This window comes from Nocardia sp. NBC_01377 (assembly GCF_045040005.1).
GTDB lineage: Bacteria > Actinomycetota > Actinomycetes > Mycobacteriales > Mycobacteriaceae > Nocardia > Nocardia noduli.
The window spans coordinates 5,528,917-5,754,667 of the sequence record NZ_CP109566.1 but is presented as its reverse complement, the minus strand read 5'-3'; the positions used below and the strand labels follow the sequence as shown (position 1 = coordinate 5,754,667).

Here is a 225,751-nt window from a genome sequence, read left to right as displayed (position 1 = left end):
GCTGGCAGCCCTCGATGAGGTGGGGCTGGCTGTCATGGACGAGATCGGGATCCTGCCGCCACCGACGCACGTGATAGAGCAGGCGCTGAGCGACCGATTCGGCGGCGGTGCCGCCGAGCTGTATCAGCAGCTGTCCGATCGCGTGCCCGATCAACTGCTGGGCCCGGTCATCGCCACGGTCCTGGGGGAATCATCGACCGAGAACCTGTATGTCTGCGTGCGCAAGGATCGATCGTGACCGCGCGCGCACCGCTGTGGTGCAGCGTGGAGGGGATCAACGGCGTCGGCAAGACCCATCTGCTGGGGAAGGTGGCCCAGCGGTTCCCGGCGGGCGAGTATGCGATGGTCGCCGAGCTGACCGACACCCGTGACGCGGTGCCGAGCAAGGTGATCGCCGCCCTCTCGGGCGGGGACACGTTTCTGCGCACCGGCCATCCGCGCACCGAAACCCTGGCGCTGCTGGGATTGAAGGTCCGCGAGTACGAACAGATCCATGCCCTGCCCGATCCGCCCGCGGTGGTGCTCGAAGACCGCGGTGTGGACACCGTGGCGATCTATCAAGCCGCGATCTGGGGCGGGACAGACGCGATAGCCGCGCTGCGCGATCAGCTCGCCGACCTCATCACCGCGACCGCGGCGATATGGCGGCCTCCACCTGATCGGGTGTTGCTGCTCGTCGACGATATCGACGCCTGCGTCGCGCGATACGCCCGCCGTCGCGGGAGCCCGGTCACGACCGAAGAACGAGCACTCATCGAATGCGCGGACCGAATGTATCGCGACCGTGCGCACCGTGATTCGCGCCGTTTTCGCGTCATCGACCGCGCCGGACGCGACGAGGCCGCCGTGGTGGAGCAGATGTTCGGCGAGATCATCGAGGCCGCCGGGGGGCCGCGATGATCTCGGCGGGCAAGACGACCACCGTGCTGTGGGCGCTGCGTAGCCCATGTGACCTGGGTTGCCCGCACTGCTATTTCGGTGTGCTGGAACAGGATCGCCTCGAACCACCGACACAGCCGGGCAAACTCACCCACCTGCCCCATGGTGATCTGGGACTGCCGGTGCTGATGGACTTCCTCTCCGATATCGGCGAATCAGGGATCGAGCGAGTATTCCTTGCTGGCGGTGAACCCCTGAACTGGCCACCGGTCGGCCAGATCATCGCGGTGTTGACCGCCGCGGGAGTACAGGTCGTGGTGTGCACCAACGGCCGCCCTCTGACCCGCCCGGCGATCCGGAAAATGTTGTACGACAACGGCGTGCACGCGGTCTCGGTCTCTCTGGACTCGGCCGATCCAGTGATCAACGACCGTCAACGCCCCACACGGGGCGGTCAAACCGACAGCTGGGCTCGGGTTGTCGCTGGGATCTCCGCGCTGCTCGATGACCGCGGTGACCGGGCGATGAAGGTCGGCATCTACAGCGTGCTGACACGCAACACCCTGGCCGGGATGCCCGACACCGCGCGGTTCGCCGCCGAGCTGGGTGTGGACTATTTCGTCGCGCAGCCGGTCGCGCTCGACCCCGGCCACGAACTGTTCGCCGAACTGGTGCTGCGTGAGCGCGACATACCGCTGCTCGAGGAGGTCTTCGGCGCGATTGCCGCCGCCGATCTCGGCATGAGCCTGCCAGGGGAGCTTTATCCGGCGCAGGTGGTCTCGACAGTGCGGCACCGATTGCAGGACAAACCCGGCTGCTACGGCGGACACCAGCTGGCATTCATCGAGCCCGATGGATCGGTGTGGGATTGCCCGTCAGGGCACATGATCGCCGCACAGGCCGCCGCTGGCACCCAACGGAGCATCATCGGCCACACCGCGGCCGAGTTGTTCATGCCGACCACGTCCGCGCGGGACTGCCCGCTGTTCAGCGGCGATTGTGTGAACATGAACCCGCTGATGGAGTTCGACCGTGTCCTGGGGGATCGGTGATACGCGCCGCTGCGCCGCCGTTGACCGGCGAAGTGGACGCCTACGAAGACGAACTGGCGAGCTACCTCGGCGTCACCGACGTCGTGGCGGTCTCCTCCGGCACGACGGCATTGCAGACCGGCTTGTACGCGGCAGGGGTGCGTCCCGGTGACCGGGTGATCGTTCCAGCGCTGACGGTCGTGATGACGGTGGCCCCGGTGGTGGCGCTGGGCGCGCAACCGGTCTTCGTCGACTGCAACGACGACGGAACCGATTTCGACCTCGATGACCTCACCGCGCACCTCGATGGCGCCACCGCGATCGTGCCGGTCTACCTGTGGGGGCGCGCACCCAGCAGCGACGCGGTGCGCCACCTCGCCGCCCAGCACGGTATCCCGGTGGTCGTCGATGCCTGCCAAGCGCTGGGAACGATGATCGGTCGCACTCACGCCGGGTTGGACGCCACGGTGGGCTGCTACAGCACCCACCAGCTCAAACTGCTGTCCACCGGCGAAGGCGGCTTCCTGGCCACCGACGACAGCGAGCTCGCCGCCACGGCCCGCGCCTACCGATCCCACTGGCTCACCGCACCACCGCGGAGTGCGCCGGCCTCGCGGATCGCCCACAATTTCCGGCTCGCCGAGCCACTGGCCGCGCTCGGCCGCGCCGAACTGGCAGGGCTGGACGAACAGATCAGCTGGCGCACCGAGCAGACTCTGCTGATGATCCGGCTACTGGCCGAGGTGAAGCAGTTGGAGGCGCTGGTCCCGCGACGACAGCGCTGGAACCACTACGCGCCGGTGTTCCGGCTACATCTGGACCGGCCGCGGGCCTTCGCCGAACACCTGGCCGCGTTGGATATCCCGGTGCCGAACTCGACCGGCACCTTCAAACTGATCCCACTGGATCAACGCCCGATGTTCGCCGACGAAACCGCCCCGCGCTGCACAACAGCGGCCACCGTACTGGACTCCATCCTCGCCATAGCGCTCACCCGCGCCGACGACCACACCCGCCAACTCCGAGACCAGCCGCTCGGCGGTGATCGACCGTTCCACCACGTGAAGCAACGATTCGCGGGTGTGTTCATCGATCATCGACGCGATCTTCACCGCCCGACCGTCGGTAGTGGAGTCGAACTGGAAGTCCAACGCCCACACCACCTTCGGCGCGTCGGCCTCGACCGGCGGAACCGAGGACACCCCGGCTCGTTTGCGGGGATGGTGTTGCCGGACCTGCAGGCCCTCCTCGCGCCAGAGCCGGTGGACCTTCTTGATATTGACCCCCGCGCCCTCATCGAACCGCAGAGCCGCCCACGCGCGGCGGAACCCGTGTCCCTGATTCCTGACCGCATACGAGCGCAGCCAGGCCCGCACACCGGCGTCCGGATCGGTCGGGGTGTCCTTGACCGGCAACCGCCGATACGTCGACCGATTCAGCCCAACAACCTTGCACGCGAACCGTTCCGACATTCTCTTCATCTCACGAAGCATGTTCACGGCGCGGCGCTTGGCTGCTGGGCTCAGAATTTTCCAGTCATGATCATGTAGGCGTTCCGCCCCTGGACCGACGGACCTGACTCTGAATTTTCCTGACCGACTCCAGTCGTGTCCTTTTTGGGACCTGTCGATCCATCGGCGCCGGTGGCGGAACGCCGATCGAGCAGAGCCTCGATGCCCTGCACGGGGGTTGTGACCTGATAGGAGCATGTCGCGCCGAGATCGCCGTCTCTTGACTGGCCTGTCCAACCCCTGCGCGTGGCTTCGGGAAACCGGATCGCCGAACAGTCAGGAAGGACGAACCAGTGGCAACCACCACCACCCGGCCGACGATCTTCGTCGGAGTCGACACCCACGCCGACACCCATCACGTCGCCATCGTCAACGAACACGGCAAGAAGCTCGATGACCGCGAATTCGACACGACTGCAACAGGTTATGCCGGAATCGAGGAATGGATCCGTAGCATCGGAAACGTCGCACAAGTCGGAATAGAAGGCACCGGATCCTACGGGGTCGAGCTTGCTCGACACCTGCGCCGACACGACTACGACGTCGCCGAGGTACCCCGCCCGAACCGGCGACTACGCCGCGCTCAGGGCAAATCCGATGCGATCGACGCCTACGCCGCCGCACGCCGACTACTCGACGGATCCGAGATCACCGCCCGCAAGAACCGTGACGGCGCGATCGAAGCCGTCCGCACCCTGCGTGTCGCCCGAAATAACGCCGTCAAAGCCCAGTCCATCGCGATCAACGCGCTACGCGCCCTGATCAGCACCAGCTCAGAAGAACTACGCAGCCAGCTACGCTCGCTCTCGCGCGCCCGGCTGATCGCCACCTGCGCCGCATTCGATCCCGACCTCGCAACTCTGTCCGACCCGATCGAAGCGACCAAACTCGCACTGCGCTCACTCGCCCAGCGCATCACCGACTCCAAGATTCATGCCGATCAACTCAAAAAGCAGCTCGCCAAGCTCCTCGAACAGGTCGCCCCGCACACCATGGCCGTGTTCGCGCTCGGCCCGGACACCGCTGCGGCACTGGTCATCTCGATCGGCGACAACCCAGACCGGCTCACCTCCGAGGCCGCCTTCGCCCGTCTCTGCGGCGTCGCGCCGATCCACCGCGGCGGCGACCGCCAGGCCAACCAAGCGCTACACACCGCCGTCATCGTCCGCCTGCGCTACCACGACAACACCAAGGTCTACGCCGCACGCCGAAAGCGCGACGGAAAGACCACACCCGAGATTCTTCGCTGCCTCAAACGCTATCTCGCACGAGAAGTGTTCCGCGCCTTACGCGCCGACTACCAGAAAATCGCGGCTTGACATCTATAGGAGCGTCCCGCGCGATCTCCCGCAGCGCGTCCTTCTCCAACTCCGCATCCGCCAGCAACCGCTTCAACCGGGCGTTCTGCTCCCGCAACTCCTTGAGCTCCTTCGCCGCCTCGGTATCCACGCCACCGTACTGGCGACGCCAGTTGTACAACGTCGCCGTCGACACCCCGATCTCGGCGGCTACCTCTTCGCCGGTCTTACCGGCAGCGGTCAGCTCGTCGGCACGGCGCAGCTTCCGCACGATGTCCTCCGCGGAATGCCGCTTGCGTCCTGCCATGTCCCTCAGTGTCCCTTCTCAGCCCTCACCAGGCCAAACAAGGACTCTAATACCGATCGGTCTCATCTATTGGGGACGGCCCAATGGGAACGGGAACGACCTGCGGTTTTCGGGTGGGCGGTTGGTGATCGAAACCGATTATCAGTTATAGGCGGGTGGTGCCACGTGTTGCAGGACGCCTCCATCGCGTGATCTCTTATAATAGAAGATGTTGGCCTGTTGTCAGGTGATCGCCTCTGACTCGATCCGTTGGCGAAGATGATTTTGGCTGGAATCTTCTCACTCGGCGTTATCGCGATTTAGGGCTGCATCAACAAATTCCTGAGGTGGAGAGTAGTTGTGCGCAACAACGTAGTGGGCAATCATATCTGGAGCCGCATAGCGCGTGCCGGTATTGCTTGACACTCGGATTTCGCCAAAGCCTAACGGAAAGTCCCCTTCTGGAGACTTCTGTACCGTTGGCGCAGGTACGATATCCGTAGACGGGGGACACAGGTTGCATACATGCCATCCGCGAGTCTTGTTCACTGATTTTCGGCACATTTGGATCAGTGTGTCAATGAAATCTTGTGGCAAAGATTCGCATCGAGCGTAAGGCTCGGCAGCATCTAGCCATCCAATGTTTATCGCACCATCGGCGAACTCCTGAAGATATGAGTATGTCGTGCCGTCTTTGAAGTATGTCATCAGTATAAGCTCCTACATGCTGCCCAATGAACAGTACCCTGATTAGCTCTGAGTAGTTCGGACAGTCTCGTTGATTGATTAACAGTCAGGGGTGTGCCAAGAATATTAAGTCCATGGGGAGGGCTGAGAATATAATCTGGAATCTGCGAACCTGGCCCGAATGTTTCAACGGGCGTTGCAGTACCGTGGAGCTCTATATTGTTGCCCAAGGCGTCACTGATCGGGTCGCCATGCGGACCGTACATATTGACCGAAGTGCCAGGTGGAACCGTGGTCAGGGAGGTGTCGCCGATAGGTATTCCGCCATGTCCGCTGAATACCTGTTCGCCGTCCGGCCTGTGTCCTGGCCGTAGATCCGACGCCTCGCCACTTGAATCGACAGCGAAATTTGGTGCATTTCGATTCGGCTGGTTGTAGTCAGGCGCCAGGCCGAGCGGATCTGACCACGTTACGGGGTTATGCGGGAAAGTGCGAGGGTTATCTGCGGGAGCGAGCCCGAGTGGGTCTGCGGCGAGATAGAGGCCACTTTCTGGGTCGTACACGCGGAAATAGTTGTGGTGCAACCCCGTTTCGGGATCGGCGTACTGGCCCGGGAACCGGAGTGGAGTGGATGCGTTGCCGGTCCAGGTCGTGATGCCCCAGAGAGCATGAGTCGAGGTAGCTTGTTGTCTAGCTGTAGCGAGGTCGATAATTGTTGTCGGAAGGCCGGATATGTCTGTAATTAGAGCCGATTTAGACGCTGCGGTCGGGGTGTCGATGACTTGCGTCAGTGGAGTGTATCTACCGGGGATGTAATGCCATCGGATTGATTTGTCGACTTCAATCTGCTCAACTAATTGAGCTGCGTCGTAGTTGAAATCTTTCCTGTCAAGGATCTGGCCATCTGTTTGATCTAAGCGACTCTTGGTGACTCTTTGTCCATACGGGCTATACGTATATTTCCACCACTCCTTCTCAGGTGTGTAGACGTCCGTGAGTTGGTCGAATGCGTTGTAGCGGTAATGCCAGACTGCGGGCTTACGGGAGATTCGGGTGGTGACTTTGCGGATGAGGCGGCCTGCGGGGTCGTAATAGTAGTGGTTGCGGCCGTCTCGTACGAGGAGGTTGTTGTGGTATTCGCGACCGTTCAGGTGGCGGTGAGGTGAGGACGGGCCGGGTTGTGGATCCTCGGTTGCGGTCGGGAGGCTGGCAGTGATGTTCGAGAGTGCGTCGTATTCGTAGGCTTCGGTGAGGGTGTTGTCGCGGGTGATGGCGTTGACGCGGCCGATGGGGTCCAGAGTGTATGTGGCGCGAGTGGAGGGTGCGTCGCTTCTGGTGGCGGTGTGGTGGGTGAGGTAGCCGTCAGGGCGGTAGGTGTAGTCGTCGCGGCGGATGAGGAACGCGTCGGGACGGGCGGTGGGCGCGTCGCCGAAGTCGAGAGAAGAGGTTGTGGCGGGGAATCCTGTGACTTCTTGGGAAGCAATGCCGCCGACGGGGGTGAAGGTGCGTTCGACGTCGACTTCGCCGATGCGCCATCCAGTGAGGCGACCTGCGCGGTCGTGATTGAACATGATGTCGGTGCCGTCGGCGGTGAGGGCGGTGATTTGTCCGATGGTGTTGTGACGCCAGGTGGTGACCGCGCCGGTGGGAGTGGTGCGGCGGATCCGGCGGCTGCGATGGTCGTATTCGTTGACCATCGGAGGCTGGTCGTCGAGTTGTTGGGTGGCGACTTGGCCTGTGGGGGTGTAGGTGAACTGCAAGGTATGGATGCGGGTTTCGTCGATGCCGTTGATGGCGGTGAGAACCCGTCCGGCGGGGTCGTGGGTATACGCAAGGTACTCGCCGGAGTCGGCGGTAATCGAAGTAAGGTTGCCTAGGATGTCGTAGCGGTGGTGCCGTGTGGTGCCTGTCGCGGGTGTTACGGATGCGACGCGGCCGGTCGCTGTGTATGTGTACGTGGTGGTCGCGCCGGTGTAGTCGGTCCCCGCGACCAAGCGGCCTGTGGTGTCATAGTCGTAGATCCAGCGTTGTCCGAGCGGATTTATGACTGTGGTCAGGTGCAATTCGGTGTTGTAGAGGTAGCGGGTGGTCGAGCCGTCAGGATCGGTGCGGACGGTTACTTTGTCGTAGCCGCCATAGGTGTAGCGGGTGACGCCGCCGTTGCGGTCAGTGTGGGAGAGGAGGTTGTACTCTCCGTCGTAGGTCCAGGTTTCGACGTACCCGTCGGGGTCCACACGCCGCGCCGGTTTGCCCTGCGCCGTCCACTCGTAGTGGGTGGTGTTACCGAGTTGATCGGTGACCTGGCTTGGGCGACCGAACGGGTCACGCCTGATGGTGGTTGTCGACCCGTAGGGGTCGGTGATCGCGACGGGTAGTCCCGCGGGGTCGGTCTCGATTCGAGTGACCGCACCATCGGGGTCGCGGACCTCGGTGATCGCACCGGTGCTGTTGTGGCTGAATTGGGTGCGGGCGTCGGCGGCGTCGGTGACCGCGACGAGGTTGCCGGTTTTGTCCCACTCTCGGTGCGTGGTGGTGCCGTCGGGGTTGGTAATCATGGTCGGGCGGTTGACGTGGGCGTATTCGATGGTGATGTCGGTGCCGTCCGGGCGGGTGATCTTCGCGACGTCACCATCGGAGGTGTACTCGTAGTGGGTGCGTGCACCGTCGGGTTCGGTGACCGACAGTGGTTTGCGGTGTCGGTTGTAGTCGATATGGCGGCGCCCGCCGTCAGGGTTGACGATGTCGCGTAGTCGTAGGTCGGAGTCGAAGCCGTAGCCGGTGGCTCCACCACGGGAGTCGGTGAGTCGAGTAAGTCTGCCGCCGCCATTGCCGAACTCGAGATACTCGAAGTCGGCGTCCATCACACCGCCGAGCCCGCGTTGGGCGATGACGCGACCGGATTCGTCGAAGGTGTTGGCGACCCAACTGCCATTGGAATCGGTCCACGAGAGCATCCGGTGCTGCTCGTCGTAAGCGAATCGGGTAGTACCGCCGACGTCGTTGACAACCGTCGTCAGTTCGCCGTTTTCATAACCGAATTCGCGTACCCGGGTAGCGATGTCGATTCCGTCGACGTCGCCCACGATCGATATCGCGGTGACGCGACCTTCGGCCGAGTCCAGGATGACACGGTAGCCACCGGAATGCGTGACTTCGATCGGTTCGCCGTCGCTGTTGTAGTGGAACCTGATCCGGTTGTGGTGTCGGTCGGTGATGGCGGAAATCGCGAAATTTCCGAGTTGTGTGTCCAAGCCCTCAAGGACAGGTTCCGGTGCGAAGTGCCACACCAATTCCCGCTCCGGGTCCCACAATCGATATCCGCCGACGTCGGTGCGGGTCAGTTTCCATCGTTGACCACCCGTTATTGGCTCCACGCCGACGCCAACCTCGGCATGAGGATAGGGAAGCAGCATCCCGTCTTCGAAAACGACAGTCGCACAGTCGGCTTCCACGACGACTCGCATGTCGAGTGTGGCTGACCAAGATGTGCCGAACCAGCGGCCGAACCGATAGTTTGAATGGTGGGCCCGCTTCAACACCAAGCGGAGGATGCCTGGTAGGTCGACATCGGTGAGTGGGAGTAGAAATTCACCGGTCGCGACATTGACCGGGTCGCCGCCTTCGGTCGTTTGGTCGCGGGTGGAATCGGTTTCGGGCGGATTGTGCTGCCCCGTATCGCCTACGCTCGGTTCGCCGTTGCCACCGTTGTCATTACTGGCGAGGCGTTCATGGGCGTTGTCGGGTTGGTCGGGAGAGCTTCCGGCATCACCATCGTGTGCACCGGTTTGAGTACCGCTGTCGGGATCACCGGCGTTGGTTGTGCCGTCGTCGTGATGCGTCCCGTGGCCACCGGGATCGGTGGCACTCGGAGAATTGTCACTGTCAGGGTGGATCGCCGGGTGGTCGGGTGTGTCCGGGGTGGCTTGTGGGGGCCGACCATCGGGTGATGCCGTGGCCGGATTCGGTTCTGCTTCAGCGGGAGTGGGCTTGCCGGATGGGTTGTCATCGATACCGTTCGGGGTGGTGGCCGGACCGTTGTCGGGTGAACCATCGTGCGGGGCTGACGGCTCCGTGTCCGGGGTTCGTGGGCTCTCTGGTGACGGCACGTCGGGGTCCGGCCCCTTGTTCGCCGGATTCGGGGCGCTATCCTCGATCTGGTTCGACTTCGGTATTTCAGGGTCGGTTCCTAGGGAACTTGTTCCGGGGGCGTCGCCTGCTTGACCGACAGGATTTGTGGCAGGTGCATCGGGAGTGGTGCCTGCCGGTTTGGTCGAGGCCGCGTCCGGGGTGGTGTTCACGGGATTCGTGTTGGGTGCGACCGGCTTGTCAGGGGTGTGGGCGACTGGCGTGGTGCCCGGCGATTCGAGCGGGTGGCGGTTGGCGGCACCGGCTGCGTCGTCGACGAGGTTGCGGCCCGCGTTACCGAGTCTCGCCGCGTCCGATGCCTTGTCGACCGCGCTGGCGCCGAACTTGGTCGCGCCGCCGGCGCCGCCAGTCGCGACGGTCGTCAAGATGTCTCCGGTGAGTGCACCGAGCGCTTCGGACGGGTTTGTTCTGAAGCCGGACAGCATCGCCGATGCGGTCGCTTTAGGGTCGGCGGCGGCCAGGATCATGCCGGTGCCCAGGTCCGACATCGTTGACAGGTACTCGGCGGGATGGGTGATGTTATAGGTGTCGACCGGGTTGATCGATCGGACGAACTGCACGATCCCGGTCAGCGAGGTCAGGAGCCCGGAGGTGAAGTTCAACTTCGCCTGTTCCATTGCCGCGGATAGGTCTTCGAAGTTGCTGCCCCACCGGGACAGGAACGGCGGTTCGGTCGGGGCGATCTCGGTGGCCGCGATGATCGCGGCTGCAGCGGTGTCGGCGGCGGCATCGCGCTGGGTGCGGGCACCGCCCAGGATCGCTTTCGCCTGATCACGCAGTGTCGTCCAGGTGTCGGTGAGTGTTCTACCGTCGTGTTGTTCGTCGGTCTGGGCGTTCCATTCGTTCTTGCGGTCGCGTTCTTCGCGGTCGGCGGCTTCCCACGTCGCGATCGCATCGGAGGCTTTGATCTGGGCGGCGGAGACCTCGTGGGACCAGGCGTCCAGCGCAATCTTGGCTCTGCTCATCGCGTCGGCGCCGTCCCACCACAGTTTCGGCTGCTTGGAATACTCGTCGTGGAATGCCGAGGCGGCCGCGCCCGACCAGTCCGCGATATCGATCTTGCGCAGCGCATCACCTGTTTGGTTGATGGCGGTGCCGATGGTACCGAGGTGTTCGGTCACCTCGTTGATCTTGGCGACGTCGCCGCGGATCAACTCTTTCGGATCGGTGGTTTCGCCGAGTTCCTTCTCCGGCACCGCGCCGCCGGTCGCATCGGCGATCTTGTCACCGAGGTCGTCGAGGAAGTTCGACAATCCGTCTGCGCCAACAGCTTTAGCGACTCGCGATTCGGTATCGAGGACGGTGTTATATGCCTGCCCAACTTTTTCGGTTGCAGTCTCGAGACCGTGTTCGATCTTGTCACCGACGCTGTTGAGGAAATCTCCGATACCCACTACGTGTTTCCCCCACCAGTTTTCGGTGTCTGCTGGATCTCAGCGACCTTGGCCGCGACCCCAGTGTCGAGCGAATACGCCTTGTCCGGGTTGGCGACCAGATACTCACCGACCTGGCCTAATGTAGAGACGTTGTCACCCATGTGAGAAAAAGCGTCGGCAAACGAAGATGTGCTGTAGTCAGGCTGCGCGGCCAGATTCCATGCGTTGTTCGACAGCACCTCACCCCAGTCCATCTTCTCGATATCGGCCTTACTCAAATGCGGGTTGCCAGCCAGGTGGGTGAACATCTGTTTGAACGTGTTCGAGAACTGCTCGTCCATCAGGTAGTAGCGGCCTGCCGACAAGTCCAGGATCTCGGCAATCTCATTGCCCGACTGCACCAACGCCCGCACGCCCCACGACCAGCGCTCAGTGAAAGTCTCGAACGTCGACTGCACGTTCGCCTTTCCCGCTTCTATCGCCGACATCGTCAACTGGGAGAAACCGCGGCCGACCGCGCCGGTTTCCCCGACACCGAGATCGGAGAGATCACCGATAATCGCGCTGATGCCGTTGGCGGCTTGGGTCAACAGCTCCGGGTCGACCTTCATGTCCGACATCAGCTCACTCCTGGCCCTGGTTGCCGGACACGTCAGGTGGGAACGTCATCGGCCAGGTGCTGAGCATGTCCACTGCCACGCCTGTCGGTTCAGGCTGGTCCGCCGCGAACTCCCGTAGGCGGCGCCCCAGGAAGGTATGGAACCGGTAATCCTGGTCGGCCACGACGCCGCGTACGGTCATGAACTGCGCGTACTCAGGGATGCCGGTGAACGCGCACAGCCAGGCGATGCCACCGGACTCCAGGGTGAACACCCGATCTTCGGAGCCGGTCAGCGGCACTAGCAACGTCGACGACTCGAATGCTGCGAACAACTCACTTGGCGTGCCGAACCCGGAATAGAACGCTGCGATCTCTGACCGCAACCGCCCAGAATGGACCTCGATTTCCGGCATTTCTGCTGTCACCCTCCCCCAGGAATCGACTCGGGTGCCTACGATACCCAAAAGCCGAGTGTGCCAGCTGTGTCGGCGCCGTCCCTCTCAAGACTCTCCGCCAAGCCATCCGCACCGACTGGTCAGCGGATACGAGCGCTGCGACAGACTCGACTGACAGCAACCCAGCGACGTCTTCCGTGCCCTACGCACCGACTACGGGGGGTCGCAAGAGTGGGTGTGCGCAATCTCAAGCAAGGTGTCGCTGGGATTCGGGTAGGTCTTGACCGTGATCATCACCGTTGCTGTCACGTCGCTCGCGGTGGTGACTTGATGCCCATTGAACCCTCGGAATCCGGCCGATGGCTGTCCTCGCTCAACTAGAGTAATGCTGATCGAGCATTGATGCCGAAATCGGCGGTGTGAATCACTGCACTCGCGGCGTTCCGGGACGATACTGCTGGGCTACAGCACTTCACATCCATCGAAGGTTGCGGTGTCACGCGCAACCAACTCACGCAGGAAAGCCCCTCCTAGCCACCGAGATCGCCGAATCCGCTGGCCTGCTACAACAAACGTTGCGGCGCCCGGGTTCACTGCGCCGAAGATGTGGGAGCCCTGCGGGTCTCAGGTACGGGCGAATCCGATTCCTTTGTCGATGCACCACTGAAGAACCTTGCCTCCAAGCGTGTCGGGAGCCGTCAGTAACCCGCGACGGAGATCCTCGATGTTCACTGGCGGCGCACTGTCGAGGTCGTTGACAAAAGCCTCGACCACAGCGGGCCATCGCGGCATCCCCCAGTCCGTGTCACGGACGCTGACCAACGCCAGCGCGGCGTTCATAGCGATCAAGTAGTCGCGTCCGTGCTGGCACTCGATCTGCGAACAGGTGTCGAACACGCTGGTGACGGTGTGGGTCCAAGGCTCACGGAGGGTGCCGAGGAGGTCGGCGACCGTGCGGCCAGCGATCACTCTGTCTGCCCGAATCAATTCCGATGCCAGCTCTGACCACTCACTGCCGGGCATGCGCAGATTATCACGCACGATCCGGAACATCACGACGTTCGCGGCGAACATCTCGCCGTCGCTGATCCGTTTGAGTCCGTCACCGGCGTGAGCGAGCTCGACCTCGGAGTCGCGCCACGCCCGTTGAGCGATCGCTGCTGCGGCGAATAGCGCCGGATCTGCCTCGTCACCAACGGTGCTCCGGATTGCCGACCGCAGGGCTTCGATGTCGATGTTCTCCACAGTGGGCTCCCCTCACGCATCCCTGGTTCGCCCGCAACAGGCGAAGCGGCACGCAACCCGTGTCGCTGATCGTAGGGCCTTCGGCGGATGGCCGCGAGTGTCGAAAGCCTGGTCTACTCCAGGCATTCAGCACAGCGTCGAGTTCGGATACCTGCATGGAGCCGGGTTCACGACGGTCATCGGCGGCCGTCGCGAAGTGTGGGTAGCCGGACCGCGTTGTGTGAACTTGTCGGCGAGAACGTTCGCATAGTTGCCCGCGCTCTGTGCATGGATGGCCGACAATTGTTGGTATGGCTGGCGAGGAACAGGTCGATCCCGCCGACTCGGCGGCATCGGGGTTGGAGGTATCGCCGAGTCAGGAGTTGGCTGGTACCGCAAGTGCGGAAGGCCGGGATGTCCGTCGTGGTTGTCTGGGCGAGCTACCTGGTGCGCGCGGTGGCGTCTCGGCGTCGTTCGAGATTCGCTATTTCGACGGTGCGGAAGGAGAGCGCCTCGCCGCGGTGCAGGCCAAGGCGATTGCCGAGCTGTTGGTCTGGCTCCGCGATCATGGAGACGGTGACGGCGTGAGGTGAATCCAGGAGGTGTTGGACAAGCAGGCAATCTGGTTGATCGGCGTGTCATGACAGTTTTGTCGGTGTGTCGTGCGCACCTAGGGCGCGGACCTGCGACGCGTGACCTGGGGTTTCTTGTGAGGTCCGGTTACCTGAGCTCTGCTAACATCGCCCTGAACTGCGCAAATGATGCGCAGGTTGGTGCCCTCGGCGGGGCACCACAAGGATGGGACCGGCGATGAACAGCGGCTTTCCTGGGGCACACTGTCGATTGAAGCAGGATTCGGATATCTGAAGTCGGATTAACCCGGCTCTAGCCCGGATTGCCCGCGCAAGATTTTCGCCGAGCAGATCAGCGGTCTGACCGGACGGTATCAGCGTCGCAGCAGCCTGCTGACGGGGCTGCTAACCAAGGTGGCACTGGCGCTCGGTGGGCGGGCCGGGCATCGGATGACCGGTCATCTCGCCGCCGAGGTGTCACGCTCGACACTGTTGCGGTTGGTCCGGGCTCTGCCACTGCCAGCAGCAGGCACGTTGCCCGCCGTCGGCGTCGACGACTTCGCGATCCGCAAGGGCAACATCTATGGCACCGTGATCATCGACATGGACACCCACCGCCCCGTCGACCTGCTCGAAGACCGCACTTCCGAGACCGTGGCCGCATGGCTGGGCGACCACCCCGAAATCCGGGTAGTCTGCCGTGACCGCGGCGGCCCCTACGCCGAAGGCGCCCGCGTCGGCGCTCCCGCCGCGATCCAGATCGCCGACCGCTGGCATTTGATGCACAACCTGACCAAGGCAGTGGACAAAGTCGTCCGCGCCCACCGCAAAGACCTTGTGCCTCAAGAAGATATCACCGACGACGAGCCTTCACAGGATGAGCATCCCGAGCTCGATCAGCAGACCCCGCAGGAGCAAACCCCGCCACCGGGACTGCGTGCGGAGAACACCCGCCAGCGCCACGGAGAGATCCATGCTCTGCTCGCGCAAGGCATGGGCATCGCCGCGATCGGCCGGACGTTGCACCTGACCCGGACGACCGTGCGCCGCTACGCCCGCACCGCCACCGCCGAGCAGTTGCTGACCGAGACCGGCAAACGCGGCAGCATCCTCGATGAACACATCCCCTACCTGCTCCAACGATGGAGCCAAGGCTGCGTCAACGCCACCCACCTGCACGCCGAGCTACGCGAACGCGGCTACAAAGGCAGCGCGCGGGCAGTCCGTAGGCTGGTGCAGGACTGGCGCACCGCACCGCACCCAGCCGATGCCCCGCTGCCGACGCCGACACCCCGCCAGGTCACCGGCTGGATGATGAAACCCGCCGCCGATCTCACCGACGACGAGAAACAACACCTGCGGCAGATCCTGCACCGCAGCCACACTCTGACCACGGTCAACCAGCTCGTCAGCGACTTCGCCGGCATGGTCCGCGAACGGCGGGGACGCCACCTCGACACCTGGATCGCCGACGCCACTGACAGCGGTATCACCCACCTGCGCAGTTTCGCCAACGGGCTGCTCAACGACTACGACGCCGTCCGCAACGGACTCACCCTCGAATGGAGCAGCGGCGCAGTCGAAGGCAACGTCAACCGCATCAAAATGATCAAGCGTTCGATGTACGGCCGAGCCAAATTCGACCTCCTGCGCGCCCGTGTACTCCTGGCGGACTGACCCACGAAATCATCGAAAGTGCGCCAGAGCCCCTTCGGATCTGGCACAGACTTGGTGATTGAACCGGCTCGGGATGCTCAGGGGCGGTTGATGGTTCATCATGTCGCTGGTGTTCTGATCTTGGTCTGATGAGGGTTCTGTTCCCACATTTGGACGGTCTGCAGATCGATGTGATCCGTTCGGCGGGATCGACGGTGCGGATCGAGGCTGCGACCGGCGAGGATCCGGTCGCTTGTTCCGGCTGCGGGACGCCCTCGGTCCGGGTCCACAGCCGGTATCGACGCCGGTTGTCGGATACCTCGATCTCCGGTCGGGAAGTGGTGATCGCGTTGCGGGTCCGCAGACTCTTCTGTGGCAATACCGACTGCGGTAAAACGACTTTCGCTGAGCAAGTGCCACAACTGGCCGCCAGGCATGGCCGCCGCACTTTGATCCTGCAGCGTGCGTTGTGCGCGGTCGGGTTGGCATTGGGTGGTCGCGCTGGAGCGCGGCTGACCCAGCAGTTGGCCGCGACGGTGAGTCGGATGACTTTGCTGCGCCAGATCCGCGCTCTTCCCGATCCTGTGGTCGCGGTCCCGCACGTGTTGGGTGTCGATGACTTCGCCCTGCGTCGCGGGCACGACTACGGAACGATCCTGATCGATATGGTGACCCGCCGCCCGATCGAGGTCCTCGACGACCGGACCGCCGCCACCCTCGCGGCCTGGCTGCGAGCCCATCCAGGCGTCGAGATCGTATGCCGCGACCGTGGCGGCGCCTACGCCGAGGGGATCGCCGCCGGAGCGCCGCACGCAGTGCAGGTCGCCGACCGATGGCACATCTGGCACAACCTCGGCGAGGCGATCGAACGCAGCGTGGCCCGCCATCGCGCCGGCCTCGCCGCGGCGGTCGGTGAACCGAAACCGCCGGACCTGCCCGACATCGCCGAGGTTGCCGCCGAGACACACCACGGGCCTGTCCCGCCCGACCAACGAACCGATCGCACCGCGGTACGCACGCGCCGACGTTGGGACCAGGTCCATGCATCGCTGGCCCAAGGCGCGACACTGCACGCGATCAGCCGTGAGTTGGGCTTGGTTCGCGGCACCACACGCCGTTTCGCCCGCGCCGGATCGGCCGACGAACTGCTGGTCAACGACCGAACCGGATACCGTGTCAGCGTGCTCGAGGCATACATACCCGATCTACATCGACGGTGGAACGAGGGCTGCACCAACGCGACCCGACTATTCGAAGAGATCAAAGCTCGCGGCTACCGAGGCAGCGAGCGGATGGTGCGCACCTACCTGCAGCCCTTCCGAAGCCTCGCCCACATCCAGACGCCGCCGAGCAAGCCACCCGCGGTCCGGAAATTTGTCGGCTGGATCATGACCAACCCCGCCAACCTCGCCCCCGAGCACCAAGCGGCCCTCGACCGGGTCCTGGCAGTCAGCCCCGAACTCGCCGCGCTGGTCGCGCACGTCCGCGGATTCGCCCAAATCATGAGCGAACGACGTGGCTCGTTCGAGAGGAGCGGAGACCATGGCAGTGTTCTATCGTCCCGCGGAGTTCGGGGGCCTGGTCATTCGTGCGGTGAGGCCGTCGAGGATCAGGTCGAGTCCGTAGGTGAATTCGTCGGCGTAGGCGTATCCGGGCTGGAGTGCGTGTTCGGTGATGAACGCGGACAGGTGCGGGTATTCGTCGACGGGCATCGCGTTGCGGATGTCGTTGGCCACGGTTTCGATGTCCCCGGAGCTGTTGAACGGCAAGTTGATCTCTTGCAGGACGAAGCCGTAGATGTAGCTGTCGAGAACCGACACCGCGTGAGCGGTCATGGGCATGGAGAAACCGGCCTCGCGCAGGACGCCGATCGCCGAATCGTGGTGGCGCAGTGTGGCGGGACCGGGGTGGGCTCGCGATTCCACCAAGCCGACGGCCCATGGATGCCGTAGCAGCGCGGCACGGACCGACTCCGCGCGTTGTCGCAGCCCCGCTCGCCAGCCCGCGTTCGGATCGGGCAGGTCGATCTCGGCGAAGACCGCGTCGACCATGCCGTCCAGCATCGCGGACTTACCGCTGAGGTGGTGGTACAGCGACATCGCCTCGACTCCGAGACGATCGGCGACCTTGCGCATGGTCAATGCCTCGACGCCCACCTCGTCGGCGACCGCGACCGCGGTCAGCACGACCCGCTGCCTGCTGAGTGGAATCCTGTGTCCGACATCGCCGTTCGATTCTTCCGTCATGCCACCCTTCGCAACCTTCGAACGCCGCCTCTTGACGGCCTTACCTTGTAAGTCTAGCTTATCTCGTAAGGCTCCCTTATGACGTAAGGGAGATCGGAGAAGTGGGAGCCATGACAGCGGACCGGAACACTCACAGCGAAAACACCCGACCGATGCGGGTCTGCATCGTCGGAGCCTCGGGAAAACTCGGGCAGTACATGATCGAACACGCCCTCACCCGTGGCTACGACGTCGTGGGCGTCTGCCGGGAACGCAGTGTCGCCAAACTCGACCGATTCGCCGACCGGATCAGGATCGTGCCCGGCCAGACCGACGACCCGGCCGTGATCGCCGACGCGGTCGAGGGCTGCGACGGCGTGCTGACCGTGCTCGTCCCGTGGGGAATGCGCGACTATTCCTCGGGGACCGCGCGAGCGGTACTCGACCACGCCCGCCGAGACGCTCGGCTCGTGTTCTCGTGCGGCTGGCACATCACCCTCGACGGGCAGGATCGCTACACCCGCAGACTCCGCGCGTTCGTCGCGGTGTTCGGATCGCTCGCCAGGATCGTTCGCGTCGCCGACCTGAACGACCAGGTGCGCGCGTGTGATCTGATCTTCGCCAGTGACACCCGCTGGACCGTGGTACGCGGCAGCGACCTGGAAGAAGGCCCGAGCCAAGGACTTCCGATCTGGCGCGACCATGTCGGCGACCCGGCCCTGGCCTCGAACCTGACCCGCCGCGTCGACTTCGCGCTTTTCATGGTCGAAGCCCTCACCGACGACTCCCTCATCGGTCGTGCACCCGCCATCGTCGCCGGTCCCGCCGCGGACACCCTCGCACAGCCGACGCGGGGGTGAATGGCCCCGGCAACATGTCCGCCTGTCAGGCATGCTGTGTCTGGTTGATCGCGGCTCAAAGTCATCAGTTCGAGAACGGTGGCTCTGACGCGCCCCCTCGGGGCCGCGCATCGTGACTCCAGGTCGGCCTCGCCGCACCAAGGTCGCGGACGGGACTCTGGTCGGACATGACGATGCCCGCACGACTGTGCGGGCATCATCATGTTCGTCTCAGAGATTGGAACCCAGCCCTTGTGTTGTCGATTCGAGTGGTGCTGTCGACGCTGTGGGCTGTCGGATGCCTTCGACGGGTGTCGGTCAATTCGGGCGGGGTAGCACCGTAGCCGAGAAAGGAGGACCTGGCTCGTACCTGGTAGGTCGCAGCTAGGTGAGAGTGTCCACGGTCTGGCGTGGGTCGCTGTCCGCGTGCTGGTTTCGGTGTCCGGGGCGGAATCCTGTGGGGCTTTTCCAGACCAGGGCGAGGGCTGCGAGGGCCAGGGCGAGCAGGACCAGTGGGAATCGTGTGACGCCGAGCGGTACGAGCAGGATGCCGCCGATGAGGCCGCCGCCGGCTACTGCGAGGTTGAATACGGTGACGAGCATGGAGATGGCGACATCTGCCTCGTCGCCCCCGATGTCGGCGGTCGCGGTCTGTAACAGGGTGGGTGCGCCGCCGAATGTCAGGCCCCAGGCGATGGTTCCGGCGTAGGCGAGGATCGGTGAGTGTGAGGCGAAGGCGAGGATGACTGCTGCGAGAGCGAATCCGCCGAGGCTGACCAGGGTGAGCAGGCGCAGGGCGGCGTCGACTCGTGTGCCGACCAGCCACACTCCGACGATCGATGCGATGCCGAAGATCAGCAGCAGTAGGCCGGTGCGGTTGCTGCCGAGCCCTACCGCCGAGACGAAGGGCGCGATGTAGGTGTAGAGGATGTTGTGGGCGAGGATCCAGATGAAGATGACACCGAGGATGGCACCGAGGCCGGGAATCGCGAGTACTTGCCGCAGCGGCCGACGGTTCTCAGTGGCTTGGCCGGGGAAGTTGGGCACCGCGAGCCTGATCCAGATGAGCAGGAGCAGCGCGATCGCCGACATGGTCCAGAACACACCGCGCCAATCGAGCAGGGATCCCAGCCAGGCTCCGAGCGGAACTCCGAGACACAGGGCGATCGGCTGGCCGACGCCGACGACGGCCATGGCTTTGCCTTGTTGTTCGGTGGGGACCAGTCGGCGGGCGTAGCCGGCGAGCAGTCCCCAGATGACACCGGCGGCCATACCCGCGACGAACCGGGCTCCCAGGGTCAGGATGTAGTTGCCGGAGAGTGCGGTGACGGAATTGAACACCAGCAGCGTCGCGATGGTGGCCAGGAGTAAGGGGCGCCGGTCCAGGCTGCGGGTGGCGGCGACGACGGGGATTGCCGCGACGACCGATCCGAGTGCGTAGAGGGTGAGTAGTTGCCCGGCGAAGCTTTCGGAGACCCCGAGTGCGGCGCTGATCTCGGGGAGGAGACCGGAGGGCATGTTCTCGGTCATGATCGTGAGGAACCCCGAGACGGTGAACGCGAGCAATCCGATGACAGGGAATGCGGAGCGGGGTGGGGGAGAATCAGACATGTGTGGTTCCTTCGGACGCGGGATCAGTACTGGGGTGCCTTGACGAGGAAGTGCTTGCGGTGCACGATTTCGGGCTGGTAGACATCGGCCTGCCAGTTCTCCTGATGGATCGATTCCAGCGATATCGAGACCGCCGAATCGGCCACGTCGAACGTCGCGCATACCAGTGAGGACAGCTGTTCGACGAACGCGGTGAGTTCGACGTCGGTGAAGGATGCGGGAAAGTGCTTGATCGCGACGTGGGGCATGCGGGTGGTGTCCTTGGGCAGTTCGGTGATCGTCGGGCGGGTGAGTGCCGCGACGAGCGCGTCGGCGGTGTGTTCCAGATGTGGTGGTCGCAGGATCTGGTAGTGGTCGGCGTCGAGGGTGATCGGCGTATGTCTGATCGCGTCGGCGGCTGCGTCGATGAAGGAGTAGTCGTCGCCGCTGGCGCGAATGATGGTGATTGCCGCGGTGATTCGCCGTTCGAGGAGTTCTGTGAACGTGTACTCGAACGAGTAGGTGCGTTCGACCAACGCGGTGATCCGCTCTGCCAGTCCCCGATCGATCGCGATTTCGGCGGCCACGGCAGCGAGGAATGAGTTGCGATTCTTGGCCGCCGCTATGGCGTCGTCGGCGTGTGTGCCGTCGGTTCGCCCGAAGAACACCGAGTACAGGACTCGGGTGAACCGCGGGTCGCGATAGGGGCCGTGAGCGTCGGGGGTCGCCGGTTCCATAGCGAGCGTGGGCGAGCCGGGTGCGAGCAGGATCAGGCGCGCCACGGTCTCGCCCGCGGTTTCGAGTTGATAGGCCACTTCGAAGGCGACGCGGGCTCCGAAGGAGTATCCGATGAGGTTGTACGGTCCGTGGGGTTGGATTCGTCGTAGGTGGGCGATGTCGCGCGCGGCCATTGTGGTGACAGTGTCGTCGACCTGTTCGCCGTCGTTGAGTCCGAACGCCTGCATGCCGTAGATGCGGCCCGAGGGGCTGGTGATGGATTCCGCGAGGCCGCGCAGGTTCATCGGATATCCGCCCAGGCCCGGCCAGATGAAGACAGGATTGGGGCCGGTACCGGCCAGCGGCACGGCTCGGGACAGGTCGGTGGCGCCGCCTGCGGCGAGCGCTCGAGCCTGTTTGACGATGGTGTCGTGCTCGAAGATCGACTGGACCGCCAGAGCTACGCCGAGGCGTGACCTGATTGTCTTGACGAGCCGGACCGCCGTGATGGAGTTCCCGCCGAGTGCGAAGAAGGTCGTGGTTGTCGAGACCCGCTCGTCGTGTTCGAGTGTCTCGCCCCATATTTGGGCGAGCTGATGTTCGAGGAGCGAGGCGGGTGCCACATAGTTCTCGATCGGTCTCTCGGCTTGTCGCGCGGTTTCGGTCGCGTGCAGGGCTCGGGTGTCGATCTTTCCGTTGGGGCTGCGGGGGAGGCTGTCGGTGATGCGGATGACGTCGGGCAGCATGTAGTGCGGCAGCATGGCGGCGATGTCGATGGTGATGATCTCGGCGGGCCCCTGGGTGTGGAGGATGTCCTCGTCCATCCCGGTGTGGGCGATTTGGTCGTCGGTGACCGGGCCGCCGAGCGCGAAGTAGGACGATTCGCCACGCTCTCCGGTGAAGGCGTGGATTCGCCGGGCTGTCGCGAGGTCGTGACCGCTCGAGGAGCTGTAGCCCGACGACATCAGGCCGATGTTCAGGTCGTTCATCTGCGCTCGTTGCAGCGCACGGCCCAAGTCGATGTAGGACTGCGGCGTCCCTGTCGAGGTGAGGACGAGTCCGAACGATGCCTGGTCGTATACGCGCTGGTTGATCGCGATGACGTCCTTGCGTCGGATGAGTGTGCTGCCGCTGACCCGTTCGAGGTGATGCTCGTGCGACTCGTAGACGCCGCGGCGGTCGGATCCCCCGGTGAACAACTCGACGCGCCACCGGACGTCGCGGAGCGGGTCCGGGTCGTCCTGCGCACCGGGGATGAGCGGCCACGACCCGAGTACGAACCGGTCGCTGGTGTCGTTCCCGATCAGGGCCGGGTCCGCCTCGACCTGTTCGCGGCGGCGGCCGAGGCGGTAGCCGCTCGCGGGTGCGGTCGCGTCCAGCAGCCCGAGGAGGTGGCCGGCTTCGAAGGCGAGCACTTCATCGATGTTGGTTCGGTAGACCGAGGTGATGACCGAGCGCTGACCTACGAGAATCAGTTCGACGGTCGGTCGGGGTCCCCGTGCGGATGTCGGATGAACCAAGTGCAGGTTGGCCGTCACAGGGTTGAGGTAGTGGACGCCGTCGGGCAGGGCGGGTACACCGGCTATCCGGGCATAGACCTGGACGCCGTAGAGCGCGCCCGGTGAGGCATAGGCGTACTTGGGTAGGAGTCGTGATTCGCTGCGGTACTGGACCAGCGACCTAAGGACGAAAGCCAACGACTCGAAGCTCCATTCGCCGACGTACCTGGCGGAGAACTCATTCGGGCTGCTCACCGTTTCCGCGAGTCGGGTGAGCAGGTCGATGTCGGCGGTCGTGGAGTGGAAGGTTCGGTAGGTCTTGCGCCCGAATGCGAGTTGGTGCAGCAGCAGGTCGGCCTCCGGAGCGACGGGAAGTTCGATTCCCGGTGCGCTGTGATCCTCGCGTACGCCGAGCCCGGCGATTTGGGCGCGAACCTGGACGCGGGTGGCTTTGGATTGATGGTGGGCGGCGTGTTCTCCCTGGTCCATGAGGGCCGCTTCGTGGGGATTGAGTTCGACATAGGCGGTCAGCTGTGATCCGGCGTTGTCGTCGCGGTCGACGGTGAAAACTCCGGCGTGGCGGACCCATTCGTGGTTCTCGAGTGCGCTGCGTACCTCGTCGAGTTCGATGCGGTGTCCGCGGATCTTGACCTGAGAATCCGTCCTGCCGCGAAAGTGATAGGCGCCGTCGACGAGTTCGACGACGTCACCGGTGCGGTAGAGCCTGGTCTCGGCGCCCTCGACAGTGCGGGTGATGAAGCGGCGGGCGGTCTCCTCGGGCCGATTGCGGTAGCCGTTGGCGAGTTGGGGTCCCGATATCGCGAGTTCGCCCGTGCTCGAGGAGTCGATGAGATCACCGCGATCATCGAGCAGGTGGAAGGCCAGACCATCGACGGGAATGCCGATGGCCACGGTTCCCGACCCCGGTGCGGACGAATCCAAGCGGTGGCGGGCCGCGTTGATGGTGGTCTCGGTGGGTCCGTAGAGATTCACCACCGACGCCGCGGGCAGTATGCTCGCGGCCTGTGTCGCCAGGCGTGCAGGCAGTGCCTCCCCACCGCTGGCGAGGACGCGGATGCAGGTGCACGCGACGAACTTCGGATCCTCGCAGAGTGCTTGGAGCAGTGTCGGGACGACCTGCAGGTGGGTGACCCGGTGTTCGATGACGGTGTCGATGAGAGCGTCTGGATCGCGGTAGGCGTCGGGGTCACCCACGACCACCGTGGCACCGGTGCCGTTGGCTAGTAGTTCCCATTGCGAGGCGTCGAAGCTGATCGGGGTCTTGTGCACGATCCGAGTGCCGGGACCGAGGCCGAGTTCGTTCTCGATCCACCGGAGTTGGTGGGTGAGAGCGGAATGCGCGATCTCGACACCCTTGGGTGTGCCGGTCGACCCGGAGGTGTACAGCACATAGGCCAGACAATCCGCCGTTGCCGAGATCGCGGGGATATCATCGACGTGCTCGGTCCGGATCTCGATGATCGTGACGTCGAGGTCGGCGACTATCGCTTCCAGGTCCTCGCGCCGTTGCGGTTGCACCAGGATCAGGTCGATTCCGCCGTCGGCGATCATGTAGCGAATGCGTTCGTCGGGGTAGTTGGGCGCCAGGGGAACGTAGGCGATTCCGCTGAACAAGGCCGACCATGCCGCGGCAACCAGCGACGGTGACGGTGCGGAGTAGAGGCCGACGGTGCGTGGTCGTGCTGTTGTGACCGCACGCTGGGTGGCGGCGATCATGCGGCTCAGCGTCTGGAAGGAGATCGCGCCATCGGGTGAGATGACCGCGGCGGCGCCGGGATCGGCTCGAAGGTGAAACAGGAATCGTTCACATAAAGTGGAGAGGGTGGTGTGCGCAGTGTTCATGACGGGTCTATCCCCCGGGATTCTCAGGTACTCAAAGGAATTTGAATAATCGGCCGTGGCCGGTGAATTGGTCCTTGATTCCGATGGTGCGCAGAGCGTGCCAGTAGAGCACGGCGTTGTTGGACAACACCGGTTTGCCGAGGAAAGGTTCGGCCGACGCGGCGAATCGGGCCATCGCCACATTGGTACCGACTTGGATGACCGCTTGGACATCGGCAGTGTCCACGGCTCGCACTGCTGCACGCAGGCGGTCGTGGTCGATATGTGCGATGGACGCGGGTGTTTCCGCTCCGAGGCCTTCGATCGCGACGAGGTCGTATCCGCGGTCGTCGAAGAACCTGCGTACGGTGTTGTCCCCGATCTTCAGATACGGGGTGATCACGGCGATCCGGGTCAGCCCACCGAACCCGTCCAGCGCGGCGGTGATGGCATCCGCGCTGGTAACTACTGGACGGCCCGCCGCGTCCCGCTCGAACGCGGCGACGACCCTGTCCTGATTCTCGGCACCGCTCCAGAACCCTTCCGGCGAGACACCCACCGCGATGATGTCGGGGTCGGCGGTGCACAGGGATTCGATCGCCGGGCTCGCCGAGGCGCGGATGTCGTCGAGCACTTGGTCGAAGCCGGGGCGTTCGACCATCTTCGTGTTGCGGATCGTCATGCGCGAGAGGTGGTTGGTCACCCCGGCCCGGCGCAGATCATCGATTTCGGGTTGAGCGGTGGTGTTGGTGGAAGGGACTATGTAGCCGATCTTCGCGCGGTAGCCGAGGCTGTCGACCATGATCAGTCCGTAGCGGGTCGGTCGGCGAAATAGCTTGCGGCCATGTCCTGTTCGGCGTGGCCCGACCGTGCCGCCGTACGATAGCGCTCCAGGCCGGCCTCGGCCTGCGGCAGCCACAGACCGGCTGCCCGGGCGGCATCGGCGATCAGTTGCGCATCCTTGACGGCGTTGTCGACGGTGAAACTCGGTGCGAAATCACCCGCGATGATGGCCTTGGTCTTGATCGTCCCGAACGCCGACTCCAGTGGGCCGCCCGCAACGGCGTCCTGGAACTGCGCAGGATCGATTCCCAGGGCTTCGGCAAGTCGAACCGACTCCGCGACACCGTGGGTGATCGCCGAGATGAGGGTGTTGACGACGAGCTTCAATTTGCTTGCGTCACCGGGGTTCTCCGATACCCAGATCGTCGACTTCCCGATCACGTCGAAGATCGGCGTGACACGTTCACGCACGGCGGGTGAGCCGGAGGCGAGAACGACCAGCTGACCGTTCTCGGCGGGGCCCTTGGTGCCTTGCACGGGTGCGTCGACGAGCTCCACGAAACGTGAAGCAGCGGCCTCGGCGATCGCGGCGATGCCCGCGACACCGACGGTGCTGATCTGAATCAGTACGGTGCCGGCGGCGAGCGCCTGGCCTGCCTCGGTGAGAATGTCGAGTACGGCCGTCGCGTCCTTGACGACTGTGATGACAATCTGTGCGTCCTCGACGGCCTCGGTGACGCGATCCACCACCTGCACATCGTCTTTGGTGAGCGGCTCCGCCTTGGCGCGGGTGCGGTTCCACGCGGTGACCGGATATCCCGCTCGGCGCAGATTGCGGGCGATAGGAGCGCCGATGATGCCTGTTCCCAGCACGGCGACGGTGGTCTTGTCGATGTCAGTACTCATGTTCCGAACCCTTCCTTTTTGGACTAGTCGGTACAGTTGGATGACAGTCGGCACCTCGTCGATGAAGCGCGGACAGGAGCTATCGGGTCAGTGGGACCAGGCACGCCTGTGCAGCCGTTCGCAGCCATTGCTCGCGATCGGCGCCGGCGACGCCTTTCGCCGCGACGCGAAGACCCTGGATCGTGACGACGATCGCTTGTGCGGTCGCGACCGGGTCGAGGGTGTCGGGCACGTGGCCGAGTCGCTGGGCTCGGTGGATCGCGGAGCGAATCGCCTCCGCCATGGTCGTCAGGTTGTAGGCGGTGAGTGCGTTGACCTCGCGATCGCGGCCCCCGAATTCGAGGGCGGCGTTCGCTACCATGCATCCGAGTCCGCGCCTGTCGCCGAGTTCGTCGACGATCACCGACTCGACCAGATCGCGAACGGCGGCGAGGGGGTCGGATGCGCTGGCGAGTACTGCGTACTGCTCGGTGCACCGCGAGTGATAGCGGCGCAGCGTGGCCAGGTACAACTCCCGCTTACTCGAGAACGTGTTGTACAGGCTGCTGCGTTGCAATCCGGTGGCCTGACTCAAGTCCTGGATCGAGGCATCGTTGTACCCCTTCTCCCAGAACACCTCCATCGCGACGTCCAGAACACGATCGCGATCGAACTCCGCTGTTCGCATCACGCACACCCTTTCTGTACCGATCATTCCCGATATGCTTCAACGCTATCGTCACGACCTCGCCTCGGCAACAACACGATGTCCACGCAGATGAACGCGAAACAAATTCGTTACACCGACGGAATGGACGCGTAGCAACCATGGAAGAAAGGACCCTGCTCCCGGCAGGAACGGTTTGATCAGCCCGGCTGACGCCGGAAGTGATGGACCTCACCAGGCATATCCGACTCGTCGACACCGCGATCCATCAGAGTTGTTGCGGATCAATCGAGTTGGATGCGACTGCACGATCGCAGACACATCCGGAACCGGAACACGACGTCGGGTCTAGATCGGCGCACCCGTCACGGGACCTCGGCTCGGTCCGGCCTTCCTCGACCGGGCCTCACCTCAGGTGGTGCATCCACTGTGAGACGGAAGGTTCGTGCCAGACTGCCGGGATGCAGAGCGAATCGGTAGCGGCAGCCGACATACGCGTCGGAGACACGATCCAGGACCCCGGCGGGTCGAACACGTGGCGGAGGGTGGAAGACCTCGGTTACGACACCCAGCCGCGAGAAGACCATGCCCCCGAACCGTGGATGGTCTACGCCTTCATCGGCCCGCTGGTCGATCCCTTCGCCGACTTCGGTGTGGTCGGGAATCAAGCGACCTCCGACCGGTTCATCTTTCGCGAAGACCAGCCGGTGACGCGTGTGACGGCATCCTGACGTTCATTTCGACCATCCACTGGCCTCGACCCATCGCCGACGCAGAGCCAAGGCAGCTCAACGGCCACCCGATCGTCGAGTTTGTCGTGAGAAGCGGCGCGGTCGGGTAGTGTCCCGTGCACCCCGGCGGCGGACCACTGCCTGGGTACCAGGGCGCATCGGACACAAGCGGACAACAGATCGGCCGAGAAATGGACCCTGCCGACCACGCTCAAGCCCAGGTCTTCCTCGACCTGCTGAAAGCTCAGGCGTACAAGCTGAAACGCGACCTCGCACGTGCGCCCCGCGACAGCTTCACCGCCCGAGAACTCGAATACGAACTACGCACGGTCCAGCGATTCATCTCCCGCCTGCAGGACCGATTTCCCGCTGGTCCCCGACCGAACTGACCGCCCTCATCGGTTCCGGTCATCATCCGCTGACTTAGCACCAGTATGGCGTAGATGACGTCCGATTGCTCCGACAAGCGGACCCGACCACACGCGGTGGACGTTGATGGTGCGGAGTGCTAGTTGCGTATGCGGAGGGTCGCTGTTCCGGTGTCGGTGGCGGCGGGGTCTACCAAGAGTGTGTACCGTCCGCTGTTCGGTAACGCGGCTGTTTCGAATGTGATGGTGCCGTCGATGCTGCAGGCGGCACCGATGAATTGGTCGCGTGGATCGCGCAGTGTCAGCAGGTTGCACTGGTCGGGGAAGGTCGAATCGGTTGATTCGATGGTCAGTCGTTGTCCGGCGGTGGCGTCGAAGCTCAGGCGGCTCACCGCTCCGGGCCGGTCGACCACGACGGCGACACCGGAACCACCGACGGTGGCCGTGAGTTGCTGATCGGTGGCAGCGTGCACGCGGATCCGGGTCTGTCCGGATGTGTCACCGTGGGGGTCGACGAGCACCGTGTACCGGCCTGCTCGGGGGAGCACGGTGCCGTCGACGTATCCCTTGCCGCCGATGACACAACCACCGGCGAGGAACTGTCCGTCCGGGTCGCGTAGCGACAGCACGTTGCATTCGTCGGGCAGGGTCGCCTCGGTGGCTTCGATGAAGATCTTCTGCCCGGCCACGGCGTCGAAGCCGAGCGTACTGACCGCGCCGGGCTGCCCGACCGTCGCGGTGTCCGCGGTCCCGTCGATGGTGATGGCCGCGGTGTGGTCGGTCGCGGTGTTGATGCGCAATGTCGCTCGTCCGGTGGCGTTTTCGGCGGGCGCGAGGCGGAGTGTGTACTGCCCGGTCACGGGTAGCGTGACCGTGTCGATGAAGCCGCTGCCCGTGATGACGCAGCCTGAGCCGAGCGGTTGGCGCTGCGGATCCAGCAGTGTCACGACCGCGCATTGATCGGGCAGGTCGGATCCGGTGATCCGGACGAACAAGCGCTGTCCCGCGATGCCGGGCACGGTGACCTCCGCGGCTGTTGCGGGGGTGCGGACCTCCAGGAGCAGATCGCCGTCGATGGTCAGTGCCGCTTGTGATTGCGCGGCGTCTTCGGCGAAGGCGGGCTGGCCGGTGAGGGCGACGTCGAGGATGCAGTTCGCCAAGATTCGGGGGTCGGTGATTCCTGATCGGCGGCAGATCAATTCGGCGGTGGCCCGGTTGGGCAGCCCGGTCGCGTCGATCGCCCGGGTGGGCTTGTGCCGGTCGGTGAACGTGGCCGTGTCCTCACCGGGGCCGTAGTCGAACAGCGAACGACTCTGCTCCACCCGCCAGCTGTCAGCGAATTCGGGGTAGAGGGCCTCGAACGGCGGCGGCGTCTGCAGCGTTCTGCCGCCACGAACGGCGAGATCGTCTTTCGGGTCGCCGTTGTAGTCGCCGAGGAGTCCGGTCATCGTGGTGCGGCGCTCGGGCAGGGCGCCCACCGCTAGGCGCAGGCCCCACGGTCCGATGGGGTCGGCGTCGAAGGTCGAGCCGTCGGGCCAGCGGACGGTCACGCCGTCGCCGCGTCCAGCGACCGCCCCACCGCGTCCCAGCGCGATCTGCTTCTCGGTCACTGGGGTTTGTGTCCCGTTGATCCGCAGCGTCATGCCGTCGGCGGTGAGGTAGATCCCGACGGTGTCGCCGGCGACGTTCATCGCGGCCGCGGTGTTGACCGACACCACCGAGCTGCCGGGGAACGCTGTCTGCCGCACCTGGACCTCGAGATCGCCCGGCGTCGAGGAGGCCAGCACGAACTCGCCTACGGCCTGGAAGTCGTAGGGTGTCCCGTCGAAGGTCCACAGGTGCGGGTCGCCGTTGCTGGTACTGCAGGCAGCGCCGGGTCTGGTCGCCACCAACCCGGGGACTCCGACACCTGTGGCACTGCAGCCGCCGCCACCCGGAGGGGGTCCCTTGGGCAGGTCGCACTCCTGCCCATCGGGTGGTATGGAGTTGCCGGAATAGCTGGTGCGTTGGGGCAGACCGGTAGCCCGGCGGTAGTCGTTCTCCACGCCCACGGCGTGCACCTCATCGGGTGAAGCGCCGTAGGAGGTGTTGCGGACCCGGCATCGGGTACCGCGATCGATTTTGTCGGCGGCGTCCTTCGCGTGCGCCATTTCGTGGATCAGTTCCGCGCACCGATCTCTGCGCACGTTCTCGCCGGGGTAGAGCTCGCCGTGTTTGCCTGGCACCCAATTGATCTCGACATCGCGGCCCGGGCGCCAGGGATGGAGGTCGGTGAAGCTGCCGAATCGTTCGATGAACGGCGCCCGGACGAGGACTCTCGTGCCGGAGCGTTGAAGGTCGTCGATGATGGCGCCCAGTCCGGGGTCAGCTCCCGGCCCGGCGCTGCGGATTTTGTCGACGCAGCCGTTGTAGAGGCTCTGGAGGCCGGAATCCACGGTGATCGTCGCGGATGCGGGCGGTGCCGCTGCGATCAGCGCGGCGACGATCACGGCGACGATCGAAGCAATCGTCCAGCGTGGCATCGGCATTCATTCCTTCTCGACGGTGAATTCGGCCGATGCCGAACCCGTCGACGTCAGGCAGGCGTCGGCAGGTATGCCCGGCAGGGGCGGGCGCAGGTACGTGGCGGTGAGTCGGTAGCGGCCGGGTACGTCGACGGGCCAGGCGCTGGTCGTCGCGCCGCCGCGCCCGTCGACGGTGAAGGTGACCAGCGCCTGCGGGCCGCCGTCGGTATCGCGGTCACCCCGCAGCGTCATCTCCACCGATCGACCGGGCTCGACCGCGACGAGGTCCTGTGCCAGGGCGACCGAAAAGTTCGTGGTGAAGAGGGCTTGGCCGACAACAGCGGCGACGGGTAGGTCGTCGCGGGTCATCGAGGTGAAACTCAGCGTGCCCTCGGGTGTTCGGCCGAGCCGGCAGCTCTCCGAGGTGGTGTTGGTGACCGTTATGCCGAGCTCGATCGGTTCGGCCGAGCGATAGCTGCTCGCCGACATGGCGATCCGCAGTCCGAGGCCGCCGGTTTCCCCGCCACCGCCGTCGGTGGCCGATCCGCCACAGCCGGTGGCCCCGAGCATTGCGGTGACGAGAGCGATGGTGGCGAAGCGGGTCGAAACACCCATGGAAGAACCATACGATCAGGCGGGCGTCAGCGGTGCTCAATCCCTCCGAACAACCACCGACAGACGATCGCGTCACGGCACCCCGTGCGGCCAACCGTGCCACGTGCGCGAACTCGACGAGTGGGCGAAGGCGAACGACTGGTGTCATCGTGATCGTGTGTATGCGCGAGCACTTCCGATTCCGCCTACGGGGTTCCAGGTTCCGCGACAGAGATGGACGGCTGATGCCTCGGTGTCATCGCCTACGTCAACCCCCTGTGCTTCACCACCCCGGGCACGGTGCGGTTCGGATCGACCGCGACTTCGTTCTCGGTCGATTCGGCCACCCAGATAGCCGCGATCGCTCCGTCGAGGACGGGAACGGTCCAGGCCAATGTCGGGGAGAACCTGCGAGGCAGGCCCGTAATGAGCCACGCCCCCGCGCAGCACGAGTGATCAGGAGCCCGAAACATTTCGATGGTTGTCGGATTGATCGGTCGAGGAGTTCGGTACGAGCGGCGATGCAGAGGGCGACACTTCCGGTGAATTGCGTTGTCGGGGATACTGTCCGGTGATGGAAGGAGCGGGCTGTGCCGGAGGGGCAGGATTCCCCGGCCCGGGCCGACACCGAAGGTGCCCAGCCTGCGGCGGTGCGGGGGCGTGGGGCGCGGGCGGTCGCCGCGTTCTTCGGCTGGTCCGGGTGGACGACGGTGACCGCGCTGGCCACAGCGGTCGCGGCGTTCGGCGCGTTGTGGTTCACCGGACAGACCCTGCGTGCCACCAACGGCCAACTCGGTCTGCAACATCAGATCGCGGTCACCGACCGGCTACAGAAAGCCGTGGAGCAGTTGTCCTCGGAATCGATCGATACCCGCCTGGCCGGGATCTATCTACTCGAACGCCTCGCCAAGGACTCCCCAACCGATCACGAACCGGTCTTCGCGATCCTGTCGGCCTACGTACGCACCCACACCGACCTGACTCGCTGTCCCCGCTCAGAACCCGACCCACGCACCTTCCGAGCCACCCCGCCACCCACCGACATCCAAGCCGTCCTGACCGTCATCGGGCGTCGGAAATCCGGCCACGACCTGCCCTACGGAATCGACCTGCGTAACACCTGTTTGACCGGCGCCGACCTGGCCAAGGCGGACCTGACCCACGTCCAACTCACCGGCGCGAACCTGGCCCAGGCCAACCTCTACGAGGCCGACCTGTCCGACTCGTTCGTCATGAACGCCGATCTGACCGGCGCCTCACTGATCGGGGCACGCGCACACGACACCGTACTGCTGCGCGCGGTGCTGTCGGAGGCGAATCTGTTCGACGCGGACTTCGAGGGCGCAGTGCTGAGAGAGGCCGATCTACGGGGTGCGCGCCTGAGTGACGCGACGCTGAAACTGGCCGATATCGCAGGCGCCGATCTGCGGGGAACCGATCTGCGATCGACCGACCTGACCGCCGTCGTGACCATCAGCACCACAGGAGTGCCGCTGCGCTACGACGACACCACCCTCTGGCCACCGAACTTCCCGCCGCCGCCCCGCTGAGGCCACAGTGTCCGATTCCTTTGACGGTCAGAGGACGTGGCATCGTGTGCCGGGGGTGGGCCAGAGCAGGGTGTGTGCGGTGGTGATGGCCGCGAATGATGATGTCGGTGTCCCGCGGGGGTACTCAAGTTTCTTGTGGTGGCCAATGTTTGGGGCTCCGGTGCAGTCGATCCGACGGAACCAGGTCGCCGTCCTAGGCGCGTTCTGCCATCATTGAACGTTTCCGAGTAGTGGTCTGACGGATCGGTTGCTGCGGCGGTGCTGAAAGATGTTGGGGTGGAACGCGAAACGCGGAACCTCTGGCGTATGAAGGAGGTCCGACTAAAGATCAACTTCACAGAGGTTCCGCGCGTCATGAGTGTCGCATACATCGCCATCCTGCCGTTGCCCGAGTCCACCGTCGCCCACGTCGCGGGCTTGCTGGCCGCGCGCCGCCAGGCCTTGGGGACCCGCTGGAGGGCGTTGACCTGCCTCGAACAGGCAGTGCTGGGGTTGCGGTGGTTCACCGACGGCACCCGTGTCGAGCAGCTCGCCCTGGACAACGCGATCGGCCGCACCACCGCCTACGACAGCCTCCACGAGGTGATCGATACTCTCGCCGCCCGGGCCCCGGCCTTGCACAACGTGCTGCTGGCCGCGAAAGTCGCTGGGCACCAGCACATCAGCGTGGACGGTACGCTCATCCACACCGACCGGGTCGGCCAAGCCGGCCCCACCACCGCCAAAGCCACCTCGGTGCCACGCCGGGTCAAAGTCGACCTCTGGTGGTCGGGAAAACACGGCCGCCACGGCGGGAACATCCAGGTCGTTACCGCCCCGGACGGGTGGCCGATGTGGACCTCCGAGGTTCGTCCGGGACGTGAGCACGATGTCACCGCGCTGCGCGCCCACCCCGAGATGCTGCCCGCGCTCACGGACTGGACCGGTGAAAACCTGCCCGTGCTGGGCGATCTCGGATACTTGGGCGAGGCCACAACGATCACGGTCGCGGTCAAGAAGCCCAAGGGCGGGCAGCTGACCGACGAACAGAAAACGGCGAACAAGGCCCACAACCAGGTTCGCGCGGTCGGTGAGCGCGGTAACGCACTGCTCAAATGGTTCAAGGCATTGCGTCGAGTCAGCTTGTGCCCGTGCCGGATCGGTGCCATCGCCGCAGCCGCGCTGGTGTTGCTGCATCTTCAACACGGCCGCAGCGTCTGACCGTGACACGCCGCTACTCGGAAAGGCTCATTGATGGGCAGACAATAGAGGGGTGCGGTTATGACGGCTCGTGCGTGGGGAACCAGCATTCTGGCTTGCGTTCTGGCGGTCGTCGCGACAGTTTTGGTGGCGCCCGCGACTGCGACGGCGTCGGGAACCCCGCGGGCGCAGTTTTGGGACGAGCCGAATTTTCAAGGTCACAAGCTGGACAAAGATGTCAGTTTCGATGTCCCGGGAGGGCAGCAGCAGGATGTCGCCGATCTGAGCAGGGAAGGCCTGAGTTGCTGGTTCTGCGAGGGCAATTGGGACAACCGAATCGTCTCGCTGAGCACGACCGGAGGCGGTCAGGAGCCCGTGAACCTCATCATCTGGAATTCTGTCGGCATGCCCAGAAACGACGGCTACTGCGTGTTCATTCCGAAGGGCGTCGAGATCTCCAACTTGTATTCGAAAATACCGCTGCGCAACCGGGGCGGTGAAGTGATCGAAGGAATCTTGGGTCCGACAATATCGTCGTTCGTTGTTACCACGAGGGAAAATCCAGATCTTCCTCCGGAGTGCTTCGTCTACGCTGGTGCCTGAACCGGCTGTCCGACTTCGCCCGTCGATCGTGATAGGCAACCTCAGGCCTGCTGTATGCCGGGTTCGGATCCAGTTCTTCGGACCGATCACCTACCTCGGGCGAATCGGATTCCAACGGTTGAACTTCTGCCGCAACGGGCTTGGACCAGACGCTGCGCCCGCTGGTCACCGCCCCCGGAGAACGCCCCACTGAGGACACCGAATTCGACAAATCCGACTGTCAGACCTGTTCGTGCGCAACCGACTCCGCCTAGCGTGGACTGCGAAACCGATCATGCTGGAGAACGAGGGGGACTGATGCTCAGCCTGGAAAAGCGTTACGCCGTACTCACCGCCACCGCTCGCAAACTCGGTCACGCCCCAGACCTCGAGCAGTTGCGGCGGCTATGTCAGGAACTCGACCAGCGGTCGCGCACCACCGTGCCCGCCGGCGAGCGGCGCTACCAGCTGAGCTTGGCCAGCCGCGAAGCCAACTCGTGCCTGACCGAAGCTGCCGACCGCGCCCAGGGCCTCCGCGCCGCCGCGGCCGCTGCGGCCGAGCGAGAATGTGGACCGTCAGCTAATTCCTCCAGGCTGCCGTCACGGAATTCCTCCAGCGGACGTGCCTCTCCGCGAGCGTAGCGAGCCCGATTCCCGCGTCTGCCGACGGGGCGGCCCGGGCGTTTGCGCGGCCGGAACGAGGGCCCGTCCATCAGCACCTGATGGCTGGTGTTGATCAACCGGTCCAGCAGGCTCTCGGCGACGACCGGGTTCGGGAACAGCCCGTACCAGTCCTTCGGGGCCCGGTTGCTCGTCAAGATCAACGGGCGCCCCGACAACGCGCGTTCGCTGATCAGCTCGTAGAGGTCGTCGGCGTGCAGGGCGGTATGCTCGCGCATCGCGAAGTCGTCGAGGATCAACACGTGCGGGCGCGTGTATTCACGAATCCTCTTGCCCCAGGACCGATCCGCGTGACCACCGGCCAGATCTGCCAGCACTCGTGAGGTTTTCGCGAAGCGGACGTCACCGCCGCGGCGGGCGACCGCGTGGCCGAGTGCTTGCGCGACATGGGTTTTCCCGACCCCGACCGGCCCGTAGAGGATCACCGATTCACCCGAGTCGAGCCAGCGCAGGGCCGCGAGGTCGCGGATCATCGCCGCGGGGAGTTTCGGGTTCGCCGCGAAGTCGAAGTCCTCGAGCGTGGCTTGCTCCTCGAACTTCGCTCGCCTCAATCCCCTTGTGAGAGCGTTGGTTTCGCGGCGGGCGATCTCGTCCTCGCAGAGGGTTTGCAGGAATTCCAGGTGCCCGAGTTTCCCGTCGCGGGTCTGGGCCGGCCGCGCGTCGAGGGTGTCGAGCATGCCGGTGAGTTTCAGCGCGCGTAGGACCTCACGCAGGCCGGGGTCACTGATGTTGGATATGAAAGTTGTATTTCCTTGCTGAAGTGGAGAACTGGATGGATCAGGCGTGTGGGGTCCAGTCGGCGTCGAACTGGCCGGGGCCGCGAAGGAACGCCGGGACCGCGCAGGCATCGCCGGCCGCCGGGGCGTCGTCGGTTTCGGCGCCGACGGCGAGGATGCCCTTGACGGTTCGGTAGGTGGGGTCAGCGACCTCGATCGCGCGAGCGCATGCGGCTTCGAGCCGGTCGACGCCGTGTTCGCGGCGCGATCCGAGCACTCCCTGAGCGGCGCGCAGGTGGTAGATCGCGTTGGGAGACAACAGGTCGTCGATCGACAACTCGCAGGCCGGGCCGACCTCGACGGCGATCTTGCGGCACCAGGTCGGGCCTTGCAGATGGAACGCGATCTTCTCCGGCGGATAATGGTCGGGGTTGGTCGCCCGACCCGACAGCCGCAGGACATGAGTGGCCACGACGTGCTGGTCCCGGAAGATCTGCACGACATCCCCGCAGACGCGGGCGTGCAGGGTCTGCCCGATCAACCGCCACGGCACCGAATACAGGGCTTTGCCGACCTCGACGTGGGTGTCGAGACCGACCTTCCCGGTCGACCAGCGGGTCGACACGAACGGCGTGGCCGGTAGCGGCAGCAGGGCGTCGCGTTCGATCGCTTCGAATACCCGCAGCGGCTGGGCGCCGTCGAGGGCCCGGGAGTGCCGCAGCCCGGCGACGTCGGTGCTCCAGCCGGCGGCGTCGTCCTGCATCTGGGCGAGACCGGTGAATTCTCGCCCCTGCCAGAAGGAGTCGCGAACGTATTGGATGATCCGTTCGACGCGTGGCTTGTCCTTCGGTTTGCGGACTCGTGCCGGGTCGACCAGCGTCCCGTAGTGGTGGGCGAGTTCGGCGTAGGAGCGGTTCAGACGCGGGTCGTAGAGGTCGGGCTTGTCGACACCGGTGCGGAGGTTGTCGATCACCAGGCGGGCGGGAACCCCGCCGAAGAACTCGAACGCCGCGACATGGGAAGCACACCACGATGATTGGTCCATCGAGGTCACCGGTTGCACGAACAACATGCGCGAGCACGACAGCACCATCACGAACCCTTGGACCGTGACCCGCCGGCCCGCGACGGGATCGAACCAGGTGCCGAGTTTGCCGTAGTCGATCTGGGCTTCGCTGCCCGGCGCGACCGGCGGGCGGGGCACGGTCACCCTCGCGCGCGCCGCCTCGTCGGCGAGGTTGGCCGTGATCCACCGGCGGACAGAGGATTCCGACACGTCCAGGCCGTGGTCGTCACGCAGGCGCTGCGCGATCGTGGCGACGGTGACCTTGTGGCCGAGCCATGAAACTTCTCCTCGCCATCTGTGTCGTTCCTCCTCACCAGCCGTGGACTGTCGAGAACGAGCGAACATGTGTGCGAGACACGCCGACCGGCGACACACCGCCGGGTGGAGGAATTACGTGACGGCCGGGTGGAGGAATACCGTGACGGGGAAGTGGGGGAATTCCGTGACGGAACTACCCCTCACCTGGGGGAATTACTTGACCGCTGACAACCGACCCGGCAGCCGGATACCTCACCGATCCGAGACGCGGTGCAGGCGGCGAAGATCACCACATCACCCCAGCCCCGATACTGATCTGCTGAACGATTCACCAACGCATCAGCCAGGGTGAGCAACGCCGAATAGTCCGACAGCGCCAGCGAACGCGGATCATCGAGTTCGTCTTCGATCTGCTGATACAGCTTCTGCCAGCCACGCACCCGCGCCGGGTTCGACTGTCGAAGGTCGTCGCGTACCGCCTGTTCCATCACCCGCACCAGCACCGCGAGGGTGTTCTTGACCGTCGATTTACCTGCCCCGTCGCTGATCCAGCCGACCACCGCCCGATCCACCGCGCCATTGGTCAGCATCGCCACCGGCAGATGCCCCAGGGTCGGCACCACTCGTTTGCGCCAGCCCGTCAGGTAGGGGTCGGTGGTCTTCTTTTCCAGACCGCGCAGCGCGAGATCCATGTTCGCTTCGCCGTATTCGGCTAGGCGCATCGTCGCCGTTTTCGGGTCGATCCCCTGCGCGGCTTGGCGTTCCAGTCGCGCGATCCATTGCTCGGCCTCCTCGCGAGTCTCGAACGGCTCCGACACCGAAGGTCGCTTCTTCGTACCCGGCTCGGTCCACCGCACACGCGCTTTGAACGGACGCCGCCCGTAGTCGGGCCGTTCCTCGATGTTCGAGGAAAGGCGAACGCCCACAGGCATATTGATACGTCCGGGCATCACGCCACCGCCGCGAGAGGATCGGTGCGTGCGCTTTGGAGCCATACCTCGATGTCCTCGGCCGCGTATTTGACCACCCGCGGAGAGACCCGCACGAACGCAGGCCCGCACGGGGGATTCGCCGTACGCCACCGCCGCAGGCTCGACGGATCGATACCGAGCAACAGCGCCAGTTCCGCCGTCGAGTACAACTTGCCGTCGACCAACCGTGTATCCATGACCGCCCCTCCTATGGTGCTGACTGCTTGATTGCCGAATGTTCCTTCCACGCTTGAGGTCCCGCCGCCAGGAGTGCTTTGTCGTACTCGGCTCGCCAGGCTTTGCGTTGGGCGATGGTCGACAGGATCAGGTGATCACGCGGTGGTGCGTTCTGGTCGCCGGGTTGGACCGGTCGCACGATCAGATGCGAGGTGTCGGGTTTGACGATGCCGACCGAGGCCAGCAGTTGCCGAACGAACTCGATACGGTCCGCCTTGTGATCCGGGAGCGTCTCACCGGACCAGCGACGCGACACCAGCACCCGACGTCCGGGGAGCCCGAGCGTGTCCCGACGGTGAGCTTTGCCCTTGCACTTGCCTGCTACGGCCTTGTCGCTGGCGCCCTTGGGGACGATGCCGTAGCGCAGCCACACCGGGCACTTCGGTGAGCACGGGGTGTGTTGGAGTTCGGCGTGTAGGCGGTCGTAGTGGATCGCGGTACGGACCGAGTCGGTTTCGAGGACTTCCGATACTGCTTTGGTCAGGTATTTGGTGACGTAGCCGATCGCGGCATCGGCTTTGTTGCCGGGGATGTGGCCCTTGATGTGGCCGGGGTCCATGCGCTCCCCGAAACGCACGGTGTAGGCCGGTTGCAGGTCATCGACGGTATCGAGGATGTCGAGTGCCTCATCCCACCCGGTGAGCGGCTGACCGCTGTCGGGGTCGACGAAGGTCATTGTCTGCCAGTCCCACACGGGTACTTTGTCGCCGGAGTAGACCTCGTTTTCCGGGTCGAAGTGCGGCCACCACACCTGGTGGTAGGTCGCCGCGGTGACCAGCTTCAACGTGTCACGCGAGATGGCCGAACGCAGCAGGATATGGATGTGGGGTGCACCGCGCCGTTGCGGTTCCACGGTCGCGAAGTACTGGATGTCGTAGCCGAGGCAGCGGCGAAGGTTCTGGATCCACCGGTCGATCAGCGCGGCGAAGAACACGATGCCGCGTGCGGCGCTGGTGTAGTCGTAGGTGTCGGGGTCGTGCGGGGAGCCGTCACCGCAGACCTTGCCCTTCTTGTCGATGCCGCCGTCCTGGTTCATCGAGCCGTAGGAAGGCATGGTCAACGTGACCATCATCGAGGGGCGATGCTTGCCGCCGAAGATCTTGCCGATGGTCTTCTTGGTGACCTTCTGACGCGGCAGGTTCGGCACGTCCTGACGGCGACGAGTCGAGCGAGCACGCCGTTTGGACGGTTTCGGGTCCAACGCGGGCAGACGGCCCCGTATCCCGGAATCGCGGAGTTCGGTGTCCATTTCGCCCACCAGGGCCGCGAACGCATCGGCCATTTCGTCGTCACCGTCGCTGCGTGCGCTCCGGTATTCGGTGACCAGGTCAGCGCGGGCGGTCAGCAGCTCGGTTTGCCGTTTCGAGGGTGTGCGGACCAGATCGACCGGTTCGGATTCCACGTGCCAGCCCTCGCGGCCCTGAGTGATGCGCAGCCACCGTGCCTTGTCCGCGGTTTGCACACGCTGGCGATGGTGGCCTTGCACGGGGAGCCGACGTATTCGGTCTTGCCGGTGATCGGGTCGACCGAGGCCATCGTGATCGGGCGTACGCACACCCCGAACTCTTCGGCCGCCGCCGCCGCGATGTCGGTGAAGTCCGGGAGTGCGCGACGATGGGCCGCTGTCTGACGGACCGGTGCTGTCTCGGTGTCGGTGTCGAGGTTCACGAGGTCGCTCATGCCGGTTCTCCGTTCTTGCGGTCCCACAGCCACTCCACCCGCGTCGTGGACACGGCAACGGCCGCTGCGAGTGAATCGTGGTGCCGGAAAGCGAGTTCCATCGTTGAAGGTCCGACGACGAGAGCATGGCATTCCAGGACACCGAAGGCGTGTGCGAGGTGGGTGGTGCGTCCGGTGTAGTCGTCGGGGCATTGACCGGGCAGCATCCGCACCGTCACCCGGTCGGTGAACTGCCCGACTCGTATCGAGACCAAGCGAGGAGTGGCGGTGTTGTGGCCGTAGGTGACCTGCAAGCCACATGCCGCGCTCATCGCGACCCAGCGACGCCGGTACCGCAACCAGGCCAGCAACCGTTGCCGTACCCGGTCGGTGACCCAGCGGGTGAAACTGGCCGGGGAAGCCCACCGCCAACCGAGCAGCAGCGCCAGGCCCACGCCGACGACCGCGACAGCGGCGGGCCAACCGACCAGCAGCCATGCCGCGACAGCCGCGCCGGTCGGGATCGACAGCATCGGGAACAGCAGCGCCCACCACAGCGACCGAGCCACCGCCTTGACCGCGAACCAGACGATTCCGATCACGGCGTCTGTGAACGCATCAGACGGTTCGGGTTGTCCGAGATAGGTTTTCGCGGTCTTGATGTGTTTCGTGGTCATGGTCATGCCTCTTGCTCGAACAGGTCGAATAGGTCGAACTGGGTAGGTACGGGTGCCTGGTCCTGATAGCGCTTCCACATGTCGCGCGCGCTGTCACGGAACACCACCACCGGGGCGTGTCCGCGCCTACCGCGATTGCCGGGCTTGGCGGCCATCAGCCGGGCTTGAGTCACGTTCTGAGCCTTGGGAAGCGGGCGCACTGTCTCGCCGATCAGCACGCCCCATTCCACGGCCTTGCGGGTACTCATGCCGCCCACCCGCCGTCGTCGTAGTCGATGCCCCACGCCGCGAACGCGCCCGTCTCGAGGCACACATGCACCGCGACTTCCAGCGGGTCCGCGCCACGGCGTTCGAGCAGTCCGCGACGACGAGAAGCCAGGTCGATCACGCTGTCCGAGTAGCCGGTCACGGGCTTGCCGGTCTTGCGAGTGTTGTTGGTGTTGAGCATGATTCAGTCCTTGGTGTGAAGGTCGGTGAGGTCGCGGTCATGGCGTTCGATTCTTTGGCAGCCATCGCAGAGAACGCGGTCGCCGTCGTAGAACCAGCCCTGTTCGGGATGAGCGTTGATGTGGTCGACAGCGCGGGCGATGGAGTCGAAGACAACGGCGATACCCTGAGCGTCGATCGAGACGACCACTCCGGGAGCCCGACCGTTGAAGTCGTCTTGGCCGTAGCAGATCCCGCAGACATCGCAGTAGACCGCCACATGGGTTTCGGTGACGAATTGTCGTTTCATGCCGCCACCGGCCCTGTCTCGCCGTCGCCGGGAATGTCGTCGTCGCCCAGCAGCTCGCGCGCATCGACACCTTCGAGCGGGTAGGGATCATTCGGGACAGTCACAGCAGCGGGAACCGGAACCGGAACCGGGGTCTCGGAGTCGCGGTGTTGCGGCGCTGACCGGTCGATCGGAGGTGACACCGGCTTGTAGGTGACGACGATGCGGTCCACATCGTCATCGGTGACCAGGAACGCGCGAGCCCGTCGGAACCCTGCCTTGCCGTCCTCCTTGACGTAGCAGACACCCGGAGTGGTGTGCGGGATCTCATCGCAGTGTGAGCCGCGCTCACGTGCGCCCTCACCGTGGATCATCGCGACCTGGGTCACTTCGTCCATGCGCATGCCGATCCGGTACGGCAGTAATTGCCGTTGCGGCACATTCTCTTTCGACGGGTCGATCACGGTTTCGATCACCGAGAACAGCGGGGCACGCCCTTGGGACAGGAGTTTGCCGTGTGCGCGTTCGAACCGGGCTTGCAACTTCGGTTCGGAGAACGCCGACAACGTCGCCGCCTCATCGATGATCGTGACCACCAACGGGTTCTCCGGCGTCGGAACCGGTTTGCGGACAACGCGATAGCGTTGCGTGGCCTTCTCCATGTCGATGACGGTTTCCTCGATCTGGGTGACCATTTCCTCGCCGGTCGTGCACGAGAAATGAGTGCACAGCCCTTCGAGGTCCCACAGTTCATGTCCGCCCTTGGGGTCGATCACCCGCAGCTCGACACGTCCCGACGCGATGGCCGGACCCATGCCGTTGACCAGTGACCACAGGACGCCGGACTTGCCCGAGCCCATCCCGCCCGCGATCAGGACGTGTCGGCCCTGCACCGGTACCCGCCAGTCGTCGCCGTCCTCGAACACACCCGCCAGGACAGCCTCCGCCCTGGGCCTGGCCGCGCGGCCCGCGCGGCGGCACCCGAAAAGGGCCGGTGCATAACGGGGCTGATCACTTCATCGCAGGATGCGGTACCGGCCCGGGATCTCCTGGAACTCGACGGCCGCCGCGATGGCGTCATCACCGGGCGGTGCGGTACCGGCCGGGATGACCACGAGTTTGTCGTCATCGTCATCGAGGCGGTGACTAGTGCCCTCGCGGGAACCACGATTATCGTTTTTCCTGGTAGGAGTGTCGCGAACATGGTCGCGACACACTGCGACATGGGGAGCCAAGCGGTGAGCCTCGACCGGCGTCGGTCCGGAGCCAATCACCGAGGTGGACTTTGATTTGCAGGCTCATGCGGACGAGATTCTGGTGGCGACTGGGCATTTGCGAGTCGCTGTGCGGCTACGTGGTCAGGACACATTCCTGGTTCTGCTGTGGTGAGAAGGGTTCGGGCGAGGTCTCGGGCCAATTCGGTCGCTCGCGTCGGTGGTGGTTTGCCCTGGTGGAGGTAGGGGCGGACAACGGCTAGTGGCATGTCGATGAGGGCGAAGGTGATGCGGTCACGGGTGAGGCCGGTCCGTGTGGCGAGTGCTTGGACAAGGGCTCGCAGTGCCTGCTTCTGTGCCATGTCGTGCTCGGCCAGCTTGATTCGGGCTGACTCCGGCCACTCGTCTGGTTCGAACGTACGAGTGCCTGACTGAAGCACGGTCGCCTCGGCGAGGTTGTCGCGACACCAGTCAACAATCCAGGCCGACGCGGCAACCGCGTCGTCAAGCTCGGGCGTGACACCTACGACGCGCAAGTATTCCTCGAGGAATTTACGGCTCGAACGCAGCCACAGGGCAGCGAGCAGAGCGGGACGGTCCGGGAAGCGGTGATAGATCGAGCCGCTGGGTGCTCCGATCGAACGCGCAACGGCGGCCATCGTTACCGCGCGCGCCCCGCTCGCAGCGAACAGTCGCGCCGCGGAGTCCAGGAAGTCGTCTGGGTCATGGAGCGGGGGTCTTCCCATGAAGTAGAGACTATGCTCTAATTCTTTTTTAGAGAGGCATCTCTAAAAAAGTGGGAGTCGATATGACAGCACGAGACGTGGCAGAGAAGCTCTACGTAGCGTTCGCAGAATCCGATGGCCATGCGCTTGCGGGGCTGCTGGATCCGTCGTTTACAGCGCGGGTGAGTTCGGGTATGCCGCTGGGAGTCGGCGGCCCGGTCGCAGACCCACACACGATACTGTTGAAGGTCTGGGGCGTTGTCTTCGCTGCCTATGACGCCGCGCCCTATCCCGAAGAGTTCGTCGATGTGGGACGTGACAGGGTCATCGTATTCGGCGCATACCGGGGAAGCTGCCGGTCGACGGGAAACGGTTTCGAAGCAGCGTTTGCCCATGACCTAACAATCCGGGACGACAGGATCGCGTCGCTGGTCCAGATCACTGACACCAAGCAGTGGCATGACGCACTGATCGGTGGGTAGCGAGGTGGAGGCCGGTTCATGACGCCATCGGCGTCGATTACGCGGTCGGCCGTACATCGGACCCGCGCTGCATCGAGGTGCCATCGATGGAGCACCGCACCCGCGGCCGGCCCTGCCAGGAGATCGAACAACGCACGCAGCGCATCCGGGCCGACGCGGCGCAGCGCTTGGGACAACGCCGAGGTACTCGGTGTCGCGACCACCGCAGTGTCCAGGCCGCTGACCAGCCGCGCCCACACCTGACGGTAACCGATCTGCTCGAACAGCGCCCCGGCCAACAGCAGATACACCACGACCCGTGACGGGAGCGTGCGCACTCGCCGCTGCACCGACCGGGTGGCCGCCAAAGCGGCATCGACCAGGTCGAACGACACGATCTGGGTCAACTCGCCCAGATGCCCTGGCCCGAACACCGAATCGGCTACCGCACGCGGCCGGGAAATGACAGACTGGTCCAACAGCGGAGCTCCTGGTTCGAAGGTTTGTCTTGGAGGACAAGACCTCTCTACCAGCAGTTCCGCTGTTCCATATGTGAAACAACCACTCCAGCAACAACATTGCCTTGACAGCGACCCGACACCGCTAACTGAGCGGCCTTGCCGTTAACGGAGAACACCTGATCGACTTCAGTCCTCGGAGGAGCCCGCTGTGCGGTCCACCCATATCGCCCACAACCCGACCTTGAACACCGACGACCTGCACCTGATCGACGCGTACTGGCGGGCGGCGAACTATCTGTCGGTGGGCCAGATCTATCTGCTGGACAATCCGCTGCTGCGCGAACCGCTGCGGGCCGAAGCCCGATTCGGCGACGTCGAGGAGTCGGCACGCGGCCTGCACCGGTAAACCCTCGGACGCCATGGTGGCTGTGGCCGCGTATCGCCTTTGGGGCGACCCCCTGTTCTTTGAGCAGCCCACGAGCCCTTTTCAGGATCGCGACCTCTTGCTCGAGTTCCCGGATCCGCCGTTTGGCCGTGGACTACGTACCTATACCTCGACCTGTGATCCCATGATGACGGTGCGTGCGCCGGGTAGGCCGAAGTATTCGGCGGCGTCGGCGGTGATGTGGGAGGTGGCGATGAACAAGTGTTTGCGCCACGATGCCATGGTCGGTGCGTTGCCCTTCTTCAGTTCGATCTTCGACAGGAAGTAGGAGGCGTCGTCGACGGTGATCGGGCCTTCGGTCTGTGCGGGGTCGAGCAGGCGCAGTGCGGCGGGGACGTTGGGTGTTTCCATGTAGCCGTAGTGGGCGGTGACGTGGATGATGCCGTCTTCGGCGTAGCCGAGGGGGTCGATCTCGGTGCGTTCGGTGTCGGGCACGCGTGGCACGGGAAGGGTGTTGAGCGAGAGGATGACCACGTGTTCGTGTAAGACGCGGTTGTGTTCGACGTTGGCGCGCATCGCCAACGGCGCGGTTTCGTTGCCTCGATTGAGGAATACGGCGGTGCCGGGGATCCGGACCAGCGGCGGTTGATGGTCCTGTAGTTCGTCGACGAACGCGCGCAGTGGTCCTTCGACCTGTTCTCTGGCGGCGGTGACGATGACGCGTCCCCGCGCCCAGGTGATCATGATGGTGAACGCGGTGAGCCCGATCAGCAACGGCAGCCACGCGCCGTGTACGAGTTTGGTGAGGTTGGCGGCCAGGAACAAGGCGTCGACCGACAGCAACACCACCGCACCGAGTACGACCAGCCACAGTGGCGCCGCCCATTTGACGCGCGCGACATAGAAGTACAGCAGCGTCGCGATGGTGATCGTCGCGGTGACCGCCATACCGAACGCATACGCCAGAGCCGCTGAACTCCGGAACGCGAAGACCAGGGTCAGTACCGAGACCATGAGTACCCAGTTGATCCACGGGACGTAGATCTGTCCGATCGTGGACTCGGAAGTGTGCGCGATCCGCAGCCGCGGTAGGTACCCGAGTTGGGCTGCTTGGGAGGCCACCGAAAACGCGCCGGTGATCACCGCCTGGGAAGCGATCACGGTCGCCGCGGTCGCCAGCAACACCAGCGGCAACCGCGCCCATCCCGGGGCGAGCAGGAAGAACGGGCTGCTGACCGTGCTCTGGTCACCGAGCAGCAGCGCGCCTTGGCCGAGGTAGCTCAACGCGCAAGCGGGTAGGACCAGGCCGAGCCAGCCCCGCGTGATCGCTTTACGTCCGAAATGGCCCATGTCGGCATACAGTGCCTCGGCGCCGGTGACCGCGAGCACGATCGCCGCCAACGCGAAGAACGCGATCCCGAAGTGCCCGAACAGGAACCCCAGCGCATAGGTCGGCGACAATGCCTTCAGAATCTCCGGGTGCCGGGCGATACCGGAGATCCCCAGCGCGCCGATCGTGGCGAACCAGGCAATCATCACCGGGCCGAATAGTCGACCGACCGCCGCGGTGCCGTGGCGTTGCACCGAGAACAATCCGATGATGATCACCACCGTGATCGGGATGATCCAATCCTCGAACCCCGTCGACACGATCTTCAGACCCTCGACCGCCGAGAGCACCGAGATGGCGGGGGTGATCATGCTGTCACCGAAAAATAGTGCCGCACCGAAGATTCCGACTGCGGCCAAGATGGCAGTGGCGCGTCGCTGTTGAGTACCGCCCAGGCGGCGCAGTAGCGTGATCAGTGCCATGATCCCGCCCTCACCGTCGTTGTCGACGCGCATCACCAGCGAGATGTAGGTGAGCGTGACGATGATCATCACCGACCAGAAGATGACCGATACGACACCGTAGACATTGTCGGTACTGATCGGCACCGGATGCGGATCGGCGGGGTTGAACACCGTTTGAATGGTGTAGATCGGGCTGGTCCCGATATCGCCGAACACCACTCCCAGCGCGCCCACCACGACAGCCGCGCGGACCGTTCCGCCGCCACCACCTCCGGCGTGAGTCGAGGGATCTACCTGTGTACCGGTATCCATGGTGTGTGCTCCTCATCTGCGGGGTCCGCACCACATCGTGCCGTGATCGCGCGCATTTCGCGCCGCGACGCGTCGCTGGCCGACCGGTCTCGTCGGCGCTCGCTCTGCGATGTGCCTGCCGGGCGATATCGACGATGCCCGACACGATGGCGCTTGTGCTGGGGCCGAGGTGTAGGGATATCGCCAAGATTGTGTGCTGTGGCTTTGCTTGTGCGGGGGTTGAGCCGAGTCTTGTCTGGTCTCGTTGTCGCGTCCTCTTGGAAAGTAGATCTCGGCTGTGGAATCGCTCGTGGTACCTCTCGCGCTGTGGGGATCATTCCTCGCGGCGGCCGTGCTCCTGCGCTACCTCAATACCGGCGCGCCGCCGCGCCTGGCCAGAGCGCCGCGGCGCACGCATCGCCCACCGCGTCCCGAACACGACATCGCGTCCCCTAACGCCGTGACCGCGACCATCTCCGGGCACCGGGAATGAACCCGGACCGAAACGCCGACAGGCCCAGCGTCAGTCGGGAGGTGACATCTGCGGTGGGAACGTTCGCGCGCCGATACCGCCTCCCCGGTCCGATCCTGGCACTGATGGTGTCGGGTCCGGTGTTTTTCGCCATCGATGAGCATGCGCCGTGGAAGGTCGTGGCCGCACTCGGTATCGGCACAATGGCGGCGGCAGTGGTGTGTCTGGGATGGGATCTGTGGCTGCACCCCTGAACCAGCTGCTTGCCGCAGGAATCAGGCAAGACGCAGGCACCTCGACTTCCCGGATCAGCACATCCCGGAGGCACCGACATCCGTCGGATCGGCGGCGCATGGGCAGAGCATGCTCTCCTCGATCTCGCATCCGGTTTGTGCGGCCGAGAATCCCGAGAGGCCGTGGCGGTGGTGCTAGAGCCAGTGGTTGCGGCGTAGGCCGACGAACAATGCGGTGCCAGGACGGGCCGGGTAGCCCAGACCTGTTCGAGTTCGGGCATGTGCTCGAAGTTTTTGCGGTAGACGCCGGCGATCATCGTGGACACCACAGTTGATCACCGCGCGAGAAGTGGGAACAGGAATCCGCACAGAACGCCGGCGCGTACCACGAACCGAACGAACCGGGTGAATAGATGGCACGAAAGGATGCTACGGCCGACCGCGATGACTGCGATGTGGTAGATCGGCTGGATTGCGCCGACTGCGTCGGTTCCGTACCCCGCGCATTTCTCGCCGCGACATCGGCTCACCCTGGAATGTGACCGTGTGCGGTCAATATTCCGTCAAGAACGGTTCGCCGCCGGTCAGGGATGCGCAAACGCCGGACCACCCCCGCGATACCCGGCGTATGCCTGATATCGACCCCGCCTGACGAACAGTGGGGACGCTATCAGGAGACACCGTGACGTTGCTCGAAATCTTCCCGTCGCTGCGGTCGGGAATGCCCTCGCGCCTGGACTCGGCGGTGTGGCCGCGTGAGACGCACTACGACGACGCGGGCCGCGTCACCGTGGGCGGGGTCGCGCTGGCCGATATCGCCGATCAGTACGCGACACCGACCTATGTCATCGACGAAGACGAGGTCAGACAACGCTGCCGCGCCTACCGCAGGGTGTTCCCCGACGCCGAGATCATCTACGCGGGTAAGGCCATGATGATCCGTGCCGTCGCGAAATGGGTCGGTCAGGAGGGACTTTCGGTCGAGGTGTGCTCGGCGGGCGAACTGGCCATCGCGCTCGCCGCGGGAATCGAGCCGGGACGGATCGTGCTGCACGGCAACGGAAAGTCCTTCGACGAACTCGAGGTTGCGGTACGGGCGGGCGTCGGGCGGATCGTGCTCGACTCGCTCGCCGAGATCACCATGCTCTCGGCCCTGGTGAACGGTACGCAGAAGGTGCTGATCCGCCTGTCGCCCGGAATCGACGTGCACGGGCATCCCGCGGTGAGAACCGGTGTCACGGATCAGAAATTCGGGTTCCCGATTGCAAGCGACGCCGCCACCGAGGCTGTCGAGCGGGTGCTGCGCAGGCCCGAACTGGATCTGATCGGCTTCCACTGCCATCTCGGCTCGCAGATCCACGATCCCGACCACTACGGCGAGGCGGTGCGGCGGATGATCGCCGAGATGGCGATGGTGCGGCGCGAGCACGACGTCATCCTGACCGAACTCGATCTGGGCGGTGGACACGCGGTCGCCTACCGGGGCGGGGACGCGGAGATGAATCTCGCCGAACTCGCCGATGTCATCGAGGACGCGCTCGACTCCGCGTGCGCCCGTCATCGGTTTCCGCGCCCGAGGATCGCACTCGAGCCGGGCCGCGCGATCGTGGCCCGCGCCGGTGTGACCCTGTATCGCGTGCTGTCGGTGAAACATGTCGAGGGCGGCCGGACGTATGTCACCGTGGACGGCGGTATGGGCGACAACGCGCGCGTGGCCCTCTACGGTGCGCGCTACAGCGTGGTCGTGGCGAATCGGCACCCGGATTGTGCTCAGATGACCGCGACGGTCGCGGGCCGGTTCTGCGAAGCGGGTGACATCGTCGCCGCCGACGTACGCCTTCCGGTCGACCTGCGCCCGGGCGAGGTTCTGGCAGTCCCGTGCACCGGCGCCTACCACCACAGCCTGGCGTCCACCTACAACAGCGTCGGCAGGCCACCGATCATCGCGGTCGGCGGTGGTCGATGCCGCGAACTGCTGCGCCGCGAAACCATCGACGACCTGCTGCGCCGCGAAGCCATGAGCGAACCGGACACCCGAACCAGCAGATCAGGAACGCTGGAGCGCCGCCGCGACATCGACTCGACCAGCGACAACGACGGTCACTATCGTCGATGCTCATGCACGCGCGGTCGACGGCAACATTGGGTTGGTGCTGCTGACGGTTGCGGCCGTCATCGGCTGTAATCGCCACGCCATCGACGAACCCCACTGCCGTCGCTGCGAGCTCTTGGGTGCAGGAAACCCCGGTGCAGAAGGTGTTCACCGGGTCGTGTGGCGACGTGACATACTCCGAGATCACCGCAGTCGCCGGGATCGGCGAGGTGCATTTGGTGTCGAGCAATCCACTGCTGTGCCAGTGGAACCCGCCGCGACCACCGGGGCGAGCGTCACCTTCAAATGGTTGCGCGGCAGCCCGATCGGCGATAATCGAATGCCAGAACCCGATGGCCAGCATCGCAGCGGGACAATTGGCCACGACGACGGTGATGAAGAGGTAAGCACAGTTGGGGACCAACACGCGGATGGGCTCGGCTATCGGACCGAGTCGATTCGACCACCGCTACCCCTCGAACCGATATCCCATGCCCGGTTCGGTCAGCAAGTGTTCGGGTTGCGACGGGACATCTTCCAACTTTCGTCGCGAACCGGCCAGATATACACGGAGGTAGTGGGTCGCGGTCTCATGGGCGGGGCCCCATACCTCGCGCAGTAGTTCCTTGCGACCTACCAGTTTGCCGCGATTGCGTACCAGCATTTCGAGCATCGCCCACTCGGTCGGTGTCAGCCGCACTGCCGCCCCGTTCTTGGTGACCTGCGTGGTGGTGAGGTCGACAGTGAACGACGCCGTCACCACCACCACCACCACCACGGCGTCGTAGCTGTCGGGGCCAGCGCGGCGGACCGCGACGCGCAGCCGGGCAAGCAGTTCGCCCATCCCGAATGGTTTGGTGACGTAGTCGTTCGGCACCTTTGTCCAGTGCCTCCACCTTGTCCACCGAATCCGTACGAGCGGACAACACGATCATCGGTACGGAGGACCAGCGCCGCTGAACCTGTGTCGGCAGTGACCACCTCGTATCCGCGCGCCGCCAGATTGATCCGCAGCGCCCGCAGGATCTGCGGCTCGTCGTCGACCACCAGCACCTTGATCACCGGCGCGCTCGGCTCGTGTCGGTCATTGCCCGCACGATGTCGCGGCGGGCACAGGCACCCGATCGGCACCATCGTGTATGGCCCTGCGCATATCATTCGCCCCGATCACGAACTCTCCGATTCCTCTCGGCCGAGCGGCAATTCGACGATCATGGTCAGTCCTCCACCTGGTGTCGGTTCGGCATGCACGGAGCCCCCCATCGCCTCCACGAATCCCCGCACCACCGACAGTCCCAAGCCGACACCGGTGGTGTTGTCCCGGTCGCCGAGCCGTTGGAAAGGTTCGAACAGCTGATCCTCGGATCCCTGCGGTATGCCGGGGCCGACATCGACCACCGCGATCGACACATGGTCACCGTCTTGTTCGGCGGTGACCCGCACTGGGGTCTCACGCGGCGCATGACGCAATGCGTTGTCCAGCAGGTTGGCTATCACCCGTTCCAGCAGACCCGCGTCGGCGTGTGCGCAGACCTCGCCGACATCCACCTTCACCTGCTCGATGGCCGCCCGTCGCAGCCCCCGTGCCCCCATTCCTACGCTCACCAGTGCTTGGTGCGTCACTTCGTCTATGTACACCCGCCGCAACTGCGGTTCTACGACGCCGACGGCGAGTCTGGACGAGTCGAGAAGGTTGCCGACCAGAGCGGTCAGCTGGTCGACCGATTCCTCGATGGTTTCCAGCAGTTCGCCGGTGTCTTCCTGCGAGAATTCGATGTCCTCGCTACGCAGGCTGGAGACGGCGGCCTTGGCCCCCGCCAGCGGGGTGCGCAGGTCGTGGCTGACGGCGGAAAGCAGGGCGCGGCGTAGTCGGTCGGCCTCGAGCATCGCCGCGGCGGCGCTGGACTCCTCGGCAAGGCTCGCCTGGCGATCCAAGCCGACCGCCTGGTTGGCGACGGCGTTGAGTACCGGTCGGTCGGCCGCGGCCAAGGGCCGTCCGGCCAGCAGCAGCCAACTCGACACATCACCCGCCTGGATGGCGTCGTCGGCTTCGGCGACGTGCCGGGGCGGGTCCGTGCCTACGGCGGCGATCACCTGTTCGCCTCGCAGCATGCTGACCGCGCGCAGGCCATAGGTTTCCCTGACTTGTTCGAGCAGTTTGGGCAGATCCGCGCCGTGCAGCACCGCCCTGGCGAACAAGGTCAGCAGTTCGGCCTGTTGCGACGCCCGGCGCGCTCGGCGCGCCTGTGCGGCGGCCACATCAACCAGGGCCGCCACCGCGACGGCGACGATGAGCAGCACCACCACGGTGACGAAGCTGTCCGGTTCGGCGATAGTGAGGCTGTAACGGGGATCGACGAAGAACCAATTCAACAGCAATCCGGAGAACAGAGCCGAAAAAGCCGCTGGCACAACGCCACCCAAGAGTGCAACGGCCAGGACGCCGATGAAGAACATGGCACTGAGGCCACCCAGTTGGAGGTAACCATCGAGGAACGCGGCGCTGATCCCGCACACGATCGTCGGCGCCAGGACCGCCGCGAACCAGGCGAGCAGGGGCTGACGTGGCCAGAGCCTGCGCCAACGCGCCCTACGGTTGGCCTCCTCATGGGTCACCATGTGCACATCGATACGGCCCGACTGCTGCACCACTGCCGATCCGATGCCCTCGTAGAACATGCGTGCCAACCGAGAACGCCGGGAAGTACCGAGCACCAATTGGGTCGCGTTCACCTCGCGCGCGAACTCCAGCAGTGCCTTCGGCACATCGTCCCCGGTCACAGTGTGCAGGGTCGCACCCAGACTCGCGGCGAGCGCACGCAGCCGCGCCATCCGCTCGGACGAAACACCGGCAAGCCCGTCACCGCGCACGACATGGAGGACCACCAGATCGGCACTGGACTTGGTGGCGATGCGACTGGCCCTGCGTACAACAGTTTCGGACTCCGGGCCGCCGGTCACCGCGACGACGACACGCTCGCGTGCCTCCCACAGCTGGGAGATCTTGTGATCGGCCCGGTATTTCGCGAGTGCGGCATCGACTTGATCGGCCAGCCACAGCAGCGCGAGCTCGCGCAGCGATGTGAGATTGCCGGGCCGAAAGTAGTTGCGCAAGGCCGCGTCGACCTTATCGGCGGCGTAGACGTTGCCGTGCGAAAGCCTGCGCCGTAATGCCTCTGGCGTCAGATCGACCAACTCGACCTGATCCGCGCCGCGCACGACTACGTCGGGCACTGTTTCGCGTTGTTGGATGCCGGTGATCTGTTCTACGACGTCGTTGAGGCTTTCCAGATGCTGAACATTGACCGTCGACACCACGTCGATCCCGGCATCGAGCAGCTCTTCTACGTCCTGCCAACGCTTTTCGTGCTTGCTTCCGGGGGCGTTGGTGTGCGCCAACTCATCGACCAACACAACGGCGGGATCGCGGCGAAGCACCGCCTCGACATCGAGCTCGGGCAGTGTGGTGCCCCGGTACTCCACCATCTTGGGCGGTATTCGCTCGATACCTTCGAGTAACTCCGCCGTTTTGGCCCGCCCGTGCGTCTCGACCAGCGCCGCCACCACGTCGCGGCCACGTCCGATCCGTCGGTGGGCCTCATCGAGCATCGCGTACGTCTTGCCCACACCCGGCGCGGCGCCGAGATAGACGCGCAACTGCCCGCGCTTCACTCGCCCGTCTTCGCGTGCCGAGCCGTCGCCATCCGCGCCCGTTCTGACCCGGCATCTGTCAGCCACGAACCGTTCGCGCTTGCGTCGTACCGGGCTCCCATCACCCGAATGAGCAGCACACACAGCATGAACCCGATCAAGCCAGCAATGGTGACAACCGACATGGTCGATCCTTTCGACAACCGATGAGAGCCGGTTGGGCAGGAGCCCTCCGCCTGGCCGGTCATTGACTTTCTACCTCGCGACGAGGTGCTGAGCTCGATCTTTACGGTGTGTTATCGCCTTCCGGGGCGACTTTGACGGCATCCTTTCACCGAGCGGAGCTGTGCCGTAAGTGAAATGTCAATCCTCACCGCTGAGGCGCTAGGAACTCGTAAAGGAATTCGGGCCGTGCCCCGATGTCGGCTTGACTCACCCTGTCGCGCTCCATGAAGGGAGTGCCATTGGAGGTTGTGGAAATGTCTGTCGTTGTGTTCACGGTGGTCACCGTGGCGACCTTCGCGCTGCTGGGCCTGATCCAGCGGGGGGTGGAAAAACTGTGATCGCGAACATGATCGGCCTCGGCCTGGCTATCGGTGTCGCGATCTTCATGGTCGCGGCCCTGCTCTTTCCCGAGAGGTTCTAGGTGAACACGACCACAGCGGGGATCGTCTTTCTGGCGTCCCTGATCATCTCGCTCGCGCTGGTCCACGTGCCGCTCGGCGACTACATGTACCGGGTCTACGCCAACAAGAAGCACTCCCGCGCCGAGCGGGTCATCTACAAAGCCATCGGCGTCCAGCCCGAAGTCGAACAGACCTGGGGCGTCTATGCCCGCAGCGTGCTGGCGTTCTCCGCGGTCAGCGTCCTGTTCCTGTTCTTCTTCCAGTTGATCCAAGGCCGATTGCCGCTGCACTTGAACGATCCCGGCACCGAGATGACTCCCGCGCTGGCCTGGAACACCGCCGCCAGTTTCGTGACGAATACGAACTGGCAGAACTACTCCGGCGAATCCACCCAGGGCCACCTGGTGCAGATGGCCGGTCTGGCGGTACAGAACTTCGTCTCCGCGGCGGTCGGCATGGCGGTGGCGGTGGCACTGGTGCGCGGTTTCGCGCGCAGGCGCACCGGCGAACTCGGCAACTTCTGGGTGGACTTGGTGCGCGGCACCATCCGTATCCTGCTGCCGATCGCGTTCATTTTCGCGATCGTGCTCGTGGCGGGCGGTGTGGTGCAGAACTTCCACCTGCACGACCAGGTCGCCTCGACGCTCAACGGCGCCGAGCAGACCATTCCGGGCGGGCCGGTGGCCAGCCAGGAGGTCATCAAGGAACTCGGCACCAACGGCGGCGGTTTCTACAACGCCAACTCCGCCCATCCGTTCGAGAATCCGACCGCGTGGACGAACTGGATCGAGATCTTCCTGCTGCTGGTCATCAGCTTCTCACTGCCGCGCACCTTCGGCCGGATGGTCGGCAGCACCAAGCAGGGCTACGCCATCGTGGCGGTGATGGGCACGATCGCACTCGTCAGCGTCACCCTCACCAACATCTTCCAGTTGCAGCATCACGGCACCGTTCCGACGGCGATCGGCGCGTCCATGGAAGGCGTGGAAACCCGCTTCGGCGTGGCGAATTCGGCGACCTTCGCCGCGTCGACCACGCTGACCTCGACCGGTGCGGTCGACTCCTTCCACGACTCCTACACCAGCCTCGGCGGCATGATGACGATGTTCAACATGCAGTTGGGCGAAGTCGCGCCCGGCGGCACCGGCTCGGGGCTCTACGGCATGCTCATCCTCGCGGTGATCACCGTATTCGTCGCGGGTCTCATGGTCGGGCGCACCCCGGAATACCTCGGCAAGAAGATCACTCCCAAGGAGATCAAACTCGCCGCGTCGTATTTCCTGGTCACACCACTGATCGTGCTGACAGGCACCGCCATCGCGATGGCGCTGCCCGGTGAACGAGCGTCGATGGCCAACTCGGGGCCGCACGGCTTGTCCGAGGTGCTGTACGCTTTCACCTCCGCCGCCAATAACAACGGCTCGGCCTTCGCGGGCCTGTCCGGCAATACCGAGTGGTACAACACCGCGCTCGGCTTGGCCATGCTGTTCGGCCGGTTCCTGCCGATCATCTTCGTGCTCGCACTCGCCGGATCACTCGCCCAGCAGGGCACAACTCCCGCGTCGATCGGCACCCTGCCGACGCACCGGCCGCAATTCGTCGGCATGGTCGTCGGCGTGACGGTGATCCTGGTCGCGCTCACCTTCCTGCCCGCTCTCGCGCTCGGGCCGCTCGCCGAAGGAATCCACTGAAATGACCAGTCCCACTACCGAATCGACCGGTTCACCAGCCGTGTCCGAAGATCCGAAGAAGCACACCGCGAACAAGGCAGGTCGCGTCCCGAAAGGCGCGCTCGACCCGAAGATGCTGCTGACCTCCCTGCCGGAGGCCGCACGCAAACTCGACCCGCGCGTCATGTGGCGCAATCCGGTGATGTTCATCGTCGAGATCGGCGCGGTCTGGTCGACGGTGCTCGCGATCGCCGACCCCGCCTTCTTCGCCTGGGCGATCGTCGTATGGCTGTGGCTGACGGTGATCTTCGCGAATCTGGCCGAAGCGGTGGCCGAGGGCAGGGGCAAGGCCCAGGCCGACGCGCTGCGCAGAGCCAAGACCGATACGATCGCACGCAGGCTCGCCGACTGGACACCGGGCGGCCGCGTGATCGAACAACGCGTCGGCGCACCGGAACTGCGCCGCGGCGACCACGTCGTCGTCGAGGCCGGTCAGGTCATCCCCGGCGACGGTGACGTCGTCGAAGGCATCGCCTCGGTGGACGAGTCGGCCATCACCGGCGAGTCCGCGCCCGTGATCAGGGAATCCGGCGGCGACCGGTCCGCGGTGACCGGCGGCACCACGGTGCTGTCCGATCGGATCGTCGTGCGGATCACCCAGGAACCCGGCCACAGTTTCCTCGACAGGATGATCGCCCTGGTCGAGGGCGCGAGCAGACAGAAGACGCCGAACGAGATCGCGCTGAACATCCTGCTCGCCGCGTTGACGATCATCTTCGTCTTCGCCGTGGTGAGCTTGCAGCCGCTGGCGATCTACTCCAAGGCGAACAACCCCGGTGTTCCCGACACCTCCGCGCTGGACGCGCACGGCATCACCGGCATCGTCATGGTCTCGCTGCTGGTCTGCCTGATCCCGACCACCATCGGCGCACTGCTCTCCGCCATCGGCATCGCGGGCATGGACCGGCTGGTCCAGCGCAACGTGCTGGCCATGTCGGGTCGTGCGGTGGAGGCCGCGGGCGATGTGAACACCCTGCTGCTCGACAAGACCGGCACCATCACCCTCGGCAACCGTCAGGCCGCGGAATTCGTTCCACTGCCGGGCATTCCCGACGACGAGGTCGCCGACGCGGCGCAACTGTCCAGCCTCGCCGACGAGACACCCGAGGGCCGCTCGATCGTCGTCTACGCCAAACAGGTCTACAACAAACGCGAACGCACCCCGGGCGAGCTGACCGGCGCGACCTGGGTGGAATTCACCGCCCAGACCCGCATGTCGGGGGTCGACCTGTCCGACGGTCACCAACTGCGCAAAGGGGCGGCCAGCGCCGTCACCGAATGGGTGCGCGCTCAGGGCGGGGACGTTCCCCCACAGATCGGCGCGATCGTCGACGGCATCTCCGCCTCCGGCGGCACACCACTGGTCGTCGGCGAGGTCGCGGACGGCCAGGCCCGGCTACTGGGGGTCATCCACCTCAAAGACGTCGTCAAACAGGGCATGCGCGAACGCTTCGACGAAATGCGGCGCATGGGCATCCGCACCGTCATGATCACCGGCGACAATCCCTTGACCGCCAAAGCCATCGCCGAGGAGGCCGGTGTCGACGATTTCCTCGCCGAGGCCACACCGGAGGACAAACTGGCGCTGATCAAGAAGGAGCAGGACGGCGGACGGCTGGTCGCGATGACCGGCGACGGCACCAACGACGCACCCGCGCTCGCGCAGGCCGACGTCGGCGTGGCGATGAATACCGGCACCTCGGCGGCCAAAGAGGCCGGGAACATGGTCGACCTGGATTCGGACCCGACCAAACTGATCGAAATCGTCGAGATCGGCAAACAGTTGCTGATCACCCGCGGCGCGCTCACCACCTTCTCCATCGCCAACGACATCGCCAAGTACTTCGCGATCCTGCCCGCCCTGTTCATCGGGCTGTTCCCCGGTCTCGACGCGCTCAACGTGATGCGCCTGGCCAGCCCTCAGTCGGCGATCCTGTCCGCGGTCATCTTCAACGCCCTCGTCATCGTCGCCCTGATCCCACTGGCGCTGCGCGGTGTGAACTACACACCGACCAACGCGTCGAAACTGTTGAGCCGCAACCTGACCGTCTACGGCCTCGGCGGCATCATCGCGCCGTTCCTCGGCATCAAGATCATCGACCTGCTCGTCCAACTCCTCCCAGGGATGTCCTGAAATGCGTATGTCGACATGGATCCGTCAGCACCTGGCAGCGCTACGCGCGCTGCTCGTACTCACCGCGATCACCGGAATCGTCTATCCGGTAGCCGTTTTCGCGGTCGCCCAAGTGCCTGGACTGAACGACAAGGCCGACGGCTCGCTCATCACGGTCGACGGAAAGACAGTGGGCTCCAGCCTCATCGGACAGCCATTCACCGATAAGGACGGCAACATGCTGATGCAGTACTTCCAGAGCAGGCCGTCCGCAGCGGGCGACGGGTACGACCCGCTGTCCACCGCGGCGAGCAACCTCGGCCCGGAGAGCATCGTCGACACACTCGACGCCGATCCGGCGAACGTGAAGTCGAGCCTGCTCACCACCGTGTGCGCGCGGAGCAAGGAGATCGCCGACCGTGAGGGGGTCGACGGAAGCCGTCCGTTCTGCACTGAAGACGGTGTCGGCGCAGTGCTCTCGGTGATCGGCCCGCGCGACGCCGACGGCGAGGTCTCGCACCCGGTTCAGGTTGTCAGCGTGAACCAGGCGTGCCCGACGACACCGTTCCTGGACACCTACAAGGGCGTCAAGGTCGAATGCGCCAAGCCGGGCGAGGACTACTCGACCGGCCGGATCGTCCCGATCCACGGGGACGCCTCGACCGATACACCCGTGCCCGCCGACGCGGTCACCGCCAGCGGCAGCGGCCTGGATCCGCATATCTCCCCCGCGTATGCGGGGATCCAGATAGCACGAATCGCCAAGGCCCGCAACATTTCCGAGGATCAGGTGCAGGTGCTCGTCGAGGCTCACACCGATGGCCGCGACCTCGGCTTCCTCGGGGAACCGCGCGTCAATGTGGTCGAGTTGAACCTCGACCTCGACAGCAAGCACCCGTTCCGCGGTTGATCATCCAGCATCGATCGAACGGCCCGGCCAGCAATGTATTTGCCGGCCGGGCCGTTCCTCGTTGGGGTGACTTCGCGGTTGGGCCTTTTCGCAGGATGGTTGGTGGTTGGCTTGACGCGCCAACATCGGATTCGGCGGTCGCGGATGGGCGAACGTGAGCCGCGGATCAAGGCCGGATGGGCGAATCCGGCACCGAAGCTGGCCACGCTGATCGCGGGCATGTACGTGTGCGGACAGCATCGACGATGTCGACCTGCTGCGCAGTGGTGGCACGAAAATGCTGATCGGCGGCGAGCACGCGCCCTCAACTATTCCCTTGTCGATAGATAAGTTGGTGGCGTTTGATCACCAGTCTGCTGCAGCACTGTGTCGAGTTTATGCCCGGAAACGAGACCTATGTCCTCCGTTGCACGGGGTAGTGCTCGACCCAGAATTGTTCCGGCGGGGAAGATTCCCAATGCCAGGATCCAGCCAGCATCGACAGTAGTCGCCGACCGAAAGAACTCCGACTACTTGACGTTGATTCAGTCATGTCGCCCTCCTCCTGTCAGCGTTGATTCCGAGGCGCCGAGTAGTTTCTTGAACAACGCAATTCCGCCAGCTCCGGCCCAGAATCCGGCTACCAAAGTAGTGATGATTACCCGCTCTGTAACGCAGCGGCTGCTGTTGACCTATTCGTTCGACACCTGGCGCGGCCGAGTGGTGCGCACCGTGTACCAACTGATTTGGCCTTGATGACGGTGTGGGCACTGCTCACGCTGGGCAACGTCTTGGCTGGCTCCACGGATCAGCTTCTCCGGTGTGCTGGAATCCCGTGGTGGGGAAGGCGGCGTAGATGGTGCTGCGGCCAACGAGATCGACTGCGCCGGGACTGAAATACACAGGTACGGACGGCACGAAAATGCCCTCGAACTCTAGGTCCGCGCGGAGCAGCCAGCGTGAGGACGGACCAGCGGCTGTGGATATCGTGACCGGGACGCCATGGACGCTGGGATTGAGCCCGATCTGCAGGGCGAGTTCCTCGGGCAGTTGGGTGTGCGCCGCGCCCGTGTCGATGAGGGCCTTGGTGAAAGTCACGGCGAGTTGTCCGGGGCCGGGCGCTCCATAGAGTACGAGTTCGGCTCCGGGGACGCCGCCGCTGGCGAGTTCGAAGTCATCGAAGTCCACCGGGATGGTCATCCTGAGTACTCCTGTTCGCGTTCCTGTCCGTCGATGAACGCGATGCCGATGGCAGGGGCTGGCAAAGCGTAATCGGCGGGATTCACACGCAACAGAGCTGTTGCGAGGTCGGGAGAAGCCTATGTCAGGCCATCGCCGTCCGATATGACCCATTGAAAGCGGTGAGTCTCGGTGAGCGACTCCCAGTTCGCACTGATCCAGCGACTACCGGGCGACGGTGAGTTGTAGGGCATTGTCAGGTTCTCTTGGACTTCGCTGGGCCGACGGTGGCGACGGATGGTGATGCACCGCTGCCGGTCTCGAAGATGGAATCCTCCGGATCGCTCGGGGCGGCGGGCTTGAACTTCGCGCCGACCTTATGTGTCTGCTCCGAGGAGAGCCCGCCACCGATGGTGACGACGTAGGCCTTGATGCCTGCCTTGCCTTCGCGGTTCCATGATCGGACCCGATCGTATTCGATCATTGCCCCGACGTGCCTTTGCGGGACCGAATGCCGCAGTTCTGAGTTCGACGAAGTGCGGGCTGACCCATTTGCTCGCGCAGGCGCGTCGCGCGGAGGCTCGTCAAGCCCGGGTGAGCGTGTTGTCGGATTACCACTCGGGGGCGGTGTGGTAGATCTCGCGGTATTCCTTGGTGAAGGCGCGGCGGCCGAGTACGCGCCAGGCGAGTCGGGCGGGCAGTGGCATTTCGGCCAGCAGATTCCGGCGGTGGGTGTCGGGGACGCCTTGCAGGATGAAGCCGAGGAAGATCAGCTGGCGGTCCTTGGGCATGTGTTCGCGGCCGCGTTCGCCGAGCGCTTGCCATTCGGGTGCGGTCATGACGTTCTCGACCACGGGCAGGATGCGTCGCTCCTCCTCGGTCATGTGCTTGTCGAGGGCATCGGAGAGTGCTCGTAGCGTGGCTGCGAGCCGATCCCGGATCGACGGGTCGGCGGCGGGGGCGCGGTCGAGCAGGATCGGCCACATGAGTTCGTCCTCGCCGGTGTTGTGATGGTGCAGGCCCGTGCCGAGTTCGTCGAGGAACGCGATCAGACGGCGGGCACGCTCGACGTCTCCGGGCGTGACCGCAGCGACGAGGCCGGGCAGGGCGCTGAAATGCCTGCGGAAAGCGTTGTGCAGGGCGATCATGTCGTAGGTATCGGGGCGTCCGGGTGCGATGGGGGTGGTGGTGCTCATGCTGCGCTCCTGTTGCTGTCGGGGGACCACGGCGACTGTGCGGCCCGCCGCTTGCGGCCCACTTGTAAGGCACTGCACGGGGGCCGTCCTAGACTTGGCGCGTCATGGTTCGGATCCGGGTACTCGGCGCGCTCACCGCGGCGGACGATCGGGGCGAACGCGATCTCGGCGGTCCGCGCCAACGCGGCGTGCTCGCGCGACTGTTGGTCGCGCGCGGCGAGGTGGTACCGGTCGATCGCCTGATCGACGAACTGTGGCGAGGTGAACCGCTGCCCGACCCCGACCCCGACCCCGACCCTGACCCTGTCGTTGGAGAGTTCGTTGATGAGGATGAACGCGCCCGCGTCGCGGTTTTCGGTGTACTTGTCGGCGATCACGATCGGACTCAGACGCAGAGTGATCGAGCCGATATCGTTGAGTGCCAACTCTGTTGACCGGTCGTGTTCGTCGAGGGTTTCCGGATCGAGTCGTGAGTGCAGTTCCTGGAGGGTCGCCCGGACGGTGGAGGTGGTGTGTTCGAGCGAGAGTCGGGTGCCCGCTCGCAGCGGGGGTCGCACTGAACCAGCAGACGATGGCGTCGAGCTCACATGCACGCACATGGTTGTGGCGCTTCGGAATCGCCACTCATCAGGACCGTGCCTCGTCCGAAGTCGATACCGTCGGCCAGTCGCACCGAGACCGACAGTGGCGCCACCCTGACCACGCGCTGCTCGTGGCGAAGTATCTACGGAAGTGACGGTACTGGTTGCGCCCGATAGTTAGGACGGCCGTGTCAGTGCCGGGATCTGCGATCGCGAACGACCACCCCTGCCCGGCGGAGGCACGGTGGTGCTGTCGTCGAATGAACTCTCCTGCGTCGGCTTCGTCCCCGTGGACAGAGACCGACGTGATCGAGGGAATCAGAGGATCCTTGCCCGCGGCGATTATCAAGTCCACATCGGAGGCCGCGAACGGTCGCAACCGGACCATGTCCGCGTCGAGTACCGGCACCACCAACCGCGTCATGAGTTCCACTCCATACCCGACAGGTCGGGTTGGCAATCAAATTCGAGTGGTGTCGGTTTTCGCGCACGGCGTCGTCCTCCAGCGCACTCACTGGTGTCGAGATTCGTGACAGAACGATGTCAGATTCGCGACCAAAGCAGCAGACCGGAGTCCGGCCGCTTCGGGTGCGCGATATCGTGTTCTGCCCTGCTCGAGGAGCATTCGGGAGAGAGTCGTGCTGGATGGACTGCTGGGCAGATGCGCAGCGGCGATCTCGTCGATGATTGTTGGTCGTGTGTGAGGTTGTCGGGTTCAGTGTTGGTCGAGGGCGGACAGTATTCGGGTCGGGTCGGCGAAGTACACCTGGCTGGTGGTGAGTAGATCGTCGGTGGTGGTGAACATCTCGACCGTCGGCATGGCAACGAGGTGTCCGGTGGTGCGCCTGGTGAATTCGACGACGCAGGTCAGCACTGCCTCGTGCCCCTCGGTGATGATCCGCTCGTGGGTGAAGGCGATCTCGAAGGCCTCGCCGATGTGGGTCATCAGCGTGATGTAGGCGTCGACGCCGGTGTGGGTGCCGCCCCAGGGCAGGCAGGCCGGTTCGATGATGGTGAAGCGCGGGTGCAGGATCTCGCTGAGGGCGGGTCGGTCGGCCTGCCCGGCGATGGTCAGCAGCCACCGCACCAGGGCGTCCGGTCGCGGGCCATCGCCGTTGTGGGCAGGCATGATTCAGGCTGCCAGCATGGTCTCGAGTTGGACGGGGTCGCCCAGGTAGAGTTTGCCCGCGCCGGTGGAGGCGTCGTCGGGCCAGATGATCTCCTGCCCGGTTTCCACGCCGGTGAGGATGCGTTCGGCGACCTCGGCGGGATCGGCTTTGTCGGCGTCGACGCCCGCGAGCATGTCGGTGTCGATTCCGCCGGGGTAGGCGCCGATCACCTCGATGCCGTCATCGCGTACCGCGGCCCGCAGCGCCTGGGTCATCGAATGGGCGGCGGCCTTGGACGCGCAGTAGCCGGCCATGGGCGCCACCGGCGCCAACGCGATGAGGGTGAGTACGTTGACCACCGCCGCTCCCCGTGTCCCGGCGGCGCGCAGTGACGGCAACCATGCCCGGGTGACTCGCAACGCGCCGAGATAGTTGGTGCCCAGGTCGCGTTCGAACAGGGCGAGGTCACCGGTGAGTACGTCGCCGAATCCGAGCACGCCGGCGTTGTTGATCAGCAGGTCGACACCGGAGGTCGCGTCGACCGCGGCGGCGACACTGCCGGGGTCGGTGACATCGAGTGCCAGCACCCGCACCCGCGGGTCGCGGCGGATGTCCTCGGCGACGGACTCGGGGTCGCGGGCCGCGACGTAGACGGTCGCGGCGTCACGACGCAGCAACTCGGCGACCAGCCGAGCGCCCAGACCGCGGTTCGCGCCGGTGACCAGGGCAGTGGATCCTGAAATTCGCACGTATGACTCCTCGGAGACGGTGTTTTCGAAGGACACACCGAACCTATCCGCTCACCAATGCGACGCACGATGCCTGAAAAACTCGAATAGTTGGCCGAAGCTCTCATCGATTAGGCTGCCGATCATGGATCCATTGGCGGACGTGCTCGCGGTGACGGGCGCACGGGGCACGGTCGCCGCCACCGTGCACGCCGGCCCGCATTGGGGGCTGGCGATCGAGGATGTCCCCGGCGCGGCCTTTCACGCGGTCAACACCGGAACCGCCTGGCTGATGCTGGATCGACAACCGCCGCGCCAACTCCTGCCCGGCGACGTCGTGTTGCTGCCGACCGGCACACGCCACCGGCTGGCCAGCGACCCGCACCAGCCGTGTCGCCCCTTCGACCACGCCGCCGCCAGGACAGCACTGGCCAATGGCGGCATCCTGCACGCGGGCGAACAACCGCATCGAACCCGGATCCTCTGCGCCTCTTACCATCTCGACCCAGCCACCACCACGCCACTGCTGACGCTGCTGCCGGAGTCGATCCAGCCCGCACCCGATTCCACCACCGCACTCGGTGATCTGGTGCGCCTACTCGGCCACGAGATCCAGCACCCCCGCCCCGCCGCCGCCACCGCGCTCGACCGGCTGCTCGACCTGGTCCTCATCCACATCCTGCGGGTCTGGCTGTCCACCGCCGACCCGCGCACGCCTCCGTCATGGTTGGCGGCGCTGCGTGATCCCGGCATGGCCGCGGCGCTGTCGGCGCTGCACACCGACCCCGCCCGCGCGTGGACGGTCGACCAGCTGGCCGCCCACATTTGCGTCTCACGCGCCACCCTGGCCCGCCGCTTCACGACACTGGTCGGCGAAACCCCGAACAGCTACCTGACCCGCTGGCGGATGGAACTGGCCGCCCACCGGCTACGCACCACCACCGACCCGATCGCGCCCATCGCCCACTCGGTCGGCTACACCAGCGAACACGCCTTCAGCCGCGCCTTCAGCCGCGCCCACGGCCACTCACCCGGCCGCTACCGCACGCGACACTGCCTGCCCGAGCAACCGGCGCAGCCGTAGCATCGCATTTCGCACGGGCCAGGGGACAGGACAGTGGAGAGAATCCGCTTGGCCGATCCGGATCGGTCGAATGTGCTGCCGGTATGACACAACCCTCTGCCACCGTGCGTGCCGCCACCCCGGTCGATCTGGCCGCAGTATCGGACTCGGCCATCGCGTTCTACACAGCAGACGGATTCACCATCGACGAACAGAAGGGCGAATTGCTGCATCGACCGCCCGACGCGGTAGTGGGTTCTTGTCACAGCTGGGTCCCCGGGACCGCTCGGTTCATCAGGGTGGTGAGCATGTCTTGCCTGTCCGGCCAGGGAAAGGCAGGTACGCCGGAGGCGAGTGAGGCATAGCCGTGCAGCGCGACCCACAGGACGGTCGCGTCGAGTGGGGGGTTGGCGGCGTCGAGTGCGGCCACGGTGGTGACGAGTCGTTCGAAGGCGCGGCCGCCGGAAAGTGCGGTCAGTGGGCTGTGGGCCTCGAGACTTCCGCTGCCGGAACTGCGATGTCGTTCGAAGGCGACCCGGTACCGGTGCGGGACTTCTCGGCGAAGGTCAGGTAGGCATCGCATATCAGGTCCAGGTGGCGAACCTACAGAAACCGGCATGAGAACCAAGGCCGGACCGTATCGCGGTCCTGCCCGACGCGGTGTCGGAGTCGCTGATTCAATTCGACGCGGTGCAGGTCGCGATCGAGACCTGGCGAGGATTGTTGTGAACGAGCCGAGCCTCGACATCAGCCCCGGGATCGGGTCCTGTCGGCCTCGGATCCGGCGGTCCAGAAACTGGCGGTCACCGGTAATCACGAAGCCTCGGATCCCGGCCTGCTGGTTGATCAGCGCCACCCGTGACTGGACAGTCCGGACCAGTGCGGCTGGGTGGTCCTGATCCGGCTGGTGGCGTTGTTAGTGTCGGCGATCACCCGCACACCCGCCCCAGCCCCGACGAGTACCACGACCATCGAGCACCAGCCGACCGCGTTATGGCTCGCGGCGGGTCCGATCCGCGCTGAAGAGTCAGCCGGTGCGTCCGTTGATTCCGCCTGCGGCATTGCACCACGAGGTGGATACTCTTGCCGCGTCGACGTAGTCGGTGTTCTTCGTGAAGCCGATGTCGGAGAACATGCCGACTTCGATCTCGGTCGGACTGACTCCCTGTGCTGGTGCGGTACTGGCTTCGCCGGGGTGACAGACGCCGCTGAGGGTGCCGAAGTCGCCCGAAACGGCTGGTCGCGACTGTCCGCCATCGGTGGTGGAGTCTCCACTCCACGCACAACCCGCCGCCAGAACGACAATCGCCAACGCGAAATGACCATCGGCTGCGATCTCATCGAAGTCCTCCTAGGGCGAAGCCCTGCGCGGCGCTGACAAGTGCCGTCACTTCATTCGATGCCGTCGACAGGACTGGAGCACGATTCAGCACGGCGTGATCGACGTGACGTGGCGCCGAATCTTGCCCGGGGTGTGATCGAGTCCATAGAGGCTGTGAGAGCAGAACCGAATATAATCAATCAAGCAGTTGATTACAAGGTGGTTCGAGGAGTGTCCGGGGTGGCGTGGCAAGCTCTACAGAGTTGACTCATCCGAGGCGAGGGGCCATATGTCGATCAGTTCACCGTCGCTGGGGCGTCCGGTCGGCGCCCATGGAGAGCAGACGCGGCAGCGTGTCATCGCGGCCACGATGCGTTGTGTTGCCGAGGTGGGCTATTCCCGTGCGACGATCCGCGAGATCGCTCGCGTGGCCGGTATGACCAGCGGCAGCCTGTACCACTACTTTCCCAACAAAGCCGAACTGATGAAGGCCACGTTCCTCGAACTCGCCGATATCGCGGTTCCCGGCCTGGTGGCCGCTGCGGCCCGAACCGAAGGTGTGCTGAACAAGCTGATGGTGGTGCTGGACGAGGGCGACGGTCTCCTGCGTGACTATCCCTACGCGGTGGCCTTCGACCGTGCGATTCGTGCCGAAGGCGCTCAACATCTTCACCTTGCCGAGAACAGCGACACGATATTCGCGGCCTTGCGCCATCTCATCGTCGGCATCATCGAGCAGGCGGCCGCGGAAGGTGCGCTCGGTCCGGGCGTCGACATCGACAGTGCTGCCGATGCGATCTATGCCTTGCTGATAGGACTCTACGAGCATGCCGCCAACGCGCCGGACGAGAGTTACCACTCGGCGCTTCGGGCATCGAAACTGCTGATCAGCGGTGCCCTTTTCGACTACGCCAGATTGGATTCTCCCGGTTCGGGCACGAAGTAGCCGGTGCCGGGGTGTCGAGTTCTCGATCGGGTTCGTGCGCGTGAGATCTTCGCCTCGCTCGGCACGTCGGACAGAGGTCGGGGGCGATCAGCGTGACGCCTGATCGCCCCCTGACTGTCGCAGTCGCGAGTGAATTTCGGAAATCTTTCGTCTCGGGTATGTGGTGGCTTGGACAACGCGTTCGTTCGCGTCGTCGTGTTACTTCAGGTCGTTGAGGCTTTTGCCGACGTCGGCGAGTGTCAGCGGCTTGCCGAAATCCTGGGTGTACTTGTACGGGGTGAAGCCACAGCGGAATTGGCCGTTGTTGGGCTTGAAGTCGGCGGCTTTCCATCCGGTCGTGGTGGCTTGCTGGACGTTGAAGCAGCGTGTCTGTTCGGTCAGCGGGCGCGACAGGTCCACCGGAGCCTGAAGGCCGCCGCCGGTCCAGGCGGTCTCCTTCAGTGCCGTGTTGTAGACGCACGCTCGGGTCAGGTTGTCGCCGCAGCTGGTGGCGGATCTGGCGAACAGCAGCCAGGATTGGAAAGCTCGAAGGACCTGGTAGGTGATCGGTGAGCCGGGCGCGTACTGGTCGAACAGTTGCTCGAGCTGCCCGATCGCGGGGGTCGTCGCGGCGGCGTCCAGTGGCGCGGTGCCGTTGAGGTCGGCGATGTTGTTCTGGGTTCCCAGGGAGCTCTTCACGCCGTCGAGGAAGGTCTGGTTGTAGGCGTTGGAGTTGGCGTCGATCCAGTCCAGCTTGTAGTTCATGCTGGTGAGGATGTCCTCGAGTTTGGCGAGGTAACGGAAATCGCCGAGGAAGATCAGGCCTTTGACGTTGGCGTTCTTGATGGCTTGGGCGTAGGGGGTCCAGTCCGAGACGCCCGCGGCGGGGTAGAGGTCGCTGTAGACGACCTTGGCGCCCGAGGCGGTGAACGATTCGGTGAGTTTCTCACCCATCACCTTGGTCAACGGTGAGTCGCCGTTGATCATGCCGATGGCGCCCAGGGAATTCGGGTAGGCCTCTTTGGTCAGCCATTCGTACATTCCGGAGTACGGGTTGACCGTCTCGGACAAGGACGATCCGGGGCCGACTTGCAGGTCAGCTCCGGTATTGGCCGACTGTGTCACCTGCGCCGGGAACTCCGGCAGCAGGCAGGAGAGCCGATCTTTGACGCCGAGTCCGTCGAGCGCGGCACTGCCTCCGACGAGGACGAAATCCTCGCGGCAGGCTTCGAGCATGCGCTGTCGGACCTCCATGAGATTGGTGTCACGCAGGTTGGTGGTGATCTTGCGGCCGTTGATACCCCCTGCGGCGTTGCACCAGGATGTGAAGACCTTCGCGGCGTCGACGTAGTCGGGGTTCTTGGTGAACCCGATGTCGGAGAACATGCCGACCTCGATGTCGGTCGCCGTTACCCCTTGTGCCGATGCGCTCTTCGCCGCGCCCGGCTGACAGACGCTGGTCAGGTTCCCGAAGTTGCCCGACGCGGCAGGCCCGGAGGAGCCGCCGCCTTCCGCGGTCTCGTTACCGCCGCTCTCGCGACCACAACCTGCTGCTACGAGCGCGATCGCGATCAGGGCGAGGACTATTCGCTGTGGTTTCACCGTGTTCCTCCTTGCGGGCGCGGTGACCGATGCGAACCGACATCGTCGCCTTGCCTTTGCTCGTCGTTGAGCAGCAGGTGCCGCGGATAGCACCGGTTGCCCGAGTGAAATGGATTCTCGGAATTGACATTCGATCGTCGGGGAGGAACGCGGATACGAGACTGCATCGACGGGTCCAGCAACGACATCGACTGGTGTGAAGGTCGGGCGGCTATAGCTGTTGGTCTCCGTGCGCATGAGCCGGGATGGGCAGCGGGGCAGCGTCGGGAGCCGGGGGGAGTCCCCAGGTGACGAAGGCCATCGCCGCCATCGTGTAGGTGCCGACAACGAAGATCAGTTCCATCGCCTGATGGATTCCCAGCGCGTCGACCGAGCGTTGCCACATTTCCCAGGTCGCGTGACCATCGGCGAGCAACTCGTCGGTGATGTCGAGGACCAATCGGTCGTTTCCTTCGAAGCTGTCGTTGCCGACCGCCAGGTGGGCGATGTCGTCTGCCGAAACGCCGCCCGCGACCGCGATTTTGACGTGCTGGCCCCACTCGTAGGCGGAGCGGTGGGTGTAGGCGACCCGCAGAATGGCCAGCTCACGTAAACGCAGTGGCAACTCGCCTCGGCGCAGAAGGTGAGTGTTGAAGCTCAAGAATGCGCGGGCCAGTTCCGGGTGATGGGCGAGCAAGCCGACGATGTCGAATTTCAGGGGGTCGTACTCGTGTCCCGATCCCGCGCGCGGCACCTTCTCGCCGGTCATCCCCAGCAGTACGCCGTAGGCTCTGTATTCGGCGTCGCCCCATTCTTCGGCGGGAAGCGGAGCGAGCCGGGAGACCTCACGGTCGCGGTTCATGTTCTTCTTCCTCCGTTGACGCCGATGATCTGGCCGGTGATGTATGAGGATTCGTCCTGGCACAGGAAGATCGCCGCGTTGGCGATGTCCTCGGGCCGTCCGGCCCGCCGCACGGGGGTGATGCTGGCGAAATGTTCGAGGCTGTCGGTGAAATTGCCCTCGGCGATCGCTTTTTCGAGCATCGGGGTCACGACCATGCCGGGTGGAATGGTGTTGACGGTGATCCCGCGAGGGCCGAGCTCGAGTGCCAAGGCTTTGGTGAATCCGATCAGCCCGGCCTTGGACGCGACATAGGCCGTCATATAGGACTGGCCGCCTTGAGCGCTGGAGGAGGAGATGTTCACGATGCGCCCCCATTTGGCGGCCTGCATGTCGGGCAACACTTCCTGCGTGCAGATGAACGGTCCCCGCAGGTTGACCGCCATGATGCGGTCCCACTGGGTGTCATCGATCCGGGTGAACTTTCCGAACTGCTCGACCCCGGCGTTGTTGACCAAGATCAGGATCGGGCCGAACTCGGCTCGGATCTTTCCCACCGCCGTTTCGACCTGCCCACGGTCGGAGACGTCCACGACGTAGCCCTCGACGGTGCCCCCCTGCTCGCGCAAGCGGGTGACCTCGGTGTCGAGTAGTTCGGCGTCGATGTCGAAGACGGCTACTTTGGTGCCCCGTGCGACGAGGGCCTCGGTGATCGCCAGTCCGAGCCCGGATGCCCCGCCGGTGACGATCGCGCTCGTTCCTTCGAAAGCCATGAAATCGAGTCCTTCGTTCACCCGGTGGTATCGGCCGGATCGAAGCGGATGTGCAGTGTCTTCAGGCCCCGCAGGATGAAGGTCCGCAGGTACTTGTAGCGGCGTTCTCCGGGCAGGCCGTGGTGCTCGGGATCGATCCAGATATTGTCGGTGCGGTCGAACAGCCGCTGCAGGCTGATGAGCGCCTCGGCCCTGGCCAGCGGTGCGCCCGGGCAACTGTGCGGACCGCGACCGAATGCGACATGGCTGCGGGCGTTGCGGCGTTCGATGTCGAAGACATCCGGTTCGGGGAATCTGCGTGGATCGCGGTTGAGCGCGGCGTTGACCAGCATCATCGTGGTCCCGGCGGGGATGTCCACCTCGCCCACGGTGACGGGGACCTTCGAGAGCCGGAAATCGCCGCGGATCGGGCTTTCGTACCGCAATGTCTCCTCGATGAAATTGGGCAGTAGCGTTCGGTCGGCCCGCAGTTTCGCTTGCAGCACGGGATCCTCGGCGATCAGCATCACCGCGGTGCCGAGCAGACGGACGGTCGTTTCCTGTCCCGCGGCGAACAGATTGGACGCCACGCATACCGCATCGAGCACATCCGGTGTGCTTCCGTCGGGGAAGGTGGCCGTCGCGACACCGGTGAGTACATCGTCGCCGGGGTTCTCGCGTCGTTCGCTGATGTATTCGGTGAACTTGTCGTAGAGGTAGCCCAGGGGAGTGTGCTCCAGGCTTTCTCCACTGCTGGCGCCGATCGTGTTGCCCAGCAGCGCTGTTCGGAAGCCTTCGTGGTCGGCTTCGGGCACCCCGAGTAGATCGGCGATGACCAGCATCGCGAACGGGTTGGCGTAGTCTTCGTTGAATTCGCAGCGACCCTCGGTCAGGGCGATGTCGTATTGCCGATCGGCCAGGCGCCACATGAACTCTTCGTTCTCTTTGAGGCGCTTGGGCGTGATCATTCGCGACAGCAGTGCCCGATGATCGGTGTGAACCGGTGGATCCAGGGTCGGCAGCTGATCGCTCATCGGCAGCCGGTCCCTGTGTGCGACGATTAGTTCGGAGATGTCGTCGCCTACCAGCGGCACCGGAAAGCCGGGGAAGGGGCCGGTGACCGAGGTGCACGAGGAGAAGCGCTCGGTGTCGTTGTAGATCGCCAGGGCCTCGTCGTAACCGGTGACCATCATGACGTCGTGATGTTTCTCGCGCCGAATCGGGCATTCCCCGCGCAGTGCGGCGAGATAGTCATAGGGGTCGTGCAATACGGCGTTGTCGGTGAAGAAGTCGACGGAGTCTACATCGCTCATCGGGAATCCTTTCTGAAAGCTTTGTCTGCCAGCGTCATCGATGCGTCCCGACGGCTACTGCGATATTTCGACACCGTCGTAGCCTTCGAGCAGGCCCTGCTCCGGCAGAGTCATCTGCAGGTAGACGTCGATGTGGCGGATCTTGCCGTCGCCGGTGAATTCGTAGACCGACAACGAATTGACCACCGAGCTGAAGGCACCGACCGTGCTTCGTTCCTCGAGTTCGAGGAACACCAAACCCGAGGTCTCGGTGATCCGCTTGAACGATCCCTCCCAATCCGAGGACATCGCCCAGTTGGTCAGGAAGGCGACGTAGCCGCTCCAGTCCATCACTTCCTTGAAGGGCCCGACGCGGTCGAATTCCTCGACCGCCACGAGCTCCGCCAGCGGCGCCCAACTGTCGACGGTGAATCCCGGCTGCTTGGCGCTGTCCACCAGCCGCTTCATGACCAGGCTGTAGTCCAATACGGTGCGCGACAAACCGTCATAGCTACCGACGACGTCACCGATCTCGGGTAATCCCATTGCTGCTCTCCATCATCGGGCTCGTCCATGCCGAGCCCACGCTTGTTCTGTTCTGGCCGGTAGCACGCGTCCGCGGGAATTCACGGGGCGCTGGAACTCCGCGCGACGACTTCCGGCCGCGGCGCGGAGTTTGTCTCACGAATTCGCGTCGGCTGCGAGGTACCGGTCGACGACCGAGTGATAGTGGGCGATCACGATCTCCTCTTTCACCAGGGCCATGAAGTCGAGACCGTCGCTGCGCAGGCCGCGCTGCTGGCGCGGCATCTGTTCGTAGTCCTGTTGCAGCGCCAAGAAGTATTTGAAGCTGCCGGGCTCCTCGACCTCGACCGGTTGCGCTCGATACACATCGCGGTGTTCCTCGGGCAGCCACATGAAGCTGCTGATGTGCCAGATGCACTTGTTGGGGTCACCGTCGGGGTGGGGGGTGGCCATGATGGTGGTGGCCTCGCCCGCGCGGATGGTCATGAAGAAGTTCGGGAAGAGCACCCAGCCATGGTTGTCGCTCATCTGCGCGTCGGTGAGCCTGCTGACGTCCAGGCCCATACCGGTCAAGGTGTCACGGGTGGCCTGCTGTAGGAGTGTGCGCGCGGTGACCCCGTCGGGGAAACGTAGCGGTTCGTCGTCGGAACGGTAACCGCCGACGAGTTCGTCGAACCGGGGCAGCACCATGGCCACGGTGGGAAAGGTTTCCGGGAGTCCGTGGATGCCTTCGACCTGCTCTTCGGCACTGTACTTGTCGGCGTTGGCCACGTCGAACGGAGCGACGGACACACTGTGGTTCTCGAAGAATCGGTACCGCACCGTCGTCGGGTCGATCATGATCACCCGCAAGAGTTCGGGGTGTATGCCGGAGATGTGGTATCCCTCCTCGAAGGCGTCCATGACGACCTTCCAGTTGCAGTTCACACTCTCGCGCACGTCGAGCACGGTCACCATCTCGTCGAGACGGTAGGGCGCGAGCAGTTCCGGCAGTCCCTCGCCGAGGAATTCGGCCAACGGCGCGGCATCGGGATCGGGGTTGAGGAATATGAAACCGGCGAAGGTGTCGACCGACACCGGCACCAGCGACAGGTTGTCCTTACCGATATCGCCCTGGGCACCCTCTCTCAGAATGCCTTTCAACGCGCCGTCGAGGTCGTAGGACCACAGGTGGTACTGGCACAGGATGCCTCGCTTGGCGTTTCCGCTGCCGGTGCACAGTACGTTGCCCCGGTGCCGGCACGCGTTGACGAAGCCGCGGATCCGGTCGTCCTTACCTCGGATGATGACGAAGGACTGGTCGAAGATCTTGTATTCCTTCCAGTCACCGACCGCCGGGATATCGGCGACTCGACCGGCGACCTGCCACACCTTCAGCCAGATCTTCTCGCGCTCCTGCGCCTGGATGTCGGGGGAGGTGTACCGATCGGTCGGGATCCGCATGCGATAGGCGTCCGCGGGGATATCGGCCAGCTCGACTCCGGTATCGACCCATTCCCCGGGTCGCGTCGGCTGAATCGACTCGATTGTCATCTCTTCGCCCTTCCTAGGCTTTCGTGACGTCGCGACAGCGATGTCGAACCCATGTAGCACTTCGAATTGCCCACGCAGACAGCACCGCTGGCAGCGGTGACCCCCTCGGTCTGTGCAGCGGCACGACACGTACTCGTGGCGTTCGGGCCCGATCTGCGTCCGGAGCGGCAGTCGTACTTGTGCTCTACGCCACATTCAGTTATCAATCTATTGATTGATTAATGTGAGTATTCTCGATCACATATCGGCTGTCAAGAAGACAGCTTCAGCGGTTCGACCGTCGCGATGCCCGCAGTCAACGCAGTTGCCGCGGCTGTTTCGGCCGTCGCAGTCGAGCGCGCGTTCGACACGAAACGCTCAGCGAGGAGCAATGATGGGCACGACCGTGATCACCGGGGGGAGCGGGTGGGATGGGGCTGGCCACTGCCGCCATAGTTGGCCGCGAGCAGCCGGTGTTGCTGAGCGATATCGGCGCGGAACGGCTGGGCGCGGCGGTCGCCCGCCTGCGAGGTGACGGCATCGATGCCACCGCGATGGTCTGCGACATCACCGATCGGCGTCAGGTCGAGGCGCTGTTCGCTCGTGCTCGTGAATCCGGTCCCGTGTCCGCGGTGGTACACGCCGCGGGGATCAGCCCGCAGATGGGCTCGGCCGAACCGATCATCCGGATCAACGCGCTGGGGACCATCAATATCGTTCGGGCGGCTCTGGCACAGGCCACCCCGGGATTCGCCCTGGTGAACGTGGTCTCCCTGGCCGGACACATGCTTCCGAAATTTCTCGTGCCACACCGCGCCTACCGCTTGGCCGACACAGATCCCGCAGCATTCGTGGGAAAGATGACGCTTGCGGCCAATCGCGCGCCCCGCGCCGCGCGACCGGGCTTGGCGTACTCACTGAGCAAGAAACTTCGTGACCTGGTATTCCCGGACGCAGGCTGCCGCCTTCGGGGTTGAAGATGCTCGCATACTCTCGGTTTCACCCGGCTCGTTCGACACCGCCGTGGGGCGACTGGAAGAAGAGAGCGGATCGGGCAGACTGATCGAGCATGCCGCGCCGAAGCGATTCGGTACACCCCGGGAGATCGCGGAACTGCTGGCCTTCTGTGCCAGCGGCAATGCCGGTTACCTCACCGGCGTCGACATCCTCTGCGACGGCGGTACGAAAGCCGGACTCGACTTCAGAGCGATCTTGACAATGGCTCGCAACACCCGATAGTGCGTGTATGCGACAGCGGCTGCGCGAGAACCGACAGATCTGACCGGCCGTCTCGAGGCGGCGACCCACGATCTGAGCGTGGCCGGGCGCGCGTTCACCGCGACCGGCGCCTTCGATGAGCGCGTGGAGGCGACCGAAAGGTTCTGGGTCACCGACCCTGATTCCTGGCATCGAATCGGCGCTTTGCGGAGCACATCGAATCTCGCCCGCCGCAACGGCATTCAGTCCTCGTCAGAATAAACAACAAGAGAAGGAATCAGTGGCAATGAAGCTCGAAGACCGGATCGCAAAGCATCGCCGGATGGCCGAGAGTTACCGGGACAAGTACGTCCTCCAGAAGGTGCAGGAAGGTGACCGCTACGACGAATGGGAGTTCGCGGACGGCGCGGTGTACACCTCGCCCTACTTCGTGGCCGGCGAAGAACTCGTGTTGGCGGACGTCGCGACTTCCTTCGACGTCGCCGCGACCGTGGAAGCCAAGGCGTATTCGGTGGTCTTTCCGGACTGGAAACCCGTCGAGTACAAACTGTGGGCCGCCGACAACGGCTTCGTCATGCGTTACCGCTGGGAGGGAACGTCGGTCGTCGACGGGGTGACCAGGGGTTTCTACTCGATCAGCTTCGTCGAGACGAACGATGACGCGCAGATCACGCACTGGTCGACCTATGTCAACGACGAAGAGTACGGCCCGTTCCTGCAGGCCGCGATCGACGCCCGCGGCCCATTCACGGGTGACGAATACATGGAGGCGTTGAAGCGCCACTTCGAAAAGCACAATCTGACGATCTGACGAAAGGACTTCCCGCCGGTTCGCGGTGCGCAGTCGCCGCGGGCCGGTGCGGATGTGCAGATCTCGGGCTTTGTCGTGGCTTGTGCTCGGCTCGAGCCGTGACCGGATCATCGGCTGATCCGCAGCCGATGATCCGGACTCACGCCGGGAAGTTCGTCGTCAGCGGATCGAGAATCCGGCGTCGAGTGCCCACTCGGTGCCGGTGATGAACCTCGCCTCGTCGGAGACGAGGAACGCGACGGCGTTGGCGATGTCCTCGGCTTCGAGCATCTGCAACGGAAGCGCGTTCTGCATTCCCGAAATCGTGTTCGTACCCCCGGCGGCGGCCTCCTGCTGTAGTTCGCGCATCGCGTTGTTGAGCGTCATCCCGCTGGCGACGCCCGTGGGGTGGATCGTGTTGACTCGAATCCACTCCGGGGCAAGGTAACCCGCGAGGCTCTGCATCAAAGCGACCAATCCGCGCTTGGCGGCGGCGTAGGCGTTGACGCCCGCGAACAGCTGCGGGGGAGCCTTCAGCCCCGCGGTGGAACTGGTGATGACGATCGATCCGCCGCGCCTGCCCTCGCGCAGGGCGGGAAGCGCGGCGCGGACGGTGTGATAGACGCCCGTCAGATTGGTATCGATCACGTCGTTCCAGTCCGCGAGGAAATCCTCCGATTCCGGTCCCATCCGAATGATACCGGCGTTCGCGACGACGATGTCGAGGCGGCCGAACCGTCGCTGACCCTCGTCGAAAGCCGCGCGAACCGCGTGGTAGTCGCGGACATCGGCTTTGCGTGCGACGATCTGTCGACCCTCTGCTTCGACCAGTCGCACAGTCTCCGCGAGATCGGCTTCGGTGGCGTTCGGGTAGTTCATCGACTCGACGTTCTCGCAGATGTCGATACCGATGACGTCGATGCCTTCGCGTGCCAATCGGACGGCGTGCGCGCGGCCCTGCCCTCGCGCGACACCGGTGATGAACGCGACGCGGCTCTGTGAATCCGACATGGTTGATGTAATCCTCGGTGGTACTGGTCGATCGAACTGTTCGGGACCGCTTCGTTCGTGGCCGCGTCCCCGGGTTGACAAGGTCTAGAGGCGACCGTCCACGCGCAGGTCGGGGTGCACCCAGTCGGGTGATCGGCGTTCTTTGAAGGCCCGGAACCCTTCGGAGACCTCGGGTGCGCGCAGGCTGGAGCGCATCCCGATGCGGTCGTTCAAGCCCAGGTAGTTGTCCAGGCTGGCTTTGACGACGCCGCGGGCGATCGGTGCGGTGCGGGCGCATTGCGCGAGTACGTCGCGGGCGGTGTCCATCAGTTCCTCGTGGGGCACGACGCGGGCGATCATGCCCCAGTCGAGGGCTTGCTGGGCGGACAGGACGCGGCCGGTGAGCATGAGGTCGCGGGTGCGGATCGGTCCGATGATGCGGGCGAGCATGTGGCTGTAGTAGGTGTCGGCGATGCCTCGGAAGAGTTCGGGCACGCGGAAGGTGGCGCGGTCGCTGACCACGGCGATATCGCTGCACATCGCGATCATCAGTCCGCCGCCTTGGCAGAGGCCGTTGACCGCGGCAACTACCGGTTTGGTAGAGGTGCGCAATGTGTCGAAGGGCAGGACGGCGTCCATCGACAGGGTCGCTCCGAAATCGACCCATTGGTCGGCTCCGCCGCCGCCCAGGTCGCCGCCGGGGGAGAAGACGTCGCCGGTGCCGGTGATGATCAGCCCGGCGAGATCGTCGTCGGCCGCGACGTGGTTGACCGCGTAGCCGATGCCGAAGTACATGGCGGGCGACATGGCGTTGCGCGCCTCGGGGCGGTCCAACGCGCAGACGGCGAAAGGTTTCTCGCGGGTGAAGGCGAGAAACGGGGTACCGAGCCAGTCCCCGGAGGGAGGTTTCGGGGCGCCTGCATCGGGTCGGGGTGCGTCGGACATGTATCTCCTTCGAGGGGTGGTCATCATCGCGGCCGGTGGGTCCGCTCGCACGGGGCTGCCCGACACGGAGGCGGCCGAAATTCGTACCGAGAGAGCGGACTACGAGCTGAATGCCGCGCGGACGAGGTCCAGGAATTCGGCGAGGGTGTAGTCCGGCTGGTCGGCGCGTCCCGTGTTGTCGAGGCGGTGGAAGGTTTCCAGCATTCCCAGGAAGACCAGGGCCAAGGCGCGCGGGTCACCGTCGCGGATACGGCCTTCGTGTTGTCCTCGGGCGATCACCTCGGCGAGGTCGTCGCAGACCACTCGGTGGCCGGCCGCGTAGAGGTGTGACGGCTCGGCATTCGAGGCGGTGGCGCGCGATCCGGAGCCCAGGGCCGAGGCGAGTCCGGCCCAGTCGGGGTGCTCGCGAAAGAACCGCACATGCAATTCGGCCACCGCGACCAATGTGAGGTCGGCGGGCCCGGGTTCGGAGGCTCTGGCCCGGGTCACGCCGTGCAGGATCGCGCCGCGTCGGCGCAGGACCGCTTCGTAGACGCTGTCCTTGTCGTCGAACAGTGTGTAGATGGTCCCGACCGCGATCTCGCATCGCTCGGCGATCGATTTGATGGTGGTGTTGTGGAACCCCACGGTCGCGAACGCGCGTTCGGCCACGTCGAGCACCTGTGTCCTGGTCATCTCCAGTCTCAGACGCCGCCGTTCCTCGCGAGGCGAAGGGGGCGTGTCCGGCTCGGCGTTCGACCTCGCGGCGTCCACCTCGGTGGCACCTGGCACCACCCACCTCCTTCGAGACAGCGAAGCGGCGCCACACACGCCGCACGTACCCGGAGGACCTTACCTGAACAAATAGGTTCTGCACTGAACTCATCCGAACATTCATGAATCATGTTCATTTCTGGTCTGCCTTGTTCTAGGCTGCTCGAAGGTCGCCTGCACAACGGATGTGCGACGTCGCGGCCGGAACGCTCGAAGGGAAGTCGGACATGACAGATGCGCAGGTCGAATCCGGTGTGTTGGCGGGTGAGGAGCGGATGCTGATCGACGGCGAGCTGTGCCACAGCGACAGCGGTGCGTTCTTCGAGGTCGTCGACCCCGCGTCCGAGCAGGTGGCGGGCCGGGTGACCGACGGATCGGTGGCCGATATGGCGCGTGCGGTCGGGGCGGCGCGGCGTGCTTTCGACGAGACCGATTGGTCACGAGATCTCGATTTCCGCTACCACTGCCTGATCCAGTTGCACGAGGCGTTGGAGCGCAACGCCGAGCGGCTGCGCCGGATATTGGTCACCGAGGTGGGGTGTCCGGTGACGGTGAGTCGGTCGCAGATCGAGAGCCCCATCGAGGAGGTCGAGCACTGGGCCGAGCACGGCAAGGCATTCGAATACCTGGTCGACACCGGGATTCATCCGACACAGTTGGGTCCGGCGCGGCGCAGGATCCACTACGAGGCGACCGGTGTCGTCGGGGCGATCACGCCGTGGAACGTGCCGTTCTATCTCAATATCGCCGAGACGGTGCCCGCGCTGATGGCCGGAAACACCGTGGTGCTCAAACCGGCTCAGCTGACCCCATGGTCCGGTAGCGAGTACGGGCGGATCGTGGCCGAGGAGACCGACATTCCCCCGGGTGTGTTCAACGTCGTGGTATCCGATGCCAACGAGGTCGGCGCCGCCTTGTCGGCGGATCCGCGCGTGGACATGATCACCTTCACCGGGTCCACCGCGACCGGGCGGGCGATCCTGGCCGCGGGCGCGGCGACGGTGAAGAAGACCCTGCTGGAACTGGGCGGAAGGTCCGCGCACATCGTGCTCGACGACGCCGACTTCAACGCCGCGCTGCCGATGGCGGCGATGATGGCGTGCGTCATGTCGGGGCAGTCCTGCATCCTGCCCAGTCGGATCCTGTTGCCGCGCAGTCGCTACGACGAAGGTCTGGAAATCCTGAAGTCGATGATGGAAGGGTTCCCGGTCGGTGATCCGTGGACTCCCGGCGTCATGCAGGGCCCGCAGATCAGCGAGACCCAGCGCCGCAAGGTGCTCGGCCTGATCCAGGACGGCATCGACTCCGGGGCCCGGCTGATCACCGGCGGCGGCATCCCCGAGAACCTGCCGACGGGCTACTACACGCAGCCCACACTGTTGGCCGACGTCGACCCCGACGCCAGGATCTCCCAGGAGGAGATCTTCGGCCCGGTCCTCACCGCCACCCCGTACGACACCGACGACGAAGCCGTGGCGATCGCCAACAACTCGATCTACGGGCTCTCCGGCGAGGTGTCCGGCGGCGATGTCGAGCGTGCGTTCGCGATCGCCACCCGGATGCGCACGGGCAACGTGACCATCAACGGCAAGAGCCACTTCGGCATCACCAGCCCGTTCGGCGGCACCAAACAGAGCGGGCTCGGCCGACGCAACGGCGACGAGGGCTACCGAGAGTATCTGGAAGCCAAGAGCATCGGCATGCCCGCGTGAAGGAGAACACCATGGACACCCGACGGATCAGCGACGAACTCGAGATACAGGCGCTACTGCACCGCTACGCGCGTGCCGTCGACACCAAGGACTGGGAGCTGTACCGGTCGGTGTTCACCGCCGACGCCCATATCGACTACTCCTCGGCCGGGGCGATGGCAGGGTCCCGCGACGAAGTCACCGCGGCGTTGAGTGAAGCCTTTGCCGCGCTTCCCATGTCGATGCACTACATCACCAATATCGAGACCGAGATCGACGGTGACCAGGCGCGGGTACGAGCCATGTTCTACAACCCCATGCACCTGCCCGGCATGTCCGAACTCAGTTACTGCGGCGGCTACTACCACCACGAACTGCTGCGCACACCGCACGGCTGGCGCAGCCGGAACCTGCGCGAGGAGAACGTCTGGTTCATCAACTCACCCCGAGCCGCCCCCGCGACCTGACAACCCTCACGTCACCCCGGACAATCGGAGAGAATATGGAATTCTGTTCCGGTACCGCGTTTTTGGAGACCACGGAAATCCTGCCGGTGGCAGAGATGTTCGATGTCGTCAAGCAGGTGGCCACGGCAGCGGTGCTCTCCGGCGGACGTGTCGCTGGGGGTCGGCGCCGGATGGATGCGTGAGGAGTTCGAACCGATGGGCAGAACTTCCACGATCGCGGAAAGCGGCTCAACGAGATGATTCCGGCCCTGTGGGCACTCTGGCGGGGCGGGTGGGTGTCCTGGGACGGCGACTTCTACCGAGTCCCGGAACTGATGCTCGAACCGCACCCCGCCGCACCGGTGCCGATACTGTGCGGTGGCGAATCTCCCGCGGCCATGCGCCGCGCGGTCCGGTTGTGCGACGGCTGGGTCGGTTCCGCCTACTCCTGGGATGACGCGGTAGGCCACGTCCAGCGCCTCGACACCCTTCGCCGCCGATACGGCCGCGACAACGAACCGTTCGAGATCATGCTCGCGCTCCGTGAACGGCCCTCCCTCGATCTGTACAGACGAGCCGAGGATATCGGCGTCACCGCGATCATGTGCAGTCCCTGGGCCGGAACAGTCATTGCCGGTGACGGTGACCTCAGGTCGACCACGAATCCGGTCGAACGATATCGAAAACCGATCGAGCGCTTCGCCGAAACCATCATCGACAAAATGCGCTGAAGCCGCTTCGACGGAAAGAACCGCCTCGTTCGAGAGGGGGCCGGCGCTCGGCATCGACGGCCGCGGACCTCGCGGCGGTCATCTCCAGGTGGCAGCGGGCGCGGGCACGACGCTGCGCGGCCGACAGCACCGGCATCACGGCCGGACTCACCGAGGCGAGGATGATCCCGATCGGAGAGTCGAGCCTCGCCGACGCCGAGCAGGCCGCGAATCGAGTCGACCGTGATGTAGAGGGCGAGCGCGAAGAACGAGAACGCGATGATCCGCAGTGCGACCTTCTCCCGTGCCTCCGGTCGCGGCCCGCGAACTGCCACGCCACCGCCGCTGCCGAGGACACCTCTCGATCTACAGTCTCGTCGGCTCGCCGAACACCGCGCCGCTGTCGTCGACTTCGGGTGTTCTGGCTTCCAGGTAGGTGTATTGGCGGATGGTGACCGGGCCCGCGCAGTTGTCGACTTTGATGTGGAAGTCGCGGGTGATGATCTGCACGGTTCTGCCGGGGATGAGTGCCTTGCCGGTGCCGATATCGACGTTGGTGATGTCGCCGGGTTGGAGTTCCAATTCCAGGAACAGGCCGGGGTCGACCGCGATGGAGGGGATGACGCCGTTGTATTCCTGTATCTGTCCCGATTCGAACTCCTGCGATCGCACGGTCCCCTCCGTCTGTGACTGTGCCGACTCCCCGGTGCTCGACTGTTCGACCGTGCTCGACTGCGACTGTTCGGTCGCGCTCCGTTGCGCCTGTTCGGTCGCATAGTTCTGCTGGGGGCCCTCGAGCCCGAATTCCGTGGTGGGGTCGACGCCGGGGATCACGGCGTCGACCCTGGCCGCGCAGCCGACGGAGTATCCGGTTCTGAGCACACCCTCGGCCTGTCCGTCGAGTCGGCCGTAGGCGACGGTGGAGACCAGGGCTTCGTGGCTCGTAGGGACGCCGTTCAATGGTGGGATGCGGTTGATGGCTTCGTCGTGGGTGCCGACCGTGAAACTGCCCATCGCCGACTCGAAGGTCTTCTCGTGCGCTGGCAGGTTGACGATATCGGCATGCGCGGTCGGCAGAAGCAGTGCGACCAGCGCTGAGGCGGTGAAACTCGCTGTCGAGATGATCCGCAACATGATCTCGCAGGGTAGTTGATATATCGCTGTTTTCCCCGCGTCGTGCGGGCGTGTGATGCGACCGATGCGGCATGTTGTTCGCTCGTTCATCCGGTGCGTACCCGGTTCGACGATCCGGGGCGGGGTGTCTTCCGCGACCGGGGAAGTGCCTGGCGGCACATCCGTCCACCGAGGTCTCCGGATGGGAACAGACCGAAAGATTGCCGAAATATTTTGTGATGCACCACTTCTCGACGGCATACCACACACCTGGGTGAATGCGGGCCACCACGGGAAACGCGGAAGGTAGCTGTCGCGGGCGCGGTCCGCTCACCCGCCGAACGGGAGGATCGGCGGGATAGCATGGCTCCATGACGTCCTTGCGGTCGGTCCGGGTAATCGTTGCGATCGTGGCGGTACTCGCCGGGGTGTCGGCGTGCGGCGACGGCTCGGGTGGGCTGCCCGAACCGGAGTTCCTGTTGCGCGGTGCCACCGCGGCGGCGGGCAGCGTCACCAGCGCGCACGTGGAGATGACCACCTCGGAAGCGATACCCGGCCTCGCGGCGCGCGCGTTGAGCGCGGATGTGCGGGCGCGGAAGGGATCGGAACCGGGCGCCTCGGTCGGCACGGTGGATGTCGGCGGGATGCGATTCGATTTCGCCGAGCAGGACGAGCGGCTGTTCTCGAAATCCTCCGACGGTAAATACGTTCCCGCGCAGCAACTCTCGGGTGGCGGGGCGCTGCCGAAGCCGTCGACGCTGCTCGATCCGGACCGTGGTCTGGCCGCGATGCTGGCGAATCTGAGCAATGTGCGGACCGAGGCGCGCGAGGAGTACGACGGTGTGCAGGCGTTCCGCGTCACCGGTGACGTGCCGCGCGCCGACGCCGCGGTCTGGCTGCCGAGTATTCAGGGCGACGCGCGATTGGCCATCTGGTTCGCCACCGCCGGTCGGCATCTGCCCGTCGGCACCAGGTTGGCGGCGGCGGGTTCGTCGGGGGAGCCGGCGTCCATCGATTTCGCCCTGTCGAATCTCAACAAGAAGGTGCAGGTGCCCTCGGTCGCCTGACCCGCGAGGTGGATCAGGCCATGGTGAGCGACGCGATGCTCGCGGCGGGTTCTCCGGCCACCAGGGCTTCGAACCGCCATCGATTCGATGCCGCGTGACCGTCCTCGTCCGTCAGGGCGGTGACCGTCAGTTCGACCTGATCGCCGGGAACGACGAAGCGCCGGAAGCGAAGTCGGGTCGCGTGCCGTAATCGCAGTCCCGGTTCGCCCGCGGCCAGCCGGGCCAGCGCGAGAGCGCTCTCGATCAGCAGAACCCCCGGCAGGACCGGGTAGCGGGGGAAGTGCGTGGCGAACAGCGGCAGCGTGCCGGTGACGTTGAGATGGGCGACGGCGCTGACTCCCGGCTCGATGGCGACGACGCGATCGAAGGCGGGCGCACCCATCGTGGCCGCCGACGGCGGGGCGGTGTGGAACGTGGTCATGGCCTGTCCTCCAGCGAAAGTGTCGTCAATCGAGCGGTCCGCGGCCGAGCAGAACCCGCGCCATCCGCGCCGTATCGGCCGGATCATCGAGCCGGTCGGCGTCGATCAAACCGCACATGATGCCGTGCGCTGTCAGGATCGGCTCTCCGCCGACATCCACTCGCCCGTCGACGACGGCTGTCCTGGTGCCTATCGATCTCACCTGCGCCGACATGCGCAGGACATCGCCGGGCACGGCGTCTCGCAGCACCGTCACCTCGCCGATATTGAGCAGCGCGGCGCGCTTGCGATGCTCGGTGCTGAGCAGGACCAGCCACGCTCCCGCCTGGCACAGGGCTTCGAGCACCAGGCCGAACGGTGCGACGGGACCCCCGGGGGAATCCTGCCAGTAGTCCTCGTAGACCGAGGTCGCCTTTCGGGCGGCGATGTGGTGCATCGGCTCCCACGACTCGATCCGGTCGATGAGATGGAAACGCATCGAGTCAACTCTCGACGGCGGGCGGGGGCGTGCCCACGACATCGCGCAGTTCGCTCGCCAGGGGCTCCGACACCAGCGCGATCACCCGCGCGGACGCGTCCGATCCGACGATCAGACTCGCCGCGGCGACGATCTCGCCCGCGTCGAGGGCATCGAGGCAGCGTGCGAGGTGGGCGTCGGTGGCGATCTCGATCATCGCGCTCAGGGTGATCCAGTCCTGACGATCGGCGAGGGTTCTGGCCACGGTGACGACCAGGTCGTCCGGCAACCCGCCGATCAGTGCCGCCGAGCGGGACAGATCCAGGTGGGTGGCGACCTCGGCCAGGTAGTCGGGGGGAAGTCGTCTCGCGGTGGCGATCGCCCTCGGGGTGTCCATCACCGCGGCCATGTGCGCGGTCATCAGCGCGCTCTTGTTACGGGTGATGACCTTGGCCGCGATGGCGGGCGGGATGACCCGGGTCGCCGCGGCGATCTTGCCGAGACCCGGTGCGGTGGAATCGAAGAGCAGATCGCCGATCTGCTGCCGCAAACCCGCGATATCGTCGGCGGGAATCTCGGCCAGATAGGCGATCCGATCGACCGGCACGTCGAGCACACGCGCGAGTCCGGCCAGGGTCGCGCTGCGCGCGGCGGGTGAATCCTTCACGATCACAATGCCTTTCACAGTCCGGGGCCGTTCACAGTCCGACTGCCTTTCGTACCGCACCGCGAAGGAAGACCGGCACATTGTCCAGTGCGCCCAGGGCTGCCACGGTGAGTTCCTCGATCCGTTTCCGGGTCACTGCCTCGACCAGCGCGGCGAGGTCGTCGCGCGATTCGGACGGCAGGGCGGCGATGGCGGGTGGAGGTGGCGCCCGCAGGATCGTGGTGAGTGCGTCGTGTTCGTCGACCGGCCGCTGCGCGCCGGAATCCGATGGGTTCATGGGACCCTCCGTATGGCGAAAAGGACTGTCCACGTGCAGTTCTCGACATCGAGCGTGGAGCGACCGTCTATCGGGAGTTGGCTGGATCCGATCGGGGCGGACGGCCGGAGCGACTATCGAATCGGAGCCTAACACGGTGCGGCGCCGCCCGCCGGGGACGTTGACCGGGTTCGGAGCCGAACCTATTCTGTGCCCACCGCGACGTTACCTCTTCCGCGGTTCCCGCACTTCCCACGTCCAGGCCGGAGTGTCCAATATGTCCCAGAATATCCGAATCCATTCGGGCACAACCACTTCCAGATCATCGGAGTTCAACGAGATCGTCAGGAGCATCGATGACGAGACGCTGGCGAGCGCGATGGCGGACCCGATGAGTCGCACCGTCGTCCTGCACGCGGTCTTCGACGAGATGCCGCGACGGCTGATCGGCGACCGCGTCGACGGGGTGGACTCGGTGGTGTGCTGGCGTATCGGCGAACCAGCCGACATGTGGACGGTCGTCGTCGCGAACTCCAGGTGCACTGTGCATCAGGGGAATCCGGGGCTGGAGCCCGCGGTGACGCTAGAGCTCGGGATGGTCCCGTTTCTGCGGATGATCACAGGTCAGATGGGCGGAATGGCGCTCTTGGTAACCGGAAATCTGCGCATTAAAGGCAATATGATGACTGCTCGAAAAATGGAGAAGTGGTTTGTCCGCGACTGACCGGCAAATAAACCGTCCAACCAGTCTGCTCCGTCCAGCCGCCGGTCAGAAGATTTGTGGCGTCGAACAATTGACGACCGAGTTGATCGCGATCTAGTCTCGGTGCAGGAGGCCACGGGGCGCAGTAGCCCAAGGAACCTGGGTATCGCACAGGTGTAGTGCAGTCGAATCGGCAGTGTCGTCGATACAGAGAATCCAACAGACTCGTCTGGGCGGGACGAGCATTGTGTTCACAAAATGGTTGGTCGCGTGCCCCGAGTGTCACGCGCCATTTCGAAGAGGATCCGCAATGTCAGTTGATGTGTCTATTCGCGATGATATCGCCGACTTCCTGCTCAATCACTACAACGTCGATCTGAATTCGGTTCCCGCCGATGCGACGCTGGAGGATCTCGGTCTGGATTCCCTGGGTGTGCTTTCCGTTGCCGACCTCATCGAGACGAAATATGATATCTCGCTCGATGACGAACGTATCGCTTCGGTGAAGACGTTTTCGGATCTCATGGACCTGATTCGCATGAAAATAGCCGAATCCGCTGGGTGACCCGGAACGGTCCATCGAAACAGTTGTTCCGACGAAAGTGTGGAGTCCATGGACGCATACATCACAGCGACCGGACGTTTTCTACCCGGTGAGCCGGTGCCGAACGACGAGATCGAGGAGTACATCGGCAAGGCGGGCCGGGCCTCGTCCGATCTGAAGGATCAGATTCTTCAGAACAGTGGGATCAAGACCCGGTACTACGCCATCGACAAGAAGCAGCAGACCGTGTACTCGAACGCGGCGATGGCCGCGTCCGCGGTGCGCAACGCGGTCGAACGTGCTGGTCTGGAGCCCGGTGACGTGGAACTGCTCGCCGCGGCGACCACCCTGCCCGATCTGATGGGCCCCGGTCACGCCAGCATGGTGCACGGCGAACTCGGCTATCCGCCGTTGGAGATCGTCACCGCGCACGGCATCTGTAGTTCGGGGATGATGGCCCTGAAGAACGCCTATCTCCAGGTGAAGGTGGGGGAGAAGAAGACCGCGGTCTCGGTGGCGAGTGAACTCGCGTCTCGCGGATTCAAACACACCCGCTACGAGGAGATGAAGGCGATCACCGAGGACGGGTCGCTGCCGATGGAGACCGCCTTTCTGCGGTATATGCTCTCCGACGGCGCGGGCGCGGCGATCGTCTCCGATTCGCCGGCTCCCGACCGGGTGAGTCTTCGAATCGACTGGATTTCGCTGACCTCGTATGCGAATACCGAGAAGGCCTGTATGTACTTCGGCAGCAACAAGAACGGTTGCGAGAAGACATGGGCCGATTACCCGAACGCTTCGGCGGCCGCGATGGACGGTGCGCTCGTAGCGCGCCAGAAACTGTCGCTGCTGCCCCATCTCGTGCGGGTCGGCATCGATGAATACGAACGGCTCGCCGACGCCGGTAAATTCGATCCGGATGCCGTGACGTGGTTCCCGGCGCATTACTCCAGCGAGCGCATGAAAACCATGCTCACGGGTGAACTCAAACGCCGTGGCGTTTCCGCGGGACGACCGGAGGCATGGTTCAGTAATCTCACCCGGGTCGGAAATATCGGCAGTGCGAGTATCTATGTGATCCTCGATGAAATGCTTCAGGAAAAACTGGTGCAGCCGGGCGACACCCTGCTGTGCATGGTGCCGGAATCCGGCCGATTCGCTATTTCCTTCATGCATTTGACGGCCGTCGCGGGCACCGCGCAGCAGGCGAAGGTCGAGTCGTGACAGGGGCCTCGGAGACCGAGGCGAGCCGACGTACCGACCGCCGTAACGGTGCTGAATCCACCCGTACGGCAGTGGTTTTCGAGTACAGCCAGACCGGGCAGCTGATCGAGTCGGTGGACGCGCTCGTCGCTCCGCTCGTCGCCGCCAACTGGCAGGTGCGCCGGGTTCGTGTCGAACCCGCCTCACCTTTTCCCTTTCCCTGGCCGGTGACCCGGTTCTTCGGTGCGTTCCCGGCCTGTGTCGACGAGGAATTCACGGTGGAGTTGTCCACTCCGGCGGAGCGATTACGTTCGGAACCGGGAGAATTGGTTCTCTTCGCCTACCAGGTCTGGTATCTCGCTCCCTCATTGCCCGCGCGGACACTGCTGATGCGGCATCGCGAGATCTTCGCCGAACGTGATGTCGTGACCGTGGTCGCGTGCCGCAATATGTGGTACTCGGCGGCGGGAGAAGTCCACCGCCGCCTCACCGCGGTCGGCGCCCGCACGGTGGGCGCGGTCGCGGCCATCGATACTCGGCCACAGGCGATCACGCTGGTGACCACGTTGCGCTGGCTGTTGCTTGGTAGGCGCGACGGTGGGTTGTTCGGTCGTGCCGGCGTCGGAAGCGACGAACTCAGCCGTCTCGCCGCGCTCGGCGAGGAGATCTCGGCGACGAAATCCTCCGACGATCTCGCGACGGTCCTGCGCGACGCGGACGCCGCACCGGTGGTGCCCTTACTGGCGGCGGCGGATCTGCTGGCGGGCAGCGTATTCCGTCGCTGGGGCGCGGGTATCAGATGGGCGTCCGAGTACGGCGTCGCCGCCCGTGTCGCGGCACTCACGGCATTCGTCGGTTCCCTCGGTGTCGCCATCGCGGTCGGGTTTCCGGCCCTGGCCCTCGCGCGGTTGCTCGGCCGCGCGCGTTTCGACCGCGTCGTGGGAACTCGGCTCGACCGGGTACTCGGACGATCGACGATGTCGGTCGGAGCGTCGTCGTGACCGCCCGCGGGGCGCAGGTCGCCGTCGTCGGCGGTGGTCCGGCGGGACTCGCCGCCGCGTACTGCCTGGGACGCAGGGGCGTGGACGTGGTGTTGTTCGAACGGCATACCGAGCCGCCGCGGCACCCGCAGGCGACACTGGTGAACACCAGGACCACCGAGATATTGCGCGAACTCGGCGTTCTCGACGACGTGCTCGCGGTGAGTACCACGTTGGAGAAGGCGCCTCGGGTGCGCTTTCTGCGTTCGGTCGCCGAACCGGAATTCGGTCGGCTCGAACTGGTCGAGACCACCGACAAACTCATGCGGCTGGCCGAGCAGAGTCCGACGCTGCCGGTGCTGTGCCCGCAGAATCGCCTGCAAGCCGTGTTGACCGAGGGGCTTGCCGCCCTTCCGAATGTCGAACTGGTGCGGGGTGCGCGGGTGACCGACGCGACGCCGGGTCCGCGCGGCGTCGAGGTGACCTACATCGGATCCGATGGCGGCGAAGACCGGCGCGAGGCCGACTATCTGGTGCTGGCCGAGGGGATGCATGGCGCGCTGCGTAAGGCGGTCGGCATCGGCAAGGTCGAGGACTCGCCGTTGGGTGTTCTGCTCGACATCTATTTCGAGGCCGATCTGCGGTCACAGTTCCACAATGCTGGCAGCGTGCTGTCCTGGATCATGAACCAGCAAGTCCGGGGTGTGCTTATCACCATCGATCCGGAGGGTGACGAGTGGATGCTCGAGGTACCACTCGACGGCGGCGCGGAAATCTCGGAGGACAGCGCACCCTCGCTGCTGCGTGCGGCCCTCGGCGCCGACATCGATGCCGAAATCATCTCGTCACGGACCTGGACCATGCGGTCGACCGGGGTGGACCGTTGGCGGGACGCGAGCGGTCGGGTCTTCGTGATCGGCGACGCCGCGCACACCTTCCCGCCGACCGGTGGGTTCGGCATGAACACCGGCATCCAGGACGCGCACAATCTGGCCTGGAAATTGGCCGCCGTGCTCGAGGGCTGGGCCGCGCCGGATCTGTTGAACAGCTACGAGGTCGAACGCATACCGGTGGCGCGGTTCAACGGCGAGCAGAGCGAGCACAACGCCGAGGCCATGCTCGAATTCGCCGACGTGCTCACCGCGTCCGATCCGGCGGCCCTCGGCGATTTCGACGACGCACTGGTGGCCGGAATCGAAGAGCAGCGACCACACTTCGACTTCTACGGCCAGGCGCTCGGTTTCCGCTACGGCGTGACCGATCCGGTCGAGAGTGTCGTCGACTACCACCCGCTGGCCGAACCGGGTTGTCGGGCACCGCATTTCTGGCTCCGCGAGGCGGACGGCACGCCGATCTCGACACTCGATCTACCCGGTCACGGTTTCGCGCTGGTCACCGGTCCGGTCGCGGCCGAGAAGTGGGCCGACGCGGTCGGCTACGCCCACTTGATGAACACCGTGCCGGTGGCGGCGGTGGCCGTGCACCCCGTCACCCCGGACGCCACCACCGGGTCGGGCACGCGGACGCTCGTCGACAGGTCCGGCCGGATGCTGGAGACCTACGGGCTCACCGACAGCGGAGCGGTTCTGATCAGGCCGGACGGCCATATCGCCGCGGTCTTGGCGGGCGCCGATCCGTACAACGAGCTCATCACGGCCGTGATCGACGGTACGACAGCAGGTTCGAGGGATTCGGAGATGTCGGTATGAGAACCGAAGCACTGACCGAGGCGATCACGATCGCGGCCGATACCGGAAAGGCGAGCAGGGATCAGATCGAGGACCTGCTCTCGGGCGAGCGGGCGCGGGTGCGTTCGGTCGTCGAAGTACTTCCCGAATCCGATCTCGTGTGGGCGCTGGGCACCGATGTCGGCGAGCAGGCGTTGCTCAACGCGTTCGAGCTGATGCCGAGTTACTACGTGCCCGGAAGTTTCGAACGCGATGTGACCGTGCGATACCGCGTGACCAGGGTGCCGGGCGAACCCGTGGTGCAGGACGTGGTCTTCGGGCCGCAGTCGTGCCGGATCGCGTCGGCCGAGCAGACCGAACCGCCGGACCTGAGCGTCTTCCTCGACGGCGTCGGTTTCGTTCGAATCGCGACCGGGCTCGCCAAGGGAATGGAATTGTTGATGCGCGGCGAACTGAAGGTCCAGGGGGACGTGCAGGTGGCGATGAAGATGGAGACCTTCTTCGGTCTGGCCGAACCGGAGTCGAAGTCATGAGCGGCGACCAGCGCCGCCGCGTCGCGATCACCGGCATCGGTCTGGTCACCCCGCTCGGCATCGGCACCGACATCTATTGGAAGCAAGTGATTTCCGGGGTCAGCGGGGCCAGGACGATCACCTCCTTCGACGCGTCGTTCAACCGGGTCAGGATCGGCGCCGAGGTCCCGGATTTCGATCCGGGTCAGTGGCTCGAGTACAAGGACGTCCGGCGTTACGACCGGGTCGGCCACCTCGCGGTGGCGGCCTCGGATCTGGCGCTGGCCGACCAGGGACTCGACGGTGTCGACCGTGACGAAGTGGCGACCATCGTCGGCTGCGGGCTCGGCGGCGTCGACACCGCGAGAACGGGAATCGAGGACCGGCTCGCCGGGAGAAATGTCTCGCCGCTGTTCATTCCGATGGCGATGGCGAATTTCGCGGCGTCCGCGGTGGCGTTCCGGCACAAATTCGGCGGACCCAGTTACGCGCCGCTGAGCGCGTGCGCGTCCTCGGCCGACGCGATCGGCCAGGGCTATCGGATGGTGCGCGACGGGTACGCCTCGGCGTGCATGGTCGGCGGCGCCGAGGCGGCGTTGAATCCGGTCGTGCTCGCCGGGTTCACCAGTATGCGCGCGCTGTCCAAGCGCAACGACGATCCGCAGAGCGCGGCGCGTCCGTTCTCCAAGGACCGCGACGGTTTCGTGCTCGGTGAGGGCGCGGGGATGCTGCTGCTGGAGCCGCTGGAATCGGCGCGCGCCCGCGGGGCGCACGTCTACGCCGAGATCTGCGGTTACGGCCAGGTCGTCGACACCCATCATGTGACGGCGCCGCGCGAGGACGGCGCGTGCGCGGCCAAGGCGATGAACAAGGCGATGCGCGAGGCCGGGATCGACCCGACCGAGGTCGACTACATCAACGCGCACGGCACCGGCACGATGCTGTCGGATCCCGCCGAGACCAGGGCGGTACACCTCGCGTTCGGGGCGCACGCGCCGAACGTGCCGATCAGTTCCACCAAATCGATGACCGGGCACATGCTCGGCGCGACCGGTGTGGTGGAGGCGGCCACGTGCGCGTTGGCCATCGATCGGGGCCAGATCCCGCCGACCATCAACTATTCTGAGGCAGATCCTGCCTGCGATCTCGACTACGTACCCAATGTCGCGCGCACCGGGCGCGTGGATGTCGCACTGTCGAATTCCATTGCCTTCGGTGGTCACAACGTCACGCTCGCCTTCCGGCGGGCAGCTACAGACGAGGATTGAGTATGGACCTGACTCTTATCGGCACCGTCACCGCGAATCTCAAGCCGCCCATCATGATCGGACCCGGCCCCTACGGCGTGCGGATGTTCGTCGAGATCCTCGACGGCGTCCTCGAGGGCGCGCCCGGGGTGGCCGCCGTCGAGGCCATCACCGGCAAGGTGCTCTCCGGTGGCGGCGATTGGGCGCTGATCGGCGCCGACGGCTACGTGCGGTTGGACGTCCGGGTGCAGTTCCAGACTTCCGACGGCGCCGCCATCTACGCGTCGTTCCCCGGCCTGATCGAGATGAACGACAAGGTGCAGCGCGCGTTCACCGAGGGCACCGGGACGGAATTCGACGATCAGTACTTCCGGGTGACCCCGCAATTGGAGACCGGCGATTCGGCGCTGTCCTGGGTCAATCACACGGCCTTTCTCGGCGCGGGGCGCTTCATCGACGGATTCGGGTTGCAGTACAACATGTACCGGGTGGGCTGACCGATCGTGACAGCAGTGAGGGCAGACGCGGTCGTGGTCGAGGACCTCGTCGTCGACCGCGGTCGCAGACCGGTTCTGAAAGGCCTGTCGTTCACCGTGCCCGCGGGCACGGTGACCGGGCTGCTCGGGCCGAGCGGTTGCGGGAAGACCACGCTGATCAGGTCGGTGGTCGGCGTGCAGCACATCGAATCCGGTTCCGTCACGGTGCTCGGTGAGCCGAGCGGGAGCGCCGTGCTGCGCGCCAAGATCGGCTACGTGACCCAATCGCCCTCGGTGTACTGCGATCTCACCGTCAGGCAGAACGTGCGCTATTTCGGCGCCGTGTACGGCGTGCCGCGCCGGGCCGTGGACGAGACCATCGAGAACGTCGGATTGTCCTCCCACGCAAACCAATTGGTCGATCAGCTGTCCGGGGGGCAACAGGCCAGGGTGTCGCTGGCGTGCGCGCTGGTCGCCGAGCCCGAGGTGCTGGTGCTCGACGAGCCGACCGTCGGATTGGACCCGGTGCTGCGGCGCGATCTGTGGGAACATTTCCGCGCACTCGCCGCGGCGGGCACGACACTGCTGGTCTCCAGCCACGTGATGGACGAGGCCGACCGGTGCGATCGACTGCTGCTGATGCGAGAGGGCAGACTGCTCGCCGATCAGACTCCCGACGAACTGCGCGCGGCGACCAGCACCACGAACCTGGAAGAAGCGTTCCTGGAGTTGGTGCTCGCCACCGAGCGCGCGACGGACCCCGACGCCGCCGCGCTGGCCTCGACCTCGACGGACCCCACGGCACAGGAGGCCTGACCCATGTCGCTGCGACTCACCGGCTGGACGGCGTTGCGGGTGCTCAACCAGTTGCGTCACGATCGACGCACCATCGCGCTGATCCTGGTGGTGCCGAGTGTGTTGTTGACACTGCTGCGCTTCGTCTTCGACGATCGGCCCGACATCTTCGACCAGGTCGGCCTGCTGCTGCTCGGGATCTTCCCGTTCGTGTCGATGTTCCTGATCACCAGCGTGGCGATGCTGCGCGAACGCACCACCGGCACGCTCGAGCGATTGCTGAGCATGCCGATGAACAAGCTGGATCTGCTGCTCGGTTACGGCATCGCGTTCGCCGCGGTCGCCATGGTTCAGGCCACCGTCGCGGCCACCGTGGCCTACCGGTTGCTCGGATTGCAGACCCAGGGGCGAATGTCGGTGGTGCTGCTGATCGTCGTGTCGACGGCGGTACTCGGTTCCTCGACCGGGCTGTTCACCAGCGCGTTCGCCCGCACCGAATTCCAGGCCCTGCAATTCGCGCCCTCGGTGATCATCCCGCAACTGCTGCTGTGCGGACTGATCTGGCCGAGGGAGGAGATGGCAGGGGTGTTGCAGGCGGCGAGCAATGTGGTGCCGCTGCGCTACGCGGCCGAGGCGCTCGGTGAGGTCGGCACCTATCCGCTGCCGACGAATCTGCTCTGGCGCGATCTCGCCATCGTGCTGGCGTTCGGTTTCACGCTTCTCGCGCTCGGCGCGGTCACGCTGCGTCGCCGATCCCATTGACCCGCACCACGATCCGACGAGGTAGTTCGATGGTCACCGCACTCAGCATCGCGCGGCGCTTGGTCCCCGCGCCGAAGATGAACGACATGAAGTTCGTGACCCGTGGATTCCCGGTGTCGGCGAACGAGGTGAGCAGGCGGTACGAAGGTGTGTCGCGGGCCGTGCTGGAGGGTTTCGAGTACGGGGCCGACATCGCCGACCCGGACGAGGTCGCCCGCAGACTGGAATGGGTCGACCCGTTCTATCGCAGCCTGGCCTACGAAGGCGCGATCGCCGCCATGACCTTGCGAGATCTGCTCTCGCCGCGCCGGACCGGCTACGCCGAGAATTTCGTTCGAGGACACGGTGAACCGCATTCGCTGATGGCCTACGTCGGATTCGGACTGGTCATGTCGAGGGTGCCGCGATTCACCTGGCAGCGGTTCCTCCCTCGGTTCGACTCCAATCCGCTGGTCGGCTACCTGAGCTGGCTCGCGGTCGACGGTTACGCGTTCGACCGCGCGTTCTTCGATCCGCAGACCTGGATCATCGAGCGCAGGCGCGCGCCGCGTCGACGGTGGGAGGGTGCGCCGGAATACTTTCCCCGTGCTTTCGACCAGGGCATCGGCCGGGCGATGTCGTTCTATCACGGTGGCGATTTCGAGGCGATCGCCTCGACGGCCAACACCTTCGAGGACGACCGGCGCGGCGATGTGTGGAGCGGTGTCGGGGCGGCGGCGGCCTACCTGGGCGGACCTTCGCACGCCGAACTGGAGAAGCTGATCCAGGCGGCCGGTGCGTACGCGCCCGACCTCGCCGTCGGCGCGGTGATGGCGGTCAAGGCCCGCGACTACGCCGGGTACGTGCCGGACAACACCGACCTCGCGGCGCGCGTCGTCTGCGGGGGCACGGTCGCCGAGATCTCCGCGCTGGCCGACGCCGCCGCCGAGCCACCGGACGAACCGGCGGATATGCCCGACTACGAACTCTGGCGCACCCGCATCCGGGCGCGCTTCGCCGATGTCACGGTGAGGCAGGGATGAACGCCGAATCCACCCGGCTCGCGGGTGAGCAGCGGGTCCACCATGATCGGCCCGCCGCGGATTTCGTCGTCGATCGGCCGCCGCTGGAGACCTTCGGCGTCCGCGAGGCGATCCGAGTCATCACCATCGGTCTCGTGCTCGGCGCGATGATCGCGCGCAGACTGTGCGGGTGGTTCGTGTCGGGTCTGCGGCGCGGCGTCGAACGGCCGACCCGGCGCGAAGTGCTCGCCCACGGGGTCGTCGACGGATTCGAACGGCTCGGCCCGATGTTCGTCAAACTCGGACAGTTGATCGCGTCGTCTTCCGGAGCGTTCCCACGCGAACTGTCCGACGCGTGTCTGCGCTGCCTCGATGACGTGCGTCCCTTTCCCGCGAGCCGGGCGCGACGCATCGTCGAAGCGGATCTCGGGCGACCGATCACCGAGGTGTTCCTCGAATTCGACGACACCCCGCTGTCGGCCGCCTCGGTCGCGCAGGTGCACGCGTGCGTACTCGCCGACGGCCGTGACGCCGTGGTCAAGGTGCAGCGCCCCGGGATCGCTCGCCGGATGATCATCGATCTGCGTTCCGCGCTCGTGCTGGCCAGACTGCTGGAGAAACGCTCCGAACCCGCCAGGATCGCCAATGCCGTCGGCGTGGTGCGCGACCTCTACGAGGTGACGGTCACCGAGTTGAACTTCCTCGTCGAAGCGCGGAACCAGAGCCGTATCCGGGAGAATCTCGGCGCGTTCGGGGACAACACCGAAGTCGTCGTCCCCGAGGTCTACTGGGAATTCTGCGGTCCGAAGACGATCTGCATGCAGCGGTTGCGCGGCGTGCCGCTGGATCGCTTCGACGTCGTCGGCGCGGCACACGCCGACTCGGAGATGCTGATCCGGCGACTGGTGAAGGTCTGGTTGGAGGGTGTCACCGTGCACGGGCTGTTCCACGGCGACGTGCACGCGGGAAATCTGTGGCTGCTCGACGACGGCAAGTTGGCGATGCTCGACTTCGGCATCGTCGGGACCATGACCCCGCAGTGGCGCGGAATGGTGCGCGCCATGTTCTACGCCAGCGCCTTCGACGGCGACTTCACCCCCGTCGCGTCCGCACTGCGCGAACTGAACCTGTTCGCCGAGCAGAGCACCGACGACTCCGCGATCGGCAGACAGTTGGCCATCGTGCTCGGGCCCATCCTGTCCGGTGAACTCGCGCGCCTCGACCTCAAGATGATCACCTCCGCGCTGCTCGATTTCGGCAAGCGGCGCGGAGTCGCGGGCCCCGAACAGCTCATCCTGATGGGCAAACAGCTCGGCTACTTCGAGCGATACGCCATCGCTCTCGCCCCCGGCTGGCAGTTGGGCAACGACCTGTACCTGCTGCGCAACGTCTTCCCGACCGAAGTTGCCGCCCGGGTCGAGCAGCACGGTATTCAGCTGCCGGACAACTGATCTCGATTCTGCGACGAAGTGTGCGCTACCGTGCCGCAGACTCGATATCTCGGGTCAGCGTTCGAGAGGGTGGGGAGGGGTCGGTGGATTCGAAGCCGAAGATAACGGGGTGGACATGGGCGGTTTCCGCGGGAACGTTGCTGCTCATCGGTCGGTCGGTGAGCGGGTTCGAGGTTCTCGCCGTCGGTTCCGCTGCCGCGATAGTCGTGCACGTGATCGGCTACCTGATAGTGCGCGACCAACTGGAACTGCTCGACGAGAAACCCGACGGAATGCTGTTCCTGCCGAAATTGATCGTCTTCCCGCTCGTCACCCTCGCGATCGCCGTCGTCACGCCGTCGATCACCGCTTGGCGTAGTCGGCGAAACCTTGCCAGTCGATCATGACGCAGGGTTCGTCGCCGACGATCCAGGCGTCGTGTCCCGGTGGGGCGATCATGAAATCGCCGGGGCCGTATTCCTGTTTCTCGCCGTCGTCCATGACCACCACCATGTGTCCGGAGACGCAGTAGCCGATATGGGAGGACTGGCAGCTGTCGGTCTGGGCGATCGGCTTGACGTGCGTCGACCATCGCCAGCCCGGTTCGAAAACCGCTCGGCCCACCGCGCCCGCTTCGAGGTTGACGAGGTCGAGTTTGCCTTTGCCGTCCTCGAACGTGCGGGTTTCCTCGGGTGCGTCGAAATTCTTGCGTACCAAAGCAGACATGATTCTTCTCCTGGGAGTGCCGTCCCCCGTTTCGGATCTGATCCGCGTCGTTGTGGACCGAATGCGGTCGCTGTTCGCGCCGTCGGCTTCCGAGCCTCTGAATCGGCGTAATCGGGCTGTCTGCCCGTGACGGTGCTGTCGGGAACCGTGCCGTCGAACAGTTCTGTGATGCGCATCACATGATACTCAGTGGCGGTTGCGACCGGCAAGATCGTCGGCCGGGCCGGGAATTCAGTTGTTGTCGGGCCCGTGGAAGCCGTTGCTTCCGCCGACCCGGACCGCGGCGTAGTACGCGGTGACCTCGGTCATGCATTGGGACAGCGGTTCCAACCGGTAGGCCTCGACGCAGGACTCGGTCATATCCGCTCGGAACCAGTCGTCGCACTGGAGCCTGCTCACCCAATAGGTCGGCTCGCCGTCGCGGGGGAATCCCTCGTAGCAGCCGTCGTGGTGTTTGCACGCGTGATTGAAGGCTGGCTCCTGGGGAATGTTCAGCGGCATCGAACACGCCAGTTCGTCGGAAGGGTGCGCTTTCCACGCGTGCGGTCCATCGTTCGACGGAAGCGCGCTCCCCCCGGTCGTGTGCGCCGCGGCGTGCGCCGTCGGCAGCAAACAGGTCAGCATCGCGGCCGGAATCACCAGCAGTCCCACACGCCTCATCGGTCCTCGCCTTCGCGCCCGGGTGGTCGACATCGATATCGAGGGCCACATCCGAGTGACCGATCCTATCCCCGTGATCTTCACCGATCGCTGTCCGGCCGATCGTGTCCCCGGTGCGCCCGGACCCTGGCCTCCGCGTACGCGGCGAGGGTCGATTCGCCGACGGACGCGCTCGTCGTGGTGACCACCATGAGTCGGGTGCTGCCCTGCTGTCGGCGATGGCGCGGTGGACGACGCCGACCGGGTCGTTCGCCGCGCATTTCGACCCGCATTCGATCCGGAACAGCGACGGATCATCGGCGGCACGCCGGGTATCGGCCGAATTCCGCCGTGCGGGAATGGATTACGACCGACGCCGCCATCGTGTATCGGCCCGAGGCCGGCGAACCCTGTCCTTTCCGGCCGTCTATCCGGGTGCCGACGACACCGCGGGCCCCGGCTACACGGGTCAACCCGCCGTCGCCTCGTACTACGACTGGCGACCATCCGAATAGCGCTGTCGCATCAGCATCCTCAATGTCGGGACGAGCGGTCCGCGCCGACCGATTCGTATTCCACGACCTCCCGCGCCGCGCGTTCACCCGAGCGGACCGCACCGTCGACCCACCCGCACATCACGGCGGAACTCTCGGTGCCCGCCCAGTGGATACGACCGCACGGGGGCCGCAGCGCGTGGCCGAACTGCGTGAGCACCCCGGTCGGCGCGTGACTGAGCATTCCGCCGCCGGAGAAGCGTTCGGCACTCCAATCCTGTTCGATGTAATCGACAGGCAGCCGGGCCTTTTCGCCGAACCGCTCGACGAGCCCGTCGAGTATCGCCGTTCTGCGCTGGGGCGCGTCGAGACTTCCCAGCCGACGTGCGACGGGCCCCTCGGTGATGACGCACATGATTCCCGGGTTCGCGGTGTCGGTGCAGGCGTCGATGGTGATGGTCGCCGGCGCGCCGGGCGCGGCCGACTGTCCCGACAGCCCGGCGGCGCGCCAGAACGGTTCGTCGTAGACGACGGCGGTCTTGATGATCGCGCCGCTCGGCATCCGCTGATGCAGGAAGGACCGGTCGGTCGGGAGCATCGGGTCGTAACGGATCTGGCTGGCGATGGCCAGGGGGACCGCCACGATCACGCGGCGGGCGCGGACGATCGAATCGTCGGAGCGCACCGTCACACCGTCGTCGTCCTGGCTGATCCGGCGCACGGGCTGCGACAGCCGGATGGACGCGCCGAGTTCGGCGGCCATCGGCCCGGAGATCGCGCCCATGCCACCGACCGGCCGGGAGTCCTGGGCGCAGCCGCCGACGCCGAGCACGAAATTCGGGCCACCGCCCGAGGCCATCTGATACAGCACGAAGAGCAGCGAGACCTCGGAGGCAGCGCTGGTGTAGCAGCCCGCGATCGCGGTGTCGAGCAGTTCGTGAGCGGGTGCGGAGGCGATATTGCTGTCGAGCCACTGCGCGAGGCTGACGCGATCCCACTCCTCGGCACTGTTCGCCGTCCACGGCGTTTCGAGCGGAATCGATTTGCACATGTAGCCGAGCTCGAACAAGGCCGCGCCGAGGTTCATCGCCGCCCAGGTACTCATCGTCCACGGGACCGTGCCCCGGTAGCGGTGCTGTTTGCCGTCGACCAGCATCATGGCCTCGCCGTCGGTGTACTGCTTATAGCTCGGTACGCCGAATTCGCTCATCAGGGCCTGGATACGGTCCTGTCCCGGCCCGACCCACGCGCCGCCGCGGTCGATCCAGGATCCGTCGGGACGCGTTTCGGTGAAGGTGCGCCCGCCCACCCGGTCGCGGGCTTCCAGCAATGTCACGGACCGGCCCGCCTGTGCGAGCCGCAAGGCCGCTGTCAATCCGGCGAACCCCCCACCGACTACGCAATAGTCGACGTCTGTCATGGTGCGCCGCCCTCGATGTCGAAGTGTCGCGCCGGGCTGACATGCGGCCGGGCGCGTGATGTGCGGCGGCCCTGTCGGCAGGGTGCCGCGATTCGCCTTCGATCAGGCTGGAGCGTCGAAATACCCGGCAATTCTATAGCAATTCGCGAGTGACGTCAGGCGCGCAGAGCGTCGAGCACCAGTTCGGAATAGCGCCGCCACTGGGCCGGATCGCGGATGTCGAGGTCGAGCAGCACCCGGGCGTAGCCGCCGACGAGGACGTGGATGTCCAGGACGGTGACATCGGGACGTAGCGCGCCCTGTCGCTGCGCGGCGGCGATCATCCTGGCGAAATGGTGCGAGGCCTGGTCGCGGTCACTCGGTCGCTGGGTGTGGGGCAGCGTTTCGGCGAAGGAGCGATCGGCGGCCAGTTTGTCGGACAGGTCGCGCAGGAGGACGCGCAGTGCGGCGAACGCGTCATCGGTGGCGGCGGCACGCTCGATGCGCTCGTTCATCCAGGTGAGGTGGTGATTCGCGACGGCGGCGATCAGATCGGTCTTGGTGGGGTAGCTGCGATAGACGGTGGCCTTGCCGACCCCGGCCCGGGCGGCGACTTCGGGCACCGTGGCCTCCAGGCCCCGCTCGGCGAACACGGCGAGCGCGGCCGCGGTGACCTGCTCGTGGTTGCGGCGGGCATCGGCCCTTCGATCGGACCAATCCTGCTGTTCGTGCGGGTGCGCTGGAGGCATGTGATCAGTGTGTCGTGCCCGCCGGGGACGCAACATCCCGGTCGACGGCCGGGGTATCGGTGTCGTCGGCGACCGGGGCGCGTCGGGCACGCGGGATCAGCACCGCGGCGACGGCGGCGACGGTGACGCCCGCGGACGCGATCCAGAACGCCTGGCTGTAGGCGTGGTCGGTCGGGACGCGCTGCCCCGCCGTCATGCTGGCCGCGAGCAGGGTGGTGACGATCTGCGAGCCCAGCGAGGAGCCGACCGAGCGGATCAGATTGTTCACGCCGTTGCCCTGGCCGAGCATGTCCTGCGGAACGGCTTCCATGATGAGGTTCGGCACCGCGGCCATACCCATGCCGATACCGCCGAGCACCACCATCGACCAGATCAGTACCGAGGTCTGGGTGCCGTGTGCCACGGCGAGGGCCGCGAGGCCGCCCGCCGCGATCAGCGCGCCGCCGGTCAGCGGGACCTTCGGGCCGAGGAAGGTGGTCAGTCGTCCGGACAGGCCGCCCGCGACCAGCATCGTCAGGCAGGCGGGCAGCAGGAGCAGGCCCGCGCCGGTGGCGTTCATGCCGAAGCCGTAGCCGACGGCCTCCGGGGTCTGGGCGAGTTGCGGAATGAGCATGAACGCGCCGAACATGCCGAAGCCGAACAGCAGGGTGGTGATGTTGGTGCCGAGGACGGCGGGGCGGCCCAGGACGCGCATATCCACCAGCGGATCGGTCGTGCGGCGCTCGACGAAGACGAAGACGACCAGCACGATCAGTCCGAAGGTGATGAGGCCGAGTGTGCGTTCGTCACCCCAGCCCCAGGTCGAGGTGCGGGTCAGCGCGAACAACGGTGCGACGAGGCCGACGGCGAGCAGGGCGACGCCGCCGAAGTCCAGACGTGCTCGCGCGCCGCCGATGTCGGAGGGCAGTCGGAGCGCGCCGAACGCGGCGATGACGGCCATCACGGCGCCGATCCAGAAGATCCAATGCCAGGACGCGTGGTCGAGCAGGAGTCCGCCCATCAGCAGGCCCGCGCCCGCGCCGATACCGGCGATGGCGGCGACGAGGCCGAGGGCGACCGGTCGGCGGTCGGGGTCGAACCAGTCGCCGATGAGTCCGAGGCACAGCGGAATGATGCCGCCGCCCGCGCCCTGGAGCACGCGCGCCGCCACCAGGATCCAGATGTTGGGTGCGAGCGCGGCGGCCACGCTGCCCAGGGCGAACAGCGCGAGCACGATGACCAGCATGCGGCGTTTGCCGTACATGTCGCCGAGGCGGCCGAGGACCGGCGTCAGCACCGCCGCCGCGAGCAGATAGCCGCTCATCACCCAGGACACATCGGTGACCGAGGCGTTCAGGGATTCGGCCAGTGCTCCCATCCCGGGAACGACCGCGGTCTGAGCAATCGAGAACGCGGCGGTCGCGAGCACCAGCACCGGCATGCTCGCGGCGCCCGACGCCTGCTTGATCTTGTTCATCGGTCTCCACCTATTTCGCAGACACATGGAAGTGGACCCTCAGGTCCGCTTATGCGCCCTACGATAAGTGGACTCTGGGGTCCACTTCAAGCGAAGGTGGTTACCGCGGTAGTGACCGACGTCGACGGCTCAGCGGCCGAAGGTGCGGGCGGTGGCCAGGGTGGTGAGGCGGTTGTCGTTGCCGGTGTCGCGCAGTTCCACCCGGCCGAGGCCCTCGTGTAGGCGGGCCGAGGCGATGATCGGGCCGACCCTGGCGCCGAGGAGGTAGCGCAGGCCCAGGAAGCTGAGGGTGTCGCCGGGGGCGAGGGAGAGCACGGCTTCCTCGGCGGCCAGGGCGATGAGTCCGCCGTTGATCGTGTCGGAGGCGTTCAATGCCTCGATCGAATGCGGCAGCACAACCTTTCCGGGGCTGAGGCGTTCGCAGCGGGCCCGCTCGGCCAGCGGCACGGGGAGCCGGTCCGGGGTGGGCGGGAGTTCGATGGTCAGTGTCGGCGGCAGTTGGACGTCCGGGTTCGGGGCGACCATGAAGGAGGCCGCCCCGACGGCGATCGGCGCGGCGTCGATGCTGAATTCGAATTCGGCGACGAAGACCGAGCGGCCGACCTTGACGACCTTGCCGACGGCGTGCACCGTGCCCGCGCTGGGCGCGGGGCGGTACAGGTTGACGTCGAGTTCGAGCGTCACCGGGACGCGCGGGCCCATCACCAGCGAGGCCAGCAGACCCGCGACGATATCGGCCCAGGTCGCCAGCACCGAGGTGCGGAGGATGTCGGTGCCGGGCACGTGCATCTCGGGGGTGATCTCCGCGGTGCCGTGGAGTTCCTCGCCCGCGCGCCGGGTCACGCATGCCAGTTCGCGGATGATCTGTCCGCGTTGCCTGTCCAGGCTGCTCGGCACGCTCGTCACGGTGTCTCCTCTTGGTCGGGCGCGCACGCGGGGGGCGACCTGTGTGACCGCATGCTGCGATAATGACATTCTCTCTATTGAGAACCTACGTTCCAAAGTTGGCACTACCTAACTCGCTTCGGGTCGATTCGGCCGGGTGACGGCGAACACAAGAAATTTCGCCAGGAGTGTCGATCCGGCGCCTCTCCCGTTCGACCCAGGTATGAGAGGGTCCGAAAGGGATCCGGACAACCAGGGAGAGAACCATGAAATTCATGCTGGTGATGCGCGCGACCGACGAAGGCTACGCTCGGATGGCGAATATGGACTTCAACGAGATGCTCGAGACGATGGGCCGGTTCAACGACGAACTGATCCGTGCTGGAGTGCTCGTCGCGGCCGAGGGGCTCGATGATCCCGCCGAGGGCGTGGTCGTGGACTACTCCTCGGAGACGCCGGTGGTGACCGACGGCCCCTACGGCGAGGCCAAGGAGTTGTTCGGGGGGTTCTACATCCTCGAGGTGGCATCCAAGGAAGAGGCCGTCGAATGGGCCAAGCGCATTCCGGGTGCCGGTGCCGGTTACAAGACCGAGATCCGCCGCGTGCCGTCGATCGATGAATTTCCGCAGGACAACATCTGGATCCAGAAAGAGCGGGCCTGGCGCGAGGCCACCGGCCAACTCTGAGCGCAGGTCCGGGGATGGGTGAGCCGCCCGGCCGCGAGGCGGTCGCCGCCGTGTGGCGGATCGAATCGGCGCGGATCGTCGGTGCGCTGGCCCGCTACACCGGCGATTTCGCACTGGCCGAGGACCTCGCGCAGGAGGCGCTGGCGGAGGCGCTGGTGACCTGGCCGCGCGAGGGGACGCCGCGCAATCCCTCGGGCTGGCTGCTCACCGTCGGCCGTCGCCGCGCGATCGACACCTTCCGTCGCCGTTCCGCGCTCGATGACAGATACGCCGCCCTCGCCCGTGATCTGGGCGAGGGCGGCGTCCTCGCGGGCAGCGACCCCGTGCCGCCGGACCGGTCCGGCGACGAGGTGCTGTGGGATCCGGACCAGATCGACGACGACGTCCTCGCCCTGATGTTCATCTCCTGCCATCCCGTGCTCTCGCGCGAGGCGCGGGTGGCGCTCACCCTGCGCGTGGTCGGCGGCCTGACCAGCGACGAGATCGCCAAGGCGTTCCTGGTCCCCACCGCGACCGTGCAGGCCAGGATCACCAGGGCGAAGAAAACGCTCGGGGCCGCGCGGGTGCCGTTCGAAGTGCCCGATGCCGAGGAGCGCGCCACTCGGCTCGGTTCGGTGCTCAGCGTGGTCTATCTGATCTTCACCGAGGGTTCGTCAGCCAGTTCCGGCGGCACGCTGATCAGGTTCGATCTGGCGGGCGAGGCGCAGCGCCTCGCCCGCGTGCTCGCTCGGTTGATGCCGAACGAACCTGAGGCGCAGGCACTGTCGGCGCTGCTGGAACTGACCGCGGCGCGCTTCCCCGCGCGCACCGGGCCCGACGGCGAACCGGTGCTGCTCGAACAGCAGGACCGCCGCCGCTGGGATCGGGCCGCCATCGCCAGGGGCAGGGCCGCACTCGTCCGCGCCGAGAAGGTCGGCAGGGGATTGGGCGCGTACGGCCTGCAAGCCGCGATCGCCGAATGTCACGCGGTGGCCGATTCGGTGGGTGACACGAACTGGGAGCGGATCGTCCTGCTCTACGAGGCGCTGGGACGGCTCGCGCCGTCACCGGTGGTCGATCTGAACCGTGCGGTGGCGGTCTCGATGGCCCGGGGTCCGGGCGCGGGGCTGTCGATCGTGGACGAACTCGTCACGGGCGGGACGTTGTCGCAGTCGCATCTGCTGCCCAGCGTTCGCGGGGAGTTGCTCACCCGGCTCGGTCGAGTCGACGAGGCCCGGGTCGAATTCGAGCGCGCGGTCGAATTGTGTGGGAACGAGCGTGAGCGGGTGGTCTTGCGGCGCAAACTCGCCGACCTCGGATGAGCGGGTCGGGGCGGCCGCAGCGCGCGGGGGATCAGTCGGCGGCGTCGTCGTCGCGATCGGCGCTCGCCGTGCCCGACACCCGGATCACCCCGGCGTCGAGGTCGAGTTCGACACGGGGCCGATGCAGCTCGCCGTCGCCGGACCGGCTGCTCTCGTCGGTCAGCTTCTTACCCGGCAACATCTCTCCGAAAACACCCACTACGCCACGATAGCGCGCGCGGCCACCGGCCCGAGGTATCCGGAACCGGTCGATCAGGCCTGGACGGCGGGAATCACGGGACCACTTCGACCACGTCGCCCGGGGACAGGTGGTTGTAGGTCGCTTCGGCGCCTTCGGGCGTCATCCTGATGCACCCGTGTGACTTGTGTTCGACAGGCCCGATATGGGTGGCGATATCACCGTTGAAGAACACCGCGAAATGCATGGGCGCGTGGTGCATGGTGCTCCAGTGGTAGAGCCGTTTGAACGCGACGCGGAAGACGCCGGGCGGCGTCTCGTATCCGGGCATTCCGTGCGAGATCGGGCTCGGGCCGTAGACGACCCGGCCCTCCTCCATCAGCCACGCTTCGTTGGTCGCCAGCCGCAGGCAGGCACGCGCGCTCGTGCCGCACGGCGCGACGGTGGGGATCAGCGCGGGCATTCCAGGGACGTTCGGACCGCCCGGCCACAGCGGGTCGGCCTGCGCGGGTATCGCCATCGTCAGCCCGGCCGCCGCGACGGTCGCGGCGAGTACGCGTCCGGCGGTGCGCCGGCGGGAACGAGGTGTGCTCATAGCATTCGACCTCCCTGTTCGCGGCCCGTGCCCGCGCGGTTCACTGCCGCTGTCTGATGCTGAACCAGCCCTCCATGAAGGCGTGGTAGCGGCAGTAGAACGGGTGCGAGCCGATTTCGACGGGCGCCTTGAATGTGATGGTCTGTCCGGCTTCGACCTGTTTGTCGAAGAGTCCGGGGCGTCTGCTGGTGACGCTGTGCCTGACCTGGTCGTGGTTGACCACGGTGACGACCGCGCCGGGAGTGATCGTGGGCAGATCGCTGTAGGTGAGATCGTCGATGGTGATGGTGACGGCGGGATTCGGCGCGGGCTCCGGCGGCGGAAGCGCGATCGGCGTGTCGTCGGAGGAATCGCACGCGGTGATCAGGGCCAGCACGGCGATTCCGCTCATCGCGCACCCGAATACCGAACGAACTCCGGCTCGGCGAAAAGGTAGTGGCACGACGGCCTCCTGGCGCGCGCTCCGATCCTGGAATCCCATGATAAATCCGCGACGGAATATATTCGGTCGAATTATGGGGGATATTTCATAAACTCCGCCACTGAAAGCGAGGCGCACGGAAATGGCCGTGGCACAAGACTCCACGGCCGTTTCGTTACCGGATCGACGTCATTCGACGACTTCGACGATATCGCCGGGGGACAGGTGGTTGTAGGTTCTCTCGGCGCCTTCCGGCGTCATTCTGATGCAACCGTGCGACTGTTCTTCGATCGGGCCGATGTGGGTCGCGATATCGCCGTTGAAGAAGACCGCCCACTTCATCGGGGCATTGTGCATCGTGCTCCAGTGATCGGCCTTCTTGAAGGCCACGTGGAATCTGCCGGGGGGTGTCTCGAAACCCGGCCTGCCGTGGGAGATCGGGGTCGGGCCGTAGGTCACCTTCCCGTCTTCCATCAGCCAGCCCTCGTTGGTGGACAGGCGCAGGCAGAAGCGTGTGTCGGCCGAACACGGCGCGTAGACCGGCGCCGGTGGGAGCGGCGGGACGATCGCCGGTACGCCCGGGATGTCCGGTCCGCCCGGCCACAGCGGTTCGGCCTGCGCCGTCGCGGTGAGAGTGAATCCGGCCGCCGCGATACCGGCGACCGCGACGAATTTCGCGGCCCGTGCACGTAGATTTTTGATGCTCATTTTCAACCCCTTTTCCCGCTGACCTTGTGTCGCTTTGCGAGGGCGATGCGTCTACTACATCGCCGAGTGCAGAGGATCGTCTCCGGAAAATCGACGATCGGGTGCGTATCCAAGTCGGGACAATTAGTTTCGCATCGTGTGTGGGATTTTATCCGTTGAAAGTGTCCGCCCAATTGATTTCCGAAGAAACGAGTCGTCGACCCGGAATTCTCGATTCTCGCCCGGAACGGGCGCGGTGCCGGTATGGTTGCCGCACTGAGTTCGAGGAGGTTTCCGATGCAACGTCGCATCTCGGTACACGCGCTGTGGCGCCACATCCGCCGCGGACTGCTCCTGTACGGCGCGAGCGTCGGCGGCTCGATGTACTGCTATCAGGAGTCGGTACGCGAAGAGGCCGAGGCCAAGGCGTGGGATTGGTCGATCCCGAACCAGTGGTACGACATGGCCCACCGGGACTGAGTTCCCGGCTCCACCGGCCCGTTCGCGGACTCGATCCGGCCGTCAGCGTTGCCGCACGGTGGTTTCGCGGCACAGCACGTACGAGCGGGGCCCGGTGTCCGGCAGTTCGACCTCGGCGACGAGTTCGTAGCCGGCGGTGTCGACCACGACGTGCACCCCGCCGGATTTCCAGCAGACCTGCGTCGCGGCCAGGCGAAACCCTTTGCCCATCTGCTCACCTCGCGTGTCCGGATCCGGATGCAGCCACTGCGGCAGGGGGTCGTCGCCCAGTCCGTCGGCCAGAACGACGACGATCTGGTCGATTTCCGATTTCCGCGCTTCGCGGACCTCATAGGTGTGGACACCGGGCGGCATCTGTTCTCCTTCGCTACGGCCGAACGACTGTGGAATCACAGACGTTTCATTGTCCGGTCGACGACGTCGTAGCGCTTCCCGCGACCCGGATTCATTCCGTTCACGGCATCGGGCGATAAACCGGCCCACCGCTTGTCTTTTGCCGCGATCGCCGCAGACTTCCCCGGTACGCGCCGTCGTCGCGGACCGGTGTAGGCGGCGTGCGGAGATCCGCTCCGGGATCGTGTACGTTTCGCTCACCGTCCACGATTGCCCGAGGAGCAGGTCGGCCCGGTGTTCGCCTGTGCCCGTGGGCGGCGCGTTTCCCGGTCGAATCGGGGGAGACCCCCGAACCTTCGCCCAGGTAAGTGGGGGGTTCGAAACGCGTAACCGGTGATCGTTCCAGCTCGATGTCGCAGTTGACCAGCTCGACCGGCGGAGGACGTTGTGAATCATGTGGTGAGACTGGCGGTGCCGCTCTTCACGGCCCTGCTGATACTGGGCGGGGTCGCGGGGGTCGCGGGGGTCGCCACGGGCGCCCCGGACGGATTGAAGTATTGCGAGGTCAGCTCGGGCCGGGTTCCCGAGACCGCCTCGCCCGACGAGGTCGGCATCGATTCGGCGGCGCTGACGGCGGCCGTGGCCTTCGCCTCGGATCCGACACGCAGGAATGTGCAGATATACCGCAACAACTGTCTCATCGCGACGGGGCCGCACAACGCCGAAACCGGTGGTGAGCCCTGGAATATGTGGAGCGTGACCAAGAGCGTGGTCGCCATGGTCGCGGGCATCGCGGTCGATCAGGGAAGGCTCGGGCTCGACGATCCGATCGGGAACCACCTGCCCGTCGGGCTCGGCGACCGGGCGCACCGGGAGATCACGGTGCGCAGTCTGCTCACCGAATCCTCCGGGATGCAGGTGGCGGTCGCGTCGGAGGGCGTCACCGGACTCGCGCAACTCGATCCGAACGTGGTCGCCCAGGCCATGGCCATGCCGATCGAACATCCGCAGGGCACCGTCTGGCAGTACAGCCAGCGCGCCGTCGACCTGCTCGCCTACGTGGTCCAGCAGGCGGTCGGCGAGGATTTCCAGGCCTTCGCGCAGCGGAACCTGTTCTCCCCCCTGGGGATCGAGCAGACCGACTATCACTGGGGAAGGGACCGCAGCGGCAACACCTACGGCTATGCCCACCTGCTCCTGCCGCCCGACGATTTCGTCAAACTCGGGCTGCTCGTCCTCGGCAAGGGCACGTGGGGCGACCGGCAGGTCATCTCGGCTGAATACCTCATCCAGGCCACGACGCCGACGGTGCCCAATCCGTGCTACGGATTCCTCTTCGTGGTCAACGGACCAGGCTGTGAACCGCTGTTCCCCGGCCTGCCCGCCGACGCGGTGCAGATGTCGGGCATGCTGCGCCAGGACGTCTTCATCGTGCCGAGTCTCGGCCTGGTGATCAGCTGGACGGGTGTCACCGTGCCCGGCGGCTCCGTCAGCTTCCCGCACGACGTCCTGCGCACCACGGCGGCGGCCTTCCGCGAGCCGCGCCTGGCCGACCCGGGCCCGTATATTCCGCGCGAGGACATCAGCGTCATGGATCCGTCGATCTCGAATCCGACGGCCACCCTCGCGGCCTTCGGCATCGGTCCCTCCGCCTACCCGGGATGCGGCCCGGTGACCTGTCTGGGCAAACCGCTCGGATCACCGATCGCCGACTGGCCGCCCGGCTGCTTCATCCTCGGCTGTGTCGGCACCGACCCGGAGACGCCGGGAATCCACTAGTCGGTCGACGGACCCGGCCACCCGGACGTTCCGTTCACATGTCGCCGACGAGTTTCCCGAGAATGGCGGGAAGGCGCTTGAGGACAGTGCGCTCCTGATCGGTCAACTCCACCTGTGCGGCCCGCGCTATCCATGCCGCTCGACTCGTTCGTTCGTCGTCGAGTCGAGCGCCGCCCTCGGTCGACAGGGCCACGATGACGCGCCTCTTGTCGCCGGTATCCGCCGCGAGGTCCACCAATCCCTGGTCCGCCAGCAGCCGCACCGTTCGAGCCATCGTCTGGTGGCGCACGCGTTCGCGCTCCGCCAGTGCCACGATCGCCGATGGTCCATCTCTGCGCAGATGACCCAGTACCGCGGCTTGCCCCGCCGGCATCGTGTCGACGCTTCTGACGTGGCGCACGAACCTTCCGACGACGAGACGGAGTTGCTCGGCGTCGGCCACGGAGTAGTCGTCATCCTTCACTGGACAAACTATACAGCAAGGCTGTATATCCGGACTTTTCAGGAGGACCCCGACAGTGAGCTACCACCCCTACGCGCTGACTTTTCCGGCCACCGAATTCGTATTGCGCAGTGACGATTTCGAGAACGGAGGCCCGCTCCCGACGGCCTGCTACAACACCGACGCAGGTACCGATCGATCTCCCGCGCTGGCCTGGTCGGGCTTGCCCGACGGAACCCGCAGCTTGGTCATCACCGCCTTCGGCGCCGACGCGCCGATCCCGGGCGGACTCTGGCATTGGGCGGTCAAGGACGTGGCCCGGGCGGGGGCTGCCGACGCGTTATTCACCCCGGCGGGCCTTCGCACGTCGCTTGCCTTCGTGCATGGCCTGGACCCGAGCCACCGGAATCGTGTGACCCTCCTCGATCAGGTCGAGCGGAAGCCGCTGTGGTGCGGGCGATTCCGATTGCCACGGATCGGAATCGCCGAGCAGGTCCGGCACGGTTCTCACGGTGAAATCGGCCGGTGTCACATCGTCGAGGTCGGCCCAGCGCAGCGGGAACGAGACGGTGACACCGGGACGGATGCGTGGGCTGTAGGCCGCGGCCACGGTGGCGCCGCCCGAGCGCGTGGCGTCGAGGAAGACTTTGCCGTGGCGGTCTTCGCGGATGAACGCGGTGGTGCCGATCGCCGGATCGATCCGCTCTGCTCGCGCCGCCACCGCACGTGTGGCGGCGGCAGCGTCCTCGACAGCGATTCCGGGTACTACCGGCACGAAGACGTGTAATCCCTTGGAGCCGCTCGTCTTCACCGCCCCCGTCAGTCCGTCGGCGGCCAGTGCTCGCTGGATGAGCCGAGCGCCCGCGACCGCGTCGGCGAAGGTCTGTCCCGGTGAGGGATCGAGGTCGAGCACGAGGTGTGTGGGTTCGGGTGCGGATTCGGCGAGGAACAGGGTCGGGTGGAATTCCACCGCTCGCTGGTTACCGAACCAGATCAGCGTCCGCAGGTCGTCACAGAGCGCGTAGGTGATCTCCCGCCGGGAACTCTCCGCCCACACGGTCGTCCGCGGCACCCACTCCGGGGTGTACTTCGGGAGATTCTTCTGTGTGAACGGCGCCTGTCCCGGCCGCACCCGCACCACCGACAACGGACGGCCCCGCACCACCCGCAGCAACCGTTCCCCGGCGAACTCCAGATAGTCGAGAAGATCCCGTTTGGTCGCCTCGGCCCCGTCGAACAACGGCTGGTCGAGATTGGACAGTTCGACCTCGTGACGCCGTTCGGCTCCTGCCATCGCTCCACCATCCCCCGCTACCGCGCGGCAGTCAATCACGCGCCGATACGCGGGTTCGCCGCGTGCTCGATCAGGGCGCGGCGCTGCTCGGCCATGATCGCCGACGCGCGCGAAGGCCACACCATCCCGGCCGGCCGGGTCCGGGCCGTGCACGAGGGCAAGCGCCGCGCGCGAGCGCGCCGTTCCGACCGAGAATCGTCGCGATCGGCCGATTTCGCCGCGCGAACCCGTGAACCTGTGGACGCTGGGAAGCGACCGGCGGAACAGGAGTGGAATGTGGAACCGATCGTCACGGTGACAGGGGGCAGGGTCCGGGGTAGGGAGGTCGACGGGATCAGCGCGTTCCTCGGGGTGCCCTACGCGGCCGCGGCGGTGGGCGAAAGGCGTTTCGGGCGACCCGAACCCGTCGAGCCGTGGGACGGCGTGCGCGACGCGGGCGCACTCGGAGCGACCTGTGTGCAGGCGCCCTACCCGCCCGCGATCGAGGCGATCCTCGGCACCTACACCGTGCCCGGCGCGGAATATCTGAACGTGAACGTGTGGACTCCGGATCCGGGTGGCGCGGGTCTGCCGGTCATGGTGTGGATTCACGGCGGCGCGTTCGTCCACGGATCCAATGCCGTCCCCGTGTACGACGGGGCGGCTTTCGCCAGGGACGGCGTGGTGCTGGTCGCGCTGAACTACCGTCTCGGCGCTTCGGGTTTCGCCGTGCTGGACGGTGCGCCGCCGAATCGGGGGCTGTGGGACCAGTTGGCTGCGCTGGCCTGGGTGCGGGAGAACGTCCGGGCGTTCGGCGGAGATCCGGACAATGTCACGGTCTTCGGCGAGTCGGCGGGCGGCATGAGTGTCGCGTCGCTGCTCGCTTCCCCGGCTGCCCGTGGACTTTTCGCGCGGGCGATCATGCAGAGTGGGAACGGCGGGGTGGTGGCCACCCTCGAGGACGCGCGGCTGCTCGGCAGAGCCCTGGCGGACAAGTTGGGACTTCCCGCGACGGCGGAAGCCTTTGCGGCGGTGGCACCCTCGGCACTGTTGGCCGTGCAGGAGGCGATCGCCGCCGAGATCGGTCGCGTTCCCGATCCGGCGCGATGGGGAGCGTCGGTGCTCGCGCGCGGCTCGGGCATCATGAGTTTCTTTCCGACACTGGACGGCGAACTGCTCACCGAGGAGCCCGCCGTCGCCATCGCCTCCGGTTCCGCGCGCGGTGTCCCGCTGCTCGCCGGGTGCACGGCCGAGGAATTCCGGCTGTTCACCGTGCCGACCGGTCTGGCCGCCGCGATCACCATGGACTCACTACCGTTCGCCCTCGGGCGATTCGGCGTCGATGCCTCGGTGATCGGAACCTACGCGGCGAACCGACCCGACGCGACCGGCGGCGACCTGTTGGCCGCGATCGTCACCGACGCGGTGTTCCGTGGCCCGACCAGGGAGATCGTGCTCGCGCATGCGGCGACGGGAACACCGGCCCACCTGTACGAATTCGCCTGGCGCCGCGCCGAACTCGGTGCGATCCACGCCTTGGAGGTCCCGTTCGTCTTCGACACGCTCGCGGCCGGGCCACGGCTGACCGGTCCGAATCCGCCCCAGCGTCTCGCCGACGAGATCCACGCGGCGTGGATCGCGTTCGCCACCAACGGCGATCCGGGCTGGCCCCGCTACGTCGACGGCGAACAGGTGATGGTCTTCGACGACCCGGTCTCCGGTCCGGTCGCGGATCCGCGACCGGACGAACGTGCCGTCTCCGCGTCCGCCGCGACGAGATGACTTCGCGCGACGGCAGATCCCCGCGACCGTGAGATCCGGCGCGACTCGCGACACCGCGTGGCCGTCGGATTCGGAATCCGCCACGCGACGCGACGCGCGGACGGTTCGGGTTTTCGGCCCCGCGCGGTGGCCCATCGGCCATTCGCCAGCCATAATCCGATGAGGTATGCAATGTTGTTAGAGCTCAACAGCATTGAGACGGTAACCCGAGGTCGCCGTGAAGGCGCCGGTAAAGGGGGGTGCGGCGGAGTCATGAGGTCGTCGAACACGTCCGATCCCACGCGCGGTAGCGGTTCCCGGACCGCCACCGGCCGGGGGCGGTCCGCCGCGGTTCCGCTGTGGCCGGGAATGATTCCGGATTCGGGCGAGCTACCGCGGCCGTTGCCGCCGCCGCGCACGCTCGCTCCCTCTCGCGCACGGGCCCGCCGCCCGCCGCCGCGCCGCCGTCGTGGTCGATCGTGGCTGGTGGGGTCGGTGGCGCTGGGCGCTTCGCTCTCGGCGGTGGCGGTGGTGATGGTCTACTCCAGCACGGTGACCACCCCGCGTCAGGCGGCGACGGCCGCCGATCCGGTGCTCGGCGGCGGGCCGGGATGCGAGCCGACCCGGACCGAGCAGTTGGTCCGTGGAAACGGAGTCGGCTCGCTCGCCAACGGTCCCGAGACCATCCTCGCTTTCCAGCACGCGTACTACGTCAGCCGGTCCGGCGCCGCGGCCCGCGCCCTGACGACCGAGGATGCCTCGGTCCCGACGGCGGAGGTCATCGGCGCGGGCATCGCCTCCATTCCGCCGGGAACCCAGCACTGCGTGCTGATCACACCGTTGGCCGACGGTCGTTTCGACGTCGTCATCACCGAATTGCGCCCCGCCGCCGTCGCCCGTACCTATCGGCAGTTCGTCACCGTCGCGTCGGGGCCGAACGGTATGGCGATCACCAGGATCGCGGCGCCGTCGTAACACGCCGACCGCGGCTCTCCGGAATCAGGGGGTCGCGGTCGTCGCCCGCGGATCGAAGCCACCGGGGATCTCGTAGATCGATCCGGTGAACGTGGCGCCGAACAGCCTGCCCGCCGAGAAACCGCTGTTACCGCGCCCGTAGGTGACGACGCTGGTGAACGGATTGCCGCTCCCGAGCACGCAGTAGCGCTGCGGTGCGTCGATCCGGATGACCTGGCCGGTGGTGTTGAGCGGAACCACCGGGCGATCGGCGGAATCCAGGGTCAGCCCGTCCGGCGCGCCCAGCGCGTCGCCGCCGCCGAGATCGAGCAGGGATTGCGGCGCGCCCGGGTTGTCCACCGGAATGCGGCTGACACCGGGATCGACGAATGTACGCCCCACATAGAGGAATCGGTCACCGTCGCCGAGTACCGCGCCGTTGGCGCTGGGGAACCGGGCCCAATCCGGCTGTACCACACCGTTCGGATACACCCGACCGATGAAGCTGCCGAAATCGTTGGTGGCGTAGATGATTCCGTCGGCGCCGACCGCCATGCCGTTCGCGGCGCCGAGTCCGGAGGCCACGGGCGTCGTCGCCCCGGTGTCGGTATCCATCCGGACGATCCCCGCGTGGCGCAGTAAGTCGCCGACCAGCACGCGCGCGTCGGCGCCGTAGCCGACGAGCAGTCCGCCGTCCGGCGTCCACGCCAGTGCGCCCGCGCCGCCGTTGCCGACGGCGCCGATGGGTACGGCGGGTGCGCCGGGCGCGTCGATCCGGAACACCCGTCCGGTCAGGATGTCGGTGGTGAAGGCGCGGCCGCGGTCGTCGACCGTGAGTCCTTCCAGCGCGCCGGGAACCGAGGCGGCGGGCAGGGTCGGCTGTCCCGCGCCCTGGCAGGTCGGCGCGGCCTGCGCCGGTGGTGCCGCGACCACCGACATCGCCGCGATGACACACGCCCCGAGGGTGATCGCCGCTCTGCTCATCCCTGCATTCCACACCGCGCACACCGGCGCGCGGCGCGTTTCCGCGAGGGCGTGACAGATCCGGTGCATTGGGATCACGGTGGGCGCGCGGATCGGCCACCGGGCAATTTCCCAGCGAAACACCTGGTCGGATGGATTTCGAGATTTTCTCGAATCGAGAGGTGTCGATCGCGTCCGCCGGGGTATCCGGGCGACGCCGAGCCGAAGAGAGAACGAGGATGTCGGATGAGTAGGACGTCGAATTCTGCCGAAGGATCGTCCCGCGCGGCGGGGCGGGACAGCTACGACGATATCGAGCCCTGGTTCGAGAAGTTGGCCTCGCTCGACGCCGACGACCCGCACCGCTCGGCCCTGCGCACACAGATCGTGCAGCGGTGTCTGCCACTCGCCGAGCACATCGCCCGCAAGTTCTCCGGGCGCGGCGAGGAGTTCGACGATCTGCTCCAGGTCGCGCGGCTCGGCCTCGTCCAGGCCGTCGACCGTTTCGACGTCTCGCACGGCGCGACCTTCCTGTCCTTCGCGGTGCCGACCGTCATGGGTTCGGTCCGCAGGCATTTCCGCGACGGCACCTGGGCGCTGCGGGTGCCGCGCCGCGCCAAGGAGGTGCAGGCGCTCGTCCGCCCCGCCATCGAGGCGCTGTCGCAACGACTCGGCCGGATGCCGACCGCGCGTGAGATCGCGGCCGAACTCGACCTCGACGTCGTCGAGGTGACCCAGGCGATCATGGCCGCCAATGCCTACCAGACCAATTCGCTCGACGCCGTCGCGGGCTCGTCGGACGAGCAGTCGCGTCCGTCGATCGCCGATACGCTCGGTGTGGAGGAACCCTCCTACCGGTTGCTCGAGGACGCGCTCGCGGTGCGTCCGCTGCTCGCCGCGCTGCCCGAGCGGGAACGGCGGATCCTGGTGATGCGGTTCTTCGAGAACAAGACCCAGGCCCAGATCGCCGACCGCCTCGGCGTGTCGCAGATGCAGGTCTCACGCATCCTCACCCGCACGCTCAGGAAACTACGGGAGCAGGCGCTCGGCAGCGACGAGGACTACCGGGTCGCCTGAGTTGTCCCGTCGCATGCCGACATACCGGGGAATCCGCGCCCATCCGGTCGCGACAGCCACGCGAACTCCGTTCCGTCCACACAACAGGGCGGTCACAGCCGCCTCGACGGAAGCGGTAGATGACGATGACAGTGATGCGTTCGGTTCTCGTGGCGATGATGCTGACGGCGGCGCTCGGCGCGACCGCCTGCTCGGACGACAGCTCGTCCGATTCGAGTGCGAGCTCGAGCGGGTCGGCGGCCTCCGCCACGATGGCCCCCGCGAGCGGCGCCGCGGCGAGCCTGGTCGGCCCGGGCTGCGCCGCCTACGCCGAGCAGGTGCCCTCCGGCGCGGGCTCGGTCAACGGGATGGCCCAGGATCCCGTCGCGGTCGCGGCGTCGAACAATCCGCTGCTGACCACGCTCACCGCGGCGGTGTCCGGTCAGCTCAATCCGCAGGTCAACCTGGTCGACACGCTCAACGGCGGGCAGTTCACCGTCTTCGCGCCGACCGACGCGGCCTTCGCGAAGGTCGATCCGGCCACCGTCGAGACGCTGAAGACGGATTCGGCCACGCTGACCGAGATTCTCACCTACCACGTGGTGCCGGGGCAGATCGCGCCCGACAAGATCGCGGGCACCCACAAGACCGTCGAGGGCGCCGATGTCGTGGTGACACGTTCGGGCGATGACATCAAAGTCGCCAATGCCTCGGTGATCTGTGGTGGAGTGAAGACAGCGAACGCCACGGTGTATCTGATCGACACCGTGCTCGTGCCGCCCGCCGCGTGACGCACAACTGATCCAATGCTCGAGACCCCTTCCCTCGTCAGGAGTCGAGTTCGACGTGTTGCCGTTGCCGATCCACCTCGTGCCCGACATACCCCGTGGCCAGGGGAGGGCGTGCGCATGACCCGTGACTCGGACAACGCCGTGGTGCGGCAGTCGCAGGACGGTGGGGCGGACGGGGAGTCCTGCCCGGTCCGTCCCCCCGGCGACGGACCCGAGCACACGCGACGGCTCGTCGAACTGCTCGCCGCGGTCGCGAAGGGTGACCGCGACGCATTCACCGAGTTCTACCGGGCGACCAGCCATCGGGTATTCGGACTCTCGGTGCGGATCCTGCGCAGTCACGCCGCGTCCGAGGAGATCACCCAGGAGGTCTACCTCCAGGCGTGGACACTGGCCGAACGCTACGACCCGCGATTGTCGAGTCCGATGGGGTGGCTGATGACGTTGACGCATCGGCGCGCGGTCGACCGGGTCCGCAGGGAAGAGTCCGCGGCCACCCGCGATATCGCCTACGGCCACCGACATCTCGGCCGCGATCACGATGTGGTGGCCGAGGCCGTCGATCAACGACTCGACACCCAGTCGGTACTCGACTGTCTGGAGGTGCTCACCGATGTGCAACGTGAGTCGGTCGCACTCGCCTACTACAGCGGACGCACCTATCCCGAAGTGGCCGAACATCTCTCGGTTCCGCTACCGACGGTCAAGAGCCGGATCAGGGACGGGCTCAAACGCCTGGCGAACTGCCTGTCGGGGCAGGTGAACCCGTGAGCGACGACGACAGCGATCTCACCGAACTCGCCTACCCCTACGCCCTGGACGCCATGGCCGAACTGGAGCGCCGCCGGGTCGAGAAGCGTCTGCTCGAGACGGACGAGGCCACGGCGCGGCAATTCACGACCACGGTGCGCGAACTGCGCGAGACATTGGCCGCCATGACGATGGTCGACGCACTGGAACCTCGTGCCGCGCTGGAGGATTCGCTGCTGCGGGCACTGGACGACAAACTCGCCGTGGCGCCGCCGGTGCCACGGCGATCGGGTTTCGGCCGCAAACGCTGGATCGCGGCGGCCGCGGCGGCCGTGATCGTCGCGATCGGAGCGAGTATCGCCGTGGTCGCCGACCGGTCCTCCGAACCCGAGACCGGGCTCAGCGCCCAGGTGGTCCTGGAACAACCGGATGTGCGGACTCGCACGGTGCCCGTCGCGACCGGTGGCTCACTGACCGTGCACACCTCGGCAAGACTCGCCGCCGCCAGCGTGTCGTTCGACGGTGTCGCGCAACCCGAATCGGGCCGTGCCTATCAGCTCTGGCTGGTGCAGGACGGCGCGGCGCGTTCGGCGGGCGTGGTCGAGAACGTGCCGGACCGAGGTCCGTCGGTGGTCACGCGCTACGACAGCGTGGACACCCTCGCCCTCACGATCGAACCCGCGGGCGGATCCCCACAGCCCACGAGCCAACCGATCGCCGCCGTCCCACTCGCCTGATCCGCTGTCGCCGAAGGGATTCGACGACCCGGCGGTCCGGTAGCGGCGACCGGCCGAGTACCCGGGATCGGTGGGGCATCGCGTCGCACGAGGTGAACCGGGAGGTTTACCCGGGCGTGCGGCGGGAAGTACGCGCCGAACGGCGGTAGAGGGGCCCGACGTTCGGACCCACAAGGTCGACCGCGCGTGCGGGCGGTTGTCGGAATGGCCCGTTCACGGCGTGCGGGGCAGCGATGGGCGGGAGCCGTGCGTACCGATGGCACGGTGCGATCCCGTTGCGCTGGGGCGATCGTCGGTGTGGTGATCGGTCGGTGTGCGGCACGGATCGTCGGCGTGATGGGTCGTTGGCGTGCGGCGCGGTCCATGCGTTGCGGCCCGGTAGCGCTCGCAGTACGAGGCGGTTGCGCGAGCGGACCGGTGGCGAAGTCGGCGCCGGTCGAGTTCATGCGCTAGTCGTGCCGTACGGACCGGCGAGACATGACGACTACCTGTGTCGGCGCGTGACCGTCGTGCGCCGACAGCGCCGACACCCGAAGAACGAAACGAGTTGTGATGAATCGTCCCGCCGAATCCACACCGTCGATACCGACCGCCGCTGTGGCCGGAATCCTCGCCGCCGCGACCGTACTCGGCGTGGGCCACCTGATCGCGGCTGTCATCGACCCCGAGGCCGCCCCCTTCTTCGCGCTCGGCGGCCGGGTGGTCGATCACACGCCGCACACGCTGAAGGATATGGCGATCCGCCGATTCGGCAGCAACGACAAACTCGCCCTTTTCCTGTCGATGTCCGGTGTGATGCTGGTCGGCGCGGCCCTGATCGGAATCCTCGAACGACGCAGGCCTCTCGGCAGCGCGCTGCTCGTCGTCTTCGCGGCGCTGGTGGTCGTCGCCGCGCTGCAACGCCCCACCGCCACCCCCTGGTTCGCCGTGCCGACTGTGCTCGGGGCCTTCGCCGGTGTCGCGGCACTGCGCCTCCTCCGACGGCGGGCGCCTTCGCGGAGCGTGGTGCGATCAGCACCGTCCGAGCGTTCGCGGGCACACCATCGCGCGGCGGGGCGATCGAGCTGTCCCGATGAGCGTGAAATACGCGCGCATACACACGATTTCAGCGACACCGGGTCACCGCCCCTCGCCGGGGCGAATCAGCCGGACGAAGCGGCGTCAGGCGAGCATCGGATACCGGGCTCCGGTGGTGATACGGCACCAGACACCGATGACGGCGCGGGCACGGCCGTGCGGAGCGGCTCGGAGCGCGCTGCGGGCGCAGACCCCGGGACCGCCCAGTCGGGTCCCGGACCGACACGGCGTGGCTTCCTCGCACTCACGGCCGGTGTCGGCGCGTTCGCGCTCGGCACGGCCGCCGCGGGGCAGTGGTTAGGAGGACGACTGCGCGATGTCGTCGCGGACCGGGCGCGATTCCCGCTGCCACGGTCTGGACGGGGTATCCCCTGGCCGATCTGCGCGCCGAGGCGGGTGTCCGCCCCGGCGCGGATCTACTGCTGTCCCGTAGTGTCGACGGATTCACCGCGGGCACACCGGTTTCCGCGGTGACCGACGGTCGTGACGCGCTACTGGCCGTCGGGATGAACGGCGGTCCGCTGCCGATCGAGCACGGATATCCGGCCAGGCTGGTCGTGCCGGGTGGTCGTCGCGGGCGTCGCCGGGGCGCAGCGGCTCGGCATCGACCAGGTCGAGGTACAGATCGACGAGAACCCCTGGCAACAGGCCGAACTCGGCACGGAATACTCCGTCGACACGTGGCGGCAGTGGTCCTGGTGGTGGGATGCCGTTCCCGGCACGCACACGCTGCGGGTGCGTGCCGTCGACCGTGCCGGTGTGGTGCAGACCGACGCACGCGCCCATCCGTTCCCCGACGGTTCGACCGGATGGCACAACCGGGTCGTCACCGTCCGGTGATGCTCAGCGCAGCCCGACCTCCGTCGTGGCGCGACCGAAGGTCTTCTTCCCGTCGTGCGTGGCGGTGTCCTCGTCCCAGTGCGCCGCGCAGATCGATGGCCTGACCCTGCCACCCGGCGGACCCCGAGCAGCGGCACGAACGCGGCGGACAGACGGTTGCCGCGCCCCTTGCGGAATCCGGCGTAGGCCAGCGCGAGTCCGACGACCCCGTAGATCGCCCACGGCGTCAGCGTCCAGTGGAACAGCGAGTATTGCAGCGCCGTGCTCGCGGCGGCGGTGGACCGCGGTGCGACACCAGTCGACGGCGGCGGCGCGGCGAAATGCTGGAGCGGTTCGCCGACGCCGTAGAACATCAGCCCGATTCCCATTCCCGCGCTGAACATCATGGCGATCCAGGCCAGGTTGTCGAACTCGGGTCTCGCGTCGTCGGGGCCGAGCCGGATGACGCCGTAGCGGCTCACCGCGATCACCACGCACAGGACGAGGAAGATGTCGGCGGCGACGACGAACAGCCAGTCGAAATTCCCGATCACCCAGCCGAGCGCGGATTCGGACGCGGACTCGAAACTGGCGCCGCCCAACGCGGCCCACCCGACCACGGCGACGACCGCGGCGACGCCGATACCGATGAGGCACAGATCGGGCGCGGGGGCTTCTCGTGCACGTCGGTAGCCATCGGACCCACTATCGACTGTTGCCAGTAGTTTGCAGAATGGGCGCGCCGGTGCGGCCGCCCGCACCGCTGTCGGTGGCTCGCGGCCCCGTCACCACGGATTCGTACAATGTCCGAGATTTGTGTTCGCTCGAAGATCGGATATACGCGTGGCCCGTACTCTCTCCGTCTCGGACAGCGTCGTCGCGGCCGATGCCTCGGCGCTCTACGACAAGATCAGCGATCCCACCCTCATGGGTGGCTGGAGTCCAGAGAACCTGGGTGCGACCGTCCATGCCCCCGCGGACACCACCTACGTCGGCATGACCTTCGACGGCCGCAACAAGCGTGGCGCGATTCGGTGGACGACCCGCTGCACGGTGACCGCCGCCGAGCCGGGCGCGCGTTTCGCCTTCCGCGTCCACGCGATCGGCCGAAGGAAGCCCGTGGTGAAAGCGCCCATCGCCAGCTGGGAATACCGGTTCGAGACCACCCCCGACGGCACCCGGGTGACCGAGACCTGGACCGATGACCGCCGCTCCTGGCCGGACTCGATCGCCGACGTCTTCGACAAAGTGGTCACCCGAGGCCACACCTTCGCAGACTTCCAGCGCAAGAATATCCGCCGAACCCTCGCCAACCTCAAATCGGCCGTGGAACAACAGGACTGAACTTTCCCATCCGGGCCTGCGCGGTCGGGCGCGATGCGCGATGATGCTCGCCATGTGGGTGAAGATGTCATTCTCCGAAGCCGACGAGGCGCTCGGCCTGACGCGCTTCGAGAAATTCGACGCCGGTTTCGACGCGGCCTACGTCCATTCGGGCGATCTGCGCGCCGACGGTGATTGGACCGGCGGCGATCTGCGTGCGGCGGTCGGTGTCGGGGAGGACGAACCGCTGGGTGAGCTCGTCATGTTCGTCATCGACGGCGATCTGACGGTCGACGGTGTGCTCGACCTGGACGGGGGCGCGCGGGAATCCCTCGGCCTGCTGGTGACCGGCGCCCTCACCGCCCGGATCGTCGACGTGGACGCCACCATGCTCTTCGTGTTCGGCGGTGCGGATATCGCCCGGCTCGTCAAGTTCACCACCACCGACGGGACCCTGTCGATCGCGGGTCGAACCCGTTGTCCGCTGGTGATTTTCGACGAGGGCGACCTCAATGTCACTGCCACCGGCCACATCCTGTCCCGCAGGTCCGAGGGGCCCGCCGAACCGTACGAGGCCGAGTCGGCCGAATCCGACGACGATATCCCCGGATGGGGCTGGCCGACCGTCACCCTCACCAGGGCGGAAGTGCCCGCCGCCCTGGACGAATCGCTCTACGACGACCAGAACTGGGTGGACGGCGATCGGGCGCTGGCCTTCGCCAGGGCCGGTCGGCCTCTGCTGCGCGCGGACTACCCGGCTCTCGGTTGACCGGGTCGCGGGTCGCGCTCAGTCCTCCGCGACGGTGACGGTGACGTCGATATTGCCGCGCGTCGCGTTGGAGTAGGGGCATACCTCGTGGGCCTTGTCGGCGAGGGCCTGTGCCTCCTCGCGCGACAGGTGCGGCAACGACACCTCGAGGGTGACCGTGAGCGCGAATCCGCCCTGGTCGTTGGTGCCGAGCCCGACCTTCGCGCCGACGGCGGAGTCGGCGATATCGGCGTTCGCGGATGTGGCGACGAGTCGCAGTGCCGAATGGAAGCAGGCCGCGTAGCCCGCCGCGAACAGCTGCTCGGGATTGGTGCCTTCGCCGCTGCCGCCCAGTTCCTTCGGCATGGCCAGGTTCACATCGACCTTGCCGTCGCTGGTGCGGGCGTGTCCGTTGCGTCCGTCGCCGGTCGCCAGGGCTTCCGCGGTGTACAGAACTTTCATGTCGGACTCCTCGGGTCTGCGGATTTCGGTTACAGCGAATACGGTAGCCAGCAATTAGATTGTGCACAATGTATCTCGGAGTGGTTCGCGTCACAGAAAACTCGCGCAAAGCCTTGAGAATGAAGTTACAGACAGCGTATGTTTGTCTCATTCCCCTGGTAGAACTACGGGTGCAGGAGGCGAGATGCGGCGCGGGATCCTCGCGAGAGCGGTCATATCGGCGGGCGCGGACGCACCGGCCGGCACCGCCGAACGCATCCTGGACGCCGCGCTCACGCAATTCGAGACCGTCGGCATCAAACGCACCACGGTCGAGGACATCACCCGGCGCGCACGGCTGGCGCGGGTCACGCTGTACCGGCACTTCCCCGGCAAGGACGACATCGTCGAGGCCGTCATCCTGCGCGAGATGGGCCGGTTCCTCAACGCGCTGGAAGCCGAGATGGCGGGTTTCCCCTCGACCGAGGACAAGCTCACCGAGGGTTTCGTCTTCTCGGTGGCCTTCCTGCGCGCGAATGTGCTGTTGAACCGGCTGCTGGAAATCGAACCGGATTCGCTGCTGCCCTACCTCACCGTCGACGGCGGCGCTCTGGTCGAGACCGGGGCCGCGTTCCTGGCCGTCCAGCTCGCGCGCGACGCGCTGGAGGATCGCTCGGGCGAGGAACTGCGGGTCGTCGCCGAACTCGCCGTGCGCATCATGCTGTCGTTCCTGCTCACGCCCTCGCGCGGTATCGCCATCGACGACCCGGCCGACGCCCGCGCCTTCGCGCGCCGACACCTCAACCCCCTGCTGCTCGGCCACCCGAGCGGCGCGGACCGGGCGGGGGCGCGACGATGATCGGCCGCCCCGCGCGCCCTCGAGACCTTCGCAGTATGTCGCCGCACTCGACGGGGAGCGTGGCGATCGACCGATAGAGGAGGACTGCCATGGTGGCACTCCGATCCCGCAAGAACCGCGTCCCGGAGAACGGACTGTTCGTCGAGATGCCGAACGGACTGTTGGACCGGGCGATCCGGCGGATACCGGAACGTCGCGGCATCCTCGCCGAACCCCCGGCGGGCAGCGGTCTACAGCCGATACCGGGACATGCCGGACTACCGTGGCTCGGCGATTCGCTGCAATCGCTGCACTACGGGTCCGCGTACACCCTCGCCATGGTCGAGCGCTTCGGAAAACTGGTGTGGTCGAGAGGATTCGGCCGCGATATGGTGCTCGCCGCCGGAGGCGAGGCGATCGACTCGGTGCTGAGCAATCGCGACCGGGCCTTCGTCACCGGGCAGAAGGATCTCATCGATCCGTTCTTCCACGGTGGTCTGCTGCTGCTCGATTTCGAGGAGCACCGGCTCGATCGGCGCATCATGCAGCAGGCGTTCATGCCCGACCGGCTGCGCGCCTACTTCACCAGGGTTTCCGAACTGGTCGGCGAACGCGTCGGGCAGTGGCAGGTCGGAATGCCGATGAAGCTGTACCCGTCGGTGAAGAAGCTGTCGATGAATATCGCGGCCGATGTCTTCATGGGGGTGCGGCTCGGACCGGAAGCCGACCGCCTCGCCTCCGCGTTCGAGGCCATGCTGCTCGCCTGTGAGTCACCCGTCCGCTTCCCGGTACCCGGCGGTCGCTGGCGTTCCGGGCTGCGCGGGCGCAGGGAACTGGAACGGTACTTCGCCGAGATGGTGCCCGCCAAGCGGACCGGCACCGGGTCGGACTTCTTCACGGCGCTGTGTCATATAGAGACAGCGGACGGCGAGCGCTTCAGCGACCGCAAGGTCATCGACCACATGATCTTCCTGCTGCTGGCCGCGCATGACACCGCGACCATCACCACGACCGTCGCGGCGTACTTCCTCGGCAAGCATCCGGACTGGCAGCGCCGTGTGCGCGCGGAATCCCTCGCGCTCGGCGACGGCCCGCTCGACGTCGACGCCATGAACTCCCTCACCTCACTCGACCTGGTGATCAAGGAATCCATGCGCATCATCGCGCCGGTGCCCTTCATCATGCGCAAGGCCGTGAAGGACACCGCGATCGACGGCCACTTCGTCCCGGCGGGCTCGAATGTGGTGCTCGGCGCGATCGCCAACCACTTCCTGCCCGAGTACTGGACCGATCCGTGGAAATTCGACCCGGACCGCTTCGGCCCCGAACGCCGCGAGGACAAGGCCCACCGCTACGCCTGGATGCCCTTCGGCGCGGGTGTGCACAAATGCATCGGCATGTACTTCGCCATGCACGAGGTCAAGGTCATGCTGCACACCATGCTGCGCGACTACGAGTGGGATTTTCCCGAGGACTACGAGATGCCGTGGCAGATGAGCGCGCTGCCCTTCCCCAAGGACGGTGTGCCGATCACCCTGCGCGGGCGCGGGTGATCGCGCCGCGTCAGGCGGAGGTGCCCTCGACCAGGAACATGTAACTCTTCTCCTCCACGCGCCGTGCGATCCGCCAGGCGCCGTCCACCCTGACCAGGGTGTCCAGGTACCACAGGCCGCACAGCATCAGGGTCTTCGCGCCCTCCTGGCCGGGGACGAGCATCGGGTTGTGACAGATGGTGCGCGCGGTGGCGGTGTCGCCGTCGACGGTGACCGACGAGTTCGCGACCAGGTGCTGGAAGGCGGGGAAGTTGGGCATGACCTGCGCCAGGAACTTCTTGGTCTCGGTGAGGTCGCCCGCCGATCCGCCCATGGCCGAGTAGTCGACGTGGGCGTCGGGGGTGAACACCTCGTCGAGCAGATCCCACTGTTCGGTGTCGACGGCGTGGGCGTAGCGAACGAGCAGGTCCTGGATCTCCAGGCGGTCGGAGATCTCTTGTAGCGACAACACGGGTGCCTCCGGGGGTGCGTGGCGGGTCAGCGCAATGGCACCAGGGGACGGCTCGGCGCGCAAGAGCTGTTTTGTCGCGGGTTTCGGGGGTGTGTACGCGACCGGGGTCACTATTTCGGAGTGATCCCCGTCACATAACGGCGGCATAACGACAGGTATGTCATTTATGACTTTCCGGTCTCGAACTGGGTCGATGCCGGAAACCTGACCGTGCGGTCAAAAATGGGCCGGCGTTATCGGCACGTGATCTATCGCGAACTCTTGGCTACTGTCGTAATCGAGCCCGGATCACCGAGATGGGCTAGTAACTCGAATCGCCGAACACCGTAATCCTGTCCCACGGTTCGAGAATCCCCGACATTTTCCTGGGGGCAGGGTCCCGGCTGAAGTAGCGCCGGGTCGGACGGGCGCAGGCAGGAAACTTCGAATGTCGCATAACAAGATCAGCACCCGTGTCCTCGGATTCGCCTCGATCGTGGGCGCCCTCGTTGCCATCCCGCTTGGCCTCTCCACGGCCACCGCTTCGGCCGACAGCGGCCACAACTGGGACGCTGTCGCGCAGTGCGAGAGCAGCGGTAACTGGAACACCAACACCGGCAACGGTTTCGGCGGCGGTCTGCAGTTCACCCCGAGCACCTGGGCCGCCTACGGTGGCTCCGGCTCGCCCGAGAGCGCCAGCCGCGAAGAGCAGATCCGCGTTGCGGAGAACGTCCTCGACGGCCAGGGACCGGGCGCGTGGCCGGTGTGTGGCGCGTACCTCTGAGTCGCACCCCGCTACTGACGTAGTCATAGCATTCTCGACGCCCGCCGTTAATATTCGGCGGGCGTCGAGCTATTTCTCCGTAATGCACACCACATTGATAGTTCGACTATTGAATTCATAATCGTGCGGCGTGGTGCATATATCTGAGAACCCGCGACGGCGCGATATCACAAGTCGGTACGCGCTCCTGTGAGCACCCCCGGTATCACCCGTGCCCGGCCCTCTCGAACGGCCGGATCGGCCGTCGCCCGGCCCGTGACCTCGGCCGTCGCCCGGCCTGTGACGTCACGGACCGACATCCCACAGACACATCCCACCCACGGAGGACTCCGGTGAACTCGATCATCGATCTCGGCTCGGCCGCCCTGAATCTGGCGAATCTGGTGACATCCATCGCCGGGAACATCACCTACCTGCTCCAGGCATGGCATGTGATCTGACCACGCCGCCCCGGTAGGTCCGCGGCGGCCGGTGGTCGTCGCGACGGGTTTCCGTGTCTCGGCCCGTACCACCCCGTCGCTCCTCTAGCGTTGGCACGGTCGTGACGCCGAGAGGGGCTGGGATGCGATCGGGGATGCTGGGGCCTGTGCAATTGCGGGAGCGAGTCGAGTCCGGCGAACTCGACACCGTTCTGGTCGTGATGACCGATATGCAGGGCAGATTGCAGGGAAAACGCTGCTCGGCCCGGTATTTCCTGGACGAGGTGGTCGGCCAAGCCACCGAGGCCTGCGACTATCTGCTCGCGGTCGACGTCGAGATGAACACCGTCGAGGGCTTCCGTGACTCCTCCTGGGATACCGGCTACGGCGATTTCGTGCTGAGACCCGATCCGGCCACGCTGCGGCTGGTCCCGTGGCAGCCGGGAACCGCTCTCGTGCTCTGCGATGTCGAGCGGGTGCGTCCGGAAGGCGAGCCGGTGCGGGTCTCGCCGCGCCAGATCCTGCGGGCGCAACTGGATCGGCTCGCCGAGCGCGGCCTGCGCGCCTACGTCGGCACCGAACTGGAGTTCCTGGTGTTCGACGACACCTACGAATCGGCCTGGGCGGGCGGATACCGGGGTCTGACCGCCGCCAACCAGTACAACGTCGACTACTCGGTGCTCGGCACCGCCCGCGTCGAACCGCTGCTGCGCCGTATCCGCAACGACATGTCGGGTGCGGGTATGTATGTCGAGTCGGCCAAGGGGGAGTGCAATCCCGGCCAGCACGAGATCGCCTTCCGTTACGACGAGGCGCTGGTGACCTGCGACAACCACAGCATCTACAAGACCGGGGCCAAGGAGATCGCCGCGCAGGCCGGGCGGAGTCTCACCTTCATGGCGAAATACGACGAGCGTGAGGGTAATTCGTGCCATATCCACATCAGCCTGCGCGCCGAGGACGGCACGGCGGTCTTCGCGGGCGACGGACCCGCGGGCACTTCGGCCCTGATGCGGCATTTCGTGGCGGGCCAGCTCGACTGCCTGCGCGAGCTGACCTATCTGCTCGCCCCGAATATCAACTCCTACAAACGTTTCGCGCCGGGCAGTTTCGCTCCGACCGCCCTGACCTGGGGTGTGGACAATCGGACGTGCGCGCTGCGCGTCGTCGGCGACGGTGACTCGCTGCGGATGGAGAACCGCGTCCCCGGCGGTGACGTGAACCCCTACCTCGCGGTGGCGGCGACGATCGCGGCCGGACTGCACGGCATCGAACACGCGCTGCCGCTGGAGCCGGAGTTCCGCGGCAATGCCTACCGGTCGGATCGGCCCCGGGTGCCGGGGACGCTGCGCGAGGCCGCGCGACTGTTCGGGGAGTCCCCGGTCGCGCGGGCGGCCTTCGGTGATGATGTGGTGGAGCACTACCGCAACGCGGCGCGGGTCGAACTCGACGCCTTCGACGCCGCGGTCACCGATTGGGAGCGAATCCGTGGTTTCGAACGACTCTGACGGTCCCCGTCCGGTCATCGGCCTGCCCACCTACGCCGAGCGCGCCGTTTTCGGCGCGTGGGACACCCGCTGCGCGATCCTGCATCACAGCTATGTCGACATGGTGGCGCGGGCCGGTGGGATTCCGGTGCTGCTGCCGCCGACCGGCGTCGCGCGCCCGGAGTTGGTCGCGCGGCTCGACGGCCTGGTGCTGACCGGCGGCGCGGATATCGATCCCGCTCGGTACGGCGGGTCCGCCGCATCCCACGGCTACACCAGGGCGGATCGCGACGAGTCCGAATTCGAGCTGTTCCGGCTGGCCCGCGCGGCGCGGCTGCCGGTACTCGCGGTATGCCGCGGATTGCAGCTGGTCAACGTGGCCCTCGGCGGAACACTTGTCGGCCATCTGCCCGACGTGATCGGCCACGAGGGACACTCCGGTGGTCCCGGCTCGTTCACCCCGGTCTCGGTGACGACCACCGCGGGCAGCAGGGTCGCGGCGGTGGCCGGTACGAAGGTGGCAGCGCACTGTCACCACCACCAGGCCATCGACAGGCTCGCGCCCGGGCTGACGGCCACCGCGCACGCGGCGGACGGCACCATCGAGGCGGTGGAAACGACGAGCGGGCCGTTCCTGATCGGCGTGCAGTGGCATCCCGAGGCCGATTCGGCCGACGATCGCCTGATGCGGGCCGTGGTGACGGCGGCCCGGCGAGAGGAGTGCGCGGCGTGACGACGGCACAGGTGATCAACCCGGCGACCGAGGAAGTGGTCGCCGCGATCGAACTCGCCGACGAGGCGGCCACCGACGTCGCCATCGAACGAGCCGCCGCGGCGGCACCCGCGTGGCGCGCTGTCGCGCCCGGTGATCGCGCGCGACTGCTGCGCCGTTTCGCCGACGCCGTGGACGAGGATCTGGAACATCTGGCCCGGCTGGAGGTGACCAACGCCGGTCACACCATCGGCAACGCGCGCTGGGAGGCGGGCAATGTGCGCGATGTGCTGCACTACGCCGCCGGGATCCCGGAACGACTGCTCGGCCAACAGATTCCGGTCGCGGGCGGGGTGAACATCACCTTCCACGAACCCCTCGGCGTGGTCGGGGTGATCGTGCCGTGGAATTTCCCGATGCCGATCGCCGCCTGGGGATTCGGTCCCGCCTTGGCCGCGGGCAATACCGTCGTGCTCAAACCCGCCGAACTGACCCCGCTGACGGCGATCCGGCTCGGTGAACTCGCGCTGCGGGCCGGGCTGCCCGAAGGCGTATTCCAGGTGTTGCCGGGTAAGGGCATGGTGGTCGGGCAGCGTTTCGTCACCCATCCGGCCGTGCGCAAGGTCGTCTTCACCGGGTCCACCGACGTCGGCAAACAGATCATGGCCGGATGCGCCGAACGGGTGAAGCGGGTGACGCTCGAACTCGGCGGCAAGAGCGCCAATATCGTCTTCGCCGACGCGGATCTGGAGAAGGCGGCGGCGACCGCACCGTACGGCGTCTTCGACAACGCGGGCCAGGACTGTTGCGCCCGGTCCCGGATTCTCGTGCAGCGCAACGTTTTCGATCGCTTCCTCGAACTGATGGAACCGGCCGTCGCCGGTGTGCGGGTCGGTGATCCGAACGACGAGGCGACCGAGATGGGCCCGTTGATCTCGGCGGCGCACCGGGAGCGGGTGGCCGGATTCGTCTCGTCGTCGACGAAGATCGCCTACACCGGAACCCGCCGTGACGGCCCCGGATTCTGGTATCCGCCGACGGTGGTGCTGCCCGACGGCCCCGATGACCGGATCCTGACCGAGGAGATCTTCGGGCCGGTGGTCGCGGTGCTGCCGTTCGAGGACGAGGCCGACGCGCTGCGGATCGCCAACGACACCGAATACGGTCTTTCCGGGTCCATCTGGACCGGCGACGTCGGGCGGGCGCTGCGGGTCGCGCGAGGTGTCGAGGCCGGGAATCTGTCGGTGAACTCGCATTCCTCGGTGCGGTACTGGACGCCGTTCGGCGGATACAAGCAGTCGGGTCTGGGCCGTGAACTCGGTCCCGACGCGGCGCTGTCGTTCACCGAGACCAAGAATGTCTTCATCGCGACCTAGCGGTATCGACTCGTCGAGAAGGAGATGTGTTGCAGCGCTTACAGGATCGAGTCGCCGTCGTCACCGGAGGCGGTAGCGGTATCGGGCTCGCCACGGTGCGCAGGTTCGCGGCCGAGGGCGCCAGGGTCGTCGTCGCCGATATCGACACCGAGTCCGGCGCCGCCGCCGCGGCGGCGGTGGACGGCACCTTCGTCCGGGTCGACGTCACCGACGAGGAGCAGGTGCGCGCCATGTTCCGCACCGCCGTCGACACCTACGGCGGCCTCGACATCGCCTTCAACAACGCGGGAATCTCACCGCCCGAGGACGATTCGATCCTCACCACCGGGCTCGAGGCCTGGCAGCGGGTGCAGCAGGTCAATCTGACCTCGGTGTACCTGTGCAGCAAATACGCGATCGAGCACATGCTCGAACGCGGTCGGGGTTCGATCATCAACACCGCCTCGTTCGTCGCGGTGATGGGCGCGGCGACATCGCAGATCTCCTACACCGCCTCCAAGGGCGGTGTGCTCGCGATGAGCCGCGAACTCGGCGTCCAATTCGCCCGCCAGGGAATCAGGGTCAACGCGCTGTGCCCGGGGCCGGTGAACACACCGCTGCTGCGGGAATTGTTCGCGAAGGATCCCGAGCGCGCCGCCCGCCGCCTCGTCCACATCCCCACCGGCCGTTTCGCCGAACCGGAGGAGATCGCGGCCGCGGTGGCCTTCCTCGCCAGCGACGATTCCTCGTTCATCACCGCCTCCCAATTCCTGGTCGACGGGGGTATCTCGGGGGCCTACGTCACACCGCTGTAGACGGCGCGCGCGGCGATATGTGACTCAGATCACAATCGCCGAGGTCGGCGCAGGTAGCTCGTGGTGTGCGAAACCGCGCGCGCCGCCGCCGTTGTTTGCGTCGCGGCGACCGCGGGTATCGGTCCTTGTCGTGCCGGTTCTGGGGAAATCTCCCAGGACCGGCCGTACCGATCGAGGTCTGCGGGGACGGGCCGGAAGAGGAGACGCGCGATGCCCGACAACTCCACGGAGTTCGAGAAGCAGCCGAGACAACTGCGCCGCTCTGTCGCCGCATCGGCCATGGGCAATGCCACGGAATGGTTCGACTACGGCGTCTACGCGGCCACCGCGACCTACCTCACCGACGCGTTCTTCCCCGGAGATCTCGGCACCCTCGGCACCATGCTCGGTTTCGCGGTGTCGTTCGTGCTGCGTCCGCTCGGCGGTGCGGTCTGGGGCCCGCTCGGTGACCGGGTTGGCCGAAAAGTGGTGCTGGCCACCACGATTCTGCTCATGGCCGCCGCCACCGGTGCGATCGGTCTGATCCCGACCCACGCCACCATCGGTGTGGCCGCTCCGATCCTGCTGATCCTGCTCCGAGTGGTGCAGGGCTTCTCCACCGGCGGCGAATACGGCGGCGCGGCAACCTATCTGGCCGAATGCAGTACCGACCGCAAACGCGGCTTCCTCGGAAGCTTCCTCGAATTCGGCACCCTCGGCGGATTCGTCGGCGGTTCGGCGGTGGTACTGGTCTGCCAGCTCGCGCTCGGCTCGGACGCGATGCACGACTGGGGTTGGCGTATCCCGTTCCTGCTCGCGGTTCCGCTCGGCCTGATCGGCTGGTACCTGCGCTCACGCCTGGACGAGTCCCCGGTCTTCGAGGAGGTCGCCGAGCGCCCGAAGCCGCCCGGCGGTCTGCGCGAGGTGCTGACCACCTACCGCAGGGAGACCCTGACGCTGGCCGGGCTGGTCGTCGCGCTCAACGTGGTCAACTACACCCTGCTCACCTACCAGCCCACCTACCTGGAGAAGACCATCGGGATGGGGGAGTCCGCCACCACCGCGATGATGCTCACCGGGCAGGTGGTGATGATGCTGGTGCTGCCGTTCTTCGGCGGTCTGTCCGATCGGGTCGGCAGGCGTCCGATGTGGTTGGTCTCCCTGATCGGTCTGGCCGTGCTCGCGGTGCCGATGTACTGGCTGATGGGACAGGGAACCGGGTGGGCGATCGCCGGGTTCATCGTGCTCGGCCTGCTCTACGTCCCGCAGTTGTCCACCATCAGCTCGACCTTCCCCGCGATCTTCCCGACCCACGTGCGCTACGCAGGGTTCGCGCTGGCGTACAACGTGTCGACCGCGCTCTTCGGCGGTACCGCGCCGCTGGTGAACGAAGCCGTCATCGAGGCGACCGACTGGGCGCTGTTCCCCGCGCTCTACATGGTCGGCGCCTCCCTGATCGGCCTGGTCGCCTGGAACTTCCTACGCGAGACCGCGGGCACATCCCTGCGCGGTACCGAGGTGCCCGACGCGGAGAACCCGATGTCGGAGTTGGCCGTGCAGTCCGCGACCTGAGTCGATCCCGGCGGGTACTGTCGGGATCGCGGACGGGTAACTACTCTCGCGGAGGCGGCGTTGCCTTCGCGGGTGAAACACCGAACGAAAGGGAGATGCGCGTGCAGATTCAGATCAACACCGACAGCAATATTCACGGCGGGGAAGACCTGATTCGGCAGGCAGAGGAAAGGATCTCTTCGATACTCGATCGTTTCGAACCGCATCTGACCCGGATCGAAGCCCATCTGAGCGACCAGAACGGCGACAAGGGCGGCCCGGAGGACAAACAGTGCGTGCTCGAAGCGCGCCCCACCGGTCAGCAGCCTGTCGCGGTGACCAATCGTGCCGACACGGTCGAGGCCGCCTACACCGGCGCCGCCGACAATATGGCCAAACTGCTCGACAGTCGTTTCGGACGGCTGCACCAGGCCAAGGGCGGCGAATCCATCCGCCACCTGCCCGTCGAATGAGCTCCGGCGACCGGGCGAGGCCCGCCCGGTCGTCGCCCGCTCGACGCGGGCGTCACGGCTTCCAGCCGGTGGCCCGCAGCCACGTCGCCAGATCCATCAGGCCGGGGTGGTGTGCCCGCAGCGCGGCCGTGTCGATCGCCTCGTCGGGCCGTTCGTTGAAGTAGGCGAACATCTTTCCGACCTGTGCGTCGAAGGCCGCGACCTGCTCCACCGGAATCCGAAGACTGCGAGCGGGCAGATCGGCTGCTCGCCCGAAGGTTTCGGCGATCTGGGGCGGGGTCAGCCTGTCGCCCGCCAGTGGCACGATCCGGCCGCGATAGTCTTCCGGGCGCTCGAACGCGATGGCGGCGAAAGCGCCGATATCGTGCACCGAGATCAGTGACATCGGGATATCCTCTCGGACAGCGAGATTCACGACCAGCTCGCCGTTGCCATCCACCACCGGCCGGTTGTAGGCGCCGAAATTGTCCATGAAGAAGACCGGCCGCAGAATCGTCGCGGGCAGGCCGAGCTTCTCGATATACGCCTCGATATTCTCCTTCGCGGCGTAGTACTCGACGCCGGAGTTCTCGCCCGCGCCGCGCAGCGAGCTGTACACCAGGTGTTCGACGCCGGATTCGCCCGCGATATCGGCGACCGCCTCACCCCGGCGCTCCTCGTTCGCGATGCCCTCGGCGGTGATGTGCGGGCCGGTCATCATGGTCAGCATCAGGAAGACGCCGTACGAGCCGTCCATCGCCGCCCGCACCGACGCGCTGTCATCGAGATCGCCGACGACCAGTTCCGCCCCCGCGTCCCGCAGCGCGAGGGCGGCGGGCGATTGCGGGTCGCGCACGAAGGCGTTGACCCGCCTGCCGCTCTCGAGCAGTCGGTATGTGGTGGCGCGGCCCTGCTGACCGGTCGCGCCGATGACCAGAATCGGTCCGTTGTCGTTCGTCATGTCATGCTCCCAGGTGGTGGTCGATTCGGTGTCGATCACCCGTTGGATATGACGTTAGGGACGAGCGCCGCCGTGGTCCTGGCACCAATACTGCTACCCATAAAGGGAACTCGATGAGTGACAACCAGCGGGCCGAACTCGCCGCCTTCCTGCGCGCGCACCGCGCCAAGCTGGCACCGGCCGACGTCGGACTGCCACCGGATCTGGAACCGGGCAGGCGTCGCACCCCCGGATTGCGCAGGGAGGAGGTCGCCGAGATCGCCGGGGTGAGATGTCGGTTACACACTCCTCGAGTGCCTGACACGCGAGGGAGACGATCACGACGCCTTATCGACACGCTGAGCCGCCCGGCCTCGAAAGGGCAGGCTGTGCGGCTGACTGCGCAGGATGCCCGGCAGAACTTTGGCGATCAGATATCTGTCCATACTCTCGGCCGTTGCCGCCCGCGCGCGCGAGACCTACCGCGGCGGGCTCGAGACTTGGGCGGTGTGGGCTGGTTCGTAGAATCTGACCACCTATCATTCGGAATACCCGTCCGTCCAATGATCTTCGTCTATCTCGAAACGTTGGATGGTGAAGCCGTCTGGGTAATCGGAGAACCCATCCTGTGTGCGGAGACGGTCGATGGCCTCGTGAGCGTCGGGTTCCGATGAATATATTCCGATGCGTTTGCGATCTTCTGCGCCGTTGCCGACCGAACGTACGTGCTCGAGAAGAAAGAGTGATTCCATCCGCTCTCCTTTTTCAGTGTTCAGGGATGAAGAATCCCTCTGCCCAGTGATCTTTCCCTACTGTGTATCGGTCGATATTGAAACTGTCGGGGCGGTCGCGGAAGCCTGGCAGGTCCTTCATCCGTGCGACCGCCTGTTCGGCGGCGAGTTCGGTCGAATACAGTCCTATCGTTCTTACGATCTCGGTGCCATTGTCCAATTCATACCAGTGGTCCAAGACGTAGACGTAACGCATCGGAACCTCGCGCATTCTCTAGTTGGGATTCTTCCAGCTGCGGTCGCCGTATTTCTTGATCTTATTGAACTCGCTGTTGGGGCCGGTACCTTCCCAGTTACCGGGTCCATAGTGTTCGTCCATCAGTCGGCGAGCGTAGGCCTTCCCGCTTTCTCCGACATAGGGAGCCTTGCCCTTGGCCCAACTCGGTGCGTCGCTGGCCTTGTCTTTCCCTGAGCCCGATGCCGGGACCTTCAAGGGGCGATCGGTTCCCCCGACAGCATCGTCGCTGTCGACATAGACTTTCATCGCGATGATCGTTGCCAGCGCCTGGATGCTCTCGGTGAGGCTGGGAACCTTGTCGAAAGCTTCGATGACACCGACCGTGACACCGGCGACCAGGGTGATTTGGAGAATCTGGAAGAGCCGTTTGGTCGTGTACAGCCCACGTATGGCGGAGATGGTGTCCGCGACCGCGAGCCCGACGCCCCCTCCGCCCACCACGATCGAGCCGCCGAAGGTGAACAGTGCGCCGACAATCGCGCCGGTGACAAGCAGTCCGACCGCCCAAGCGAATCCCGTCATCAGCGACTTGATCGCGTCGCCGACCTCGTGCATCGAGTCGTGGTACTCCGCTACAGGGGCCGCGATATTGAGCGAAGCCGCTGTGAGGTTGTCGGCTCCACTCTTCAATATGCCGAAGCTGTCTTGGATCAGCTTACGGTTCTCGGGGTCATCCATCTCGTCGAACAGGGCCGAAATGGTGGCGATCTGGGCGCTCGCTCCGGCGACTGCCGCATTTTCCGCGAAGCTCTTCCACGTGGTGGCGGCTTTCGAAAGCTTGTCGACATCGCCGTTCGGAAGCTTGTGAAAAGTATCGACGATCTTGGCGGTCAGTTCGTTGAAGAACTGCTCCACGCCGCCGTTGTGCTTGACACCATTTCCGTTGTCGTGCACCGACGTCGGAATGGTGACCTTGTACTCCGAGACCTGCTGGACGGTCGGCGCCTGTGGTGCCGGATCGCTCTCGTTGACTATCCCGTAGTTGTAGCCATTGGCGTAGAGCACGTTCCCGAAGTTGGTGAGAGCATCGGCGAGATGGGTGCAGCTCTGCATTGTTTGTTGCGCGACGCGGTCGTAGGTTTCGCCCCACTGTCTACATCCGGGCGAATCGCCCGCCATACCAGCACATTCACCCTTGACGGCATCGTGTACCGGCTTATCTGCACTGCGCAGTTCGGTTGCCAGGTCATGGCATCTCTTGGCCGCGTCATAGTAAGTCGCCCAGTCGACCCGCACGGGCTCATCCCCCCTTGAGCATCCTCAGATTCATCTCGATCGCCCGACTGTAGCCGGTGTGGGCTTTGCGGGCGGCGTCGCTCATATCCCGGCGCCCTCTGTGAATTCTCGTGCACCTGTTACCCATTCGCGGTGCAACTCGGCATACGCCTGCGCCGCCACACTTTCCCACCCGGTATTCGTGAGACCTCCGACTCTGCTGTCTATCTCATCGAGGTACTCGGATATGAAGCCCGCCAGCCCTGCCAGCCGCGCCACGATCTCATCGAGATGCTCGAGGTCGACCTGGAATTCCGAACTCATGGTAGGTCCAGGCTCGAAGTGTTCAGCCTGGACGAGTTGTCCTCGTCACGGGCCTGGTAAGTATCGGCAGTGACACCGAGTTTCTCGGCCATATCCGATAGTGCGGCCATAATCTGACCACCGCCATCATGGACCTCGGTCCAGCCGTCCGCGAATTTGATCGCGAGGTCACCGGACCATGTCCCGTTCGTCAGCGCGTCGACATCCTTGGCCGCGGAATCCAGCGCAGTACGCAGCGCCGCGGCCACTTCGTAGACGTATTTGCCGACATCGCGCACCTGCTCGGGGACCACCGAAATGTACTGTCCAGGCCCTGATATCCCCCCGTCACTCACGAATCGAAGGCTACCGGACCTGCGAACGTCACGGCAACGGCCGACCGAACCGGACCATCTGTCGCACCGTCCGATCGATGCAGTTGAGAGACAGGCGGTGGTGGACCGTACCGGTGTGGAAGACTGCCAACACGATTCGTGCGGTGGTCCGCAGTCGGCGGTGTTACCGGCAGTTCCTGGTGGCGTGGAGGATTTCGGGGTCTTCGATGAAGTCGACGATGTTGCCGTCTTCGACGACATACACCCCCGAGGTGATGGGGGCGTGGCCGTAGGAATCGTCGGCGTAGGTGCGCTGGATCAGGATGGCGAACGCCACCGCTTGGGCCTGGTTCAGGGTGGTCGGCGCGGCCATCAGACAGGTTCGGCGTGGCACGGACACCCACAGCTGTCGCGCATTCAAGAAGCGATGAGCGACACGCAGGGCGTTCGGGTCGAGAATCTTCTCGGCCGAGAAGTCGTGGCCGGAGCAGTTCGCGATCGGGATCGTCGCGACTTCGCCGATTTCCCAGTCGTAGTGCAACGCTTCCAGATTGGTGATGGCCGAATCCCACTGCGCCCGGAAGTCGACACTGTCCGGGTGGTCGACCGCCACGGCGAATTCACCCTCGTGATCCTCAGCCACGACGGCAATCGGCGCGGCAGCCGGCCCGGTCTCCTGATGACAGACCAGCCCACGGTGGGGCCAGTCGGCCGGTTTCAGCAGGGGAAAGCACCGGATGTCGGTCTTCCGGGGTGTCGGCGGTGCCGGATCGGATGCCGCGGTCCGCGGATTCTCGGTGGAGCTACTGATATCGAACCGCGCCATGTTGTGAGCGGAGTCCAGCGTCAGCAACTGATAGTCGATACTCATGCGGCCGTCGTGGAAGGCCGTCAGCAGATCGCGCGCCGCGAGCGCGTCCGCCAGGTCCGGATTCGCGCGGACCGCGGCCTCGATGAAGGGTGTCGTTCCCCGCTCCACCCGTTTACCTTCGATGATCCGGTTGTCGAGCCTGATGTCACCCGGATCATCGACATCGACGTACACGTCGAGGGCAACCAGCCGGTCCGTGCCCGCCAATGCGACGAAATCGACTGTCCGATCGCCCAGCGGCCACTGCTCACCGCCGCCGGTGAGCAGTTCCCACCCCTCGGTATCGACAACGACACCTGCGACGATCGTCCTCTTCTGGTGGTTTCCGTGTTCGATCACCTTGGTCTGACCGAGCTTGCGCATGCCGATCTCGGCAAGTTCGCGCAAGGTCGCGGGGGTCATGGCGCGCACCCGCTCGGCAGCCAGACCGAAAACGGCAAGCTCACTGACATCGGGGTCCGGACCGAAACCGTCGTTCCACGACTGCGACCGCATTCCCAATGGGAGCGACACCCCCGCCACACGGACCAGCGCCCCCACCACCGCGTCCGCCAACTCTTCGTAGTCTGTGTAGTAGGCAGGCCATTGCAGGTCCCGGTACCAGGTGAGCTCGTTCTCGTCCGACCGGTGCCAGCCCCGCTCAGCCAGCGCCAAGTCCGGCACGTCGTTCACCGCACCCGAACCGATCTCGGCCCGCAACCCGGATGCCTTGCCGAATTGGGCAAACCAACCCGTGCCGTCCTCATCGACCAAGGTCAGAATGCCGTCCTCCGGCAGGGTGAACAACGTCCACGCCAACCCGGCCGCGAACCACTCCCACACCGCACCCTCGGCGACCACGCGATCTGTAACCGGCTGCGTCTCGCCGGTATCGGATCCGTCGCGCCGCCAGAACTTCCCGAACCCCATCGAACAATCCACTTCCCCGAACCAGCAAATGCGCAGACGCTAGCACACCACAGATCCGCTCAATGCCGTCACCGGAACCCACCCTGTCGTGCCCCGAACTGGTCGTCGGCGGACAAGCAGTCGATACATCACCCGTTTGTCCGCCACCCACGCGCGGCGCTCTAGGACGCCCGATCTCGACAGCGAGATGGCCACCGCGTCGCGCAGCGTTGTGGATGCTGTCCAGCATCGGCCCCGCAATCCCGCTGGCTGATACCAGACCTGCCGCTACCGCGCGGGAGTGGTCACGGCATCGATCGCGGATGGCTCGGAACACTAGCCTCGGCTGGTCATGGAAATAGCCTCTGACCTGCACCGAAAATGGCGAAAGGTGCTCTGACCTGCGATAATTCTTCTTGTCTAGGGAAGAAACTATCGAGTTCGGGAGCACCCTTCTGGTGAGGCAGTCTACGTCGTGGTACCCATCGCTGAAAGTTGACCGGCAAGGAACCGGTGTCGTGTCCCACGCCGGCGCGGTCGCGTTGCTCGACACCGCGGCAACGGTTGGACTCGACCACGCCCTGGCACAGGAGTTGTCGCGATGGGCTAAACCTTTGACCAGCCACGATCCCGGCAAGATCGTGCTCGATCTCGCGGTCTCGATCGCGATCGGCGGCGACTGGGCCTCCGACCTGTCGGTATTGCGCAGCGAGCCAGGCATTTTCGGTTCCGTTGCCTCGGACCCGACCGTGTCCCGGTTGATCGCGACGTTGGCCGCTGACGCACCGAAAGCACTGAAGGCCATCGCTTCCGCACGGGCGACCGCACGGGCGATCGCGTGGAAGACCGCAGGAGTTCACGCCCCCGATCACGACATCGATGAAGCCCGCCCCCTGATCATCGACCTCGACGCGACCCTGCTGGCCGCCCATTCGGACAAGGAGAACGCCGCATCGACCTACAAAAAGGGGTTCGGCTTCCATCCTTTGCTCGCGTTCATCGACCACGGCACTCACGGCACCGGCGAACCAGCATCAATGTTGTTGCGGCCGGGGAACTCTGGTGCCAATACTGCCGCCGACCACAAGACCGTCCTCGCTGCGGCGTTGAATCAACTGCCGTTCCAGCCTGGGTATCGGGTCGGCCGGAAAGTGTTGGTCCGCACCGACGCCGGTGGCGGCACCCACGCGTTCGTCGACTACTGCACCGCCCGTCACCTGCAGTATTCGCTCGGGTTCACCCTGACCGACACCCTCGTCGAAGCGATCGCGAAAGTCCCCGAGACCGTGTGGACACCGGCCTATGACGCCGAAAGCGAAGTCCGTAAAGGCGCGTGGGTCGCCGAGATCACCGGTCTGGCAGATCTTTCGGGCTGGCCGAAAGGGATGCGGCTGGTTGTGAGGAAAGAACGCCCGCACCCGGGCGCGCAACTACGTTTCACCGATGTCGATGGGCTGCGGTTGACCGCGTTCGTCACCAATACCACGCGCGGTCAACTCCCTGATCTGGAGTTACGGCACCGGCGTCGGGCTCGTTGCGAAGACCGTATCCGCGCCGCGAAAGACACCGGTGCCCGGAACCTGCCGTTCAAGTCCTTCACCGGCAACCAGATCTGGCTCGCGGTCGTCGCGCTGGCGTTGGACTTGACCGCGTGGCTGCAAACGATCGGTTTCCACGACCATCTCGCACGCCGATGGGAACCGAAAACGCTTCGCTTGCAACTATTTTCGCTACCCGCCCGGTTGGCTCGCCATGCCCGCCGCACCCATTTACGACTGGGCGCCCACGCATCCTATGCCGGTGTGTTGGTGGCCGCTCTGGCCCGTCTGCGCTCTGACTGACCAGCGCAAACCATCCCAACGACCCCCTGAAAGGACATCTACCCGGGCCCGTGGACCCGGCAGTCACCCGCTGACCGGGGCACTACTGGTTGCCCGAAAGCTGCTGATCAGCGGTTTTCAACAAATCCGTAACCGGCTACGCCGGGCCGCTGGCCCGGCGAAAAATTGAGGCTAGGAAGCAATGAGTTCGAACGTATGGTCTATGGCCGCGAATCCCGCCCTCAGCGAGTCCTCAACGAGTAGTTCGCCTCGTTCTGCGCGAACGAAACCCAATTCGAACGAGTCACCGATGTGTATGCGGAACAGGGCCATTCCCGCTGCGCGGCTTCGGCGGGCGGCCTCCTGCAGGTATGGAGCAGCGGCATCAGGATCGGATCGGGTGTAGTTCCTCGTGGGGTCCGGGTCCCACGACTTCAGCGGAGACAACGGGATATGCCGCAACTGGCCATGGATCTCCTCTGCGCTGGCGCACCAGTCGAACCCGACCAGAGCGGGATCCAGGCCCCACAGGTCGCCTGCCAGCCCGGTGAGGAGAGCCCGCTGCGCCAGCTCGAGTTGCGACCAGGAGGGCACATCGAACCATTCGGGAAAGTCCCGCCGAACTCGCTCAGGATCGTTGAAGGCATCCGAGACCAGGCAGACCAACGAGAAGGCCCAAGACGGGTCCGGGGCAAGCATGGTGGCCATCGGCATCAACGCTTGTTCCGTCGACATCGGCGGAGGCAAAGAAGTGGACTGCGCTAAAAAGGATTCTGACATGGGACCTCCGGGACAACACTACATTCTCTCGGCCGCAGCCTGGAGCCGACTCCCTGATGTTAAGGACTATTCGCGGAGCGTCGGCCGACGCTCCGCAGCGCGCTGTATTGCAGCTGATCGCTCGGGCTTCCGCGGTCCTCGGGAGTGCAGAGTCGGCATTACTCGCTGGAGTGAGACATACCTGGTACACGTGGCTCGAGCAGGGCCGCAAGATCGTGGCGAGTTCGCAGGTGGTGGACGCGCTGGCCCGGGCATTGCGGCTCGACGCGGTCGAGCGCCGGCACCTGCGCACGCTGGCGGGTCTGTCCGATCCCACGGTGGAACGTGATGTGACCGAGGCGATTTCACGGATGCAACGATTGGTGGACTCGATGTCGCCGAGCCTGGTGGTCGTGCACGACTCGTATTTCGATTTCGTGGTTTGGAACGAGGCGTTCCGCCGGATCCGCACCGACCCCGCCGAACTCGCGCCCGATCGTCGCAATCTGCTGTGGTGGATGTTCACCGACGAGCGTAATCGCGCGGCGATGCGCGAGTGGGAGCGGGCCGCGCGTGCGGTGCTGAGTCAGTTCCGCGCGGTGGTCGGGCGTCGCCGCGACGACGCGCGCCTGGCCGCGATCGTGGCCGGACTGTCCGAGGCGAGCCCCGAATTCCGCACCTGGTGGTCGGAGTATCCGGTGCGCGACTTCCGTCCGGCCGCGATCGTCATCGAGCATCCCGAGGCCGGTCCGATCGAGTTGGCGCTGTATCAGCTACGGCTGGTGGAGAATCCGGATCTGCTGCTGGTGGCGCAACTTCCGGTGACCGAGGCGGATCGGGTGCGGGTCGCCGGTCAGCTCGATTCGTAATCGATGGCGAGGACAGCGTCGTCGACATCCTCGCCGGTGGCGGAGGTGACGAGGTCGAAATCCTCGGGGTCGGGCCAACTGTCCTCGACCACCAGGCGGCCGGTGTCGCGCATCACGGCGTACTGTTCGGCGATCAGGGCGGTCGGATAGGTCGGCCAGAAGGAGATCGCGCCGGTCGATTTGTCGATGACGCAGACCGATCCGCCGATCGCGGGCTTGGGCAGTCTGTCCGCTTCCGCGGTTCCGCGAACGGCGACCACGGTGAACCCGGCGTCGAATTCCGTCACCACCGAGCCGATGTCGTCGGCGGCGTCGTCCGGATCGCGCAGGTGTAGATCGGCGATGCGTCGCGCTTCGGCCAGATCCACCGGGACGGTCGCTTCGGTGGGATAGGCGTGGACTTCCATGGTGCCCCTTTCGCTGGTCCCTGCCTATCACCGAGGCGGTGGGCACGGCCCAGTGTTCCCGGAAATCGAGGCCGGGAACAATTGCGGTTCAGTCGAACTGAACGGTATCGATCATAGCCCTGGCCAGCGTCTCCGGATCATCGGACGTCGTCAGCGTCGAATTCGCCAAGGCCCCTTCGCGCCACAGCGTGGCGAAGCCGTGCACGAGCGACCAGGCGGCGAGTTGGGTGGCCCGGTCACGTTCCGGTGAACGGCGTGCGGGGAGTTCGGCGACCCCGGCGCGCAAGGCCGCCCCGGAGTCGGTGCGGGCCCGGGTGAGTTCCGGATCGTCGGTGCGTAGCAGTTCGCCGCGGTACATCACGTCGAAATGGCCCCGGTGCCGCAACGCGAAGCGGATATAGGCGACCGCGACCTCGCGGAAATCCGATCCGGCCCCCGTCAGTTCGGCGGCGAGCAGGTCGAAACCCTCGATCGCGAGCGCGGTGAGCAGACCCGCGCGGTCGCCGAAATGGTGGGCGGGCGCCGCGTGCGAGACGCCCGCCCTGCGGGCCAGTCCGCGCAGCGACACCGCGTCGACGCCATCGGCGGCGATCTGTTCGGCGGCCGCGGCCAGGATGGTCGCGCGCAGATCGCCGTGGTGGTATCCGCTTTTCGTCATTCCCCCATGGTGACGCCCAATCTTGTCATTGACAAGTTCCCTCCGACGTGGTTAATCTTGCCACTGTCAAGATTGGCCGTGAGATCCCCGGAGGCCCCCGATGGCACCCCTGCTCGTACTCCTCGTCGTCACCGCGCTCGCGCGCCTGGTCGGATGGCTCGGCGATATCGGTCCGCTCGATTCCTGGGCGCGCGCCGCCGCGCTCGGACTGGCCGCGATGTTCCTGCTCACCGGCATCGCCCACTTCCAACAGCCGCGCCGCGACGCCCTCATCGCGATGGTGTCGCCCCGACTGCCGAATCCGGCAACCCTGGTCACCGTCACCGGAATTCTCGAGTTGGCGGGCGCGCTCGGCCTGCTGATCCCGCCCACCTCGGCACTCGCCGCGGCCGGCCTGGCCCTGCTGCTGATCGCGATGTTCCCGGCGAACGTGCGCGCCGCGCGCGCCGGTGTCGGCGTGAAGACCATGCCCCTACCGCTACGCGGCCTGGTCCAACTCGTCTTCCTCGGCGCGACGGCCCTGGTGATATTCGGATAGCCGCGTCGAACCGACGAAAGGGCCCCGGCGGGCCCTGCTCCCCCCTCCTGGAGCAGGCCCCCACCGGGGCTGAAATAAATATGCCTGGGGTGCCTTGACAGCGGCTTAAAGAGCCCTTAAAGCCGTCAGCGCCCCGGGGTGGAGAGCTGGGTGAGGAATTCGGCGTTGGTCTGGGTGCGGCGCAGTCCTTCGAGAAGTAGTTCGAGGGATTGGCCGCCGTCGACGGCGGCGAGGGTGCGGCGCAGCGCGTGGGTCGCGGCCAATTCGGCCGGGGCCAGCAGTAATTCGTCCTTGCGGGTGCTGGACTGGGCGATATCGACCGCGGGGAAGACACGCTTGCTCGCGGCGGCGCGGTCCAGTTTGAGTTCGGCGTTGCCGGTGCTCTTGTATTCCTCGAAGATCACGGTATCGGCCTGCGAACCGGTTTCGACCAGGGTGCTGGCGATGATGGTGAGCGAGCCGCCGTGCTCGATATTCCGGGCCGCGCCGAGGAAACGCTTGGGCGGGGCCAGGGCCGCCGCGTCGACGCCGCCGGAGAGGATCCGCCCCGACGCGGGTGCGGCGAGGTTGTAGGCGCGGGCCAGGCGGGTCAGCGAATCGAGGAGGACCACCACGTCGCGGCCCATCTCGACCAGACGTTTGGCCCGTTCGATCGCCAGTTCGGCCAGCGCGACATGTTCTTTCGGCGAATGGTCGAAGGTGGCCGCGGCGATATCGGCGGGCACGGACCTGGCCAGATCGGTGACCTCTTCCGGACGTTCGCCGACCAGGACCAGCATGAGTTCGCATTCGGGGTTGTTCTTGGCGATCCCGTGCGCGATGGCTTGGAGGACAGAGGTTTTCCCCGCTTTCGGCGGTGCGACGATCAGGGCTCGCTGGCCCTTGCCGATCGGCATGACCAGGTCGGCGACCCTGGTGGTCATCTCGTGCTGCTCGGTTTCCAGACGCAGCCGTTGATTCGGGTAGATCGGCGTGAGGTCGGCGAAGTTCGGCCGGAGTTTCGCCCGGGCCGGATCGAGGCCGTTGACCGTGTCGACCCGGGTGAGCGGGTCGTGCCGGTCGTTCCTCGACGCCGCGCGTGCGGTTCCGGTAACGAAATCGCCGCGCCGCAAGCCGTTGTCGTGGATCAGCCGGGGCGTGACGTGGAGGTCGCGCGGGTCGGGCAGATAGCCCTCGACCCGCAGCGTCGCGTTGTTGCCGACGATATCGAGGTTGCCGCTGACGGGATATTCTGCGGGACGGGAGTTTTCGTGGGTATTCGTGGGAGAAGTGTTGTCTTTCATGGGTTTTCCTAGGGGAGAGTTGGTGATCCGGAAGATCGTCGAAGGTTCGGACGAGCCGGAAACGAAGAGGGGGAGCCGCGAGTGGCTGCTCAGCGGGTGCCGCAGTGGTCCCGTTGTGACGGCGTACAGCCGTGTCGGGAAGAGGTTCGAACTCGCCTGCGGGAGATGCGGCCGGATGAATCGGCCGGGACATTTGTCTACATCCACAAGGAGATGTCCACCGCGACAGTACCCGGTACCGCACTTCCTGCGCAAATGGTGAACCCCGACGGCGGTCCCCACGTATCCCCTGTAGTCGTCCACAACGAGGGAGGTACGCCATGGGAGCGTTGAAGCCGTTCTACGAGGATGTCCAAGCGCACTACGACCTGTCCGACGAGTTCTATCGAATATTTCTCGACCCGTCGATGACCTACAGCTGTGCCTACTTCGAAGACGACGCGATGACGCTGGAACAGGCCCAGACCGCCAAGATCGACCTGGCGCTCGGCAAACTCGGGCTCGAACCCGGCATGCTCCTGCTCGACATCGGATGCGGTTGGGGCGCAACGATGTTCCGCGCGGCCGAGAAGTACGGGGTGCGGGTCGTCGGCCTGACGCTCAGCCGCAATCAACACGATCACGTCGCATCGGAGATCGAACGGCGCGGCCTGTCCGATGCGCGGGTACGGCTACAGGGCTGGGAGGAATTCGGCGAATCCGTGGATCGGATCGTCAGTATCGGCGCGTTCGAGCATTTCCGGCGCGAACGGTACCAGGACTTCTTCCAGCGCTGCTATCGAATCCTGCCCGCCGACGGGCGGATGCTGCTGCACACCATCGTCGGTCATACTCTCAACGACCTGCGCCGGATGAATATTCCGGTGACCCGCGAGACGGCGCTGTTCCACATCTTCATCAAGCGGGAGATCTTCCCCGGCGGGCAGTTGCCCCAGCCCGCGGTGGTGACCAGATCGGCGGGTATGGCCGGGTTCGGTACGGAGCGGATCCAGCCGCTGCAAGCGCACTACGCCCGCACCCTCGATCACTGGGCGCGCGCCCTGGTAGCCCACCGTGACGAGGCGGTGCGCCTCACGTCCGAACAGGTGTACGCCCGCTATCTGAAATACCTCACCGGCTGCGCGGCGCATTTCCGCAGCGGGCACCTGGACGTCATGCAGTTCACGCTGTCCAAGTAGCGCGTGACCCGTGAGGACACAGATGCCCGGCGCGCCACGTCGAGGTGGCGGCCGGGCGATCGGTGACGCGTGGTGGGATCAGGCCCCGTAGACCGCGTTGTAGAACTGGATGGCGCTGGCGATGCCGACGGGGACGCCGAGCACGATCATGCCCGCCGCCGCGCCGAGCGCGATGCCGACGCCCGCACCGGCGACACAGAGGCCGAGGGGTCCGGCGAAGAAGGTGGGAACGACCAGCGGAGCGCCGATGATCGCGCCCGCGACACAACCGAGGACGCCGCCGACGAGGGAGCCGACGAGGGTGCCGATACCGGTCGCGAGACCGAACTGGGTGGCGGCGACGCTCAGCGAGGAGTTGAAGTCGGCGCCGCCGATGTCCTGGGCGGCGACCGGCTGCAGCATGGTCGCCGGACGGGCGTCAGCCACGTCGGTGCTCGGTGTGAAAGTCGCGGTATTTCCGTCGACCTGGGCGGCGATCGGCCATTCCATGCCGTCCTTGAGATAGGTCAGCGGCATTCCGGCAACCAGGTTGCCCTGGCCGTCGAGCACCTGGAACTGCGAGCCCTGGGTCGTCAGCGATCCGGCGTCGGTCTTCAGTACGACGGAGTTGTCCACGATATTCGCGGTGTAGTGGATTCCGGGAAGCACATCGGTCTGGATCGTCGAACCAGGCGCGGGTGCCGGAGCCGGAGCGGCGTAGGCGGTCGCGCTTGTGACGCCAACAGCGGCGATAACCAGGGCAGATGTCGCAGCGAACTTCTTGAGCTTCATGAATTTGGAACACTTTCCTCAGCAGGAGCACCTTCGGCCCCTCGGGGCTCGAGCCGGCGCGGCTCGCAGAAGCAAACCTTCCAGTAGGTTTGTCTTCATTGATTACGGTAAGGTAACGAAACCCGCAAGTAAAGCGTCAATTCGGAGTGAACTGCGTTAGGAAGTTGTTAATTCGGACATTTAGCAAACTTTCAGCGACGTCAAATGTGGCGTAACGCACAACATCGGAGATGGAAATGTGATCAGAGGTTGCTGAGAGGTGTCTGTGTTCCGGTATCGCTCAGCCGAGCTTGGCGACGACCGCGCGCGGGAGCAACGGGAGGGCCTTGTCGATGAACCGCCACGGCCAACCGGGCACGCAGGCGCGGATCTGTTCCTTCTCGATCGCGCGAACCATCGCGGCCACACCTTTGTCCAGCGGCGCGACCAGCTTCGCGTCACCGGCCTTGGCGGCCATATCGGTCGCGATGAAACCGGGAAGCAGGGTCGTGACCGCGATGGGGCCGGGCGCCAGTTCGACCGTCAGCGCCTCGCCCAGCGCGGCCAGTCCCGCCTTGCTCGCCGAATACGCGGCCTTGGTACCGGGAAGTCCGCGCACAGCGCTCATCGAGGAGACGAGAACGAGGTGACCGGCCTGCTGGGCGCGGAAGATCTCCATCGCCGCCTCTATCTGGGCGAGCGCGCCGACGAAGTTGGTGGTCGCGGTGGCGATATTGGCGTCGGCGCGGCCGGTGCCGATCCGCGCGCCCTTGCCGAGGCCCGCGTTGACGATCACCCGGTCGAGGCCGCCGAGATCGTCACGTAATTCGCCGAAGACCCGGGGGACTGCCGCGTGATCGTCGACGTCGAGCGCTCGCACCGCGACCGTGATTCCCGGATGCGCCGCGGTGAGTTCGGCGCGCAGACTCTCCAGAGCGTCGAGCCGCCGGGCGCACAGTGCCAGATCGCGGCCCTTACGTGCGAAATCCCGTGCCATGCCCGCGCCGAGGCCTGCGCTCGCCCCGGTGATCAGAACCCTGCTTCTCGTCATGCGGCAGACGATAGCGGCGTGCCGGATCCGCCGGAGATGGTTATCCGCTCGTAGTCGATAGCGGGATTTGCCTCACATACGCTGAGGTGATGGGCCTCGGATCTTCGAAAGATTCGGTCGCGGCGCGGTTGTCATTCCCAGGCTTGCCCGCGATATCGATGGTGTGAGTGGAATACGGTCGGTCGCCGCGGGACCGCGGCGGATGTGTGGCATCCGCTGCGCTGGATTGTGCACGGATGCGGGGATCGCCGCGGTACTGGCCGCCGACCGCGCGCTACTGCACTGGCGCGCGATGCGCGGACTGGGTGGCGATACCGGGCAGGCCGAGCAGGTGGTACAGGAAACCCTGCTGCGGGCTTGGCGCTCGTGCTCGCGCTTCGACCCGGACAAGGGGTCGGTCCGGACCTGGCTGCTGGCCATCCAGCGCAACGTCATGATCGACCTCGCGCGTTCGCGCGCGATCCGGCCCGGTGACGTTCGATGGGACGAACTCGGCGATACCGGCGACGGGTGCTACGCCAGTCCGGATTTCACCGACAACGTCACCGACGGGTTGCTGGTCGCCGACCTGCTCGCGAGACTGCCCGCCGCCCAGCGCGAGGCCGTCGTCGAGGTGATCCTGCGCGATCGTGCGTATCAGGAGGTCGCCGACGATTTCGGCGTGCCGGTCGGTACGGTGAAGACCCGGGTGCACTACGCCCTGCGGTCCCTGCGCAGACTGCCGCTCGGGGCTTGATCCCCCGCCGAGGCCGCGCCGAGGAAATCGGCGCCGATCCGGTGACCTCTCGGCGATTCGACCCGTCGGCTGCCCCCTGAACAGGCATAATCGCGGTACGTTACGTTTCCGTAACAGTCCTTGCTTGGAGATGAAGACGTTGCAAGAGTGAATTACTGGGTTTGGTGTTACTAGTGGGAAGGGAGGGGTGCTCCGTTCCGGGGCACCGACACCGCACATGAAGCCAAGCATCATCAAGACCGGTATCTGCACCGCCGTGACGGCCGCGGTAGTGGTGACCGTCTCCGGGATGGTTCCGACCGCCGCCGCCGCGCCGGTCTCCCCGGACGCCGCCACCGTGCTCGTGGGCCGGACGATATTCCTCGATCCGGGCCATGCGGGCTCGAACCACAACGAGAACCTGGCACGACAGGTCGACAACGGCCGCGGTGGCACCAAGGATTGCCAGACCACCGGCATGACCTCGCTCAACGGAATACCCGAGCACACCATCAACTGGAATGTCGCCCAGCTGGTGAAGACCTCGCTGGAGAGCATCGGCGCGCGCGTGGTGTTGAGCCGCCAGGACGACGCGGGCTGGGGCGGTTGCGTCGACGACCGGGCCCGCGCGGCGAACGAGTCCGGCGCCGCTGTCGCCGTCAGCATCCACGCCGACAGCGCCCCCGCGCAGTCCAAGGGTTTCCACCTGATCGTCCCGCAGCTGCCGATTCCGAATGCCAAGGCCGACCAGGTGCAATCCACCCAGGGACTCGCGGCGTCCAAGGCGGTGCGCGACGCCTACGTCCAGGCCGGTTTCCAGCCCGCCGATTACGCCGGGGTGCGCGAAGGTCTACAGACCAGGGCCGATATCGCGGGGCCCGCGCTGACCACCGTGCCCAATATCTTCCTCGAGATGGGCAACGGCGCGAACGCCGAGGACGCGGCGGCCCTGGAATCCCCGGACGGGCAATTGCGCCACGCCCTCGCGATCACCACCGGTGTCGTCAGCTACCTGCTGTCGGCCACCCCGGCCGCCGCGCCGGGAGCCAGCGGTTCGGCGGGTGACCGCCCGGCCACCGCCCCGGCCAACCCGGTACCCGGGCAGGTCGCGCCGGGAGCGGCGGCTCCGCAGTACAAGACGGCGCCCGGGACCACCGTTCCCGGCGCGCAGTCCACGCCCGGTATCGGCACCACGCCGGGGACCGGTGCGACCCCCGGCACCGGCGCGACACCGGGCAGTGACGACATCATCGGCAGCATCACGAAGTTGCTCCTGCCGCTGGCGAAGGCACTCGGCATGGACGAATCCGCGATCAGCGGCGAACTGATCAACCTGGCGTACACGCTCGCCGCCGCACTGTTCGGTCCCACCGACTAGACGGGGACGAAACGCTCGTCTCCGACGTGACCGCGCGCGGCGGAGATCCGAAAGACCACGGAGCCGGACCTCGTCACGGGGTCCGGCTCCGCGTCGCGTCCGGGCGGGTACGGACCTTCGGTAGCCGATCGCCGCGCGGAAATCACCCCGGCCGCACCGACTAGGGTGGTCCGGGTGGCTGAGCGGATACCTGTCCTGATCGTGGCCGGTTTTCTCGGATCGGGGAAGACGACCCTGCTCAACCACCTGCTGCGCCACAATCGCGGCACCAGGATCGGCGCCGTCGTCAACGATTTCGGTGCGGTGAACATCGACGCCATGCTCGTCGCAGGGCAGGTGGACGCGACGGTGTCGTTGAGCAACGGGTGCGTCTGCTGCGCGGTCGACGTCAGCGAACTCGACGGATTGTTCACCCGGTTGGCGCATCCGAAATCCGAAATCGACGTGATCGTCGTCGAAGCGAGCGGACTGGCCGAACCGCGCAATCTCATCAGAATGGTGATCGGCAGCGACAATCCGCGCATCCGGTACGGCGGTCTGGTGGAAGTGGTCGACGCCGAGCAGTTCCCGGCGAGTCGCGAACGGCATCCGGAACTGGCGACGCACCTGAAACTCGCCGATCTGGTCGTGGTCAACAAAGCCGACAGGGTGCCGGAGGACGATCTCGACCGGCTGCGTGCCGAGATCGCGGGCATCGCGGGCCCGGTGCCGGTGTACGCGACCACCTTCGGCCGTATCGATCCCGGTCTGCTCTTCGATGAACCGCTGCGCGAGACGTCCTCGGCCGCCGAGCAGTTGAGTTTCGACGCGCTGCTCGCCGACGACCACCACGACGGGCACCACGCGGACGGGCACCACGCGGACGGTGGCCACGCGGACGGTGGCCATCGCCACATGCACGACGAGTACACGAGCGTGTCGTTCGACAGCGACAGGGAATTGGATCCGCGCAGGCTGGTCGCGTTCCTGGAGGATCCGCCCGCCGGGCTGTTCCGCGCGAAGGGCATCGCCGCGTTCGGGGTCGCCGAGGAACGGCGAAAGTTCGTGTTCCACATGGTCGGACGCCATCTCGTCTTCGAGCCGCGCGGCTGGGGCCGCGGCGAGTCACGCGCCAGCGCGGTGGTTCTGATCGGCACCGGACTCGATTCGGAGACGGTGTCGAAGCGGCTTCGCGATACCGTCCACGACGGTGACGATCCGCTGGATTCGCAGGCCATGCTCGGGGTCTGGCGCTATACGCCGCACTAACGCCGAGGATTGGCGCGTTCCGGGCGAAACTGGCGCGTTTCGTGCTTTTCGCGGGGCGTGTCAGCCACGAGACTGGAGCGAGGCCCGCCACGCCGCCGTCCCGGCACCCTCCGCACCGAGACCGCCGTCGAGCGAGGTCGATGCCCGTAGAACCGTGATCGCCGTTCAGTTCCGCGACCGATTGGAGAGTTCCGTGACCGAGACCTGCGAAAGCGCCACGGCGTACGTGATCGCCGCGCTGGAGGCCAAGGGAACCGCGACGCGCGAGGACTTCGATGTGCCTGCGATCGTGGCCGCCACCCGCGATATCGCGGACAGCTGGGATTTCGGCTCGATCGAGACATCGACCTTCTGGCGGATAGCGGCCACCTTTCTGCGGGTGTAGGGGTGGCGGCGAATCGCTCAGTCGAAACGACCGGTGCGATTCCCGGTGTCGGCGGCGGTCCAACGGCGTGCCGCCCGCCGCATCGACGCGGCGTCGGAATAGCCGACCAACTGCGCCTGCCTGGCACGACTGAGCGGACCGCTCGCGCCTGCCTGGCGCAGGATGGCGTCGCGAGCGCGGTCCAGTTCCTTGCGCCAGGTGGTGCCCGCCTCCATCAGCCGTCGTTGCAGAGTTCTCGGACTGGTCGCCAGCCTGCGCGCCACCCGTTCGAGCGAGGCGTCGCCTTCGGCGAGGGCGTCGGCCAGCGCGTCGGAGACACGGTGCGACCAGGCGGAGGCCAGTGGCGGGGGCGGGGGGAGCGCGTCGGCGAGCGGGCGCAGAATGGCGGCGAGAGTCGGATCGCTGGTGATGAGGGGGCGATCCATATCGGGGCTGCGGAAGGTCATCGCGTCGACCGCCGCCTCGAACTCGATCGCGTTCGTGCCGAACACGTCGACGAAGGTGCGGGTGTCCGAAGGCGCGCGCTGGCGCAGCGACACCCGCACCGGCACGAGCGGACCCGCGATGATGCGACGTGCCCGGCTCAGCACCGCGGTCAGGCCCCAGAGCTGCGTGAGGTCACGGGCACGACCCTCGCCCTCGATCATCTCGAGGTAGAGGCTGGTCTCGTGTTCGTTGTCCGCGACCAGGTCGAACCGGTGATTGGTGGTCACCGAGCAGACGTAGGGCCCGCAGGTCGCCAGCCCGGCCCCGAGCGTGGGTGCGGTGGAGAACAGGTAGTCGTAGAGGCCGAGCGCGGGTAGTTCGTAGCGCCGCGCGACCTCGAGCGCGACATTCGGATTGCTCAGCCCGTGCTCGCCCAATTCCCATAGCCGGGAGAAGGTCTGTGACGGCAGGTGGACGTCGTGGCCCGCCATCGTCCACTCCGGCAGGCCGGATTCCCGGATGAGTTCGTCCCGGTCGAGCCCGGCCGCGCTGAGCTGGGAGATGACGAAACGATGCAGCAATACTTGATCGGTACCCACACGCCCTCCTGCCGCACGATCGGACGAACACGCTTCGGGGCCGACGCTATCGTGGCGCTATTGATTCGTCACCGGATTCGTGTCACGGAATGGTTAATGACCACAGGCATTGACCCATTCGGACAGACCGTCGGCGAACAACTGACGCTTCCAGATCGGTACGTCGTGTTTGATGCGATCGACCAATTCCGCGCAGGTCCGGAACGCCTCGGCACGGTGCGGGGCCGCGACGGCGACCACGATGGCGAGATCCCCGATCGTCAGCGGACCGACGCGATGGACCGCCGCGACCGGTAGCCCGGAGGAAGCGGCCAGTTCGGCGCAGCACGCCCGCAGGAACCGGGCCGCTTCGGGATGGGCCGAATACTCGAGCGCGGACACCGCCTGACCTTCGTCGTGATCGCGGACCTTTCCGGTGAAGACGACGACAGCGCCGTGTTCGGGCCCGCTGACCGCGGCTTCCACTTCGGCGGGGTCGAGATCCTCGTCGCTGATGCGGGCGACGCGGACGAGTGCGTCTTCACGGGTTGTCATGACTGCCGCCTCCGGCTACTTGCGCTAGCAGGTGATCGAGAAGGGGTTCGAGGACGGCGATACCGTCCTTCACCCCGCCGGGGGATCCCGGCAGATTGACCACGACCGACGATCCCGCCAGTCCGGCCACCCCGCGGCTCAGCGCCGCGAGCGGGAATTTCGCGGTGCCGCGCTGCCGGATCGCCTCGGCGACCCCGGGCAGTTCCCGGTCGATGACCGACAGCGTCGCCTCGGGGGTCGCGTCGGTGGGTGACGCTCCGGTGCCGCCGGTGGTGACGACCAGAGACGGGCTCAGGTGCAGGGCGTCGGCCAGTCCGACGGTGATGTCGGCGTCGGCGTACACGAGCGGGCCGCGCACCGAATAGCCCAGTCCGGCAAGCCATTCGATGAGAACCGGACCGGTGGTATCGGCTCGGGTGCCCGCCGCGACACCGGTCGAGGCGACCACGACGGCGGCGGTCCTGATCGCCGCGTCGGGATCCGCCGGGCGGACGTGCACGGGTGCGGGTGCCGCCGGGCTGTCCTCGGTCTCGGGTCGCTCCCAATGTCCGTGCTTACCACCGTCTTTGGTGAGCAGCCGGACACCGTCGATGGTCGCGGCCGGATCGACGGCCTTCACCATGTCGTGCAGCGTGAGCCCGGCGACGGCGACCGCGGTGAGCGCCTCCATCTCCACGCCGGTCGGCCCCTTGGTCTTCGCGCTCGCCTCGATGGTGATGGAGGTTTCGGTGAATCCGAATTCCACCGTCACCGACGACAGCGCGAGCTGGTGGCACAGCGGGATGAGTTCGGAGGTCTTCTTCGCGCCGGAGATACCGGCGATGCGCGCGGTCGAAAGCACATCGGCCTTCGGCATGTCGTCAGCGCGCACCAGCGCGATCACCTCGGCGGTGGTACGCAGCTCACCCGCCGCGACGGCGACCCTGGTGCTGTCGGATTTCGCGCTGACATCCACCATGCGGGCCCGGCCCTCGCGGTCGACATGCGACAACTCACTCATACAACCCACCCTGGCACAATCGCGTGTCGCGACGCGAGACGCCCGCGTACACCTCTCGGGGGCGAGGTCACAGCGAGAGCACGCGGACGGTGGCGCCCGCGGGGAGTTCGGTGGTCTCGGCCGCGATATCGATGAGGACATCGGCCCACGCCATCGCCGCCACCAGATGCGAACCCTGACCCGACACCGACTCCACGCCGGCGTCGGTGACGCGCCCGCGCAGGAACTGGCGACGTCCCCCGGGTGAGCGCACCGGCTCGGTCAACGGCAACTCGCGCGTCAGGACCGGCTCCAGACCGGCCAGCCGACGCAGTATCGGTCGCGCGAAAACCTCGAACGAGACCATGGTGCTCACCGGATTGCCGGGGAAACTCAGCACCGGAACGCCGTCGACGACCGTCAGGCCCTGCGGCCCGCCCGGCTGCACCGCGACCGAGCCGAATTCGCCGCCCATCGGTGCCAGCACATCCTTGACCACCTCGAAATCACCCTTGGACACCCCGCCGGAGGTGAACACCAGATCGGCCGAACCCGTTGCCGCGGTGATCAATCGGCGGAAGACGTCGGGATCGTCGGTGCTGTGCTCGACCGAGACGACGGTGACGCCGTTGGCGCGCAACGCGGCGGCGAGCGCGATGCCGTTGGAGTTGTAGATCTGGCCGGGACGCAACGGCTGCCCGGCGGGCACGAGTTCGTCGCCGGTCGTGATCACCGCCGCGCGCACCGGAGCGAATACCGGCACCTCGGCGAGTCCGACCGCGGCCAGCGCGGCGATATGCCGCGGGGTCAACGCCGTCGCGGCGGGGACGAGCAGATCGCCCACCCGCACATCGGTCCCCGGTTCGCGGATGAACTCGCCCGCCGACCGGCCGCGATCGATGACGACCTGCGCGCCGTCGGCTCGCGTGTCCTCCACCGGCACCACGCAGTCGGCGCCCGGCGGGATCGGTGCGCCGGTCATCACCTTGACGGCCGCGCCCGGCGGCAGCGGATCCCGGCCCGCGTCGCCCGCGGCCACCACACCGGCCATCGGCAGCGTCACCGGCGTCACCGCGATCGAGTCGGCGCGGACCGCGTAACCGTCCATGGCGGAATTGCGGAAGACCGGCAACTCGACCGGCGAGCGCACATCCTCGGACAATTGCCTGCCGAGCGCCCGCGGCACCGGTACGGATTCGATCGCGCGCGCCGCCAACGGGCGCAGCAACCGTTCGATGGTGTCGCGGTACTCGTCGACGGACCTGGCCGGGATGCGGACGGGCCGAGAGCTCATGGGAATCAGCCTATCGTTCGCCCCCGGCCGGGCCGCGCGGTCGTCGCCGATCGCGACTCACCGCGTGACATGCTCATTCGTGAGGTCGTGGCGACCCCGTGACGTTTCGCCGCCCCACGGTCCTCCCGGGGTCGGCGTGGTCATAATGGGAGTGTGACGTTGGTCGAGATGGGCATTCCCGCGGTTCGGTCCGGCCGCCCCTCGCTCGACGGACGACCGGAAACGCCATACCTGGTGGACCGATTCGGGCGGGTCGCGCGAGATCTCCGCGTCTCGATCACCGAGAAGTGTTCACTGCGCTGCACCTACTGCATGCCCGAGGAAGGGCTGCCGCCGATCCCGGTGGACGAACTGCTGACCGTCGACGAGATCGTCCGACTGGTCGCGCTCGCCGTGACCCAACTCGGCGTGCGCGAGGTCCGGTTCACCGGTGGCGAGCCGCTGCTGCGCCGCGATCTGGAGAAGATCATCGAGGGCTGTCACGAGCGGGCGCCCGAGACACCACTGGCGATGACGACCAACGGCGTCGGCCTCCGGCATCGCGCGCGCGGCCTCGCGGCGGCCGGACTCGGCCGGGTCAATGTCTCGCTCGATACCGTCGATCGGCGCGGATTCGCCCGGCTGACCAGGCGTGACCGCCTCGATTCGGTGTTCGCCGGTATCAGGGCGGCCCGCGACGCGGGTCTGGCGCCGGTGAAGGTGAACGCCGTGCTGATGCGTGACACCCTGTCCGGTGCGCCGGACCTGCTGCGCTGGTGTCTGGACGAGGGCTGTGAACTGCGCTTCATCGAGGAGATGCCACTCGACGCCGATCACGAGTGGGCGCGCGCGGAGATGGTGACCGCCGCCGAACTGCTCGACGTGCTCGGCGCTCGATTCACGCTCACCGAGGCGGGGCGCAGCGATCCGTCCGCGCCCGCGGAGAAATGGTTCGTCGACGGCGGCCCCGCGACCGTCGGCATCATCGCCACCGTCACCCGCAAATTCTGCGACACCTGTGACCGGACCCGGCTCACCGCCGACGGGATGCTGCGCTCGTGCCTGTTCAGCGATCAGGAGTTCGACCTGCGCCAGGCCCTGCGCGGTGGCGCCGACGACGACGATATCGCCGCCATCTGGCGCGGCGCGATGTGGAACAAATGGGCGGGTCACGGTATCGACGCCGAGAATTTCGTCCCACCGGAACGCACGATGGGAGCCATCGGTGGTTGAGGTCCGCTATTTCGCCGCGATCGCCGATGCCGTCGGCAAGGACAGCGAGGTGCTGGAACTGCCCACCGACGCCACCATCGCCGATCTGCGCCTGACCCTCGCCGCCGCCTACGGCCCCGGACTCGACACCATGCTCGGGGTCTGCGCGTACCTGATCGGTGACGAACTCACCCGCGACCCGTCGGCCGCGCTCACCCGCCGCGTCGATGTGCTGCCCCCGTTCGCGGGCGGCTGACCCGCGCGCCCGGCCCGTCCGGAAAATATTCGCCGATCGATGTAGAGATCCGATCCGGCGTTCGTCGTCCTGGTAGAGAGGGGTACGAGATCCCCTCGGAACTGGGAAGGATGGCGACATGTACTACCTGGCGACATTGACCGGACGTGAGGACGGACCCGACGCCCAGCCGGGCACACCGGAATTCGAGGCGATGGTGGCGCGCTACGGCGCCTTCGAGGAACGGGCGGGAGCCGCGATAGCGGGCGGCGCCGCCCTGTATCCGTCGGCTACGGCGGTGACGGTGCGCCCCGGTGCGGGCGCGGCACTGGTCACCGACGGCCCCTACCCCGAGCAGGCGGAGGTGATCGGGGGTTTCTACGTCCTGGACTGCGCCGACCTGGACGAGGCCATCGAATGCGCCCGCAGGATTCCGGCGGCCGAGGACGGCACCGTGGAATTGCGGCCGTTGATCATGTACTCCCCGCACGAGACGCCGGGACCGGACTGGTGGCTGGCGCTGCTGTGGGCGGTGCCGGACACGGTCGTCGTGCCGAACTCGGCCGGGCGCTGGCCACGGTCGCCCGTATGGTCGGCGATATCGCGACCGCCGAGGACGCTGTGCAGGAGGCTTTCGCCGACGCGTTGCGCACCTGGCCCGTCGTCGGGATGCCCGCGAATCCCGGAGCCTGGATCACCACCGCGGCACGCCACCGCGCCCTGGACCGGGTGCGGCGCGAATCCGCCCGAACCATCAAGGAACACAATGCCTTCCGGCTCGACGGCAGCCGGATGGGTGCGCTCGCCGTCGAGCCGGAGGAGATCGAGATGTCGCCGGTCGTCGACGATCAGCTCCGGATGATCTTCACCTGCTGTCACCCCGCTCTTTCCGTCGAATCGCGGGTGGCGCTGACGCTGCGACTGGTGTGCGGGTTGCGGACCGCGGAGATCGCGCGGGCCTTCCAGCAACCTGAACACACTGTCGCGCAACGACTCACCCGCGCCAAGGCGAAGATCCGCGCCGCCGGTATCCCGCTGCGGGTGCCGCCCGCGCATCTGCTGCCCGAACGCACCCCGGCCGTGTTGGCGTGCGTCTACCTGGTTTTCAGCGAGGGCTACTTCGCGACCGCCGGACCATCGGCGATCCGGGACGAACTGTGCGACGAAGCCGTTCGGCTCGGCAGACTGCTGTGCGCCCTGCTGCCGGAGGAACCCGAGGCCCGCGCCCTGCTCGCCCTTATGCTGCTCAACGACAGTCGTCGCGCCGAACGTCGTTCCGCCGACGGCGAACTGGTGCCCCTGGAGGAACAGGACCGGAGCCGGTGGAACCGCGCCGAGATCGACGCGGGCCTGCGCTGTCTGATCTCGGCCGCCGAAACCGGCGGTAGCGGAACGTATCTGGCACAGGCGCGGATCGCGGGCGCGCACGCCGTCGCCGCGACCTGGGCGCGGACCGATTGGTGCGCGGTGGTGGGTGGGTACGACGAATTGCTCCGGCACACCCGCTCGCCGGTCGCCGAGGTGAACCGGTCCGTCGCGGTCGGCTTCCGCGACGGATTCCAGGCGGGCTGGACCGCGCTGGACGCCGTCGCCGATCACCCGCGCCTGGCCGGTTCCCACCTGGTCGCGGCCACCCGCGCGGATATGTTGTCGCGCGCGGGTCGCACGGCCGAGGCCGTCGAGTACTACCGGCAGGCGGTGGACCTCGCCGCCAACGACCAGGTCCGCCGATTCCTCACCCGGCGGATCACCGAGATCACCGGGTGAGCGAAGGCCGTCATCGTCAGGGCACCGACCGCGCGGAAGCCTCCGAATGAGTGGAGGGCGACCGAGCGGACCTCATCGCCTTGCCCCGCATGCCGAATAACGTTCAGCGCCACCAGGTGTCGAGCGGTGTCACGGGGACGGTGCGCTTGTGCCGGGTGTTGCGGTAGATGGTCTCCAGCTTCTCGGCGACCTCGGGAGTGACGTCCTCACCCTCGAGGTAGTCGTCGATCTCGCTGTAGCGCAGGCCGAGGGCTTCCTCGTCCGGCAGCGCGGGCCGGTCGTCTTCCAGGTCTGCGGTGGGAACCTTCGACCAGATACTGCTCGGCGCGCCGAGTTCCTGGAGCAGCGCCGCGCCTTGGCGTTTGGTGAGTCCGGTGAGCGGTGTGAGATCGACGCCGCCGTCACCGTATTTGGTGAAGAAGCCGGTGACCGCCTCGGCCGCGTGATCGGTACCGACGACGAGGAGATTCTCCTGGCCCGCGATGGCGTACTGGACGACCATGCGTTCGCGGGCCTTCACATTGCCGCGTACGAAATCCCGGAGTTTGTCCACCGACAGCGCCGAGGCCACCTCGCCCGCCACCGCGTTGGCTCCCGGCCGGATATTGACGACCACCGAGCGGTCGGGTTGGACGAATCGCATGGCGACCCTGGCGTCGACCTCGTCGGATTGGACACCGTAGGGCAGCCGGACCGCGACGAAGGTGGCGTCCGCCATCCCGTCCGCGCGCAATTGCTCGACGGCCAGCTGGCACAGCCGCCCGGTGAGCGCGCTGTCCTGACCGCCGCTGATGCCGAGCGCGAAACCCCGTGCGGGCGTGCTTCGCAGAAACTCCACGAGGAAATCGACGCGACGTCGGACTTCGACCTTCGGCTCGATAGTCGGCTGGACGCCCAACTCGGAGATTATCTGTTCACGCACACTGCCCATGGCAGCTCACTCTACTGGCGGACGCGGCCCGACGATCCGCTCTATGAAGGCTTCCCAGTTGTCGCCGATCTGTACGCGGTCGTACCCGAGGACCCGCATCTGGTACATCACGAGCGGGGCGTCCAGCACCGCGAGCACGGTATCCGCCAGCAGCGGGATCTCCCCGGTCGCGCCCGCCTCGCGCAGCAATATCGACACGTGTGTCTTCAGCAGGTTGTAGGGGCCGCCGGTGTAGCGTTCGCCCGCCTCGCTGATCTCCGCCGCGCGGTGCAGTTCGCCCTCGACCTCGATATCGAGCAGTCGCGCCCGTCCGAACGCGACCAGGCGTCGCACCGGTGGCGCGCCGGGGCCGAGCGGTGGCGGTCCGAACATGAACGCGTCCTGGTATTTGCGTTCGGAATGGTCGAGCAGGGCGCGCATCAGACCCGAACGGCTGCCGAAGCGGCGGAAGACCGTGCCCTTGCCGACGCCCGCGCGTTTGGCGAGTTCGTCCATCGTCAGCGCGTCGACGCCGTGCTCGCGCACCAGCTGTTGGGCCGTGTCCAGCAGCAATCGCCGGTTGCGCGCCGCGTCGGCGCGTTCGGTGGGCTCCGAAGCGCCGAGCAGCGGCGCGCCGATGCCGAGCAGACGGGGCGTCGGCGCGGGTTCACCGGGCTCGGCCTCGTCGGGCAGAGGTGTGCTGTAGGTCACGGGCCTGTCGGGCTTTCTGGGGAATGGAATCGGACCATGGTCCGGTTAGTTCGGAGTGAAAGTTCGGATACCGCATTCATTCGGATACCGCATTCAGTAGACCAGGAGTCGTCATGAGCCAGCCCCGCATTCTCGCACTTGTCGGCAGCCTTCGCGCCGCGTCGATCAACCGCAAACTCGCTGAGGCCGCCGTCCAGACCGCGCCGGAGGGTGTCGAGGTCACCATCTACGAAGGGCTCGGGGATATCCCGTTCTACAACGAGGACATCGACGTCCCCGGTTCGGTGCCCGCCGCCGCCCAGGCGCTGCGTGACGCCGTCGCCGCCGCCGACGGCCTGCTGCTGGTAACCCCCGAATACAACGGGACCACCTCCGCGGTACTCAAGAACGCCATCGACTGGGCCTCCCGCCCGTACGGCGCGGGCGCGCTCAAGGATCGCCCGGTCGCCGTGCTGAGCGGTTCGATCAGCCCGAACGCCGCGAAGTGGGCCCACGGCGACACCGTCAAGTCGGTCGGCGTCGCCGGTGGACGGGTCATCGAGGAAGCGCACCTGCACTTCGCCGGTTTCGGCGAGCGTTTCGCCGACGCGCACCCGCGTGAGGACGCGCAGGCGCTGACCGAACTCGCGGGCGCTGTCGCCGCGCTGGTCGAGGCCGCGCGCGGCACCCTGGTCTCCGCCTGACCCACTGGCGACACCCCACCCGAACGCCGTTTCCTCATACCGCCTCCGTCCCGATTTTCGGGCCGGAGGCGGTCTTGTCCGTGTGACGGACGGCCTCGGTTCGCCCGTGATCATTTCGGTATCGCCTTCGTCGTCGCACGAGTTCACGTTCGGGCCGCCGCACGCCACTACATGGGCAAAGCGGTACGTCTGGAAAGGCAACTCGATGAACGGGGACGTGGTCGGTGCGGTCGTGGTGATCGCGGGTCTCGCCATACAGGTGGTGCAGGCCGGGATCGCGGGTATGCAGTTGCGCAGTACGCTGCGCCGGGATAGGGGGCTGGTGCCGACGTGGCAGTGCGTGCCTCCCTCCGAAGAGTTCGCCGATCCGGGATATCGCGCCCATGCTGGTGGGACAGCTGCGCGACAGCAGGCTCGAACGGGGGCCCGTGATGACGATCTACGTCACTGACCGGTCGATGACCAGCGACCGCACGCCGGAGTCGGCGTGGTCGGTCGGTGGGGGGTGGCGGCTGAGCTGGCTGCCGGAAGTCGAACTGAGCCGCCGCGACGCGATGCTCGGCATGACCATCGACGAACTGCTCAGCGATCCGGAACTGGTCGACGACGTCGAGATCTTCCGGATCGTCACCGAACACGCCGAACGGCTCGGCTGCACGGGGGAACAGGCGGCACTCGCGCTGGCGCGGCGCCTGCTCGACCGATTGGCCGACGCCTCGCCGCGACTGGTCGAGCAGCTCGTGCTCGCCGAGGACGCCGCCGAGCGGGCCAGGGTGCGCGCGGCGGCGCATCGCGCGGGCGTCGATCGTGAGGAGTTCGCCGCCTTCTATCGGGATTTCATGCCGCGACTGGTGGCCTTCGTGATCCGCCACGGCGCGCAGCCCGCCGACGCGGCCGATATCGCGCAGGAGACCATGATCGAGGCCTATCGCTCCTGGCCGAGGATCACCTCCCCGTCGGCGTGGTGCTTCCATGTCGCGCACCGCAAATTCCTGCGGGCAAGGACGTCGCGGTACGAACACCCTCGGGAACTGCTCGCCGAGCAGCGTTCCGCTCTGACACCACCGGAGGTGGAGTTCCTCGGCAACGACACCGCGCAGCGCGTACTGGCACGGCTGCCGGGGCGGCAACGCCAGATCATGGCGTGGATCATGTTCGGATTCACCCCCAAAGAGATCGCGGAGGAGCTGAAGATCAGCCCCGAAGCGGTGCGTGGCAGCCTGAAGAAGGCACGCCGCGCACTGGCGATCATGGCCGGCGACGAGAGGGATCGAGATGACCGAGCAGACAACAGATGAGGTGGTCGAAGCGCTGGCCCGACACGACCGCGCACTCGTCACCGCCCTCGCCGAAACGCTCGACCTGACCGCCGGTCTGCGGGATGTGTTCCACCGCGCGCCCGTCCGAGCGGGCTGCCCGGTGACGGGACCGCCGCGTCCGCCCGATTCCGCCGCGCTGGAACCCGCGTATTCGCGCGCCTGGCTGCGACTGCTCGCCGTCGGCCGCCCCGGTTAGCGGCGGTTAGCGGGCCTCGACCCGCGTTTGCGACCATCGCCTCCGTGTCCGATCCGGGACGGGGGCGATCTCGTGTGCCCGGTGTTCCCGGGTGCTGCGGCAGGGGTGGGCGATACGGTCGTGGCCGGTGTGACACAGGTGCCGCATGTGTTTGCTGAGAATAAGCTCCGGTATGAAATTGTGATGTATGACACCCTCGTGCCGGGTGGTGAATCGACTGTCCTGGGACTTACCGCGTGGGAATTACATCCGTGCGACTCGCAACATGTCGTGTTGTATGAATCTGTCGGCCACTAGGTGTAGTGTCTTGCTCACTGGAAGACGGCAGGAATCCACCGCGTGAACCATCTCGGCCCGATGGGCCTGAGCAGGGGTCGAAGGGGATTTCCGAGTCGGATCCAGGAGTTTGCGCAGCGTACATCGGAGCATGCATCGCCAGCGGCCGTTCACCGGTCGCTCGATCGATCGGCATACGGATCACCGGCTGTGGACTAGGCATAGGAGAGAGGGATATATGACCGTCACCGTGTATACCAAGCCCGCTTGCGTCCAGTGCAATGCCACCTACAAGGCGCTCGACAAGGTCGGGGTGGAATACGAAGTCATCGACATCTCCGTGAACGACGAGGCCCGTGACTACGTCATGGCGCTGGGGTACCTGCAGGCGCCGGTCGTCGTCGCAGGTGAGGACCACTGGTCCGGGTTCCGGCCCGACCGCATCAAATCTCTGGCGACCGTGGCGGCCTGACCCGTCCCGTTCGTTCCGGCAGGGGAGGGGAGGTAGTCGGCATGACCGAAGTTTCCACCCTGGGGTACGGGGGTCACTCCGCAGGCTCCGCTTCGGAGTGTTCGGGTCACTCCGCAGGCTCCGCTCCCGCCGCGCTGGTGTACTTCTCCAGCGCATCGGAGAACACGCACCGCTTCGTCGAGAAGCTGGGAATCCCGGCGACTCGAATACCACTGCACACCGCCGATTCGCTGCGCGTCGACGAACCGTACGTGCTGATCGTCCCCACCTACGGGGGCGGTCGGCATGTGCTGGGGGGTGACCGATCCGACAAGGATTTCGTCCCGCGGCAGGTCGCCAAGTTCCTCAACGATCCGCACAATCGCGCTCTGTTGCGCGGGGTCATCGCGGCGGGCAACACGAACTTCGGCGATACCTTCTGCTATGCGGGAGAGGTGATCTCGCGCAAATGCGGGGTGCCGTACCTGTATCGCTTCGAACTCATGGGAACCGCTGAGGACGTGGAACGCGTCCGAGAGGGATTGGGATTGTTTTGGCAACAGCAACCACCGCACCGACCGGTAAAGCAGCTCGTCTAGAGCAGGCACCGGTCCGCAACGCGGAGGCCAGCGAGGTACTCGACTACCACGCCCTCAACGCGATGCTGAACCTGTACGGCCCGGACGGCGAGATCCAGTTCGACAAGGATCGGGAGGCCGCGCACCAGTACTTCCTGCAACACGTCAACCAGAACACCGTATTCTTCCACAATCTGGAGGAGAAGCTGGACTACCTGGTCGACGAGAACTACTACGAGGCAGAGGTTCTCGAGCAGTACGGCCGCCCGTTCATCAAGAAGCTGTTCAAGCAGGCCTACGCGAAGAAGTTCCGGTTCCCGACCTTTCTCGGCGCGTTCAAGTACTACACCTCGTACACGCTCAAGACCTTCGACGGCAAGCGCTACCTCGAGCGGTTCGAGGACCGCGTCGTGATGGTCGCGCTGACGCTGGCCGCCGGTGACGAGGTGCTCGCGAGCAAACTGGTCGAAGAGATCATCGACGGCCGCTTCCAGCCCGCGACCCCGACCTTCCTCAACTCGGGCAAGAAGCAGCGCGGCGAGCCGGTTTCATGCTTCCTGCTCCGCATCGAGGACAATATGGAGTCCATCGGGCGCTCCATCAACTCCGCGTTGCAGCTGTCCAAGCGCGGCGGCGGAGTCGCGTTGCTGCTCAGCAATATTCGCGAGCACGGCGCACCGATCAAGAAGATCGAGAACCAGAGCTCGGGTGTCATCCCGATCATGAAACTGCTCGAGGACTCCTTCTCCTACGCCAACCAGCTCGGTGCGCGTCAGGGCGCGGGCGCGGTGTACCTGCACGCCCACCATCCCGATATCTACCGGTTCCTCGACACCAAGCGCGAGAACGCGGACGAGAAGATCCGCATCAAGACGCTCTCGCTCGGCGTCGTCATCCCCGATATCACCTTCGAACTGGCGCGCAAGAACGAGGACATGTACCTCTTCTCGCCCTACGATGTGGAACGCATCTACGGCAAGCCGTTCGCCGATATCGACGTCACCGAGAAGTACTACGAGATGGTCGACGACAAGCGGATCCGCAAGTCGAAGATCAAGGCGCGCGAATTCTTCCAGACCATCGCCGAATTGCAGTTCGAGTCGGGCTACCCGTACATCATGTTCGAGGACACGGTGAACCGGGCCAACCCGATCGCGGGCAAGATCACCCACTCGAACCTGTGCTCGGAGATCCTCCAGGTCTCCACGCCGTCGGAGTTCAACGACGACCTGTCCTATTCCAAGGTCGGCAAGGACATCTCCTGCAACCTGGGTTCGCTGAACATCGCCAAGACGATGGATTCGCCCGATTTCGCGCAGACCATCGAGGTATCGATCCGCGCGCTGACCGCCGTGTCGGATCAGACCCACATCTACTCGGTGCCCTCGATCGAACAGGGCAACAACCAGTCGCACGCGATCGGCCTCGGCCAGATGAACCTGCACGGATACCTGGCCCGTGAACGGGTGCACTACGGGTCCGAAGAAGGTATCGACTTCACCAACATCTACTTCTATACCGTTGTCTACCACGCGATTCGGGCCTCGAATCGGATCGCGATCGAGCGCGGCAGCTACTTCGGCGGTTTCCCGGAATCGAAGTACGCCACCGGCGAATACTTCGACAAGTACACCGATCGGGTGTGGGAGCCCGGGACCGAACGCGTCGCCCGGCTTTTCGCCGACGCGGGCGTGCGCATCCCGACCCAGGACGATTGGCGCGAGCTGAAAGCCTCGGTCATGGAGCACGGCATCTACAACCAGAACCTGCAGGCGGTCCCGCCGACCGGCTCGATCTCCTACATCAACCACTCCACCAGCTCGATCCACCCGGTGGCGTCGAAAATCGAGATCCGCAAGGAAGGCAAGATCGGCCGCGTCTACTACCCGGCCCCCTACCTCGACAACGACAACCTCGAGTACTACGACGACGCCTACGAAATCGGCTACGAGAAGATCATCGACACCTACGCCGCCGCCACCCAACACGTGGACCAGGGCCTGTCGCTGACCCTCTTCTTCAAGGACACCGCCTCCACCCGCGACCTGAACAAGGCCCAGATCTACGCCTGGCGCAAGGGCATCAAAACCCTCTACTACATCCGCCTGCGTCAAATGGCCCTGGAAGGAACCGAAGTAGAGGGCTGCGTCAGCTGCATGCTGTGATTTCCAGCTCCGGGTGACCACAGGCAACGGTCGCCCGGAGCTGTTCGCCGTGTGAGGCGCGCTTGCACTCCGGCAGCCTCGGTGCCGGATGCGTGAGTACGCGTAGTGTCCGTGCGCGCGTCCGTTCGGTTGCGATGGTCGGCGCGGATCGCGACAGATCATCGAGGTGACAGCGGGATTCGCGGTCGCCTGCCTTTTGCGGACCTTCTTCGAACCGTATACGGTGCGCTGGGGGATCGTGCTGCCCAGGCCGTTCCGAAGGATGCGAAGCAGGGGGTGGGATGTGAGCACTGGGCGAGTCGACACCGAGCTGGACCGGCGGATCGCGTCGATCCGTGGTGAATCGAGCTCCAACGACAGGAGTGTCGCCGTCGAGACCGACCCGGCAGGTCGGATCACTCGGCTCTACGTCGCCGACTACGCGATGGACGACGGGCCGGACCGTTTGGCCGCGATTCTCATGGAGCAGCACCGGATCGCCCACGCCGCGGCCATCGAACAGGCCGTCGACACATTCGAATCGGATTCGTCACGTTCACGGGTCGGCAATGACTGAGGATCTGGATCGGCTCGCCCACCGCGTCGCCGAACTCAACGCAGCTGTCGGCGAGGTCCGCGGCACGTCGTACTCGCCGGACGGCTCCGTGCACATCGAGGTCGATATCTACGGCGCGATCACACGTCTGCGGCTGAACGAATTCGCGATGGAGCACGGTCCGGAGCGTTTCGCCGAACTCATCATCGACTGCCATGATCGCGCGCACGCGGCGGCCGTCATCGATGCCAGAAGTGCCTACGAGTCCGTTCGGGCGCAACAGGATTCGCGAGGAATACGGTGAACGTCGATCCGGTCGAGATGCGAGAGTTGGCGACGAGTCTTCGATGGCAGGCGGGGATCGTCGAAAGCCATCAACCCCTGGCGAAGGGCACGCGTGACGCCGCTCGTGAGGGCACGGACAAATCGCAGACGTTCGCCCGGGTGCAGGAAACACTCGATGCGCTCGACAAGGTCGTCCGATATCACGCGGACCGGATGCGCGCTGTCGCGAACGAGATCGACACCGCGGCCACCGAGTATGAAGCCAAGGACAGCGCCAACGCGAAGTCGATCGAACAGGCGGGCCCGCGATGACCGACGCGAACCCGATCAGGATCTCCACCGTTCTGGAGTGGAAACTCAGTGCCGCTCAACGGCTCCCGACCGAATTGAGTTCGCTGGCCAGCACCATCGAGACCGATGTCGAAGCGGCCAACCGTGAGGTCCAGAATTCTCGCGACTTCTTCGACAGCGCGGCCGGTGACGCGATGCGTTCCCGCTTCGAGGTCGACCGGAGAAACGCCCTCGCCACCGTCGATGCGATCGACTCGATGGCGGCGCCCGTTCGCGAAGTCACTTCACTGTTCGATACAGCCACCGCGACGATCAAAGACACAGTACGGAAGATCGAAGCCTCCGAGTATCAACTCTTCTACAAGGACGATGGCAGGTGCTGTCGAGAAAGTCGCTGATGGACTGGATCGATGACAACGTCCTCACCGGTCTGACGAAGTCACTGTCGGTCGAGCGAACTCGCCGGGCATACCAGAGCGCGCTGCAAGGCACGCTGAACGACATCTGGACAGCCGATTTCCTTTACAACGGCAAGATCGGTCTGGTTCTGGAGAATCTCCCCGAATCCGTTCGCGAGGCATTGATTTCGATCCCGACCGATCCCGAGTTGGCTCGCATCCTGCGGGAGAACCAGGTGGCGGCGTCGGATACGACAGTCGTCTTCCCGTCCGGCGACTTGCTCGACAAGATTCGGATGTTCGCCCCGGAGTTCGAGTCGAGGGCGATGTCGAAAGAAGAGGCGGCAGCGCTGGTCGATCTCGCCACGTCGAGTGTGGACGGCCCATTCAAGTTGATGGAGTTCTATGCGATCCAGGACGAGGCGAAAACTGCTGCTGCGAGCGCTTTTCCGAATCTCACCCCGGACGACAACGAGCGGTCTCTCGCCGATGGCCATTCCGAAGCAATCCGGCAGCGCGAGAGGCGATGGACCTCTACAACAACCAGCTCGGGCGAAGCATAGGTGCGCAGAATCCGGATGCGAGTCCCGAGGAACTGCAACAGAAGGTTTTGGAGGCGATCAACAGCAACAAGGCGATCGTCATCCAGAACAGCCCCGATGGTGGGCAGATCGCGTTCAGCAACTCTGTTGTCCCTGGCAAGAATGCGATCCTGCCGGGCGGTGGAGTTCCGATGCCGGGAGGAAAGTAGTGGTGCGCTTATCGTCTATGTCGGTCGTAGTTGCCATCATCTCGACGGTCCTGGGCTCTGTCGCGTGTGTGCCGGAAGGTACCGAGCGCACGGATACCGCGTGCACTTCGCAGACCTTCGATCTGAACAACCATGCGGAGCCGCTGGGCTCCTCCAAGGCGTTGATCCAAGCGTTCGATGATGCCGCTGATCGAAAATTGGATGTCACGACGATGGCAGAGACGGCCGGTCGGGCCAACTGGTCCTTCGGCTGGGATCGAGTCTTCTACCTGGGTCCCGCTATGACCGACGAGTACCTGAAGAGTGTGTCCGCAGCGGATCTCCGGTTGGTGTGCTTCCTTGGTTTGCCGCAGCGTAGTAGCAATTCTGATCTGCGCGCCCCGCATGCGACCGTGTTCATGGCGGATGGCAAACCTGTTCAAGCGGTGTGGTGGAAAGCGCAAGATCCGAGCTTGAGCCTCGGACCTCACGGGTTCGTTCAACCGGATACTCCGATCCGCTATGATCCCGAATCGGGCACGATGAGAGCCGACTAGAGCTCATACGGCCGGGTTATGCGGTGTGTCGAACGGCAGTGCACCCGATAGGCAATGAGTAGGAAAGTCGCCCCAGCAGGCGCTATCTTCGTCGCGTATTCAGCAGTGCGAGAACGACATCGACCGCTGAATCGACCAGGTGGTCGCGCGGTACGTCGAGGCGGTTGTCGGACCAGTCGAGGTAGAGGGCGACCAGTGCTCCCGCCATCGCGGTGGCGATGATCGCGAGATCCTCTTCGCCGCCGGCCGGTAGCGGTTCGGACTCGGCTCCGAAGATCGGGGCGAGGGCGAGGATGAATGCGGGGCTGCGCTGGGCGCTGTGCCTGCGCAGTGTGTCGTCGCGGCGGGGTTCTCGGAGCAGGATCCGGGCCAGGCGGGGATCGTCCTGGAAGTAGTCCGCGCAGATTTCCAGTGCCACACGGATATCGGTCCGAAGTTCGGCACCGCGCGGTGCGCTGCGCATCCGGTCGAGTAGCCCCGTTTCCACGCGGTCGTATACGGCGGTCAGCAGCGCTTCGATGTTGTCGAAACTCTCGTAGAAAGGCGTTACGACCCGCTGCCGGGTCAGGTCTACCTGGATATCACGCCGGAAGGCCGGGTGCGCATAGTGATTCGCTACGTCGGCAGCGGCCACTGGGACGGCCCGCTGCGGCTGTACCCGTACGACGACAACGCCCCCGCCATTCACGGCAGCGGGCGGTTCATCCAGTGCACCGCGGTCGACCGCTATCACTTCGACGACAACGGCCTCATGGAGGAAGGCGAAACCCTCTACGACTTCCTCGACGCGACCCAGCGCGGCGGCGTCCTGCCACGTGATGACAGCTGGCAATTCCGGGCGCTGATGTCGGCGTCGAGAATTCCGGCGCTGGTCCGGCGTCTCACCTCGCGCGGATAGTTCCGCGGCTGGTTCACAGCCACGTGGTCGCGAGCCAGGCGGCCACGCAGGCGAGGACGAGCAGGGCGATATTCAACCCGATCACCTTCACCTCGCCCCGGCTCAGGTGCACCGCGATCCCGCCGACCTGGACCAGCGCGAGCCCGATCGCCGCGACCAGGGCGAGCACCGGTGCGATTCCCGTCAGCGGCGGCAGGACCAATCCCAGCGCGCCGAGAACCTCCAACACGCCGATGACGCGCACGGCGGCCAGCGGCACCGCATCGATCCAGCCCATCATCGGCCGCAGCTGATCCGCCGATCGCACCACCTTGATGCCGCCGGAGTACAGGTAGAACAGCGCCAGCAAACCGGCGACGATCCAGTAGGCAACGGTCATGTCCGCCACTCCTTTCGAGTACCACTTGTCAACAGCGTCATTGTCGACCAGCATCGGAGGGCTTACAAAAGTTACATCCGTGTGCCCGGCCGTCAGCGAGGTAATCATGTCCGACGTCTGTGCGATCAGAGGCGACCAGGGCCGGGCAATTCGTGCGTTACTCGAGCGGATCGCCGACAAATGGGCCCTGGTCATCATCGCGACCTTGCATACCGGGCGATTGCGGTTCACCGGATTGCGTCAGCACATTCCCGGAATATCGCACCGCATGCTCGCGCTCACCTTGCGCAAACTCGAACGGGACGGGCTGGTGATCCGGACCGCGTATGCCGAAGTGCCACCTCGGGTCGAATACGAACTCAGCGAACTCGCCGTCGCATTGATCCCGCACGCGGTGGCGCTGGCGGATTGGGCCATCGAGCACAATCCCGATATCGCGGCGCGTCGTGCGGAATACGACGAGCGCGACCACTGACCACGCCACGCCCCGGGCAAGAGCAGGCAACGAACCGAACCCGGTCACGCTACGACGCGGGTCGGGGGTACTGCGAAACCCGTTGTCGTCCTACGATTCGGTGGGGGCGGGTGAGCGGGAGGTGCGGGTATGTCCGAGGTGACGATCGATGTGGACGACGCGGTGCTGGCGGTGGTCGGGGCGCTGCTCGGCACCACCACGCCGGAGGACACGGTGCGCGCGGCATTGCGACAGGTGCTGGTGCAGCGGCAGCGGATGGCGGTAATGGAACGGATGATGGTGCGTTCCCACGAACGGATCACCGACGATTCGGTGGATCGATGGCGTAAGACGCCCGCGTGGCGGTAGTCGCCGGGGCGGTTCGCGGACATCACACCGCGAACCGCTCCGCCCCGATCACGCCAACGCCGGCGCGACCTCGCGTTCGAACAACTCCACGCCCGAGGTGTCGTAGGCCGTCTCCGGGAAGTTCAGGATCGCGTAACCTAGTCCGAGTCCCTTGACGGCGGTGAGCTTTTCGATCACCTGCTCGGGAGTGCCGACCGCCGCGCTGGTGCGGTACACATTGTCGATCTGCGCCGCCGCGGCCTCGGCCCCGACGAACTTCGCGAGCCGATCCTGGAGCGTGCGCAGCCGCTCCTCGACTTCGGCCTCGGTCGCGCCGATGGCGGCGTTGAAATTGGATGAACGCACGATCGCGTCGAAATCGGTGCCGACGTCGGCGCAGTGCGCGCGCAGCAGTTCGGATTTGTGCGTGAATTCCTCGGGGACGCCGCTGAAGTTGGTGTACTGCGCGTATTTGGCCGCGATCTTCAGGGTCACCTTCTCGCCGCCGCCCGCGATCCAGAGCGGAATTCCGCCTTCCTGCAACGGAAGCGGGCGGACGATGGCACCGTCGACCTGGTAGTGCTTGCCGTCCAGGGTCGCCTCGCCCTTGGTCCAGGCCTGCTGGAAGATCTGCACGCCCTCGTCGAGGCGGCGCAGCCGATCGCCCGCGGACGGGAATCCGTAACCGTAGGCGCGCCATTCGTGTTCGTACCAGCCGCCGCCGATACCCATTTCGACGCGGCCGCCGGAGATCAGGTCGACGGTGGCGGCGACCTTCGCCAGGTAGGCGGGATTGCGATAACTCATCGCCGTACACATCTGGCCGAGCCGGATCCGCGAGGTGGTCGCGGCGAACGCCGACATCAGCGTCCACGCCTCGTGGGTGGCTTCCTCGGTCGGTACGGGCACGGTGTGGAAGTGGTCGTAGACCCACAGCGATTCCCAGATGTCGCTCGCGTCGGCGCGCCGGGCGAGGTCGCGCATGACGGTCCACTGTGACGCGGGGTCGATTCCGACCAGGTCGAGTCGCCAACCCTGTGGGATGAAGATACCGAAACGCACTGAAATCTCCTCTGTCGTTGCTCGAACCTCGTCGCGGTGCCCCCGCGCGATGACGCGCCGCGGTGACGGCGTGGGCCGTCGAACACTGTCGCGGGTGGTCGAACGCGGGTCAAGAGTTCGGCGCTGCCTGCGTGCAACCCCGAGCCTAGGCGACCCGCGCGGACGGGGTCCGGTCGAACGACGCTCGACCGGACCTGTCTGTCCGGTCTAGGCGCCGGTGAACTGTTTCCCGGAGATGGAGGTCGACGGCCGCCCGTCGACGCCGACCGGGATATCACCCTCGAGGGTGGTGCGGTACAGCACGCGGGTGACGTCGAGGTGGTCCAGATCGCTCGGCGCCAGGTGCGCGGTGGCCCTGTTGTCCCAGAACGCGATGCTGCCCTCTCTCCAGCGGAAACTCACCGTGTACGCCGGGTTGGAGATCTCGTCGAACAGCAGCTCCAGCAGCGCGTCGCTCTGGCTGGGGCTGAGGCCGACGATGCGGGTGGTGAAACCCGGATTCACGAACAGCGCGCGTTCGCCGGTCACCGGATGCACCCGGACCACCGGATGTTCGGTGACCAGCGGGGCGGTGGCGACCTTCTTGGCGTAGTCGCTGTCGTCGCTCCAGGCGGGTTTGCGGCCGCCGAAACGATGTTCGGCCCGCAGTCCGTCGAGGAAACCGCGCAGCGATTCCGGCAGGTTCGCGTAGGCGGCGGCCAGGTTGATCCACCGGGTGTCACCACCGCGCACGGGGGCGATCTCGGCCCGCAGGATCGACGCGGCGGGCGGGTTGATCAGCGACGAGACATCGGTGTGCCAGTGGTTGGTGTAGCTGACCTTGCGCACCCCGAACCGCTTCTCGTACAGGCGGCTGTCGACGGCGAGGATCTCCGGGAATTCGGTCGGCGCGTCGGTGTCGTAGGGATGCGACGGCGTGACCGCGCCGAAACGCCGGGAGAAGGCGATCTGCTCGGCGTGGCCGATGTGCTGGTCGCGGAAGAACAGCACCTTGTATGTGTGCAGCGCGGAGGTGATCGCCTCGACCTGCGCGTCGGTCAGCGTCTCGCGCAGATCGACGCCGGAGATGTCGGCGCCGATATGACCGGCGACCGGCTCGATACGCACGGTCTCGGCGGCTTCGGTGGCGAGGATGGTCGGGTTCTCGTGTACAGCGGTCATGGCAAACTCATTCGGGAGAGTCGGGCGGGCTGGTCTCGGGGCCGATCGTGGGGCGACAGGCACTGCGGAACACGCGCATGAAGTCGACCTCGCGCCGTTTGGTCAGCGGGATCATGGCAGTTCGGGGCCGATGGCGACGCGCGCGCCGAGTTGTCCGCCGCCCCAGCCGAGTTTCCTGCGGTAGCTGCCGAGCAGTTCGCGTTCGATCAGATAGGACTCGTCGAGTTGCGGGTCGCCCGCGGGCAGCGGTTCGGTGCGCGGCGCGACGAACAGGGCGTCGACAGGGCAGTACGCCTCGCACATGAAGCAGGTCTGGCAATCGGATTGCCTGGTGAGCACCGGAATGCCGTCCGCGCCGCGATCGAAGACATGGGTGGGGCAGACCTCGATGCATTTATCGCATTCGATGCAGCGTTCGGCCGAGACGACTTCGATCATGCCGACACCAACTCCGCGCCCGCGAGGAATACCGGCTCCGGCGCGGTCCAGATCTCGTCGAGTCCACCGGTGAGCAGTCGGTGATGCTGCGCGGGATCCAGATCGGGGAATTCCTCGCGCCGCGCCATACCGCGTGATTCGGTCCTGGCCAGCGCGGCGGTGTACATCCACCGGGCGTGCGCCGTCATCGCGGCGGCCGAGCGGACCTTCGACGGATCGGCGCCCGCGTGATCGAGCCCCTCGCGTGCGGTGAACCACACGTCGTCCAGTGCGGCCAGCGCGGGACGCAGGCGGTCACCGTGGCGCAGGTAGTTCTTCTCGTAGGGCAGCACCTCGCGTTGCACCGCGGCCACGATCTCGCCGTGGGAGAGCCCGGAATCGATCCGTCCGGTGGGTCGCAGACCGATCTCACCGGCGCCGAAGCGTTTGCGGTCACCGGACGAATTCCCTTGGCGCAGTGCGTATCGCGCCGCGCCCGCACCGGCCCAGCTGCCCGAGGACATGGCCCACGCGGCATTGTGGCTGCCGCCGCCGGTGAACCCGCCGCAGATCAGCTCGCGGGTGGCGACATCGCCGGCGACGTAGAGACCGGGCACGCCGGTCGAGCAGTCCGCCCCCGCCACCCGCACCCCGCCGGTGCCGCGCACCGTGCCCTCCAGCAGCAGCGTGATCGGGAAACGGTCGGTGAACGGGTCGATGCCGAGCCGGTCGAAGGTGAGGAAGAAATTGGGCTGACCCACGCGCATGGCCCGACGCTGGGTCTCGTCGGCCTGATCGAGTGTGCAGAACACCGGCTCGGACAGCAGGGTCCGCGCGATGACGGAACGTCCGCCCTTGCTCGACGCGCCCTTCAAGACCTCGCCGTTGCCGAGATAGAAGGTGGCGAAACCGTAGTACGCGGTCTTGGTGACCGAGGTGAATTCCGGGGCGATGGCGTAGGCGTTGGAGAATTCCATGCCGGACAGCTCGGCGCCCGCCTCCACCGCCATCAACGCGCCGTCGCCGGTATTGACGTTGCAGCCCAGCGTTTTCGACAGGAACGCGCAGCCGCCGGTGGCAAGCACCACCGCGCGGGCGGCGATATCGACGCGCGTTCCGTCCGCGAGCCGGTGCAGGCGCGCGCCCGCGACCGTGCCGTCGGCGGTCCTGAGCAGTTCCAGCGCCGGGCTGTGATCGAGGATCGTCACACCCGCCCGCTGCACCCGAAGCCGTTGGCGTTTCATGTATTCCGGTCCCTGCACGCCGGTGCGCAGCGAGGTGCCGTCCGGGCTCACCGGGAACGGGTAGCGGCCGGCCTCGGCGAGTTCGTTGACGCGGTCGAAGGTTTCGTCCAGAACCCGCGTCATCCACTCCCGGTCGGCGAGGTGGCCGCCGAGCGCTTCGCGGCTCGCCATCGCCTTCTCGCGCAGTTCGGCTTCCGGCCGCACGTACCAGATGCCGGTGCCCGCCGCGGCCGTCGCGCCGCTGCTACCGCAGAATCCCTTGTCCGCCAGTGTGACCGAGGCCCCGGTCGCGGCCGCCTTCAACGCGGCCCAGGTACCCGCCGGTCCGCCGCCGAGGACGAGAACATCGATTTCGGTCATGGTGTCACCTTTGGTTGGAGGGTTCCGATCGTTGCCCGGCGGGTGGCCAGGGGACGTACACCGGGATATAGCGAGCCATCACCGTCGCGCCGAGTGCCGCGACCCCGCCGATGGTCACGGCCGCCACCGCCAGTGGCGCGGCGGTCGCGAGCGTGCCGATCAGCAGCGGTCCGCCGAACGCGCCGCCATCGTGGGTGAGACGCCACGCCGCCAGGAATTCCGAGCGGATCGCGGCCGGGGCCACATCCGCGCCGAGCACCATGATCACCCCGTTGCCGATGCCGTTGCCGATTCCCATCGCGATCGCCACCGCGCCGAGTGTGATCGTCGAATAGGTCAGCGGCACCGCCAGATACGCGACCGCCAGGATGGCCAGCGACGGCACCGCGACGGGACTGCGCCCGAACCGATCCATCAGATGTCCGGCCGGGTAGGCGAAAACCAGTTCCAGCGCCGCCCCTATCCCGAAGAGCAGACTGGCGGTTGCCGCGCCGATGCCGATGTGGTTGGCCCACAGCGGCAGGATCACTTCGCGTGAGGCCCGCGCCGCGCCCATCAGCAGCGATCCCGCGCCGAGGGTCAGAAGCACCCGGTGGTGCAGTCGCCCGACGCCGATCAGCGACAGTGGCGGCGCCGCGACCAGCGCCGGACCGCCGACACCAGGCAACGGTGTCCGCGCCATCATCCAGCCCGCGAGCAGGAAGGCGACGAACTGCACCGCGAAACCGCCCCTGGTGCCCATCCCGAGAATCGCCAGCGCGCCCAGGAAGGGGCCGACGAAAAACCCGAGTCGCATCGCGCCGCCGAACAGTGACATCGCTCGGGCTCGCCGCTCGAAGACGATGGCCTCGGCCATGTACGTCATCTGCGCCAGCCCCCACACGGCGTTCGACAGTCCGACGATCAGCAGCGCCGCGCACAACACCAACACATTCGGCGCGAGCAGACACAGCAGCACTCCGATCAAACCGACCGCCGTGCCACCGATGGTCGAGGCCCGTTCGCCGACCCGTGCCACCAATTGCCCGGCCGGAATATCGCCGAGTACCTGGCCGAGGCCGACCAGGGCCACCGATAAGCCCGCGACCGCCACCGACGCACCGAGATCGAGCGCGGTGAGTGTCATCACCGGTGCGGCGGCGCCCATTCCGATACCCCGCGCCAGTGTGGGCACGTAGACCGTGAACACCAACGGGCGCAGGGAATCCATCGACGTGAGCGGTGCGGACTCCGAACACGAGGTCATGCGCTCGCTTCGGTGCGAACTTCGGCGAACTGGCTTTCCACCGCGTCGAGCCCGTAATGCCCACGCAGCGTGTCAGATTCGTAATCGGTCCGGAACAGTCCGCGCTCCTGCAGGATCGGGACGACCTTGTCGACGAAATCCTCCAGGCCGCCCGGCAGATACGGCGGCATGATGTTGAATCCGTCCGCCGCGCCGTTCTCGAACCAGCTCTGCAATTCGTCGGCGATCTGGGTGGGAGTGCCAGCGAAGGACCGGTGCCCGCGTCCACCGCCGAGTTTGCCGATCAGCTGACGCACCGTGAGGTTCTCGTTCTCGGCCAATTCCTTGACCAGGCTGAACCGGCTCTTGTTACCTTCGAAATCGGTGACCTCGGGCAGCGGCGGCAGCGGTGCGTCCAGCGCGTGCTGGGTGAGGTCGACGCCGACCAGTCGTGAGAGCTGACCGAGCGCGTAATCGGGGGAGATCAGATCGGTGAACTCCTGTTCCAGCGCCTTCGCCTCTTCCTCGGTATCGGCGATATAGGGCACGAGTCCCGGCAGCACTTTCAGTTCGTCGGCCGAACGCCCGTATTTGGCCAGCCGCGACTTCAGGTCGCGGTAGAAGGCCTGTCCCTCGGCGAGGGTGCGTTGCGCGGTGAACACCGCCTCGGCGTACCGCGCCGCGAAATCCTTACCGCTCTCCGAGGACCCGGCCTGTACCAGCAGCGGACGTCCCTGCGGGCTGCGCGGGGAATTCAGCGGTCCGCGCACCCGGAAGCGCGGTCCGTCGTAATCGATGGTGTGCACCTTCGACGGATCGGCGAAGACACCTTCCTTCGGGTCGAGCACGATCGCCGACGATTCCCAGCTGTCCCACAGTCGAACGGCGACATCGATGAATTCCTGAGCCCGCTCGTAACGCCGCGCGTGCTCGGGAATCTCGTCGTAGCCGAAGTTCAGCGCCTCGTCCTCACCGGCGGAGGTCACGATATTCCACCCGGCCCGCCCATGACTGATGTGATCGAGCGAGGCGAATTTGCGGGCGAGGTTGAACGGCTCGTTGTAGGTGGTCGACGCGGTCGCGATGAGCCCGACCTTCGAGGTGACCGAGGCGATGGCGGCCAGCAGGGTCACCGGCTCGAATACCGCGAGGGTGTTGCGTTCGATACGCGGCCCCACCGCGAGTCCGTCGGCGAAGAACACCGAATCGAGTTTGCCGCGTTCGGCGATCCGCCCGAGTTCCTGGAAATGGGCGACATCGAGTACGCGCTGCTCCTCGGTCCGAGGATGACGCCACGCGGCCTCGTGATGCCCGACTCCCATGAGGAAGGCGTTGATGTGGAATTGCTTCGGGGACATGGGTGGATCTTTTTCCTAACCGGTGGAACGGATTGTCAGTGGTTGGATTCGACGCGCCAGCGCGAGAACCGGCGTTCGAGAGTGACCAGCAGACCGTTGAACGACAGGCCGAGCAGCGAGATCGCGAGAATGCCCGCGTACATGTTCGGGATCTGGAAATTCTGCTGCGCCGCGGTGATCAGGTAGCCGAGACCGGCACGGGCGCCGACCATCTCGGCGGCCAGCAGCACCAGGATGGAACTCGCCGCGGCCATCCGCAGACCGGTGAAGATGGACGGGATCGCGGCGGGCAGGATCACTTTCTGGAACAGCCGGACCGGCGTCAGTCCCAGCGACACAGCCGATTTGATCAGCAGCGGGTCCACCGTGCGCACACCGGTGATGGTGTTGAGCAGGATGGGGAACACACTCGCGTAGACCACGAGCGCGACCTTGGAGGTCTCGCCGATGCCGAGGATCAGGACGAAGACCGGAAGCAGCGCGAGCGCGGCGGTATTGCGGAACAGTTCGAGAATCGGGTTGAGCAGGTCTGCGACCGGCTTGTACCAGGCGATGGCGATACCGAGCGGAACGGCGATCACGAGCGCGAGGGCGAAACCGCTCAGCGAACGATTGAGGCTGGCCGAGACATGGGTCCACATCTCACCGCTCTGCACCAGGTCGATGAAGGCCTGCGCGACCGTGGTGAACGGCGGCAGGAAGACCTTGTCCACCAATCCCACCTGCGGCGCGAACTGCCACAGCAGCAGGAAGGCGACGATCGCGACCAGCGGTTTGGCGATTCGCCACGCTGCCCGGACGATCAGCGTGGCGACGCGTTGCGCCACCGACGGTCCGCGTTCGACGGCCTCGGCCGCGGGACGAGGAGTGACCGGCGCGATCGCGCGGACCGGCTTCGCGAGGAGTTCCACTGCGCTAGACATGGATCGGCCTTTCGGTACGGGATTCGGCGGTGCTTTCGGCGAGTGATTCGCGTTCCTGGCCCTGCGCGCGCTGCACTTCGCTCTGCAACAGCGACCAGATCTCGTGCCGGTAGGAACGGAATGCCTCGGTGGAACGGATGTCCTCGCCGGTGTCGCGCTCGATATCGACATCGATCACGGCCTTGACCCGGCCGGGTCGCGATGTCAGCACAGCCACCCGCTGGCCGAGGTACACGGCCTCGTCGATGCCGTGGGTGATGAACAGGATGGTCTTGCCGGTGGCGCGCCAGATCCGTAACAGCTCGTCCTGCAACGACTCTCGTGTCTGCGCATCCAGCGCGGCGAACGGCTCGTCCATCAGCAGCACTTCGGGATCGAAGGCCAGGCTGCGGGCGATGGCGACGCGCTGCTTCATACCGCCGGACAGTTCGTGCGGGTAGCGGTCGCCGAATCCGGTGAGACCGACCAACTCGAGATACTCGTTCGCGAGTTCACGACGCGCCTTGCGCCGCAACCCCTTCGCCTCCAGTCCGAATTCGATATTCGTGCGCGCGGTGCGCCACGGCAGCAGCGCGTACTGCTGGAAGACGATGCCGCGGTCGAGACCGGGACCGGTGATCGGCGCGCCGTCGAGCAGGATCTGTCCCGACGACGGCTTGCTCAGCCCGCCGAGTAGATCCAGCAGAGTCGACTTACCGGAGCCACTCGGGCCGACCAGCACCAGGAATTCGCCCTCGCGCAGTTCCAGCGAGATGTCGTCCAACGCGGTGAACTTCTCGTTGGTACCGCGGATCGAGAATTGTTTGCCTACTCCATTGAGCGCGAGTTTCGCTGTCGTGGTACTCATTTGGCAATCGCTTCCCCGGTCGGCCCACTGGTGGGCTGATACGTTCCGTTGGCGTACGGGTTGAACTTGTTGGTGAACAGGTCGGTCGCCTTCAACTGGCCCTCTTTGAGCTCACCGTTGCGCACCAGCCAGTCGATCCAGATCTGGAGTTCCTTCTCCGCGACCACCGCGCCGGGGACCGGAAGGCCGGAACTGCGCCAGTACTTCAGCAGTTCGGTGTTCTCGGAGCGTCCGCGCTTCTCGATGATCGTCTTGAATCGCGCGACCACCTCGTCACGCGGAGTGAGCTGCAACCAACGGGTCGCCCGAGCGGTGCCCTGGACGAAATCCTGCACCGCGTCGCTGTTCTTGGCGATGAAGTCGTCACGGAAAACATAGGTGCCGTAATCGAATTCGCCGAAGATGGCCTTGTCGGTGTAGAGCGGACGGATCCCGCCGCGTTCCACCGCCGTCTCACGGAAGACGCTGCCGAGGGTGCCGACCTCGACCTGGCCCTTGCGCAAGGCGTCCTCGGTATTGGCGGGCGGCACGACCAGCAGTTGCACCTGCTTGATCTCGGCCTCCGACAGTCCCTGCTGGTGCAACCACTCCCTGGTGATGAACTCGTGGTGCGCGCCGAGGGTGTTGACCGCGACCTTCTTGCCGATCAGGTCACGGGCGGAGGTGATCGGGGAATTCTCCTGCACGAAATATCCGGTGTAGGACTTCTCGTCGGCGCCGTAGGAACTCAGCACCGAGGTGACCTTCGCGCCACCGGAGATCAGTTTCACCACCGCGCCGTTGAAAGCGCTGCCGAATTCGACCTGATTCGTCGCGGCGGCCTGGATATTGGCGGGACCGCTGGTGGTGTCGCCTTCCCACTTCAGCGAGATCTTGCTGAAGTAGCCGAGATCATCGGCCAATTCGAACGGAGTGACCTGGCCGGTCTGTCCCTGGTAGCGCAGGACCGTCTTGCCGTCGGCGGTCGTGGTGGTTTCGGAGGAGCCGCACGCACTGAGTACGGATGCGCTCGCCAGAACAGTGAGTGCGGCGGCGAAAACTCGGTAGACGCGCCGCGGTGATGCGGTGGAGGCCATAGGTATTCCTTCGAGAAGGCGAGCCGTGCCACCCGAAAAGGGCATGCGGCGGCGACGCCGAGAAATGGGATATTCCCGGTGGGACTGTGTGTTCGGGATTCGGCAGCGGTGCGCCCGTGCGGTTCGGCCGGGCGCGCTACCGCCTCAGCGGCGACAGATCCCGTGCGGAACGCGCATCAGGTCGATCGCGCGGCGGCGGATCAGCGCGGTGCGTATCAACACGTCGAAACCTTCATGAGCTGGATGGGTGACAGGCGTCGTCCCATGGTGTGCGTCGCGGTGGCGGCGAGACAACAGGCATTCCACATTGTGAAAATCGGGGTGATTTCAATTCCCCCGACCCGGTCATCATCTCTCCGCGGCATGTGCCCAGCTAACAGGGGTGCACGGCCGGGCAGAAGGGTTGTAATCAGCGGGATTCACGTCGTGGACCCGCTGCTAGGGCCGCCGGTGCTCCCGGTTTCGCACTGATTCGTCGTCCCACGCGGCCGTTCCGCGCCATAGCTCGATGACGTCGAAGGCATGCGCATCCTCAGTGTGGAACAGGGATCGGAGTGCCCCGAGAAGTACGCGAATTCCTTCACCGAGCACCCTCGAACCAGCGGCCGTCGAAGCGAACAGATACCGAAGTGTGTGCTGCCGAATCTAGGATGATCAGGTGGAAGCGGACGACGCGTCCCGTGGGTGTGGTGGGCTGATGTCTTTTGATTCTCCGTTGGTGCGTCCAGCGAGTTCGGACGACTGGCGGGTCTGGCGAGAACTTCGGCTCGAGGCTCTCTCCGCTGCCCCGTATGCCTTCGCGTCGCGGCTCGAGGATTGGCAAGGCGACGGTGACCACGAGGAGCGCTGGCGTACTCGCCTGAGTATTCCGGGGTCGTGCAATCTGCTCGCCGAGTCGAACGGGCGACCGATCGGAATGGTGAGTGGCTTCTCCGGCGCGGGGGACGGCGTCATCGAGTTGGGAACGTTGTGGATCAAACCGACGGCCCGGGGGCAGGGGGTCGGCGATCGCCTGGTTCAGGCAGTCGAACAGTGGGCGGTACGAAGGCGTGCGACGGTTCTGCGGCTGACGGTCTCGCCTGACAATGAACATGCCATCGCGCTGTACCGGCGCAACGGATTCGAAGATGCCGAACGGTCGGAGGATACTCGAGCCGCCGGGTGGGGACCGAATTCGATGGCGAAGTGGTTGTGACCGAGCCGTCGCGAGCCGTTGCCGAATTCCGCGATGCGGGATCAGGCGCGCAGCGCCGACGTCATGTTCGGCATCGAAACCTCACCGGTGCGGAGGATCTACTGCGGGTGGGTGGAATTCTGGACGACCGTTCCGATGCGGACGGCGATCTGCTGCATCGCGGGCAGGATCTCGCGGATCAGGGCGTCGTTGAGGCGCACCGCCCGCGCTTGGACGCTCAGCGCGCCCCAGACCTGCCGGTCCGGGCTGAAGACGGGGACGGCGATCGAGCGGATCGGATCGGCGTCCTCGAATTCGTCGGTCTCGAACTCCTCGAGGGCGAAACCTTTGCGCCGCACGGGATCCAGGTCGGTGCGCACACCGCAGTCCGCCTGTGAGTAGGCGAGCAGGGCCCGTCCGGTGGCGCTGGAACGCAGTGGCTGACGCAGGCGCGGCAGTTGATGGCGACAGAACAGTACCGGCGGCCTGGCCTGGAAGACGGTGACGGCGTCGCTGGAATCGGCGACGCTGAGACTGGCGGTGATCTTGATCCCGGCCGCGAGCGCGTACATGTGCGGGGCGGCGGAATCGATGCCGAGGCGGGTCAGGGCGGGTCGGGCCAGGGTGGCAAGGCCGTGGCCGACCCGGTAGCGGTCGGTCAGCGGATCCTGTTCCAGCAACCGTCCCCGCACCAGTGCCTGGGCCAGGCGGTGCGCGGTGCTGACCGGAACTCCCGCCAGATGCGCCAATTGGCTGATGGAGAGTTCGGGATCGTCGCCCTCGAAGCAATTGAGCAGGTGGATGGCCCGCTCGACGGCCTGAGATCCCGAACGCGGCTTGTCGGTGTCGGCCATGACGTGGTCCTCGTATCCCGGTCCGGGCTGCTCCGGACTCGGCGAGAACTGTTCCGCTTCGTCGGCGCGCGGACAACCGTTCGACGCTGGATGCGTCTAATCCGGGTGTCCGCGTGGAAAAGCGGTAGCGGCGGCGCGGTCGAACGGTCACGCTGAGAGAGCTATGAATACGAGAGAACAACCGAACACGAGAGAACAGCCGAGACTCGGCGTCGATTTCGGCCGGGTCGTCCAAGGGGCCGCACTGGCCCCGGGCGTGGCGGATACGGTATTCCTGTCCGGGGGATTCGAGGAGGCCATGCGAACCCCGCCCAGCCCCGGTGCCTTCGACGTGCTGCCCCGGCTCGTCGAACTATTCGGCGGGCGCGCCTGGATCATCTCCAAATGTGGTCCGCGCGTTCAGGATCGGACACGGCAGTGGCTCGACCACCACGGGTTCTACGACCGGACCGGGCTGTCGCGCGACAACCTCCGTTTCTGCCGTGCGCGCGCGGAGAAGGCACGGCATTGCGCCGAGTTGTCGATCACACACATGATCGACGACCGGATCGACGTGCACGTCGCGTTGCGCGGTCTGGTGCCGAACCTGTACCTGTTCGGTGTGCAGACCGAACCGGCGCCGAACTGGGTCAGCCACACCGTGACCTGGTCGGATGTCGAAAACGCCGTCGAGGCGAGTTTCGCCGCCTGAGTGGTCGGAATACGCGAATTCGAGCGGGCGCGCCGGTGCACGGACGGCGTCACGGCGGTGAATATCGGGCAGGCGGGGCGGCGAACGCGTTCGAGTGGGTGGATCGACGGCCCGACGCATGTATCCTTTGCGAGGAAGCTTTGTGCTGGCCTTTCTCGGCAGCGCATTCGGAGTCTGCGGTGAAGATCTCCCCGCAGCGATATGGAGGAGGTGGGGTTGCCATGCGCAGCGAACCTCCGAGTCGAAAGCCGCGCGGCGCCGCTCTTTCGTACTGACCGAGCTTTCTTCGAACAGCCTTCGCTGTGATCCGGTCGTGAGCGGTCGCCTCGCGGTGTGACTTCGTGTCATCGATTCACCCGTCACTCGTCGCTGTGCTGAGGACCACCCATGTCGCAGACCGATCTCGTCGAAGTACGCCCGACGCTGTCCGAATCTCTCAACGACATCGTCGAAAGTCACCGTGTCGACGCCGCGCTCGACTGGCTCGGCAACCATCCGCCGCATGTCATCGCGGACCAGTTGGCCCGCATGGACGCCGTGCAGGCGGGTGTCGCCTTCCGCCTGCTCGGTAAGGATCTCGCCCTCGCCGTCTTCGAGGAACTCGAACCGGTCGACCAGCAGCAGATCCTCCAGGGCCTGCGCGACCAGAGTTTTCGCGAACTCGTCGAGGGCATGGCCCCCGACGATCGCGCGCGGATGCTGCACGAGGCGCCCGCGAAGGTCGCCAAGAAGGTGCTGGCAGGTCTGAGTCCGCGCGAGCGTCGCATGACGGCCGCGCTGCTCGGCTACCCGGAGGGGTCCGTCGGACTGTTCATGACACCGGAAGTCGTTGCGCTGCCGCGCGATCTGACCGTCGCCGACGCCCTGCACACCGTTCGCGCCAAGGGCACCAACGCCGAGACCGTCTACACGCTCCCGGTCGTGGACGCGGGCCGCAGGCTCATCGGGATCGTGGAACTGCGCGAACTGGTGCTGAGCGAACCCGACACCATGGTGTCCGAACTCGTGGTGACCGAACCCGCCTTCGTGCGGGCGACCGATTCCGCCGAACGCGCCGCGCGACTGATGCGCGAAACCAACGATCTCAACCTGCCGGTCGTCGACAGCGAGGACCGCCTGGTCGGGCTGCTCACCTTCGACGACGCGGTCGAGGTCATCGAGGCCGCCGACAGCGAGGACGTGGCCAAGCAGGCCGGGTCCGCGCCGTGGGCCGGGCACTACATGGCCGCCGGTGTGTTCCAGCTCGCCCGCTACCGGGCGCTGTGGCTGCTGTTGTTGCTGCTCGCGGCGACGCTCACGGTGAGCGTGACCGATTTCTTCCAGGGGACCCTGGAACAGGCCGCTCACCTCGCTCTTTTCATCCCACTGCTCATCGGAGCGGGAGGAAACGCGGGTGCGCAGGCCGCGACGTCGTGTGTGCGCGCGGTCGCGGTCGGCGAGGTGCGCGGCTCGGATCTGTTCAAGGTGATCTGGCGGGAATGCCGCGTCGGACTGGTGCTGGGCGCGATGCTCGCCAGCGCGGGCGTGGTGATCGGCGCGATCTTCGTCGGGACGAAGATCGCCGTCGTCGTCGGTATCACGCTGATCCTGATCTGCGGCTGGGCGGCCACCATCGGCGGCACGATGCCGTTGCTGGCGAAGAAGTTCCGTATCGATCCGGCCGTGGTCTCCGCCCCGATGGTGACCACTCTCGTGGACGCCACCGGTCTCATCATCTACTTCACCACCGCCAAAATCGTCCTCGGCATCTGAATCGACCACTCCGCGCCGGGCCTGCGCGGAGTGGTCGGCCTTTCTCGTTCACGGCGAACTCGCGGCTACGTCCCAGGGTGTGCCGAGTGGCGCCGCATAGCGTCGGTGGCACCGAAACGACGAGTGGAGAGCAAACATGGGCGTAGCACGCCGTAGCGGCAGGGATGACGGGGCGCACGAGCACGATCTGGGGCTGGCGCACGATCTGAAGGTGATGGTGTCCCGCAGGCGCGCGCTGTACTTCCTCGGCGCGGCGGGTGCGGCGACGGTGGCGGCGGGTTGTTCCTCCTCCGACACGACGGGTTCGACATCGACGAGCACGTCATCGGAAACGTCCGCCGCGGTGGCGGCGACTCCGCAGGAAACCGCGGGACCCTATCCGGGCGACGGCTCGAACGGGCCGAACATCCTCATCGAATCCGGTGTGGTGCGTTCCGATATCAGAACCAGTTTCGGGTCGTATTCCGGAGTCGCGCAGGGAGTTCCGACCGAGATCCGGCTGACATTGCAGGATCTGACTCGCGGCGCCGCGGCGGGCGAGGGCATGGCCGTCTACCTCTGGCATTGCGACAGAGCGGGGAAGTACTCGCTCTACAGCGAGGGAGTCACCGACCAGAACTATCTGCGTGGAGTCCAGGTGGCCGACGCGTCCGGCTCGGTCACCTTCACCTCGATCTTCCCCGCCTGCTACGACGGCCGCTGGCCTCACATCCACTTCGAGGTCTACGACACCCTCGAATCCGCGGTGGCCGGTGCGAACGCCCGGCTGACCTCCCAGATCGCCCTGCCGCAGGATGTCTGCGAATCCGTCTACGCCTACGATTCCGGCTACTCCGCCAGCACCCGCAACATGTCGGGCGTCACACTCGCCTCCGACAACGTCTTCGGTGACGGCTGGGACGCGGAACTGGCGAAGATCTCCGGCAGCCCGGCGAACGGCCTCACCGTTTCGCTCACCGTGGGCGTCGCGGCGAAATCGCAGAACACGCAGTCCGGCAACGGTTCCGGACCCGCACCCGGCGCGGGTGGCCGCCCTCCCGGTGGCACACCCCCGGGCGGGCGCCCGCCGGGCCGGTGAAACTCGCGGGCCGTTCTCCCGTGAACAGTCGCCGCGCCGGGATATAGCTGTCGGTACGACGAAGGCCTCGCCGGAGCGAGGCCTTCGTGTGTGGAGATGGGCTCAGAACTCCCAGTCCTCGTCCTCGGTGTTCACGGCTTTGCCGATGACGTAGCTGGAGCCCGACCCGGAGAAGAAGTCGTGATTCTCGTCGGCATTGGGGGACAGGGCCGAGAGGATGGCCGGATTCACGTCCGTCTCGTCCTTGGGGAACAGTCCCTCGTAGCCGAGATTCATCAGCGCCTTGTTGGCGTTGTAGCGCAGGAACTTCTTGACGTCCTCGGTGAGGCCGACTTCGTCGTAGAGATCCTGGGTGTACTCGACCTCGTTGTCGTACAGCTCGAACAGCAGCTCGAAGGTGTAGTCCTTGAGCGATTCGCGTTCGGCCTGGGAGACCAGCTCCAAGCCCTTCTGGTACTTGTAGCCGATGTAGTAGCCGTGCACGGCCTCGTCGCGAATGATCAGGCGGATCACATCGGCGGTGTTGGTGAGCTTGGCCCGCGAGGACCAGTGCATCGGCAGGTAGAAGCCGGAGTAGAACAGGAAACTCTCGAGCAGCGTGGAGGCGACCTTGCGTTTGAGCGGGTCGTCACCGTTGTAGTAGTGCAGCACGATCTCGGCCTTGCGCTGCAGATTCCGGTTCTCCTCCGACCACCGGAACGCGTCATCGATCTCGCGCGTCGAGCACAGCGTCGAGAAGATGGAGCTGTAGCTCTTGGCGTGCACGGATTCCATGAACGCGATATTGGTGAGCACCGCCTCCTCGTGCGGGGTCAACGCGTCGGGGATCAGGCTGACCGCGCCCACGGTGCCCTGGATGGTGTCGAGCAGCGTGAGGCCGGTGAACACCCGCATCGTCAGCTGCTTCTCGTCGGCGGTGAGGGTGTTCCACGAGGGGATGTCATTGGACACCGGAACCTTTTCCGGCAGCCAGAAGTTGCCGGTCAACCGGTCCCAGACTTCGGCATCCTTCTCGTCGGGCACCCGATTCCAGTTGATGGCCGACACCCGATCGATCAGTTTCATCCTGCCTCCACACCTTTCCGCTGAGCACGCTACCGTCACGGATTCGTCGCACCGAACACTACTCCTAGTGGGTGACATGTCCATGCAGCACAACACCTTGTGTCATGGTGAAATGTGTCGGAGAGGAGAAACGTCGGGCGACATCGCCTGCGGCACCTCATTGTGCGGTACGTCCGCGTCGGCGCACGCGGGGGTATGCCTCGGCGGCCGAATCGATCGCTGAGAACTTGCTGCGCCACCGCGAAAAGTGGTCACGGCGACGGGGTCTGTTTGCCGGAGGCGTCGGGGGATCCGTCCGCGTGTGTATAGGCATCTATACACACGCGACACGCTTCCGTCGAATCCGGACGAATTGTCCGCTAACGGAATTCGGACCGATATGGACTCGGGTGGCGTGGCCGATAACGGGTGGTCAGCCTCCGCCCGCACCGGCGGCGCGCGGCGATTCGGCGCACGTCGGGCCGTCGGGGTGAGACCACCGGCGAACCCTGTCCGGCAATGAAGATCACACAACCGTATTGTCGGGTTGCGTACGTACGATACGGCCGTACTGCTGCTGTACGAGGGGGCCCGGCGATGTCCGCACCAACCGATCCGGATATGAACGACCTGCTCGGCAAACTCGCACGGATTCCGAGCGGGCGCCGGAGCAAATGGGTCGTGCTCGGCGTGTGGATCATCGCGTTGTTCGCCCTGTTCCCGCTGGCGGGCAAACTCACCGACGCGCAGCAGAACGACAGCGTGAACTGGCTGCCGGACAGCGCCGAATCCACCCAGGCGTATCGGCTGGCGGAATCTTTCGGCAACAGCGAGCAGATCCCGCTGGTGCTGGTCTACGAGCGCACCGGCGGCATCACCGAAGCCGACCGGACGGCGATCGCCGCCGACGCGCGCCGGGCCGCCCAGGTCGAGCACGTGGTCGCGGACAAGATCTTCGGTCCGATCCAGTCCGATGACGGTCAGGCGGTGGAGGTCCTGGTCCCGATCGAGATGGGCGCCGAGGGCTGGAGCCGGCTGGCGGTCGTGGTCGAGGAGATCAAGGACGCGGCGGGCGAACGGCCCGAAGGGCTCTCCCTGCACGCCACCGGTCCCGCGGGGTTCGGCGCCGAATTCGGTGAGGCCTTCGCGCAGATCGACGGCCTGCTGCTGTACGCGGCCGCGGCCGTGGTCATCGTGATCCTGCTGCTCACCTACGGCCCCATGCTGTGGGTCCTGCCGCTGCTGGCCGCGGGTTTCGCGCTGATGATCGCGCAGGGGGCCGTCTTCGGGGCGACGGAAGTCGGTCTGACCATGAACGCGCAGAGCCAGGCGATCCTGGCCGTTCTCGTCTTCGGCGCGGGCACCGACTACGCGCTGCTGCTCGTGGCTCGATATCGCGAGGAATTGTGTCGTCACGAGGACAGACACGAAGCCATGGCCGTCGCGCTGCATCGGGCCGGACCGGCCGTGCTCGCCAGCGGTGTCACCGTCATCATCGCCATGCTGGCGCTGCTGGTGGCGGAATTGAACTCGACCAAGGGCATCGGCCCGGTCTGCGCGATCGGCGTCGCCGTCGCGTTGCTGGCCATGCTCACCCTGCTGCCCGCGCTGCTCGTCATCGTCGGCCGGTGGATCTTCTGGCCGCGCCACCCGAGTTTCGGAAGCGTCAATCACACCGAATCCGGAATCTGGGCCAGGGTCGGATTCGCCGTCAACCGCAGGCCGCGCACCGTGTGGATCGGCACCGCGCTCGCGCTCGGCGCGCTGGCGCTGGGAACCATCGGCCTGAAGTCCAACGGCATCGCGAACAAGGACGCCTTCGTCGGAAGTTCCGAGGCGGTCGACGGAACCGAAGTCCTGGAACGGCATTTCGACGCGGGCACGGGTAACCCCGTCATCGTCATCGGTCAGGCCGCGCGCGCCGACGCCGTCATCTCGGCGCTGCGGTCGACCGAGGGCATCACCGCCACCGCCCAACCGGTGGTCAAGGACGGACTGGTCTACGTCGAGGGCACGATGGCGGACCCGCCGGACAGTCCGGCCGCCGACGCCACCGTCGATCGGGTACGTGCCGCCGTGCACGTGGCCGACCCCGATGCCAAGGTCGGCGGGCAGACGGCGGTGCTGCTCGACATCAAACGCGCGGTGTCGCACGACAACAAGGTCATCGTGCCGTTGGTACTCGCCATCGTCATGGTGATCCTGATGCTGCTGCTGCGTTCGGTGCTCGCCCCGGTCCTGCTGACCGGCACGGTGGTGCTGTCCTATTTCGCCGCGCTCGGATTGAGCCGCTGGATCTTCGACCTGCTCGGATTCGAGGGCACCGATCCCGGGCTTCCGCTGCTGGCCTTCGTCTTCCTGGTGGCGCTCGGCATCGACTACAACATCTTCCTGATGTCGCGGGTGCACGAGGAGGCGGTCAAACACCGCACCAAGGCCGGTGCGCTGATCGGACTCGCGGCGACCGGCGGCGTGATCACCTCGGCCGGACTCGTGCTCGCCGGCACCTTCGCGGTGTTCGCGACGCTGTCCGTGGTGAGTTTCGCCCAGATGGGCATTCTCATCGCCCTCGGCGTCCTGCTCGACACCATCATCGTGCGGTCGATCCTGGTCACCGCGCTGACGCTGGATATCGGCGACCGGGTCTGGTGGCCGAGCGCGCTGTCACGCCCGAGCGCGGAGGCGAAGGCCGAACCCGAGGCCAGCCTGATCGACTGAGCCTCCGGTTCTGTCGGTGACGTTTCAGTCGGTGACGTAGCCGTTGAGCGTGCCCCGCAGATCGAACAGCAGGGCGCGCGCGGCGGTGAGCCCGTCGCCGTTCCAGACCGAATCCTCGACGGCGAAGACGCGGTGGTCGGTGGCGGCGCCCAGATCCTTCCACTCGTCGGTGCGCAGGACCTTCGCGCCGTACTCGCGTCCGTCCTCGCCCGCGAAGTCGACGTAGATGATGTCGCCCTCGGCCCGGGTCGCGAATTCGTCGGAGGTGATGTCGGCGGAGGCGCCGCGTTGCGCGGTTGGCCGCTGCACACCCGCGTCGGCGAGCACCTGTCCGGCGAAACTGTCGTTGCCCTGGATCCGGACGGTGCCGGGGGTGAAGCGCAGCACCGAGGCCTGACTCTGGTTGGCGGCGATGGAATTACCGACCTCGCGCGCTTCGATGCGGTAGTCCTCCAGGGCGCGGCCTGCGGCGCCGCGCCGGTTCATACCCGCGGCGAGGGCGGTGAACTCCGCCTGCCAGCTCGTGGAATCACCGACGAGAACGGTGGGAGCGATACGCTGCAACCCGTCGAAACTCGCTGTCGGGGCAGGAGTTTCGCCGAGTATGAGATCGGGCTTCAGTTCGGCGATCTTCGCGAGATCGGGCTGTCCGGTCGCGCCGACCCCGGGGATCTCGGTGACGCCGTACCCGAGATATTCGGGCTGGGGGCGCGGTCCGTCCAGGGTCGCCGCGCCGACGACGCGTTCCCACAGGCCGAGCGCGCACGCGGCGTCCAGCGCCGAGGTGCTCAGGACGACGATGCGCTGCGGATCGGCGGGTACGTCGCTGACACCGGAGGCGTGGGTCACCGACACGGTGCCGCCCGCCTGATCGGGCGCGCTCGGCAGCGGGCAGGCCTTGGAGGTGTCGCGGTCGAGTCCGACCACGCCCGCGCCCGCGATATTGGTGGTGGTGCGGATGATCGAACTCGGATCGTCGGTCTGCCCGGCACAGCCTGCGAGCGATAGCGCGGCACAGGCCGCTGCCACGGCGGCCGTGCCGTATCGGGTGGCGGTTGTGCGATTTCGGATGGTTACGAGTGCGCTCACCGGCATGCGAGCGAGGGTACATTGCCGGATCGCGCCGCTCCGAGTCGGCGGGGCGGGCGGTCGGGGCCCGGCTCCCGCCGCGCGAGGCGTTCCGGGAGCCGGGCCCCGACGAACCGATCACACCACGTCGCCGCCCAGGCTGAAACGCGCTCCGGTGGCATCGGCGACCGAGGCCATGCGGCCGTAAGGGGTGTCCTCGGCCGGGGCGAGAATCGTGCCGCCGAGTTCGACCACCTTCGCGACGGCCTTGTCGACATCGTCGGCGCCGAAGTAGACGGTCCAGCCCGCGGGGGCCTCCTCGGGCAGGACCGAAGCATCCATGACACCGCCGCGCATCGGGCTCATCGAATGGATGGTGGTGTAGCGGAATCCGGGCTGTTCGGGCATGGCGAGGGTGTCGTCCCAGCCGAAGACATCGCGATAGAAGTCGAGTGCCTTTTCGTAGCGCCGCGAATGCAGTTCGAACCAAGACGGCGCGCCGTCGTGATCGCGCCATTTCCCGTCGTTGACGATGGCGGCGGTCTCGATGCCGGGGAAGGTGCCCGCCTGCCAGATGCCGACGCCCGCCTCGCCCGGATCGCCGAGCACCGCCATCACCCCGAGATCGCCCACCTCCATCGGCGGGACGACGATCGTGCCGCCGTGCGCCGTGGCCTTGTCCGCGGTGGCGCGCGCGTCGGGCGAGGCCAGGTAGACCGTCCACTGATCCGGGCCCTGCGGGCTGTCGGGCATCTTGCCCATGCCGCCCGCGACAGCCTTGCCGTTCTTACGGAAGGTGATGTAGCCGCCGAATTCCGGTCCGCCACGTTCGGCGGTCCAGCCGAAGAGTTCGCCGTAGAAGGCGATGCTGCGGTCGGGATCGGCGGTGTAGAGGTCGACCCAAACCGGGTCGCCTGCCTGGGGGTGCTTCATGGTCGGTCTCTCCTTGCAGGTCGTCGAACACTGGTAGGGGTGGAGACGTCAACGTGGGGCGGAACTCATCGGTGCACGCCAGGTCGGTTCCGCGGCGGCAGGCACTTTCGTTGTCTCTAACGAAATACGACAGAGAGTAGGACCCGCGCGGACCGACGGGGCTGCACGGTTTACGATCACATGAGCGCAAGCGAACTGTCGTCTGTTCCGGTCACGGAATGGATCCAAGCAGCGGAGCCTGCAAAGCGACCTACAGGCATCTTCAGGAGGATCAGTGACTGCGGTAGAGCCCAGACCAGTCCCTCAGTTGGAAGCGACTCGACCGTATCCGGCTCGGACCGGGCCGAAGGGTTCTTTCCTGTACAAGATGGTCACGACGACCGACCCCAAGGTCCTCGGCGTCATGTACCTGGTGACCGCGACGAGCTTTTTCCTCATCGGTGGTCTGATGGCGCTGCTCATGCGTGCCGAGCTGGCGCGCCCGGGCCTGCAGTTCCTCTCGACCGAGCAGTTCAACCAGCTGTTCACCATGCACGGCACGATCATGCTGCTGTTCTACGCGACCGCGATCGTCTTCGGTTTCGCCAATATCGTGCTGCCGTTGCAGATCGGCGCGCCCGACGTCGCCTTCCCGCGACTGAACGCCTTCAGCTACTGGCTGTACCTGTTCGGCGCCAGCATGGCGACCGCGGGTTTCATCACCCCCGGCGGCGCCGCGGACTTCGGCTGGACGGCGTACGTGCCGCTGACCGACATTCTGCACTCGCCCGGTGTCGGCACCGACCTGTGGATCCTCGGCCTGGCGGTCTCCGGTCTGGGCACCATCCTCGGCGGCGTCAACATGCTCACCACCGTGGTCTGCCTGCGCGCTCCCGGCATGACCATGTTCCGCATGCCGATCTTCACCTGGAACATCGCCGTGACCAGCGTGCTCGTGCTGCTCGCGTTCCCGCTGCTCACCGCCGCGCTGTTCGGCCTCGCCTACGACCGTCACCTCGGCGGGCACATCTACGACCCGGCCACCGGCGGCATCCTGCTGTACCAGCACCTGTTCTGGTTCTTCGGGCATCCCGAGGTGTACATCATCGCGCTGCCGTTCTTCGGCATCGTCTCGGAGATCTTCCCGGTCTTCTCGCGTAAGCCGATCTTCGGTTACACCACGCTGGTCTACGCCACGCTCGGTATCGCCGCGCTGTCGATCGCGGTGTGGGCGCACCACATGTACGCCACCGGCGCGGTGCTGCTCCCGTACTTCTCGTTCATGACCTTCCTGATCGCGGTGCCGACCGGCGTGAAGTTCTTCAACTGGATCGGCACCATGTGGCGCGGTCAGTTGACGTTCGAATCGCCGATGCTGTGGTCGCTCGGCTTCCTGGTGACCTTCCTCTTCGGTGGTCTGTCGGGCGTCATCCTGGCCTCGCCGCCGCTGGACTTCCACGTCACCGACTCGTACTTCGTCGTCGCGCACTTCCACTACGTGCTCTTCGGCACCATCGTGTTCGCCACCTTCGCGGGCATCTACTTCTGGTTCCCGAAGATCACCGGCCGCATGATGGACGAGCGCCTGGCGAAGTGGCATTTCTGGACGACCTTCATCGGCTTCCACACCACCTTCCTTGTGCAGCACTGGCTGGGCGCGGAGGGTATGCCGCGCCGCTACGCCGACTACCTGCCCTCGGACGGTTTCACCACGCTGAACACCATCTCCACCATCGGCGCGTTCATCCTCGGCAGTTCGATGCTCCCGTTCATCTGGAACGTCTTCAAGAGCTTCCGCTACGGCGAGGTCGTCACGGTCGACGATCCGTGGGGTTACGGCAACTCGCTCGAATGGGCGACCACCTGCCCGCCGCCGCGGCACAATTTCTACGAGCTGCCGCGCATCCGCTCCGAGCGTCCCGCGTTCGAACTGCACTACCCGCACATGGTCGATCGCATGCGGGCCGAGGCCCACGTCGGCTGGGGTTCGGGCAAACACGCCACCGACGTCCACGAGGGCGCGGTAGCCACCAAGTAGAGCCGATGCCGCGACTCGGGGTCACGGACCCACGCGGTCGTGCCGCGCACTAGGATTCGTACGACGAGTGTGCACCCGCTGGTCATCCAGCGGGTGCACACTCGTTTGGTGAGGTAGAAGCCCCGAATGGTAGCGACAACGGTGACGCGGCACAGGGAGAGGGCGTACAGGACTTGGAGCACATCGACTTGGCTGACACCATCGTTCTCGTCACCGTGACCGGACCGGACCGACCCGGCGTGACGTCGGTACTGCTCACGGCGATGTCGAAACATCACGTCAGCCTGTTGGACGTGGAACAGGTCGTCATCCGCGGACATCTGACCCTCGGCGTCCTCGTCACCTGCCCCGGCGATCCCGAATCGTTGCAGGACCAGGTCGAGGAAGCGATGAGCACCGTCGGCATGCACGTCGACGTCGACGTGGACGCGCGCATCGGCAGGCAGCCCATGTCGACCCACGCGGTGGTCGTTCTCGGCAGCCCGGTCACCGCGCACGCCTTCAGCGCCGTCTCGCGACAGCTCGCCGTCCTCGGCGCGAATATCGACACCATTCGCGGTATCGCCGACTACCCGGTGACGGGTATGGAACTGATGGTCACCGCGACCGACACCGGCGCCGACACGGATTCGCGGCTGCGCACGGCGCTGGCCGAGGTCGCGGTGGCCGAGCAGATCGACGTCGCGGTGGAACGGGCCGGACTGGCGCGCCGGAGCAAGCGCCTGATCGTGTTCGATGTCGACTCGACCCTCATCCAGGGCGAGGTCATCGAGATGCTCGCCGCGCACGCGGGAGTCGAGGAACAGGTCAGGGAAGTCACCGAAGCGGCGATGCGCGGCGAGATGGATTTTGCCGAATCGCTGCGTCAGCGGGTGGCCACCCTGGAGGGCCTGGACGAATCGGTCATCGAAGAGGTGGCCGACCGCATCGAGCTCACGCCGGGCGCCCGTACGACCATCCGCACCCTGCGCCGCATCGGTTTCCGGTGCGGTGTGGTGTCAGGCGGCTTCCGTCAGGTGATCGAGCCGCTCGCGCACGAACTGGAACTGGATTTCGTGAAGGCCAACACCCTGGAGATCATCGACGGCAAGCTGACCGGCCGGGTCGTGGGCGAGATCGTCGACCGGGCCTTCAAGGCGACGGCCCTGCGCGCGTTCGCCGCCGAGGCCGGTGTCCCGATGGAGCAGACCGTCGCGGTCGGTGACGGCGCGAACGATATCGACATGCTCAACGCGGCAGGCTTGGGCGTCGCGTTCAACGCCAAACCCGCGCTGCGCGAAGTCGCCGACGCGGCGCTGTCGCACCCGTACCTGGACGCGGTGCTGTTCATCCTTGGTGTGACCCGCGACGAGGTCGAAGCCGCGGACGCCAGGGACGGCGGAGTGCGCCGGGTGCCGATCGTCGGCTGAACGCGGGCCGTCGTCCGGCTTGCTCGAAATCCCCACGGCGCGAGCCGATTCGGTCCATGATTTTTTCCAGGCCCGAGTCGGTAGGCTCGGGTGGTCGGCCATTCGGTGATGCGGAGGGTGGGTTGCGGGAATCCTCGTGTTGTCGCGCTGCCGCCGTCCGCCGGATGTCGAGACGGCGAGGCGGATCGCGTCGGGGCAGTTCGACGTCGGATCGGCCCATCGCCGGGAATGCGGCGGGGGATCGCCCGCTTGTGTTGGAGTACGCGCGGCCGTGGGACCACGGTGTGGAGCCCGCGCGGAAGTTCACGTCGACGCAAGGTGGAGTGAATGAGTGATCCGGACAGCGCTACCGGGACCCGGGGCGGCACGACATCGGTGACCGAATACGACGCACCCTTCGGAACGGAATGCGATCCCTACGATCCCTCGGCCGGATTCGAGGCGTTCCGCGTGCGGCACGCGGAGTTGGCGCGGGGTTACGGGGGTGCGGGTGATCCCGACGACCCGGATCAGGTGCAGGCCATGCAGATGGTGTTGCACCTGCCCAAGGCCGATCCGCCCCCGCGCAGTGCCCTGCTGGCCGCCGCCGCCTCGTCGGTGGTCGCGCTGTGCCTGGACGAGCGGGTGGGGCCGGAGGGACCGTGGGAGGACCGATATCTGGCCTGGAAGAACTCGCGCATCCGCAAGGTGGCCAGGCGTGCCCGAGGCGCGCAGTGGGCGGCGGCCGACGGGGTGGACGGCGTCACCGTCGAGGTCGACGGTGTCGCGGCGCGGGCGCTGGTTCCCGGTGCGGTCAGCACCGTCGACCCGCGGATCAGGCGGTTGCAGATCGGCGGCACCGATATGGACCACGACGAACCGGGAGCGCCGGACCCGGATCTTCCGGTGCTGTGGATCAATTCGAAGTTGGGTATGACGGTGGGCAAGGCCGCCGCCCAGGTCGGCCATGCCAGTATGTTGCTGGCGGGCGCGCTTTCGCCCGAACTCGCCTGGCGCTGGGCCTCGAGCGGCTACCGTTGTTCGGTGCGCGAGGCCGATCCGGTCCACTGGCGGTCGCTGGGGCAACGGGTGTCGGAGGGGTCGGCGGTGGCGGTGCGCGACGCGGGTTTCACCGAAATCGCTCCGGGTTCGCTGACGGTGATTACGCTGCCTGCCGAGACCTGGTGACGGCGACGTCACCCGATTAACGAAAGGCGCGCGGTAGGCGATCAGTCCGTGATCCCGGACTCCGGGTTCGGTCCCGGGGAATTCGGGTACCCGTCCATTGAGACCGCTCCGGAGGAGGTCGACGTATGTCCACTCTGATGCTTGTTCTCGTTGCTTGGTTGGTGCTCTCGTTTCCACTGGCGCTACTCGTCGCCAGGATGTTCCGGTCCCACGGTGGCCCTCCGGTCGGTCGCGAGCGGATCGCTCGCCCGGCCGAAGGGCCTCGCCGCCGCCGATCCCGTGCGCGAATGCCACGATCCGAACGTCCGGCGTGGGTCGGGCGGGCATCCACGGCCCATGTGAGCCAAGATGGAGCGCGTGCCACAACCGGATCCCGATCTGCTCATTGACTTCTCCGAAGTGACAATCCGACGTTCGGGTCACACCCTCGTCGGTCCGGTCACCTGGCAGGTCGAGCTCGACGAACGCTGGGTCGTCCTAGGACCCAACGGCGCGGGTAAGACCTCCCTGCTCCGCATGGCGGCCGCCGAGGTGCATCCGACCTCGGGAATAGCGCATCTGCTCGGCGAAGTGCTCGGCAAAACCGATGTGGGCGAATTGCGCCCGCGTATCGGACTGTCCTCCGCCGCGGTGGCGAGCCGCGTGCCGCGCGACGAGAAAGTCAGAGATCTCGTGGTGTCGGCGGGATACGCGGTGCTCGGCCGCTGGCGTGAGCGCTACGACGACGTCGACACCGACCGCGCCATCGACATGCTGGAAAGCCTCGGCGCCGAACATCTTTCCGATCGCACCTACGGCACGCTGTCGGAGGGCGAGCGCAAACGGGTGCTGATCGCGCGTGCCCTCATGACCGACCCGGAACTGCTTCTGCTCGACGAACCGGCCGCGGGCCTGGATCTCGGTGGCCGTGAGGAATTGGTGGAGCGGCTCGGCGATCTCGCCGCCGATGCCGACGCGCCCGCCATGGTGCTGGTCACCCATCACGTCGAGGAGATCCCGCCGGGTTTCACCCACGGCCTGCTGCTCAACGAGGGTGAGGTCGTCTCCCAGGGTTTGCTGACCGATGTTCTGACCTCCGAGAACCTCAGCGACGCCTTCCGTCAGTCGATCACCCTCGACCGGGTCGACGGGCGGTACTTCGCCCGCAGGAGTCGCCGGGCGGGTAAACACCGCTCGCGATGAGGGTCGCCGGGCAGTCGGACCGCCGCCGATTGCCCGGAATTCGCCTGTCGGCGGTATGTGGCTCGACGGCCAGCACACCCGGTGCGGGTCGCTCGGCCCCGGCAGCCGATCCCGGTGTATCGACGGGGGTTATGGTGCTGGAGTGAGTGAGACAGATACGCCGGTTGACTCTCAGGTACCACCGCTCAAGGACGCCTCGACGGTGATGGTGGTGCGCGACGGCGACGCGGGCCCCGAGATATTCCTGCAACGGCGGGTCGTGGCGATGGAATTCGCCGCCGGGATGACAGTTTTCCCGGGCGGCGGCGTCGACCCGTCGGACGGCACCGCGGAGATCGCGTGGGCCGGTCCCGCACCCGCGTGGTGGGCCGAGAAGTTCGCGATCTCCGAATCCCGCGCGAAGGCGCTGGTCTGCGCGGCCGTGCGCGAGACGTTCGAGGAATGCGGTGTGCTGCTTGCCGGTCCGACCGCCGACACCGTCGTCTCCGACAGCGCGCGGTACCGGGAGGCCCGGGGCAAACTCGAACGCCGCGAACTGTCGTTGGCGACCTTCCTCGTAGAGGAGGCTCTCGTCCTGCGCGCGGATCTGCTCAGGCCGTGGGCGAATTGGGTCACCCCGATCATCGAGCCGCGCCGCTACGACACCTACTTCTTCGTCGCGGTCCTGCCGAATGGGCAGCGCGCCGACGGTGCGACCTCCGAGGCCGACGACGTGCGCTGGCACACCCCCGCCGCCGCGCTGGATCGGTGGCGCGCGGGCGCGACCGTGCTGCTGCCGCCGACCTGGTCGCAATTGGACGCGCTGACGCGTTTCACCTCGACCGCCGAGATCTTCGCCGCGGATCCGGTGATCACGCCGATCATGCCCGTGTTCACGCAGATCGACGGCCTCGACGCCCTCGATTTCCCCGAGAACCACCGCTATCTGGCCGATCTGCCCGACCGCACCCGGTTGCGGGGTTCCTCGCGTCCCTCGTGACGGCGCATCCGAGCGGCGGTCCGGGATGACGGGTTGCGGGTAGGCGGACGGTAGCGTGCTGCCATGGCCGAATTCGTGACCCTGGATCTGCTCGAGGGCGATGCCGAGCGCGGCGTGGCGGTGCTCAGGATCGCCCGTCCGCCGATGAACCTGTTCAACGTGCAGGTGCTGCGCGAGGTCGCCGCGGCCGCCGCGGCCGTGGCGGCGGACAGCGCGATCGCCGCCGTCGTGGTCTACGGCGACGAACGCGTCTTCTCCGCCGGTGACGATCTCGCCGAACTCGCGGCGATGAGCCAGGGGCAGGCCGAGGCGATGGCCGCCGATGTGCAGGACGCCCTCGGATGCCTCGGCCGGATTCCGCAGCCCACCGTCGCCGCGATCAGCGGATACGCGCTCGGCAGCGGTCTGGAACTGGCTCTCGGCGCGGATCGTCGCATCGTCGGCGACAACGTCAAACTCGGCTTCCCGCAGATCAATTCCGGTCTCATCCCGCTCGCGGGCATTCGCAGGCTGGCACTGCTCATCGGTCCGGGCGCGGCCAAGGATCTCGTGTACACGGGCCGGTTCGTCGAACACGAGGAGGCCGCGGCGCTCGGACTCGTCGACGAGGTCGTCCCGCCCGATGACGTCTACGCCGCCGCGCTGCGCTGGGCGCGCCGTTTCGTCGGCGGTCCGGCACGCGCGCTGGCCGCCGCGAAGGCGGTGTTCGAAGCGGGTCCGCACGGTCTGGATCGGGCGCGTACGGAATGGGCCGATCTGTTCGGCACCGAGGACCGTCGCATCGGCACCGAGTCGTATCTGGCCGACGGCCCGGGGTCCGCGTCCTTCGTCGGCCGCTGAGCGAACGCGGTCGAGTAGCGCCGATGCTGAGCACCGTGACAGCACGTCGCGCGCTCTGTACTCTCGGTCGGGCGCGTACGGCGGAGTACTCGGCACGACAGTACCGACGAGTAACTGAAACGCGTTTCACCTGGGCATTCGGCTCGGATTCGGCTCGACACCGTGCGGGAACCCCTGCGTACGGTGCGTAACCGCAGGGTTCCGTCGATCCGGACCATTGCTCGGGAGTGAACGAAAGGGACCAAGTTCGGTACCGCCGGACGGGTCTGCTCCGATGCCCGTCCGCCGACCGGTCCGCTGAACCACGAAGGCATCAGAGAGGATAGGCTACGCATCCATGACGGTCCACCCCGACGACCCCGCGCCGAACCCGCACGCCACCGAGGCCGAGGTCGAAGCAGCGCGCAAGGATACGAAACTCGCTCAGGTTCTCTACCACGATTGGGAGGCGGAGACCTATGACGACAAATGGTCCATCTCCTATGACGAGCGTTGTATCGAATACGCGCGCGGACGTTTCGACGCCGCTGTCGGCCCCGCTCCGCTGCCGTACGAGAGGGCACTCGAACTCGGCTGTGGCACCGGCTTCTTCCTGCTGAACCTGATGCAGGGCGGCATCTCCAAGTCCGGGTCGGTCACCGATCTGTCGCCGGGCATGGTCAAGGTGGCGCTGCGCAACGCCGAACATCTCGGCCTCGATGTCGACGGCCGGGTGGCCGACGCCGAGACCATCCCCTACGACGACGACACCTTCGACCTGGTCGTCGGCCACGCCGTGCTGCACCACATCCCCGATGTGGAACTGGCGATGAAGGAATGCCTGCGCGTGCTCAAGCCGGGCGGGCGGTTCGTCTTCGCGGGCGAGCCGACGACCGTCGGCAATTTCTACGCCCGCTGGCTCGGCCGCATCACCTGGAAGATCACCACGACCGTCACCAAACTGCCCGCACTCGCCGGATGGCGTCGGCCGCAGGAGGAACTCGACGAGTCCTCGCGCGCCGCGGCGCTGGAAGCCGTCGTCGACCTGCACACCTTCGATCCGAGTCATCTCGAGACGATGGCGCGTTCGGCCGGTGCGATCGAGGTCAAGGCCACCACCGAGGAATTCGCCGCCGCGCTGTGGGGCTGGCCGGTGCGTACCTTCGAGGCCGCCGTGCCCGCCGAGAAACTCAGCATGGGCTACCGACTGGCGATGTACCGCGCCTGGTTGGGACTGAGCTGGCTGGATGAGAAGATCATGAGCCGCGTGGTGCCCAGGCAGCTGTTCTACAACGCCATGATCACCGGCGTGAAGCCGGGCGCTTCGGGCAAGTAGTGGGCTACGGCTTCAGCCGGGAGGACGTCGACTTCCTCGGCGGCGCGGCGGGTCGCGCCGCGCTCGCCGAGGTGGACGGGCTGGAGCTGACGCCCGCGACGCACCTGCGCGATCTCGAACAGGTGCGTCGCCGATACGCCGCGTCCGCCGCTGCCCTCGTCGGCACCGTGCGGCTGCGTCGCCGGGCAGCGCGCAAACTGCTCGACGCGCGGCAATGGCTGTTCACCGACGACGCGATGCAGCAGGCGACCCCGACCCTGGTGGCCAGGCAGCGCGCGCACCGGCTGGCCGGTCGCGCGGTCCACGACGTCACCTGCTCCATCGGGGCCGAACTCGTCGAACTCGCCCGCACCTGCCCGACCGTCATCGGCAGCGACCTGGACGACGTCCGCTTGGCGATGGCCGCGAACAATCTCGCCGCGACGCCGACCACGGCCGGTCGCGCGGTCCTGCTCCTACGGGCCGACGCGCTGCGCCCGGTCACCGTCGGCACCGTCGTCGTCGCCGACCCCGCCCGCAGGACCGAGGGCAGGCGCACCAACGACCCCGCCGCCCTGCAACCGCCGCTGCCCGATCTGCTGTCCGCGTACGCGGGTCGGGATCTGGCGGTGAAGTGCGCGCCGGGATTGGATTTCGACCGTCTGGACTGGGCGGGAGAGATCGAGGTCGTCTCCCTCGACGGCGCCGTGCGCGAGGCCTGCCTGTGGTCGCCCGGACTGACCGACACCGGCGTCACCCGGCGCGCGAGTGTGCTGTCCTCCTCGGGCGCGGTATTCGAGCTGACCGACGCCGACGCCGACGAGATCCCGGAGCGGCCGCCGGGGGAGTGGATCATCGACCCGGACGGGGCCGTCGTCCGTGCCGGACTGGTTCGCCACTACGCCGCGAGATACGGTCTGTGGCAATTGGATCCGCGTATCGCCTATCTCACCGGCGACAGCGTCCCCGACGGAATGCGCGGCTTCCGCATCGTCGATCGTATGGAGTTGCGCGAGAAGACCTTGCGCAAGGAACTCGTGCGACGCGACTGCGGCGCGCTGGAGATCCTGGTGCGCGGCGTCGACGTCGATCCGGACGCGTTGCGTCAGCGTCTCAAACTCCGTGGGGCCCAGCCGTATACCTTGGTGATCACGCGAATAGGGCGCGCCGCCTGTGTCTTCCTGTGCACCGCGCATCGCGCCGACGGGCACTGAATCGCGACACCTCGAAGTGACGATCCCGCCGTCAGGTGTCGAGCTTCTTGACGATCTTCTGCACGGTGAGAAATGTGCGGGTGGTGATGTCCTTGCCGTAGGTCCGGTCGAGCCACGCCATGAAATCGGTGGTTTTCGGGGTGCTGTTGTCGATGACGGTCAGGAAGGCGCGGGCGGATTCGTCGTAGCCGATGACGCGGGTGAGTTCGTCGACCGACGCGGGCGATGTGACCTCGGGCCGCTGATCCTTGAAGAACGTCACCGTGAGATACGACCCGCGCTCGTGTTTCAGCCCGGTGAAAGGATCACGGTCGACCAGTTCTCGCAGATCCTCGAAGCCGCGCACGATGGTGCCGCCGGGGATGCCGAGTTCCCGGTTCAGCGCCTCCTGGATGCGGTCCTCGAGGGCGGGTTCGTCGGTCTCGTCGCAGTGGAAGACGACATTGCCGCTGGACAGCAGTGTCGCCACCTTGTCGAATCCGAGCCCTTCGAACACCCCGCGCAGTTTGTCGTTGCGCATGTTCGGGTTACTCGGCATGATCCCGCGCAGCAGGGCCGCGTACCTGTTCATATCGCCGACCGTAGCCGATGCCGCCGACAAGCCGACGTGATCGGCCACGGCCGTGTCCGCTCCGCGCGCCCCGCTCAGGCCTGCTGGGCGACGCCGTTCTTCTTGCGCTCGATATCCTCCAGCGCGGCAACGTATTTCGCGCGCTCCTCGGCCCCGGCCTCCCAGGCCGCCTTGCGGTTCTTGACCACCTTGGCCGGTGCGCCCACCGCGATGCCGAAATCGGGGATCTCGCCCTTGACCACCGCGTGCGCGCCGAGCACGCACCCGCGCCCGACACGGGTATCGCGCAGCACGGTCACCTTGGCGGCGATCCAGGTGTCGGGGCCGATGCGCACCGGACCCTTCACGATGCCCTGGTCCTTGATGGGGGTGCCGATATCGTCCATCCGATGGTCGAAATCGCAGATGTAGCACCAGTCGGCGACCAGGGTCGATTCCCCGATCTCGATATCGAGGTAGGTGTTGACCACATTGTCCTTGCCGAAGACCACCTTGTCGCCGATGCGCAGGGACCCTTCGTGGCAGCGGATGGCATTGCCGTCCCCGATGTGGACCCACCGCCCGATTTCCATCCGGCTCAGTTCCGGCGTCGAGTGGACCTCGACGTTCTTACCGAGGAACACCATCCCGCGCAGCACGATATGCGGATTGGCCGCCTTGAACTTGAACAGCCGGTAATAGCGGACCAGATACCACGGCGTGTAGGCGCGATTCGCGAGCACCCACCGCAGCGATGCCGTCGTCAGAAATCGCGCCTGCTGCGGATCCCGGCGACGCGACCCCCGCCACCGCGAGCGCAACGGCGCGCCCCACATGCTCGTCACGATCCGTCTCCCGTCGTATCTCCCCGGCAGGCGTCCGGGTGTGTCTGTGGCTTCACAGAGTACTTTCGCCCCCGGCAGTACGAGGTCGCGGGCATGCTGAACAAATGTTCGGCACCCCCGGCCCCCTCCGCCACGCCCCAGAACTCCCGCCCGCCGGTACCACCAGTTCACGTCCCCCACAACACCTACCCCCACGGAGCGAGTCTTACGAGCGCCCGTTCGCGGCCGTCTCGCGTCCGAGCGGTCGAGACAATGCGACGAAGTCGCGAGTCTCGACCGCTCGGACGCGAGACAAGAAGGGCCGCGAACCCGCGGCCCCCGGGCCGCCACTACTAGAGCCCGCCAATAGACTAACTTCGGCCAACGACCCGAGGGGAGAACAGCAGGTGCGAATCGGCAGCGTACGGGCTGGATCCGGTAAGCCGCGTCTTCCCATGCGCGCGTTCGTCCTATCCGCACTCGGCGCGCTCGTGGTCACCGGCTGCGGCACCGATGTCGATGACATCACGGTCGGCGCGGGTGTCGGCTGGCCCGCCGCGTATCACGACGGCCGCAACGGCGGCGCGACCTCGGTGACTGGCGCCAAGAGGATGGCGCTGAGCTGGTCACGTCCGTCGGGTGGGCCGATCACGCGTCCCGTGACGATCGGCTCGGAGGGGCAGTTGTTCCTCACCACCCGCACCGCCAACGGTTGCGCGATGCTGTCGTTCCAGATGCCGACGGGGCGTAAACGTTTCTGTAGTCAGTTGGGCCCGAGCGCGGTTTCCTCGCCTTCGGTGGTCGACGGGGTCAGCAATGTCTATGTCGGTGACGACGGCGGGGTGAATTCGTTCAACAATCTGGGGCAGCCGCGCTGGCGCACTCCCGTTGCCGGGGTTCCGGTTTCGGTGCAGTTCACCGGTGACGGGAATCTGTTGACGGTGACGCAGTCCGGTCAGGTCGATGTGTTGAGCAGGCAGACCGGTCATCGTGAGGTGACGACCGTCCAATTGCTGGGCGAGCCGGATTTCCTCGCCCATCCGGATCTGGCCCGTCCGGTTTCCGGCCAGGGGCTCGATGATTGTCCGAGCGGTGGTCCGCAGTGTTCGGTGGCGAATATATCCGCCGTCGACGCCGATTCCGGCCGTTTCTTCCTGACGTTGTGGCAGCCCGGTGAACCCGTGGCCGCGCTGGTGGCGTTGCGCTACCGCGACGGCAAGGTGGTCGAGGAGTGGCGGGCGAATGTGCTGTCCGGCGGAAGCGGGACGAGTCCCGCGGTTTCCCCGGACGGCGCCACCATCTACGTCGGTGACAATTCGGGTCGGCTGATCGCGGTGGACGCCGCCGACGGTCGCACCAGGTGGGTGCGTTCGCTCGGTTTCGCTCCGCGCGGCGGCATCTCGGTCTCCTCGGACGGCCTAGTGATCCCCGCCGGGGACGAAGGCTATCTGCTCGCGCTGCGCGACAGGGGTGAGGCATCCGAGATGGCTTGGGAGCGTAAGGATCTCGTGCTGCGCGGGACCCCGGTCCAGACCGCGGGCCATACCGGCTACACCGTCGCGGCGATCGGCGCCGGACTGAATCTGATCACCTTCGATACGCGGACCGGCGACACGATCGACTCCGACGTATTGCCCGAGGCCGAGGGCACGACGACGGGGACGTCGATCTCGGCGGACGGCGAGGTCGTCCTCGCCACTCGCCTCGGTGAGGTCTTCGCGTTCGTGCCCGAGAAGTAGCGGGCACGAACGGTCAGCTCGGCTGGTTCGGATCGCGTTCCGGCAGTGGACGTTCCACGATATTCGGGCGTCCGAGGGGATTGCGCACCCGGCGTTTGGCCGATGAGTAGACCAGCGCGGTCTCTTTGGCGACCACATCCCAGGCGAAATCGGCGGTGAGCCGCTCCCGTGCCGCGTAGGCCCGGTCCTGGGTGGCGGCGGGGTCGTCGAGGGTGGCCCGGACCGCCTCGACGAGGCCGTCCACATCGGCGGGTTCGAAGGAAGCGCCGGTCACCCCGTCGATGACCGCCTCGCCGAGGCCGCCCGCGGTGGAGGTGATGAGCGGGGTTCCCGCCGCGGCGGCTTCGAGTGCGACGATGCCGAAGGGTTCGTACCGGCTGGGCAGCACGATCGCGTCCGCGCCGTGCAGCCAGCCGAGCAGTCCCTCATGGTCGAGTTGTCCGGCGAAGGTGACCGCGCGCGCGACCCGATGCACCCTGGCGCGTTCGCGCAACCATTCGAACTGGGTGCCGATACCCGCGATGGTCAGCGTCGTTCCGGGGTGGGCGCGGCGGATGCGTGGCAGAGCGGCGATCGCGTCCTGTACGCCCTTCTCGTATTCCAGCCGTCCGACGTAGAGCAGCCGCGGTGGTCCCGATCGCGGCGCGCGCGGCCGGAATGTCCACGCGCCCACGTCGATTCCGTTGCGGATCACCGTCATCGGGATGCGCTCGGGGCCGTAGAGGCGTTCCACCTCGTCGCGCATGGACGTCGAACAGGTGATGAGCGCGTCGGATTCGTTGGCGAGCCACCATTCGACCGAATGGACCTGTTTGTTGACCTTGCCGGCGACCCAGCCGCTGTGCCGCCCGGCCTCGGTGGCGTGGATCGTGGAAACCAGTGGCACGTCGTAGTATTCGGCCAGCGCGATGGATGGGTGGGCGACGAGCCAGTCGTGCGCGTGCACCACGTCCGGGATCCAGCCGTCGCCGATACCCGGTTTGCCCAGCGCGATCCCGGCGCGCACCATGGCGTGGCCCATGGCCAGCGTCCAGGCCAGCATGTCCTCGCCGAAATCGAAGCACGGCGGATCCTCGGCGACGGCGACCACGAGCACGCCCTCGGCGATGAAGGAGTGGGTGGGATGGGTGGAGGAATCCGTTCCCGATGGACGTCGCGCCAGCACGACCACCTCGTGGCCCGCGAAGGCCAGTTCGGTGGCGAGGTGGTGCACATGCCTGCCGAGCCCACCGACGACGACCGGTGGGTACTCCCACGACACCATCAGAATCTTCATATGTGTTTTTCTCCAACCGGTACTGAGGCGGATGCTCGTTCCGCATCCGAGACCGGCGCGGCGGCGCCCGACTCGGCGGTGCTGTCGTCCGAACCGACAGCGGTAGCCTGCTCCGGCGCGGTGGCCCGGTGCCCAACCCCCAGTCGTCGCGCGTCCAGTGCGGGGAAGAGTCCGTCTGCCGCCCCCCATCCTGCCGCCAACTGCCCCGCTTTGGCGACCTGGCCCGCGCCGACGGCCGCGGCGATCTCCCGAACGGCGTGCGCGTGCTGGTGCGCGCGTTCCCTCGCGTATCCGGCGGCGGAGTCCTTGCTGACCATGAAGGCCCAGTCGCTGGAGACGGTCAGAATGGCCTCGCGCAGCAATTGGTCGGCGACAGGGTCGCGCGGCGACGGCGCGTCACCTTGCGATTCGCGCATCTTGTCGACCGTGTCCAGGGTAAGCCTGACGATCTCGTCGTTGAGTTCGACCAGGTCACGGACCTGATCCCCGGCCCAGACGCGCCAGTCCTTGCCCGAACCCCACGAGGAGTCCGCCAGCGGCACCGGATCACCGACGAAGCCGCGATCCCGCGCGTCGGCCAGCGTGCCGACGGTGACGCCCGCCTCCGGCAGCGCGCGCAGTACCTGGGCCAGCCATTGCGGCCCCTCGTGCCACCAGTGGCCGAAGAGTTCGGTGTCGAACGCGGCCACGACCAGCGCGGGACGGCCGATGCGCGCGGATTCCGAGCGCAGTCGCTCCACCACGGTCCGCACGAAATCGTCGACATCGCGCCCGGCGGCGGCGGCGGCGAGTTCGGGATCGTAGGGCGCCTTGTCCGGACCCTCCACCGACTTGCCGGTGACCCGCGACGGCTTGAGCCCGGTGGCGTGATCGTAGTGATGAAAATCACGGTAGGCGGACTGTCCCGGATAGCCCGATTTGGGTGACCAGACCCGGTAACTCACGTGCAGATCGCGTCCGAACGCGATCACATCGGACTCGCGGACCGGGCGTCCGAGTGAGCTGTCGCCGCGCAGCGCGGGGCCGTCGACCATGAAATGTGTCACACCGGCGTCGGCGTAACCGACCTCCATGCCCGGGGTGTAGCCGCATTCGGGAGCCCAGATGCCGCGCGGTGTGTGACCCCAGCGCTGATGCGCGTCAGCCAGGCCTTCTGCCAGCTGGAATGCCCGAAGCCGCGGGTCGAGCAGCGGTTGGAACGGATGTGCCAGCGGGCCGCCGAGCAGTTCGATGGTTTCCGCGTCGATCAGCTGTCGCCACACCGGTGCGGCGCCGTGACGCCAGTTGGTCTCGAAATCCGCGAGAGCCTGTGCCGCCAGCCGGTGTTCGTGACGTCCGAGCGCGACATTGCCCGCCATCGCCGCCTCGTCGGCGCGCAGCTGCCAGTTGCCCAGCCAGTGATGCATACCCGCCAGGCAGTGCGGATCGTCGAGCTGCGCCGCGAGAACCGGCGTGATACCCAACGTCAGCAGATGGGAACGTCCTTCTGCCGCAAGGGTTCTCAGGACGTCGACGAGGGGCAGATAGGACGCGGCCCACGATTGGTAGAGCCATTCCTCGCCCACCGGCCAGCGGCCGTGATGGGCCAGCCACGGGAGGTGGGAGTGCAGGACGAGGGTGAACTGGCCGGGTACCTCGCTCAAGGCTTCACCGCGATGGCGACCAAGTCCAGGCTCGCGTCGATATCCTCGGCGAGCAGGGCGAAATCATCGATGGTGACCGCGGCGACGTCGGCGGTGAGATCGGCGGGCCACGGCTGTCCGGCCAGCGCGCGCTCGATCTGGGCGTCGATGAAGGACCCGCCGTGTTTGGCGTCGAGCGCGCGCAGATTCGGACCGTGGTGCACACCGATCATTCGTGACACCTCGAATCCGGCCTCCACCAGCAGTTCCGCGAGTTCGGCCGCGTCGAGTTCGCGGGTGTGGAACGGGTTGAGCGGGGTGTCGCGACCCGGGGAGAAGGTGATCCGGTTCGGCGTGCTGATGAGCAGTTCGCCGCCCGAGCGCAGCACCCGCAGGCATTCCCGCAGGAACTGCCCCTGATCCCACAGATGTTCGATCACTTGGAAATTCACCACGACATCGACCGAATCGTCGTCGAGGGGGAGATCGGCGAGATTGCCCTGGATCATCTCCACACGCGGATAACGTTCGCGCACATGGGCGACCGCGCCCGCGTCGTAGTCGAGTCCGGTCACCTTCGCCGCGACGCCCGCGATCATGTCGGCACCGTAGCCCTCGCCGGATCCGGCTTCCAGTACGGTCTTTCCCGCGCAACGATCGAGCAGTCGGGCATAGGCGACCTCGTGCCTGCGGAACCAGTAGTTCTCTTCGGCGATGCCGGGGACGGTGCGCTCGCCGGTCAGCGGAAGCGTCTCGCCGTCTCGGTGGTCGGTGTCGGCGACCGTTCCGGGGGCAGTCATGACCGTCGGGTCGATCGGTGCGGCAGGGATCACAGCCTCGCTCATCGGTCCGACGTTACTGGTAGGGCCCGCGCACGATATAGCCCGGACCGCTGTTGTGGGGGCTGCGCCCGTAAGTTACCCACGGGTAACTTAACGTAGGGTAGTGTCACGCCCGAGCTACTCACACGGACGTACGGCCAATGCTCGTGCGACCACCGGATACACGTCCCCAGAACAGGAGGTCGACGAAGACCGATGCCGAACATCGTCGTACTCATCAAGCAGGTTCCTGACACCTGGTCCGAGCGCAAGCTGACCGATGGTGACTACACCCTCGATCGCGAGGCCGCCGACGCCGTCCTCGACGAGATCAACGAACGCGCCGTCGAAGAGGCGCTGCTGATCAAGGAGGCCCAGGGCGGCGAGGTCACCGTGCTGGCCGCCGGTCCGGACCGCGCCACCGAGGCCATCCGCAAGGCGCTGTCCATGGGCGCCGACAAGGCCATCCACATCAACGACCCCGCGATCCACGGGTCCGACGCCGTGCAGACCGCGTGGGTGCTCGCCTCCGCTCTCGGCCAGGTCGAGGGTGTCGAACTGGTCATCGCCGGTAACGAGGCCACCGACGGTCGCGCGGGCGCGGTTCCGGCGATCATCGCCGAATACCTCGGCCTGCCGCAGCTGACCCACCTGCGCAAGCTCGTCGTCGACGGCGAGAAGATCACCGGTGAGCGCGAGACCGACGATGGCGTCTTCAAGCTCGAGGCGACCCTTCCCGCGATCGTCTCGGTCACCGAGAAGATCAACGAGCCGCGCTTCCCCTCCTTCAAGGGCATCATGGCCGCGAAGAAGAAGGAAGTGCAGACCCTGACGCTGGCCGACCTGGGCGTCGATCCGTCGACCGTCGGTGTCGCCAACGCGGGCACCACCGTCACCGCCTCGACCCCGAAGCCGCCGCGCACCGCGGGCGAGAAGATCGCGGACGAAGGCGACGGCGGCACCAAGATCGCCCAGTACCTCGTCGGCCAGAAGATCATCTGATCGTCGCCACGTCGTTGCGGGACAACCGCACCCGGACGAGCCGTCACGTGAACGTCGCGCTCTCCGGGACTGAGACTGCTTAGGAGAGAACACAATGGCAGAAGTACTTGTGCTCGTCGAGCACGCCGACGGTGCGATCAAGAAGGTCAGCACCGAACTCCTCACCGCGGGCCGCGCCCTCGGTGAGCCCGCCGCCGTGGTACTCGGTGCCGCGGGAACCGGCGAGAAGCTGGCCGACGCGCTGGCCGCCGCCGGTGCGGAGAAGATCTACATCGCCGAATCCGACGATGTCGAGAACTACCTGGTGACCCCGAAGGTCGACGTGCTGGCCGGTCTGGTCGAGTCCATCTCGCCCGCCGCCGTCATCGTCGCCGCCACCGCCGAAGGCAAGGAGGTGTCGGGCCGCCTCGCCGCCCGCATCGGCTCCGGCCTGCTGGTCGACGTCATCGACGTCAAGGCCGACGGCACCGCCGTGCATTCCATCTTCGGTGGCGCCTTCACCGTCGAGGCCAAGGCCACCGGCGACGTGCCGGTGATCTCGGTGCGTCCCGGCGCGGTCGAGGCGTCGGCGCAGGCGGGCGCGGGCGAGAAGGTCACCGTCGAGGTTCCGGCGCAGGAAGACGGCGTCGTCAAGGTGACCTCGCGCGAGACCGTCACCGGTGGCGATCGTCCCGAGCTCACCGAGGCGGGCATCGTCGTCTCCGGTGGCCGCGGTGTCGGTTCCGCCGACAAGTTCTCGGTCGTCGAAGCGCTGGCCGATTCGCTGGGTGCCGCCGTCGGCGCGTCCCGCGCCGCGGTCGACTCGGGTTACTACCCGGGCCAGTTCCAGGTGGGTCAGACCGGTAAGACGGTCTCCCCGCAGCTCTACGTCGCCCTCGGCATCTCCGGCGCCATCCAGCACCGCGCGGGCATGCAGACCTCGAAGACCATCGTCGCGGTCAACAAGGACGAAGAGGCCCCGATCTTCGAGATCGCGGACTACGGCATCGTCGGCGACCTGTTCAACGTCGCCCCGCAGCTGACCGAAGCGGTCAAGGCGCACAAGGGCTGAGCCCTTCCGCCCCACCGATTCACAGAACGGCCCCGGACACCCGTCCGGGGCCGTTCCGCGTTTCGACACCGCCACCGCAGTGGTGATCGAAACGAAAAGCCAGGACGGGCAAGCGGATTGGGCTAGAGTGGTCCAGCGCTTGTGCCGGGGACTCGAGCAGGGGGATGCGTGACCGATATCGACATGGCGAGCCGTGGGCGGGAGTCGGCGGAATCCGGGATTCCATGCGATGCACTGCCTATCACCGCGAGGCAAGAACAGTTCAGTCTCGGATTCATCCGCCTCGTCGCGGCCGCGGCAGGTTGTTCCATCAAGAGTCACGAGACCGACTATGACGGTGTCGATATCACGATCGTCGCCTCCGCCGAGTATTCGAAGTACTACTGCCCGGAATTCGATATGCAGCTGAAGTGCACGACACAGCACAGGCGTCTGGGCGCCGACCATCTGGCCTGGTCGATGGAGCGCGACCGATTCGTCAAGCTGGTGAATCCGAAGAGATATATCCCAGCCCTACTCGCCGTCCTGTTGATCCCCGAGAACCCCGACGAACTGGTCGACCTGTCGGAGGCGGGATTGACCAGTTCGAGCCGGATGTACTGGGAGTACGCCGCAAATCTCGGAGGAATGGATGATGATAAGGGCAGCAAGACGGTCCATCTGCCGCGAAAGAATCTGTTCGACGTAGACGGGTTGAACGCCATCATGCGGACCATAGGCGAAGGAGGGCAATGGTGAACAGCGCACCGCTCGACACGCTCCGTGAGATCGCGTCCACGTTGTCGCCGCCTGCCGTTTCGCAGTATCTAGCGACCCACGAGTGGGAGTTGGAGACCCGCGACCACGATGTCAAGGAAATCTGGAAGCTTCCCGGTGCGGACGGTGTTCGCGGCCGGATCATGCTGCCCTTGGCCACCGACTTCATCGACTTTCCGCGACGTTTCAGTGAGACGCTCCAGGCGCTCGCCACGATCTACGATTGGGATCCGGCTGTGTTGGCCGAACGAATCGCGGCTGCACGGGCAGATCTGTTCTTCGTCCGTCTCGATCAGGAAATGGTCGATGCGACCATCCCGTTCCGCCAGGCGGAGAAGTCGCTGGAGGCCTTGTTCACGATGATGAAGGCTGCCGCTACGACCGCCGATGATCCGACTCACTCCCATCGCGGTAGCAGGTCGGCGATCGTGACGAACTTCCTCGAAGAGGACATCCGATTCGGACACACCAAACGCGGGAGTTTCGTGTTCACGGTGGTCACACGGCTCGGTGATCCGTCGCCGGAAAACGAGGTGAACGCCAGCGCGCCGTTCCCTCGCAGAGTGATGACGACGCTCGCCACCGGATTGAGGTCGACTCGGCAACTGGCGCTCACCTGGGACGAGGCCGCCCTCGACTGTGCCGGACAGCTCGGGCTCAGTGCGGCGCTGGTGGAATCGGTGCAGGATTTGACCCAGCCGGAAGCGCTGCGCGCGCTGGATCTGTCGTTCGACTGGGCAGCCGCCGCGCCCCCGCCCGAGGTGGGTATCTCGCGAATCGTCGTGGACCGCAATGCGATGGCGGGTCTGCCGCGTGTGCGCGAAAGACTGGTGCGCCGCGAGGAGCCTTCGAGGCATCAAATTCTTCTGGGAACGGTACGCACTCTCAATCGCGACGACCTCGGGGACGGAGACTCGGAAACTACCAGCATCGTGCTGTCGACTCATGTCGACGGACGCCTCCGGAAAGTACATGTGCCACTGGCGGGCGAGGAATACGAATGGGCTATCCGCGCACACCGGAGTCGACAGCCGATCGTCGTCTCCGGCGATCTGATCTTCGAACGCGGAGCCTGGCGGTTGACCGGCGCCATAGCCGTGGACCCGAGTTTCATCGATCGGGAGACCGATACGAGCCGAGGGTGAACCCGACTCGATGAAAATCGGCCCCGTGCGAGAACACGGGGCCGATGTGATCAGCGGCTGCGGTGGAGGTTGTCGAGCAGGGTGGTGAGGATGGGGGAGGGGCGGGCGTCGGTGCGGACGATGGCGGAGACCGGGATGCGTAGGCGGTGTTCGGCGAGGGGGAGGACGACGAGGCCCTCGGTGGGGCTGTCGGCGTAGAGGAGGGTCCAGGAGTCGGGGCGGTTGATGAGTTCCATCGTCGCGGTGTGGTCGGGCGGGATGGGTGGGCCGAAGGTCGGGCCGGTGGGCAGGTCGGCGAAGGCCGTCCGGATGACCGTGTGCAACAACACCTGTTCCTGTTCGGGGGGCAGTAGTAAGGGGTAGGGGCTCAGTTCGGCGAGGGTGACGCTCTCACTTGTGGCGAGTGGATGGCCGCGTGTGGTCGCGATCACCAGGTCCTCGACCCAGAGCTTCTCCACGGTGAGTCCGGGCTGTTCGACGCTGCCGCGGATCAGTGCCAGATCGCAGTCACCGTCGGCGACCGCCGTGATGCGTTGGCGGAACGGCTTGATGACGAATTCGATTTCGGCGTCGGGGTGGGCGGCGCGGGCCGCGGCGATGGCCGAGAGCGAACGGGTCGCGAAGGACATGTTGGCGGCCAGGCGGATTCGATGCCCGGTGGTGCGCACGGTGGCGCGGATCGCGGATTCCAGGCTCAGCATCTGTTTAGCCAAGGGTAGTAGCCGCATGGTCGCGTCGGTGGGGACGACGGCCCTGGTGGAGCGCTCGAACAGCGGCACGCCCAGGTCGCGCTCGAGTCGGGCGATCTGGTGACTGATCGCCGACTGTGAGATGAAGCAGCGGGTTGCGGCCTTGCTGAAGCTCAGTTCCTCGCAGACCGCGATGAAGTATGCCAGCTGGCGAAGCTCCACGACAACTCCTCATTCATGAATGATCCAGATAAGAGTCATCTCCATTATGCGCCTGAACACTTGAAATATCTGCGTTCCGAATAACGGTTGGTAATGAGAGAAGGAGGCTGTCATGGAACACGCAGATGTGGTCGTCGTCGGATCGGGGTTCGGAGGATTGGCCGCGGCCAAGCAACTGGCGAAGTCGGGAATCGAGTATGTGCTGATCTCGAGCACGCCGGAACACCTTTTCCAGCCGTTGCTCTACCAGGTCGCGACAGGTGTGCTGGCATCGGAGGAGATCGCGCCCCCGATCCGGTCGATCCTGCGGCGTCACCCCGAGGCCGATGTACGGCTCGGCAAAGTGGTCGCCATCGATCCCGATGCCACGGTGCTGACCTACGAACACGACGGCGTGCGCACCGAGATCGGCTACGGTGCGCTGATCGCGGCCACCGGCGCGTCGCAATCGTATTTCGGCCGCGACGATTTCGCGGAGAAGACCTTCGCGCTCAAGACCATCGACGACGCGAGGATCCTGCGCGCGCAGATCCAGCGCGTCTTCGCCGAGGCCGCGGTCGCCGACGAGGAGAGCAGGAACAGGCTGCTCAGCTTCGTCGTGGTCGGCGCGGGCGCCACCGGCGTCGAGGTCGCGGGCCAGTTGAAGGAACTGTCGAAGCGGTACTTCCACCAGGAGGTTTCGGTCAGCCTGGTCGAAGGCGCGGCCGAGGTGCTCCCGCCTTTCGGTGGTGGACTGTCGGAATACGCGAAGAGGTCGCTGGAGAAGGGTGGCGTCGAGGTGCTCGTCGACACCTTCGTCACCGATATCGAACCGGGCAAGGTGACGGTCAAGGACAAGTCGGGCGTCGAGCGCCGGATCGCGGCCGAGACCGTGGTCTGGTCGGCCGGTGTGAAGGCGGGCGGCTTCGCCGAACTCCTGGCCGAGGCCACCGGATGCGAGACCGACCGGGCCGGAAGGCTGCTGATCAACCCGGATCTGACCGTCGGCGGATACGCGGACATCTACGCCATCGGCGATATGACCTCGCTCAACGGCTACCCCGGCCAGTCGCCGGTGGCGATGCAGGAGGGCAGGCACGCCGCCGACATCGTCCGTCGCAAGAAGCGCCCAGGCACCCCGTTCCTCTACTGGGACAAGGGCAGCATGGCGGTGATCAGCCGGTTCAGCGCGGTGACCAAACTCAACGACCGGATCACCTTCCGCGGCGTGACCGCCTGGTTCATCTGGCTCGCCGTGCACCTGTTCTATCTGGTCGGGTTCCGCAACCGCTTCGCGGCGGTGGCCTCGTGGCTGGTGGCGTTCATCGGCAGCGGCAGGCCGGGGTTCGCCGAAGTGGAACGCGAGCCGGTCGGCGAGGTGCCGCAGCCGCAACGATCGGCGGCCTGAGTGACGGTTCGGATATCGCGCTGCTCCGGCGATCGGGGCAGCGCGGTCGCGTGGCCGCAGGGCTGTCGCTAACGCGGACCGACGATTCGGTGAACGCCGGGTGTGACGGTCGTCTCGTTAACCGAACCTGCATCGCGGCGACACTTCGAGGTCGCTCCATCGCTGTCTCGGACTGGCTTCATCACGGATATGACTATTTCGTCCGTGTTGACAGCCCCGAGTCGGCAGACGGACTCGGGGGTGGAACGGTCTCGGTACTCGCTGGTCGTCTCGTCCGACGCCGAACATCGTGAGGCCGCGCAACGCCTGCGCTTCGGCGTCTTCGCCAACGAGCCCGGCTTCCACATCCCCGACCACGGAACCGGTCTGGACGCCGACAGATTCGATGAGCACTGCGACCACCTGCTGGTCCGTGACGATGCCACCGAACAGTTCGTCGGCTGTTACCGCATGTTGCCGCCGGACCGGGTCGCCGCCGCGGGCGGCTATTACACGGCCACCGAATTCGATCTGAGCCGATTGGATCCGGCCGGGCACCGGATCGTCGAGATGGGTCGCGCTTGCGTGGTGCCCGATCACCGCAACGGTTCGGTGCTGACCCTGATGTGGGCGGGAATCCTGCACTACATCCAGCTCACCGGCTACGAATGGGTGATGGGCTGCGTCTCGGTGCCGATGAGGGACACCGAGGCCGACGAGCCGGGAGTGAACGTGCGCGGCGTGCGGGACATGCTGCTCGCCCGGCACGGCTCCGATCCGGAACGTCGTGTGCGCCCGTACAACCCGGTCGTCGTCGACGGCCGCGCACTCGACGAGCTGACCCCGCCGTCGCGCCCCAAACTGCCGCCGCTGATGCGCGGGTACATGCGCCTGGGCGCGGAGATCTGCGGTGAACCGGCCCACGACCCCGACTTCGCGGTCGCCGATTTCGTCGCGCTGCTCGGACTCAGCACCATCAACACCCGCTACCTGAACCGATTACAGGACGCGGCAGCGACATTCGACGGTGGACGGTGAGATAGATGGTTTCGGACGCCCCCCTCGCGACAGCCACGCATTCGTGGATGCCGTCGAGTCCCTGCGGACCGGGCTGCCTCGAGTCGATCGACACGGTCGGCGGCGCACGGGTCGCCGCCCGACTGCTCGGGGTGGCGGGGCTGTTGGTCAGCTTCCCGCTGCTGAATATCGCGACGCCGCAGCGCAGACGCGAGCAGTTGCAACGGCGCTACGCCCACGCGCTGCTGGGCTGCCTCGGGATGCGATTGCGGGTCGTCGACAATCGTGTCGCCGCGCGCAACGTGACCGAGGAATCCGTGCGCACCGACCTGGTCGCCCGAATCGGCACCGCGCTGCGGCGTGACGATCGCGGTATCGAGATCCGCCCGGCCAGAACCGGTTACGCGCCGCCCGCCACCGGAGTTCTCGTCGTCACCGGCCATATCGGCTGGACCGACGTGGTCGCGTTGGCCGCGGTGCAGCCGCTGGGATTCGTGGCGCGCGCCGATATGGTCGAATGGCCGCTGCTCGGGAACCTGGCGAAACTGATGCGGGTCGTCCCGATCGAGCGCGAACGACTACGGTCACTGCCCGATGTGGTGGCCGCCCTGTCCGCGCGCCTCGCGGCGGGCGACCGGATGGCGGTCTTCCCGGAGGGCACGACCTGGTGCGGCCGCGCCTACGGCGGTATGCGCCCCGCCCTGTTCCAGTCCGCCGTCGACACCGGCACCTACGTCCAGCCGGTGCGGTTGCGCTACCTCGACACCCACGGCGCGCAATGCGCGGTGCCCGCGTTCGTCGGCGAGGACACCTTCGTCGGCTCGGCCGCCCGGGTGCTGCGCTCACGCGGCATGGTCGCCGAAATCGTGCTCGAACCGCTGGAACATCCCGGCCTGGACCGCCGCGACCTCGCGCGCCGGTGTGAGATCGCGGTGCGCGGCGACGAACGATCGCGCCACGGTGTCGCGGGCACGGAATGGATCGAGGCCACGACGACGCGGGTGCAGGATCCGGCGCCGATCACCGACGCCACCGAGTCGCGGAACACGACGGCCGGGATTCGTCCGCGCGCGGGTGTGCGACGTCGAGCGGTCGCGCTGTTCCGCGGTCGCGGCAGGGATGCCTCGGCGCGGCGGTCCGTCGGATCGGGGCAGTGATCCTCGAGCCGAGTGCGTGAACGGGCGATAACCCCTCGGAGCAGGACTTTCGATATGCCGCCCGAGCGGTGGCACATCACTGTTACCTGCGGCGAGATCCGTTCACGCTGAGCGCAAACCTGGTGCGATGACCGGAATTTCTGCATCCTGCACGGATGCTCGAAGTGAGGGACACGGCAACCAACGAGCGGCGAACTCCGCTGTATCGTCGCCCGGGGTTGCTGCGCGCTCTCGCCCCGATCGCCCTGTTGGCGCTCTGGCAGATCGTCAGTAGCAACGGGTGGGTCTCGGCCAAGAAACTGCCCGCGCCGTCGGTGGTGCTCGACGCCGGACTGGAGATCTACCGTTCCGGCCAACTCGGTGACGCGCTGCTGATCTCGGGGCAGCGCGCGCTGTTCGGCTTCCTGCTCGGTGCGGGGCTCGCGCTGGTCCTGGCCACCGTCGCCGCGCTCGGCAAGGTCGGCGAATACACGCTCGACCCGCCGTTGCAGATGATCCGCACCATCCCGCTGTTCGGCCTGATCCCGCTGTTCATCATCTGGTTCGGCATCGGCGAGGAACCCAAGATCTATCTGATCGCGCTCGGCGTGTTCTTCCCGCTCTACCTGAATACCTACTCCGGAATCCGCCAACTCGACCCCAAACTGCTGGAACTGGGCCGCACCCTGCAACTGACCCTGGTCGAGCGACTCGGCCTGCTCATCGTGCCCGGCGCGCTGCCCCAGATTCTCGTCGGCGTGCGCCAGAGCCTCGGCATCGCCTGGTTGTCGCTCGTCGTCGCCGAACAGATCAATGCCAGCGCCGGTCTCGGATTCGTGGTCAACAACGCCCGCGAATTCCTGCGCACCGACATCGTCATCTTCGGCCTGCTGATCTACAGCCTGCTCGGCCTGGCCACCGACGCGATCGTGCGAGCCCTCGAACTCCGCGCCCTGCGCTGGCGTACCTCCGTCGATCGAAGGAACACCCGATGACGATCACCACGAAGGTCGCCGCCGAGCCGGTCGCCGCCGAGCCCGCCGCAAAGGCAGCCCGAATCACCGGACTGGGCAAGAGTTTCGGGCCGAATGTCGTCCTCGACGGCATCGACCTCGACATCGCCGCGGGCGAGATCGTCGCGCTGGTCGGGCGCAGTGGTTCCGGCAAGTCGACGCTGCTGCGCGTCATCGGCGGACTCGAGACCGCCGATCGAGGCTCGGTCACCGTCGATGCCCAGCCCACCTTCGCCTTCCAGGAAGCCCGGCTGATCCCGTGGTTGCCGGTGGTGCGCAATGTTGCCCTCGGGCGTCCGCGCCCGCGCAATCGGCGCAGGGACCAGGAATTCGCCAGGACGGTGCTCGAGCAGGTCGGCCTGCGCGAGCGCGCCGACGCTTGGCCGCTGACCCTCTCCGGCGGCGAGGCGCAGCGGGTGGCTCTCGCCAGGGCCCTGGTCGCCAACCCTCGGCTCCTGCTGCTGGACGAACCCTTCGGCGCGCTCGACGCCCTCACCCGTCTGTCGATGCACGAACTACTGCTCGGCCTGCACGCCGAGCACGGATTCGGTGTGCTGCTCGTGACGCACGACGTGACCGAGGCGGTCACCCTCGCCGATCGGGTGCTCGTCCTCGACGACGGCCGGATCGCCGACGAGGTCGCGATCGACCCGCCGCGCCCGCGGTCGCATTCGGCCCCCGAGGGGGCCGGGTACATCACCCGCCTGCTCGCGCTGCTCGGCGTCCGTGCCTGATTTCTCTGTGCCTTATACCGCAGAGCCCGACTTCTTCATGTCCCACAACGCAGGAAAGCAGTTCTCGTGAAACGACTCTCGATATCCCGACTCGCAGGCGCCGCGATGCTCGCCGTGGCCGTGTTCGCCACCGCGGCGTGCGGCGGCGACACCGAGCCCGCCGCCGACGGTCCGGTGGACCTCGGTTCGGTCACGCTGAAAGTCGGTGATCAGAAGGCGATTTCGATCGAGGTCCTGCTGCGGGCATCGGGTCAGCTGGAGAATCTGCCCTACAAGATCGAGTTCTCCACCTTCACCGCGGGCCCGCCGTTGATCGAGGCGGCCGGTGCGGGCGGCATCGATCTGGCGCAGGTCGGCAACACCCCGGTGATCTTCGGCGCGGCGGCGAATGCCGATATCAAGATCGTCGGCGCGCTCGCCGCCACCGGCAAGGGCGACGCGATCCTGGTCGGCAAGGATTCCCCCGTCCGCGCGGTCGCGGATCTGAAAGGCAAGAAGGTTGCGGTCACCAAGGGAAGTTCGGCCAACGCGAACCTGCTGCTGCAATTGCAGAAGGCCGGACTCGGTCTGAGCGACGTCGAACCCGTCTACCTCGCCCCCGCAGACGGGTATGCCGCCCTGACCAGGGGTGATGTCCAGGCCTGGGCGGTATGGGATCCCTACACCGCGATCGCGGAGAACGAGGTCGGCGCCAGGACCATCGCCACCGCCGACCAGGCCGCCAACGGCTACAACTTCTGGGTCGCGTCGAACAAAGCCGTCGGCGACGCCGGAAAGTCGGCCGCTATCAGCGATTTCTTCACCCGCTACGCCGCCGCCACCAAGTGGTCCTCGGACAATCTCGACCTGTGGTCGACCAAATACGCCGAACTCACCTCGATCCCGGTCGACGCCTCCCGCATCACCTGGACCCGGTCGATCAAGGAGCCGATCGCCCTCGACGACAAGGTGGTCGCCTCCGAACAGCAGATCGCCGACGCGTTCACCAAGGCGGGCGCGATCCCGGGCAAGATCAGCTTCGCCGATTTCGTCGACAACCGATTCGAACAGCGGAAGTAGTCGGGTTCATTCGCCCCTGACGACGACCCGACGAAGCCCGTTCACATCGACGGCCCCGCATCCCACGATGCGGGGCCGTCGGTGTGGGTACCGCGACAGAACCCCCGCATCGGCTACGGTCTACGACGCACCAACCTGCGCGATTCCTCATGTCGAGAGGCGAAGTCCGTTGTCGGTGAACCTGTTCTGGCGTTCGATGTCCGTCGTGGCGGTGGCCCTGCTGATGGCGGTGCCCGTGTACAGCCGGGCGGAGCCGGTGGACGACGCGCACCCGATCGGGTTGGACCGGTTCTATCACCAGCGGCTCGAGTGGAAGCCCTGCGGCGTCGAGAATGTCGACAAGGCCGGGGGCGGGTGCGCGGATGTGCTGGTGCCGCTCGACTACGGCAATCCCGCCGATCGCACGATGACCGTGGCGATTTCGCGGGTGCCGACTGGAGATCCGGAGCGGCGACGGGGAATTCTGCTGTCCAATCCCGGCGGACCCGGTTCGGTGGGGCTGGACAGTCTGGACCTGCTCGGTGATGTGCTCTCGCCGGAGGTCATGGCGAGTTACGACCTGATCGGCATGGATCCGCGCGGGGTCGGCGAATCCGGTCGGAGTCCGCGGTGCGGGTGGCCGGTAGGGGAGATGATCCGGTCGGCGGGGCTGGATCCGCTGGGATTCGTGCACGACACGGTGCAGTCAGCGGGGATGGCGGCGAGCTGCCTGATCCGCGATCCGAACAAGCTGAGGCAGTTCACCACCCGCAATACCGCGCGTGACATGGATATCGTGCGAGCCGCCCTGGGGGAGGAGACGGTCAACTTCTACGGCGTGTCCTACGGCACCTACCTCGGTGCCGTGTTCACGCAGATGTTCCCCGAGCGCACCGACCGCGTCGTGCTCGACAGCGCGATCGATCCGAACCGGTACTGGGAGGGCTTGGTCCAGGACTGGGGTCCGGCGGACGAGATCGCCCTGGACGACTGGGCCGACTGGGTTTCCGGCCGGGATGACGAGTTCCGGCTCGGTGCGACCCCGCAGCAGGTGCGCGCGAATATCGAGGAGCTCGTTCGTCTCGCGGCGCGCCAACCGATCGTCATCGACGGATTCGCCATCGACGATCACTGGCTTCCGTACATCCTGCACGGATTGCTGATGAACTTCCGGCTCAATGAAGCGATGGCAGCCACCGTGCGGGAGATCGCCGATGCCGCGGGCGGTCCGCCCACCACCTCGCGAACACCCCGTCTCGGTGCCATCGTGGCGGCGCTGCGCGACGAGGAGAATTCGGTACTCGCGGAAATAGCCTGCGGCGATGCCGGGGTGCCGATCGATCCGACCTGGTACTGGCGCAATATCGAAGAGACCCGCGTCACGCAGCCGGTGTTCGGCGCGCTGGCGAACAACATCCAGCCGTGCGCCTTCTGGCTTCGTCCGGTCGAGCCGCCGACCGTCGTCCGGAACGCGGTGCCCGCGCTCATCGTGCAGGCGACGGGAGATCCCCGAACCCCCTATGCCCACGGCGTCCGATTGCACCAGGACATGTCCGGGTCGCGGATGGTGACATTGCAGGATGTCCGCATCCACATGACATTCCGGCCCGAACTGAGCAGCTGCGTGAGTGACGCGATCAACACGTACTTCAGCGTGGGAACCAGGCCGGATACCGATATCACCTGCTACGCGGATCATTCCACGCCTTAGCCGACACCGCTGACGCGGTCCGATCGGCCGCGCGCGTCCTGTGGCTCCGGCACGTATCCGTGGTGTCGGGTGTCAGCGCGCCGCCGAACATCCCGGCTGTTCAGGATCGAGGGCTGATGCCGATGGACCCGGCGCGCGCTGTCGACTGGACGACGGCGTCGCCGGTTCGGGTGAGCGGGAGGTCTCCCGTCCGGGCAGCTGCCGTGACGACGCCACCGGGCTGGCCGCCGCGCATAAGGCTGCTGGGCAGTCCACCGTAGGTGTTCTCGAGCACGCCGGCGTCATCGGTGGTGCGACCGAGACTCCCTCGAGGAGATCTCGTGTTACCACGTCCGCTGGGGTGAGCGACGCGAACGCGTCAGATCCGCGGGGCCTACTCGAGCGCCCAGAGCCACCGACCTGGACTCCCGCGAGGACGCCGGGCAGACGACAACGCCCGCCGCGGCGAGTACCACGATCGCCGCGCATCTACCGCGTCCGCGACGGCCACCTCATCCGCCTGGTTCGCGAAGGACTTAGCCTCGCCGACCACCTCGTCACCGAAGAACCACCCCACGCCTGACGATCACCCGAGGTGCTGTCGGCGGTGCCTGCTCACCGTCGCGCACCACGTGCACGGTGCTGTGGTGGGTGTTGTCCGCGAGCGCTTCCAGGGTCATCAACTCGTCACCGGGGTCGTCCTAGACGAGCAGGATGATGATCGGGCGCACGGGGGCCGTCACGGTGACCATCCCGGTGCGAGTTGTGCGAGCCCGCCGGTCACGGGCTTACCGTGACACGAATTCTGTCGCTGTGCGTACCGCATCGACCGGTCTCCCTTTCCGTAGATCCAGCCGGAAGCACCCGAGCACTCCCGAAGATAAACGCGCATACTAGCCGAAAAAAATCTGTAGTGGCAATGGTAGACATTGTGCCGGGAGGGGGTTAAAGTCGCTGTCGTTGCAGAGGACAAGGGCCGAATAGCCGGACAGGTGAACTGCCCGGAAGACGCAATAGTTCGACCGTCCCCTCCGGCGGAGAAGAGAATCCGGTGCACTCGGCCGGACCGCCGGAGGGGACGTGGAAAACCCCGCAGGTACAGGTTGGTTCGATCAGGGAGGTGGCTTACTGCATCGGTTATTCGACTCTTGCGTGCCCGAGGATCGGGTGCCTTGTTCGACGCCGACCCGACCGGTCGGCCAACAGAGCAGAACTTGAATCCCCTTCGTAAGTTCATGGGCCCCGGCGCACAACGCGCCGGGGCCCGTCGGCGTTGAAATCCGAGAGGTGTTGTGGACCCAGCGAACCCGAAACCCGACAGCGGCGCGACGGCTGCTGATCGGCTCGATGACGATCACTATCCCGCCTACAGCATGGGCAGGGCCGCGGAGATCCTCGGTAGCGGCATCCGCAGATGAGAGTTCAGTGACCGGCGAGAGGGCCTGTAGTCTCTTCTTGCCTTCGGCGACCATGGGACCCGAAATCCAGCTATCGATATTCGGTGACGTGGAGTTCGTGGAGATCGACCTGATCGGTGTGCTGCGGGCCTCGATAGAGCAGTCGTAGATCGACACGCAGTTCTCGGCCGGGCTCGATTCGATTGCCGGGTTTCGCTCGCAGGACGAACCGGCGTCCTGGCCCCTCCACGGCGGCGCGGTGTTCGCGTGTGTCGATGACCTCGTACCAGGGGTTTTCCCCGGGATTGACATGCAGGTGGGCTGAGCCCCCTGCGAGCCGAAAGGACATCTCCCATCGGGCAACCGCAGTCTCACGGGTGGTCGCAGTGAACCGGTAGTCGCAGATGACCCCGCTGGCAGGCCACGGCTGAGGATGGCAGGTCGGCTTGGCGTATCTGGCTTCGATCGGGTCCTGGCTGTGGCGAACCACGGTGACTCCTGCAGTCCTGAAAGCGTCGCTGGCGCCCGGGGCGGTGAGCAGGGCGCCAGCGACTGTTCGCGATGATCGACCACATGAACCGGATCGAGTAGAAGCGACTCTGGTTGTGCCGCAACGGCTGCCGCCCTCTCGGGCGATCGTTGCGGCCGAAGCCCCGGCGGGCGACCAGTGACTATTTGGTGTTGAGGGTGATCGTGGCGGTGCCGACGAGCAAACCGGATTTGACGGCGTCGGTGTTGAACGTCTTGTTCAACAGTGCGGCGGCGTCGCCCGATACCAGCACGCGGGTGCCCTGAAGGACGGCGGTGTTCTCGGGGCCGTTCTGCAGCGGTTGCAGGGTGCTGCCGTCGAGGTTGAACAGCAGGGCGTGGGTCGCGGCGGGGGCGCCGTTGACTTTCACATCGCCGTAGAGAACCGAGGTGCCGGGGTCGATATCGAAATCGGTCAGCTCGACGGTGGTGGATCCGGCGGTCAGCGACAGCCCGCTGCCGGTGTGTTTGATGTTGCCCTGCACATACGGGTTGACGGTGCCGGGGGTGTAGTACTTCACGTCGCCGCCGGTGATGGGGAAGACGACCGATCCGTCGGCCAGGGTGGCGCTGCCCAGCACCCCCGGTGTGAGGCCCAGTGTGCTCAACGCGTCGGTGAAGCCTTTGTCCAGGGCCACCGCGGTGGTTCGCCCGGTCAACCCGTCGATCTGTGCGACAGGCGTGGCAACGGCGCTGGTCGCGGCGGCCGCCGAACTGCTGGCCGACGTGCTGCTGGTGGTGGAGGTGTCCGAGTCGTCGTCGCTCGAACAGGCCGCCGACGGCAGCAGTGCCAAGGCGGCGATCGCGGCGATCGCGGTGGTTTTGCGGTAGTCGACCATGAGTCTCAAACCCTTCGTGGTTGCTGATTGGTGGTCTGAGGGGTTCGTCGCGAGCGACGATGCAGATTGGGCATGAATTCGACCGGTGCCAGGAAGCGTCGTGGGACGAGAGTTCACCGGATTCGGGGGCTCGGGCTTGCGGGACCGATTCGGGTACCGGAACACACCGACCGCCAACACAAGGGCGACGGTGATCGCGATGCCCCACGCACACCGCAGCCAGGATCGATGCCGACAGGACTGCGATGCCGGTGGGTGAGCGGTGTGATGATCAGGCCCGACAGTCACGCGGTACCGGGTCCGAGGCGATACCGGCGCAGTGGCGGGCCTGATGTTGGCAGTGATCGAGTTCGGTTCCCCTGCGGTGTGTTGTCAGTGGGACCGTCTGGTCTCTGTGGGTTTCGGCGTACACGGCCAGGTCGATACCGGGCAGGGCAGCGCGTAGTTGCTATGTGGCGGCGGCGTAGAGCAGCCGTTCCTTGGTCGTGGCCAGGGCCGGAAGCCAGTGATGAGCACGATGCACCGGCTCACCGCGTCGGAGACGTCGTAGATGGCCCACCGGCAACGGCTTGGTGGAAGGGGGCCAAGGACTGGTCGTAGCCCGCAGACACATACGTGTGCTCGACCTCGATCCGCCGGTCATCTTTCAGACGTAACTGGATATAGCGGTATGCCCTGTGCGATTCGAGATCGACACAAGCACGCAGCGCTGCCGTGCCTAGGGTCGGTGCTGTGACCTCGACGCGCTTCGGGATGGCCTGGACCGGGTGTTGTTCGGCACCGACACGCGTCCCCATGCCTGAATCGGGGGCGCTGGGTCAATCCTGCGCGCACCCCGATGCTCACGCGGATCCACAACAAGCGGCGACACGGCCCGAACACGAGGTTCGACCCATGTCGAAAGAAAGAGGTTCCCAGTTCGATCCGGGTGCGACCCTGACCACGGGCAGCCCGGGGTGTGGGTGAAATTCGGCAACAAGGAAACAAGCTCATGACCGACAACCCGCAACGCAAGGACATCGATACCGAGGAACAGCCCGTAAAGTGGCCCGACCCCAGCCCCTTGGCCGACTGGTGGGAACAAGTCATGGGACTCGACAAACGGACCCGGCAGCCGCGAGTCCGCACCACCGCTGCGTGAGGCCCGACCCTCGAATGCCTCGAGGTCCCCCGCGAGGGGCGACCTACCTCGGCCAGGGCGAGCGCCAGATCCAGGATGAGGGTCGTCGGCCGCTCATCGGCCCGTCCACCGGGCGAGAACCTTCACCCTTGCGGTCAGGTTTGGTCATCGGGTGGATCCAGGTATTCGTGCAGGCTCAGCAGAATATGGTCCATCTGTAGTCGTTGCTGGGGCGGTCCTCCGCGTAGCGCTCTGGCTGCGGCGACCAGACGCCGGGCCAAGGTCCGGAGTTTGACGTTGGTCTCTTGAGATCGCCACCGCAGTGTCGCGAACGCCTGCTCGGGGCTGAGTCCGTAGGCCAGGGTCAAAATTCCTTTGGCCTGCTCGATGTCCGCGCGTGAGGTGACCAGGTCGGGCAGTACCTCGTCGAGCGCTTCTCGCCCGTAGGTGGCGATGCTGGCGGTCAAGTCGATGAAATAGCCTTGCGTGCCGACCACGGTCCCGGTCGCGTCGAACATCCCGTCGCCCACCACCATCACCTGGTGATGGACCCCCGCGGTGTCGATGACGCGGTGATGGCTGCCGAACGCGCCGTGATCCCGTACCGCGGCCGCGAGGGCGTCAGCGACCGCGGCACGGTCGTCGGGGTGGTTGTGAGCCAGCGGCAACTCGGTGGTGGGGGTCATCTCACCGGGCTCGTAACCGTAGAGGTGCCAGATCTCTTCCGACCATTCCCAACGATGGTCGTCGAACCAGAACCGGAAAGAGCCTACCGCTCCCGGACCATCGGGGGAGGGCCGTTCACGCTGGTCCTCGCCTATACCCGGCGCCAGCTCCTTACCTGTTTCATCGTCCATTCCTGCCGACTACCACCAGGCTCCGGTACGAACCATCACCGCGTACGAGGTCGGCATCGGTGAGACAATGTCCGACCTCGGAATCCACTGGATACGCCCCGGCGCAGGCTCGTCCCCTCGGATCTCCCGCATTGGCGGTATCTCGTGAACGTTGATGAGACACCTGCCGCGCGCCTCTCAGACCGAAACCCACCCAAGCGGCTGGTCATCGCAGGTTGTGCGATGACCAGCCGCATGTGTGGGGTGCGCTGGGTGACGCCGACCGTCAGCGCGGCATTTCGGGTTCTGATTCCAGGATGGT

General features: G+C 66.0%; 225 protein-coding genes and 17 pseudogenes (1 of these 242 cut by a window edge). 126 read left to right on the top strand and 116 right to left on the bottom strand.

Translation table 11 applies throughout. The annotated features are described in order from the left end of the window. From OG225_RS26600 to OG225_RS26585, 4 genes and pseudogenes are all read left to right on the top strand, one after another. A protein-coding gene (locus tag OG225_RS26600) for a bifunctional 2-polyprenyl-6-hydroxyphenol methylase/3-demethylubiquinol 3-O-methyltransferase UbiG (RefSeq protein ID WP_288048028.1) crosses the window boundary here: on the top strand, positions 1 to 238 show its end. Its footprint begins 587 nt before the window's first position; the window shows 238 of its 825 coding nt (coding positions 588–825); the start codon falls outside the window, past its left edge; the stop codon is at positions 236 to 238. Continuing rightward, positions 235 to 900: a hypothetical protein gene (locus OG225_RS26595; protein WP_405177765.1), complete on the top strand. Its 666-nt coding sequence runs from the start codon at positions 235 to 237 to the stop codon at positions 898 to 900. The genes OG225_RS26600 and OG225_RS26595 overlap by 4 nt, the downstream gene beginning before the upstream one ends. Continuing rightward, complete coding sequence (locus OG225_RS26590; protein ID WP_405177764.1) at positions 897 to 1,931, top strand: radical SAM protein; 1,035 nt, start codon at positions 897 to 899, stop codon at positions 1,929 to 1,931. The genes OG225_RS26595 and OG225_RS26590 overlap by 4 nt, the downstream gene beginning before the upstream one ends. Next, positions 1,928 to 2,890, top strand: a pseudogene (locus tag OG225_RS26585) (DegT/DnrJ/EryC1/StrS family aminotransferase); the annotation flags it as partial. The gene OG225_RS26590 and the pseudogene OG225_RS26585, both read left to right, overlap by 4 nt. A 291-nt stretch (positions 2,891 to 3,181) precedes the next feature. Here the strand turns inward: OG225_RS26585 and OG225_RS26580 are convergent. Next, positions 3,182 to 3,382, bottom strand: a pseudogene (locus OG225_RS26580) (IS3 family transposase); the annotation flags it as partial. A 332-nt stretch (positions 3,383 to 3,714) separates the two neighbouring features. Here OG225_RS26580 and OG225_RS26575 point away from each other — a divergent pair. Further along, positions 3,715 to 4,740 (top strand): IS110 family transposase, encoded by a 1,026-nt coding sequence (locus OG225_RS26575; RefSeq protein WP_405177763.1) that lies wholly within the window; start codon positions 3,715 to 3,717, stop codon positions 4,738 to 4,740. Here OG225_RS26575 and OG225_RS26570 read toward each other — a convergent pair. From OG225_RS26570 to OG225_RS26545, 6 genes are all read right to left on the bottom strand, one after another. Next, a complete protein-coding gene (locus OG225_RS26570) occupies positions 4,673 to 5,026 on the bottom strand; it encodes a transposase (RefSeq protein ID WP_405177762.1) in 354 nt (117 codons plus the stop codon). The two genes, OG225_RS26575 and OG225_RS26570, sit on opposite strands and share 68 nt — an antisense overlap. Positions 5,027 to 5,305: 279 nt before the next feature. Continuing rightward, on the bottom strand, positions 5,306 to 5,713 hold the full coding sequence (locus OG225_RS26565; protein WP_405177761.1) for a hypothetical protein: 408 nt from the start codon (positions 5,711 to 5,713) through the stop codon (positions 5,306 to 5,308). Next, the gene (locus OG225_RS26560; RefSeq protein ID WP_405177760.1) at positions 5,713 to 11,232 is read right to left on the bottom strand and encodes a putative T7SS-secreted protein; all 5,520 of its coding nucleotides are present in this window, start codon (positions 11,230 to 11,232) and stop codon (positions 5,713 to 5,715) included. The genes OG225_RS26565 and OG225_RS26560 overlap by 1 nt, the downstream gene beginning before the upstream one ends. Then, positions 11,232 to 11,834: a hypothetical protein gene (locus OG225_RS26555; RefSeq protein ID WP_405177759.1), complete on the bottom strand. Its 603-nt coding sequence runs from the start codon at positions 11,832 to 11,834 to the stop codon at positions 11,232 to 11,234. Before OG225_RS26555 ends, OG225_RS26560 begins: the two co-directional genes overlap by 1 nt. Before the next feature lie 4 nt (positions 11,835 to 11,838). Continuing rightward, a complete protein-coding gene (locus OG225_RS26550; RefSeq protein WP_405177758.1) occupies positions 11,839 to 12,228 on the bottom strand; it encodes a hypothetical protein in 390 nt (129 codons plus the stop codon). A gap of 606 nt (positions 12,229 to 12,834) precedes the next feature. Next, a complete protein-coding gene (locus OG225_RS26545; protein ID WP_405177757.1) occupies positions 12,835 to 13,455 on the bottom strand; it encodes a hypothetical protein in 621 nt (206 codons plus the stop codon). 290 nt (positions 13,456 to 13,745) lie between these two features. Here OG225_RS26545 and OG225_RS26540 point away from each other — a divergent pair, with 290 nt between their 5' ends. The 3 genes and pseudogenes from OG225_RS26540 to OG225_RS26530 all read left to right on the top strand — a co-directional run. Next, entirely contained in the window at positions 13,746 to 14,027 is a 282-nt protein-coding gene (locus OG225_RS26540) for a hypothetical protein (protein ID WP_405177756.1), read from the top strand. A gap of 309 nt (positions 14,028 to 14,336) precedes the next feature. Next, a pseudogene (locus OG225_RS26535) lies at positions 14,337 to 15,683 on the top strand (ISL3 family transposase); the annotation flags it as partial. 128 nt (positions 15,684 to 15,811) lie between these two features. After that, positions 15,812 to 17,119 (top strand): annotated as a pseudogene (locus OG225_RS26530) (ISL3 family transposase); the annotation flags it as partial. A gap of 96 nt (positions 17,120 to 17,215) precedes the next feature. On the opposite strand, the gene OG225_RS26525 reads toward OG225_RS26530, so the two are convergent. Beyond that, a complete protein-coding gene (locus OG225_RS26525; RefSeq protein ID WP_405177755.1) occupies positions 17,216 to 17,908 on the bottom strand; it encodes a TetR/AcrR family transcriptional regulator in 693 nt (230 codons plus the stop codon). Positions 17,909 to 18,018: 110 nt separating this feature from the next. Between OG225_RS26525 and OG225_RS26520 the strand changes: the two genes are divergently transcribed. Continuing rightward, positions 18,019 to 18,747, top strand: a complete 729-nt coding sequence (locus OG225_RS26520) for an NAD(P)-dependent oxidoreductase (protein WP_405177754.1) — start codon at positions 18,019 to 18,021, stop codon at positions 18,745 to 18,747. Positions 18,748 to 19,110: 363 nt separating this feature from the next. On the opposite strand, the gene OG225_RS26515 is transcribed toward OG225_RS26520, so the two are convergent. From OG225_RS26515 to OG225_RS26495, 5 genes are read right to left on the bottom strand one after another with little or no spacing between them, the layout of a single operon-like run. After that, positions 19,111 to 20,337 (bottom strand): MFS transporter, encoded by a 1,227-nt coding sequence (locus tag OG225_RS26515; RefSeq protein ID WP_405177753.1) that lies wholly within the window; start codon positions 20,335 to 20,337, stop codon positions 19,111 to 19,113. Between the two features lie 23 nt (positions 20,338 to 20,360). Next, positions 20,361 to 24,395 (bottom strand): amino acid adenylation domain-containing protein, encoded by a 4,035-nt coding sequence (locus OG225_RS26510; protein WP_405177752.1) that lies wholly within the window; start codon positions 24,393 to 24,395, stop codon positions 20,361 to 20,363. A 31-nt stretch (positions 24,396 to 24,426) separates the two neighbouring features. Continuing rightward, positions 24,427 to 25,176, bottom strand: a complete 750-nt coding sequence (locus tag OG225_RS26505) for an arylmalonate decarboxylase (protein ID WP_405177751.1) — start codon at positions 25,174 to 25,176, stop codon at positions 24,427 to 24,429. Between the two features lie 2 nt (positions 25,177 to 25,178). Then, positions 25,179 to 26,117: an NAD(P)-dependent oxidoreductase gene (locus OG225_RS26500; RefSeq protein WP_405177750.1), complete on the bottom strand. Its 939-nt coding sequence runs from the start codon at positions 26,115 to 26,117 to the stop codon at positions 25,179 to 25,181. 25 nt (positions 26,118 to 26,142) lie between these two features. Beyond that, complete coding sequence (locus OG225_RS26495; RefSeq protein ID WP_405177749.1) at positions 26,143 to 26,730, bottom strand: TetR/AcrR family transcriptional regulator; 588 nt, start codon at positions 26,728 to 26,730, stop codon at positions 26,143 to 26,145. Between the two features lie 440 nt (positions 26,731 to 27,170). Between OG225_RS26495 and OG225_RS26490 the strand changes: the two genes are divergently transcribed. Both OG225_RS26490 and OG225_RS26485 read left to right on the top strand, forming a co-directional pair. Continuing rightward, positions 27,171 to 27,440: a hypothetical protein gene (locus OG225_RS26490; RefSeq protein WP_405177748.1), complete on the top strand. Its 270-nt coding sequence runs from the start codon at positions 27,171 to 27,173 to the stop codon at positions 27,438 to 27,440. A 191-nt stretch (positions 27,441 to 27,631) separates the two neighbouring features. Beyond that, positions 27,632 to 27,829 (top strand): hypothetical protein, encoded by a 198-nt coding sequence (locus OG225_RS26485; RefSeq protein ID WP_405177747.1) that lies wholly within the window; start codon positions 27,632 to 27,634, stop codon positions 27,827 to 27,829. A gap of 119 nt (positions 27,830 to 27,948) precedes the next feature. On the opposite strand, the gene OG225_RS26480 is transcribed toward OG225_RS26485, so the two are convergent. Together OG225_RS26480 and OG225_RS26475 are read right to left on the bottom strand one after the other, a co-directional pair. Next, on the bottom strand, positions 27,949 to 30,330 hold the full coding sequence (locus OG225_RS26480; protein ID WP_405177746.1) for a VWD domain-containing protein: 2,382 nt from the start codon (positions 30,328 to 30,330) through the stop codon (positions 27,949 to 27,951). A gap of 6 nt (positions 30,331 to 30,336) precedes the next feature. Next, on the bottom strand, positions 30,337 to 30,927 hold the full coding sequence (locus tag OG225_RS26475) for a hypothetical protein (protein WP_405177745.1): 591 nt from the start codon (positions 30,925 to 30,927) through the stop codon (positions 30,337 to 30,339). 569 nt (positions 30,928 to 31,496) lie between these two features. Between OG225_RS26475 and OG225_RS26470 the strand changes: the two genes are divergently transcribed. The 3 genes from OG225_RS26470 to OG225_RS26460 all read left to right on the top strand — a co-directional run bounded on the left by OG225_RS26470 (position 31,497) and on the right by OG225_RS26460 (position 34,238). After that, entirely contained in the window at positions 31,497 to 32,456 is a 960-nt protein-coding gene (locus tag OG225_RS26470; RefSeq protein ID WP_405177744.1) for a pentapeptide repeat-containing protein, read from the top strand. A 354-nt stretch (positions 32,457 to 32,810) separates the two neighbouring features. Beyond that, on the top strand, positions 32,811 to 33,656 hold the full coding sequence (locus tag OG225_RS26465; protein WP_405177743.1) for a transposase family protein: 846 nt from the start codon (positions 32,811 to 32,813) through the stop codon (positions 33,654 to 33,656). A 60-nt stretch (positions 33,657 to 33,716) separates the two neighbouring features. Further along, positions 33,717 to 34,238, top strand: coding sequence for a hypothetical protein (locus OG225_RS26460; protein ID WP_405177742.1), 522 nt, complete (start codon positions 33,717 to 33,719; stop codon positions 34,236 to 34,238). Positions 34,239 to 34,888: 650 nt separating this feature from the next. Here the strand turns inward: OG225_RS26460 and istB are convergent. From istB to OG225_RS26400, 12 genes and pseudogenes are all read right to left on the bottom strand, one after another. Beyond that, positions 34,889 to 35,575, bottom strand: a pseudogene (gene istB / locus OG225_RS26455) (IS21-like element helper ATPase IstB); the annotation flags it as partial. Positions 35,576 to 35,675: 100 nt separating this feature from the next. Continuing rightward, positions 35,676 to 36,956 (bottom strand): annotated as a pseudogene (gene istA, locus OG225_RS26450) (IS21 family transposase); the annotation flags it as partial. Positions 36,957 to 37,138: 182 nt separating this feature from the next. Next, positions 37,139 to 37,864, bottom strand: coding sequence for a hypothetical protein (locus tag OG225_RS26445; protein ID WP_405177741.1), 726 nt, complete (start codon positions 37,862 to 37,864; stop codon positions 37,139 to 37,141). 23 nt (positions 37,865 to 37,887) lie between these two features. Next, entirely contained in the window at positions 37,888 to 38,106 is a 219-nt protein-coding gene (locus OG225_RS26440) for a helix-turn-helix transcriptional regulator (protein WP_405177740.1), read from the bottom strand. Between the two features lie 11 nt (positions 38,107 to 38,117). Then, positions 38,118 to 39,548: a replication initiator gene (locus tag OG225_RS26435; RefSeq protein WP_405177739.1), complete on the bottom strand. Its 1,431-nt coding sequence runs from the start codon at positions 39,546 to 39,548 to the stop codon at positions 38,118 to 38,120. Next, positions 39,488 to 39,826 carry a hypothetical protein gene (locus OG225_RS26430; RefSeq protein ID WP_405177738.1) on the bottom strand — a complete coding sequence of 113 codons (339 nt, stop codon included), beginning with the start codon at positions 39,824 to 39,826 and terminating at the stop codon, positions 39,488 to 39,490. The genes OG225_RS26435 and OG225_RS26430 overlap by 61 nt, the downstream gene beginning before the upstream one ends. Next, positions 39,823 to 40,482: a hypothetical protein gene (locus OG225_RS26425; protein WP_405177737.1), complete on the bottom strand. Its 660-nt coding sequence runs from the start codon at positions 40,480 to 40,482 to the stop codon at positions 39,823 to 39,825. Before OG225_RS26425 ends, OG225_RS26430 begins: the two co-directional genes overlap by 4 nt. Positions 40,483 to 40,484: 2 nt before the next feature. Beyond that, positions 40,485 to 40,730: a hypothetical protein gene (locus OG225_RS26420; RefSeq protein ID WP_405177736.1), complete on the bottom strand. Its 246-nt coding sequence runs from the start codon at positions 40,728 to 40,730 to the stop codon at positions 40,485 to 40,487. Further along, positions 40,727 to 40,930, bottom strand: coding sequence for a hypothetical protein (locus tag OG225_RS26415; protein WP_405177735.1), 204 nt, complete (start codon positions 40,928 to 40,930; stop codon positions 40,727 to 40,729). Before OG225_RS26415 ends, OG225_RS26420 begins: the two co-directional genes overlap by 4 nt. Before the next feature lie 3 nt (positions 40,931 to 40,933). Then, positions 40,934 to 41,218 (bottom strand): hypothetical protein, encoded by a 285-nt coding sequence (locus tag OG225_RS26410; protein ID WP_405177734.1) that lies wholly within the window; start codon positions 41,216 to 41,218, stop codon positions 40,934 to 40,936. After that, positions 41,215 to 42,123 (bottom strand): FtsK/SpoIIIE domain-containing protein, encoded by a 909-nt coding sequence (locus tag OG225_RS26405; RefSeq protein WP_405177733.1) that lies wholly within the window; start codon positions 42,121 to 42,123, stop codon positions 41,215 to 41,217. Before OG225_RS26405 ends, OG225_RS26410 begins: the two co-directional genes overlap by 4 nt. A 344-nt stretch (positions 42,124 to 42,467) precedes the next feature. Beyond that, the gene (locus tag OG225_RS26400; protein ID WP_405177732.1) at positions 42,468 to 43,157 is read right to left on the bottom strand and encodes a TetR/AcrR family transcriptional regulator; all 690 of its coding nucleotides are present in this window, start codon (positions 43,155 to 43,157) and stop codon (positions 42,468 to 42,470) included. Between the two features lie 77 nt (positions 43,158 to 43,234). On the opposite strand from OG225_RS26400, the gene OG225_RS26395 reads away from it, so the two are divergent. Further along, positions 43,235 to 43,618, top strand: coding sequence for a nuclear transport factor 2 family protein (locus OG225_RS26395; RefSeq protein ID WP_405183375.1), 384 nt, complete (start codon positions 43,235 to 43,237; stop codon positions 43,616 to 43,618). A gap of 134 nt (positions 43,619 to 43,752) precedes the next feature. On the opposite strand, the pseudogene OG225_RS26390 reads toward OG225_RS26395, so the two are convergent. Continuing rightward, positions 43,753 to 44,031: pseudogene (locus OG225_RS26390) on the bottom strand (transposase domain-containing protein); the annotation flags it as partial. A gap of 250 nt (positions 44,032 to 44,281) precedes the next feature. Here OG225_RS26390 and OG225_RS26385 point away from each other — a divergent pair. Beyond that, positions 44,282 to 44,416: pseudogene (locus tag OG225_RS26385) on the top strand (hypothetical protein); the annotation flags it as partial. 189 nt (positions 44,417 to 44,605) lie between these two features. On the opposite strand, the gene OG225_RS26380 reads toward OG225_RS26385, so the two are convergent. Next, a complete protein-coding gene (locus tag OG225_RS26380) occupies positions 44,606 to 46,549 on the bottom strand; it encodes a potassium transporter Kup (RefSeq protein ID WP_405177731.1) in 1,944 nt (647 codons plus the stop codon). Positions 46,550 to 46,826: 277 nt separating this feature from the next. Here OG225_RS26380 and OG225_RS26375 point away from each other — a divergent pair, with 277 nt between their 5' ends. From OG225_RS26375 to lysA, 3 genes are all read left to right on the top strand, one after another. Then, the gene (locus OG225_RS26375; protein ID WP_405177730.1) at positions 46,827 to 47,021 is read left to right on the top strand and encodes a hypothetical protein; all 195 of its coding nucleotides are present in this window, start codon (positions 46,827 to 46,829) and stop codon (positions 47,019 to 47,021) included. A 53-nt stretch (positions 47,022 to 47,074) separates the two neighbouring features. Next, entirely contained in the window at positions 47,075 to 47,254 is a 180-nt protein-coding gene (locus OG225_RS26370) for a hypothetical protein (RefSeq protein WP_405177729.1), read from the top strand. A gap of 661 nt (positions 47,255 to 47,915) precedes the next feature. Then, on the top strand, positions 47,916 to 49,418 hold the full coding sequence (lysA, locus tag OG225_RS26365) for a diaminopimelate decarboxylase (protein ID WP_405177728.1): 1,503 nt from the start codon (positions 47,916 to 47,918) through the stop codon (positions 49,416 to 49,418). A 376-nt stretch (positions 49,419 to 49,794) separates the two neighbouring features. Here the strand turns inward: lysA and OG225_RS26360 are convergent. The 3 genes and pseudogenes from OG225_RS26360 to OG225_RS26350 all read right to left on the bottom strand — a co-directional run bounded on the left by OG225_RS26360 (position 49,795) and on the right by OG225_RS26350 (position 53,161). Continuing rightward, positions 49,795 to 50,387: pseudogene (locus tag OG225_RS26360) on the bottom strand (winged helix-turn-helix domain-containing protein). Positions 50,388 to 50,492: 105 nt separating this feature from the next. Continuing rightward, the gene (locus OG225_RS26355; protein WP_405177727.1) at positions 50,493 to 52,997 is read right to left on the bottom strand and encodes an ATP-binding protein; all 2,505 of its coding nucleotides are present in this window, start codon (positions 52,995 to 52,997) and stop codon (positions 50,493 to 50,495) included. Then, complete coding sequence (locus tag OG225_RS26350; protein WP_405177726.1) at positions 52,994 to 53,161, bottom strand: hypothetical protein; 168 nt, start codon at positions 53,159 to 53,161, stop codon at positions 52,994 to 52,996. Before OG225_RS26350 ends, OG225_RS26355 begins: the two co-directional genes overlap by 4 nt. Positions 53,162 to 53,440: 279 nt before the next feature. Between OG225_RS26350 and OG225_RS26345 the strand changes: the two genes are divergently transcribed. From OG225_RS26345 to OG225_RS26330, 4 genes are all read left to right on the top strand, one after another. After that, positions 53,441 to 53,539: a potassium-transporting ATPase gene (locus OG225_RS26345; RefSeq protein WP_405177725.1), complete on the top strand. Its 99-nt coding sequence runs from the start codon at positions 53,441 to 53,443 to the stop codon at positions 53,537 to 53,539. An 83-nt stretch (positions 53,540 to 53,622) separates the two neighbouring features. Next, entirely contained in the window at positions 53,623 to 55,293 is a 1,671-nt protein-coding gene (kdpA, locus tag OG225_RS26340) for a potassium-transporting ATPase subunit KdpA (protein ID WP_405177724.1), read from the top strand. Positions 55,294 to 55,405: 112 nt separating this feature from the next. Beyond that, positions 55,406 to 57,466, top strand: a complete 2,061-nt coding sequence (gene kdpB / locus OG225_RS26335) for a potassium-transporting ATPase subunit KdpB (protein ID WP_405183374.1) — start codon at positions 55,406 to 55,408, stop codon at positions 57,464 to 57,466. A gap of 1 nt (position 57,467) precedes the next feature. Further along, a complete protein-coding gene (locus tag OG225_RS26330; protein WP_405177723.1) occupies positions 57,468 to 58,355 on the top strand; it encodes a potassium-transporting ATPase subunit C in 888 nt (295 codons plus the stop codon). A gap of 753 nt (positions 58,356 to 59,108) precedes the next feature. On the opposite strand, the gene OG225_RS26325 is transcribed toward OG225_RS26330, so the two are convergent. The 6 genes and pseudogenes from OG225_RS26325 to OG225_RS26300 form a co-directional block, all read right to left on the bottom strand. Next, the gene (locus OG225_RS26325; protein ID WP_405177722.1) at positions 59,109 to 59,534 is read right to left on the bottom strand and encodes a retropepsin-like aspartic protease; all 426 of its coding nucleotides are present in this window, start codon (positions 59,532 to 59,534) and stop codon (positions 59,109 to 59,111) included. A gap of 235 nt (positions 59,535 to 59,769) precedes the next feature. Next, on the bottom strand, positions 59,770 to 59,997 hold the full coding sequence (locus tag OG225_RS26320; protein ID WP_405177721.1) for a hypothetical protein: 228 nt from the start codon (positions 59,995 to 59,997) through the stop codon (positions 59,770 to 59,772). Positions 59,998 to 60,124: 127 nt separating this feature from the next. Next, positions 60,125 to 60,709 carry a hemerythrin domain-containing protein gene (locus tag OG225_RS26315; RefSeq protein WP_405177720.1) on the bottom strand — a complete coding sequence of 195 codons (585 nt, stop codon included), beginning with the start codon at positions 60,707 to 60,709 and terminating at the stop codon, positions 60,125 to 60,127. 347 nt (positions 60,710 to 61,056) lie between these two features. Beyond that, positions 61,057 to 61,308, bottom strand: a pseudogene (locus OG225_RS26310) (elongation factor 1-alpha C-terminal domain-related protein); the annotation flags it as partial. A gap of 697 nt (positions 61,309 to 62,005) precedes the next feature. After that, complete coding sequence (locus OG225_RS26305; RefSeq protein WP_405177719.1) at positions 62,006 to 62,419, bottom strand: nuclear transport factor 2 family protein; 414 nt, start codon at positions 62,417 to 62,419, stop codon at positions 62,006 to 62,008. 3 nt (positions 62,420 to 62,422) lie between these two features. After that, the gene (locus tag OG225_RS26300) at positions 62,423 to 63,148 is read right to left on the bottom strand and encodes an SDR family NAD(P)-dependent oxidoreductase (RefSeq protein WP_405177718.1); all 726 of its coding nucleotides are present in this window, start codon (positions 63,146 to 63,148) and stop codon (positions 62,423 to 62,425) included. 124 nt (positions 63,149 to 63,272) lie between these two features. Here OG225_RS26300 and OG225_RS26295 point away from each other — a divergent pair, with 124 nt between their 5' ends. Continuing rightward, positions 63,273 to 64,211: an AraC family transcriptional regulator gene (locus OG225_RS26295; protein WP_405177717.1), complete on the top strand. Its 939-nt coding sequence runs from the start codon at positions 63,273 to 63,275 to the stop codon at positions 64,209 to 64,211. Positions 64,212 to 64,452: 241 nt separating this feature from the next. On the opposite strand, the gene OG225_RS26290 is transcribed toward OG225_RS26295, so the two are convergent. After that, positions 64,453 to 64,773 carry a TetR-like C-terminal domain-containing protein gene (locus OG225_RS26290; RefSeq protein WP_405177716.1) on the bottom strand — a complete coding sequence of 107 codons (321 nt, stop codon included), beginning with the start codon at positions 64,771 to 64,773 and terminating at the stop codon, positions 64,453 to 64,455. Between the two features lie 444 nt (positions 64,774 to 65,217). After that, complete coding sequence (locus tag OG225_RS26285; RefSeq protein ID WP_405177715.1) at positions 65,218 to 65,502, bottom strand: hypothetical protein; 285 nt, start codon at positions 65,500 to 65,502, stop codon at positions 65,218 to 65,220. A 298-nt stretch (positions 65,503 to 65,800) separates the two neighbouring features. Here OG225_RS26285 and OG225_RS26280 point away from each other — a divergent pair, with 298 nt between their 5' ends. After that, complete coding sequence (locus OG225_RS26280) at positions 65,801 to 66,457, top strand: TetR/AcrR family transcriptional regulator (protein ID WP_405177714.1); 657 nt, start codon at positions 65,801 to 65,803, stop codon at positions 66,455 to 66,457. A 198-nt stretch (positions 66,458 to 66,655) separates the two neighbouring features. Here the strand turns inward: OG225_RS26280 and OG225_RS26275 are convergent, their stop codons facing one another. From OG225_RS26275 to OG225_RS26250, 6 genes are all read right to left on the bottom strand, one after another. Then, complete coding sequence (locus tag OG225_RS26275) at positions 66,656 to 68,038, bottom strand: ABC transporter substrate-binding protein (RefSeq protein WP_405177713.1); 1,383 nt, start codon at positions 68,036 to 68,038, stop codon at positions 66,656 to 66,658. A gap of 211 nt (positions 68,039 to 68,249) precedes the next feature. Beyond that, complete coding sequence (locus OG225_RS26270) at positions 68,250 to 68,879, bottom strand: carboxymuconolactone decarboxylase family protein (protein ID WP_405177712.1); 630 nt, start codon at positions 68,877 to 68,879, stop codon at positions 68,250 to 68,252. Further along, positions 68,876 to 69,631: an SDR family NAD(P)-dependent oxidoreductase gene (locus tag OG225_RS26265; protein ID WP_405177711.1), complete on the bottom strand. Its 756-nt coding sequence runs from the start codon at positions 69,629 to 69,631 to the stop codon at positions 68,876 to 68,878. Before OG225_RS26265 ends, OG225_RS26270 begins: the two co-directional genes overlap by 4 nt. Positions 69,632 to 69,648: 17 nt before the next feature. Further along, positions 69,649 to 70,923, bottom strand: coding sequence for a cytochrome P450 (locus OG225_RS26260; protein ID WP_405177710.1), 1,275 nt, complete (start codon positions 70,921 to 70,923; stop codon positions 69,649 to 69,651). A gap of 54 nt (positions 70,924 to 70,977) precedes the next feature. Beyond that, a complete protein-coding gene (locus OG225_RS26255; protein WP_405177709.1) occupies positions 70,978 to 71,448 on the bottom strand; it encodes a hypothetical protein in 471 nt (156 codons plus the stop codon). 135 nt (positions 71,449 to 71,583) lie between these two features. Beyond that, a complete protein-coding gene (locus OG225_RS26250) occupies positions 71,584 to 72,960 on the bottom strand; it encodes an SRPBCC family protein (RefSeq protein ID WP_405177708.1) in 1,377 nt (458 codons plus the stop codon). A gap of 410 nt (positions 72,961 to 73,370) precedes the next feature. Between OG225_RS26250 and OG225_RS26245 the strand changes: the two genes are divergently transcribed. The 3 genes from OG225_RS26245 to OG225_RS26235 all read left to right on the top strand — a co-directional run bounded on the left by OG225_RS26245 (position 73,371) and on the right by OG225_RS26235 (position 74,968). Next, positions 73,371 to 73,916, top strand: a complete 546-nt coding sequence (locus OG225_RS26245) for an SDR family NAD(P)-dependent oxidoreductase (RefSeq protein WP_405177707.1) — start codon at positions 73,371 to 73,373, stop codon at positions 73,914 to 73,916. Then, positions 73,873 to 74,178 carry an SDR family oxidoreductase gene (locus tag OG225_RS26240; protein WP_405177706.1) on the top strand — a complete coding sequence of 102 codons (306 nt, stop codon included), beginning with the start codon at positions 73,873 to 73,875 and terminating at the stop codon, positions 74,176 to 74,178. Before OG225_RS26245 ends, OG225_RS26240 begins: the two co-directional genes overlap by 44 nt. A 265-nt stretch (positions 74,179 to 74,443) precedes the next feature. Then, a complete protein-coding gene (locus OG225_RS26235; protein ID WP_405177705.1) occupies positions 74,444 to 74,968 on the top strand; it encodes a hypothetical protein in 525 nt (174 codons plus the stop codon). A 159-nt stretch (positions 74,969 to 75,127) separates the two neighbouring features. Here the strand turns inward: OG225_RS26235 and OG225_RS26230 are convergent, their stop codons facing one another. The 3 genes from OG225_RS26230 to OG225_RS26220 form a co-directional block, all read right to left on the bottom strand. After that, complete coding sequence (locus tag OG225_RS26230; RefSeq protein WP_405177704.1) at positions 75,128 to 75,958, bottom strand: mycofactocin-coupled SDR family oxidoreductase; 831 nt, start codon at positions 75,956 to 75,958, stop codon at positions 75,128 to 75,130. Positions 75,959 to 76,042: 84 nt separating this feature from the next. Next, positions 76,043 to 76,882 carry an enoyl-CoA hydratase/isomerase family protein gene (locus tag OG225_RS26225; RefSeq protein WP_405177703.1) on the bottom strand — a complete coding sequence of 280 codons (840 nt, stop codon included), beginning with the start codon at positions 76,880 to 76,882 and terminating at the stop codon, positions 76,043 to 76,045. 99 nt (positions 76,883 to 76,981) lie between these two features. After that, complete coding sequence (locus OG225_RS26220; RefSeq protein WP_216912717.1) at positions 76,982 to 77,653, bottom strand: TetR/AcrR family transcriptional regulator; 672 nt, start codon at positions 77,651 to 77,653, stop codon at positions 76,982 to 76,984. A 209-nt stretch (positions 77,654 to 77,862) separates the two neighbouring features. On the opposite strand from OG225_RS26220, the gene OG225_RS26215 reads away from it, so the two are divergent. From OG225_RS26215 to OG225_RS26200, 4 genes and pseudogenes are all read left to right on the top strand, one after another. Next, positions 77,863 to 79,347 carry an aldehyde dehydrogenase family protein gene (locus tag OG225_RS26215; protein WP_405177702.1) on the top strand — a complete coding sequence of 495 codons (1,485 nt, stop codon included), beginning with the start codon at positions 77,863 to 77,865 and terminating at the stop codon, positions 79,345 to 79,347. 11 nt (positions 79,348 to 79,358) lie between these two features. Next, positions 79,359 to 79,793, top strand: a complete 435-nt coding sequence (locus tag OG225_RS26210) for a nuclear transport factor 2 family protein (protein WP_355090647.1) — start codon at positions 79,359 to 79,361, stop codon at positions 79,791 to 79,793. A 35-nt stretch (positions 79,794 to 79,828) separates the two neighbouring features. Further along, a complete protein-coding gene (locus OG225_RS26205) occupies positions 79,829 to 79,975 on the top strand; it encodes a hypothetical protein (RefSeq protein ID WP_405177701.1) in 147 nt (48 codons plus the stop codon). 18 nt (positions 79,976 to 79,993) lie between these two features. Next, a pseudogene (locus OG225_RS26200) lies at positions 79,994 to 80,503 on the top strand (LLM class flavin-dependent oxidoreductase); the annotation flags it as partial. Between the two features lie 103 nt (positions 80,504 to 80,606). Here the strand turns inward: OG225_RS26200 and OG225_RS26195 are convergent. Then, positions 80,607 to 80,843, bottom strand: a pseudogene (locus tag OG225_RS26195) (hypothetical protein); the annotation flags it as partial. Between the two features lie 5 nt (positions 80,844 to 80,848). Next, on the bottom strand, positions 80,849 to 81,616 hold the full coding sequence (locus OG225_RS26190) for an MspA family porin (protein ID WP_405177700.1): 768 nt from the start codon (positions 81,614 to 81,616) through the stop codon (positions 80,849 to 80,851). 350 nt (positions 81,617 to 81,966) lie between these two features. Between OG225_RS26190 and OG225_RS26185 the strand changes: the two genes are divergently transcribed. Beyond that, positions 81,967 to 82,662 carry an LppX_LprAFG lipoprotein gene (locus OG225_RS26185; protein WP_405177699.1) on the top strand — a complete coding sequence of 232 codons (696 nt, stop codon included), beginning with the start codon at positions 81,967 to 81,969 and terminating at the stop codon, positions 82,660 to 82,662. Between the two features lie 13 nt (positions 82,663 to 82,675). Here the strand turns inward: OG225_RS26185 and OG225_RS26180 are convergent, their stop codons facing one another. From OG225_RS26180 to OG225_RS26165, 4 genes are read right to left on the bottom strand one after another with little or no spacing between them, the layout of a single operon-like run. After that, positions 82,676 to 83,083 carry a 3-hydroxyacyl-ACP dehydratase FabZ family protein gene (locus tag OG225_RS26180; protein ID WP_405177698.1) on the bottom strand — a complete coding sequence of 136 codons (408 nt, stop codon included), beginning with the start codon at positions 83,081 to 83,083 and terminating at the stop codon, positions 82,676 to 82,678. Between the two features lie 25 nt (positions 83,084 to 83,108). Further along, the gene (locus OG225_RS26175; RefSeq protein ID WP_405177697.1) at positions 83,109 to 83,561 is read right to left on the bottom strand and encodes a hypothetical protein; all 453 of its coding nucleotides are present in this window, start codon (positions 83,559 to 83,561) and stop codon (positions 83,109 to 83,111) included. 4 nt (positions 83,562 to 83,565) lie between these two features. Then, positions 83,566 to 84,207: a hypothetical protein gene (locus tag OG225_RS26170; RefSeq protein ID WP_405177696.1), complete on the bottom strand. Its 642-nt coding sequence runs from the start codon at positions 84,205 to 84,207 to the stop codon at positions 83,566 to 83,568. A 31-nt stretch (positions 84,208 to 84,238) separates the two neighbouring features. Continuing rightward, positions 84,239 to 84,484 carry a hypothetical protein gene (locus OG225_RS26165; protein WP_405177695.1) on the bottom strand — a complete coding sequence of 82 codons (246 nt, stop codon included), beginning with the start codon at positions 84,482 to 84,484 and terminating at the stop codon, positions 84,239 to 84,241. Between the two features lie 256 nt (positions 84,485 to 84,740). Here OG225_RS26165 and OG225_RS26160 point away from each other — a divergent pair, with 256 nt between their 5' ends. The 13 genes from OG225_RS26160 (at position 84,741) to OG225_RS26100 (ending at position 96,211) form a co-directional block, all read left to right on the top strand. Then, entirely contained in the window at positions 84,741 to 85,187 is a 447-nt protein-coding gene (locus OG225_RS26160; protein WP_405177694.1) for an SCP2 sterol-binding domain-containing protein, read from the top strand. Positions 85,188 to 85,476: 289 nt separating this feature from the next. Beyond that, complete coding sequence (locus tag OG225_RS26155; protein WP_405177693.1) at positions 85,477 to 85,731, top strand: acyl carrier protein; 255 nt, start codon at positions 85,477 to 85,479, stop codon at positions 85,729 to 85,731. Between the two features lie 48 nt (positions 85,732 to 85,779). Further along, a complete protein-coding gene (locus OG225_RS26150; protein ID WP_216912690.1) occupies positions 85,780 to 86,934 on the top strand; it encodes a 3-oxoacyl-[acyl-carrier-protein] synthase III C-terminal domain-containing protein in 1,155 nt (384 codons plus the stop codon). Then, positions 86,931 to 87,914 (top strand): hypothetical protein, encoded by a 984-nt coding sequence (locus OG225_RS26145; protein ID WP_405177692.1) that lies wholly within the window; start codon positions 86,931 to 86,933, stop codon positions 87,912 to 87,914. Before OG225_RS26150 ends, OG225_RS26145 begins: the two co-directional genes overlap by 4 nt. Further along, on the top strand, positions 87,911 to 89,602 hold the full coding sequence (locus tag OG225_RS26140) for an FAD-dependent oxidoreductase (protein ID WP_405177691.1): 1,692 nt from the start codon (positions 87,911 to 87,913) through the stop codon (positions 89,600 to 89,602). Before OG225_RS26145 ends, OG225_RS26140 begins: the two co-directional genes overlap by 4 nt. Continuing rightward, entirely contained in the window at positions 89,599 to 90,114 is a 516-nt protein-coding gene (locus tag OG225_RS26135) for an SCP2 sterol-binding domain-containing protein (RefSeq protein ID WP_405177690.1), read from the top strand. Before OG225_RS26140 ends, OG225_RS26135 begins: the two co-directional genes overlap by 4 nt. Beyond that, positions 90,111 to 91,361 (top strand): beta-ketoacyl-ACP synthase II, encoded by a 1,251-nt coding sequence (fabF, locus tag OG225_RS26130; RefSeq protein WP_405177689.1) that lies wholly within the window; start codon positions 90,111 to 90,113, stop codon positions 91,359 to 91,361. The genes OG225_RS26135 and fabF overlap by 4 nt, the downstream gene beginning before the upstream one ends. A gap of 2 nt (positions 91,362 to 91,363) precedes the next feature. After that, complete coding sequence (locus tag OG225_RS26125; RefSeq protein WP_216912685.1) at positions 91,364 to 91,837, top strand: DUF3237 domain-containing protein; 474 nt, start codon at positions 91,364 to 91,366, stop codon at positions 91,835 to 91,837. Positions 91,838 to 91,852: 15 nt separating this feature from the next. Then, entirely contained in the window at positions 91,853 to 92,632 is a 780-nt protein-coding gene (locus OG225_RS26120) for an ABC transporter ATP-binding protein (protein ID WP_405177688.1), read from the top strand. A gap of 3 nt (positions 92,633 to 92,635) precedes the next feature. Further along, positions 92,636 to 93,373 (top strand): ABC transporter permease, encoded by a 738-nt coding sequence (locus OG225_RS26115; protein WP_109528222.1) that lies wholly within the window; start codon positions 92,636 to 92,638, stop codon positions 93,371 to 93,373. A 29-nt stretch (positions 93,374 to 93,402) separates the two neighbouring features. Then, a complete protein-coding gene (locus tag OG225_RS26110; RefSeq protein WP_405177687.1) occupies positions 93,403 to 94,395 on the top strand; it encodes a DUF1702 family protein in 993 nt (330 codons plus the stop codon). After that, positions 94,392 to 95,825, top strand: a complete 1,434-nt coding sequence (locus tag OG225_RS26105) for an ABC1 kinase family protein (protein WP_405177686.1) — start codon at positions 94,392 to 94,394, stop codon at positions 95,823 to 95,825. The genes OG225_RS26110 and OG225_RS26105 overlap by 4 nt, the downstream gene beginning before the upstream one ends. 83 nt (positions 95,826 to 95,908) lie before the next feature. Continuing rightward, positions 95,909 to 96,211, top strand: a complete 303-nt coding sequence (locus OG225_RS26100; RefSeq protein WP_405177685.1) for a hypothetical protein — start codon at positions 95,909 to 95,911, stop codon at positions 96,209 to 96,211. Here the strand turns inward: OG225_RS26100 and OG225_RS26095 are convergent. Both OG225_RS26095 and OG225_RS26090 read right to left on the bottom strand, forming a co-directional pair. After that, a complete protein-coding gene (locus tag OG225_RS26095) occupies positions 96,168 to 96,530 on the bottom strand; it encodes a cupin domain-containing protein (protein WP_109528219.1) in 363 nt (120 codons plus the stop codon). The two genes, OG225_RS26100 and OG225_RS26095, sit on opposite strands and share 44 nt — an antisense overlap. A gap of 231 nt (positions 96,531 to 96,761) precedes the next feature. Then, complete coding sequence (locus tag OG225_RS26090; RefSeq protein WP_405177684.1) at positions 96,762 to 97,190, bottom strand: phospholipase A2; 429 nt, start codon at positions 97,188 to 97,190, stop codon at positions 96,762 to 96,764. A gap of 113 nt (positions 97,191 to 97,303) precedes the next feature. Between OG225_RS26090 and OG225_RS26085 the strand changes: the two genes are divergently transcribed. Continuing rightward, the gene (locus OG225_RS26085; protein ID WP_405177683.1) at positions 97,304 to 97,684 is read left to right on the top strand and encodes a hypothetical protein; all 381 of its coding nucleotides are present in this window, start codon (positions 97,304 to 97,306) and stop codon (positions 97,682 to 97,684) included. A gap of 19 nt (positions 97,685 to 97,703) precedes the next feature. Here OG225_RS26085 and OG225_RS26080 read toward each other — a convergent pair whose 3' ends face one another. The 4 genes from OG225_RS26080 to OG225_RS26065 all read right to left on the bottom strand — a co-directional run bounded on the left by OG225_RS26080 (position 97,704) and on the right by OG225_RS26065 (position 102,173). Beyond that, a complete protein-coding gene (locus OG225_RS26080) occupies positions 97,704 to 99,083 on the bottom strand; it encodes a flavin monoamine oxidase family protein (RefSeq protein ID WP_405177682.1) in 1,380 nt (459 codons plus the stop codon). A gap of 155 nt (positions 99,084 to 99,238) precedes the next feature. Next, positions 99,239 to 99,811 (bottom strand): TetR/AcrR family transcriptional regulator, encoded by a 573-nt coding sequence (locus OG225_RS26075; protein WP_405177681.1) that lies wholly within the window; start codon positions 99,809 to 99,811, stop codon positions 99,239 to 99,241. A gap of 4 nt (positions 99,812 to 99,815) precedes the next feature. Continuing rightward, entirely contained in the window at positions 99,816 to 101,267 is a 1,452-nt protein-coding gene (locus OG225_RS26070; protein WP_405177680.1) for an MFS transporter, read from the bottom strand. 129 nt (positions 101,268 to 101,396) lie between these two features. Beyond that, complete coding sequence (locus OG225_RS26065) at positions 101,397 to 102,173, bottom strand: hotdog domain-containing protein (protein ID WP_405177679.1); 777 nt, start codon at positions 102,171 to 102,173, stop codon at positions 101,397 to 101,399. A gap of 245 nt (positions 102,174 to 102,418) precedes the next feature. Here OG225_RS26065 and OG225_RS26060 point away from each other — a divergent pair, with 245 nt between their 5' ends. Continuing rightward, entirely contained in the window at positions 102,419 to 102,838 is a 420-nt protein-coding gene (locus OG225_RS26060; protein WP_405177678.1) for a YciI family protein, read from the top strand. A 14-nt stretch (positions 102,839 to 102,852) separates the two neighbouring features. After that, a complete protein-coding gene (locus tag OG225_RS26055) occupies positions 102,853 to 104,139 on the top strand; it encodes an RNA polymerase sigma factor (protein ID WP_405177677.1) in 1,287 nt (428 codons plus the stop codon). A gap of 31 nt (positions 104,140 to 104,170) precedes the next feature. Here the strand turns inward: OG225_RS26055 and OG225_RS26050 are convergent, their stop codons facing one another. From OG225_RS26050 to OG225_RS26035, 4 genes are all read right to left on the bottom strand, one after another. Further along, positions 104,171 to 104,338 carry a hypothetical protein gene (locus tag OG225_RS26050; protein WP_405177676.1) on the bottom strand — a complete coding sequence of 56 codons (168 nt, stop codon included), beginning with the start codon at positions 104,336 to 104,338 and terminating at the stop codon, positions 104,171 to 104,173. Between the two features lie 73 nt (positions 104,339 to 104,411). Beyond that, entirely contained in the window at positions 104,412 to 104,912 is a 501-nt protein-coding gene (locus tag OG225_RS26045; protein ID WP_405177675.1) for a L,D-transpeptidase, read from the bottom strand. Between the two features lie 40 nt (positions 104,913 to 104,952). Further along, positions 104,953 to 105,303, bottom strand: coding sequence for a cupredoxin domain-containing protein (locus OG225_RS26040; protein ID WP_405177674.1), 351 nt, complete (start codon positions 105,301 to 105,303; stop codon positions 104,953 to 104,955). Positions 105,304 to 105,522: 219 nt separating this feature from the next. Beyond that, complete coding sequence (locus tag OG225_RS26035) at positions 105,523 to 106,041, bottom strand: L,D-transpeptidase (RefSeq protein WP_405177673.1); 519 nt, start codon at positions 106,039 to 106,041, stop codon at positions 105,523 to 105,525. Between the two features lie 276 nt (positions 106,042 to 106,317). Between OG225_RS26035 and OG225_RS26030 the strand changes: the two genes are divergently transcribed. Beyond that, positions 106,318 to 106,500 (top strand): hypothetical protein, encoded by a 183-nt coding sequence (locus tag OG225_RS26030; RefSeq protein ID WP_109528206.1) that lies wholly within the window; start codon positions 106,318 to 106,320, stop codon positions 106,498 to 106,500. A 42-nt stretch (positions 106,501 to 106,542) separates the two neighbouring features. Here the strand turns inward: OG225_RS26030 and OG225_RS26025 are convergent, their stop codons facing one another. After that, the gene (locus OG225_RS26025; RefSeq protein WP_405177672.1) at positions 106,543 to 106,854 is read right to left on the bottom strand and encodes a hypothetical protein; all 312 of its coding nucleotides are present in this window, start codon (positions 106,852 to 106,854) and stop codon (positions 106,543 to 106,545) included. Between the two features lie 426 nt (positions 106,855 to 107,280). On the opposite strand from OG225_RS26025, the gene OG225_RS26020 reads away from it, so the two are divergent. Beyond that, on the top strand, positions 107,281 to 108,612 hold the full coding sequence (locus tag OG225_RS26020; RefSeq protein ID WP_405177671.1) for a serine hydrolase domain-containing protein: 1,332 nt from the start codon (positions 107,281 to 107,283) through the stop codon (positions 108,610 to 108,612). Between the two features lie 34 nt (positions 108,613 to 108,646). Here the strand turns inward: OG225_RS26020 and OG225_RS26015 are convergent, their stop codons facing one another. Then, entirely contained in the window at positions 108,647 to 109,075 is a 429-nt protein-coding gene (locus tag OG225_RS26015; RefSeq protein ID WP_405177670.1) for a MarR family winged helix-turn-helix transcriptional regulator, read from the bottom strand. A 55-nt stretch (positions 109,076 to 109,130) separates the two neighbouring features. Here OG225_RS26015 and OG225_RS26010 point away from each other — a divergent pair. Continuing rightward, positions 109,131 to 109,361, top strand: a pseudogene (locus tag OG225_RS26010) (YbhB/YbcL family Raf kinase inhibitor-like protein); the annotation flags it as partial. Positions 109,362 to 109,394: 33 nt separating this feature from the next. Here OG225_RS26010 and OG225_RS26005 read toward each other — a convergent pair. Continuing rightward, complete coding sequence (locus tag OG225_RS26005) at positions 109,395 to 110,348, bottom strand: DNA polymerase domain-containing protein (protein ID WP_405177669.1); 954 nt, start codon at positions 110,346 to 110,348, stop codon at positions 109,395 to 109,397. Between the two features lie 276 nt (positions 110,349 to 110,624). Here OG225_RS26005 and OG225_RS26000 point away from each other — a divergent pair, with 276 nt between their 5' ends. Both OG225_RS26000 and OG225_RS25995 read left to right on the top strand, forming a co-directional pair. Beyond that, positions 110,625 to 112,109 carry a carboxylesterase/lipase family protein gene (locus tag OG225_RS26000; RefSeq protein ID WP_405183373.1) on the top strand — a complete coding sequence of 495 codons (1,485 nt, stop codon included), beginning with the start codon at positions 110,625 to 110,627 and terminating at the stop codon, positions 112,107 to 112,109. Between the two features lie 474 nt (positions 112,110 to 112,583). Then, entirely contained in the window at positions 112,584 to 113,063 is a 480-nt protein-coding gene (locus tag OG225_RS25995) for a hypothetical protein (protein WP_405177668.1), read from the top strand. Between the two features lie 24 nt (positions 113,064 to 113,087). Here the strand turns inward: OG225_RS25995 and OG225_RS25990 are convergent, their stop codons facing one another. Then, positions 113,088 to 114,026, bottom strand: coding sequence for an SMP-30/gluconolactonase/LRE family protein (locus tag OG225_RS25990; RefSeq protein WP_405177667.1), 939 nt, complete (start codon positions 114,024 to 114,026; stop codon positions 113,088 to 113,090). Between the two features lie 225 nt (positions 114,027 to 114,251). Between OG225_RS25990 and OG225_RS25985 the strand changes: the two genes are divergently transcribed. The 6 genes from OG225_RS25985 to OG225_RS25960 all read left to right on the top strand — a co-directional run bounded on the left by OG225_RS25985 (position 114,252) and on the right by OG225_RS25960 (position 119,360). Further along, the gene (locus OG225_RS25985; protein WP_405177666.1) at positions 114,252 to 115,082 is read left to right on the top strand and encodes an RNA polymerase sigma factor SigF; all 831 of its coding nucleotides are present in this window, start codon (positions 114,252 to 114,254) and stop codon (positions 115,080 to 115,082) included. Positions 115,083 to 115,207: 125 nt separating this feature from the next. Beyond that, positions 115,208 to 115,852 (top strand): fasciclin domain-containing protein, encoded by a 645-nt coding sequence (locus OG225_RS25980; RefSeq protein WP_405183372.1) that lies wholly within the window; start codon positions 115,208 to 115,210, stop codon positions 115,850 to 115,852. Between the two features lie 117 nt (positions 115,853 to 115,969). Then, positions 115,970 to 116,623, top strand: coding sequence for an ECF RNA polymerase sigma factor SigK (sigK, locus tag OG225_RS25975; protein ID WP_405177665.1), 654 nt, complete (start codon positions 115,970 to 115,972; stop codon positions 116,621 to 116,623). Further along, positions 116,620 to 117,339, top strand: a complete 720-nt coding sequence (locus OG225_RS25970) for an anti-sigma factor domain-containing protein (protein ID WP_405177664.1) — start codon at positions 116,620 to 116,622, stop codon at positions 117,337 to 117,339. Before sigK ends, OG225_RS25970 begins: the two co-directional genes overlap by 4 nt. 552 nt (positions 117,340 to 117,891) lie before the next feature. Next, entirely contained in the window at positions 117,892 to 118,890 is a 999-nt protein-coding gene (locus OG225_RS25965; protein ID WP_405177663.1) for a hypothetical protein, read from the top strand. Next, positions 118,788 to 119,360, top strand: coding sequence for a molybdopterin-dependent oxidoreductase (locus tag OG225_RS25960; RefSeq protein WP_405183371.1), 573 nt, complete (start codon positions 118,788 to 118,790; stop codon positions 119,358 to 119,360). Before OG225_RS25965 ends, OG225_RS25960 begins: the two co-directional genes overlap by 103 nt. Positions 119,361 to 119,381: 21 nt before the next feature. On the opposite strand, the pseudogene OG225_RS25955 reads toward OG225_RS25960, so the two are convergent. Next, a pseudogene (locus tag OG225_RS25955) lies at positions 119,382 to 119,996 on the bottom strand (BCCT family transporter); the annotation flags it as partial. Between the two features lie 82 nt (positions 119,997 to 120,078). Here OG225_RS25955 and OG225_RS25950 point away from each other — a divergent pair. Continuing rightward, positions 120,079 to 120,579, top strand: a complete 501-nt coding sequence (locus OG225_RS25950) for an SRPBCC family protein (RefSeq protein ID WP_405177662.1) — start codon at positions 120,079 to 120,081, stop codon at positions 120,577 to 120,579. A 64-nt stretch (positions 120,580 to 120,643) separates the two neighbouring features. Then, entirely contained in the window at positions 120,644 to 121,327 is a 684-nt protein-coding gene (locus OG225_RS25945) for a hypothetical protein (RefSeq protein WP_405177661.1), read from the top strand. Positions 121,328 to 121,345: 18 nt separating this feature from the next. On the opposite strand, the gene OG225_RS25940 is transcribed toward OG225_RS25945, so the two are convergent. Beyond that, positions 121,346 to 121,768, bottom strand: a complete 423-nt coding sequence (locus tag OG225_RS25940) for an organic hydroperoxide resistance protein (RefSeq protein ID WP_405177660.1) — start codon at positions 121,766 to 121,768, stop codon at positions 121,346 to 121,348. A gap of 184 nt (positions 121,769 to 121,952) precedes the next feature. Here OG225_RS25940 and OG225_RS25935 point away from each other — a divergent pair, with 184 nt between their 5' ends. Next, positions 121,953 to 122,606, top strand: coding sequence for a TetR family transcriptional regulator (locus OG225_RS25935; protein ID WP_405177659.1), 654 nt, complete (start codon positions 121,953 to 121,955; stop codon positions 122,604 to 122,606). An 89-nt stretch (positions 122,607 to 122,695) separates the two neighbouring features. Then, positions 122,696 to 124,138: a cytochrome P450 gene (locus OG225_RS25930; RefSeq protein ID WP_405177658.1), complete on the top strand. Its 1,443-nt coding sequence runs from the start codon at positions 122,696 to 122,698 to the stop codon at positions 124,136 to 124,138. A 10-nt stretch (positions 124,139 to 124,148) separates the two neighbouring features. Here OG225_RS25930 and OG225_RS25925 read toward each other — a convergent pair whose 3' ends face one another. Next, the gene (locus OG225_RS25925) at positions 124,149 to 124,589 is read right to left on the bottom strand and encodes a nuclear transport factor 2 family protein (protein ID WP_405177657.1); all 441 of its coding nucleotides are present in this window, start codon (positions 124,587 to 124,589) and stop codon (positions 124,149 to 124,151) included. 427 nt (positions 124,590 to 125,016) lie between these two features. Here OG225_RS25925 and OG225_RS25920 point away from each other — a divergent pair, with 427 nt between their 5' ends. From OG225_RS25920 to OG225_RS25890, 7 genes are all read left to right on the top strand, one after another. After that, entirely contained in the window at positions 125,017 to 125,352 is a 336-nt protein-coding gene (locus tag OG225_RS25920; protein ID WP_405177656.1) for a transglycosylase family protein, read from the top strand. Between the two features lie 562 nt (positions 125,353 to 125,914). Continuing rightward, entirely contained in the window at positions 125,915 to 127,279 is a 1,365-nt protein-coding gene (locus OG225_RS25915) for a glutamine synthetase family protein (protein WP_405177655.1), read from the top strand. Then, the gene (locus tag OG225_RS25910; protein ID WP_405177654.1) at positions 127,260 to 127,991 is read left to right on the top strand and encodes a gamma-glutamyl-gamma-aminobutyrate hydrolase family protein; all 732 of its coding nucleotides are present in this window, start codon (positions 127,260 to 127,262) and stop codon (positions 127,989 to 127,991) included. The genes OG225_RS25915 and OG225_RS25910 overlap by 20 nt, the downstream gene beginning before the upstream one ends. Then, the gene (locus OG225_RS25905; RefSeq protein WP_405177653.1) at positions 127,988 to 129,346 is read left to right on the top strand and encodes an aldehyde dehydrogenase family protein; all 1,359 of its coding nucleotides are present in this window, start codon (positions 127,988 to 127,990) and stop codon (positions 129,344 to 129,346) included. The genes OG225_RS25910 and OG225_RS25905 overlap by 4 nt, the downstream gene beginning before the upstream one ends. Before the next feature lie 26 nt (positions 129,347 to 129,372). After that, positions 129,373 to 130,140, top strand: coding sequence for a 3-oxoacyl-ACP reductase (locus tag OG225_RS25900; protein ID WP_405177652.1), 768 nt, complete (start codon positions 129,373 to 129,375; stop codon positions 130,138 to 130,140). Between the two features lie 210 nt (positions 130,141 to 130,350). Further along, positions 130,351 to 131,691 carry an MFS transporter gene (locus OG225_RS25895; protein ID WP_405177651.1) on the top strand — a complete coding sequence of 447 codons (1,341 nt, stop codon included), beginning with the start codon at positions 130,351 to 130,353 and terminating at the stop codon, positions 131,689 to 131,691. A gap of 95 nt (positions 131,692 to 131,786) precedes the next feature. Further along, on the top strand, positions 131,787 to 132,143 hold the full coding sequence (locus tag OG225_RS25890) for an HPF/RaiA family ribosome-associated protein (protein ID WP_405177650.1): 357 nt from the start codon (positions 131,787 to 131,789) through the stop codon (positions 132,141 to 132,143). A gap of 52 nt (positions 132,144 to 132,195) precedes the next feature. Here OG225_RS25890 and OG225_RS25885 read toward each other — a convergent pair whose 3' ends face one another. The 7 genes from OG225_RS25885 to OG225_RS25855 form a co-directional block, all read right to left on the bottom strand. Then, a complete protein-coding gene (locus tag OG225_RS25885; RefSeq protein WP_405177649.1) occupies positions 132,196 to 133,083 on the bottom strand; it encodes an NmrA/HSCARG family protein in 888 nt (295 codons plus the stop codon). A 518-nt stretch (positions 133,084 to 133,601) separates the two neighbouring features. Continuing rightward, on the bottom strand, positions 133,602 to 133,814 hold the full coding sequence (locus tag OG225_RS25880; RefSeq protein ID WP_405177648.1) for a hypothetical protein: 213 nt from the start codon (positions 133,812 to 133,814) through the stop codon (positions 133,602 to 133,604). Between the two features lie 13 nt (positions 133,815 to 133,827). Next, positions 133,828 to 134,049, bottom strand: coding sequence for a hypothetical protein (locus tag OG225_RS25875; RefSeq protein WP_405177647.1), 222 nt, complete (start codon positions 134,047 to 134,049; stop codon positions 133,828 to 133,830). A gap of 18 nt (positions 134,050 to 134,067) precedes the next feature. Beyond that, complete coding sequence (locus OG225_RS25870) at positions 134,068 to 135,327, bottom strand: hypothetical protein (RefSeq protein ID WP_405177646.1); 1,260 nt, start codon at positions 135,325 to 135,327, stop codon at positions 134,068 to 134,070. Positions 135,328 to 135,408: 81 nt separating this feature from the next. Then, positions 135,409 to 135,630: a WXG100 family type VII secretion target gene (locus tag OG225_RS25865; protein ID WP_405177645.1), complete on the bottom strand. Its 222-nt coding sequence runs from the start codon at positions 135,628 to 135,630 to the stop codon at positions 135,409 to 135,411. Further along, positions 135,627 to 135,965: an ESX-1 secretion-associated protein gene (locus tag OG225_RS25860; protein ID WP_405177644.1), complete on the bottom strand. Its 339-nt coding sequence runs from the start codon at positions 135,963 to 135,965 to the stop codon at positions 135,627 to 135,629. The genes OG225_RS25865 and OG225_RS25860 overlap by 4 nt, the downstream gene beginning before the upstream one ends. A gap of 163 nt (positions 135,966 to 136,128) precedes the next feature. Further along, on the bottom strand, positions 136,129 to 137,724 hold the full coding sequence (locus tag OG225_RS25855; RefSeq protein ID WP_405177643.1) for a TY-Chap domain-containing protein: 1,596 nt from the start codon (positions 137,722 to 137,724) through the stop codon (positions 136,129 to 136,131). Between the two features lie 437 nt (positions 137,725 to 138,161). Here OG225_RS25855 and OG225_RS25850 point away from each other — a divergent pair, with 437 nt between their 5' ends. After that, on the top strand, positions 138,162 to 139,544 hold the full coding sequence (locus OG225_RS25850; RefSeq protein ID WP_405183370.1) for an IS1380 family transposase: 1,383 nt from the start codon (positions 138,162 to 138,164) through the stop codon (positions 139,542 to 139,544). A gap of 171 nt (positions 139,545 to 139,715) precedes the next feature. Here the strand turns inward: OG225_RS25850 and OG225_RS25845 are convergent, their stop codons facing one another. Continuing rightward, complete coding sequence (locus OG225_RS25845; RefSeq protein WP_405177642.1) at positions 139,716 to 140,258, bottom strand: hypothetical protein; 543 nt, start codon at positions 140,256 to 140,258, stop codon at positions 139,716 to 139,718. Positions 140,259 to 140,359: 101 nt separating this feature from the next. Here OG225_RS25845 and OG225_RS25840 point away from each other — a divergent pair, with 101 nt between their 5' ends. Further along, positions 140,360 to 141,151 carry a helix-turn-helix transcriptional regulator gene (locus OG225_RS25840; protein ID WP_405177641.1) on the top strand — a complete coding sequence of 264 codons (792 nt, stop codon included), beginning with the start codon at positions 140,360 to 140,362 and terminating at the stop codon, positions 141,149 to 141,151. Here the strand turns inward: OG225_RS25840 and OG225_RS25835 are convergent. Then, positions 141,136 to 141,558 carry a hypothetical protein gene (locus tag OG225_RS25835; protein ID WP_405177640.1) on the bottom strand — a complete coding sequence of 141 codons (423 nt, stop codon included), beginning with the start codon at positions 141,556 to 141,558 and terminating at the stop codon, positions 141,136 to 141,138. The two genes, OG225_RS25840 and OG225_RS25835, sit on opposite strands and share 16 nt — an antisense overlap. An 88-nt stretch (positions 141,559 to 141,646) precedes the next feature. Then, positions 141,647 to 142,216 carry a WHG domain-containing protein gene (locus tag OG225_RS25830; RefSeq protein ID WP_405177639.1) on the bottom strand — a complete coding sequence of 190 codons (570 nt, stop codon included), beginning with the start codon at positions 142,214 to 142,216 and terminating at the stop codon, positions 141,647 to 141,649. A gap of 100 nt (positions 142,217 to 142,316) precedes the next feature. Between OG225_RS25830 and OG225_RS25825 the strand changes: the two genes are divergently transcribed. Beyond that, on the top strand, positions 142,317 to 142,754 hold the full coding sequence (locus tag OG225_RS25825; RefSeq protein WP_405177638.1) for a DoxX family protein: 438 nt from the start codon (positions 142,317 to 142,319) through the stop codon (positions 142,752 to 142,754). A gap of 125 nt (positions 142,755 to 142,879) precedes the next feature. Here OG225_RS25825 and OG225_RS25820 read toward each other — a convergent pair. Then, positions 142,880 to 143,980 (bottom strand): annotated as a pseudogene (locus OG225_RS25820) (transcription termination factor Rho, short form); the annotation flags it as partial. A gap of 377 nt (positions 143,981 to 144,357) precedes the next feature. Here OG225_RS25820 and OG225_RS25815 point away from each other — a divergent pair. After that, positions 144,358 to 145,215, top strand: coding sequence for a cyclopropane mycolic acid synthase family methyltransferase (locus tag OG225_RS25815; RefSeq protein ID WP_405177637.1), 858 nt, complete (start codon positions 144,358 to 144,360; stop codon positions 145,213 to 145,215). Positions 145,216 to 145,293: 78 nt separating this feature from the next. Here the strand turns inward: OG225_RS25815 and OG225_RS25810 are convergent, their stop codons facing one another. Both OG225_RS25810 and OG225_RS25805 read right to left on the bottom strand, forming a co-directional pair. Continuing rightward, on the bottom strand, positions 145,294 to 145,986 hold the full coding sequence (locus OG225_RS25810; RefSeq protein ID WP_216911918.1) for a hypothetical protein: 693 nt from the start codon (positions 145,984 to 145,986) through the stop codon (positions 145,294 to 145,296). Between the two features lie 280 nt (positions 145,987 to 146,266). Further along, positions 146,267 to 147,016, bottom strand: coding sequence for an SDR family oxidoreductase (locus tag OG225_RS25805; protein WP_405177636.1), 750 nt, complete (start codon positions 147,014 to 147,016; stop codon positions 146,267 to 146,269). Between the two features lie 226 nt (positions 147,017 to 147,242). Between OG225_RS25805 and OG225_RS25800 the strand changes: the two genes are divergently transcribed. The 4 genes from OG225_RS25800 (at position 147,243) to OG225_RS25785 (ending at position 150,742) form a co-directional block, all read left to right on the top strand. Further along, a complete protein-coding gene (locus tag OG225_RS25800; protein ID WP_254190049.1) occupies positions 147,243 to 147,752 on the top strand; it encodes a sigma-70 family RNA polymerase sigma factor in 510 nt (169 codons plus the stop codon). A gap of 217 nt (positions 147,753 to 147,969) precedes the next feature. Continuing rightward, the gene (locus OG225_RS25795; protein WP_405177635.1) at positions 147,970 to 149,109 is read left to right on the top strand and encodes an N-acetylmuramoyl-L-alanine amidase; all 1,140 of its coding nucleotides are present in this window, start codon (positions 147,970 to 147,972) and stop codon (positions 149,107 to 149,109) included. A 174-nt stretch (positions 149,110 to 149,283) separates the two neighbouring features. Continuing rightward, a complete protein-coding gene (locus tag OG225_RS25790) occupies positions 149,284 to 150,357 on the top strand; it encodes a CobW family GTP-binding protein (RefSeq protein ID WP_405177634.1) in 1,074 nt (357 codons plus the stop codon). Between the two features lie 193 nt (positions 150,358 to 150,550). Continuing rightward, positions 150,551 to 150,742: a hypothetical protein gene (locus OG225_RS25785; RefSeq protein ID WP_109528558.1), complete on the top strand. Its 192-nt coding sequence runs from the start codon at positions 150,551 to 150,553 to the stop codon at positions 150,740 to 150,742. Between the two features lie 17 nt (positions 150,743 to 150,759). Here the strand turns inward: OG225_RS25785 and OG225_RS25780 are convergent, their stop codons facing one another. The 4 genes from OG225_RS25780 to glp form a co-directional block, all read right to left on the bottom strand. Next, on the bottom strand, positions 150,760 to 151,767 hold the full coding sequence (locus OG225_RS25780) for an AraC family transcriptional regulator ligand-binding domain-containing protein (RefSeq protein ID WP_405177633.1): 1,008 nt from the start codon (positions 151,765 to 151,767) through the stop codon (positions 150,760 to 150,762). A 93-nt stretch (positions 151,768 to 151,860) separates the two neighbouring features. Continuing rightward, a complete protein-coding gene (locus OG225_RS25775; RefSeq protein ID WP_355086464.1) occupies positions 151,861 to 152,301 on the bottom strand; it encodes a molybdenum cofactor biosynthesis protein MoaE in 441 nt (146 codons plus the stop codon). Continuing rightward, the gene (gene moaCB / locus OG225_RS25770) at positions 152,288 to 153,301 is read right to left on the bottom strand and encodes a bifunctional molybdenum cofactor biosynthesis protein MoaC/MoaB (protein ID WP_405177632.1); all 1,014 of its coding nucleotides are present in this window, start codon (positions 153,299 to 153,301) and stop codon (positions 152,288 to 152,290) included. The genes OG225_RS25775 and moaCB overlap by 14 nt, the downstream gene beginning before the upstream one ends. Before the next feature lie 67 nt (positions 153,302 to 153,368). Next, on the bottom strand, positions 153,369 to 154,574 hold the full coding sequence (glp, locus tag OG225_RS25765) for a gephyrin-like molybdotransferase Glp (protein WP_405177631.1): 1,206 nt from the start codon (positions 154,572 to 154,574) through the stop codon (positions 153,369 to 153,371). A 153-nt stretch (positions 154,575 to 154,727) separates the two neighbouring features. On the opposite strand from glp, the gene moaA reads away from it, so the two are divergent. From moaA to OG225_RS25745, 4 genes and pseudogenes are all read left to right on the top strand, one after another. After that, positions 154,728 to 155,786, top strand: a complete 1,059-nt coding sequence (gene moaA / locus OG225_RS25760; RefSeq protein WP_405177630.1) for a GTP 3',8-cyclase MoaA — start codon at positions 154,728 to 154,730, stop codon at positions 155,784 to 155,786. Continuing rightward, positions 155,779 to 156,021 (top strand): MoaD/ThiS family protein, encoded by a 243-nt coding sequence (locus OG225_RS25755; protein WP_405177629.1) that lies wholly within the window; start codon positions 155,779 to 155,781, stop codon positions 156,019 to 156,021. The genes moaA and OG225_RS25755 overlap by 8 nt, the downstream gene beginning before the upstream one ends. A gap of 118 nt (positions 156,022 to 156,139) precedes the next feature. Next, positions 156,140 to 156,415 (top strand): annotated as a pseudogene (locus OG225_RS25750) (YciI family protein); the annotation flags it as partial. A 95-nt stretch (positions 156,416 to 156,510) separates the two neighbouring features. Continuing rightward, positions 156,511 to 157,767, top strand: a complete 1,257-nt coding sequence (locus tag OG225_RS25745) for an RNA polymerase sigma factor (RefSeq protein ID WP_405177628.1) — start codon at positions 156,511 to 156,513, stop codon at positions 157,765 to 157,767. Positions 157,768 to 157,870: 103 nt separating this feature from the next. Here OG225_RS25745 and nadE read toward each other — a convergent pair whose 3' ends face one another. Both nadE and OG225_RS25735 read right to left on the bottom strand, forming a co-directional pair. Further along, complete coding sequence (nadE, locus tag OG225_RS25740) at positions 157,871 to 158,698, bottom strand: ammonia-dependent NAD(+) synthetase (protein ID WP_405177627.1); 828 nt, start codon at positions 158,696 to 158,698, stop codon at positions 157,871 to 157,873. A 6-nt stretch (positions 158,699 to 158,704) separates the two neighbouring features. Beyond that, on the bottom strand, positions 158,705 to 159,325 hold the full coding sequence (locus OG225_RS25735) for a TetR/AcrR family transcriptional regulator (RefSeq protein ID WP_405183369.1): 621 nt from the start codon (positions 159,323 to 159,325) through the stop codon (positions 158,705 to 158,707). A 176-nt stretch (positions 159,326 to 159,501) separates the two neighbouring features. On the opposite strand from OG225_RS25735, the gene OG225_RS25730 reads away from it, so the two are divergent. The 13 genes from OG225_RS25730 to OG225_RS25670 all read left to right on the top strand — a co-directional run bounded on the left by OG225_RS25730 (position 159,502) and on the right by OG225_RS25670 (position 167,852). Further along, positions 159,502 to 160,071 (top strand): NAD(P)H-dependent oxidoreductase, encoded by a 570-nt coding sequence (locus OG225_RS25730; RefSeq protein ID WP_216911958.1) that lies wholly within the window; start codon positions 159,502 to 159,504, stop codon positions 160,069 to 160,071. 383 nt (positions 160,072 to 160,454) lie between these two features. After that, entirely contained in the window at positions 160,455 to 161,369 is a 915-nt protein-coding gene (locus OG225_RS25725; RefSeq protein ID WP_405177626.1) for an RNA polymerase sigma factor, read from the top strand. Continuing rightward, a complete protein-coding gene (locus OG225_RS25720; RefSeq protein ID WP_405177625.1) occupies positions 161,347 to 161,586 on the top strand; it encodes a hypothetical protein in 240 nt (79 codons plus the stop codon). Before OG225_RS25725 ends, OG225_RS25720 begins: the two co-directional genes overlap by 23 nt. A gap of 514 nt (positions 161,587 to 162,100) precedes the next feature. Further along, positions 162,101 to 162,334, top strand: coding sequence for a glutaredoxin-like protein NrdH (gene nrdH, locus OG225_RS25715; protein ID WP_405177624.1), 234 nt, complete (start codon positions 162,101 to 162,103; stop codon positions 162,332 to 162,334). Between the two features lie 41 nt (positions 162,335 to 162,375). Continuing rightward, positions 162,376 to 162,912, top strand: a complete 537-nt coding sequence (gene nrdI, locus OG225_RS25710; protein ID WP_405177623.1) for a class Ib ribonucleoside-diphosphate reductase assembly flavoprotein NrdI — start codon at positions 162,376 to 162,378, stop codon at positions 162,910 to 162,912. 62 nt (positions 162,913 to 162,974) lie between these two features. Continuing rightward, on the top strand, positions 162,975 to 165,056 hold the full coding sequence (nrdE, locus tag OG225_RS25705; RefSeq protein ID WP_405183368.1) for a class 1b ribonucleoside-diphosphate reductase subunit alpha: 2,082 nt from the start codon (positions 162,975 to 162,977) through the stop codon (positions 165,054 to 165,056). Positions 165,057 to 165,339: 283 nt separating this feature from the next. Next, positions 165,340 to 165,612, top strand: a complete 273-nt coding sequence (locus OG225_RS25700; protein WP_216911970.1) for a hypothetical protein — start codon at positions 165,340 to 165,342, stop codon at positions 165,610 to 165,612. Beyond that, positions 165,605 to 165,895 carry a YbaB/EbfC family DNA-binding protein gene (locus OG225_RS25695; protein ID WP_405177622.1) on the top strand — a complete coding sequence of 97 codons (291 nt, stop codon included), beginning with the start codon at positions 165,605 to 165,607 and terminating at the stop codon, positions 165,893 to 165,895. Before OG225_RS25700 ends, OG225_RS25695 begins: the two co-directional genes overlap by 8 nt. Continuing rightward, complete coding sequence (locus OG225_RS25690) at positions 165,892 to 166,188, top strand: type VII secretion target (protein WP_405177621.1); 297 nt, start codon at positions 165,892 to 165,894, stop codon at positions 166,186 to 166,188. The genes OG225_RS25695 and OG225_RS25690 overlap by 4 nt, the downstream gene beginning before the upstream one ends. Further along, entirely contained in the window at positions 166,185 to 166,565 is a 381-nt protein-coding gene (locus OG225_RS25685) for a hypothetical protein (RefSeq protein ID WP_405177620.1), read from the top strand. The genes OG225_RS25690 and OG225_RS25685 overlap by 4 nt, the downstream gene beginning before the upstream one ends. Beyond that, complete coding sequence (locus OG225_RS25680; protein ID WP_405177619.1) at positions 166,544 to 167,128, top strand: hypothetical protein; 585 nt, start codon at positions 166,544 to 166,546, stop codon at positions 167,126 to 167,128. The genes OG225_RS25685 and OG225_RS25680 overlap by 22 nt, the downstream gene beginning before the upstream one ends. Next, entirely contained in the window at positions 167,092 to 167,316 is a 225-nt protein-coding gene (locus OG225_RS25675) for a DUF6973 domain-containing protein (protein ID WP_405177618.1), read from the top strand. The genes OG225_RS25680 and OG225_RS25675 overlap by 37 nt, the downstream gene beginning before the upstream one ends. Positions 167,317 to 167,333: 17 nt before the next feature. Next, a complete protein-coding gene (locus OG225_RS25670; protein ID WP_405177617.1) occupies positions 167,334 to 167,852 on the top strand; it encodes a hypothetical protein in 519 nt (172 codons plus the stop codon). Between the two features lie 82 nt (positions 167,853 to 167,934). On the opposite strand, the gene OG225_RS25665 is transcribed toward OG225_RS25670, so the two are convergent. Next, positions 167,935 to 168,486 (bottom strand): TetR/AcrR family transcriptional regulator, encoded by a 552-nt coding sequence (locus OG225_RS25665; RefSeq protein ID WP_405177616.1) that lies wholly within the window; start codon positions 168,484 to 168,486, stop codon positions 167,935 to 167,937. Between OG225_RS25665 and OG225_RS25660 the strand changes: the two genes are divergently transcribed. Next, a complete protein-coding gene (locus OG225_RS25660; RefSeq protein ID WP_405177615.1) occupies positions 168,460 to 168,750 on the top strand; it encodes a hypothetical protein in 291 nt (96 codons plus the stop codon). The two genes, OG225_RS25665 and OG225_RS25660, sit on opposite strands and share 27 nt — an antisense overlap. A 13-nt stretch (positions 168,751 to 168,763) precedes the next feature. On the opposite strand, the gene OG225_RS25655 is transcribed toward OG225_RS25660, so the two are convergent. Then, entirely contained in the window at positions 168,764 to 169,129 is a 366-nt protein-coding gene (locus OG225_RS25655; protein WP_405177614.1) for a DoxX family protein, read from the bottom strand. A gap of 106 nt (positions 169,130 to 169,235) precedes the next feature. Here OG225_RS25655 and OG225_RS25650 point away from each other — a divergent pair, with 106 nt between their 5' ends. Together OG225_RS25650 and OG225_RS25645 are read left to right on the top strand one after the other, a co-directional pair. Then, complete coding sequence (locus tag OG225_RS25650; RefSeq protein WP_405177613.1) at positions 169,236 to 169,604, top strand: winged helix-turn-helix transcriptional regulator; 369 nt, start codon at positions 169,236 to 169,238, stop codon at positions 169,602 to 169,604. A 129-nt stretch (positions 169,605 to 169,733) separates the two neighbouring features. Further along, the gene (locus OG225_RS25645) at positions 169,734 to 169,952 is read left to right on the top strand and encodes a type II toxin-antitoxin system VapB family antitoxin (RefSeq protein WP_405177612.1); all 219 of its coding nucleotides are present in this window, start codon (positions 169,734 to 169,736) and stop codon (positions 169,950 to 169,952) included. A gap of 48 nt (positions 169,953 to 170,000) precedes the next feature. Here OG225_RS25645 and OG225_RS25640 read toward each other — a convergent pair whose 3' ends face one another. The 9 genes from OG225_RS25640 to OG225_RS25600 form a co-directional block, all read right to left on the bottom strand. Further along, entirely contained in the window at positions 170,001 to 170,993 is a 993-nt protein-coding gene (locus OG225_RS25640) for an LLM class F420-dependent oxidoreductase (RefSeq protein WP_405177611.1), read from the bottom strand. Between the two features lie 207 nt (positions 170,994 to 171,200). Further along, a complete protein-coding gene (locus OG225_RS25635; protein ID WP_405177610.1) occupies positions 171,201 to 172,154 on the bottom strand; it encodes a TauD/TfdA dioxygenase family protein in 954 nt (317 codons plus the stop codon). Positions 172,155 to 172,265: 111 nt separating this feature from the next. Next, complete coding sequence (locus OG225_RS25630) at positions 172,266 to 172,592, bottom strand: ferredoxin family protein (protein ID WP_216911994.1); 327 nt, start codon at positions 172,590 to 172,592, stop codon at positions 172,266 to 172,268. Further along, the gene (locus OG225_RS25625; protein ID WP_405177609.1) at positions 172,589 to 174,175 is read right to left on the bottom strand and encodes an FAD-dependent oxidoreductase; all 1,587 of its coding nucleotides are present in this window, start codon (positions 174,173 to 174,175) and stop codon (positions 172,589 to 172,591) included. Before OG225_RS25625 ends, OG225_RS25630 begins: the two co-directional genes overlap by 4 nt. A 4-nt stretch (positions 174,176 to 174,179) precedes the next feature. Beyond that, a complete protein-coding gene (locus OG225_RS25620; RefSeq protein WP_405177608.1) occupies positions 174,180 to 175,385 on the bottom strand; it encodes an MFS transporter in 1,206 nt (401 codons plus the stop codon). Between the two features lie 32 nt (positions 175,386 to 175,417). Next, entirely contained in the window at positions 175,418 to 176,758 is a 1,341-nt protein-coding gene (locus tag OG225_RS25615; RefSeq protein WP_405177607.1) for an LLM class flavin-dependent oxidoreductase, read from the bottom strand. A gap of 35 nt (positions 176,759 to 176,793) precedes the next feature. Further along, positions 176,794 to 177,681 (bottom strand): ABC transporter permease, encoded by an 888-nt coding sequence (locus OG225_RS25610; RefSeq protein WP_405177606.1) that lies wholly within the window; start codon positions 177,679 to 177,681, stop codon positions 176,794 to 176,796. Further along, positions 177,674 to 178,528 (bottom strand): ABC transporter ATP-binding protein, encoded by an 855-nt coding sequence (locus OG225_RS25605; RefSeq protein WP_405177605.1) that lies wholly within the window; start codon positions 178,526 to 178,528, stop codon positions 177,674 to 177,676. Before OG225_RS25605 ends, OG225_RS25610 begins: the two co-directional genes overlap by 8 nt. Further along, complete coding sequence (locus tag OG225_RS25600; protein WP_405177604.1) at positions 178,525 to 179,604, bottom strand: ABC transporter substrate-binding protein; 1,080 nt, start codon at positions 179,602 to 179,604, stop codon at positions 178,525 to 178,527. The genes OG225_RS25605 and OG225_RS25600 overlap by 4 nt, the downstream gene beginning before the upstream one ends. A gap of 697 nt (positions 179,605 to 180,301) precedes the next feature. Between OG225_RS25600 and OG225_RS25595 the strand changes: the two genes are divergently transcribed. Continuing rightward, entirely contained in the window at positions 180,302 to 180,799 is a 498-nt protein-coding gene (locus tag OG225_RS25595) for a GNAT family N-acetyltransferase (protein ID WP_405177603.1), read from the top strand. Positions 180,800 to 180,897: 98 nt separating this feature from the next. Here OG225_RS25595 and OG225_RS25590 read toward each other — a convergent pair whose 3' ends face one another. Further along, positions 180,898 to 181,632, bottom strand: coding sequence for an IclR family transcriptional regulator (locus tag OG225_RS25590; RefSeq protein ID WP_405177602.1), 735 nt, complete (start codon positions 181,630 to 181,632; stop codon positions 180,898 to 180,900). 163 nt (positions 181,633 to 181,795) lie between these two features. Here OG225_RS25590 and OG225_RS25585 point away from each other — a divergent pair, with 163 nt between their 5' ends. The 3 genes from OG225_RS25585 to OG225_RS25575 all read left to right on the top strand — a co-directional run bounded on the left by OG225_RS25585 (position 181,796) and on the right by OG225_RS25575 (position 185,153). Further along, complete coding sequence (locus tag OG225_RS25585; RefSeq protein ID WP_405177601.1) at positions 181,796 to 182,323, top strand: hypothetical protein; 528 nt, start codon at positions 181,796 to 181,798, stop codon at positions 182,321 to 182,323. Positions 182,324 to 182,710: 387 nt separating this feature from the next. Next, entirely contained in the window at positions 182,711 to 184,075 is a 1,365-nt protein-coding gene (gene mgtE / locus OG225_RS25580) for a magnesium transporter (RefSeq protein WP_216912014.1), read from the top strand. Between the two features lie 136 nt (positions 184,076 to 184,211). Beyond that, a complete protein-coding gene (locus OG225_RS25575; protein WP_405177600.1) occupies positions 184,212 to 185,153 on the top strand; it encodes a dioxygenase in 942 nt (313 codons plus the stop codon). Positions 185,154 to 185,255: 102 nt separating this feature from the next. Here OG225_RS25575 and nrdF read toward each other — a convergent pair whose 3' ends face one another. Beyond that, positions 185,256 to 186,218 (bottom strand): class 1b ribonucleoside-diphosphate reductase subunit beta, encoded by a 963-nt coding sequence (nrdF, locus tag OG225_RS25570; RefSeq protein WP_405177599.1) that lies wholly within the window; start codon positions 186,216 to 186,218, stop codon positions 185,256 to 185,258. A 576-nt stretch (positions 186,219 to 186,794) separates the two neighbouring features. Between nrdF and OG225_RS25565 the strand changes: the two genes are divergently transcribed. Continuing rightward, positions 186,795 to 188,915, top strand: a complete 2,121-nt coding sequence (locus OG225_RS25565; protein WP_405177598.1) for an MMPL family transporter — start codon at positions 186,795 to 186,797, stop codon at positions 188,913 to 188,915. 24 nt (positions 188,916 to 188,939) lie between these two features. On the opposite strand, the gene OG225_RS25560 is transcribed toward OG225_RS25565, so the two are convergent. Both OG225_RS25560 and OG225_RS25555 read right to left on the bottom strand, forming a co-directional pair. Beyond that, positions 188,940 to 190,010, bottom strand: a complete 1,071-nt coding sequence (locus OG225_RS25560) for an ABC transporter substrate-binding protein (RefSeq protein WP_405177597.1) — start codon at positions 190,008 to 190,010, stop codon at positions 188,940 to 188,942. A 111-nt stretch (positions 190,011 to 190,121) separates the two neighbouring features. Beyond that, positions 190,122 to 190,916, bottom strand: coding sequence for a VOC family protein (locus OG225_RS25555; RefSeq protein WP_405177596.1), 795 nt, complete (start codon positions 190,914 to 190,916; stop codon positions 190,122 to 190,124). 274 nt (positions 190,917 to 191,190) lie between these two features. On the opposite strand from OG225_RS25555, the gene ctaD reads away from it, so the two are divergent. From ctaD to OG225_RS25515, 8 genes are all read left to right on the top strand, one after another. Next, a complete protein-coding gene (gene ctaD, locus OG225_RS25550) occupies positions 191,191 to 192,933 on the top strand; it encodes a cytochrome c oxidase subunit I (RefSeq protein ID WP_216912030.1) in 1,743 nt (580 codons plus the stop codon). A gap of 188 nt (positions 192,934 to 193,121) precedes the next feature. Next, the gene (serB, locus tag OG225_RS25545; RefSeq protein WP_405177595.1) at positions 193,122 to 194,342 is read left to right on the top strand and encodes a phosphoserine phosphatase SerB; all 1,221 of its coding nucleotides are present in this window, start codon (positions 193,122 to 193,124) and stop codon (positions 194,340 to 194,342) included. 327 nt (positions 194,343 to 194,669) lie between these two features. Continuing rightward, positions 194,670 to 195,509 carry a peptidyl-tRNA hydrolase gene (locus tag OG225_RS25540; protein WP_405177594.1) on the top strand — a complete coding sequence of 280 codons (840 nt, stop codon included), beginning with the start codon at positions 194,670 to 194,672 and terminating at the stop codon, positions 195,507 to 195,509. Positions 195,510 to 195,857: 348 nt separating this feature from the next. Beyond that, positions 195,858 to 196,691, top strand: coding sequence for an ABC transporter ATP-binding protein (locus OG225_RS25535; RefSeq protein WP_216912034.1), 834 nt, complete (start codon positions 195,858 to 195,860; stop codon positions 196,689 to 196,691). Positions 196,692 to 196,833: 142 nt separating this feature from the next. Further along, entirely contained in the window at positions 196,834 to 197,670 is an 837-nt protein-coding gene (locus OG225_RS25530) for an NUDIX hydrolase (RefSeq protein ID WP_405177593.1), read from the top strand. Between the two features lie 63 nt (positions 197,671 to 197,733). Then, positions 197,734 to 198,510 (top strand): enoyl-CoA hydratase-related protein, encoded by a 777-nt coding sequence (locus OG225_RS25525; protein WP_405177592.1) that lies wholly within the window; start codon positions 197,734 to 197,736, stop codon positions 198,508 to 198,510. A gap of 337 nt (positions 198,511 to 198,847) precedes the next feature. Continuing rightward, entirely contained in the window at positions 198,848 to 199,825 is a 978-nt protein-coding gene (locus OG225_RS25520; RefSeq protein WP_216912040.1) for a class I SAM-dependent methyltransferase, read from the top strand. Continuing rightward, entirely contained in the window at positions 199,825 to 201,018 is a 1,194-nt protein-coding gene (locus OG225_RS25515; protein ID WP_405177591.1) for a THUMP-like domain-containing protein, read from the top strand. The genes OG225_RS25520 and OG225_RS25515 overlap by 1 nt, the downstream gene beginning before the upstream one ends. Positions 201,019 to 201,049: 31 nt before the next feature. Here the strand turns inward: OG225_RS25515 and OG225_RS25510 are convergent, their stop codons facing one another. Then, a complete protein-coding gene (locus OG225_RS25510) occupies positions 201,050 to 201,589 on the bottom strand; it encodes a DUF1697 domain-containing protein (RefSeq protein WP_405177590.1) in 540 nt (179 codons plus the stop codon). A gap of 74 nt (positions 201,590 to 201,663) precedes the next feature. Continuing rightward, positions 201,664 to 202,413 carry an acyltransferase gene (locus tag OG225_RS25505; protein ID WP_405177589.1) on the bottom strand — a complete coding sequence of 250 codons (750 nt, stop codon included), beginning with the start codon at positions 202,411 to 202,413 and terminating at the stop codon, positions 201,664 to 201,666. A 434-nt stretch (positions 202,414 to 202,847) separates the two neighbouring features. Here OG225_RS25505 and OG225_RS25500 point away from each other — a divergent pair, with 434 nt between their 5' ends. Further along, complete coding sequence (locus OG225_RS25500; RefSeq protein ID WP_405177588.1) at positions 202,848 to 204,131, top strand: PQQ-binding-like beta-propeller repeat protein; 1,284 nt, start codon at positions 202,848 to 202,850, stop codon at positions 204,129 to 204,131. A 13-nt stretch (positions 204,132 to 204,144) separates the two neighbouring features. Here the strand turns inward: OG225_RS25500 and OG225_RS25495 are convergent, their stop codons facing one another. From OG225_RS25495 to OG225_RS25485, 3 genes are read right to left on the bottom strand one after another with little or no spacing between them, the layout of a single operon-like run. Next, complete coding sequence (locus OG225_RS25495) at positions 204,145 to 205,407, bottom strand: glycosyltransferase family 4 protein (RefSeq protein WP_405177587.1); 1,263 nt, start codon at positions 205,405 to 205,407, stop codon at positions 204,145 to 204,147. Next, positions 205,404 to 207,050, bottom strand: a complete 1,647-nt coding sequence (locus OG225_RS25490; protein WP_405177586.1) for a 1,4-alpha-glucan branching protein domain-containing protein — start codon at positions 207,048 to 207,050, stop codon at positions 205,404 to 205,406. Before OG225_RS25490 ends, OG225_RS25495 begins: the two co-directional genes overlap by 4 nt. Further along, the gene (locus OG225_RS25485) at positions 207,047 to 207,874 is read right to left on the bottom strand and encodes a class I SAM-dependent methyltransferase (protein ID WP_405177585.1); all 828 of its coding nucleotides are present in this window, start codon (positions 207,872 to 207,874) and stop codon (positions 207,047 to 207,049) included. The genes OG225_RS25490 and OG225_RS25485 overlap by 4 nt, the downstream gene beginning before the upstream one ends. 192 nt (positions 207,875 to 208,066) lie before the next feature. Here OG225_RS25485 and OG225_RS25480 point away from each other — a divergent pair, with 192 nt between their 5' ends. The 4 genes from OG225_RS25480 (at position 208,067) to OG225_RS25465 (ending at position 211,804) form a co-directional block, all read left to right on the top strand. After that, entirely contained in the window at positions 208,067 to 208,852 is a 786-nt protein-coding gene (locus tag OG225_RS25480; RefSeq protein WP_405177584.1) for an electron transfer flavoprotein subunit beta/FixA family protein, read from the top strand. A 94-nt stretch (positions 208,853 to 208,946) separates the two neighbouring features. Continuing rightward, positions 208,947 to 209,903: an electron transfer flavoprotein subunit alpha/FixB family protein gene (locus OG225_RS25475; protein WP_109528131.1), complete on the top strand. Its 957-nt coding sequence runs from the start codon at positions 208,947 to 208,949 to the stop codon at positions 209,901 to 209,903. A gap of 168 nt (positions 209,904 to 210,071) precedes the next feature. Continuing rightward, positions 210,072 to 210,641, top strand: coding sequence for a DUF4365 domain-containing protein (locus OG225_RS25470; RefSeq protein WP_216918048.1), 570 nt, complete (start codon positions 210,072 to 210,074; stop codon positions 210,639 to 210,641). Further along, positions 210,635 to 211,804 (top strand): hypothetical protein, encoded by a 1,170-nt coding sequence (locus tag OG225_RS25465; RefSeq protein WP_405177583.1) that lies wholly within the window; start codon positions 210,635 to 210,637, stop codon positions 211,802 to 211,804. The genes OG225_RS25470 and OG225_RS25465 overlap by 7 nt, the downstream gene beginning before the upstream one ends. 50 nt (positions 211,805 to 211,854) lie before the next feature. Here OG225_RS25465 and OG225_RS25460 read toward each other — a convergent pair whose 3' ends face one another. Then, positions 211,855 to 212,715: a LysR family transcriptional regulator gene (locus OG225_RS25460; protein WP_405177582.1), complete on the bottom strand. Its 861-nt coding sequence runs from the start codon at positions 212,713 to 212,715 to the stop codon at positions 211,855 to 211,857. Positions 212,716 to 212,827: 112 nt separating this feature from the next. Between OG225_RS25460 and OG225_RS25455 the strand changes: the two genes are divergently transcribed. The 7 genes from OG225_RS25455 to OG225_RS25425 all read left to right on the top strand — a co-directional run bounded on the left by OG225_RS25455 (position 212,828) and on the right by OG225_RS25425 (position 220,730). Further along, positions 212,828 to 214,102 carry an NAD(P)/FAD-dependent oxidoreductase gene (locus OG225_RS25455; protein WP_405177581.1) on the top strand — a complete coding sequence of 425 codons (1,275 nt, stop codon included), beginning with the start codon at positions 212,828 to 212,830 and terminating at the stop codon, positions 214,100 to 214,102. A 189-nt stretch (positions 214,103 to 214,291) separates the two neighbouring features. Further along, positions 214,292 to 215,119 carry a GNAT family N-acetyltransferase gene (locus OG225_RS25450; protein ID WP_405177580.1) on the top strand — a complete coding sequence of 276 codons (828 nt, stop codon included), beginning with the start codon at positions 214,292 to 214,294 and terminating at the stop codon, positions 215,117 to 215,119. Between the two features lie 5 nt (positions 215,120 to 215,124). Beyond that, positions 215,125 to 216,255, top strand: coding sequence for a lysophospholipid acyltransferase family protein (locus OG225_RS25445; protein WP_405177579.1), 1,131 nt, complete (start codon positions 215,125 to 215,127; stop codon positions 216,253 to 216,255). Between the two features lie 155 nt (positions 216,256 to 216,410). Then, complete coding sequence (locus OG225_RS25440) at positions 216,411 to 217,229, top strand: ABC transporter permease (protein WP_405177578.1); 819 nt, start codon at positions 216,411 to 216,413, stop codon at positions 217,227 to 217,229. After that, positions 217,226 to 217,981, top strand: a complete 756-nt coding sequence (locus tag OG225_RS25435) for an ABC transporter ATP-binding protein (protein WP_405177577.1) — start codon at positions 217,226 to 217,228, stop codon at positions 217,979 to 217,981. The genes OG225_RS25440 and OG225_RS25435 overlap by 4 nt, the downstream gene beginning before the upstream one ends. 105 nt (positions 217,982 to 218,086) lie before the next feature. Further along, positions 218,087 to 219,040, top strand: coding sequence for an ABC transporter substrate-binding protein (locus OG225_RS25430; RefSeq protein ID WP_405183367.1), 954 nt, complete (start codon positions 218,087 to 218,089; stop codon positions 219,038 to 219,040). A gap of 175 nt (positions 219,041 to 219,215) precedes the next feature. Beyond that, entirely contained in the window at positions 219,216 to 220,730 is a 1,515-nt protein-coding gene (locus tag OG225_RS25425) for an alpha/beta fold hydrolase (protein ID WP_405183366.1), read from the top strand. Between the two features lie 587 nt (positions 220,731 to 221,317). On the opposite strand, the pseudogene OG225_RS25420 reads toward OG225_RS25425, so the two are convergent. Further along, a pseudogene (locus OG225_RS25420) lies at positions 221,318 to 221,461 on the bottom strand (response regulator); the annotation flags it as partial. Positions 221,462 to 222,001: 540 nt separating this feature from the next. On the opposite strand from OG225_RS25420, the gene OG225_RS25415 reads away from it, so the two are divergent. Beyond that, positions 222,002 to 222,127 carry a hypothetical protein gene (locus OG225_RS25415; RefSeq protein WP_405177576.1) on the top strand — a complete coding sequence of 42 codons (126 nt, stop codon included), beginning with the start codon at positions 222,002 to 222,004 and terminating at the stop codon, positions 222,125 to 222,127. A 70-nt stretch (positions 222,128 to 222,197) separates the two neighbouring features. Here the strand turns inward: OG225_RS25415 and OG225_RS25410 are convergent, their stop codons facing one another. Both OG225_RS25410 and OG225_RS25405 read right to left on the bottom strand, forming a co-directional pair. After that, positions 222,198 to 222,596 (bottom strand): hypothetical protein, encoded by a 399-nt coding sequence (locus OG225_RS25410; protein ID WP_405177575.1) that lies wholly within the window; start codon positions 222,594 to 222,596, stop codon positions 222,198 to 222,200. A 181-nt stretch (positions 222,597 to 222,777) separates the two neighbouring features. Next, positions 222,778 to 223,473 carry a hypothetical protein gene (locus OG225_RS25405; RefSeq protein ID WP_405177574.1) on the bottom strand — a complete coding sequence of 232 codons (696 nt, stop codon included), beginning with the start codon at positions 223,471 to 223,473 and terminating at the stop codon, positions 222,778 to 222,780. A gap of 991 nt (positions 223,474 to 224,464) precedes the next feature. Between OG225_RS25405 and OG225_RS25400 the strand changes: the two genes are divergently transcribed. Next, entirely contained in the window at positions 224,465 to 224,614 is a 150-nt protein-coding gene (locus OG225_RS25400; protein ID WP_405177573.1) for a hypothetical protein, read from the top strand. 134 nt (positions 224,615 to 224,748) lie between these two features. Here the strand turns inward: OG225_RS25400 and OG225_RS25395 are convergent, their stop codons facing one another. Continuing rightward, entirely contained in the window at positions 224,749 to 225,450 is a 702-nt protein-coding gene (locus OG225_RS25395) for an ANTAR domain-containing protein (protein WP_405177572.1), read from the bottom strand. Positions 225,451 to 225,751 lie beyond the last annotated feature (301 nt).

Excerpts from the sequence above, each read along its gene's own strand:
- OG225_RS25600 (WP_405177604.1), bottom strand. The coding sequence starts at position 179,604 with ATGGCCTCCACCGCATCACCGCGGCGCGTCTACCGAGTTTTCGCCGCC.
- OG225_RS26135 (WP_405177690.1), top strand. The coding sequence starts at position 89,599 with ATGAGAACCGAAGCACTGACCGAGGCGATCACGATCGCGGCCGATACC.
- OG225_RS25840 (WP_405177641.1), top strand. The coding sequence starts at position 140,360 with ATGTTAAGGACTATTCGCGGAGCGTCGGCCGACGCTCCGCAGCGCGCT.
- OG225_RS25565 (WP_405177598.1), top strand. The coding sequence starts at position 186,795 with ATGTCCGCACCAACCGATCCGGATATGAACGACCTGCTCGGCAAACTC.
- OG225_RS25435 (WP_405177577.1), top strand. The coding sequence starts at position 217,226 with ATGACGATCACCACGAAGGTCGCCGCCGAGCCGGTCGCCGCCGAGCCC.
- OG225_RS26095 (WP_109528219.1), bottom strand. The coding sequence starts at position 96,530 with ATGTCTGCTTTGGTACGCAAGAATTTCGACGCACCCGAGGAAACCCGC.
- OG225_RS25495 (WP_405177587.1), bottom strand. The coding sequence starts at position 205,407 with ATGAAGATTCTGATGGTGTCGTGGGAGTACCCACCGGTCGTCGTCGGT.
- OG225_RS25655 (WP_405177614.1), bottom strand. The coding sequence starts at position 169,129 with ATGACCGTTGCCTACTGGATCGTCGCCGGTTTGCTGGCGCTGTTCTAC.
- OG225_RS25685 (WP_405177620.1), top strand. The coding sequence starts at position 166,185 with ATGACCGACGCGAACCCGATCAGGATCTCCACCGTTCTGGAGTGGAAA.
- OG225_RS25915 (WP_405177655.1), top strand. The coding sequence starts at position 125,915 with ATGCGATCGGGGATGCTGGGGCCTGTGCAATTGCGGGAGCGAGTCGAG.
- OG225_RS26080 (WP_405177682.1), bottom strand. The coding sequence starts at position 99,083 with ATGACAGACGTCGACTATTGCGTAGTCGGTGGGGGGTTCGCCGGATTG.
- OG225_RS25475 (WP_109528131.1), top strand. The coding sequence starts at position 208,947 with ATGGCAGAAGTACTTGTGCTCGTCGAGCACGCCGACGGTGCGATCAAG.
- OG225_RS25945 (WP_405177661.1), top strand. The coding sequence starts at position 120,644 with ATGTCATTCTCCGAAGCCGACGAGGCGCTCGGCCTGACGCGCTTCGAG.
- OG225_RS25635 (WP_405177610.1), bottom strand. The coding sequence starts at position 172,154 with ATGACCGCTGTACACGAGAACCCGACCATCCTCGCCACCGAAGCCGCC.
- OG225_RS26175 (WP_405177697.1), bottom strand. The coding sequence starts at position 83,561 with ATGCGTTTCCATCTCATCGACCGGATCGAGTCGTGGGAGCCGATGCAC.
- nrdI (WP_405177623.1), top strand. The coding sequence starts at position 162,376 with ATGACCGAAGTTTCCACCCTGGGGTACGGGGGTCACTCCGCAGGCTCC.
- OG225_RS26160 (WP_405177694.1), top strand. The coding sequence starts at position 84,741 with ATGTCCCAGAATATCCGAATCCATTCGGGCACAACCACTTCCAGATCA.
- OG225_RS26030 (WP_109528206.1), top strand. The coding sequence starts at position 106,318 with ATGCAACGTCGCATCTCGGTACACGCGCTGTGGCGCCACATCCGCCGC.
- OG225_RS25430 (WP_405183367.1), top strand. The coding sequence starts at position 218,087 with ATGCTCGCCGTGGCCGTGTTCGCCACCGCGGCGTGCGGCGGCGACACC.
- OG225_RS25855 (WP_405177643.1), bottom strand. The coding sequence starts at position 137,724 with ATGGGGTTCGGGAAGTTCTGGCGGCGCGACGGATCCGATACCGGCGAG.
- OG225_RS25595 (WP_405177603.1), top strand. The coding sequence starts at position 180,302 with ATGTCTTTTGATTCTCCGTTGGTGCGTCCAGCGAGTTCGGACGACTGG.
- OG225_RS26155 (WP_405177693.1), top strand. The coding sequence starts at position 85,477 with ATGTCAGTTGATGTGTCTATTCGCGATGATATCGCCGACTTCCTGCTC.
- OG225_RS26035 (WP_405177673.1), bottom strand. The coding sequence starts at position 106,041 with ATGAGCATCAAAAATCTACGTGCACGGGCCGCGAAATTCGTCGCGGTC.
- OG225_RS25630 (WP_216911994.1), bottom strand. The coding sequence starts at position 172,592 with ATGATCGAAGTCGTCTCGGCCGAACGCTGCATCGAATGCGATAAATGC.
- OG225_RS26315 (WP_405177720.1), bottom strand. The coding sequence starts at position 60,709 with ATGAGCACCACCACCCCCATCGCACCCGGACGCCCCGATACCTACGAC.
- OG225_RS25930 (WP_405177658.1), top strand. The coding sequence starts at position 122,696 with ATGGTGGCACTCCGATCCCGCAAGAACCGCGTCCCGGAGAACGGACTG.
- OG225_RS26280 (WP_405177714.1), top strand. The coding sequence starts at position 65,801 with ATGTCGATCAGTTCACCGTCGCTGGGGCGTCCGGTCGGCGCCCATGGA.
- OG225_RS26415 (WP_405177735.1), bottom strand. The coding sequence starts at position 40,930 with ATGCTCAACACCAACAACACTCGCAAGACCGGCAAGCCCGTGACCGGC.
- moaCB (WP_405177632.1), bottom strand. The coding sequence starts at position 153,301 with ATGAGTGAGTTGTCGCATGTCGACCGCGAGGGCCGGGCCCGCATGGTG.
- OG225_RS26250 (WP_405177708.1), bottom strand. The coding sequence starts at position 72,960 with ATGACAATCGAGTCGATTCAGCCGACGCGACCCGGGGAATGGGTCGAT.
- OG225_RS26550 (WP_405177758.1), bottom strand. The coding sequence starts at position 12,228 with ATGCCGGAAATCGAGGTCCATTCTGGGCGGTTGCGGTCAGAGATCGCA.
- glp (WP_405177631.1), bottom strand. The coding sequence starts at position 154,574 with ATGAGCTCTCGGCCCGTCCGCATCCCGGCCAGGTCCGTCGACGAGTAC.
- OG225_RS25605 (WP_405177605.1), bottom strand. The coding sequence starts at position 178,528 with ATGAGTACCACGACAGCGAAACTCGCGCTCAATGGAGTAGGCAAACAA.
- OG225_RS25485 (WP_405177585.1), bottom strand. The coding sequence starts at position 207,874 with ATGAGCGAGGCTGTGATCCCTGCCGCACCGATCGACCCGACGGTCATG.
- sigK (WP_405177665.1), top strand. The coding sequence starts at position 115,970 with ATGACCCGTGACTCGGACAACGCCGTGGTGCGGCAGTCGCAGGACGGT.
- OG225_RS25895 (WP_405177651.1), top strand. The coding sequence starts at position 130,351 with ATGCCCGACAACTCCACGGAGTTCGAGAAGCAGCCGAGACAACTGCGC.
- OG225_RS25575 (WP_405177600.1), top strand. The coding sequence starts at position 184,212 with ATGGGCGTAGCACGCCGTAGCGGCAGGGATGACGGGGCGCACGAGCAC.
- OG225_RS26075 (WP_405177681.1), bottom strand. The coding sequence starts at position 99,811 with ATGCCTCCAGCGCACCCGCACGAACAGCAGGATTGGTCCGATCGAAGG.
- OG225_RS26230 (WP_405177704.1), bottom strand. The coding sequence starts at position 75,958 with ATGTCGGATTCACAGAGCCGCGTCGCGTTCATCACCGGTGTCGCGCGA.
- OG225_RS25525 (WP_405177592.1), top strand. The coding sequence starts at position 197,734 with ATGGCCGAATTCGTGACCCTGGATCTGCTCGAGGGCGATGCCGAGCGC.
- OG225_RS25815 (WP_405177637.1), top strand. The coding sequence starts at position 144,358 with ATGGGAGCGTTGAAGCCGTTCTACGAGGATGTCCAAGCGCACTACGAC.
- OG225_RS25830 (WP_405177639.1), bottom strand. The coding sequence starts at position 142,216 with ATGACGAAAAGCGGATACCACCACGGCGATCTGCGCGCGACCATCCTG.
- OG225_RS26040 (WP_405177674.1), bottom strand. The coding sequence starts at position 105,303 with ATGAGCGGAATCGCCGTGCTGGCCCTGATCACCGCGTGCGATTCCTCC.
- OG225_RS25865 (WP_405177645.1), bottom strand. The coding sequence starts at position 135,630 with ATGAGTTCGGAATTCCAGGTCGACCTCGAGCATCTCGATGAGATCGTG.
- OG225_RS26260 (WP_405177710.1), bottom strand. The coding sequence starts at position 70,923 with ATGAGCGATGTAGACTCCGTCGACTTCTTCACCGACAACGCCGTATTG.
- OG225_RS25835 (WP_405177640.1), bottom strand. The coding sequence starts at position 141,558 with ATGGAAGTCCACGCCTATCCCACCGAAGCGACCGTCCCGGTGGATCTG.
- OG225_RS25980 (WP_405183372.1), top strand. The coding sequence starts at position 115,208 with ATGACAGTGATGCGTTCGGTTCTCGTGGCGATGATGCTGACGGCGGCG.
- OG225_RS26525 (WP_405177755.1), bottom strand. The coding sequence starts at position 17,908 with ATGACGGAAGAATCGAACGGCGATGTCGGACACAGGATTCCACTCAGC.
- OG225_RS25775 (WP_355086464.1), bottom strand. The coding sequence starts at position 152,301 with ATGACAACCCGTGAAGACGCACTCGTCCGCGTCGCCCGCATCAGCGAC.
- OG225_RS25465 (WP_405177583.1), top strand. The coding sequence starts at position 210,635 with ATGGTGAACAGCGCACCGCTCGACACGCTCCGTGAGATCGCGTCCACG.
- OG225_RS26105 (WP_405177686.1), top strand. The coding sequence starts at position 94,392 with ATGAACGCCGAATCCACCCGGCTCGCGGGTGAGCAGCGGGTCCACCAT.
- OG225_RS25985 (WP_405177666.1), top strand. The coding sequence starts at position 114,252 with ATGAGTAGGACGTCGAATTCTGCCGAAGGATCGTCCCGCGCGGCGGGG.
- OG225_RS25880 (WP_405177648.1), bottom strand. The coding sequence starts at position 133,814 with ATGGAATCACTCTTTCTTCTCGAGCACGTACGTTCGGTCGGCAACGGC.
- OG225_RS26480 (WP_405177746.1), bottom strand. The coding sequence starts at position 30,330 with ATGCCACGCTGGACGATTGCTTCGATCGTCGCCGTGATCGTCGCCGCG.
- OG225_RS26245 (WP_405177707.1), top strand. The coding sequence starts at position 73,371 with ATGGGGCTGGCCACTGCCGCCATAGTTGGCCGCGAGCAGCCGGTGTTG.
- OG225_RS25645 (WP_405177612.1), top strand. The coding sequence starts at position 169,734 with ATGTCCGAGGTGACGATCGATGTGGACGACGCGGTGCTGGCGGTGGTC.
- nrdH (WP_405177624.1), top strand. The coding sequence starts at position 162,101 with ATGACCGTCACCGTGTATACCAAGCCCGCTTGCGTCCAGTGCAATGCC.
- nrdF (WP_405177599.1), bottom strand. The coding sequence starts at position 186,218 with ATGAAACTGATCGATCGGGTGTCGGCCATCAACTGGAATCGGGTGCCC.
- OG225_RS25480 (WP_405177584.1), top strand. The coding sequence starts at position 208,067 with ATGCCGAACATCGTCGTACTCATCAAGCAGGTTCCTGACACCTGGTCC.
- OG225_RS26325 (WP_405177722.1), bottom strand. The coding sequence starts at position 59,534 with ATGACCATCCCGGTGGACTTCGATGACTTCGAACTCGCCAGCGGCGGC.
- mgtE (WP_216912014.1), top strand. The coding sequence starts at position 182,711 with ATGTCGCAGACCGATCTCGTCGAAGTACGCCCGACGCTGTCCGAATCT.
- OG225_RS26475 (WP_405177745.1), bottom strand. The coding sequence starts at position 30,927 with ATGGGTGTTTCGACCCGCTTCGCCACCATCGCTCTCGTCACCGCAATG.
- OG225_RS26290 (WP_405177716.1), bottom strand. The coding sequence starts at position 64,773 with ATGCGATGCCTACCTGACCTTCGCCGAGAAGTCCCGCACCGGTACCGG.
- OG225_RS26590 (WP_405177764.1), top strand. The coding sequence starts at position 897 with ATGATCTCGGCGGGCAAGACGACCACCGTGCTGTGGGCGCTGCGTAGC.
- OG225_RS26210 (WP_355090647.1), top strand. The coding sequence starts at position 79,359 with ATGGACACCCGACGGATCAGCGACGAACTCGAGATACAGGCGCTACTG.
- OG225_RS25845 (WP_405177642.1), bottom strand. The coding sequence starts at position 140,258 with ATGTCGACGGAACAAGCGTTGATGCCGATGGCCACCATGCTTGCCCCG.
- OG225_RS26380 (WP_405177731.1), bottom strand. The coding sequence starts at position 46,549 with ATGGATACCGGTACACAGGTAGATCCCTCGACTCACGCCGGAGGTGGT.
- OG225_RS26205 (WP_405177701.1), top strand. The coding sequence starts at position 79,829 with ATGGAATTCTGTTCCGGTACCGCGTTTTTGGAGACCACGGAAATCCTG.
- OG225_RS25935 (WP_405177659.1), top strand. The coding sequence starts at position 121,953 with ATGCGGCGCGGGATCCTCGCGAGAGCGGTCATATCGGCGGGCGCGGAC.
- OG225_RS25670 (WP_405177617.1), top strand. The coding sequence starts at position 167,334 with ATGTCGGTCGTAGTTGCCATCATCTCGACGGTCCTGGGCTCTGTCGCG.
- OG225_RS26410 (WP_405177734.1), bottom strand. The coding sequence starts at position 41,218 with ATGAAACGACAATTCGTCACCGAAACCCATGTGGCGGTCTACTGCGAT.
- OG225_RS26125 (WP_216912685.1), top strand. The coding sequence starts at position 91,364 with ATGGACCTGACTCTTATCGGCACCGTCACCGCGAATCTCAAGCCGCCC.
- OG225_RS25875 (WP_405177647.1), bottom strand. The coding sequence starts at position 134,049 with ATGCGTTACGTCTACGTCTTGGACCACTGGTATGAATTGGACAATGGC.
- OG225_RS26005 (WP_405177669.1), bottom strand. The coding sequence starts at position 110,348 with ATGGCAGGAGCCGAACGGCGTCACGAGGTCGAACTGTCCAATCTCGAC.
- OG225_RS26255 (WP_405177709.1), bottom strand. The coding sequence starts at position 71,448 with ATGGGATTACCCGAGATCGGTGACGTCGTCGGTAGCTATGACGGTTTG.
- OG225_RS25805 (WP_405177636.1), bottom strand. The coding sequence starts at position 147,016 with ATGACGAGAAGCAGGGTTCTGATCACCGGGGCGAGCGCAGGCCTCGGC.
- OG225_RS26400 (WP_405177732.1), bottom strand. The coding sequence starts at position 43,157 with ATGGGAAGACCCCCGCTCCATGACCCAGACGACTTCCTGGACTCCGCG.
- OG225_RS25695 (WP_405177622.1), top strand. The coding sequence starts at position 165,605 with ATGACTGAGGATCTGGATCGGCTCGCCCACCGCGTCGCCGAACTCAAC.
- OG225_RS25920 (WP_405177656.1), top strand. The coding sequence starts at position 125,017 with ATGTCGCATAACAAGATCAGCACCCGTGTCCTCGGATTCGCCTCGATC.
- OG225_RS25650 (WP_405177613.1), top strand. The coding sequence starts at position 169,236 with ATGTCCGACGTCTGTGCGATCAGAGGCGACCAGGGCCGGGCAATTCGT.
- OG225_RS26320 (WP_405177721.1), bottom strand. The coding sequence starts at position 59,997 with ATGATCGAATACGATCGGGTCCGATCATGGAACCGCGAAGGCAAGGCA.
- OG225_RS26440 (WP_405177740.1), bottom strand. The coding sequence starts at position 38,106 with ATGGATACACGGTTGGTCGACGGCAAGTTGTACTCGACGGCGGAACTG.
- OG225_RS26350 (WP_405177726.1), bottom strand. The coding sequence starts at position 53,161 with ATGTCGGTTGTCACCATTGCTGGCTTGATCGGGTTCATGCTGTGTGTG.
- OG225_RS26090 (WP_405177684.1), bottom strand. The coding sequence starts at position 97,190 with ATGAGGCGTGTGGGACTGCTGGTGATTCCGGCCGCGATGCTGACCTGT.
- OG225_RS26115 (WP_109528222.1), top strand. The coding sequence starts at position 92,636 with ATGTCGCTGCGACTCACCGGCTGGACGGCGTTGCGGGTGCTCAACCAG.
- OG225_RS26305 (WP_405177719.1), bottom strand. The coding sequence starts at position 62,419 with ATGCCTGCCCACAACGGCGATGGCCCGCGACCGGACGCCCTGGTGCGG.
- OG225_RS26045 (WP_405177675.1), bottom strand. The coding sequence starts at position 104,912 with ATGAGCACACCTCGTTCCCGCCGGCGCACCGCCGGACGCGTACTCGCC.
- OG225_RS25725 (WP_405177626.1), top strand. The coding sequence starts at position 160,455 with ATGCTGGTGGGACAGCTGCGCGACAGCAGGCTCGAACGGGGGCCCGTG.
- OG225_RS26495 (WP_405177749.1), bottom strand. The coding sequence starts at position 26,730 with ATGCGAACAGCGGAGTTCGATCGCGATCGTGTTCTGGACGTCGCGATG.
- OG225_RS26515 (WP_405177753.1), bottom strand. The coding sequence starts at position 20,337 with ATGTCTGATTCTCCCCCACCCCGCTCCGCATTCCCTGTCATCGGATTG.
- OG225_RS26185 (WP_405177699.1), top strand. The coding sequence starts at position 81,967 with ATGACGTCCTTGCGGTCGGTCCGGGTAATCGTTGCGATCGTGGCGGTA.
- OG225_RS26520 (WP_405177754.1), top strand. The coding sequence starts at position 18,019 with ATGACAGCGGACCGGAACACTCACAGCGAAAACACCCGACCGATGCGG.
- OG225_RS25585 (WP_405177601.1), top strand. The coding sequence starts at position 181,796 with ATGAATACGAGAGAACAACCGAACACGAGAGAACAGCCGAGACTCGGC.
- OG225_RS26265 (WP_405177711.1), bottom strand. The coding sequence starts at position 69,631 with ATGGCTTTCGAAGGAACGAGCGCGATCGTCACCGGCGGGGCATCCGGG.
- OG225_RS26235 (WP_405177705.1), top strand. The coding sequence starts at position 74,444 with ATGAAGCTCGAAGACCGGATCGCAAAGCATCGCCGGATGGCCGAGAGT.
- OG225_RS26150 (WP_216912690.1), top strand. The coding sequence starts at position 85,780 with ATGGACGCATACATCACAGCGACCGGACGTTTTCTACCCGGTGAGCCG.
- OG225_RS25560 (WP_405177597.1), bottom strand. The coding sequence starts at position 190,010 with ATGCCGGTGAGCGCACTCGTAACCATCCGAAATCGCACAACCGCCACC.
- OG225_RS25795 (WP_405177635.1), top strand. The coding sequence starts at position 147,970 with ATGAAGCCAAGCATCATCAAGACCGGTATCTGCACCGCCGTGACGGCC.
- OG225_RS26295 (WP_405177717.1), top strand. The coding sequence starts at position 63,273 with ATGGATCCATTGGCGGACGTGCTCGCGGTGACGGGCGCACGGGGCACG.
- OG225_RS26505 (WP_405177751.1), bottom strand. The coding sequence starts at position 25,176 with ATGGTCGACAGCCTCGGCTACCGCGCGAAGATCGGCTACATAGTCCCT.
- OG225_RS25450 (WP_405177580.1), top strand. The coding sequence starts at position 214,292 with ATGACTATTTCGTCCGTGTTGACAGCCCCGAGTCGGCAGACGGACTCG.
- OG225_RS25825 (WP_405177638.1), top strand. The coding sequence starts at position 142,317 with ATGGCACCCCTGCTCGTACTCCTCGTCGTCACCGCGCTCGCGCGCCTG.
- OG225_RS26485 (WP_405177747.1), top strand. The coding sequence starts at position 27,632 with ATGGACCCTGCCGACCACGCTCAAGCCCAGGTCTTCCTCGACCTGCTG.
- OG225_RS25625 (WP_405177609.1), bottom strand. The coding sequence starts at position 174,175 with ATGACCGAAATCGATGTTCTCGTCCTCGGCGGCGGACCGGCGGGTACC.
- OG225_RS25455 (WP_405177581.1), top strand. The coding sequence starts at position 212,828 with ATGGAACACGCAGATGTGGTCGTCGTCGGATCGGGGTTCGGAGGATTG.
- OG225_RS26465 (WP_405177743.1), top strand. The coding sequence starts at position 32,811 with ATGAGTGTCGCATACATCGCCATCCTGCCGTTGCCCGAGTCCACCGTC.
- OG225_RS26070 (WP_405177680.1), bottom strand. The coding sequence starts at position 101,267 with ATGAACAAGATCAAGCAGGCGTCGGGCGCCGCGAGCATGCCGGTGCTG.
- OG225_RS25555 (WP_405177596.1), bottom strand. The coding sequence starts at position 190,916 with ATGAAGCACCCCCAGGCAGGCGACCCGGTTTGGGTCGACCTCTACACC.
- OG225_RS26460 (WP_405177742.1), top strand. The coding sequence starts at position 33,717 with ATGACGGCTCGTGCGTGGGGAACCAGCATTCTGGCTTGCGTTCTGGCG.
- OG225_RS26270 (WP_405177712.1), bottom strand. The coding sequence starts at position 68,879 with ATGAACCGCGACCGTGAGGTCTCCCGGCTCGCTCCGCTTCCCGCCGAA.
- OG225_RS26565 (WP_405177761.1), bottom strand. The coding sequence starts at position 5,713 with ATGACATACTTCAAAGACGGCACGACATACTCATATCTTCAGGAGTTC.
- OG225_RS26165 (WP_405177695.1), bottom strand. The coding sequence starts at position 84,484 with ATGAACCCATCGGATTCCGGCGCGCAGCGGCCGGTCGACGAACACGAC.
- OG225_RS25445 (WP_405177579.1), top strand. The coding sequence starts at position 215,125 with ATGGTTTCGGACGCCCCCCTCGCGACAGCCACGCATTCGTGGATGCCG.
- OG225_RS25940 (WP_405177660.1), bottom strand. The coding sequence starts at position 121,768 with ATGAAAGTTCTGTACACCGCGGAAGCCCTGGCGACCGGCGACGGACGC.
- OG225_RS25720 (WP_405177625.1), top strand. The coding sequence starts at position 161,347 with ATGACCGAGCAGACAACAGATGAGGTGGTCGAAGCGCTGGCCCGACAC.
- OG225_RS25620 (WP_405177608.1), bottom strand. The coding sequence starts at position 175,385 with ATGGATTCCCTGCGCCCGTTGGTGTTCACGGTCTACGTGCCCACACTG.
- nrdE (WP_405183368.1), top strand. The coding sequence starts at position 162,975 with ATGCTGAACCTGTACGGCCCGGACGGCGAGATCCAGTTCGACAAGGAT.
- OG225_RS25590 (WP_405177602.1), bottom strand. The coding sequence starts at position 181,632 with ATGGCCGACACCGACAAGCCGCGTTCGGGATCTCAGGCCGTCGAGCGG.
- OG225_RS25510 (WP_405177590.1), bottom strand. The coding sequence starts at position 201,589 with ATGAACAGGTACGCGGCCCTGCTGCGCGGGATCATGCCGAGTAACCCG.
- OG225_RS26055 (WP_405177677.1), top strand. The coding sequence starts at position 102,853 with ATGGGTGAGCCGCCCGGCCGCGAGGCGGTCGCCGCCGTGTGGCGGATC.
- OG225_RS26060 (WP_405177678.1), top strand. The coding sequence starts at position 102,419 with ATGAAATTCATGCTGGTGATGCGCGCGACCGACGAAGGCTACGCTCGG.
- OG225_RS26430 (WP_405177738.1), bottom strand. The coding sequence starts at position 39,826 with ATGAGCGACCTCGTGAACCTCGACACCGACACCGAGACAGCACCGGTC.
- OG225_RS26025 (WP_405177672.1), bottom strand. The coding sequence starts at position 106,854 with ATGCCGCCCGGTGTCCACACCTATGAGGTCCGCGAAGCGCGGAAATCG.
- OG225_RS25440 (WP_405177578.1), top strand. The coding sequence starts at position 216,411 with ATGCTCGAAGTGAGGGACACGGCAACCAACGAGCGGCGAACTCCGCTG.
- OG225_RS26330 (WP_405177723.1), top strand. The coding sequence starts at position 57,468 with ATGCGTATGTCGACATGGATCCGTCAGCACCTGGCAGCGCTACGCGCG.
- OG225_RS25395 (WP_405177572.1), bottom strand. The coding sequence starts at position 225,450 with ATGGACGATGAAACAGGTAAGGAGCTGGCGCCGGGTATAGGCGAGGAC.
- OG225_RS25810 (WP_216911918.1), bottom strand. The coding sequence starts at position 145,986 with ATGAAGCTCAAGAAGTTCGCTGCGACATCTGCCCTGGTTATCGCCGCT.
- OG225_RS25990 (WP_405177667.1), bottom strand. The coding sequence starts at position 114,026 with ATGAGCAGAGCGGCGATCACCCTCGGGGCGTGTGTCATCGCGGCGATG.
- OG225_RS25890 (WP_405177650.1), top strand. The coding sequence starts at position 131,787 with ATGCGCGTGCAGATTCAGATCAACACCGACAGCAATATTCACGGCGGG.
- OG225_RS26490 (WP_405177748.1), top strand. The coding sequence starts at position 27,171 with ATGCAGAGCGAATCGGTAGCGGCAGCCGACATACGCGTCGGAGACACG.
- OG225_RS26190 (WP_405177700.1), bottom strand. The coding sequence starts at position 81,616 with ATGTTGCGGATCATCTCGACAGCGAGTTTCACCGCCTCAGCGCTGGTC.
- OG225_RS25540 (WP_405177594.1), top strand. The coding sequence starts at position 194,670 with ATGAGTGATCCGGACAGCGCTACCGGGACCCGGGGCGGCACGACATCG.
- OG225_RS25405 (WP_405177574.1), bottom strand. The coding sequence starts at position 223,473 with ATGGTCGACTACCGCAAAACCACCGCGATCGCCGCGATCGCCGCCTTG.
- OG225_RS26215 (WP_405177702.1), top strand. The coding sequence starts at position 77,863 with ATGACAGATGCGCAGGTCGAATCCGGTGTGTTGGCGGGTGAGGAGCGG.
- OG225_RS25535 (WP_216912034.1), top strand. The coding sequence starts at position 195,858 with ATGGAGCGCGTGCCACAACCGGATCCCGATCTGCTCATTGACTTCTCC.
- OG225_RS26225 (WP_405177703.1), bottom strand. The coding sequence starts at position 76,882 with ATGTCCGACGCACCCCGACCCGATGCAGGCGCCCCGAAACCTCCCTCC.
- fabF (WP_405177689.1), top strand. The coding sequence starts at position 90,111 with ATGAGCGGCGACCAGCGCCGCCGCGTCGCGATCACCGGCATCGGTCTG.
- OG225_RS25520 (WP_216912040.1), top strand. The coding sequence starts at position 198,848 with ATGACGGTCCACCCCGACGACCCCGCGCCGAACCCGCACGCCACCGAG.
- OG225_RS25885 (WP_405177649.1), bottom strand. The coding sequence starts at position 133,083 with ATGACGAACGACAACGGACCGATTCTGGTCATCGGCGCGACCGGTCAG.
- OG225_RS25730 (WP_216911958.1), top strand. The coding sequence starts at position 159,502 with ATGAGCCAGCCCCGCATTCTCGCACTTGTCGGCAGCCTTCGCGCCGCG.
- OG225_RS26180 (WP_405177698.1), bottom strand. The coding sequence starts at position 83,083 with ATGACCACGTTCCACACCGCCCCGCCGTCGGCGGCCACGATGGGTGCG.
- OG225_RS26425 (WP_405177737.1), bottom strand. The coding sequence starts at position 40,482 with ATGACCACGAAACACATCAAGACCGCGAAAACCTATCTCGGACAACCC.
- OG225_RS26555 (WP_405177759.1), bottom strand. The coding sequence starts at position 11,834 with ATGTCGGACATGAAGGTCGACCCGGAGCTGTTGACCCAAGCCGCCAAC.
- OG225_RS26540 (WP_405177756.1), top strand. The coding sequence starts at position 13,746 with ATGGCTGGCGAGGAACAGGTCGATCCCGCCGACTCGGCGGCATCGGGG.
- OG225_RS26110 (WP_405177687.1), top strand. The coding sequence starts at position 93,403 with ATGGTCACCGCACTCAGCATCGCGCGGCGCTTGGTCCCCGCGCCGAAG.
- nadE (WP_405177627.1), bottom strand. The coding sequence starts at position 158,698 with ATGGGCAGTGTGCGTGAACAGATAATCTCCGAGTTGGGCGTCCAGCCG.
- OG225_RS25675 (WP_405177618.1), top strand. The coding sequence starts at position 167,092 with ATGGACCTCTACAACAACCAGCTCGGGCGAAGCATAGGTGCGCAGAAT.
- OG225_RS25615 (WP_405177607.1), bottom strand. The coding sequence starts at position 176,758 with ATGTCCCCGAAGCAATTCCACATCAACGCCTTCCTCATGGGAGTCGGG.
- OG225_RS26570 (WP_405177762.1), bottom strand. The coding sequence starts at position 5,026 with ATGGCAGGACGCAAGCGGCATTCCGCGGAGGACATCGTGCGGAAGCTG.
- OG225_RS25500 (WP_405177588.1), top strand. The coding sequence starts at position 202,848 with ATGCGCGCGTTCGTCCTATCCGCACTCGGCGCGCTCGTGGTCACCGGC.
- OG225_RS25610 (WP_405177606.1), bottom strand. The coding sequence starts at position 177,681 with ATGTCTAGCGCAGTGGAACTCCTCGCGAAGCCGGTCCGCGCGATCGCG.
- OG225_RS26510 (WP_405177752.1), bottom strand. The coding sequence starts at position 24,395 with ATGAACACTGCGCACACCACCCTCTCCACTTTATGTGAACGATTCCTG.
- OG225_RS25965 (WP_405177663.1), top strand. The coding sequence starts at position 117,892 with ATGAATCGTCCCGCCGAATCCACACCGTCGATACCGACCGCCGCTGTG.
- OG225_RS26420 (WP_405177736.1), bottom strand. The coding sequence starts at position 40,730 with ATGAGTACCCGCAAGGCCGTGGAATGGGGCGTGCTGATCGGCGAGACA.
- kdpB (WP_405183374.1), top strand. The coding sequence starts at position 55,406 with ATGCTGCTGACCTCCCTGCCGGAGGCCGCACGCAAACTCGACCCGCGC.
- OG225_RS25400 (WP_405177573.1), top strand. The coding sequence starts at position 224,465 with ATGACCGACAACCCGCAACGCAAGGACATCGATACCGAGGAACAGCCC.